The organism is Rhodopila sp., from assembly GCF_035548095.1.
Taxonomy (GTDB): domain Bacteria; phylum Pseudomonadota; class Alphaproteobacteria; order Acetobacterales; family Acetobacteraceae; genus Rhodopila.
The window spans coordinates 1-184734 of the sequence record NZ_DASZUV010000018.1; the positions used below are offsets into that span (position 1 = coordinate 1).

At 67.1% G+C, this 184734-nt stretch carries 176 protein-coding genes and 1 pseudogene; 77 read left to right on the plus strand and 100 right to left on the minus strand.

Annotated features, from left to right (window positions below; genetic code table 11):
- Both VHC04_RS13670 and rpoZ read right to left on the minus strand, forming a co-directional pair.
- Positions 1-1684 (minus strand): RelA/SpoT family protein (locus VHC04_RS13670; RefSeq protein WP_325682455.1); only part of this gene is annotated, 1684 nt, incomplete at its 3' end.
- 210 nt (positions 1685-1894) lie between these two features.
- A complete protein-coding gene (rpoZ, locus tag VHC04_RS13675) occupies positions 1895-2302 on the minus strand; it encodes a DNA-directed RNA polymerase subunit omega (RefSeq protein WP_325682115.1) in 408 nt (135 codons plus the stop codon).
- 135 nt (positions 2303-2437) lie between these two features.
- On the opposite strand from rpoZ, the gene VHC04_RS13680 reads away from it, so the two are divergent.
- From VHC04_RS13680 to VHC04_RS13690, 3 genes are all read left to right on the plus strand, one after another.
- Positions 2438-2884: a lytic transglycosylase domain-containing protein gene (locus VHC04_RS13680; protein ID WP_325682117.1), complete on the plus strand. Its 447-nt coding sequence runs from the start codon at positions 2438-2440 to the stop codon at positions 2882-2884.
- A 352-nt stretch (positions 2885-3236) separates the two neighbouring features.
- Complete coding sequence (locus VHC04_RS13685) at positions 3237-4202, plus strand: DUF2092 domain-containing protein (protein ID WP_325682119.1); 966 nt, start codon at positions 3237-3239, stop codon at positions 4200-4202.
- Positions 4199-4930 carry a hypothetical protein gene (locus VHC04_RS13690; protein ID WP_325682121.1) on the plus strand — a complete coding sequence of 244 codons (732 nt, stop codon included), beginning with the start codon at positions 4199-4201 and terminating at the stop codon, positions 4928-4930. Before VHC04_RS13685 ends, VHC04_RS13690 begins: the two co-directional genes overlap by 4 nt.
- 114 nt (positions 4931-5044) lie before the next feature.
- Here the strand turns inward: VHC04_RS13690 and VHC04_RS13695 are convergent, their stop codons facing one another.
- Entirely contained in the window at positions 5045-5836 is a 792-nt protein-coding gene (locus VHC04_RS13695; protein ID WP_325682123.1) for a class II aldolase/adducin family protein, read from the minus strand.
- A gap of 814 nt (positions 5837-6650) precedes the next feature.
- On the opposite strand from VHC04_RS13695, the gene VHC04_RS13700 reads away from it, so the two are divergent.
- Together VHC04_RS13700 and VHC04_RS13705 are read left to right on the plus strand one after the other, a co-directional pair.
- Complete coding sequence (locus tag VHC04_RS13700) at positions 6651-6998, plus strand: PRC-barrel domain-containing protein (protein WP_325682125.1); 348 nt, start codon at positions 6651-6653, stop codon at positions 6996-6998.
- Positions 6995-8239, plus strand: a complete 1245-nt coding sequence (locus VHC04_RS13705; RefSeq protein ID WP_325682127.1) for an MFS transporter — start codon at positions 6995-6997, stop codon at positions 8237-8239. Before VHC04_RS13700 ends, VHC04_RS13705 begins: the two co-directional genes overlap by 4 nt.
- A gap of 12 nt (positions 8240-8251) precedes the next feature.
- Here VHC04_RS13705 and VHC04_RS13710 read toward each other — a convergent pair whose 3' ends face one another.
- The 3 genes and pseudogenes from VHC04_RS13710 to VHC04_RS23070 form a co-directional block, all read right to left on the minus strand.
- The gene (locus VHC04_RS13710; protein WP_325682129.1) at positions 8252-10426 is read right to left on the minus strand and encodes a glycogen debranching N-terminal domain-containing protein; all 2175 of its coding nucleotides are present in this window, start codon (positions 10424-10426) and stop codon (positions 8252-8254) included.
- Between the two features lie 74 nt (positions 10427-10500).
- A complete protein-coding gene (locus VHC04_RS13715) occupies positions 10501-13770 on the minus strand; it encodes an ATP-binding protein (protein ID WP_325682131.1) in 3270 nt (1089 codons plus the stop codon).
- 42 nt (positions 13771-13812) lie between these two features.
- Positions 13813-13953 (minus strand): annotated as a pseudogene (locus tag VHC04_RS23070) (zinc-ribbon domain-containing protein); the annotation flags it as partial.
- A 398-nt stretch (positions 13954-14351) separates the two neighbouring features.
- Here VHC04_RS23070 and VHC04_RS13720 point away from each other — a divergent pair.
- The 3 genes from VHC04_RS13720 (at position 14352) to VHC04_RS13730 (ending at position 19840) form a co-directional block, all read left to right on the plus strand.
- The gene (locus VHC04_RS13720; RefSeq protein ID WP_325682133.1) at positions 14352-15569 is read left to right on the plus strand and encodes an efflux RND transporter periplasmic adaptor subunit; all 1218 of its coding nucleotides are present in this window, start codon (positions 14352-14354) and stop codon (positions 15567-15569) included.
- 3 nt (positions 15570-15572) lie between these two features.
- A complete protein-coding gene (locus VHC04_RS13725) occupies positions 15573-18806 on the plus strand; it encodes an efflux RND transporter permease subunit (protein WP_325682135.1) in 3234 nt (1077 codons plus the stop codon).
- Positions 18807-18919: 113 nt separating this feature from the next.
- Positions 18920-19840, plus strand: coding sequence for a hypothetical protein (locus tag VHC04_RS13730; RefSeq protein ID WP_325682137.1), 921 nt, complete (start codon positions 18920-18922; stop codon positions 19838-19840).
- 39 nt (positions 19841-19879) lie between these two features.
- Here the strand turns inward: VHC04_RS13730 and clcA are convergent, their stop codons facing one another.
- The gene (clcA, locus tag VHC04_RS13735; RefSeq protein WP_325682457.1) at positions 19880-21226 is read right to left on the minus strand and encodes a H(+)/Cl(-) exchange transporter ClcA; all 1347 of its coding nucleotides are present in this window, start codon (positions 21224-21226) and stop codon (positions 19880-19882) included.
- Between the two features lie 127 nt (positions 21227-21353).
- Here clcA and VHC04_RS13740 point away from each other — a divergent pair, with 127 nt between their 5' ends.
- On the plus strand, positions 21354-21656 hold the full coding sequence (locus tag VHC04_RS13740; protein ID WP_325682139.1) for a plasmid stabilization protein: 303 nt from the start codon (positions 21354-21356) through the stop codon (positions 21654-21656).
- Positions 21657-21737: 81 nt separating this feature from the next.
- Here VHC04_RS13740 and VHC04_RS13745 read toward each other — a convergent pair whose 3' ends face one another.
- The 3 genes from VHC04_RS13745 to VHC04_RS13755 form a co-directional block, all read right to left on the minus strand.
- Positions 21738-22049 carry a DUF3574 domain-containing protein gene (locus VHC04_RS13745; RefSeq protein WP_325682141.1) on the minus strand — a complete coding sequence of 104 codons (312 nt, stop codon included), beginning with the start codon at positions 22047-22049 and terminating at the stop codon, positions 21738-21740.
- Positions 22050-22454: 405 nt separating this feature from the next.
- Positions 22455-23726, minus strand: coding sequence for a dihydroorotase (locus tag VHC04_RS13750; RefSeq protein ID WP_325682143.1), 1272 nt, complete (start codon positions 23724-23726; stop codon positions 22455-22457).
- Between the two features lie 4 nt (positions 23727-23730).
- Complete coding sequence (locus VHC04_RS13755) at positions 23731-24684, minus strand: aspartate carbamoyltransferase catalytic subunit (protein ID WP_349255089.1); 954 nt, start codon at positions 24682-24684, stop codon at positions 23731-23733.
- Positions 24685-24765: 81 nt separating this feature from the next.
- Here VHC04_RS13755 and VHC04_RS13760 point away from each other — a divergent pair, with 81 nt between their 5' ends.
- Both VHC04_RS13760 and VHC04_RS13765 read left to right on the plus strand, forming a co-directional pair.
- On the plus strand, positions 24766-26016 hold the full coding sequence (locus tag VHC04_RS13760; RefSeq protein WP_325682147.1) for a methyltransferase: 1251 nt from the start codon (positions 24766-24768) through the stop codon (positions 26014-26016).
- Positions 26017-26336: 320 nt separating this feature from the next.
- Entirely contained in the window at positions 26337-27209 is an 873-nt protein-coding gene (locus VHC04_RS13765; protein WP_325682149.1) for a pirin family protein, read from the plus strand.
- Between the two features lie 63 nt (positions 27210-27272).
- Here the strand turns inward: VHC04_RS13765 and VHC04_RS13770 are convergent, their stop codons facing one another.
- The 3 genes from VHC04_RS13770 to VHC04_RS13780 are packed head-to-tail and all read right to left on the minus strand — an operon-like array spanning position 27273 to position 31250.
- Positions 27273-28883, minus strand: a complete 1611-nt coding sequence (locus VHC04_RS13770) for an ABC transporter substrate-binding protein (RefSeq protein ID WP_325682151.1) — start codon at positions 28881-28883, stop codon at positions 27273-27275.
- Between the two features lie 9 nt (positions 28884-28892).
- Positions 28893-30500, minus strand: coding sequence for an ABC transporter substrate-binding protein (locus VHC04_RS13775; RefSeq protein WP_325682153.1), 1608 nt, complete (start codon positions 30498-30500; stop codon positions 28893-28895).
- A gap of 45 nt (positions 30501-30545) precedes the next feature.
- Positions 30546-31250 (minus strand): isochorismatase family cysteine hydrolase, encoded by a 705-nt coding sequence (locus VHC04_RS13780; protein WP_325682155.1) that lies wholly within the window; start codon positions 31248-31250, stop codon positions 30546-30548.
- A 319-nt stretch (positions 31251-31569) separates the two neighbouring features.
- Here VHC04_RS13780 and VHC04_RS13785 point away from each other — a divergent pair, with 319 nt between their 5' ends.
- From VHC04_RS13785 to VHC04_RS13810, 6 genes are all read left to right on the plus strand, one after another.
- Positions 31570-32508 carry an ABC transporter permease gene (locus VHC04_RS13785; RefSeq protein ID WP_325682157.1) on the plus strand — a complete coding sequence of 313 codons (939 nt, stop codon included), beginning with the start codon at positions 31570-31572 and terminating at the stop codon, positions 32506-32508.
- Positions 32505-33455 (plus strand): ABC transporter permease, encoded by a 951-nt coding sequence (locus VHC04_RS13790; RefSeq protein WP_325682159.1) that lies wholly within the window; start codon positions 32505-32507, stop codon positions 33453-33455. The genes VHC04_RS13785 and VHC04_RS13790 overlap by 4 nt, the downstream gene beginning before the upstream one ends.
- Complete coding sequence (locus VHC04_RS13795) at positions 33452-34525, plus strand: ABC transporter ATP-binding protein (RefSeq protein WP_325682161.1); 1074 nt, start codon at positions 33452-33454, stop codon at positions 34523-34525. Before VHC04_RS13790 ends, VHC04_RS13795 begins: the two co-directional genes overlap by 4 nt.
- Positions 34518-35510, plus strand: a complete 993-nt coding sequence (locus VHC04_RS13800; protein ID WP_325682163.1) for an ABC transporter ATP-binding protein — start codon at positions 34518-34520, stop codon at positions 35508-35510. Before VHC04_RS13795 ends, VHC04_RS13800 begins: the two co-directional genes overlap by 8 nt.
- A gap of 179 nt (positions 35511-35689) precedes the next feature.
- The gene (locus VHC04_RS13805) at positions 35690-35866 is read left to right on the plus strand and encodes a hypothetical protein (protein ID WP_325682165.1); all 177 of its coding nucleotides are present in this window, start codon (positions 35690-35692) and stop codon (positions 35864-35866) included.
- A complete protein-coding gene (locus VHC04_RS13810; protein ID WP_325682167.1) occupies positions 35866-37257 on the plus strand; it encodes an amidase in 1392 nt (463 codons plus the stop codon). Before VHC04_RS13805 ends, VHC04_RS13810 begins: the two co-directional genes overlap by 1 nt.
- 173 nt (positions 37258-37430) lie before the next feature.
- Here VHC04_RS13810 and VHC04_RS13815 read toward each other — a convergent pair whose 3' ends face one another.
- From VHC04_RS13815 to VHC04_RS13835, 5 genes are all read right to left on the minus strand, one after another.
- The gene (locus VHC04_RS13815) at positions 37431-38732 is read right to left on the minus strand and encodes a (Fe-S)-binding protein (RefSeq protein ID WP_325682169.1); all 1302 of its coding nucleotides are present in this window, start codon (positions 38730-38732) and stop codon (positions 37431-37433) included.
- A gap of 128 nt (positions 38733-38860) precedes the next feature.
- Entirely contained in the window at positions 38861-39565 is a 705-nt protein-coding gene (locus tag VHC04_RS13820; RefSeq protein ID WP_325682171.1) for a TetR family transcriptional regulator, read from the minus strand.
- Positions 39566-39595: 30 nt separating this feature from the next.
- Entirely contained in the window at positions 39596-40423 is an 828-nt protein-coding gene (gene proC, locus VHC04_RS13825) for a pyrroline-5-carboxylate reductase (RefSeq protein ID WP_325682173.1), read from the minus strand.
- A 228-nt stretch (positions 40424-40651) separates the two neighbouring features.
- Complete coding sequence (locus VHC04_RS13830; protein ID WP_325682175.1) at positions 40652-41155, minus strand: YbjN domain-containing protein; 504 nt, start codon at positions 41153-41155, stop codon at positions 40652-40654.
- Between the two features lie 230 nt (positions 41156-41385).
- Positions 41386-41700, minus strand: coding sequence for an accessory factor UbiK family protein (locus VHC04_RS13835; RefSeq protein WP_325682177.1), 315 nt, complete (start codon positions 41698-41700; stop codon positions 41386-41388).
- Between the two features lie 87 nt (positions 41701-41787).
- Here VHC04_RS13835 and rfaD point away from each other — a divergent pair, with 87 nt between their 5' ends.
- From rfaD to VHC04_RS13860, 5 genes are all read left to right on the plus strand, one after another.
- Entirely contained in the window at positions 41788-42768 is a 981-nt protein-coding gene (gene rfaD / locus VHC04_RS13840; protein ID WP_325682179.1) for an ADP-glyceromanno-heptose 6-epimerase, read from the plus strand.
- Positions 42765-43580: a prolipoprotein diacylglyceryl transferase gene (gene lgt, locus VHC04_RS13845; protein ID WP_325682181.1), complete on the plus strand. Its 816-nt coding sequence runs from the start codon at positions 42765-42767 to the stop codon at positions 43578-43580. The genes rfaD and lgt overlap by 4 nt, the downstream gene beginning before the upstream one ends.
- Positions 43577-44596 (plus strand): class I SAM-dependent methyltransferase, encoded by a 1020-nt coding sequence (locus VHC04_RS13850; protein WP_325682183.1) that lies wholly within the window; start codon positions 43577-43579, stop codon positions 44594-44596. Before lgt ends, VHC04_RS13850 begins: the two co-directional genes overlap by 4 nt.
- Positions 44597-45105: 509 nt before the next feature.
- Complete coding sequence (locus VHC04_RS13855) at positions 45106-46005, plus strand: NAD(P)-dependent oxidoreductase (protein WP_325682185.1); 900 nt, start codon at positions 45106-45108, stop codon at positions 46003-46005.
- A 94-nt stretch (positions 46006-46099) separates the two neighbouring features.
- Positions 46100-46453, plus strand: a complete 354-nt coding sequence (locus VHC04_RS13860) for a response regulator (RefSeq protein WP_325682187.1) — start codon at positions 46100-46102, stop codon at positions 46451-46453.
- A 133-nt stretch (positions 46454-46586) separates the two neighbouring features.
- Here VHC04_RS13860 and VHC04_RS13865 read toward each other — a convergent pair whose 3' ends face one another.
- Both VHC04_RS13865 and pgeF read right to left on the minus strand, forming a co-directional pair.
- Positions 46587-47651, minus strand: a complete 1065-nt coding sequence (locus VHC04_RS13865; RefSeq protein WP_325682189.1) for a hypothetical protein — start codon at positions 47649-47651, stop codon at positions 46587-46589.
- A gap of 86 nt (positions 47652-47737) precedes the next feature.
- On the minus strand, positions 47738-48499 hold the full coding sequence (gene pgeF, locus VHC04_RS13870) for a peptidoglycan editing factor PgeF (protein WP_325682191.1): 762 nt from the start codon (positions 48497-48499) through the stop codon (positions 47738-47740).
- 157 nt (positions 48500-48656) lie between these two features.
- Between pgeF and VHC04_RS13875 the strand changes: the two genes are divergently transcribed.
- Both VHC04_RS13875 and VHC04_RS13880 read left to right on the plus strand, forming a co-directional pair.
- Complete coding sequence (locus VHC04_RS13875) at positions 48657-49541, plus strand: 2-dehydro-3-deoxygalactonokinase (protein ID WP_325682195.1); 885 nt, start codon at positions 48657-48659, stop codon at positions 49539-49541.
- A gap of 636 nt (positions 49542-50177) precedes the next feature.
- On the plus strand, positions 50178-51350 hold the full coding sequence (locus VHC04_RS13880) for a calcium-binding protein (RefSeq protein WP_325682198.1): 1173 nt from the start codon (positions 50178-50180) through the stop codon (positions 51348-51350).
- A 178-nt stretch (positions 51351-51528) separates the two neighbouring features.
- Here the strand turns inward: VHC04_RS13880 and VHC04_RS13885 are convergent, their stop codons facing one another.
- The 9 genes from VHC04_RS13885 to VHC04_RS13925 form a co-directional block, all read right to left on the minus strand.
- Positions 51529-52872 carry a class-II fumarase/aspartase family protein gene (locus VHC04_RS13885; protein ID WP_325682200.1) on the minus strand — a complete coding sequence of 448 codons (1344 nt, stop codon included), beginning with the start codon at positions 52870-52872 and terminating at the stop codon, positions 51529-51531.
- 262 nt (positions 52873-53134) lie between these two features.
- Positions 53135-55375, minus strand: coding sequence for a primosomal protein N' (locus VHC04_RS13890; protein WP_325682202.1), 2241 nt, complete (start codon positions 55373-55375; stop codon positions 53135-53137).
- A gap of 254 nt (positions 55376-55629) precedes the next feature.
- Positions 55630-57132 carry a hydrogenase expression protein HypE gene (locus tag VHC04_RS13895; RefSeq protein WP_325682206.1) on the minus strand — a complete coding sequence of 501 codons (1503 nt, stop codon included), beginning with the start codon at positions 57130-57132 and terminating at the stop codon, positions 55630-55632.
- Between the two features lie 5 nt (positions 57133-57137).
- Positions 57138-58592 carry a hydrogenase 4 subunit F gene (locus VHC04_RS13900; RefSeq protein ID WP_325682208.1) on the minus strand — a complete coding sequence of 485 codons (1455 nt, stop codon included), beginning with the start codon at positions 58590-58592 and terminating at the stop codon, positions 57138-57140.
- Complete coding sequence (locus tag VHC04_RS13905; protein WP_325682210.1) at positions 58589-59254, minus strand: hydrogenase-4 component E; 666 nt, start codon at positions 59252-59254, stop codon at positions 58589-58591. Before VHC04_RS13905 ends, VHC04_RS13900 begins: the two co-directional genes overlap by 4 nt.
- Before the next feature lie 5 nt (positions 59255-59259).
- Positions 59260-60231 carry a respiratory chain complex I subunit 1 family protein gene (locus tag VHC04_RS13910; RefSeq protein WP_413789116.1) on the minus strand — a complete coding sequence of 324 codons (972 nt, stop codon included), beginning with the start codon at positions 60229-60231 and terminating at the stop codon, positions 59260-59262.
- The gene (gene hyfB / locus VHC04_RS13915) at positions 60228-62234 is read right to left on the minus strand and encodes a hydrogenase 4 subunit B (protein ID WP_325682212.1); all 2007 of its coding nucleotides are present in this window, start codon (positions 62232-62234) and stop codon (positions 60228-60230) included. Before hyfB ends, VHC04_RS13910 begins: the two co-directional genes overlap by 4 nt.
- Positions 62231-62491: a helix-turn-helix domain-containing protein gene (locus tag VHC04_RS13920; RefSeq protein ID WP_325682214.1), complete on the minus strand. Its 261-nt coding sequence runs from the start codon at positions 62489-62491 to the stop codon at positions 62231-62233. The genes hyfB and VHC04_RS13920 overlap by 4 nt, the downstream gene beginning before the upstream one ends.
- A 148-nt stretch (positions 62492-62639) precedes the next feature.
- Positions 62640-63176 (minus strand): response regulator, encoded by a 537-nt coding sequence (locus VHC04_RS13925; RefSeq protein WP_325682216.1) that lies wholly within the window; start codon positions 63174-63176, stop codon positions 62640-62642.
- Between the two features lie 305 nt (positions 63177-63481).
- On the opposite strand from VHC04_RS13925, the gene VHC04_RS13930 reads away from it, so the two are divergent.
- From VHC04_RS13930 to VHC04_RS13940, 3 genes are all read left to right on the plus strand, one after another.
- A complete protein-coding gene (locus VHC04_RS13930; protein ID WP_325682218.1) occupies positions 63482-64657 on the plus strand; it encodes a mandelate racemase/muconate lactonizing enzyme family protein in 1176 nt (391 codons plus the stop codon).
- 29 nt (positions 64658-64686) lie between these two features.
- Complete coding sequence (locus VHC04_RS13935) at positions 64687-65736, plus strand: C-terminal binding protein (protein ID WP_325682220.1); 1050 nt, start codon at positions 64687-64689, stop codon at positions 65734-65736.
- 132 nt (positions 65737-65868) lie between these two features.
- On the plus strand, positions 65869-66780 hold the full coding sequence (locus tag VHC04_RS13940) for an alpha/beta hydrolase (RefSeq protein WP_325682222.1): 912 nt from the start codon (positions 65869-65871) through the stop codon (positions 66778-66780).
- 183 nt (positions 66781-66963) lie between these two features.
- On the opposite strand, the gene VHC04_RS13945 is transcribed toward VHC04_RS13940, so the two are convergent.
- From VHC04_RS13945 to VHC04_RS13975, 7 genes are all read right to left on the minus strand, one after another.
- Positions 66964-67791, minus strand: a complete 828-nt coding sequence (locus VHC04_RS13945) for a ferritin-like domain-containing protein (protein ID WP_325682224.1) — start codon at positions 67789-67791, stop codon at positions 66964-66966.
- Positions 67792-67941: 150 nt separating this feature from the next.
- Entirely contained in the window at positions 67942-69120 is a 1179-nt protein-coding gene (locus tag VHC04_RS13950; protein WP_325682226.1) for an MFS transporter, read from the minus strand.
- 383 nt (positions 69121-69503) lie between these two features.
- Positions 69504-69905: an ATP synthase F1 subunit epsilon gene (gene atpC / locus VHC04_RS13955; RefSeq protein ID WP_325682228.1), complete on the minus strand. Its 402-nt coding sequence runs from the start codon at positions 69903-69905 to the stop codon at positions 69504-69506.
- A 45-nt stretch (positions 69906-69950) separates the two neighbouring features.
- On the minus strand, positions 69951-71387 hold the full coding sequence (atpD, locus tag VHC04_RS13960; protein ID WP_325682230.1) for a F0F1 ATP synthase subunit beta: 1437 nt from the start codon (positions 71385-71387) through the stop codon (positions 69951-69953).
- Positions 71388-71419: 32 nt separating this feature from the next.
- Positions 71420-72301, minus strand: coding sequence for a F0F1 ATP synthase subunit gamma (locus tag VHC04_RS13965; protein ID WP_325682232.1), 882 nt, complete (start codon positions 72299-72301; stop codon positions 71420-71422).
- Positions 72302-72310: 9 nt separating this feature from the next.
- Entirely contained in the window at positions 72311-73843 is a 1533-nt protein-coding gene (gene atpA, locus VHC04_RS13970; RefSeq protein ID WP_325682234.1) for a F0F1 ATP synthase subunit alpha, read from the minus strand.
- A complete protein-coding gene (locus tag VHC04_RS13975; RefSeq protein WP_325682461.1) occupies positions 73844-74422 on the minus strand; it encodes a F0F1 ATP synthase subunit delta in 579 nt (192 codons plus the stop codon). It lies immediately after the preceding gene.
- A gap of 291 nt (positions 74423-74713) precedes the next feature.
- On the opposite strand from VHC04_RS13975, the gene VHC04_RS13980 reads away from it, so the two are divergent.
- The gene (locus VHC04_RS13980; protein ID WP_325682236.1) at positions 74714-75928 is read left to right on the plus strand and encodes an MFS transporter; all 1215 of its coding nucleotides are present in this window, start codon (positions 74714-74716) and stop codon (positions 75926-75928) included.
- Positions 75929-76012: 84 nt separating this feature from the next.
- On the opposite strand, the gene VHC04_RS13985 is transcribed toward VHC04_RS13980, so the two are convergent.
- The 9 genes from VHC04_RS13985 to VHC04_RS14025 form a co-directional block, all read right to left on the minus strand.
- Positions 76013-76801: an HpcH/HpaI aldolase family protein gene (locus VHC04_RS13985; RefSeq protein WP_325682238.1), complete on the minus strand. Its 789-nt coding sequence runs from the start codon at positions 76799-76801 to the stop codon at positions 76013-76015.
- 23 nt (positions 76802-76824) lie between these two features.
- Entirely contained in the window at positions 76825-78291 is a 1467-nt protein-coding gene (locus tag VHC04_RS13990) for a serine hydrolase domain-containing protein (protein WP_325682240.1), read from the minus strand.
- Positions 78288-79187 (minus strand): phytanoyl-CoA dioxygenase family protein, encoded by a 900-nt coding sequence (locus tag VHC04_RS13995; protein ID WP_325682242.1) that lies wholly within the window; start codon positions 79185-79187, stop codon positions 78288-78290. Before VHC04_RS13995 ends, VHC04_RS13990 begins: the two co-directional genes overlap by 4 nt.
- 89 nt (positions 79188-79276) lie before the next feature.
- Positions 79277-81343 (minus strand): catalase, encoded by a 2067-nt coding sequence (locus VHC04_RS14000; RefSeq protein ID WP_325682244.1) that lies wholly within the window; start codon positions 81341-81343, stop codon positions 79277-79279.
- Between the two features lie 205 nt (positions 81344-81548).
- Positions 81549-83408, minus strand: coding sequence for a phosphoenolpyruvate--protein phosphotransferase (gene ptsP, locus VHC04_RS14005; RefSeq protein ID WP_325682246.1), 1860 nt, complete (start codon positions 83406-83408; stop codon positions 81549-81551).
- The gene (locus VHC04_RS14010; RefSeq protein ID WP_325682463.1) at positions 83395-83667 is read right to left on the minus strand and encodes an HPr family phosphocarrier protein; all 273 of its coding nucleotides are present in this window, start codon (positions 83665-83667) and stop codon (positions 83395-83397) included. Before VHC04_RS14010 ends, ptsP begins: the two co-directional genes overlap by 14 nt.
- Before the next feature lie 59 nt (positions 83668-83726).
- Positions 83727-84158, minus strand: a complete 432-nt coding sequence (locus VHC04_RS14015; protein WP_325682248.1) for a PTS sugar transporter subunit IIA — start codon at positions 84156-84158, stop codon at positions 83727-83729.
- 75 nt (positions 84159-84233) lie between these two features.
- Complete coding sequence (gene rapZ, locus VHC04_RS14020) at positions 84234-85283, minus strand: RNase adapter RapZ (RefSeq protein WP_325682250.1); 1050 nt, start codon at positions 85281-85283, stop codon at positions 84234-84236.
- Between the two features lie 56 nt (positions 85284-85339).
- Complete coding sequence (locus VHC04_RS14025; RefSeq protein WP_325682252.1) at positions 85340-85780, minus strand: HPr kinase/phosphorylase; 441 nt, start codon at positions 85778-85780, stop codon at positions 85340-85342.
- 64 nt (positions 85781-85844) lie between these two features.
- Between VHC04_RS14025 and VHC04_RS14030 the strand changes: the two genes are divergently transcribed.
- Positions 85845-86783 carry a threonine/serine dehydratase gene (locus VHC04_RS14030; RefSeq protein ID WP_325682254.1) on the plus strand — a complete coding sequence of 313 codons (939 nt, stop codon included), beginning with the start codon at positions 85845-85847 and terminating at the stop codon, positions 86781-86783.
- 190 nt (positions 86784-86973) lie between these two features.
- The gene (locus VHC04_RS14035; RefSeq protein WP_325682256.1) at positions 86974-87780 is read left to right on the plus strand and encodes an enoyl-CoA hydratase-related protein; all 807 of its coding nucleotides are present in this window, start codon (positions 86974-86976) and stop codon (positions 87778-87780) included.
- 93 nt (positions 87781-87873) lie between these two features.
- On the opposite strand, the gene VHC04_RS14040 is transcribed toward VHC04_RS14035, so the two are convergent.
- The 3 genes from VHC04_RS14040 to VHC04_RS14050 all read right to left on the minus strand — a co-directional run bounded on the left by VHC04_RS14040 (position 87874) and on the right by VHC04_RS14050 (position 90879).
- Entirely contained in the window at positions 87874-88311 is a 438-nt protein-coding gene (locus tag VHC04_RS14040) for a DUF6197 family protein (protein WP_325682258.1), read from the minus strand.
- A 186-nt stretch (positions 88312-88497) separates the two neighbouring features.
- The gene (locus VHC04_RS14045) at positions 88498-90177 is read right to left on the minus strand and encodes a stimulus-sensing domain-containing protein (protein ID WP_408903815.1); all 1680 of its coding nucleotides are present in this window, start codon (positions 90175-90177) and stop codon (positions 88498-88500) included.
- Entirely contained in the window at positions 90178-90879 is a 702-nt protein-coding gene (locus tag VHC04_RS14050) for a response regulator transcription factor (protein WP_325682260.1), read from the minus strand. It lies immediately after the preceding gene.
- A gap of 93 nt (positions 90880-90972) precedes the next feature.
- Between VHC04_RS14050 and VHC04_RS14055 the strand changes: the two genes are divergently transcribed.
- The 6 genes from VHC04_RS14055 (at position 90973) to VHC04_RS14080 (ending at position 97512) form a co-directional block, all read left to right on the plus strand.
- On the plus strand, positions 90973-91689 hold the full coding sequence (locus tag VHC04_RS14055; RefSeq protein WP_325682262.1) for a HugZ family protein: 717 nt from the start codon (positions 90973-90975) through the stop codon (positions 91687-91689).
- 213 nt (positions 91690-91902) lie between these two features.
- On the plus strand, positions 91903-94593 hold the full coding sequence (locus VHC04_RS14060; RefSeq protein WP_325682263.1) for a chemotaxis protein CheW: 2691 nt from the start codon (positions 91903-91905) through the stop codon (positions 94591-94593).
- An 89-nt stretch (positions 94594-94682) separates the two neighbouring features.
- On the plus strand, positions 94683-95162 hold the full coding sequence (locus tag VHC04_RS14065) for a chemotaxis protein CheW (protein WP_325682265.1): 480 nt from the start codon (positions 94683-94685) through the stop codon (positions 95160-95162).
- A gap of 3 nt (positions 95163-95165) precedes the next feature.
- Positions 95166-95534, plus strand: coding sequence for a response regulator (locus tag VHC04_RS14070; RefSeq protein WP_325682267.1), 369 nt, complete (start codon positions 95166-95168; stop codon positions 95532-95534).
- Positions 95531-96655, plus strand: a complete 1125-nt coding sequence (locus VHC04_RS14075; protein ID WP_325682269.1) for a protein-glutamate methylesterase/protein-glutamine glutaminase — start codon at positions 95531-95533, stop codon at positions 96653-96655. The genes VHC04_RS14070 and VHC04_RS14075 overlap by 4 nt, the downstream gene beginning before the upstream one ends.
- A complete protein-coding gene (locus tag VHC04_RS14080) occupies positions 96652-97512 on the plus strand; it encodes a CheR family methyltransferase (protein ID WP_325682271.1) in 861 nt (286 codons plus the stop codon). Before VHC04_RS14075 ends, VHC04_RS14080 begins: the two co-directional genes overlap by 4 nt.
- A gap of 80 nt (positions 97513-97592) precedes the next feature.
- Here VHC04_RS14080 and VHC04_RS14085 read toward each other — a convergent pair whose 3' ends face one another.
- The 12 genes from VHC04_RS14085 to VHC04_RS14140 form a co-directional block, all read right to left on the minus strand.
- Positions 97593-98222 carry a CarD family transcriptional regulator gene (locus VHC04_RS14085; RefSeq protein WP_325682273.1) on the minus strand — a complete coding sequence of 210 codons (630 nt, stop codon included), beginning with the start codon at positions 98220-98222 and terminating at the stop codon, positions 97593-97595.
- Positions 98223-98439: 217 nt separating this feature from the next.
- A complete protein-coding gene (fdxA, locus tag VHC04_RS14090) occupies positions 98440-98772 on the minus strand; it encodes a ferredoxin FdxA (protein ID WP_325682275.1) in 333 nt (110 codons plus the stop codon).
- Positions 98773-98928: 156 nt separating this feature from the next.
- Complete coding sequence (locus VHC04_RS14095) at positions 98929-99258, minus strand: RNA-binding S4 domain-containing protein (RefSeq protein WP_325682277.1); 330 nt, start codon at positions 99256-99258, stop codon at positions 98929-98931.
- A 6-nt stretch (positions 99259-99264) separates the two neighbouring features.
- A complete protein-coding gene (locus VHC04_RS14100; protein WP_325682279.1) occupies positions 99265-101778 on the minus strand; it encodes a helicase-related protein in 2514 nt (837 codons plus the stop codon).
- Positions 101779-101856: 78 nt separating this feature from the next.
- Positions 101857-102915 carry an EscU/YscU/HrcU family type III secretion system export apparatus switch protein gene (locus VHC04_RS14105; RefSeq protein WP_325682281.1) on the minus strand — a complete coding sequence of 353 codons (1059 nt, stop codon included), beginning with the start codon at positions 102913-102915 and terminating at the stop codon, positions 101857-101859.
- A 3-nt stretch (positions 102916-102918) separates the two neighbouring features.
- Entirely contained in the window at positions 102919-103701 is a 783-nt protein-coding gene (locus VHC04_RS14110) for a flagellar biosynthetic protein FliR (RefSeq protein WP_325682283.1), read from the minus strand.
- The gene (locus VHC04_RS14115) at positions 103701-103973 is read right to left on the minus strand and encodes a flagellar biosynthetic protein FliQ (RefSeq protein ID WP_325682285.1); all 273 of its coding nucleotides are present in this window, start codon (positions 103971-103973) and stop codon (positions 103701-103703) included. Before VHC04_RS14115 ends, VHC04_RS14110 begins: the two co-directional genes overlap by 1 nt.
- Positions 103973-104302: a flagellar hook-basal body complex protein FliE gene (fliE, locus tag VHC04_RS14120; protein WP_325682287.1), complete on the minus strand. Its 330-nt coding sequence runs from the start codon at positions 104300-104302 to the stop codon at positions 103973-103975. The genes VHC04_RS14115 and fliE overlap by 1 nt, the downstream gene beginning before the upstream one ends.
- Positions 104299-104715, minus strand: coding sequence for a flagellar basal body rod protein FlgC (flgC, locus tag VHC04_RS14125; protein WP_325682290.1), 417 nt, complete (start codon positions 104713-104715; stop codon positions 104299-104301). The genes fliE and flgC overlap by 4 nt, the downstream gene beginning before the upstream one ends.
- Positions 104716-104717: 2 nt before the next feature.
- On the minus strand, positions 104718-105110 hold the full coding sequence (locus tag VHC04_RS14130) for a flagellar basal body rod protein FlgB (RefSeq protein ID WP_325682292.1): 393 nt from the start codon (positions 105108-105110) through the stop codon (positions 104718-104720).
- A gap of 251 nt (positions 105111-105361) precedes the next feature.
- Positions 105362-105502 (minus strand): hypothetical protein, encoded by a 141-nt coding sequence (locus VHC04_RS14135; protein ID WP_325682296.1) that lies wholly within the window; start codon positions 105500-105502, stop codon positions 105362-105364.
- Between the two features lie 171 nt (positions 105503-105673).
- Positions 105674-106057 (minus strand): alpha/beta fold hydrolase, encoded by a 384-nt coding sequence (locus tag VHC04_RS14140; RefSeq protein WP_325682298.1) that lies wholly within the window; start codon positions 106055-106057, stop codon positions 105674-105676.
- A gap of 221 nt (positions 106058-106278) precedes the next feature.
- On the opposite strand from VHC04_RS14140, the gene VHC04_RS14145 reads away from it, so the two are divergent.
- The 3 genes from VHC04_RS14145 (at position 106279) to mscL (ending at position 107857) form a co-directional block, all read left to right on the plus strand.
- The gene (locus VHC04_RS14145) at positions 106279-106542 is read left to right on the plus strand and encodes a hypothetical protein (protein ID WP_325682300.1); all 264 of its coding nucleotides are present in this window, start codon (positions 106279-106281) and stop codon (positions 106540-106542) included.
- Positions 106539-107309 carry a flagellar type III secretion system pore protein FliP gene (gene fliP, locus VHC04_RS14150; RefSeq protein ID WP_325682302.1) on the plus strand — a complete coding sequence of 257 codons (771 nt, stop codon included), beginning with the start codon at positions 106539-106541 and terminating at the stop codon, positions 107307-107309. The genes VHC04_RS14145 and fliP overlap by 4 nt, the downstream gene beginning before the upstream one ends.
- A 110-nt stretch (positions 107310-107419) precedes the next feature.
- Positions 107420-107857 (plus strand): large conductance mechanosensitive channel protein MscL, encoded by a 438-nt coding sequence (gene mscL, locus VHC04_RS14155; RefSeq protein WP_325682304.1) that lies wholly within the window; start codon positions 107420-107422, stop codon positions 107855-107857.
- Between the two features lie 100 nt (positions 107858-107957).
- Here mscL and VHC04_RS14160 read toward each other — a convergent pair whose 3' ends face one another.
- Both VHC04_RS14160 and VHC04_RS14165 read right to left on the minus strand, forming a co-directional pair.
- Entirely contained in the window at positions 107958-108224 is a 267-nt protein-coding gene (locus VHC04_RS14160; RefSeq protein ID WP_325682306.1) for a DUF1150 family protein, read from the minus strand.
- A 75-nt stretch (positions 108225-108299) separates the two neighbouring features.
- Complete coding sequence (locus VHC04_RS14165) at positions 108300-108770, minus strand: Hsp20 family protein (RefSeq protein ID WP_325682308.1); 471 nt, start codon at positions 108768-108770, stop codon at positions 108300-108302.
- 223 nt (positions 108771-108993) lie between these two features.
- Between VHC04_RS14165 and def the strand changes: the two genes are divergently transcribed.
- The 4 genes from def to VHC04_RS14185 all read left to right on the plus strand — a co-directional run bounded on the left by def (position 108994) and on the right by VHC04_RS14185 (position 111717).
- Positions 108994-109557: a peptide deformylase gene (gene def / locus VHC04_RS14170; protein WP_325682310.1), complete on the plus strand. Its 564-nt coding sequence runs from the start codon at positions 108994-108996 to the stop codon at positions 109555-109557.
- A 4-nt stretch (positions 109558-109561) separates the two neighbouring features.
- Positions 109562-110482: a methionyl-tRNA formyltransferase gene (gene fmt / locus VHC04_RS14175; RefSeq protein WP_325682312.1), complete on the plus strand. Its 921-nt coding sequence runs from the start codon at positions 109562-109564 to the stop codon at positions 110480-110482.
- Positions 110479-111237 (plus strand): tRNA pseudouridine(38-40) synthase TruA, encoded by a 759-nt coding sequence (gene truA / locus VHC04_RS14180; RefSeq protein ID WP_325682314.1) that lies wholly within the window; start codon positions 110479-110481, stop codon positions 111235-111237. The genes fmt and truA overlap by 4 nt, the downstream gene beginning before the upstream one ends.
- Before the next feature lie 114 nt (positions 111238-111351).
- Positions 111352-111717 (plus strand): DUF1622 domain-containing protein, encoded by a 366-nt coding sequence (locus VHC04_RS14185; protein WP_325682316.1) that lies wholly within the window; start codon positions 111352-111354, stop codon positions 111715-111717.
- 20 nt (positions 111718-111737) lie between these two features.
- On the opposite strand, the gene VHC04_RS14190 is transcribed toward VHC04_RS14185, so the two are convergent.
- The 4 genes from VHC04_RS14190 to dapD are packed head-to-tail and all read right to left on the minus strand — an operon-like array spanning position 111738 to position 114845.
- The gene (locus VHC04_RS14190) at positions 111738-112304 is read right to left on the minus strand and encodes a hypothetical protein (protein WP_325682318.1); all 567 of its coding nucleotides are present in this window, start codon (positions 112302-112304) and stop codon (positions 111738-111740) included.
- Positions 112301-112828: a hypothetical protein gene (locus VHC04_RS14195; protein WP_325682320.1), complete on the minus strand. Its 528-nt coding sequence runs from the start codon at positions 112826-112828 to the stop codon at positions 112301-112303. The genes VHC04_RS14190 and VHC04_RS14195 overlap by 4 nt, the downstream gene beginning before the upstream one ends.
- Positions 112829-112866: 38 nt before the next feature.
- Positions 112867-114009 (minus strand): succinyl-diaminopimelate desuccinylase, encoded by a 1143-nt coding sequence (gene dapE / locus VHC04_RS14200; protein ID WP_325682322.1) that lies wholly within the window; start codon positions 114007-114009, stop codon positions 112867-112869.
- Entirely contained in the window at positions 114006-114845 is an 840-nt protein-coding gene (dapD, locus tag VHC04_RS14205) for a 2,3,4,5-tetrahydropyridine-2,6-dicarboxylate N-succinyltransferase (protein WP_325682325.1), read from the minus strand. Before dapD ends, dapE begins: the two co-directional genes overlap by 4 nt.
- A 221-nt stretch (positions 114846-115066) precedes the next feature.
- Here dapD and VHC04_RS14210 point away from each other — a divergent pair, with 221 nt between their 5' ends.
- Positions 115067-115396, plus strand: a complete 330-nt coding sequence (locus VHC04_RS14210) for an FtsB family cell division protein (RefSeq protein ID WP_325682327.1) — start codon at positions 115067-115069, stop codon at positions 115394-115396.
- Positions 115397-115529: 133 nt separating this feature from the next.
- Positions 115530-116270, plus strand: a complete 741-nt coding sequence (locus VHC04_RS14215) for a Gfo/Idh/MocA family protein (RefSeq protein ID WP_325682329.1) — start codon at positions 115530-115532, stop codon at positions 116268-116270.
- On the opposite strand, the gene VHC04_RS14220 is transcribed toward VHC04_RS14215, so the two are convergent.
- Entirely contained in the window at positions 116260-116751 is a 492-nt protein-coding gene (locus tag VHC04_RS14220) for a L,D-transpeptidase family protein (protein WP_325682331.1), read from the minus strand. The two genes, VHC04_RS14215 and VHC04_RS14220, sit on opposite strands and share 11 nt — an antisense overlap.
- Before the next feature lie 71 nt (positions 116752-116822).
- Here VHC04_RS14220 and VHC04_RS14225 point away from each other — a divergent pair, with 71 nt between their 5' ends.
- The gene (locus VHC04_RS14225) at positions 116823-117377 is read left to right on the plus strand and encodes a carboxymuconolactone decarboxylase family protein (protein ID WP_325682333.1); all 555 of its coding nucleotides are present in this window, start codon (positions 116823-116825) and stop codon (positions 117375-117377) included.
- 279 nt (positions 117378-117656) lie between these two features.
- On the opposite strand, the gene VHC04_RS14230 is transcribed toward VHC04_RS14225, so the two are convergent.
- The 5 genes from VHC04_RS14230 to VHC04_RS14250 all read right to left on the minus strand — a co-directional run bounded on the left by VHC04_RS14230 (position 117657) and on the right by VHC04_RS14250 (position 124435).
- Positions 117657-118916, minus strand: a complete 1260-nt coding sequence (locus tag VHC04_RS14230) for a Zn-dependent hydrolase (RefSeq protein ID WP_325682335.1) — start codon at positions 118914-118916, stop codon at positions 117657-117659.
- A gap of 70 nt (positions 118917-118986) precedes the next feature.
- Positions 118987-120375, minus strand: a complete 1389-nt coding sequence (locus VHC04_RS14235; protein ID WP_325682337.1) for a malonyl-CoA decarboxylase — start codon at positions 120373-120375, stop codon at positions 118987-118989.
- Positions 120376-120403: 28 nt separating this feature from the next.
- The gene (locus VHC04_RS14240; RefSeq protein WP_325682339.1) at positions 120404-121891 is read right to left on the minus strand and encodes an NAD(P)H-hydrate dehydratase; all 1488 of its coding nucleotides are present in this window, start codon (positions 121889-121891) and stop codon (positions 120404-120406) included.
- A 145-nt stretch (positions 121892-122036) separates the two neighbouring features.
- Complete coding sequence (locus VHC04_RS14245) at positions 122037-122669, minus strand: 2OG-Fe(II) oxygenase (RefSeq protein WP_325682341.1); 633 nt, start codon at positions 122667-122669, stop codon at positions 122037-122039.
- A complete protein-coding gene (locus VHC04_RS14250) occupies positions 122669-124435 on the minus strand; it encodes an inositol monophosphatase family protein (RefSeq protein ID WP_325682343.1) in 1767 nt (588 codons plus the stop codon). The genes VHC04_RS14245 and VHC04_RS14250 overlap by 1 nt, the downstream gene beginning before the upstream one ends.
- A 54-nt stretch (positions 124436-124489) precedes the next feature.
- On the opposite strand from VHC04_RS14250, the gene zapE reads away from it, so the two are divergent.
- On the plus strand, positions 124490-125665 hold the full coding sequence (zapE, locus tag VHC04_RS14255; protein ID WP_325682345.1) for a cell division protein ZapE: 1176 nt from the start codon (positions 124490-124492) through the stop codon (positions 125663-125665).
- Positions 125666-125897: 232 nt separating this feature from the next.
- Here zapE and VHC04_RS14260 read toward each other — a convergent pair whose 3' ends face one another.
- Together VHC04_RS14260 and VHC04_RS14265 are read right to left on the minus strand one after the other, a co-directional pair.
- Positions 125898-126962, minus strand: a complete 1065-nt coding sequence (locus VHC04_RS14260; RefSeq protein WP_325682347.1) for a ketopantoate reductase family protein — start codon at positions 126960-126962, stop codon at positions 125898-125900.
- Positions 126963-127006: 44 nt separating this feature from the next.
- Positions 127007-127834, minus strand: a complete 828-nt coding sequence (locus tag VHC04_RS14265; protein WP_325682348.1) for a phytanoyl-CoA dioxygenase family protein — start codon at positions 127832-127834, stop codon at positions 127007-127009.
- A gap of 65 nt (positions 127835-127899) precedes the next feature.
- Here VHC04_RS14265 and VHC04_RS14270 point away from each other — a divergent pair, with 65 nt between their 5' ends.
- On the plus strand, positions 127900-128439 hold the full coding sequence (locus tag VHC04_RS14270) for a YdcF family protein (RefSeq protein WP_325682350.1): 540 nt from the start codon (positions 127900-127902) through the stop codon (positions 128437-128439).
- 156 nt (positions 128440-128595) lie between these two features.
- On the opposite strand, the gene VHC04_RS14275 is transcribed toward VHC04_RS14270, so the two are convergent.
- Positions 128596-128964 carry a TIGR02300 family protein gene (locus VHC04_RS14275; RefSeq protein ID WP_325682352.1) on the minus strand — a complete coding sequence of 123 codons (369 nt, stop codon included), beginning with the start codon at positions 128962-128964 and terminating at the stop codon, positions 128596-128598.
- A gap of 134 nt (positions 128965-129098) precedes the next feature.
- On the opposite strand from VHC04_RS14275, the gene aroA reads away from it, so the two are divergent.
- The 3 genes from aroA to VHC04_RS14290 all read left to right on the plus strand — a co-directional run bounded on the left by aroA (position 129099) and on the right by VHC04_RS14290 (position 133394).
- On the plus strand, positions 129099-130535 hold the full coding sequence (aroA, locus tag VHC04_RS14280; protein ID WP_325682354.1) for a 3-phosphoshikimate 1-carboxyvinyltransferase: 1437 nt from the start codon (positions 129099-129101) through the stop codon (positions 130533-130535).
- Positions 130532-131161, plus strand: a complete 630-nt coding sequence (gene cmk, locus VHC04_RS14285; RefSeq protein ID WP_325682357.1) for a (d)CMP kinase — start codon at positions 130532-130534, stop codon at positions 131159-131161. Before aroA ends, cmk begins: the two co-directional genes overlap by 4 nt.
- A 106-nt stretch (positions 131162-131267) precedes the next feature.
- Complete coding sequence (locus VHC04_RS14290; RefSeq protein ID WP_325682359.1) at positions 131268-133394, plus strand: BTAD domain-containing putative transcriptional regulator; 2127 nt, start codon at positions 131268-131270, stop codon at positions 133392-133394.
- A 24-nt stretch (positions 133395-133418) separates the two neighbouring features.
- Here VHC04_RS14290 and VHC04_RS14295 read toward each other — a convergent pair whose 3' ends face one another.
- The 6 genes from VHC04_RS14295 to VHC04_RS14320 form a co-directional block, all read right to left on the minus strand.
- Complete coding sequence (locus tag VHC04_RS14295) at positions 133419-134225, minus strand: DUF6065 family protein (protein WP_325682361.1); 807 nt, start codon at positions 134223-134225, stop codon at positions 133419-133421.
- 123 nt (positions 134226-134348) lie between these two features.
- Positions 134349-134777 carry a hypothetical protein gene (locus VHC04_RS14300; RefSeq protein WP_325682363.1) on the minus strand — a complete coding sequence of 143 codons (429 nt, stop codon included), beginning with the start codon at positions 134775-134777 and terminating at the stop codon, positions 134349-134351.
- Positions 134778-135139: 362 nt separating this feature from the next.
- Positions 135140-136579 (minus strand): metalloprotease TldD, encoded by a 1440-nt coding sequence (tldD, locus tag VHC04_RS14305; RefSeq protein ID WP_325682365.1) that lies wholly within the window; start codon positions 136577-136579, stop codon positions 135140-135142.
- A gap of 180 nt (positions 136580-136759) precedes the next feature.
- Positions 136760-138640 carry a PAS domain-containing sensor histidine kinase gene (locus VHC04_RS14310; protein ID WP_325682367.1) on the minus strand — a complete coding sequence of 627 codons (1881 nt, stop codon included), beginning with the start codon at positions 138638-138640 and terminating at the stop codon, positions 136760-136762.
- Positions 138637-139776, minus strand: coding sequence for a COX15/CtaA family protein (locus VHC04_RS14315; RefSeq protein ID WP_325682369.1), 1140 nt, complete (start codon positions 139774-139776; stop codon positions 138637-138639). The genes VHC04_RS14310 and VHC04_RS14315 overlap by 4 nt, the downstream gene beginning before the upstream one ends.
- Before the next feature lie 188 nt (positions 139777-139964).
- Positions 139965-140237, minus strand: a complete 273-nt coding sequence (locus VHC04_RS14320) for an usg protein (protein WP_413789117.1) — start codon at positions 140235-140237, stop codon at positions 139965-139967.
- A gap of 319 nt (positions 140238-140556) precedes the next feature.
- Between VHC04_RS14320 and groES the strand changes: the two genes are divergently transcribed.
- From groES to VHC04_RS14345, 5 genes are all read left to right on the plus strand, one after another.
- Positions 140557-140871: a co-chaperone GroES gene (groES, locus tag VHC04_RS14325; RefSeq protein WP_325682373.1), complete on the plus strand. Its 315-nt coding sequence runs from the start codon at positions 140557-140559 to the stop codon at positions 140869-140871.
- A 57-nt stretch (positions 140872-140928) separates the two neighbouring features.
- Positions 140929-142563 (plus strand): chaperonin GroEL, encoded by a 1635-nt coding sequence (groL, locus tag VHC04_RS14330; RefSeq protein WP_325682375.1) that lies wholly within the window; start codon positions 140929-140931, stop codon positions 142561-142563.
- Positions 142564-142664: 101 nt separating this feature from the next.
- Positions 142665-143477 (plus strand): ThuA domain-containing protein, encoded by an 813-nt coding sequence (locus tag VHC04_RS14335; protein ID WP_325682376.1) that lies wholly within the window; start codon positions 142665-142667, stop codon positions 143475-143477.
- Between the two features lie 350 nt (positions 143478-143827).
- Complete coding sequence (gene gltB / locus VHC04_RS14340) at positions 143828-148462, plus strand: glutamate synthase large subunit (RefSeq protein WP_325682378.1); 4635 nt, start codon at positions 143828-143830, stop codon at positions 148460-148462.
- Positions 148463-148628: 166 nt separating this feature from the next.
- Positions 148629-150128, plus strand: coding sequence for a glutamate synthase subunit beta (locus VHC04_RS14345; protein ID WP_325682380.1), 1500 nt, complete (start codon positions 148629-148631; stop codon positions 150126-150128).
- 140 nt (positions 150129-150268) lie between these two features.
- On the opposite strand, the gene VHC04_RS14350 is transcribed toward VHC04_RS14345, so the two are convergent.
- The 3 genes from VHC04_RS14350 to VHC04_RS14360 all read right to left on the minus strand — a co-directional run bounded on the left by VHC04_RS14350 (position 150269) and on the right by VHC04_RS14360 (position 152070).
- Positions 150269-150508: a hypothetical protein gene (locus VHC04_RS14350; RefSeq protein WP_325682382.1), complete on the minus strand. Its 240-nt coding sequence runs from the start codon at positions 150506-150508 to the stop codon at positions 150269-150271.
- An 85-nt stretch (positions 150509-150593) separates the two neighbouring features.
- A complete protein-coding gene (locus VHC04_RS14355; protein ID WP_325682384.1) occupies positions 150594-151517 on the minus strand; it encodes an enoyl-CoA hydratase in 924 nt (307 codons plus the stop codon).
- Position 151518: 1 nt separating this feature from the next.
- Complete coding sequence (locus VHC04_RS14360) at positions 151519-152070, minus strand: VOC family protein (protein WP_325682386.1); 552 nt, start codon at positions 152068-152070, stop codon at positions 151519-151521.
- Between the two features lie 366 nt (positions 152071-152436).
- Here VHC04_RS14360 and VHC04_RS14365 point away from each other — a divergent pair, with 366 nt between their 5' ends.
- Genes VHC04_RS14365 through glpK form a run of 3 tightly spaced genes read left to right on the plus strand, consistent with a single transcriptional unit; the run spans position 152437 to position 155595 of the window.
- On the plus strand, positions 152437-152571 hold the full coding sequence (locus VHC04_RS14365; protein ID WP_325682388.1) for a hypothetical protein: 135 nt from the start codon (positions 152437-152439) through the stop codon (positions 152569-152571).
- A complete protein-coding gene (glpD, locus tag VHC04_RS14370; protein WP_325682390.1) occupies positions 152559-154106 on the plus strand; it encodes a glycerol-3-phosphate dehydrogenase in 1548 nt (515 codons plus the stop codon). The genes VHC04_RS14365 and glpD overlap by 13 nt, the downstream gene beginning before the upstream one ends.
- On the plus strand, positions 154081-155595 hold the full coding sequence (glpK, locus tag VHC04_RS14375) for a glycerol kinase GlpK (protein WP_325682393.1): 1515 nt from the start codon (positions 154081-154083) through the stop codon (positions 155593-155595). The genes glpD and glpK overlap by 26 nt, the downstream gene beginning before the upstream one ends.
- A 44-nt stretch (positions 155596-155639) precedes the next feature.
- Here glpK and VHC04_RS14380 read toward each other — a convergent pair whose 3' ends face one another.
- Positions 155640-156440: an HpcH/HpaI aldolase family protein gene (locus VHC04_RS14380; RefSeq protein WP_325682395.1), complete on the minus strand. Its 801-nt coding sequence runs from the start codon at positions 156438-156440 to the stop codon at positions 155640-155642.
- A gap of 334 nt (positions 156441-156774) precedes the next feature.
- Between VHC04_RS14380 and rplM the strand changes: the two genes are divergently transcribed.
- Both rplM and rpsI read left to right on the plus strand, forming a co-directional pair.
- The gene (rplM, locus tag VHC04_RS14385; RefSeq protein WP_325682397.1) at positions 156775-157242 is read left to right on the plus strand and encodes a 50S ribosomal protein L13; all 468 of its coding nucleotides are present in this window, start codon (positions 156775-156777) and stop codon (positions 157240-157242) included.
- A gap of 4 nt (positions 157243-157246) precedes the next feature.
- Positions 157247-157783, plus strand: a complete 537-nt coding sequence (gene rpsI, locus VHC04_RS14390; protein ID WP_325682400.1) for a 30S ribosomal protein S9 — start codon at positions 157247-157249, stop codon at positions 157781-157783.
- Positions 157784-157867: 84 nt separating this feature from the next.
- On the opposite strand, the gene VHC04_RS14395 is transcribed toward rpsI, so the two are convergent.
- Positions 157868-159097 carry a CaiB/BaiF CoA transferase family protein gene (locus VHC04_RS14395; protein WP_325682402.1) on the minus strand — a complete coding sequence of 410 codons (1230 nt, stop codon included), beginning with the start codon at positions 159095-159097 and terminating at the stop codon, positions 157868-157870.
- A 74-nt stretch (positions 159098-159171) separates the two neighbouring features.
- On the opposite strand from VHC04_RS14395, the gene VHC04_RS14400 reads away from it, so the two are divergent.
- Complete coding sequence (locus VHC04_RS14400; protein ID WP_325682404.1) at positions 159172-159741, plus strand: DUF4337 family protein; 570 nt, start codon at positions 159172-159174, stop codon at positions 159739-159741.
- Positions 159742-159863: 122 nt separating this feature from the next.
- On the opposite strand, the gene aat is transcribed toward VHC04_RS14400, so the two are convergent.
- A complete protein-coding gene (aat, locus tag VHC04_RS14405; protein ID WP_325682467.1) occupies positions 159864-160535 on the minus strand; it encodes a leucyl/phenylalanyl-tRNA--protein transferase in 672 nt (223 codons plus the stop codon).
- Positions 160536-160599: 64 nt separating this feature from the next.
- Between aat and VHC04_RS14410 the strand changes: the two genes are divergently transcribed.
- Positions 160600-161016 carry a VOC family protein gene (locus VHC04_RS14410; RefSeq protein WP_325682406.1) on the plus strand — a complete coding sequence of 139 codons (417 nt, stop codon included), beginning with the start codon at positions 160600-160602 and terminating at the stop codon, positions 161014-161016.
- A gap of 7 nt (positions 161017-161023) precedes the next feature.
- On the opposite strand, the gene VHC04_RS14415 is transcribed toward VHC04_RS14410, so the two are convergent.
- Positions 161024-161332, minus strand: coding sequence for a tetratricopeptide repeat protein (locus VHC04_RS14415; protein ID WP_325682408.1), 309 nt, complete (start codon positions 161330-161332; stop codon positions 161024-161026).
- Here VHC04_RS14415 and VHC04_RS23075 point away from each other — a divergent pair.
- Positions 161331-161492 (plus strand): cytochrome P460 family protein, encoded by a 162-nt coding sequence (locus VHC04_RS23075; protein ID WP_408903816.1) that lies wholly within the window; start codon positions 161331-161333, stop codon positions 161490-161492. The two genes, VHC04_RS14415 and VHC04_RS23075, sit on opposite strands and share 2 nt — an antisense overlap.
- Before the next feature lie 21 nt (positions 161493-161513).
- On the opposite strand, the gene VHC04_RS14420 is transcribed toward VHC04_RS23075, so the two are convergent.
- Positions 161514-162473: a hypothetical protein gene (locus VHC04_RS14420; protein WP_325682410.1), complete on the minus strand. Its 960-nt coding sequence runs from the start codon at positions 162471-162473 to the stop codon at positions 161514-161516.
- A 165-nt stretch (positions 162474-162638) separates the two neighbouring features.
- Here VHC04_RS14420 and VHC04_RS14425 point away from each other — a divergent pair, with 165 nt between their 5' ends.
- Entirely contained in the window at positions 162639-164351 is a 1713-nt protein-coding gene (locus VHC04_RS14425) for a dihydroxy-acid dehydratase (RefSeq protein ID WP_325682412.1), read from the plus strand.
- Positions 164352-164466: 115 nt separating this feature from the next.
- Here the strand turns inward: VHC04_RS14425 and panB are convergent, their stop codons facing one another.
- Together panB and folK are read right to left on the minus strand one after the other, a co-directional pair.
- Positions 164467-165366 (minus strand): 3-methyl-2-oxobutanoate hydroxymethyltransferase, encoded by a 900-nt coding sequence (panB, locus tag VHC04_RS14430; protein WP_413789118.1) that lies wholly within the window; start codon positions 165364-165366, stop codon positions 164467-164469.
- Between the two features lie 156 nt (positions 165367-165522).
- Positions 165523-166026: a 2-amino-4-hydroxy-6-hydroxymethyldihydropteridine diphosphokinase gene (folK, locus tag VHC04_RS14435; RefSeq protein ID WP_325682413.1), complete on the minus strand. Its 504-nt coding sequence runs from the start codon at positions 166024-166026 to the stop codon at positions 165523-165525.
- Between the two features lie 150 nt (positions 166027-166176).
- On the opposite strand from folK, the gene VHC04_RS14440 reads away from it, so the two are divergent.
- Both VHC04_RS14440 and VHC04_RS14445 read left to right on the plus strand, forming a co-directional pair.
- The gene (locus VHC04_RS14440; protein WP_325682415.1) at positions 166177-166782 is read left to right on the plus strand and encodes an NYN domain-containing protein; all 606 of its coding nucleotides are present in this window, start codon (positions 166177-166179) and stop codon (positions 166780-166782) included.
- An 11-nt stretch (positions 166783-166793) separates the two neighbouring features.
- Complete coding sequence (locus VHC04_RS14445; RefSeq protein ID WP_325682417.1) at positions 166794-167438, plus strand: uracil-DNA glycosylase; 645 nt, start codon at positions 166794-166796, stop codon at positions 167436-167438.
- 28 nt (positions 167439-167466) lie between these two features.
- Here VHC04_RS14445 and VHC04_RS14450 read toward each other — a convergent pair whose 3' ends face one another.
- The 6 genes from VHC04_RS14450 to VHC04_RS14475 all read right to left on the minus strand — a co-directional run bounded on the left by VHC04_RS14450 (position 167467) and on the right by VHC04_RS14475 (position 172165).
- Complete coding sequence (locus VHC04_RS14450) at positions 167467-167862, minus strand: glutathione peroxidase (protein WP_325682419.1); 396 nt, start codon at positions 167860-167862, stop codon at positions 167467-167469.
- Positions 167863-168056: 194 nt separating this feature from the next.
- Entirely contained in the window at positions 168057-168740 is a 684-nt protein-coding gene (locus tag VHC04_RS14455) for a sulfite oxidase-like oxidoreductase (RefSeq protein WP_325682421.1), read from the minus strand.
- A gap of 67 nt (positions 168741-168807) precedes the next feature.
- Complete coding sequence (locus VHC04_RS14460) at positions 168808-169794, minus strand: radical SAM/SPASM domain-containing protein (protein WP_325682423.1); 987 nt, start codon at positions 169792-169794, stop codon at positions 168808-168810.
- Positions 169795-170074: 280 nt separating this feature from the next.
- Positions 170075-170596: a chromate transporter gene (locus VHC04_RS14465; RefSeq protein ID WP_325682424.1), complete on the minus strand. Its 522-nt coding sequence runs from the start codon at positions 170594-170596 to the stop codon at positions 170075-170077.
- Positions 170593-171183, minus strand: a complete 591-nt coding sequence (locus VHC04_RS14470; RefSeq protein WP_325682426.1) for a chromate transporter — start codon at positions 171181-171183, stop codon at positions 170593-170595. The genes VHC04_RS14465 and VHC04_RS14470 overlap by 4 nt, the downstream gene beginning before the upstream one ends.
- Positions 171176-172165, minus strand: coding sequence for a hypothetical protein (locus tag VHC04_RS14475; protein WP_325682428.1), 990 nt, complete (start codon positions 172163-172165; stop codon positions 171176-171178). Before VHC04_RS14475 ends, VHC04_RS14470 begins: the two co-directional genes overlap by 8 nt.
- Positions 172166-172434: 269 nt before the next feature.
- On the opposite strand from VHC04_RS14475, the gene VHC04_RS14480 reads away from it, so the two are divergent.
- The 5 genes from VHC04_RS14480 to VHC04_RS14500 all read left to right on the plus strand — a co-directional run bounded on the left by VHC04_RS14480 (position 172435) and on the right by VHC04_RS14500 (position 176169).
- Positions 172435-173046: an anthranilate synthase component II gene (locus VHC04_RS14480; protein WP_325682430.1), complete on the plus strand. Its 612-nt coding sequence runs from the start codon at positions 172435-172437 to the stop codon at positions 173044-173046.
- 4 nt (positions 173047-173050) lie between these two features.
- The gene (gene trpD, locus VHC04_RS14485; RefSeq protein WP_325682431.1) at positions 173051-174076 is read left to right on the plus strand and encodes an anthranilate phosphoribosyltransferase; all 1026 of its coding nucleotides are present in this window, start codon (positions 173051-173053) and stop codon (positions 174074-174076) included.
- Positions 174077-174092: 16 nt separating this feature from the next.
- Entirely contained in the window at positions 174093-174917 is an 825-nt protein-coding gene (gene trpC, locus VHC04_RS14490; protein WP_325682433.1) for an indole-3-glycerol phosphate synthase TrpC, read from the plus strand.
- Complete coding sequence (moaC, locus tag VHC04_RS14495) at positions 174914-175393, plus strand: cyclic pyranopterin monophosphate synthase MoaC (protein ID WP_325682435.1); 480 nt, start codon at positions 174914-174916, stop codon at positions 175391-175393. The genes trpC and moaC overlap by 4 nt, the downstream gene beginning before the upstream one ends.
- A 215-nt stretch (positions 175394-175608) precedes the next feature.
- Complete coding sequence (locus VHC04_RS14500) at positions 175609-176169, plus strand: hypothetical protein (protein ID WP_325682437.1); 561 nt, start codon at positions 175609-175611, stop codon at positions 176167-176169.
- A 55-nt stretch (positions 176170-176224) separates the two neighbouring features.
- Here VHC04_RS14500 and VHC04_RS14505 read toward each other — a convergent pair whose 3' ends face one another.
- The 3 genes from VHC04_RS14505 to VHC04_RS14515 all read right to left on the minus strand — a co-directional run bounded on the left by VHC04_RS14505 (position 176225) and on the right by VHC04_RS14515 (position 179065).
- Positions 176225-178000 carry an SLC13 family permease gene (locus VHC04_RS14505; RefSeq protein WP_325682439.1) on the minus strand — a complete coding sequence of 592 codons (1776 nt, stop codon included), beginning with the start codon at positions 177998-178000 and terminating at the stop codon, positions 176225-176227.
- Between the two features lie 167 nt (positions 178001-178167).
- Complete coding sequence (gene moaD / locus VHC04_RS14510; RefSeq protein ID WP_325682441.1) at positions 178168-178431, minus strand: molybdopterin converting factor subunit 1; 264 nt, start codon at positions 178429-178431, stop codon at positions 178168-178170.
- Between the two features lie 10 nt (positions 178432-178441).
- Positions 178442-179065 carry a hypothetical protein gene (locus VHC04_RS14515; RefSeq protein ID WP_325682443.1) on the minus strand — a complete coding sequence of 208 codons (624 nt, stop codon included), beginning with the start codon at positions 179063-179065 and terminating at the stop codon, positions 178442-178444.
- A 520-nt stretch (positions 179066-179585) separates the two neighbouring features.
- On the opposite strand from VHC04_RS14515, the gene gnd reads away from it, so the two are divergent.
- The 5 genes from gnd to VHC04_RS14540 all read left to right on the plus strand — a co-directional run.
- The gene (gene gnd, locus VHC04_RS14520) at positions 179586-180605 is read left to right on the plus strand and encodes a phosphogluconate dehydrogenase (NAD(+)-dependent, decarboxylating) (RefSeq protein ID WP_325682445.1); all 1020 of its coding nucleotides are present in this window, start codon (positions 179586-179588) and stop codon (positions 180603-180605) included.
- A 3-nt stretch (positions 180606-180608) separates the two neighbouring features.
- Entirely contained in the window at positions 180609-181985 is a 1377-nt protein-coding gene (gene zwf / locus VHC04_RS14525; RefSeq protein WP_325682447.1) for a glucose-6-phosphate dehydrogenase, read from the plus strand.
- A gap of 14 nt (positions 181986-181999) precedes the next feature.
- Positions 182000-182665, plus strand: coding sequence for an HAD family hydrolase (locus VHC04_RS14530; RefSeq protein ID WP_325682449.1), 666 nt, complete (start codon positions 182000-182002; stop codon positions 182663-182665).
- Positions 182666-182767: 102 nt separating this feature from the next.
- Positions 182768-184408 (plus strand): glucose-6-phosphate isomerase, encoded by a 1641-nt coding sequence (gene pgi, locus VHC04_RS14535; RefSeq protein ID WP_325682451.1) that lies wholly within the window; start codon positions 182768-182770, stop codon positions 184406-184408.
- Between the two features lie 86 nt (positions 184409-184494).
- Positions 184495-184734, plus strand: a 240-nt coding sequence (locus VHC04_RS14540; protein WP_325682453.1) for a hypothetical protein, incomplete at its 3' end; no start/stop codon positions are given.

Consider the following 184734-nt stretch of genomic DNA (forward strand, 5'->3'; position numbering starts at 1 on the left):
CCTGCCGAAGTTCCGGGTAGGCTGCGTGGACAACGTCTCGCGCAAACAGGTTGCCGTTGCCGATCGCGATATAGAGATCGTCGAGGGAGGCGACCTTCAACGCCTTCAGCGCAGGTTCAAGGGCTTTTTCCGACCCATCCACCCCCGCCTGGCGGAACGCCTTGGTCAACTCGGCGCGGCCAGCATCCCGGCTCTGCTGGCGCTGCTCCTGGTGGATGAAGCGGCGAATACGGGCGCGCGCCTTGCCGGTGACGACGAAGCGCTCCCATTGCGGTGACGGCGAGCCACCGCGCGCCGTCATGATCTCCACCTGGTCGCCGTTCTGCAGATGGTGGCGCAGCGGCATCAGCCGCCCGTTGATCTTGGCGCCGACGCAGGTATCGCCCACCTGGCTGTGCACCGCGTAGGCGAAATCCACCGGGGTCGCGCCGCGCGGCAACTGGATCAGCTGCCCTTTCGGCGTGAAGCAGAAGACCTGGTCCGGATACAGTTCCAGCTTGGTGTTGTCCAGGAACTCGTCCGGCGCGTCCGAATTGTCCAGGATCTCCAGCAGGTCCTGGACCCAGCGAAAGCGCTGCACCTCGCTGCCATCGACCTTCTTGTCCGGCCCCTTGTAGACCCAGTGCGCGGCGACGCCGTTCTCGGCCACGTTGTTCATGTCGAGCGTGCGGATCTGCACCTCGATCTTCTGGTTGCGCGGCTCGCGCAGCGTCACGCCGGTGTGCAACGACTGGTAGCCATTCGATTTCGGCGTCGAGATGTAGTCCTTGAACCGCCCGGCTATCACCGGATAGGCGGAATGGACCGCGCCAAGGGCGGCGTAGCAGTCGGCCTTGGTGTCCACGACGATGCGGAACGCCATGATGTCGGAGAGCTGCTCGAACGCCACGTTGCGGCGGTGCATCTTCTCCCAGATCGAGTAAGGCGACTTCTCCCGCCCCGTCACCTCCACCACATGGACATCGGCCTGCTTGCAGATGCGGGTCAGGTCGCGCCGTACCTCATCGATCACGTCGGCGCCCTGGCCGCGCAGGAAGTTCAGCCGCGCCTGGATGGTGGCGTAGGCTTCCGGTTCCAGCTGCTGGAAGGACAGCGTCTGCAATTCCGTCTTCAGCGCATCCATGCCGATGCGCTCGGCGAGCGGAGCGTAGATCTCCATCGTTTCCCGCGCGATGCGCTTGCGCCGTTCCGGCTCGCGCACGAAATGTAGGGTGCGCATGTTGTGCAGGCGGTCGGCCAGCTTCACCAGCAGGACGCGGATGTCCTTGCTCATGGCCAGCACCAGCTTGCGGAAATTCTCCGCCTGCTTGGTCCGGTCGGACTGCAGCTCCAGCCTTGTCAGCTTGGTGACGCCGTCCACCAGGCCGGCGATCTCCTTGCCGAATTTCGCCTCCAGCTCGCTCAGCCTGACCGAGGTATCCTCGATCACGTCGTGCAGCAGCGCGGTGACGATCGAGGCGACGTCCAGATGGTAGCCGGCCAGGATTCCGGCCACCGCGATCGGATGGGTGATGTAGGGATCGCCGTTGTCGCGACGCTGCAGGGCATGCGCTTGGGTCGCCATCGCCAGCGCGGCGTCGATCGGGCTGGTATCCGCCTTGGGATCATAGGCCCTGACCTGGCGGGCCAGCTGGCAGGCCGGGCCGGAAGCCTTGCCGCCTTCCGTCCTTTCGGCCACCACCATGTCGGCGCCGCCGACGGATGCGGGCGTGGGTGGCGTGTCGTCTCTTGGCGTGTCGTTCTTGCGCCGACCCGTCCTGGCCGGCACCGGCTCGGCAGCCATGTGTCCCGCCGCCTGCCCGATGGGCGCGTCGGAAAGATCCGCGCCGGACCGTGCGGGGGCCGGCGCGGATCGTGTCACATCGCCGCCGAACCCCGCCTGCTTCACTGGGGGCTACCGCGGCGACCGTCCGCCGAGTTCCGCGGCGATCGCGGCTTCCATATCCTCGGGCGACATGTCCTCGTTCTCCACCGGCAGGCCGGCGGCCTCTTCCTCGGCGCTGACATCCTGCAACCCGAAGATGTTCTGGTCGGTCGGGATCAGGTCCAGCACTTCCTCGTCCGCCGGTTCCGGCTCCGGCGCGCGAGACAGCGACTTGATCAGATCCTGCTCGATCCGCTGCAGCTCGATCGTCTCATCGGCAATCTCCCGCAACGCCACGACCGGGTTCTTGTCGTTGTCGCGATCCACCGTCAGTTCCTCACCGCGGCTGATATTGCGTGCGCGCTGTGCGGCGAGCAAAACGAGCTCGAACCGGTTGGGAACTTTCTGAACGCAGTCTTCGACGGTAACACGCGCCATACGCACAACTCCACGACGGGTGGGGAGCCGACCATGTAAGCGGCTCCCCAGGCCGATGCAAGGCATAACGTTGCAGGGCAGCAGCGCGACGGATAGGGTGCGCGGCATGGCGTCCCACGCAATAGTCGCGGTGGCATGAGCGCAGCGGTCATGGCGTGCATGCTCGCCGCCGCCGCCTTCCACCACCTGCCCCCGCGGGTCCTGCCGTCGATCCAGGCGGTCGAGGGCGGGAGGGTCGGCATGGTCAGCATGAACCGCAACACGACCGCCGACCTCGGCCTGATGCAGGTGAACACCATCTGGGTCTATCCGCTGGCGCGGGCCACCCGGTTGCCGACGTCCACCGTCTTCACCCGCCTGCGCGACGATGCCTGCTTCAACATCTATGCCGCCGCCGCGATCATGCGGGTCTATCTGCATGAGGCACGCGGCAACGTCATGACGGCGATCGGCTACTATCATTCCCATACGCCGACGCTCAGCGCCGATTATCAGCAGAAGGTCATCGATGCGGCGATGAACCTGTATGCGCACCCGTCACCGGTGACGAAGGCCTCGCCCGCGCCGCCCGCACCGCGCTGACCGCCGGCACCGGCCGTACCGGTCGAGGCCGGAACAACCGTGGAGCAGAGCGGCCCTGGGAGCGGGCAGCCACGGGACAGGGCCGCCACGGGACAGGGCCGCCACGGGACAGGGCGGCCACGGGACAGGGCGGCCACGGGACAGGGCGGCCAGACCCAAATGGCATGCCCAGACGGCATGCCCCAGACGGCATGCCCCAGATGGACGGCCACCGCCAAACCGGACGATTTTTTGGCCGTGTGGTTCATTGAAATTGCTATGAGACCACAAGAGAAAGTTGCATCATACCGGCCATCCACTACTGATCCGGTTGTGACGTACCATCCATGAGACCGGCTTCGAGGAAACAGACATGAGCAGCGTGCTACCGGCCGGGCATCGCCGTCCCTGGTCTCCTTGCCTCCTCACGCTCGTTGCCCTTGTCACACTCGGACCAGCCGCCGCGCTGGCACAGGGCGCGGCGGCGGCTCCCGCCGGCACGACCGCCAGCCCGGGAACGCCGCCCCAGATCGACATGGGGCTGCGCTTCGGCCTGGAACCCGGGGCGCTGGACATCCTGCGCGCGACCGGCGCCAGGCTGGCCGCCGCGAAGACCCTGAGCTTCTCCGCCCTCGCCACCTATGAAAGCACCGCGAGGACGGGCCAACCCCTTGCCTACACCACGTTGTACCAGGTGGTCCTGGCGCGGCCGAACAGGCTGCGGGTCATCAGCCCGGGCGATGGGCCGGCGTCGGAATTCTACTACGACGGCAAGACCATGATGGCGTTCGATCCGAAGGCCGATCTGGCCGCGGTCGCGGCGGCGCCGCCCACGATCGATGCCATGCTGAAGGCGGCGTTCGACACCGCCGACATCTACTTCCCGTTCACCGACCTGATCGTCGCCGACCCGTACAAGGGCATCACCGATGGGTTGAAGGTGGCCTTCGTGGTCGGCCGATCCGCGCTGGTCGGCGGGACGATCACCGATATCGTCGTGCTGGCGAATGACCGCGTGCAGATCCAGCTTTGGATCGGCGCCGAGGACAGGCTGCCGCGCATGGCCCGAGCCACCTTCTTCGATGAACCGGGTCACTATCGCCATCAGGTCGCGTTCTCCCGCTGGCGCATCAATCCGCCGGTGCCAGCCGGCACCTTCACCTCGGTGAAGGCCGCCGCGGCCCGGCGCATGGCATTCGCAGCCCCCTCGGCGACCACGCCCGCACCGGCCGCGACGCCCCCCGTGCCGGCGACGGCACCCATGCCAGCGACGGCACCCATGCCCGCGACGGCTCCGGCGACGGTCGCGTCTCCCGCCGCGGAAGGACACAAGCCATGATCGCGCCGAAGCACATCGGCCTGTCCGCCGCCGCGGCGGCGCTGCTGGTGGCCGTGATCCCGCCCGCCTGGGGATGGGTTCATGCCGGCGCCTGGGGCGGGCGCGCAGCGGGCAGTGGCGGCAACTGGCACTACCAGGGCTACCGCGGCGGCACCGCATCCGGCGGCAGCGGCTCCTGGAACGCCACCGGCTATCGCGGCGGCACCGCGTCCGGCGGCGACGGGTCATGGAATGCGACCGGCTACCGGGGCGGTACCGCGTCCGGCGGCGATGGGTCCTGGCACGCCAATGGCGCGTCCGGCGGCACGGCATCCGGCGGCGACGGGTCCTGGCACGCGACCGGCCCCGGCGGCACCACTGCCTATGGCGGCTATCAGGGCGGCAGCAGCTACTATTACGGTTACCATCCGCCCGCCGTGGTCAACAGCTACAGCACCAATTGCTACAATTGCGGCGGCTGGAATGCCGGGGCCGCCTGGGCGGCCGGCGTCACCGCCGCCGCCGCGGGAGCCGCCGTGGGCGCCGCGGCGGCCAGCGCCTCGGCGGCCAACGCCTACGCGGCCGGCGTCGCGGCCGGCTATCCGATCAACGACATCGTCATGGCCCTGCCCCCCGGCTGCGTCTACATGCCTGTTGGCGGCCTGGCCTATTACCGGTGCGGCGCAAGCTGGTTCGCCCCCGGCTACGGCGCCGGCGGCACGTATTACCGCGTGGTGCCGGCACCCTGACCACCCGCTGACGCGTGGGCGGGCGTCGGAAAAGCATCCGTTGAGGTCTGAACCCGCGGCCCAACGCCCCCCGTGCCCGTGCCGCCCGATGCGCCCCCGAGAGGAGGCAAGCGATCAGGTGCGGTAGCTGTCGTCGATCCGGTCCAGCTTCCGCATCAGCGCGGCGAATTCGATCTCGCCTTCCGCCTCCGGCTGCATCGCCTGGTAGCTGTCCAGGTCCTGAGCCGACTGCTCCGCGACCGGCTGCGACAGAACGTTCAGCGTCCCGGCCGCGGCGGCGTCCACCTGGACCTGGCACGCCCGTTCCAGCCGATACAGCCGCAGGAAGCAATCAGGCACCGACCGTCCCACCACCAGCAGGCCGTGGTTCCGCAGGATCATCGCCTTGTTCGCGCCGAGGGACTGAACGATCCGCTCCCGCTCATCCAGCCGCAGGGAGGCACCTTCGTAGTCATGGTAGGACAGGCGGTTATGGAAGGCGGACGCGAACATCGAGATCGGCAGCAGGCCATCCCGCAGCGCCGCGACCGCCATGCCGGCCCTCGTGTGGGTGTGCATCACCACAAGGTTCTCGGCGGAACGTGTCATGTGGATCGCTGAATGGATGACGAAGCCGGCGAAGTTCACCGGATGCACGCTATCGACCACATTGCCGTCGACATCGACCTTCACGAGGTTCGAGGCGGTGACCTCATCGTAGTTCAAACCCCAGGGATTGATCAGGAAATGGTCCTGTGGACCTGGAACACGCGCCGTCAGGTGACCGTAAATCTGCTCCGTCCAGCCGAAATGGTCCACCGCCCGATAGGCGGCCGCGAGCTGCACCCGCATGTCCCACTCCGCCAGGGACATGCCGTTGCGGCCGGCGATGGCCTCACGATCCGCCTCCAGCACCGTCATGGTCATGCGCATCCTCCCGCTCGGCGGCCTCGATCGGCGCCCGTGCCACGTCGGCGAAGACCATAGCCATGCGCCGCCAAAACGGCTACCCACCCGTCCCGCCGGCCACCCTGCGGACCGCGTATCGGCCGGCCGTCCCGGGGACCGGATCGCGGGACCGGATCGAGCGCCATTCGACCGCCCGCCAGAGGAGCCGACCAAGATGACGCTGTCTCCGTGTCGTGCCGTGATCGCCGCCGCGCTGCTGGCCGCGCTACCGGCCCAGGTTCGGGCGGACCCGCAGGCCCCCCGGCTCCCTCGGACATCCGCGTCCCGGGCATCCGCATCCCCGGCATCGGCGCCCCTGGCATCGGCGCCCCTGGCATCGGCGCCCTTGGCATCGGCGCCCTTGGCATCCGCGACCCCGCCGGCGGCGGAACCGGCGGCAGGAACCGCGGCGTCCGGATCCCCTGCATCGACAGCTCCCGCATCGACAGCCCCCGCGGCGGCTGTGCCGGCGGCGGCGATACCTCCCGCGGCGACCACGGCGGGGCGGATGCCGCCAGACGCAGGGGCTTCGGCGGCGCCGGCCCCGGCAGAACCAGTTCCGGCAGGGTCGGCTCCGCCGCCAGCGGGCTCCGGACCGGCGGGCTCCGGATCGGCGGGCTCTGGAACGGCGTCGGGACTGCCGGCGCCGGCCGCCCGGCAACCGCCCGCCACTGCCGACCTGACAGCACCATCGGCCCCAGCGACCGCCGGCGCGTCGGCCTCGTCCCCGCCGACACCCCCGCCCGCCGGCGGCACCGCTGCCGGTGCCCCGACCGGGTCCGGAACGCCGCCGGTGCCGCCCACCGCTGCCAAGCCGGCGCTGTCATCCGCGCCCGCCACCACCCTGACACCGGTTTTCGGCCGCTATGTGCGCGACCTGGAAGGCGACAAGGTTGGCCGGGTGTGGGACGTGCTGATCGACAGCAAGGGCGAGCCGCGTGCCGCCGTCATCGACTATGGCGGCGTGCTGGGTGTCGGCAAGCGGAAGGTGGCGGTCGACTGGTCGGCGTTGCGCTTCGGCATGGCCGATCCGAGCGACGATGTGACGGTGGCGCTGACCAGCCAGCAGATGGGCGAGATTCCCGAGTACAAATATGATGACGGCAAGGTCACGGTCGGCAAACCGGAACACGCCCCGTGAGATCGCCGGCAACCGTTCCGACCGCCGATCCAGGCAGCATGCGCGGGCTGGACGGCGTCAACTTCTTCACCGCATCGGTGCAGACCGGCTTCGGCGCCTTCGTCGCGGTGTACCTGACCGAGAACCGGTGGACGCCCGCCCAGATCGGCTTCGCCCTGACGATCTCGACCATCTGCGCCCTGGTCAGCCAGGTGCCGGCGGGCGCGCTGGTCGACAGGCTGCCCGACAAGCGGCGGGCCATCCTCGCCGGCATCATCGCGGTTGGCTTCGCCGCCCTTCTGCTGGCCGCGACGCCGACCGAACCCCTGGTCTATCTCGCGGAAGCGCTGCAGGGCCTGGGCAGTGCGCTGCTCACGCCGGGTATCGCCGCCACCAGCCTGATGGTGGCCGGCCAGAACGCGTTCGGCGAACGGGTCGGCCGCAACGCCCGCTATGCGTCGATCGGCAACGGCCTGACGGCTGGCATCATGGGGGCGGCGGGCTCCTATGTGGCGCCGGTCGCGGTGTTCTGGCTGACCGCGTTCCTGACCATCCCCGTCCTGCTCTCGCTTTTGCCGATCCGGCCCTCCCGCACCGGCGCCGTATCGGCGCGGGAGGAGCCGCCGGCGCCGACATGGGCCAGTTTGCGGGCCTTGCTGGTGGACCGCCGGCTGATCGTATTCTTCGCCTGCATCGTGCTGTTCTTCCTGTCGAGCGCGGCGATGCTGCCGATCGCCGCCACCGGCGTCACCCAGCGCCATCCCAGGCTCGCCGACGCGATCATCGCGGCCACGATCCTGCTGCCGCAGGCCGTCGTGGCGGTCATGTCGCCCTGGATCGGACGCACGTCGGAACGCGCCGGACGGCGCCCGATGCTGTTGCTGGGCTGGGGGCTGCTGCCGCTGCAGGGCATTCTGTACGCCACGCTGCCGGGACCGCTCGCGCTGACCCTCGGGCAGGCCATCGGCGGCGCCAGCGGCGCGGCCTTCGGCGTGATGATGACGCTGGTGGTGGCCGACATCACCCGCGGCACGAACCAGTTCAACCTGACGCTGGGTGCGATGGGCGTCGCGATCTCGGTCGGTGCGTCGCTCAGCACCAGCTTCGCCGGCCTGATCGCATCCCGTTTCGGCGATCAGGCGGCGTTCCTGGCGCTTGCCCTGGCCGGGCTGTGCGGCGTGCTGCTGCTGCTGGTCGGCATGCCGGAGACCCGATCGGCAAGCACAACGGTCCCGCTGCCGGTGCCGGTGTCCGCCGAGTAGGGCGCGGCCGGATCAGGCGCCGCCCAGATGCGCCTCGATGTCCAGGCCTTCGCCGATCGGCCGCAGCACGACGCATGCCGGATCACCCCGTGTCACCTGGAACCGGGTGTCGGCGCCATCGCGCCAGAACCGGATATCCAGCACCTTGCGGCCCAGCCGCAGATCGATCAGCGTGACGTCGGGCAGCCAGTCGGGCAGCGAGGGATCGACATACAGCTCACCCTTGGGCGCGTTCGGACGGATGCCCAGCATGGTCTGCAGCAGGATGAACGGCGTGCCGGCGGCCCAGGCCTGTGGCACGTTCGCGCCGACATATTGCACCGGGAAGTTGTCCTCCGTCCGTTGCAGCCCCGCATACAGCTCCGGCAGCTGGTTCGTCAGGAAATGGCTGGCGGCGTCGCTGATGGAGCGCGCCACCGCGGCCGCCTCGGCGGCGTAGCCGTAGCGCCGGAAGCCGGCGGCGATGATCGCGTTGTCATGCGGCCAGACGGCGCCCGTCTGATAGTTGTACGGGTTGAACGATTTATGCAGCGCCGACAGCGTGCGGATGCCCCAGCCCGACCACATGTCCGCCTGCATCAGCCGCGCCACGACACGACCCGCACGCTCCTTCGGTACGATGCCGGACCACAGCAGGTGGCCGATATTCGATGCCAGCGAGAACACCGGCTTCTTGTCGCCATCCAGCGTGTAGGCATAGATGCCCAGCGACTCGTTCCAGAACTCTTCGTTAAATTTTCGGAACAAGCTGGCAGCTCTGCCGCGCAGGTGCCGCGCCGCGTCATGACGGCCGATCTGGTCGTAGATTTCCGCCATGCGCAGCCAGGCATCGTAGACATAGCCTTGCAGTTCGCACAGCGCCTTCGGCCCCTTCACCACCGTGCCGTCCTCATACATGACGGAATCGCCGGAATCCTTCCACGCCATGTTCTCATAGCCGGCCGTGGAGCGGGTCTCGTACTCCTGGAACCCGTCGCCGTCGCGGTCGCCATACTTGTCGATCCAGCTCAGGCATCCCTCGGCGGTTCGCAGATGGCGTTCGATCAGGCTGGCATCCCCGGTCGCCCGCCAGGCGGCGTGCAGGGCGATCAGGTACAGCGGCGTCGCGTCGGCGGTGCCGTAATAGGGCGTGTGCGGAATCAGGCGGAAATGCGCCAGCTCGCCATAGCGCAGCTCATGCAGGATCTTGCCCGGCTCGGCGTCGCGGTAGTCATCCCGCTCCTGCGCCTGGTGCGCGCCCAGCACGTCCAGCGCGCCACGCGCGAATTCCGGGTAGACCAGCATCGTCTGCAACGAAACGATCAGGGTGTCGCGGCCGAACAGCGCCACGAACCAGGGCAGGCCGGCAGCCGGAATGAACGTCATATGGTCGGTGCCGACGATCGGCAGGCGCAGCGCCGCCATGTCGGCGACGCCCTGGGTGAAGCTGCGGTAGAATTCCTCGTTGCTGGTACGAATCTTCAGCACGGTGCGCCGCCAGGCTTCCAGCGAGTCCGACAGCTTCGTCTCCTTGCCGGATCCCAGGCATTCGTGCGGCGCCGGGTATTTCCTGTCGCCGTCGAACAGGTCGTACAGCAGGCAGGCATGCCAGGTCTCATCCGGGTTCAGCGATACCTCGAACGTCAGGCGGCCATTGGCATAGACGGTGCGCGCGCCGGTCGGCTTCGAAGTCACCACCACCTCGCGAGAGAAATCGCGATTGCGGTAGCTCAGCCGCCATTGCTGGCGCCCCTCGTTCCAGCTGCTGGCGATACGCCCGCGGCGGACGATGCGGTTGCTCTTGACCTCGAAGATATCGGCGAAATCGCCGCGCAGGGCGACCTCGAGGTTGAAGCGGACCGCCTTGCCGGAGTGGTTGGAGATGTCGATGTCCTCATGCACCCCGCCGTCGACGTGGCGGCTGAGCGTGAGCCCCAGGGTGCGCGCGGCGATCGGCCCCTCCTCGGTCAGAAAGGCCCGGTTGGTCTGAAAGATGCGGGCGCCGTAATAGCTGATCGCGCCGCCGTTCAGCAGGTCCCACGGCTCGCCGTTGGCATACAGGCTCCAACTGCTGATGATCCGCGTGTCGAGGAAGTACAGGCCTTTGTCGCTGGGCCAGTTGATCTGGCCATCCTGTTCCGTGATCAGCACGGTCTGGCCCTGATGGATCGAAATCTGCGGCGGACCGACCTGGACCTTGAACGCCATCGTATCTTCCCTGTCTCGTGGCTCCGCGCGTCAGCCGGCGCGCATAAGCGATGCTTGTGTCCGCCGCGGAAACCTCACGACACGTCGTCGTGGTCGGCCGGTCGCGTCCCGCCTTTTTCCAGGCGGGCGACATGGCCTGTCGCGCCGATCGCGCGGTACAGCGCCAGCGCGGCATCCTGGTATCGGACGGCCGCCTCGGCGTCGCCCAGCGCGGAGGCCAGCCGGCCGCGCAGCTCCAGCACCGTCGGCATCAACGACCGTCCCTGAATCGACGCCAGCAGCTCATCCGCTCGATCCAGGGCTGCCTCGATCTCGGCCTGCGGTGGCGGCCCGGCCCGGCTCAGCAACACCTGCACCAGGGAAATCTGGGACTGAGCCTCAAAATACGTGCAGCCGCCCGCCCGCCCGGCAGCGATCCCCTCCCGCGCCGCCGCTTCGGCCTCACCGCGCTCACCCAGCGCCAGATGCGCCTCGGCCAGCAGCGCGACGACCACCGGCAGCATCGCCGCGCCGGCGCCGCGGTCGCGGGCGATTTCGGCGCTGATCAGGAAGGCATCGCGGGCCGGCCGCGGCTCGTCTGCCGCTAGGTGGGAATTGCCGAGCGAGAAATGCGCCAGGCAGCGGGCCAGATCGGTCGACAGCTGTTCCGCCAGCGCCGCATACCGGCGGCTGAACGACAGCACCGGCTTGGTGCCGCCGCGCAGGTAGTTCAGCCAGGTGTAGACATGCAGGCTCCAGCCCAGGACCTCTTCGTCGCCCGGCGCCTCGGCGACGCGGATCGATTCCTTGCCCTGCGCCTCGGCCTCATCCAGGCGGCCGAGGAACATCAGGCCGAAGGTGCGCGCGGCCAGCGCCGCGGCGCGCGGGCTGTAGCCGGTGACCTCCTTGCCCAGCGCGCTGTCGGAGCCGGTGCGCGACAGCACGCGGTTGGACCATTCCAGCGCCTTCGCGCCGTCGCCCTGGAAGACGTAGCCAAAGGTCGGCCAGATATCGATGCCGGCCTGCAAGGTCGGGTTGCCGGTCGCGGCGGCGATATCGGCCGCCTCGACCGTGTAGCGGACATAGTCGTTGGCGGAGCCGGCGACCGACATCCGGACGACGCCATAGACACCCAGCAGAACGGCCAGGCGCACGCGGTCGCCGAGTTCCTCGGCCAATGCCCGTCCCTGCTCGAACACCTCCGACGCCTCGGTCTCTCCGAACCCGGCCCGCCAGCCCAGGGTGAGGATCTGCTGGCAGGCGGTCAGCAGCAGTTCCCGCCGCTCCGCCGCATCGGGGACCGCCGGGGCCAGCGCCCGCACCCGCCGCCAATGCCGCAACCCTTCGCCGGGATCCGTCTGTCCGGCCCATTGGGCGGCGCGCTTGTGCCACCGCGCGGCCTGGGCGCCGTCCCCGGCCTCGTCCCAATGCAGCGCGATTTCCGCCGCGCGCTCATCCAGGTTGGCGATGCTGGCCTCCAGCGCGCGCGCCACGGCGCCATGCACTTGCTGGCGGCGGGTGCGCAGCAGCGACTGCTGCGCCACCTCCTGCGTCAGGGGATGCTTGAACGCGTATTCCACGGTCGGCCAGACTGCCGTCTCGAACAGGAACTCCGCAGCCTCCAGCGCCGACAGCGATTCGTCCAGCGCGGCCACGCTCTGCAGCACATCCCGCTCCGGCCCCGCTCGGCCAGGCACGAGGTCCATCCGCTCCGACATATATTCGAGCACGCGGCGCAGCAGCATCTGGTCGAACTTGTTGCCGATCACCGCGGCGCGCTGCAGCACCTGCTTCTCCCGCTCCTGCAACCGGTCGATGCGGGAGGCGAGCACGGCATGCACGCTGGCGGGAACGTTCAACGAGGTCAGCGGCGTGTTCAGCTTATAGGCAGGCCGCTTGCCCTGCAGATGCCCACTCTCCACCAGCGATTGCAGCACCTCCTCGACGAAGAAGGGATTGCCCTTGGTGCGGTCCTGGATCAGTTCGGCCAGCCCCGCCACCGTCGGGTCCTCACCCAGATGATCCCGCAGCAAATCCTGCACCGCGCGCGGGCCTAGCGGCTGCAACGGCACGTGCTGGTAATACGACCGCCGCAGCCACCGCACCTGGTATTCCGGGCGGAAATTCACGATCAGCAGATCGTGCGTCGCCGGCATGGCGTCGACGATCGTGTCCAGGAACGCGTCGCTGGCGCCGTCGAACCAGTGCAGGTCCTCCAGCAGCACGATACGGCGCGACTCCGGACGGCTGAAGGACGGATCGTGCATCACCCGCTTGACGACCGCGTGAATCCGCTTCTGTCGTTGTTCCGGATCCAGCGGCGGCGACGGATTGTCCGGATCGGGCACGCCGAACAGGTCGAACAGGACCGGCAGATCGGCATAGTAGGTGTCGTCCATGGCCAGCAGCCGCCGCGTGATCTTCTCGCGCGCCGAGGCCGGTGCGTCGTCATCGGCGATGCCATAAAAGGCACGCCACAGCTCCAGCATCGGCAGCAGCGGGATCGCGCGGCCGTGCGGCACCCCGCGCGCCTCCAGCACCGAGTATCCCTCCGCCCTGCAATGCTCGATGAATTCGGCGCACAGACGCGACTTTCCGGCACCGGCCTCGGCCATGATGCCGACCACCTGGCCGCTGGTCCGCGCCCGCTCCAGCGCGCCTTCCAGGATCGCCGTCTCCGGCGCGCGGCCGACAAAGGCCGACAGCCCGCGGGCGCGGGACTGGTCCAGCCGGGTGCGGAACCGGCCCAGCCCTTCCAGGTCGAACAGGCGGATCGGCGCCGAGGCGCCCTTGACGCGGACCTCGCCCAGGTCCCGCAACTGGAAATAGCCGTCGACCAGCCGAGCCGTGTATTCCGAGAGGCAGATGTGACCGGGCTGGGCGAGGGATTCCATGCGTTGCGCCAGCCCGACATCATGGCCGAAGGGGGCGAAATCCAGGCTGAGATCGTCACCGATCTTGCCGATCACCACCTCCCCCGAATTCAGACCGATGCGCACGCCGAAATCCACCCCGTAGCGCGCCTTCACCTCGGCCGCGTAGTTGGCGACCGTGTCCCGGATCTGGATCGCCGCCAGGCAGGCGCGCTGGGCATGGTCTTCATGCGCGATCGGGGCGCCGAACAGGGCCAGCACACCGTCGCCGGTGAACTGGTTCATCGTGCCCTCGAACCGGTGCACGCCATCGGCGACGATCTGGATATAGTCCTCGATCAGGCTGTACCACTGCTCCTGGTCCAAGGCCTGGGCCATGTCCATCGAGCCCTTGATGTCGATGTGCAGGATGGTGATGTGCTTGCGCTCACCTTCCATCTCGGCGCGTACCTGCCGGACCCGGTCGGCCAGGTATTTCGGCGGCTTCGGCATGGGTGGCGGTTGCGGCGGGGCGGCTGTGCCCACCGCGAGCACCGTCCCGCACTCGCCGCAGAACCGGTCCCCCGGCTCATTCTCCGCGCCGCAGGCTGTGCAGCGGAGCGTAAGCCGGGCGCCGCAGGACGCGCAGAACTTCCGCCCCGGGCGATTTTCGTGCGCGCAGGCTGAACAGCGCATGCCGCTCCTTCGCCGCCATCACGCAGAACCACCCGCGACACGCGGGTGGCGCTTCGGCGAACCGTTTCAGAGATACTAGCTGACCGGTAGGATAGGCGTCATGCGTTTCGCCGTCTATCCGACGGTAACCGAAACCTGGCTCTCATGGCCGGAACCGGATCGAGGTATCGCGTCCGCAGGGGCGGTACCCCCGCAGGGCCGCGCCGTCGCGTCTCCTGTCGCATCCCCTGTTGCCCAACGACGGGAAGACACTACGTTGCCTGCGTTGCGCCGCAGCAGGCGCGCCAAAAAGGGTTGTCCATCTGATGCGTTCGCCTGCTCTGCCGCGTGCCTTCGTCCCGCGCGCCCTCGCTTCGCGCGCCTTTGGTTCAAGCGCGCCCGCTTCGCGCGCCCTGAGCATGGCGCTTGCCGTCCTGCTCGCGTCCTCAACCGTGTCCGCCTTTGCCCAGACGGGCGGCGGCCCGCCCTCGGTCGGCGTCGTGCGGGCGGAGCCGACAGCCATCACGGAAACCGCGGAGTTCGTGGGCCGCATCCAGTCGGTCGACCGTGTCGCGCTGACCGCTCGGGTGACCGCGTTCCTCGATGATCGGCTGTTCAATGAGGGCGCCGAGGTCAAGCAGGGCGACCTGCTGTACCGGCTGGAGCGCGCCCCGTTCGAAGCGGCGGTTCAGCAGCAGCAGGCGGCGGTGATGGATGCCGGCGCCAGGCTGGCGAATGCGAGCATCCAGCTGGCCCGCGCGCAGTCCCTGCTGAACACGCCGGCCGGCCAGCGCTCCAACTACGATGACGCCGTCGCCGCCCAGCGATCGGCCGCCGCGCAGGTCCAGTCGGCCGAGGCGCAGTTGAAGCAGGCCCAGATCAATCTGGCCTATACCGAGATCCGAGCGCCGGTCGGCGGCAAGATCACCCGCACCAACATCTCGGTCGGCAACGTCGTCTCCCCCAGTTCCGGGGCGCTGGCGACGATCTTCAGCCAGGATCCGATGTACGTGACCTTCCCGGTGGCCTCTCGCGTATTGGCCGATCTGCGGAAGCGCTATGCCGAAAAGGGCGGCATGAATGCCGTGGTGGTGAAGCTGCGCCTGCCCAACGGCACGGCGTACGGCCCCGAGGGCAAGATCGACTATGTCGAGCCGACCGTGTCGGCCACCACCGATACGGTGCTGATGCGCGCGAAAATCGCCAATCCCCCGACGCGCGAGCCGCAGCCGGGCCAGCCGGTCGAACGGCCGCTGATCGATGGCGACTTCGTGACCGTCACCGTCGCGGGAATCGAGCCGATTACCGTGCTGGGCGTCCCGCGCCGCGCGGTGCTGTCCGATCAGCAGGGCAACTACGTCTATGTCGTCGACAGCGATAAGAAGGTTCAGATCCGCCGCGTCCAGCTGGGCCAGTCTACACCGGCCACCGCCGTGATCGCCAATGGCCTCAAGGAAGGCGAGATGGTGATCGTCGACGGCATCCAGCGCGTCCGTCCGGGGATCGAGGTCAGCGCCGGCCCCGCCAGCCCGCCCCCGCAAGCGCCGAATGCGCCGGCGAATACATCACCCAGCGCGCCGGCCAATGCGCCACCGCCGGCCAATGCGCCATCCAAGACGCCCGCTACGAGCCACTGACGCATGATCTCCGGCGTTTTCATCGACCGGCCCCGGCTGTCGATCGTCATCGCGGTGCTGCTGACCCTTGCCGGCAGCCTGGCGCTGATGCGCATCCCGGTGTCGCAGTTCCCCGATATCGTGCCGCCGCAGGTGACGGTGTCCACCACCTTCACCGGCGCCTCGGCGGCGGTGGTGGAAGCCACAGTGGCCCAGCCGGTCGAAGCCGCCGTGGTCGGTGTCGACCGGATGATCTACATGAAGTCCAACAGCGCCAATGACGGCAGCTACTCGCTGACCGTCAGCTTCGAGCTGGGGACCGATCCCGACATCGACACCGTCAATGTGAACAACCGGGTCCAGCAGGCGCTCGCCCGCCTGCCGACCGAGGTGCAGCGCTACGGCGTCACGGTGCGCAAGCGCTCCTCGGCGATCCTGGAATTCCTGCAATTCTATTCCGAGGGCGGCAAGTTCGATCCGCTGTTCATCAGCAACTACGTCACCATCAACGTGCTGGACCGGCTGATGCGCACGCCCGGCGTCGGCGATGCGAGCCTGTTCGGGCGGCTGGACTATTCGATGCGCATCTGGTTCGACATGAACCGGCTGACCGCGCTGAACCTGACCCCGGCCGACGTCATCTCGGTGATCCAGTCGCAGAACGTCCAGGCCGCCGTCGGCCGCATCGGCGCCCGGCCGACATCGGATCAGACACAGTTCCAGCTCAGCGTGCAGACGCAGGGACGGCTGACCACGCCGGAGCAGTTCGGCGACATCGTCATCCGCGCCAATCCGGACGGGTCGGTATTGCGGATTCGTGACGTCGCGCGGACGGAGCTGGGCGCGGCCAACTCGGACACGTTGAGCAGGCTGAACGGCAACCCGGCGGTATCGATCGGCATCTACCTGGCACCCGGCGCCAACGCGGTGCAGACCTCGGCCCGCGTCCAGGCGGCGCTGGACGAGTTGTCGACGCGGTTTCCGGACAGCCTGAAGGCACGGGTGTTCTACGACAGCTCCACCTTCGTCTCGGCGACGATCGAGGAGGTGGTGAAGACGCTGCTGATCGCCTTCGTCCTGGTGGTGGCCGTCGTGTTCATCTTCCTGGGCAGCGTCAGGGCAACGATCATTCCCATGCTGGCCATCCCGGTCAGCCTGATCGGCACCTTCGCCGCGCTGCTGATGTTCGGAATCTCGGCCAACACGATCTCGCTGCTTGCCATGGTGCTGGGCATCGGCGTGGTGGTGGACGACGCGATCGTCGTGGTAGAGAACGTCGAGCGCGTGATGGAGGAGGATCACAGCCTGACGCCGGCCGAGGCGACCAAGCGGGCGATGAACCAGATCACCGGCCCGGTCATCGCGATATCTCTGGTGCTGCTGTCGGTGTTCGTCCCGGTGGCGTTCCTGCCTGGATTGACCGGCACGCTGTTCCGGCAGTTCGCCATCACCATCAGCGTGTCGATGGTGATCTCGGCGACCATCGCCCTGACCCTGTCGCCGGCGCTGTGCGCGCTGTTCCTGCGTCCGGCCGGCAAGCGGCACGGCCCGATCGGCTGGATGCTGACCGGCATCGACAAGGTGCGTGACGGCTACAGCGCCGTGGTCACCCGGCTGCTGCGCGTATCCATCCTGGCGCTGGTCGCCGTGGCCGGCTTTGGCATCGGCATCGCGCTGCTGGGCAAGATCACCCCCACCGGCTTCCTTCCCGAAGAGGACCAGGGCGCGGTGTTCACCGTGGTGCAGCTGCCGGACGGCGCCTCGGTCGCCCGCACGCGCGCGGTGGTGGAGCAGGTGGAGAACCTGATCAAGCCGATGCCGCAGGTGGAGGCGGTGCTATCGATCGTCGGCTTCTCCCTGCTGGACGGCGGCAATCAGCCGAACGCGGCGTTCATTGTCACCCGGCTGAAGCCGTTCGAGGATCGCGTCGGCGCCGCCAACGGCATCCAGGCGGTCCTTGGCCATATTTTCGGCGCGGTGCAGCAGATTCGTTCCGCCGTCGTCTTTCCCTTCAACCTGCCGCCGATCATCGGCCTGTCGACCAGCGGCGGCTTCGAATACCAGCTGGAGAACCTGGAAGGCCGTCCGCCCGAGGAAATGGCCAGCGTGATGCAGGGCCTGATCGCCGCGGCGAACCAGGACCCGCGGCTGCAGCGCGTATTCTCCACCTTCACCGCGTCGAACCCGTCGATCTGGCTGGCGATCGACCGCGAGAAGGCCCAGGCGCTTGGCCTGTCGATCTCCAACGTCTTCAACACGCTGCAGGCGACTCTGGGCGGCTTCTACGTCAACGACTTCAACCTGTTCGGCCGGACCTGGCAGGTGAACATCCAGGGCGAGGCGGCCGACCGCAGCGATGTCAGCGCGCTGAACCGGATTTATATCCGCAACCAGACGGGGGAGATGGTGCCGCTGCGCGCCATCGCCGATTTCGAGATCCAGCTGGGACCGCAGGTCATCAGCCGCTACAACAACTACCGGTCGGTGACGATCAACGGCAGCCCGCGGCCCGGCGTGTCCTCGGGCGAGGCCCTGATCGCGATGACCGAAATCTCCAAGCGCACCCTGCCGCCGGGCTATTCCTTCGAATGGACGGGCACGGCCTATCAGGAACGCGAGGCCACCGGCCAGACCGGTCCGGTGCTGGGACTGGCGGTGCTGTTTGCCTACCTGTTCCTGGTGGCCCTGTACGAAAGCTGGATGATCCCGATCCCGGTGCTGCTGTCGGTGACGATCGGCGTGCTGGGGGCGTTCTGCGGCCTGCTGCTGTTCGGCCTGCCGCTGAATCTGTACGCCCAGATCGGCATGGTGGTGCTGATCGCGCTGGCGGCGAAGAACGGCATCCTGATCGTGGAATTCGCCAAGGAGCAGCGCGAGGCCGGCCTGCCGATCCGCGAAGCCGCGGCCCTCGGCGCTCGGATGCGGATTCGGGCGGTGCTGATGACCTCGATCGCGTTCATCGCCGGCCTCATCCCGCTGGTCTGGGCCGAGGGCGCGGCGATGCTGAGCCGCCGCGCGGTCGGTACGGCCGTGTTCGCCGGCATGATCTTCGCCAGCTCGATCGGCGTGTTCCTGATCCCGATGCTGTACACCGATTTCCAGCACGTGCGGGAATGGACCAAGCGGAAATTCGCGCACAGGCGCCACCCGCCGACACAGCCCCCGACGGACACGCGACACACGGTTATTGACGGCCGAGACGGGGACGGCCGAGACGGGGACGACCGAGACCGGGACGACCGAGACCGGCACGACTGAGACCGGTCGGCCGCCGTTCGTCTTGGCTGTTCGTCTTGCCTGCCTGTCTTGTCTTGTCAGGGATATCAACTTGTAGTAGAAATGCATGGTCTTTATACATCCAATGGTCGCCGATGCCCGCGCCGAACGCCGTCCCGCCGAACGCCGTCCCTGAAACGATCCTCGCCATTGTCGTCAGCCTGCTGACGCCGCTGTTCCTCGGCGGCGCCACCGGCAACACGGACCCCGCCATTGCCCGGATCGCCGCGGTGCAGGCCTTGCAGGGTTTCCATCCGCGCTCCACCTGGGAAGCCTTCACCGCCCTGCGTATCCTCGGCTTCTCCATGGCCGCCGCCGCGTCCCTCAACCTGTCGATGGGCCCCGGCTTGTCGGACACCGCCGCCAGGCGGTGGCGTTCCAACGCCAACGCGCTGCAGCGCTCCGCCGATCGTGGCCAGGATCGGTTGGACAAGCACCGATCCCATCCCGAGGAGCATCCTCCCGAGGTGGATTCCGACGCCGAGGCCGCGGCCACGCACCTGGCAGCCGACATCAACGCTCGGATCGAAGCCGCGCTTGCACAACTGACAGTTGAGGTAGAGGGCACGCAGCCCGCCGCCGCGACGTCCGGTCCGGTCCAGGCCGCCACCGCCTGCGACGCCCAGCCGGTCTCCAGCACCGCGTCAGCGGCACCCGCCGGGTCCGGTAAATCGGGTGTTGCGCCAGTGGCGGCGGGTGCTGCGACAGTGGCGGCGGCGAGCGCGGCGACCCCAGCCATATCGGGGCCGCACGGCCGAGCAGCGGCGTCCCGCTCTGCTCCCACGGTGCTGGCGGATGGACGACAGCCGATCGACCCGATCACGCTGGGCGAAGGGATCGCCGCCGCCGCCACTGCCTTCACCGGAGAAATGCCCTATCTGCCGGTGTCGGAGCAGCGGAGGCACCAGATGCGGCTCAATGCGCTCACCAGCGTTTCGCTGCAGCAGGGTCCGCCGTTCGATCCGGCCGCCATGCCACGGTTCCGGCTGCCGGCCACGGCTGAAAAGCGGCCCTGAACACATCGGCTTAGCGAACACGTCGGCTCAGCCGGCGGCTTACTCCCGTCGCGCGTCCCGTTCCGCCTTGGCCGCGCGCTGGCGCAGCGCGTCGTAGATCGGGGCATTGCCCAGCAGGGTCGGCACCAGCATGGCGGTGAAACAGGCCCCGACCATCGGCAGCAGCAGGGTGACGCTGCCCGTCATCTCGGTGACCAGGATGAGGCCGGTGACAGGGGAGCGGACGATGCCGGTGAACAGCGCCGCCATGCCGACCAGGGCGAAACCGACCGGCTGGATGGTCTGGCCCGGCAGCAGCATCTGGCAGATCAGCCCGAACATCAGCCCAAGCTGGGCGCCCAGCGTCAGCAGCGGCGCGAACAGGCCGCCCGGGGTCAATGCCGCGTATGATGCCGCACTGAGGATGAACCGCGCGGCGAAGGCCGCCGCGACCGGCGTCAATGGTCCAGCCGTTCCGGACAGCACCGACTGGGTGATCGGGTCACCGCCGCCAACCAGCCACGGATAGAACCATGCCAGCACGCCGGCCCCGGCCCCGATCAGGCCGGCACGGACCTCCACCGGGACGCGGCGCAATGCCTCCCCGGCGGACAGCCCGCCGAGCAGCGTCGCGTTGTAGACCACCCCCGCCAGGCCGCAGACCAGCCCCAGGCCGAGATACAGCATCTGGGTCGCCAGCGCGGGATAATGCAGCGGCAGCACCGTGAAATCCGAGTGGTCCCCGAGGATCAGCCGCGCGACGGAGATGGCGGTGAACGAGGCAGCCAGCGCCGCGATGGTGATCCGCGGCTCATAGCGCTGGACCAGTTCCTCCAGCACGAAGATCGCCCCCGCCAGCGGCGCGTTGAACGCGGTTGCCAGGCCAGCCCCCGCCCCCGCCGCGATCAGCGCCCGGCTGTCGGGGAAGCCGCGGCGGAACACGCGGCCCATGAACGTCGCCACGCCGGCACCCATCTGCACGCTGGGCCCCTCGCGGCCAAGCGCCAGGCCGGCCCCGATGGCCATGACGCCGCCGATGAATTTCACCGGCACCAGCGCATACGGCGCCGGCGCGCTCTGCCGGTGCAGCACAGCCTCCACATGGGGAATGCCGCTGCCCGAGGCTTGCGGCGCGTATTGGCGCACCATCCAGGCTGCCCCGGCACAGCAGGCCGTGCAGCCCCCCACCACCGCGGCGAATCCCAGCAATGGCTGGCCCGCCGTCCACCGGCCATGCCCCCATTCGATCGCCAGTCCGCGCAGAACGTCCGCATGATTCAGCGCAAGGCGGAAACAGGCGGCGATCAGGCCGGTCGCGGCACCCACCAGCAGCGCGAGGAGTGTGAGCAGCGCCAGTTTTCCCTCGGCGTCGGTGACCTGCCTGGCCAGGGAGGATCGATCGGTCAGCGGCCCGGCCCCTCATGCGCGTGGGTGATGCCGTCCTTGTGTAGCAATCATGCCGGCAGAGCGCGAGCGTGGATGAAAACGTCTTCCCGCCCTCGGCGTTACTCCGCCGGCAACAGGGAGCAGAGCCATGCCACGTGGCGACAAATCGGCCTACACCGACAAGCAGAAGCGGCAGGCGGAGCATATCGAGGAGAGTTACGAAAGCCGGGGTGTCCCCGAGGGCGAGGCGGAGCGTCGGGCCTGGGCGACGGTGAACAAGGAAACCGGCGGCGGCAAGAAGTCTGGCAGCGGTCGCGGGAAGCCCATGAATACCGCCCCTTCCCGCAAGGGCGGCCGGGCCGGCGGCAAGGCATCCGCGGCGCGCCCGGCGGCGGAACGGTCGGCATCGGCAAAGAAGGCGGCGGCGACGCGTAAGCGCCGGGCGAGCTGAACCCGATCCGGCCCTGTTTGCCCAGATCGGTGTTTGCTCAGGTCGGTCGGGCCGCGGCGCGGTTGAGAGGCGGCAGGCCGGTCAGAACGCGCCGCAGACCGGCACGGATGCCATCCCGACCAGTTGCTGATGAAACCGCCGCTGATAGGCGGCGCGCACGCGGTTGACGGCGGCCAGGCTATCCGGCGTGTCGGGCAGCACGCCGAGAATGACAATGGAGGGCTCGCGCCCGGTCTGCCCGGTCATCGGATTCCTCCAGGCGCCAGTGCCGTCCAGCACGGTATAGCCTGCCGGCAGGTTGGGGGTGACCGTGTCGTCCAGGAACCGGTCCCAGTCGTCGGCGGACACCGTGCCGCCGCCGGGGATCGAGCGGCCAAAGAACAGGTCGAACATCCGCATGGGCGTCCCGAGACCGGGCGCGCAAGCCGTGGTGCCGGACGTCCGGGCGGCGCATCCGGCCAGAGATGCGACGAGCACCAGCAGGAGGCAAACGGCGCCGGTGCCGGGCATTTTCATCATGAAAACCCGCCGCGACACGGACTTCGTAGTGGTGGGCTTGCCATCATCTTGCCGCCTGGGGGATCTGGCCGCCTGGGATCTGGCATCCCCGGATGGCAGGCCGGCACACGGCCGGATGCCATGGCGCACGGGCGATCGCGGCGGCTGCTTCCGCGCGAGAGCATGGTGTGCCGGCGCCTTCTCCGAATGCCACGGTCCGCCACGACCACGATGAGAGGTCCTCCCGGCCGGAAAGGCCATCAGGGGCGGATGCCACGGCGTGCGCCACGCCACGAGGCGCTATCCGAATACCCTCCGGCCCCGCTTCCATGTCCCGACGACCACACCTTCCAGCGGCCGGCCGTCGAACGGCGTGTTCTGCGCCTTTCCGGGGAGCTGGCCGGCAGAGACCTTCCAGATCCGGTCCGGTGCGAACAGGCACAGATCGGCCACCGCCCCCTTGGCGATGCGACCGGCCTCGACACCCAGCAGCGCCGCGGGTTTCGAGGTCAGCAGCTCGATCGCGGCCGACAGGCCCAGACACCCGTTATGCACCTGGGCGAGGGTGACGCCGAGCAGCGTCGCCAGACCGCAGCCGCCAGGCGCGGCGAGGGCGAAAGGCAGGCGCTTGTCGTCCGCATCGCGCGGCTGGTGATCGGACGCAACGGCGTCGATCGTTCCATCCGCCAACCCGGCGACGATCGCCCTGCGGTCCTGCTCCTTGCGCAGCGGCGGCGACAATTTCGAAAAGGTCCGGTAATTGCCGATCGCCGTCTCATTCAGGTCGAAATAGGGTGGCGCCGTGTCGCAGGTTACCGCCAGGCCGCGATCCTTCGCCTGCCGGATCAATGCCAGCGCCTCGCCGGTGGAGACATGGGCGAAGTGCACCGCCCCGCCGGTGAGTTCCACCAGGCGGATATCGCGCGCCACCAGGATAGCCTCGGCGGCGGCGGGAATCCCGGGCAGGCCCAGCCGTGTGGCCTGCTCGCTTTCCGTGGCGCAGCCGCCGGCGGCCAGGGACGGGTCCTCGGGATGCTGCACGATGCGGGCGCCGAAGCCGCGGGCATAGGACAGCGCCAGCCGCATCAGCCGGGCGGAGCCGACCGCCTTGGTGCCGTCGGTGAAGGCGACGGCCCCGGCCTCCCGCAGCAGGCCGATTTCGGCCAGTTCCTCGCCGCGGCAGCCGCGGGTGACAGCGCCGTACGGCAGGATCGTCACGCTGCCCGTCTCCTCCCCGCGCGTGCGCAGCAGGTGCACCAGGGCCGGATCGTCGATCACCGGGCTGGTGTCGGGCAGTGACGCCAAGGTGGTGATGCCGCTGGACGCGGCGGCCAGGGCGGCGGACTCGATCGTTTCCCGATATTCGAAGCCGGGCTCGCCCAGCGCGGCCCGCATGTCGACCAGACCGGGACACAGCACGAGGTCGCGCCCATCGACCTCGGTGGCGCCGTCCGGCCGGCCGAGGGCTGCGCCGACATCGGCGATCCGGCCGTCCCGCGCCAGCAGATCACCGACCAGATCGACGCCATCGGCCAGGATACGGGCACCGCGGAACAGCGTGTCGGGGGTCATCCGGTCAGGACTCATTGCCGGGACCTCGCGACAGCGTATCCAGCACCGCCATGCGCACGGCGACGCCCATCTCCACCTGCTCCCGGATCAGGCTGCGCCGCGGATCGTCGGCGACGGCGCTGTCGATCTCCACGCCTCGGTTCATTGGGCCGGGGTGCATCACCAGCGCATCCGGCTTGGCCAGCGCGAGCTTTTGATGATCCAGCCCGTGGAAGCGGAAATACTCCCGCGCGCTGGGCACCAGGCCGCGCGCCATCCGCTCCCGCTGCAGGCGCAGCATCATGACGATGTCGGCCCCGGCGAGCCCCGCCGCCATGTCGTGAAAGACGGTCACCCCCATCTCGGCTACGTCGGCCGGGATCAGCGTGGGCGGACCGACCACGCGCACCGCGTTGCCCATGGTGGTCAGCAGATGGATGTTGGAGCGGGCGACGCGGGAATGCGTGATATCGCCGCAGATCGCCACCGTCAGTCCGCCGATCCGGCCCTTGTGCCGCTTGATGGTCAGCGCATCCAGCAGCGCCTGGGTGGGATGTTCATGCGTGCCGTCCCCGGCATTGATCACCGCCGCGTCGACGATCTTCGACAGCAGGTTCGGCGCCCCGGACTGGTCATGCCGCACCACCAGCAGGTCGCAATGCATGGCGTTCAGCGTCGTCGCCGTATCGATCAGCGTCTCGCCCTTGTTCACCGACGATGTGGACACCGACATGTTGATCACATCCGCGCCCAGCCGCTTGCCCGCCAGCTCGAAGCTGGTGCGGGTGCGGGTGCTGTCCTCGAAGAACAGGTTGATCAGGGTCCGCCCGCGCAACAGGTCACGCTGTGTCTTGCCGGACCGGTTCAACAGCACGTAGCTCTCGGCCAGGTCGAGCAAATGGGCGATCTCGGGCGGCTCCAGCCCTTCGATCGCGAGAAGATGTTTTTGGCGGTAGAACACGCGGCCTCGTTGCAGCATGCGCCGGCGGGCGTCAACCTGGGTGGAGCAAAGCTGGCATGACCGCTTCACCCACCGGGCGTGGCGGGGCATAGACCGGACATGACCGACACCACCGACCGCCAGCTCGCCGATCAATATGAGGCCTATCCCTACCCGCGCCGCGATCCGCGTGATGAGGCGCGGCGGCTGATCGTCGGCAGCCCGAGCCATCTGGTGGAAGTGGATCATTGGGTGTTCGGGGCGACGCGGCCGGCGACGGCGCCACTGCGGGCGCTGGTGGCCGGCGGTGGCACCGGCGACGCAACCGTCATGCTGGCGACGCAGATGGCACGCGCCGGGCGGCCGGGCGGCGTCACCTGGCTGGACCGCTCCGCCGCCGCCCTGCGCATCGCGCGGGAGCGCGCGGCGGCGCGCGGGCTGACCAATATCGTGTGGGAGCAGCGCTCGATCCTGGACCTGCCGGGATCGGGGCTGGGGCCGTTCGACTATATCGATTGCTGCGGCGTGCTGCACCATATGCCCGACCCGGCGGCGGGGTTGCGAGCGCTGCTGTCGGTGCTGGCGCCGGGCGGCGGGCTGGGGCTGATGGTCTACGCGCCGCACGGCCGCACCGGCGTCTACATGGTGCAGGACGCGCTGCGCATGCTGGCCCCCGCCGACCTGCCGCCCGCCCGCCGGCTGGACGTCGCGCGGCGGGTGATGCGCCACCTGCCGGACACGCAATGGCTGAGGCACAACCGCAATTTCGACGATCACATCAACGGCGGTGATGCCGGGCTGTACGACCTGCTGTTGAACCCGCGCGACCAGGCGTTCAGCGTGCCGGCGCTGGACGCCCTGCTGCGCGACGCGGGGCTGGAGGTCACTTGCTGGGTTGAGCCGCTGCGCTACGATCCGGTGCCGCTGCTGCCGGACCCGAAGCTGCGGGCGCTGTTGACCGGCATGACATCGACCCAACGCGCCGCGCTGGCCGAATCCCTCGCCGGCAACATGGCGGTCCACATCGTCTATTGCGTTCGCGCCGGCGAAGCGCCGCGCCGAGCGGATCCTTTCGCGCCGGATGCCGTGCCGATCACCCGGGAATGGACCAGCGATGATTTCGCCAAGGCAATCGGTCCGGACGGCGCGCTGATCATCAACCTGGACGGCCTGCGCATTCCGGTGGCCCTGCCGCCCCTGGCGCTGGCGATCCTGCGGCTGGTGGACGGCCAGCGGACGGTCGCCCAGATCGGCGCCGTACTGGCGGAGCGCGGCATCAAGCCGGACGCGTTCGACCGCGCGTGGCGCCAGACCTTCACCGCCTTGGAGCGCGTCAACCGGCTGCTGCTGGCCGCTCCCACCGCCGGGTAGGCACGGCGCTGGAGCGACCGGGCACCGCGACGCTGCCTTTCATGGTCTCTCCCGGCGTCGTCTCTCCCGGCGTCGGGCAATCCAAGGCCGCCGCTTGCAGCGGCCCGCTGCGCGGCAAGGGCCTTGAGTTGCCCACGCCGGGAGATTCCTGCTCGGCATGCGTTCGACGGTGGCGTGTGCGTCCGGCGGCCCGGACAAGGGAGCATCCTGTTGCCACGGCCCTTGTGCACGATCACGTTCCAGTCAGCATCGCCGGCGGGAATGCCCCGGACGGCGCGGCGGGCTAGGCTGCGCCCTGCTCAGCAGGGGAGGCTTCAGACATGATCGAACTCGTCATCGACCAGCGCCGCCGTGACCTCGGCGGTTTCGAAGTGGGCCGCGTCCTGCCTTATGCCAGGCGCCGCATGGTCGGACCGTTCGTATTCTTCGATCACATGGGCCCCGCCGCGTTCGCCGCCGGCCTGCCGCGCAGCGTCGATGTCCGGCCGCATCCGCATATCGGCCTGTCCACCATCACCTACCTGTTCGAGGGCGAGATCATGCACCGCGACAGCGTCGGCTCCGTCCAGCCGATCCGGGCGGGCGAGGTGAACTGGATGACCGCCGGCCGCGGCATCACGCATTCCGAACGGTTCGAGCGCGCTCGGCTGCAAGGCGACACCTTGCATGGCATCCAGTCCTGGGTGGCCCTGCCGGAGGCGGATGAGGAAGCGGAGCCGGCCTTCTCCCACTATGCGATGGAAGACCAGCCGGCGTTCCAGCAAGGCGGCGCGACCGCTCGTCTCGTGGCCGGAACGATCTTCGGTCGGACCGCGAAGGCCAAGACCCATTCGCCGATGTTCTACCTGCACTGGGCACTGCCAACCGGCTCGACCGCGGAACTGCCGGCGGACTACCCGGAGCGGGCGGTCTATGTCGCGGCCGGCGCGGTCGAGGCAGCAGGAGAGACCTACGGGGCCGGCAAGATGCTGATCTTCGCGCCGGGCGGCGCCGTCGGACTGCGCGCCGTGGCGCCGTCGATCGTGATGGCGCTGGGTGGCGAACCGCTGGGCGAGCGCTTCGTCGAATGGAACTTCGTGGCGTCGTCACGCGAGCGGATCGAGCAGGCCAAGGCCGACTGGCGGGCCGGCCGCATGAAGCTGCCGGACCACGACAATCAGGAGTTCATTCCGCTTCCGGCGGAAGCGGGCTGATCATGACCCAGGGAATCATGACTAGGGGGATGGGTCCAGGGCCGAAGCCCCTGGACCCATAGGCTATGCCACCGTGATCCGGGTGAAATCCACGAACCAGCTTTGCACCGGAACGAAGCCGCGCACCTGCTTGCTCATGGCACGTGGGTTCAGGTCGTGCACGATGAACAGCCAGGCCGCCTCATCGATCACCTTGCCATGCGCCTTGGCCAGCAGCCTTGTCTGCTCCGCCTCGTCGAACGTGGCCTGCGCCTGCTTCAGCAGATCGGTGATCTCCGCGTTATCGAAATGACCCCAGTTGTAGTTGGTGGGGGAGAAACTGTCCCGAGCGTAATAACGGAACATCGTCGAGGGATCGACGGAGCTGAGGCTGATATTGATCCCCTGCACCCCGTGCGATTGCGGCGCGCCGGGCAGGCTGCGGATCGCCACCAGCATGGTGCCCCATTCGACCACGTCGAAGTCGACCTGCATCCCGACCGCGGCGAAGTTCTGCTGCAGGAACTCGTTCATCGGGATCGGCAGCATCTGTCCCGATCCTGACGTGGAGATCATGATCTTCGCCTTGGCCGGCTTGTCCGGACCATAGCCAGCCTCGGCCAGCAGCGCCTTCGCCTTGGCCGGATCGTAGCCGTATTTCTGCACCGGATCGCCGAAGAACGCGTTGCCCGGTGGATACAGACCCACCGCCGGCTTGGCGATGCCGTTCAGCAGGTGGCACAGCCCCTCGCGATCGATCGCGTAGTTCACCGCCTGGCGGACGCGGACGTCCTTGAAGATCGAGCCTTCCTCGGTGTTCAGCACGTACGGCCAGGTATGCGGATAAGGCCAGGTGGTGACGGTGAAGCCCGCCTGCTTCAGCGACGGGATGGAGTCGGGTGCCGGCACCTCGATCCAGTCCACCTGGCCGGAACGCAGCGCGGCGATGCGCGTCGTCGCCTCCGCCATCGGCATCACCACCAGCTTGTCCAGCTTGGGGATGCGGTCCCTGTCCCAGTACTCCTCGTTGCGGACCATCTCGATATACTGGCCCGGCACGACGCGGGTGATCTTGAACGGTCCGGTGCCGGACGGCTTCTTGCCGAACTCCGCCCAGCTTTTGCCCACCGCCTGCCACTGCGTCGGGCTCACCATCAGCACGCGGGTCAGCAGCCAGGGCAGGAAGCTGAACGGATATTTCGTGGTGATGGCGATCGTCGTGTCGTCCACCTTCTCATACTTGTCGACCATCGACACCGCCGCGCGCACGATCGGCGCCGACGTGGCATCGTATTGCGGCGACTTGTCGTCGTAGATCCGCCCCAGATTGAAGATCACCGCGTCGGCGTTGAAATCGGAGCCGTCATGGAACTTCACCCCCTGCCGGACGGTGAAGATCCAGCGCAGCGGATGAGACGGATCCGGCTTCCATCCGGTGAACAGGCCCGGGGTGATGTTGGCCGGCTTGTCCGGATCGTGCAGCAGGTCCCAGTTCACCAGGGCGTCATAGGGAATGTATCCAAGGAAACGGTATCCTTCGAAACCGTTATTCGGGATGCCATGCGCGCTAGGCAGGTCGGCGGCGGTCATGGCGATGCGCAGGGTGCCGCCGCCGGCGGCGCCGGCGGATGCCACCGGCATGGCGGGCGCCGCGGCGGCGACTGCCGCCCCGGCCAAAAACTGACGTCGTTCCATATAGAATCCTCAGGCCATCGTGATCTGTGTGAAGTCCTGGTACCAGGACTGGGCGGGCTTGAACCCGGTTACCTTCTTGGACAGCCCCCGCGGGTTGAGGTCATGGACGATGAACAGCCATGCGGCCTCATCGACGATGATCTCATGTGCCTTGGCCAGCATCTTGCCTGATTCGGCGGGATCGAAGGTTTCCTGCGCCTTGCGCAGCAGCGCCGTCGCCTCCTTGTTGTCCCAGTGGCCCCAGTTGTAGTTGATGGGCGAGAAACTATCGGCCGAGTAGTAGCGGAACATCGACGACGGGTCGGTGAAGCTGAGGCTGATATTGATACCCTGCACGCCGTGCGAGGCCTGGGCCTTCGGGTCGCTGCGCACGGCGACCAGCATGGTGCCCCATTCGACGACGTCGAAATCGATGTCCATGCCGACCGCCTTGAAGTTCTGCTGCATGAACTCGTTCATCGGGATCGGCATCATCTGCCCCGACCCCGAGGTGGAGATCATGATCTTCGCCTTCATCGGCTTGTTCGGTCCATAGCCGGCCGCGGCCAGCAGCGCCTTGGCCTTTTCGGGATCGTATTTGTATTTCTGACTCGGGTTGCCGAACAGCGGATCGCCTGGCGGATACAGGCCGACCGCGGGCTTGGCGCTGCCGTTCAGCATCTGGCACAGGCCCTCGCGATCGATCGCGTAATTCAGCGCCTGGCGGACACGCACATCCTTGAACGGGGAATCATCCAGCGTGTTCAGCAGATAGGGATAGGTATGCGGATAGGGCCAGAGGCTGATTTGGAAACCGGCGGCCTTCAACGAGGGATGCGAGTCCGGTGGCGGCACCTCGATCCAGTCCACCTGGCCGGAGCGCAACGCGGCGACGCGGGTGGTCGATTCCGGCATCGGGTAGACGATCATCTTCTCCAGCTTGGGGATGCGCGTCTTGTCCCAGTACTCCTCATTGCGCGACATCTCGGCGTACTGGCCCGGCACCACCTTGGTGATCCTGAACGGGCCGGTGCCGGAGGGTTTCCTGGCGTATTCCGCCCAGCTCTTTCCCACGGCGGCCCATTGTGCCGGGCTGACGACCAGGATGCGGGTCAGCAGCCAGGGCAGGAAGCTGAACGGATATTTCGTCGTGATGACGATCGTCTTGTCGTCCAGCTTCTCATAGCTGTCGACCATCGACACCGTCGCCTTCACGATCGGCGCGGCGGTGGGATCATATTGCGGCGACTTGTCGTTATAGATCCGGTCGAACGTGAAGATCACCGCATCCGCATTGAAATCGGACCCGTCATGAAACCTTACGCCCTGGCGTACCTGGCAGATCCAGCGCAGCGGGTTCGCTCTGTCGGGTTCCCAGGCGGTGAACAGGCCGGGCGTAATCCCGGCCAGCTCATTCGGATGGGTGAAATCGAAGTTGATGACGGAATCATAGGCGGGGTAGCCCAGGAACCGGAAGCCCTCACCGCCATTGTTCGGGATGCCGTGCGTCGTCGGCAGGTCCGCCGCCGTCATGCCGATGCGCAGCACTTGCGGTGTCGCCGCCACGGCCGGCACGGTGGGCAGCGCGGCCGCAGCACCCGCGGCCGACGCCAGAAGTCCCCGCCTCGTCAGTTCCATGCAGCGCCTCGCCCGTTGTCGATACCCGGCGATGCGCTGCAAGGCCTATGCCACCAGCTTCGTCGCCGGTGCGGCCTCCAGCATGGCAACCATCGCGTCGGTGGCGATCACGTCGCAGAATGTGTGCGCCATCGCCGACAGGGTGGCGTTGTGTTCCTGGTCGTTGAACGTGGCGTTGCCATCCGCGACGAAGAACACCTTGTAGTTCAGCATCATCGCATCACGGGCGGTCGATTCGCAGCATACCTGCGTCGCGGTCCCTGTGATGATGAGCGTATCGACACCGCGCCCTGACAGAATAGCGTGCAGGTCGGATGATCCGGGCGCAAAGGCACCGAAGCGCGATTTGCGAACGATCAGGTCCTGCGGCAGCACCTCCAACGCGGGCCACAGCTTGTGCATGTCGGCGCCGGGTGTGAACGCCTCGATCATCGCGGCCCGCCGGGCGGGGGAGCAGAAATGATCGAGATAGGTGGTCCAGGTGCGGATGGCCTCGGCGTCCAGCGTGTTCTGAATGTAGGTCACAAGGCCGCCGGTGGCGCGCAGCGCGGCGCTGATCCGGTTGACGTTGGGCACGATCTCCCGCGCCGTGGCGATCTCGCAGATCGCGCCGGGCGCCATGAAGCCGTTCTGCAGGTCGACCACGACATGGGCTGTCCGGGTCGGGTCGATGGTGTCGAAGACGCGCAGGCCGCCGCGCCGTTCGGTCACGCGGGCGATCACGTGCGGATTGATAGAAGACAGATGCATCGAGGCACTCCCGTTGCCTTTAAAATGTTCAATACCAACAAGGCGACTGTACAATCAGGCGTATATTTACTCAATAGCTCATAAAAGTGCCATTTTTGAGGAACGCTGCCACCACATTGGCCGTTTCCCCAGGCCAGACGCAAACCCGCCGACGATGGAGGCAGAATACCGGCACGACGGCGTGCTGCGTCGACCCAGTGCGGTACGTCCGCTGGTTGGCCGGGGCGGTTGGCCGGGGCGGTTGGCCGCGATGTTGCATTGCAGCGCATGGGTGCCACGCACCCTTCCGGTCCCTCGGCATTCGGAGAATCCCGAACGCATGCTTCTGTTTGTCGTACGACGCCTGCTGCAGGCGATCCCCATCCTCCTTGGCGTGTCCCTCGTGGTGTTCGGCCTGGTTCACATCGTTCCCGGCGATCCGATCGACATGCTGATGCCGCCCGAGGCCTCGCCCGAGGTCATCGCGCAAATGAAAGCCGCGTTCGGCTTCGACAAGCCGCTCTATATGCAATACCTGCTGTGGCTGTCGCGCGCGCTGCGCGGTGATTTCGGCCTGTCCGTGTTCAACGCCACCCCGGTCTGGGGCCAGTTGATCACCGCGCTGGGCAACACCTTCATCCTGGCCATCCTGGCGGCGCTGCTTGGCTTCATCCTGGGCGTCGCATTCGGCCTGCTATCGGCGCTGAACCACGGACGGTGGCCGGACAAGCTGTTCTCGGCCATCGCGACCGTGGGCGTGTCGCTGCCGCACTACTGGTGCGCCATCGTCCTGGTGATGTTCTTCTCCGTGCTGCACGACTGGCTGCCGGCGCAGGGCATGGGCGACGACTCGGTGGCGATCTGGCACCGCCTGGACTACCTGGTCCTGCCGGTCGTCACCCTGTCGCTGATCCCGATGGGGGTCATCGGCCGCCTGGTCCGTGCCACCGTGCTGGATATCCTGGGTCAGGACTTCGTGGGCGCGCTATCGGCCAAGGGACTGACCCGCTGGCCGGTGATCCGCCACATCTGCAAGAACGCGGCCCCGCCGGTGCTGGCGCTGATGGGATTGCAGTTCGGCTATCTGCTCGGCGGATCGATCCTGGTCGAGACCGTGTTCAACTGGCCGGGCTCCGGCAACCTGCTGAACCTCGCGATCTTCCGGCGCGACATCCCGGTGCTGCAGGCGACCATCCTGGTCCTGGCCACCTTCTTCGTCATCCTGAACCTGCTGGTGGACATCGCCCAGGCCGCCATCGACCCGAGGATCCGCCGATGACCGCAATCGCTCAAGGCCTGCACGGGCAGGACGGGCACGCGCCGTCCCAGCTGGAGACCCAGATCACCGTCACGGTGCCGGAGATGCCGGCCGGCGGTGCCGCGCCCGGCTACTGGAAATCGGTCGGCCAGCGCCTGCTGCGCGACAAGGTGACCATCGTGGTGACCCTGATCATCCTGGGCATCCTGTTCATCACCCTGGGCGCGCCGCTGGTCACCGGCCATGATCCCTATGCCGGCAGCATCATGGCGCGGCTGAAGCCGATCGGCACGCCCGGCCACTGGCTGGGCACCGATGAAACCGGCCGCGATCTGTGGACCCGTCTGTGCTATGGCGGACGCATGTCGCTGCTGGCGGCGATCCTGCCGGTGACCATCTCGCTGGTGATCGGCGGCTTCCTCGGCATCCTGGCCGGCTATGCCGGCGGCTACCTGGGCACGCTGATCATGCGCACGATGGACGTGTTCTATGCCTTCCCCTCCATCCTGCTGGCGATCGCCATCTGCGGCCTGCTGGGCAACGGGCTGGTGAATTCCATCATCGCGCTGGCCGTGGTGTTCATCCCGCCGATGGTGCGCGTCGCCGAGACCGTGACCAGCCAGGCGCGCCACCTGGACTTCGTGGAGGCGGCCAGAGCCTCCGGCACCACCACATTGCAGATCATCCGCCACCACGTCCTGGCGAACGTGCTGGGGCCGATCCTGGTCTACGCCACCAGCCTGATCAGCGTGTCGATCATCCTGTCCGCCGGCCTGTCCTTCCTGGGCCTTGGCGTGACACCGCCGACGCCGGAATGGGGGCTGATGCTGAACTCATTGCGGCAGGCGATCTATGTGCAGCCCTACGTGGCCGCTCTGCCCGGCCTGATGATCTTCCTCACCTCGATGTCCTTCAACCTCATGAGCGACGGCTTCCGCAGCGCCATGGATGTAAGGCTGAACAAATGAATGCCGCATTGCAGACCGATCTCGATCCGCGCGACCGCGGCGGCCCGGCGCAGCCGCTGCTGCTGGTCGATTCCCTGCGGAAACATTTCCCCGTGCGCGGCGGCATCCTGAATCGCCAGGTGGCGACCGTGCAGGCCGTCGATGACGTATCGTTCTCGGTCCAGAAGGGCGAGACGCTGGGCATCGTCGGCGAATCCGGCTGCGGCAAGTCCACCACAGCACGGCTGCTGATGCGCCTGATGGAGCCGGATGCCGGCGAGGTGGTCTTCGACGGCGATCCGGTGGGCGCGCGCCGCGGCATCCCGGTCAGCGAGATGCGCCGGCAGATGCAGATGGTGTTCCAGGACAGCTATACGTCGCTGAACCCGCGCATGACGATGGTGGAGAGCATCGCCTACGCGCCGCGCATGCACGGCCTCGGCCGGCGGGAGGCATATGACCGGGCGGAGCGGCTGCTCGGCCGCGTCGGACTCAACCCGCGCCAGTTCGCCCGGCGATACCCGCACGAAATGTCGGGCGGGCAGCGTCAGCGCGTGAACATTGCCCGGGCATTGGCGCTGGAGCCCCGGCTGGTGATCCTGGATGAGGCGGTGGCCGCGCTGGACAAGTCGGTGGAAGCCCAGGTGCTGAACCTGCTGGAGGAGCTGAAGCAGAGCCTGAACCTCACCTACCTGTTCATCAGCCACGACCTGAACGTCGTCGAATACATGAGCGACCGTGTCATGGTGATGTATCTGGGCCGGGTGGTGGAATCCGGGCCGGTGGCGTCGATCTACCGCCATCCGCGACATCCCTATACACGCGCCCTGTTCGCCTCCAAGCCGACCTTGGATCCGGATCGCCGCACGACCGAGATGCCGCTGACCGGCGATCCGCCGAACCCGATCAATCCGCCCTCGGGATGCCGCTTCCGCACCCGCTGCGCCTTTGCCCAGCCGCGCTGCGCCGAACAGGTGCCGATGCTCGGCGCCCCGCTGGCCGGCGATGCACCGCCCAGCCATATCGTCGCCTGCCATATCCCCGAGGCGCAGGCGCCGATGCGTCACACGATCGAGGTGGGACATGCCTGACGGTACAATGATGGGGCCGGTCTTGCGGGTCGAGGACCTGACGGTCCGCTTCGTCCGCCGCGATACCGACGTGGCGGCGGTCAACGGCGTGAATTTCGCGCTGAATGCCGGCGAGACGCTGACCATCCTGGGCGAGTCGGGATCAGGCAAGAGCGTCAGCCTGAAAGCGATGATGGGCCTGCTGCCGGCATACGCGAAGCTCTCCGGCAAGATCTGGCTGAACGGGCAGGAGATGCTCAGCCGCAGTGAGGCCGAGCTGGCAAGGATGCGCGGCGGCGCGATCTCCATGATCTTCCAGGAACCGATGGCGGCGCTGGATCCGGTCTATACGATCGGCGAGCAGATCGCCGAAACCATCGTGCAGCATGAGGGCTGCAGCCGCGATGCCGCCTGGAAGCGGGCGCTGGACCGGCTGGAGCAGGTGAAGATCCCCTCCGCCGCCCGCCGGCTGAAGAATTTTCCCCATGAAATGTCCGGCGGCATGCGCCAGCGGGCGATGATCGCGCTGGCGCTGGCCTGCTCGCCCTCGGTGTTGCTGGCGGATGAGCCGACCACGGCGCTGGACGTGACGGTGCAGATCCAGATTCTGCTCTTGCTGCGGCAGTTGCAGCAGGAGCTGGGCATGGCGATCGTCTTCGTCACCCATGATGTCGGTGCCGCCGCGGAGATCTCGGACCGGGTCGCGGTGATGTATGCCGGCCGTTTGGTGGAAACCGGCACAACGCGGGAGGTGATGAAGCATCCGATGCACCCGTACACCAGGGGGCTGCTGGCCTCCACGGTGCATGGCGGGGTGCGCGGCCACCGGCTGGAGACGATCCCCGGCAGCCCCCCCAACCTGGCCTGCCTCCCGCCGGGCTGCGCCTTCGCGCCGCGCTGCCGCCATGCGGTCGAAGCCTGCCGCCGGGAGGAGATTCCGGCCGTCGCCACCGAAAGCGGCGCGATGGCACGGTGTCTGCGCGTGCAGGCGCTGGTGCCGGCGTGAGCGGCCGGGGGCTTGGCGCCCCCGCCCCGTTCAGTCGCGCCCTTGGCGCGCCCTTGGTCGGTCGCACCCTTGTTCGGTCGCACCCTTGTTCGGCCGCGCGCTTGTTCGACAAGCACCGCGGCTGGTGATTTGAGTGAAACGGCGCCGTCCCGGCGCCCGTGGGAAGGAGGTCGCCAATCATGACAAGACAAGAGTTCGACGCCCTGTTCGACAAGGCGGGCCTGCCGCTGAACGAGGCCCAGAAGGCGGAGCTGTTCTCCGTCTATCCGCTGCTGCAGGCGATGCTCGCCAAGACCCATCCCGCCATGCCGCGTGAGGCGGAAATGTCCGTGACGTTCAATTCCGAGGTGCAATGATGAGCGGATTCCCCACCATCGCCGAGGCGGCCGGACAGATCGCAGCCAGGAAGCTCTCGCCGGTCGAGCTGACCAAGGCCTGCCTGGACCGTATCGGCAGGCTGGACGGCACGCTGCACAGTTTCCTGCTGGTGACCGAGGAGCGCGCCATGGCCGACGCCAGGGCCGCCGAGGCGCGCATGATGTCCGGCAGCCTGAAGGGCAGGCTGGACGGCATCCCGATCGGCCACAAGGACATCTACAACACCGCCGGTATCCGCACGACGGCCCATTCCAGGCTGCTGGAGAACAATGTGCCCGCGGAGGATTCCGTCGTGGTGAGGAAATGGGCGGATGCCGGCACCGTCATGATGGGCAAGCTGGCGACGCATGAATTCGCCATTGGCGGCCCGTCCTTCGACCTGCCGTGGCCGCCTGCGCGCAACCCCTGGAACCCGGACCATTTCACCGCCGGTTCCTCCTCCGGCACCGGTGCCGCCGTCGCCGCCGGCCTGGTGCTGGGCGGCACCGGTTCCGACACCGGCGGCTCGATCCGCGGCCCGTCCGCCTTGTGCGGCCTGGCCGGCATCAAGCCCACCTATGGCCTGTGCAGCCGCCGCGGCGTGCTGCCGCTCTCCAACACGCTGGACCATACCGGTCCGATGACCTGGACGGTGGAGGACTGCGCGCTGCTGCTGCAGGCGATGGCCGGCCACGACCCGCTGGACCCCGCCAGCGCCAACCGCCCGGTCGCCGACTTCTCCGCCGGCATCGGCAAGGGCGTGAAGGGCCTGCGTATCGGCGTGATCCGGCACTTCCATGAAGAGGACAATCCCGCCAGCCCCGCCACGCTCAAGGGGATCGAAGGCGCGCTGGACTTCTTCCGCGCGTCCGGCGCCGAGGTTCGCGACGTGCAACTGTCCTCGATGATGGACTACAACGCCGCGGGCTGGGTGATCCTGACGGCCGAGGCGTATACGATCCACGAACCCTGGTTCAAGACGCGCTTCAACGACTATGGCGAATTGCTGCGTGACCGGCTGGCACTGGCGGCGACGCTGTCGGCCTCGGACTATGTCCAGGCAACACGGCGGCGGCGGGAATTGTGCCTGGAGATGAAGGCGGCGATGGCGGATCTGGACCTGCTGGTCACCGCGGCGGCGCCCGGTGAGGCGGCGAAGATCACCGAGGTGCCGAAATGGCTGATGCTGCAGAAGCCGAACTTCACCATGCCGTTCAACATCACCGGCCTGCCGGCGATGAGCGTGTGCAGTGGATATGGCGAGGGGGGGCTGCCGGTCAGCATCCAGATCATCGGCAAGCCGTTCCAGGAAGCCACCGTCTTCCAGGCCGGCCACGCCTATGAGACGGCGCATGACTGGCGGTCGAAGCGGCCGGCTCTCGCCGCCTGAGCCTTGCCCAAGCCTTGCCTGAGCCCGGGCGGCATCGCCTTCGTCGTCTGATGCCCAGGCGAGGGTGATGCCAACCGCCGCACTGTTACCCCCGTCATGGCGGGCGCAGGCCCGCCATCCCCGTCTTTGCCGACAAGGCGCAGACCAACGGGCGCAGACCAATGGGCGCAGACCTATGGCGGGGCGTCGCGGCCCAGCGGCAGCGGCTGCTCGCCCAGCAGATCGCGCAGGATCACATCCCGCGTTTCCTCCAGGTCCAGCGCGTTGCGTTCCAGCATCGGCGCGGCGTCCTGCAGGATCGTGTCGACGTCCTGCATGACCTTCATGCGCTTGAACAGATCAGGCCGATGCAGCCCCATGCTCTCCCCCACCAGCTCGAGGAAGTTCACCACGGCGAAGGGCCAGTCCCGCTCATGCGCACAGAGCTCCCGGTGACAGGCATGATAGATGCCGGCAAGCGTATCCACACCCGCCATGGCGGCATCTTCCAATTGCTGGCGGTGGACGTCCTGCTTGAAGGCGGGCAGCGGAGACAGCTTGTTGCACATATAACCAATCGGCGGCTGCCGAAGATCGACGAAATCCAGGCCCGGAATGGCCCGCAGGATGGCCTGTGCCGCTTCCGGCACGCCGGCGTTACCGGGATGCTCATGCAATCCCACCCGCTTTTCCACGCGGTGGCGCAGCAGCGGCCGCAGATCATCCAGACGCTCCGCCAGAAAGCGCACGAACGGCGTCATCGCCAGGTCCAGCCCGGCGGCGGGCGCCACGATCTCGGTCAACTGAATCTGGCAGGTCGGACACCAGGACAGCGCTCGGGGCGCCGCGCTGGCCAGGCGATCGATGGTCCGGCTCGCCACCCGACCGGAGGTGGAGACATCCCCTGCCCCGAATTGCAGCACGCCGCAGCAGGCCGAGGGGCCGCCGATCACGCGGTAGCCGACACCCATCGCTTCCAGGATGTCCAGCGCCAGCAACACGATATGCGGCGTCTTCATCACGTTGCAGCCGGTATAGAACACCACCTCGGGCGCCGTGGAATCCGGTTCCTCATCGTCCGGCCGGAACCGTGCCAGCGTCTCGGGGGGCAGTTGCAGGCGCGACAGCACCCGCACGCCCTTGGTCATGGCGCCGAACCGGTCGAACCCGGCCTTGCGCCGCGCGGAAGGGGTCAGACCGCCCTGCCGGGACAGCCGTGCCAGGGCCAGCATCAGCCGGGGATTCACGCCGTGGCGGCAGACGGGGATGCAGTGTCCGCTGCCGGAGCAGATACTCGCCCAGCGCGCGGCCGCCTCATCCATGCCGCCCCGCAGCAAGGTCAGCACACCCGCGGTCAGCGCAGCGGGCTCGACAGCGCCGATCCCGCCCGGCGCGGGCATCGGGCAGGCCTCGGCACAGGCGCCGCAGGCAACACACTGATTGAGAATATCCGCGGCTCTGCCCTGCAAGGCAGCTTCCAGGCTGACGGCATCCATGCGGCAGTCCTCCTGCGCGGAGTGTGCGCCCTGCACGCGGCAAAGGGAAGGGACGCGATGCTGCGGCGGTAAGACGCCGTACGGTCCAGTGCCCGGCGAAGCGGGCTCCGAGCCGGGATCAGGTCAGTCTATTCCGGGTCCGGTTCGTACGGCGCGTCGGACTCCTCGGCCGCGTCATCCGCGCCGTCGCCGTCAACGGCGTCGGGTTCCTCGCCCTCACCCGCGTCCTCCGCTTCCGACGCGGCCGTCTCCTCCGCTCCGGTGTCCCGGCCGCCGCCGGTCAGCAATCTCGCGAACCATTCCGCGCGGCCCAATGCCTGGTCCACGGCGGCCATCGTCTGGGTCAGGTCCTCGGTGTCATCCCGTTCCCAGGTCCGCAGACCCCATAGCCAGACGGCCACCAGCCCCTTGACCAACAGGTCGCCCCGCAAGCCGGCTGCCGGTACGCCCGCCGCCTGCAGCAGCCAGCGCATCGAGGTGCGGGTGGCGCAGTTCAGCAGCAGTGCGGTCGGCGGATCGAGCGGCAGGGCCCGCATCAGCGCCTTGATGCCGTCACGCTGCGCGTTCAGCGCATCGAAACGCCGCATCAGCAGGTCGAACAGCCGGTCTCGCACCGGGCCTTCGTCCGGCGCGTCGGTCAGCGCGAACTGATCCGCCATCTGCCCGAAGCGCACCAGGATATGGCCGCGGGTCGGAAACCGCGTGCGTGCCTCGGTCAGCGGCAAGCCCGCTTCCCGGCAGGCGGCAACCACCGATACGCGGGTCCAACCATCCCGTGCCGCCAGACGGAAGGCGGCGGCAATCAGGGCGGAATCGAAGTCGGCATCGCTCATGCCGGCAACATAGGCGCTCGGCGCGCCCGCTCAACCGGCAAGTTCGCGTGACCGCCGCGTTGCCGCGGCAATCGCCTCGGACACGGTGCGCGGCCAGGCCTCCGGCGCCATCATCACCGACAACGCCGCCGCGGTGGTGCCGCCGGGACTGGTGACGGCCACGCGCAAGGCCGACGCGTCCTCGGGGCTGGCGGCGAGCAGCGCACCGGATCCGGAGACGGTCCGCCGTGCCAGCAGCCGCGCCAGCTCGGCGGGGATGCCTTGTTCGATCGCGGCCTTCTCCATCAATTCGGCCAGCAGGAAGACATAGGCGGGACCGGAGCCGGATACGGCGGTCACCGGATCCAGCAACCCTTCCTGATCCACCCAGGCGACGGCACCGATCGCCTGCAGCAGGCGATCGCACAAGTCACGCTGCGGCCGGGTCACGGTTGCGCTGGGACAGGCCACGGTGACGCCCTGGCGCACCGCCGCCGGCGTGTTGGGCATCGCCCGCACGATGGGTGCGCGCGTTCCCAGCAGCGCGGCCATGCCGTCGATGGTGCGGCCGGCCATGATGGACAGGAATACGGACCCGACGGCGAAGCGCTGATAGGCGGGCAGGGTCGCGGCGGCGTTCTGCGGCTTCACCGCCAGCACGACCGCGGCGGGGGCAAAGCCGGCGGGCACCCGCGCCATGTCGGCCACCACCGTCATGTCCGGTCCGGCAAAGGACGCGGCGGCCGGCGAAGGGTCGACGGCATAGGACGGCGCCAATCCCTGCTCCCGCCAGCCGGACAGCATCGCGCCGCCCATCCGGCCGCAGCCGACCAGCAGGATGGGCGGAATGGCGCCCAGTGATGATGATGTGCCTGACATGCCGTTCCTCCCGTCTTTGGCCGGATGCTCGGACCATGCCGCGCGGGCCGCCGTCAAGCCATCGGCGCCGGCGCCCGGCGGGGAGACCGTCCGGCGGGGAGACCGTCCGGCGGGAAGAACGTCCGGCGGGAAGGCCGTGAAGCCAGGACCCGCCGGACAAAAAGAAGGGGCTTTCGCCCCCGCTTCCTGCCGAACCCGCTGTGCTCCTTCCGTTATGCTTCCCCCCGGTCATGCTTCCCCTTGGCAGTCCAGCATTGCCGCCGCCAGGGCCTGTTGCGGCGTCTTGCCGCCCCACAGGACGAACTGAAAGGCCGGGAAGAACCGCTCGCATTCGGTCAGGGCGATGTCGACCATGTCCTCCAGGCTCTCCGTGGAAGCACCCGGGGCGCCGCGCAGCAGCACCGCGTGGCGGTAGACCGGCATGCCGTCATCGGTTTCCAGGCCGAAATGGCCGAGCCACAGCTTCTCGTTGGCCAGGGCGAGCAGTTCATACAGCGCGGCCCGTTGCTTTTCCGGCACCTTCATGTCGAAGGCGCAGGTGAAGTGCATCACGCTGATCTCGTGGGACCAGTTGAAATACAAGCCGTAATCGCACCAGTTGCCCGGTGCCTCCGCCGCCATTTCGGATTCACTGCGGCGGTCGAACTCCCATTCGTTCGCGGCGATGATCTGCTCCATGATGTCCAAGGGATTGGCGGCTACGTCGTGGGACGTTGAAAGCGATGCCGACATGCGGGGTCTCCCGTCACAAGGAAGGCCGAGCGTGGCCGCCGGCCGTGGGTCGAGGTGACAGCGAAACGTCGATTCGCCCATGGCTGGCCACAAAAACGAGCCTATTCATGTGTCGGCATACCCTGCAAGGGGCAACTCCCGCGGGCTGTGCGTGACATTTTGCCTGTCCGGACCGTGATCGCGACAGGGACGCCGGCATCACGAGCCGGCGGCGGCGTACCGGATCCCCGTCAGTCCGCCTCGTCGGGCGCCGGTTCCTCGCGCGCGGCGGCTTCAAGGGCGGCGACGCGCGACTCGAGGGCGGCGAGACGGACGGTCAGGGCGGTCACCGCGGCCTCGGCCGTTTCCTGGCCGGCGCGGGCATTCGCCGCCAGGTCCTTGACCGCGTCCAGCTCCTCTCGTCGGACCAGGTCCAGGCGCAGGATCAGGTCGTCCAGCCGCGCCTTGGCCATCGCCTCGACTTCCTCGCGCATGCCGGCCAGCGCCGAGATCGCCCCGCCGGCCACGCCGGCGAAGTCGCTGAAAAACCGCGGACGGTCACTCATTGCTCACACACTCCTCCTGCCGGGCGGCGGCAGCTCGGGGCCGAACCGGCTTTCGCCCCCGGGTCCCGCCCCGTATATAGCGCGTCCATGATCCTGATAACTGGCGGAGCCGGCTTCATCGGCTCGATTCTGCAGGCCGGGCTGGCGAAGCGCGGGCTGGAGACCGTCGTGGCTGACCATCTGGGCAGCGAAGGCAAGTGGCGCAACCTGGCCAAGCACCCGCCTGTCCGAGTCGTCCCGCCAGCGGAACTGGACGCATTCCTGGAGTCCCATCCGCCGCTGGAGATGGTGTTTCACCTCGGCGCGGTCAGCGAGACCACCGCCGTGGACGGCGATCACACCTGGGCGACGAATGTGGAACTCAGCCGCCGCATCTGGGAATGGTGCGGCGCGCGGAAGGTGCGGATGGTCTATGCTTCCTCGGCCGCGACCTACGGCGACGGCACGCAGGGATTCGACGATGATCCCTCACCGGAAGCGCTGGAGCGGCTGCGGCCGCTGAACCTGTATGGCTGGACCAAGCATGCCTTCGACCTGCTGGTGACCAGGCGCCTGATCAGGCAGCGGGAGCAGCCGCCGCAATGGGCGGGATTGAAGTTCTTCAACGTCTACGGCCCGAACGAGTACCACAAGGGCCGGATGATCTCGGTCGTGAAGGTGAAATACGACGAGGTCGCGGGCGGGGGAGCGGCCAAGCTGTTCAAGTCCGACCAGCCGGGCCTGGCCGACGGGGCGCAGGCGCGCGACTTCATCTGGGTCGGCGACGTGGTCGACGTGATGCTGTGGCTGTTGGACACGCCCGCCGTCAGCGGCTTGTTCAACCTGGGCACCGGTCGGGCGCGCACCTATCTGGACCTGGCGCATGCCGTCTGCGACGCCGCCGGCAAGCCGCGCAATGTCGAGTTCATCGACATGCCGAAGTCCTTGCAGGGCCAGTACCAATCCTTCACCCAGGCTCCGATGGAGCGGCTGCGCGCCGCCGGCTATGCGGGGCAGTTCACGCCGTTGGAGGAAGGCATCCGCCGCTACGTACAGGACCATCTGGCCGCCGCCGACCACTTCCTATGATTCCAGTCCTGCTGTTTCCGCAGTTCGATCCTGTCGTTATCCAGGTCGGGCCGCTCGCCATCCGGTGGTATGCGCTCGCCTATATCGCCGGCCTGTTGATCGGCTGGCGGCTGCTGCGCCGGCTCGTGCAATGGAGACCGGCGGTCGCGACTCCCGAACAGGTTGACGATTTCCTGACCTGGGCGGTGCTGGGCGTCGTGCTGGGCGGGCGGTTCGGCTATGTGCTGTTCTACCAGCCGTCGGTCTATCTCGCGCATCCGCTGCAGATTTTTGCGGTCTGGGAAGGCGGCATGAGTTTCCATGGCGGCATGCTGGGCGTGGCCATCGCGACCGCCGTTTTCTGCTACCGCAACGCGATCTCCTTCCTGGGCTTCGCCGACCGGGTCGGCATCGTCGCGCCGATCGGGCTGGGGCTGGGGCGGATCGCCAATTTCATCAACGGCGAGCTATGGGGCAGGCCGGCACCGGACTGGCTGCCATGGGCGATGATCTTTCCTCGCGGCGGCATGGTCCCCCGCCACCCCAGCCAGATCTACCAGGCATTGCTGGAAGGCCTGCTGCTGCTCACGGTAATGGTGGTGTTCTCGCGCCGTGACGCGGTCCGGGCCCGGTTCGGCATGCTGACCGGCATATTCCTGTGCGGCTATGCCGTCGCCCGCATCACCGGGGAGATGTTCCGTGAACCGGATGCCTTCCTGGGTTTCCTGGCCTTCGGCACCACGATGGGCCAGCTGTTGTGCATCCCCATGCTGATCGCCGGCATCTGGCTGATCCTCCGCGCCAGGCCGGCGGCACCCCGGCCCAGCACATGATCGCCGAACGCCTGGACCAGTTCATGGCGCGGGCGAACGCCATCTACTATGCCAGCCACGATCCGTTCGCCGACTTCACCACCGCCCCCGAGGTCAGTCAGGTCTTCGGCGAATTGCTGGGCCTGTGGGCCGCGATCGCCTGGGACCGCGTCGGCCGTCCCGATCCGGTGCTGCTGGTCGAGGCCGGACCCGGGCGTGGCACGCTGATGGCGGATGCGCTGCGGGCGGTCGCGCGAGCGCAGCCCGATTTCGCCGCCGCGGCGCAGGTGCATCTGATCGAGACATCCCCGCGCCTGCGCGCGGCCCAGGCCGCGCGGCTGCAACAGGCCGCGCCGAAGCAAGTGACATGGCACCAGGCGCTGTCCGAGTTGCCGGACGGGCCGATGATCCTGCTGGCGAACGAGTTCCTGGACGCCCTGCCGATCCGCCAGTTCGTGCGCCGCGGGACCGGCTGGGCGGAACGCTATGTCGGCAACGGTGCATGGGTCGAGGAACCGGTCGTCCCGCCGGCCTTGCCGCCGCTGCGCTCTGTCGCCGAAGGCCGGATCGTCGAGATCAACGAACCCGCCAGGGCCTTCGCCGCCGTTGCCGCCGCCAGGCTGCGCACGTTCGGCGGCGTGGCGCTGTTCATCGACTATGGCGCGGATGCCGGGGCGCGGACAGAGGCGCCGGGGGACACGCTGCAGGCCATCGCGGACGGGCGGATGGTCAATCCGCTATCCGCCGCGGGCAGCGCGGACCTGACGGCGCATGTCGATTTCGCCGACCTGGCCCGAGCTGCGGCCGCTGCCGGAGCGGCGGTGCAAGGTCCGGTGACGCAGCGGCGTTTTCTGCTGCAACTCGGCGCGCGGGAACGCACCGAGCGGCTGGCGGCGAGCGCCCCGCCGCACCAGGCCGAGACCCTGCGCGGCGGCCTGGCACGGCTGATCGATGCCGCCCAGATGGGCACGCTGTTCAAGGTCATGGCCCTGACGGCACCGCACTGTCCGGCATTGCCCGGGCTGGCGGAGGACTGACCCGCCCCTGACGCCGTTTTTCGCCGCCCGCGGCCGGCCCTGCCGTCCGCGCTGGCTGCCGTGTCCGCCTGTGTGCAGGGCGGATCATGATCGGCCAACGGTACACCGTCCCCGCCCGGAATCCTCGCCCAGATCCCCGCCCGGTCCTCCGGCCCCGGCCCGGCGGTGCCGCGGCAATTCATCGCGGGCGCGTCGGCATGCGCACCCGGGCCGGCCCTCGATACGGCGGCCACCCGACCGACGACCACCTGTTGCCGACCGGCGTTGCCACGGGCGCCGGCGGCGCGGCTGCAGGCGTCGACCATGAACGTGACCCTGCGCGGGGAAGCCCACGCCTTCGCCTGATCGCTCCATCGCTCCCCTGCTCCATCGCTCCCCTTGCGCGGATGCCGGCTTGCGCCACACTGGCGGCAAGCCGGCCCATGCCGGCGAGACAACGGGGTCGCGCCGCGAGTCGCGCCGATGCCGGGCAATCCAGAAGCCCAGGGAAAGAGGTAGGGGAAACGGACATGAAGGTCGGATTTATCGGCGTCGGCAACATGGGCGGCCCGATGTGCCGGAACATCATCCGCAACACGAACCATGAGGTCGTGGTGTTCGATCTCAGCCCCGACGCGGTGAAGGCATGCACCGAGCTGGGGGCCAGCGCCGGCACCTCGGTCGCCGATGTGGCATCCCGCTGCGATGTCGTCATCACGTCGCTGCCGATCCCCAAGGTCGTCGAGGAGGTGACACTCGGCCCCAATGGCATCGCCGCCTCCGCCAAGCCCGGCACGACGTTCATCGATCTGTCGACGAATTCGCCCGCCACGGCGCGACGCGTGCACGAAGGCATGCAGGCGAAGGGGATTCAGATGCTGGAGGCACCTGTCTCCGGCGGTACCGTGCGCGCCGCCGACGGGACGATCGTCATCATGGTCGGCGGCGATGCCAAGGTGTTCGAGCAGCAATTGCCGCTGCTGAAATCCTTCAGCGGCGACGTGGTGCATGTGGGCGAGATCGGCATGGGCTCGACAGCCAAGCTGATCAACAACATGCTGGCCTTCTGCAACGCCGCCGCCGCGGCCGAGGCACTGATGATCGGCAAGCGCTCCGGCATCGACCTGAGGAAGCTGGACGCGGTGATCCGCAATGCCAGCGGCATGTCGGCCGGCTATGCCAACCTGGCGACGAAGGTGCTGGCGGGGAACTTTGCCCCGACTTTCGCGCTGGATCTGGCACACAAGGATATGCGACTGGCATTGGAGATGGCGGATGAGCTGGGCGTGCCCGGCCTGATCGCGCCCCAGGTCATGAGCCTGATGCGCATGGCCCGCGGCATGGGCCTGGGTGGCGATGACTCCGCGTCCGTCATGCGGGTGTATGAAGCAGCGTTGCAGGAGCAGGTTCGCGCCGAAGCCAAGGCCTGAGCCAGGACCGCGCGGGCGCCTGGTCCGCCAACGTCGCGAAAGGGACTTGTCACCACCCGTGGCGATCGGGCACGGAAGGTTCGGTAATACCCATATGCAAGACCAGCTTCATATCCTCGTGGTCGAGGACGACCCCCTGGTGTCCGAGGTCATCTCGGCCGCCTTGGAAGACCGGTTCGCCACCACCGTGGTGGTGACCGCGGCCGAGGCCATGCAGGTGCTGAAGGACCGCGCGACACGGCTTGTGCTGCTGGACTGCACCCTGCCCGGCGGGCTGGATCCGGCCTTGCTGCCCGCAGCGGATGAGCTGGGCATCCCGGTCGTGCTGATGTCCGGTGACCACCAGCGCATCGAGCAGGTGGGCGGCACGCCGCGTCCCTTCATGCTCAAGCCGTTCACACTCGACGGATTGCTGGAGATCGTCGAACAGGTGCTGGGCCTGCGGTAGCGCCACCGACGCGGCGTCCGCCTGTCGCCAGCCCGCCGCCATGACGGCGCGGGCCGCGAACACGGAAGACGTGGCATCGAGGCCGCTCGACCTCACGCTTGATGTCAGGCCGAGCGGCCGGAGCGGGCCGGCCTCAGCGCGCCTGCGGCTTCCCGGCGCTGGACACCGCCGCCGGGCCGGTTGCCGGTGCACCGGAAGCCGGCCCAGCGGTCACCGGTGCTGCTGCCGGTCCAACGGCGGCCGGTCCAACAGCAGCCGGTCCAACGGCGGCCGGCTTGTCAGCGGGTTTCGCGGCGCCGCCGTCCTCCTTGTTCGGATCGTGGCCCGACTGGCGGCGGATGACGTTGTAGACGCCGCCCGACGCCTCCGAGGCGACCACGCCCGCCACGTCACCCCAATAATGGTCGAGCGTCCCGGCCGGAATATTGTTCAACTGGACGACCTTGCCGCGCTCATCGCCGTCGGGGACCGTGACGCTCCAGATGATTTCCACCCGCTGCTGCCGGTTCGGGATCGGCACCACGTTGACGGTCCCCTGGACGATGAAATCCGCCCCGGTGGCCGTGTTGAGCACGACCGGTCCCAGCGCCGCCAGCCTGGTGCGCATCTGCCGGGTCAGCGACACGTTCCCGTCGCCCGGCGCGCCGGTCACATCCTTGATCAGCACCCGCGCCGGCCGGTTGTACAGGCTGTTCGGGTCCGCCATGTCATGCGTGATGCGGATGCTGGTCAGGACCGCCCCGATGCGCGGCGCCGCTTCGGCGGCAACGTTCCTGAACAGGGCCGCGTCCGGATGCGCCCATTGCGCCACCGGCACCGGCTCTCCGACCGCGCTCCCCTTCTCCTTGCCGTCGGCGTCCAGGATGGTGAACACGGGGAGGATCTGATTCCCCTTGTCCTGGGCGGAGATGATGACCCGCCAATCCCCCTTCTTCGGCTCGCGCACGATCGCCGGCACCTCCGACCCCTGCAGCGCCACGGCCACCTGCTGCGCCAGTTGCTGGCTGGCGGCGTCCGGCAGCAGGGTGTCGCTGCCCGGCGGCACGGCCAGGGTGGCGGTCGGCGGCTGTGCGAGGCGCCGCGCGGTGGCGCCTGGATTGCCGATGAACGGTTCCGGCAGATCGCCGCAGGCGGACAGGGCCAGGCACGCCGTCATCGCCAGACAGGCCGCGAACCGGAGTCGGATGCGAGTCGCCATCATCGTGCGCCTTCAAGCAGATAGAGCGGCGGATCGATAGAGGGGATCGGCCGGCCAGGCAGGACACGGCCGAAGCCAGCCTCGCCTCATGCCGTCCGGATCACCGAGATCTGGTGACCGATGGGCCCGGCCTTGGCCAGGGTACGGCGGCGGTGACTGAAGAACCGATCCTCCTGCGCCAGGGTGTCATGGCCGGTCACCGCGACGCGGCCGACGCCGGCGGCGCGCAGACGGGCGGCGCAATAGCCCGGCAGGTCGAACTGCCAGCGTTCCGGCCGCCGCCCCGGCGCGAAGAACACCGCATCCGCCGCCGAACGCGTCAGCACGGCATCCCGCAGATCGGCCGCGACCTCATAGGATGGCTGGGCGATGCACGGCCCGACCACCGCCGCGATCGCTCCGGTCCGCGCGCCCAGCGCGACCATGGCGGCGACGGTCGCCTCCAGCACGCCGCCGACGGCGCCGCGCCAGCCGGCATGCGCGGCGCCCACGATGTTGCTCTCGGCATCGGCAAACAGCACCGGCGCGCAGTCCGCGGTGATGATGCCCAAGGCGATCCCCGGCCGATCCGTCACCATCGCATCCGCTTTCGAGCCCGCGCCTTCCGGCCAGGGCTCCGACACGGTGACGACCGCCGTCCCGTGTACCTGCGTCAACCCGACCAGGCGGTTCGGCTCGACTCCCATGGCGCGCGCCACGAGCGCCCTGTTGCGCCGCACCGCGTCCGGATCGTCCGGGCTGGACAGGCTGCAGTTCAGGCTGGCGAAGGCCCCGGTGGACACGCCGCCACGGCGGGTGAAGAAGCCATGCGGCACGCCCAGCACATCATGGGTCACGGCATCGGTCATCGGCGAATCGGCTCCCTGGCGTGAGATGCTGATCTGTCCGGGTCATGCCCTCCCGGTCAATCGGACCACCGCCCGGCGATGCGATAAGGCCGATGCGATAAGTCTGCGGCGGTGCAGCGCGCCTGTGATAGAGTACCGGCAGAGGGGGACAACCCGCATGATCGGCGTCGAATGGGGCATAAGCAGCTTCCGAGCCTTCCGTATCATGAAGGATGGATCGGTCCGCGACCGGCGAAGCTCTCAGCGCGGCATCCTGAATGTGCCGGATGGCCGGTTCGGGGATACGTTGCGGGAGGAGATCGGACCCTGGCTGGCCGCCGGTGAATCGCAGGTCCTGCTGTGCGGCCCGGTCGGCGGGCGGCAAGGCTGGAAGCTCGCGCCCCACATTCCCTGCCCGGCCGGTCCGCGGGAGTTGGCGGCGGGCCTCGTGGATATCGGGTTCGACTGGGCGACCGTGAAGCTGGTGCCCGGTGTCGCGGGCAGCGACGTCTCCGGCGTCGCGGAGCTGATGCGCGGGGAGGAGACCCAGGTGCTGGGCATCCCGGCCCTGCTGCGCGACGGCGGCCTGGCCTGCCTGCCCGGCCCGCATGCGCGCTGGGTGCGGGTGCAGGGCGGCCGCATCGCCAGCTTCACCACGCACATGACCGGCGATGCCTACGCCGCGCTGCGCGGCTATACCGTCCTGGTACGCACCATGCGCGACGGTCCGCTGGACTCGCCGTCGTTCGACGCTGGCGTCGTCCGCTCCGGCCAGCCGGGGGGATTGCTGCATCACGTGTTCGGCGTGCGCGCCCAGAACCTGGCGGAGCGGCTGACCGAAGCCGAGGCGCCGGCCTATCTGTTCGGTATCCTGGTCGGGCACGAGGTGCGGGCGGCACTGGCCATGGAGCCGGAGACCGTCGTGCAAGTGATCGGCCCACCGGACCAGACGGCCATCTATGCGCGGGCGATCGCGGCGTGCGGCGGGTACGCGGAGCGACATGACGGTGAGGCGGTCATCCGCGGGCTGGCGCTGATCGGCGCGCACACCGCCTGGACCTGACAGCCTGGACCTGACAGCCTCCTGGCGGAGCCGGTTGCCGTTCCCGTGCCGACCCTTGTAGCCGTTTTCCCGCCCGAGGTTTCATCCCGCGCAGCGCGCATGGACGGTTTGCGCAGCGATGCGTATACGGCTTCGCCGCATGGCGGCCGGGTTGATACCCGGCCGTGGCGCTGGGCCGTTGCCTCCCGCCATGGCGGGCGCTGCGTCACCCATGGCGGGAAGGCGCGCGCGTTAGACGCGGCATCAGCGGGCACAGGGCCCGCGAGCGTGCGGAGAGGACATGAAAACTCGGGGCAGGAAGATTAAATATATGTAACGTTTCAGTAAGTCACAATATTTAAAGAACTGTAATATTTTGTCGGTTTTGCCTGCATGTCATTGTGCGGCGCGGCAAAAGACCTGGACTTTCATTCTGAGATAGCAATATGACACCGGTCCTTACGCGCGATACGTGCAATCGATTTTAGCTACATCGTCTCAATAACAGTCCCGAGCAACAAGCCGCATCAGTAATGACAAAGTGCGTCTTTTTTAGAGACGACCGTCGAAAACGTGCAATACTCCTGTCATTGCTCTTGAGGGCTCCGATGTGGATGATGGCTTTAGGCAATTCATCAGCCGCTCGGAGCATACGAAATGGTTTCGTCAGTTACCGTTCTCGGCAGCAATAACTCGAGCATCAGCCTCAGTTTCGACTCGGCATCGACATTCGCCTTGGCCCAGCAGATCGCGGCACGCATCAATGCCAGCGTCACCGGCGGCCAGAACTATGTGACATCATTCGACAACGTGGCGCCACCCGCGGTTCCGCCAGGCTTTGTGGGCGGGTATTACCAGACACAGACCAACTTCGTGGTGATGCCGGATCGCTACGTCGTCGATCTGGTCAAGACATCCGGTTCCGCGTTCGTTCTGGCTTCGAGCGAAAGCGACCAGATCATCATGTCGGACGCCAATACCAGTCTCTACTTCGTCGCGACCCAGGGGTCCGGCACCGTGGTGGGCGGCGGCGGCACGTCGCGGTTCGTCGTCAGCTCCGCCGGTGACTGGGACCTGGCAAGCGGCAACGGCAACGATGTCATTCAGGCCACCGGCGCCGGCAACGACACGATCAATGCCGGCGGCGGCTCCAACCTCATCGTGCTGGGCGGCGGCAACGACTTCATCACCTCGCTCGGTTCGGACACGATCTATGCCGGTGGCGGATCGGAGACCGTCAATGCGACGGGCGCCACCTCGGACGTCGTGATCGGCGGGTCCGGTAGCCTGCTGTTCGTCGGCGGCACCGGCGGTTCAACGATCTACGGGGGGTCCGGCAGCGACACCTATCTCGGCTCCGCCAGCGCCACCGGCGACCAGGTGGTCTATGGCGGGTCCGCCGGCAACAACATGCTGGTCGCGGGCGGCGGTCCGGCCACGCTGTTCGGCGGCGGCAACGGCGATCAGCTTTTCGCCTTCGGCTCCTCCAGCCAATGGCTGCAGGCGGCGGGTGGCTCGGAAACGCTGTCGGCCGCCGCCTCGTTCGGCAACGACACGCTGGTCGGCGGGTCGGGCCAAGCGACCATGCTGGCCAGCCTGGGCCAGACGACGTTCGAGTTCATCAACGGTTCGGCCGGCCAGGATCTCGTGCAAGGACTTACGCCAGCCAGTACCTTCTCCATCCACCTCAGCAACTTCGGTGCCGGCGAGGCAGCCAACGCGGTGAGCACCCAGGTCAATGCGGGAGGCAACACGACGATCAGCCTCTCGGACGGGACCAAGGTCACGTTCGAGAACGTCAACCACCTCGATATTTCCAAGTTCGTTTAGTTCCGGTCGCCGACCGGGTGTGAGGCACCCGGCCGGCTTCGTTATTTGAGGGCGAGGCCGCCCGGCAGCTCCAGGCCGCAAGGCCAAAGGTCCCTGCCGGTGGCCGCGCTGAAAGAATTTTCCAAGCGCGGGCCAGGCCTTGCGGCCTGTCGCCGATGGCGTCCGCGTGAAACCTGCCTTACCCAGCCATTCTTTTCACACGATCAATGAAGGCCCCGGCACTACCCAGGTAGTTGCCGGGGTCAATCATCCGGTCGATCGCATGGCGGTCGAGCTGCGACGCGACCGCCTTGTCCCGCATCAACGCCTCCGCCAGCGAAACCGTCTCGGCCAGCGCGACGTCGCATGCGTGCTTGACGACATGGTGTGCCTCGCCGCGCCCCAGGATCGGCGCCAGGCCCATCATCACCGCTTCAGAAACGACCAGTCCATGCGTGAGGTCCAGGTTGGCACGCATCCGGGCGGCGTCGACGACGAGGCCCTCGGCGATGGTGCAGGTGTGCAGCAGCGCGCCATGGGTCAGGACGAAGCTCTGCGGCACCACCAGCGCCTCGGCCTGCCAGGGCCCGGTGGCGCGTTCATGGTCCTGCGCCATGGCGCCCAGCATCACCGGCACCAGTCCCTGCACGGTGCGGCTGGCGGCCAGGATGTATTCCGAGGAGATCGGGTTGCGCTTCTGCGGCATGGTGGAGGACTGGCCGCGCCCGTGCACATAGGGTTCGGCGACCTCGGCGACTTCCGTCTGCGCCAGCAGGATGATGTCGGTGGCGATCTTCGCCAGGTTGCCGCAGACCAGACCCAGGAAGCTCACCGCCTCGGCCAGTCCGTCGCGGCAGACATGCCAGGGCGCGGCCGGCGCGTTCAGCCCCAGTTCGGCCGCCAGGTCCTCCATGACCCGGATGCCGTCATTGCCCAGCGAGGCCAGCGTACCGGCGGCGCCTGACAGTTCCACCACTTCCACCCGCGGCCGGAGCTGCCGCAGACGCTCCCGATGCGCGATGAACGGCATGGCCCAGATGGCGCATTTCAGGCCGAACGTGGTCGGCAGCGCCTGCTGCAGATGGGTGCGGCCGGCCATGACGGTATCGCGGTGGGTTTCCGCCTGCGCGGTCAGCGCGGTGATCAGGGCATTCAGCTCCGCCTCGATCAGGTCCAGCCCGGCACGCACCTGCAGCACCGTCGCGGTGTCCATGATGTCCTGGGTGGTGGCGCCCCAATGGGTCCAGCGCCCCGCCTCTCCCGCCACGCGCGACAGCTCCGCGACCAGCCCGACCACCGGGTAGCCGACATTGCGGGCGCTGGCCGCGAGCGCCTCGGGGCGCAGGTTTTCCATCCGCGCGGCCGCGGCGATCGTCTCGGCGGCGTCGCCGGGGATGATGCCCAACCGCGCCTGCACCCGCGCCAGCGCCGCCTCCACATCCAGCATGCGCTGGAAATAGGCGCTCTCATCGAACACCTCCCGCATCGCGTCGCTGCCGTACAGCGTGCCAAGGATCGGACCGTCAGCGGGATTCACGGGCATGGTGCGCTCTCCTGAAGGGCGGTTATCGGTTGCCGGTGCGCCGCCCCATCCCGTCATGGCGGGCGCGCGCCGCCATCCACGGCGTGCGGTCCCTCGCCCGGTTCGGGCCAGGTGCCTGGCGGGAAGGCGTGGATGGCGGGCCGGCACCCGCCATGACGGGAGATGGCGGCGGCCGGTCAACCTTGACGCCTGCTATTAGGCGCGTGACGGACCCGCCGCAACGGCCGCAAGCACCCCGACCTCCAGCCGCGCCGAGGCCCACCTACAGGAAGGAGATCGGATCGACGTCAACCTCTATCCTGCAGCCGCGCGGCACCGGCACGCTGGCCAGCCATTGCCGCAGGACCGGTTGCACCGCCACGTCTCGGCGGACCTTCAGCAGCAGCCGGCGGCGGTGGCGGCCGCGCAGCAGGGACATCGGCGCCGGCGCGGGACCCAGGGCAGTGATGCCGTCGCCATGCGGCGCCACGCGGCCCAGGTCGCGGGCCAGGGTATCCGCCTGGATCGCCGTGTCGGCACTCACGATCAGCGCCGCCAGCCGGCCATAGGGCGGCCATTCGCCGTCGCGCCGGCTGTCGGCCTCGCTGGCCATGAAGGCGTCGAGATCGCCCTGCAACAGCGCCTGCATCACCGGATGCTCCGGGATGAAGGTCTGCAGCATCACCAGCCCCGGCGCCTCCGCCCGCCCCGCTCGGCCGGCCACCTGGTGCAGCAGTTGCACCGTCCGTTCCGAGGCCCGCAGCTCTCCGCCGGCCAGGCCCAGGTCGGCATCGACCACGCCGACAAAGGTCAGATGCGGGAAATGCCAGCCCTTGGCGACAAGCTGGGTGCCGATGATCAGGTCGACATCGCGGTTCTCGATCGCATGCGCGGCGGCCGCGGCGGCGTGCGGCCCGGTGATCGTGTCGCTGGCCATGATCAGCCGCCGCGCCTCGGGAAACAGATCCGCCGCCTCCTCGGTGATGCGCTCGATCCCCGGCCCGATCGGCGTCAGGCTGTCGCGCACGTGGCAGGCCGGACATTCCGGCGGGATCGGGATGGTGTGGCCGCAATGATGACACAACAGCTGGTGGCGGATACGGTGTTCCACCAGCCACGCGGAGCAGTTCGGGCACTGCATCCGGTGCCCGCACGCACGGCACAGGGTCAGCGGCGCATAGCCGCGGCGGTTGAGGAACAGCATCGCCTGCTCTCCCCGGGCCAGCGTCTCCCGCACCGCGGCGATCAGCGGCGGCGCCAGGAATTTGCCGCGTTCCGGCGGGGTCTCCCGCAAGTCCACCAGCCGCACCGTCGGCATGGAGGCACCGCCATGCCGGCTGTCCAGCCGCAGATGCGCGTAGCGGCCGGCCTCGACATTCGCCACCGTCTCCAGGCTGGGCGTGGCGGAGACCAGGACCGCCGGGCACGGCGACAGCCGTGCGCGCACGATCGCCATGTCACGCGCATGGTAGATGACGCCGTCCTGCTGCTTGAAGGCGGCCTCATGCTCCTCGTCCACCACGATCAGGCCGAGATCGGGGAATGGCAGGAACAGGGCGGAGCGCGCGCCAACCACGACCGGCGCCGTGCCCTCGGCCACCGCCTTGCGGGTGATCCGGCGAACGCGAGAGCCGAGGTCGGAGTGCCAGACGGCCGGGGCGACGCCGAAACGGCGCTGGAACCGTTCGATCCACTGCGAGGACAGGGCGATCTCGGGCAGCATCACCAGCGCCTGGCGGCCGGTGTGCAGGCATTCGGCGACAGCTTCCAGGTAGACTTCGGTCTTGCCGGAGCCGGTGACGCCATCCAGGAGGGTGACGGAGAAATCCCGGCGGGCGACGGCCCCGCGCAGAATGGCGGCCGCCGCTTCCTGCTGACGGGACAGGGCAGGACCAGCGCGGTCCGGATCCGGGCAGGGAAACGGCGAGCCAGCGGCCGCGTGCTCCGCCACCAGCAGGCCGGCATCCGCCATGCCGCGCAGCACGCTGGTGCTGACGCCGGCCTTGGCCACCAGGTCCGGTGAAGCCAGGGGCTCGTGCCGATCCAGTACCTCCAGGACCCGGCGGCGCGGCGGCGTGAGGCGCGCGCCCTCAGGTGGCGGCTGCGTCCGCCGGTACGTGAGCACCTGGGTTTCCCGGGTAGACAGGACACGCAGGGCCATGGCCAGCACCTCGCCGGGGGGCGACAGGGTGTAGGCTGCCATCCAGTCGATGAAGCGGCGCAAGGAAGCCGTCATCGGCACGCTGTCGATGATGCCGACGATCGGCTTCAGCTTGTGGGCGGGGACGGCGTCATCGGGCGGCGCGTCCCAGACCACCCCGATCTCCTCCCGCCGGTTCAGCGGCACCAGGACGATGTCGCCCGGGCGGGGGTCGAGATGCGCCGGGACGGCGTAGTCGAACGGGCCAGGGAACGGGTACGGCAGCAACACCGGCACGCGGCGCCCGCCGGCGCACCGCGCGGGGAATGCATCCGGCAGCGGCAGGCTGGGCGTCTGGCGGGATGGGGGCAGATCGTGGTCCATCGGCACCGCAGATGTGGCGAATGTGGTGGCCGGCGCCAACACCGATTGTTGCTGGACGGCCCCTGCGGGGTAGCAGCATCGGATTAACGGACCATGAACCCAGGGATCGGCCGCCCCGGTGACGTCTCCCTTGGCGGCCCCCGCTGGCATCCCCGGCCGACGCCCCCGCCGGCGCCCCCCGCCGGCACCTCCATCGGTCGGGACCTCCATCGGCCCGCACCTCCATCGGCGCGATCTTGGGCAGAGCCGGCAGCCTACAGGTCGTGCCCCGAATACGAGCAGTTGAAGCTCTTGTTGCACAGCGGGAAGTCGGCGACGATGTTGCCCTCGATCGCCGCTTCCAGCAGCGGCCACTGGAACCAGGACGCGTCGCGCAGGTGGCAGCGCCGGACGAGCCCGTCCTCCAGCCGCAGCCAGGCCAGAACGTCGCCGCGGAACGCCTCGGCCAATGCCATGCCCTCACCCGAGGCCGCGGCCAGCGGCACCGACACCGGCCCGGCCGGCAGAGTGTCCAGCAGGGTCGCGATCAGGCGCAGACTCTGGTCGATTTCCTTCAGCCGGACCCAGACCCGCGCGTTGACGTCGCCCTCGGGCAGAACGGGAACCTCGAGCGCCAGGTCGGCATACGGTGCATAGGCCAGATCGCGACGGGCATCGAAATCGCGTCCCGACGCGCGCCCCACATAGCCCCCGGCCCCGAACCGCGCGGCCAGGTCCGGCCGCACATGGCCGGTGCCGACGGTCCGGTCCTGCAATGAGGTCGTCGTGTCGTAGAGCGTCACCAGGGGCGGCAGCGCCACCGCCACCTCGGCCAGAACATCGCGAACCGCGCCCAGGCCGGCGCCATCGGGGTCGGCCGCCACGCCGCCGGGCAGGATGCGGTCCATCATCAGCCGGTGGCCGAAGCAGGACGCGCTCGCGCGCAGCACCCTTTCGCGCAGCACGCCGCAATGGGCCAGCATCAGGCTGAAAGCGGCGTCGTTGCAGATGGCGCCGAAATCACCGATGTGGTTGGCGATCCGCTCCAGCTCCGCCATGACCGCGCGCAGGGCGATGGCGCGCGGCGGCGGTTCGGTGCCGGTCGCCGCCTCGACGGCCAGGGCGAAGGCCAAGGCATAGGCAACCGTGCTGTCCCCCGACACCCGCCCCGCCAGCGCCGCCGCTCGGTTCGGCGGCGCGTCCGTCATCAGCCGGTCGATGCCCTTATGGACATAGCCGAGACGTTGCTCCAGCCGCACCACCGTCTCACCGTCGCAGGTGAAGCGGAAATGGCCGGGCTCAATGATGCCGGCATGCACCGGCCCGACCGGGACCTGGTGCAGCGCGCCGCCGTTGACCGGCAGGAACGCATAGGCGGCAGCCGGCCGCGTCTCTTCGCCCCAGCGGCCGTGGTCCAGCCAGGGGCGGTTGTCGGTCAGCCCGACCGGCGCGATGCCGAACAGGTCGCGGATGGTCCGCTCCAGCCGGATCGCCGGAGGATGCAGCGCCCCCACGGAGGGAAAATGTCCGTCCGGGCAGTCCAGGCTCAGCACCGCGGCCGAGCGGGTCTTGGCGTCGAACAGCGCCATGTGGACCATGCCGGTCTCGGCCCATAGCGACAGCAGGGTCAATGCGCCCTGGGCGGCCTGCAAGGCAGCGGTCTGCCAGATGCCTGCATCGACCACGGCGCGCGGCCAGGGACGATGCGCGGGCACCGGTGCGCCCGCGCTCAGAAGGGTCGCCAAGGGGGTGGTCGGGGTGGTCGACGGGTCGGGCATGCCACTCATCCCAGCAGCGTCGCGACGTGCTGGAACCACGCGACCAGCGGTGGCGGCAGCCAGAAGCCGGCAACCAGCACCAGGCCCAGATGGGCGAAGATCGGCAGGTAGGATGCCCGCACCCGTCCGACCGGCCCACGCACCGGTCCGAAGGCCACGCCGGTCATGCGCAATACCAGCGCGCCGAAGCCGAGCAACAGGCCGAACACCAGGATCAACGCCAACCCGGGCGCCTGGCTGAAGCTGGAGGAGATCACCAGGAACTCGCTGGTAAAGACACCGAAGGGCGGCAGGCCGACGATGGCGGCCACGCCCGCCACCAGGGTCCAGCCCAGGATCGGATGGCTCTCGGTCAGGCCCCCGATATCGGCGATGCGCTGCGTGCCCTTCACCTGGGCGACATGGCCGACCGAGAAGAAGATTGCCGACTTGGTCAGGCTGTGCATCGTCATCTGCAGCAGCCCGGCGAAGTTGCCCAGCGGTCCGGCCATGCCGAAGGCGAAGACGATGATGCCCATGTGTTCGATCGAGGAGTAGGCGAACAGGCGTTTGATGTCGCGGCGGCGGTAGAGCATGAAGGCGGCGAAAACCAGCGACAGCAGGCCCATCGCGATCATCAGCGGGTTTGGTGCGATGGCGCCGGGATTGGCCGCCAGCAGCACCTTGAAGCGCAGCAGCGCATACAGCGCGACATTCAGCAGCAGCCCCGACAGCACCGCCGAGATTGGCGTCGGACCCTCGGCATGCGCATCCGGCAGCCAGGCATGCAGCGGCGCGAGTCCGACCTTGGTGCCGTAGCCCAGCAGCAGGAAGATGAAGGCGATGTTCAGCAGCGACGGGTCGAAGGCCGGCGCCAGGTGCAGCAGATGCGTCCAGACCATTGCCTCCATCCCCTCCCCCGCCACCGGACGCGCGGCGAGGTAGACCAGGATGGTGCCGAACAGGGCCAGGGCGATGCCGACGCTGCCCAGGATGAAGTATTTCCAGGCCGCCTCCAGCGCCTGGGCGGTGCGGTACAGGCCGACCATGAGCACCGTGGTCAAGGTCGCCAGCTCCACCGCCACCCACATCAGGCCGATATTGTTGGCCAGCAGCGCCAGGTTCATGCCGAACATCATGAGCTGGTACATGGCGTGGTAGAACCGCACCAGGCGCGGGGCCAGCTTCCCGCTGTCCAGCTCGTGCCCGATATAGGACGCGCTGAACACGCTGGTGGTGAAGCCGACGAGGCAGTTCAGCACCACGAAGACGATGCTCAGGTCATCGACCATCAGGTACAGCCCGACCGCCGGGCGATGCCACAGGAGAGAGACGGCAAAGCCCAGCGACACCGCGCTGGCCAGCACGTTCAGCGCCGCGCCGATACGGTAGCCGGGCAGCAGCGCCAGCAGCGCCGCCGCCGCCAGCGGGATCAGCAGGATGGCCTGGACAGGGTCCACCAGGGCGGGATCGATACTCATTCCTGGCCTCCCCGCGACCGGTCGAGTGCCTCGACATCGATGGTGTCGAACTGCTCGCGGATGCGGAACAGGAAGACGCCGACGACGATCAGGGCGATCAGGATGGAGAAGGCGACGCTGATCTCCACCACCAGCGGCATGCCGCGGGCGCCGGTGGCGGCCAGGATGATGCCGTTCTCCAGCGACATGAACCCGACCACCTGGCTCAACGCGTTGCGCCGGGTGACCATCATCAGCAGGCCGATCAGCACGACGGACAGCGCCAGCGCGACATCCTCCCGCGCCACCGGATCGGCCTCGGCGGTGACCGGCAGCATGACTTCCAGCGACAGCGCGACCAGCGCCATGCCGGCCAGCATGGTCAGACCGATGCCGCCGACCGTCTCGATCTCGCGATGGATACCCATCTGGAACATCATCCGGCGCAGCGCCCACGGGATCAGGATCGCCTTGAAGCCCAGCGCCATGGCGGCGGTGATGTACAGATGCGGCGCCTGCTGGATATGCGCCTGCCAGGCGACCGAGGCCGCCAGCACAACCGCATGCAGCGACAGCACGTGCAGCAGCGCCAGCATGCGGTCCTGGTACAGCATCAGGAAGCTGACCAGCACCAGGAAGCCGGCGAGCGTATGGGCGATGTCGAAGGACAGGCCGTGGCCCATGACGGTCACATCCCCTGCGACACGAACAGCAGCAGCACGCCCAGCAGACCCAGCATGAGGCCGGCGCCGAGGTAGTTGGGAACGCGGAAGACCCGCATCTTCGCGACGGCGGTCTCGGCCACACCCAGAGCCAGGCCCAGCACCGCCATCTTCACCAGCCAGGAGCCGATGCCGACCGCATTGCCCGCCGGGCTGTCGGTATCCCCGGCCAGTCCGACGGGCAGGAAGATGCAGGCGATCATCGAGACGTACAGCATCAGCTTCAGCGACGCCGCCCACTCGATCATCGCCAGATGGCGACCGGAATATTCCAGCACCATCGCCTCGTGCACCATGGTCAGTTCCAGATGGGTCGCCGGATTGTCGACCGGCACGCGGCCATTCTCGGCGATGGCGACCACCAGCAGCGCGACCAGCGCCAGCGCCAGGGAGACGCGGATGCCGGCGGCGCCGGTCAACATGAAGCCGGCGATGGTGGACAGCTGCGTCGAGCCGGCGATCAGCGCGACCGAGAAGACGATCATCAGCATCGCCGGTTCGGCCAGCGAGGCGATCATCACCTCGCGCGACGCACCGATGCCGCCGAACGCCGTGCCGATATCCATCCCCGCCAGCGCCAGGGCAAAGCGGGCGCTGCCCAGCAGCGCGGTGATGGCGATCAAGTCGCCGGACCAGGAGAACATCAGGTTGGCGGCAAAGGTCGGTATCAGCGCCGCGGCGACCCAGGTGGCCGCGAAGATGAAATACGGCGCGACCCGGAACAGCCAGGAGGCGTTCTCGGCGATCACCGCTTCCTTTGCGGCCAGCCGGCGCAGGTCGCGATAGGGCTGGATCAGGCTGGGACCACGCCGGCGCTGCAGCCGCGCCTTCACCTTGCGGACGAAACCGGTGAGCAGCGGCGCCAGCAGCAGGATCAGGGTCATCTGCACGCCCTGCGCGAACAGGGCGTGCAGGGTGCCAAGCAGCGATCCCGTCACGGCCAGATCGCCAAAGTCAGCAGCAGCACGACCAGGGCAGCGAAAACGAAACCCAGATAACTGCGGATGGTGAGGAACTGCAGCACGTTCAGACGATCGGCGGTCCAGCCCACAAGGCCGGCGATCGGGGCATAGACCGGGTCCCAGACCGGGTCGCGCCGACGCTGGACGATCGTGGCCGGTCGCATGTCCCCGGGGTCCGGCATGTCCACCGTGTCCCGCACGGCGAAGATCACGCCGAAGACGCGGCGGATCGGCTGTTGGAAGCTGGTCGCCGAATATTGCGTGTCCGGCGCGGCTTGCGGGAAGCCGCAATCCCAGGCCGGGCCGCGGCGCACGCCGCGCGACAGGCGGTGAACGACGCCGATCGTCACCAGCATCGACAGGGTGATGAAGCCGAAGACCAGCATGCCGTTATAGGAACTGCGGCTGGCGGCGATCGGCGCGATGGTCAGCCAGGGATCGGCCAGCTGCACCGGCATGCGGGCGCCGACGAGAGCTTGCACCACCGGCGCCAGGCCATCGATCACCGCCCCCGGCACGATGCCGGCCAGCAGGCACAGCGCGGCGAACCCGCCCATCGCCGCCACCGACCATACGTCCACCTCCTTCGCCTGCGCCGCCGCGGCGCTGCGCGGGCGGCCCAGGAAGCCGGTGCCGAAGGCGCGCACGAAGCAGGCCGCGGCCAGCGCGGCGGCCAGCGCCAACAGCGCGCCATCCACCGGGAACATCAGCTTGACGCCCCATTGCGGCAGTTGCGGCCGCAGCAGGATCGCCTGGAAAGTCAGCCATTCCGACGCGAAGCCGTTCAGCGGCGGCAAGGCGGACACCGCCATGCAGGCGGCCAGGAAAAAGAAGGCGGTCAGCGGCATGCGGTGAATCAGCCCACCCATCGTCTCCAGGTCCCGCTCGCCGGTGGCGTTCAGCACCGACCCGGCGCCGAAGAACAGCAGGCTCTTGAACAGGGTGTGATTCAGCGCGTGGAACAGCGCGGCGGTCATCGCCAGCGCCGCCCCGGCGGGAAAGTGATTCAGGCGGAACGCCAGCGCCATGCCCAGGCCGACGAAGATGATGCCGATATTCTCGACCGTGGAATAGGCCAGCAGACGCTTCAGATCACGCTCCAGCACCGCCTGCAGCACGCCCAGCACGGCGGTGATGCCGCCGACGGCCAGCACCAGCGTCGCGGTCCACCAATCCTGCGGCCCCAGCAGGTCGAAGACGATGCGGATGAAGCCGTAGATCGCGACCTTGGTCATCACCCCGCTCATCAGCGCGGAGACATGGCTGGGCGCTGCCGGATGGGCCAGCGGCAGCCAGACATGCAGCGGCACCAGGCCGGCCTTGGAGCCGGCGCCGATGAGCGCCAGCAGGAAGGCGCCGGCGGCGATGCCGGGTCCCGCGCCGTGCAGGCGCATGGCGTCGAACGACAGGCCGCCATCGGCGCCGGCCAGCAGGCCGAAGGCCAGCAGCAAGGTCAGGCCGCTGAACGTCGCCATCAGCAGATAGACGTAACCTGGCTGTGGCCCCGCGGGGTCGGGGTCGTGGTCCTGGTGCGCCATCACCAGCGCCCAGGAGGACAGCGACATCAGTTCCCACCCGAACAGGAACAGGAACGCGTCATCGGCCAGCACGACAAGGACCATGCCGGCGAGGAAAACCGGAAAGAACGGCAGGACCCGGCCGGGATGCTGCTCCGTCCGGCCATAGCCCAGGGCAAACAGGCTGGCGCCGCCGCCACCCAGACCGATCAGGCCCAGGAAGAACCCGGAGAGCGCATCCAGCCGCAGATGGCCGCCGACCCAGGGGATGCCGACCGGCAGGATCAGCCGCTCGATCCCGCCGCCGCCCAGCGCGGCAATGCCGCCGCTGACCAGCATCGCGCACAGCACGAGGCAGCCGCCATAGACCAGGATGCGCCCCACCGCGAGGCGCGCGGCCAGGATCCCGATGATCCCGAGGGCGATGAAGCCGACCACGACGGCGGCAAGCTGACCGATCATGGATCGGCCTTCGGCGGGACCAGCCGAACGCCGCGGCCGCCCATCGCGCTGGCCGCACCCTCGCCGATCAATTCGATGCCCGCGGCCTGCAAGGCGCCGACCAGCTTCATCAGGGAATCGACATTGCCGCGCACCACGCCATCGCTGGCCTCCATGCGCTGGATCGTCGGCAGGGACAGACCCGCCAGCTCCGCCAAGGCGCGCTGGTCAAGGCCGAGGAGCGCCCTGGCGGCGCGCATCTGACCGGCCGTGATCATGCGACAGGCGCGCTTGGGCGGAGGCCGGCTGTTGGTTGTCGCGCGTTGAGCATCATATGTTGGTTATGATGTTTTTTGCATCAGTTATACAATATGAAATGGAATAACTGACACATGCCACGGCCATGTCAAGGCCGGCGCCCGGCTGCTACCGCGCGGTCGGCCCGCGCATCACCGGCAACACCCGCGCGTTCTGCGACAAGCCGGATTCAGGGCCGCATTTCCAGGTCAGCGGCGGGAGCTTGCCCCAGACCACGCCGGACGCATCCGCCATGCCGGGCCTTGGGGCGCGCATGGCCAGCAGCGCGTGGTCACGCGGCAGACGCGCTTCCAGCGACCGCATCAGATCGCCGAACGCATAGGGCTTGCCCAGGATCACCGTCGCACCGGCGATGGCGGCGCAGCGGTCCTGTCTGGGGCCCAGAACCCGCGTGGTCAGCACGATGGGGGTGGTCCGGTATCGCGGATGGCGGCGCAGCCGCGCGCAGGCATCGAAGCTGCCGGTACCCTGCGGCGCGGTATCCAGGATCACCAGGTCCGCGTCCACCTGACCCGCGTATATCTCGGCCTCCAGGGCGCTGCTGGCCATCAGGACGGTGAAGCCGGCCTGCGAGAACTCGACTCGCAGCATGCCGCCGAAGATCGCATCGGGTTCCGAAATGATGATGACGGGCGGGGTGGACATGCCTTGGCATGGTGACGTCGAATGGTTGACGGATTCTTAATCAATCGGTGCCAGATTCCACCGCTGCCGGTTGTGGATTGGCCGAGGGACGCGGGCGGCTGCGACACCGCGGCGCTGCGCTTGATGGCGGCGCGCGCGGACGCGGCGGAGCAGCGGTTGCCGGGGCCTTGCCGCGATCTTGCCACGCCGCACCACCCTCCCCGGCTTGCCCATCCGCGTGCGGCGTGCTTGGAATCGCTGTCATTTGGTAGCGCGAACATCAACGGCGCACCGCCAAGGGCACGCAGACTGACGGGAGGGACGCGATGAAGATCGCCGCGATCGAGACGCTGCAGGCCGATGCCGGCTGGCGGATGTTCTCGTTCCTGAAGGTGACCACCGATGACGGGGTCGTCGGCTGGTCCGAATTCAACGAAAGTTTCGGCAGCGCCGGCCTGTCCGACGTGATCCGGGCCCTGACCCCGGTGCTGATCGGGCGCGACCCGCGCCGGTTCGAGCAGATCACCCAGCATCTGCACGTGCTGACGCGGCAGTCGCGCGGCGGGCTGAACCAGCAGGCGATCGCGGCGATCGAGAACGCGTTGCTGGACGTCGCCGGCAAGGCCTATGGCGTGCCGGTCTGCGCGCTGTTCGGCGGGCCGATCCGCGAGCGCATCCCGGTCTACTGGTCGCATTTCGGTACCTATCGCGTGCGCAGCGCCGCGTTGATGGGCGTGCCGCCGTTGCGGAACCATGACGACCTGGCCCGGCACGCGCGGGAGGTGCGGGACCGCGGCTTCCGAGCGCTGAAGACCAATATCCTGCCGCTGGCGGAAGGGACCTTGTCGTCCTATGTGCCCGGTTTCGGCCGCACGGCAGGCTGGCCGGAGCTGAACTGGGACAACCGCCTGGTCCAGTCGGTGAAGACGCAGCTCGCCGCCATCCGTGGGGCGGTCGGCGGTGAGATGGGGATTCATCTCGACATCAACTTCAACTTCAAGACGGAGGGGTTCAAGCGCATCGCCGATGCCGTTGCCGATGCGAACCTGACCTGGCTGGAGATCGACACCCATGACGCGCCCGCGCTGGCCGAGATCAAGCGCGGCGCCCCCTGCCCCATCGCCTCCTGCGAGACATTGCATGGGCGGCGCGAGTTCAAGCCGTTCCTGGACCTGTATGCCACCGATGTCGCCATCATCGATGTGATCTGGAACGGGCTGGTGGAATCGGCAAAGATCGCCGCCATGGCCGACGTGCATGAGATCAACGTGGCGCCGCATAACTTCTACGGCCATCTGTGCAGCGCGATCAGCGCGCATTTCAGCGCCATCGTGCCGAACTTCCGGGTGATGGAGCTGGACCTGGACAGCGCGCCGTGGCGCGATGAGTTCTATACCTCGGTGCCGGTGATCGAGAACGGCGACTTCATCCTGCCCACCGGGCCCGGCTGGGGCATCGACGTGAATGAGAAGGCGGTGCGCGCACGTCCGCCGAAATCGTAACAACAGTTGGACCGTTGAGGAGAGAGACGTTGGCCAAGTTCAAGATTGCCACCCCGGCCGGGGCCAGTTTTACCGTCGCCGGCGGCGGCTATGACGATGAGATGCGGGAACTGGACGGGATCGACTGCGAGATCGTCGAGGGCCCGACGGATGAGGACGGCTTCGCCAGGTTCGCGCAGGACGCGGATGTGATCTACGCCAAGGGGATGCGCTTTTCCAAGAAGCTGATCGACGCGCTGCCGGATCGCGTGCGGGCGATCGTGCTGGGCAGCGTCGGCGTCGACAGCGTGGACGTGAAGGCGGCAACCGCGCGCGGCATTCCGGTGACGAACTGTCCGGATACGTTCATCGAGGAAGTCGCCGACCACGCGATGATGCTGCTGCTGTCGACGTTCCGCCGCACCATCGAACAGGACAGGATGGTGCGCGAGAACCGCTGGCGCGAAGGCCGCCCGGCCCTGCTGCAAATCCCCCGGCTGATGGGACAGACGCTGGGCCTGATCTCCTTCGGTCATGTCGCGCGCGCGGTAGCGAAACGGGCGAAACCGTTTGGACTGCGTATCATGGCCTACGACCCGTTCATCGAAGAACTGGTGATGGTGGAGCACGGCGTGCTGCCCGCAACGCTGGAAGACGTCCTCTCCCAGTCCGACTTCGTCTCCATGCACGCTCCCGCCCGGCCGGAGGTCGAAGGCATGCTCGGGGAAAAGCATTTCAAAATGATGAAGAAGACGGCGATCTTCATCAACACTGGCCGCGGTCCGACGGTGCAGGAAGCCGCGCTGATCAAGGCGCTGGAGGAGAAGTGGATCGCCTATGCCGGGCTGGACGTGCTGGAGATCGAACCACCCGGCGACAACAACCCGCTGCTGAAGATGAACAATGTGATCCTGTCGGCCCACACGGCCTCGGCCTCGGCACGCTTCGACCCGGCGCGCAAGGCGCATGTCGGACGCGAACTGCGGCTGGTGCTGGAAGGCCGCTGGCCGATGAGCTGCGTCAATCCGGCGGCCCTGCAGAATGCGACGAAGCTGCAGCGGTGGCAGCCGATTTCGATGGAGCGCGGACCGAACAGCTGACGGATATCGTTTCGGTTACCGCATGGCGGCCGGAGCGGACTCCGGCCGCCGCCACCGCCGCTTCCGCGCCACTTGTCGTGCCGCGGTCACCGCCGCCAGAATGCCGGCCGCCCCAGGAAGGACGACGGCCCCATGATCGACCTTTCCCCGCTGGTGGCCCAGCCCGGGCCGGCATCCTTGGCTTATGTCGATCCTGCCTTCCCGGACCGCCGCCTGGTACTGCACGCCGCGCGGCCGACAGCCTGGGCTCCGGACGTCCCCGTCGTGCTGGTCCATCACGGCGTCGCTCGCAACGGCCGGGACTACCGCGACTACTGGCTGCCGCATGTCGAGTCCGGGGGCTTTCTCGCCATTGCGCTGGAGTTCCCCGAGGACGGTTTTCCGGAATATCTCTGGTATAATTTCGGCAACCTGCACGCCAAGGACGGCACCCCCAACCCGCGCGAGCAGTGGACATTCGGCATCGGACCGCGCCTTTACGCGGCGCTGCGGGCGCAGGGCATCACCACCGCGCCGCGATACGGCCTGTTCGGCCACTCGGCTGGCGGCCAGTACGTCCATCGCATGTTGTCCTTCGGCTATCGGCAGCATGTCGGGATCGCGGTCAGTGCCAATGCCGGCACCTACGCCATGCCGGACCTCGCGATCGATTGGCCGTGGGGGCTGGGTGCCGTCGGCCTGACCGAGGCCGATCTGCCCGCCCTGCTCGACGTGCCGCTGACGATCATGGCCGGCACCGAGGACACCAGGACCACCGGGCGGTTCTTCCCGAAGGGCCCGCGCTCGATGCGGCAAGGCCCGCACCGCCACGGCAGAGCCCATGCCTACCACCGGACCGCCCAGGACCTTGCCGCTCGCCTCGGCGTGCCTTGCCGGTGGCGGCTGCTGGATGTGCCGGGCGTCGGACATGACGGACGGCGCATGTCCGCCGCCGCCGCGCCGGTGATCGCCGCGGCGCTTTGCGGCAGCACCGCCCAGGCTGAATTACCGCCCCAGGCCGAATTCAGGCGCCGTGAGGCCATGGCGGCGTCCAGCAGGCGGTAGCTGCGCCACGCCCTTCCCATGGAGGCGGGCGTGGCTTGCCGGCAGGGCGGGTGATCCGTCGCCATGCGGGCTTTCATCGCCCCTTGCGCCTTTGCGGATATCCGGCAGAACGGCCAGAGCATCCCCGCCCGGCGATCGAAGCCGATGGCGACCCGTCCGATGGCGGCTGCAGGCAGGCGCGCCCTACGCCGCCTGTTTCATCGCTGCCGCGAACCGACCCTTCCGCCAGTTCAGATATTGCCAGGCCGCATTCGCGCTGATCTGCGACAGCGTGCCGCGCGGCGTCAGGCCGCAGGTTTTCAGCACCATCCCGATGCCGCGCTGAACGTGGTGGAACCGGTAGAACCCCATCGCCCTGGCCATGTAGGCGGCGATGCAGCGCTTGTGCTCATACGGCACCGAATCCGGCTCATTGCCGCAGTAATAGGCGTAGGCGAGCTCGTCATCCTCGGATTCGGTGATGCGGCCCAGCGCGATCCGCAGCCGCGTCAGTTTCGAAAGCTGCTCGCGCTGCAGGTAGCGGTGCATATGATCGTAGAACAGCTTGAAGTGGCGATATTCGTCGGCCGCGATCAGCTTGCAGATCTGCTTCAGCACCGGCTCCCGTGTCGCCTCGCCCAGCGCGCTGTAATAGCTGGAGGTGCCGGTTTCCACCATGCAGCGCGCGATCAGCTCACCGGTGCGCGATCCGCGGATCGAGGCGTCGGCGTCGACCTGAATCTTGTAGCCGGCCTTGTAGCGGGCGAAGGCGGCACGATAATCCCAGCCCGGGTCGGCCATCATCGCCCATTTGCCCAAAGCCTCTCCGTGCTGGACCTCCTCTTCGGCCCAATAATCGGCGGCGCCGCGAAAATCCGGGTCATCGCTGAACACGCCATTCAAATACCGCGCGTAGTCACTGCCGTTGCGTTCGACCATCGCCGCGGCCTTGACGATGGCAATCAGGTCCGGATCGACCGCGCCGGGATCGAACTGCTCCCAGGCAACGTCCTCCAGGCGCCAGTGCTTCATGATGCGGTGCACTCTTATCGGGTGAATGTCAAAAAAGACGATCGCAATGACTCAGCGCCTATATATGCGGCCGGCCCGGCCGATAAAGCAGCGCCTGGACCTGCCAGGGCCGCCCCGGCGCGTGGTCGCGGGCGCTGTGTGGCGTCCGGGTCACACCCCGGTGTGTGGGCGGCGCACCACCAGCAGCGCCGCGACCAGTTGGAGTCCGATGCACAGGGCGAGGACCGGGACATAGCTCCCCGCCGAATCATGGATGAGACCCAGCAGCGCCGGCGACACGGCAAAGGTGAACTGGCCGCAGGCGGCGCTCAATCCGATGATCCTGCTGAACGCCGCGATGGGGAATTCCCGCTGGATGATCAGGGCTGGGAAGGTGATCACATTGCCGACCGACAGGCCGAACAGCACGCAGCCAGCATACAGAAGCACCGGCTGATCGAGGAACACCAGGACCAGGGCCAGCCCCGCCGCCTGGGAGATGACGCTGACCGCGGCGGCCGGACGTTGCGGCAGACGGTCGATCACACCGGCCAGCACCAGCCGGCCGGTCATCGCCGCTACCGATGTCAGCGCCAGGGCGAAGGCGCCGCCGCCGGGTCCCAGGGCCGGCAGCAGCATCGACACCAGGTGCACGATGGTACCGACCTGTGCCGCCAGGGCCAGCGCGAACGGCAAGGCAATCGACCAGAACCGCCAGGAGCGCAGCAACGCACCGGTCGCGACGGCACCGTCGGCCTCGCCCGGCGCGGCAGCCGTCGCCACAAGCCGGGTCCGAGCGGGAAAGGCCGTGCCGATCAGCGGCAGAACGATCGCCAGCGCCATCGCGGCGGCGAGCGGCACCGCCGTCCGCAGTCCCACTTCCAGGCTCAATGCGGCGAGCGCGGGCGCGACGGTGAACCCGGCCACGCTGGCGCCGTTCAGCGCCAGGGTGATGGCGAGGCCGCGCTGCTGCTGGAAATACAGTGCCAGGCTGGTGGCAATGGCGGTGGAGGTGCAGCACGCCCAGCCGGCCGCCATGACCAGGGCGGCCGCAAACATCTCCCATGGTGCCAGGCCGCGGCCGAACCAGGAGGCACCGCCGCCCAGCAGGATGACCCCGCCGGCCAGCATCCGGCTTGGACCGGTCCGCCGGATGACGGCATGGACCTGGGTGAGGCAGACCGCACCCGCGAGGTAGTACAGGGTGATCGCCGCCGAGATCAGGGAGGTCGGCCAGCCATGCAGGCTGTGCAGATTGGCCAGATAGACCGACAGGCCGGTAAAGCCGAAGCCCCAGCCGAACACCGCCGTCATGAAGCAGGCCAGGACGGACGGCCATGCGCCTGCCATTTCCGACCGCTGGGAGGGCGGTTGGGTGATCCGGATGGCCATGGGATGATGGGATTGAGTCACGTCGGGGACCGTATCAGCATCCCCGGCCGGCGTGTTTCGGTCTCGGCCGAACTGACGAGCTCGTTTTGTTTCAGATTTTACCAAGACAACGGGTTGCGGCGCCGATGCCAGACCGGATTGCGGCTGATCCGCGCATGGCGGGGCTGGACACGCTGGCCGCATCCCCGGCAATCATGTCCGGCCGTCGAAAGCACGGCCGCCGCTGTGTGCCTTTTCGGCAATGACGGTGGACCTGCAACCGTCGTGGCGGGGCCTTACCATGACCGCCCCGTCAACCGGCTCAGGCCGCTACCGGCCGGATCAGCGTCGCGCCGACCCGATCAGCCGACGGCCTCGACCCGAGCGCGCGCGGCCTGCACGAGGTCGAGTACTTCGTCCTCGACAGCGGTGTCGCGCTTGTCGGCGGCTTCATAGGCGGCCTCGGCCTCGGCGAGCTGCCGGTCCGCCTCGGCCTTGTTCAGCTCCGCCACCGGCACGGCCTCGTTGGCCAGCACGGTGCAACGCTCCGGCGTGATCTCGGCGAAGCCGCCATTGACGAACAGTTTTTCGGCAACACGATCGCCCTCATAGAGGTCGATCGTGCCGCCACGCAGCATGACGATCATCGGGGAGTGCCCTTCCAGCACACCCAGATCGCCTTCAGAGCCCGGTATCACCACCATGTCCACCAGACGGGACTGCAGCAGCTTCTCGGGGCTCACGATCTCCAGGGAAATGGGCATTCGCTCCGCTCCGTATCCGTTCCCGTATCCGTTTCCCTGAAGGACCTAGGCGGTCTGCTTCAGGCTTTCGGCCTTGGCAACCGCTTCCTCGATCGTGCCCACCATATAGAAGGCGGCCTCCGGCAGGTGGTCGTATTCACCGGCGCAGATCGCCTTGAAGCTGCGCACCGTGTCGGCCACCGGCACGAACTTGCCGGGGAAGCCGGTGAACACCTCGGCCACGTGGAAGGGCTGCGACAGGAAGCGCTGGATCTTGCGGGCGCGCGCCACGACCAGCTTGTCCTCTTCCGACAGCTCATCCATGCCCAGAATGGCGATGATGTCCTGCAGCGACTTGTAGGTCTGCAGGATGCGCTGCGTCTCACGCGCCACCTGGTAGTGTTCCTCACCCACGATCCGTGGGTCCAGCGAGCGGCTGGTGGAGTCGAGCGGGTCCACCGCCGGGTAGATGCCCAGCTCCGCGATCTGGCGGCTCAGCACGGTGGTCGCATCCAGGTGGGCGAAGGAGGTGGCCGGCGCCGGGTCAGTCAGATCGTCCGCCGGCACGTAGATCGCCTGCACCGAGGTGATCGACCCCTTGGTGGTGGAGGTGATCCGCTCCTGCAGTGCGCCCATGTCGGTCGCCAGGGTCGGCTGATAGCCCACCGCCGAGGGGATGCGGCCCAGCAGCGCCGACACTTCCGCGCCCGCCTGGGTGAAGCGGAAGATGTTGTCGACGAAGAACAGCACGTCCTGGCCTTCCTCATCGCGGAAGTATTCCGCCATGGTCAGGCCGGACAGGCCGACGCGCGCGCGGGCGCCCGGCGGCTCGTTCATCTGGCCGTACATCAGCGCCACCTTGGAGCCTTCTTCCAGCTTGCCGTCCTCGGACATCTTGATGACGCCGGCGTCGATCATTTCATGATACAGGTCGTTGCCTTCGCGGGTGCGCTCACCGACACCGGCGAACACCGACACGCCACCGTGCGCCTTCGCGATGTTGTTGATCAGCTCCTGGATCAGCACCGTCTTGCCCACGCCAGCGCCGCCGAACAGGCCGATCTTGCCACCCTTCAGGTATGGCGCCAGCAGGTCCACGACCTTGATGCCGGTGACCAGGATTTCCGCCGCCGTCGCCTGCTCCTCGAACGAGGGGGCGTCGCGGTGGATCGGATAGCGCTTCGTGGCGTTGACCGGGCCCTTCTCGTCGATCGGCTCGCCGACGACGTTCAGGATGCGGCCCAGCGTCTCCGGCCCGACCGGCACGGTGATCGGCGCGCCGGTATCGACCACTTCCTGGCCGCGCACCATGCCGTCGGTGCTGTCCATCGCGATGCAGCGGACGGTACGCTCACCCAGTTCCTGCGCCACCTCCAGCACCAGGGTGTGGCCGCTCAGCTGGGTGTGCAGGGCGTTCTGGATGAACGGCAGGTCGCCATCGAATTGCACGTCCACCACGGCCCCGAGGACCTGGGTCACGCGTCCGACAATATTGCTGGCCATGATGCGTCTTCCTTCGCGTATCGAATGAGAGATCAGACGGCTTCAGCGCCGGAGATGATCTCGATCAGTTCCTTGGTGATGTTCGCCTGGCGGGCCCGGTTGTAGTTCAGGCTGAGCCGCTTGATCATGTCGCCGGCGTTGCGCGTGGCGTTGTCCATCGCGGTCATGCGCGCACCATGCTCGCCGGCGGCGCTTTCCAGCAGTGCCCGGTAGACCTGGATCGCCAGGGCCTGCGGCAGCAGCCTGGCCAGGATGGTTTCCTCGTCCGGCTCGAATTCATAGATCGCGCCGCCGGTATCCACCGCCTCCTCCTCGGGCGGCGGCGGCGCGGGCACCACCTGCTGTTCGGTCACCACCTGGGCGATCACCGACTGGAACCGGTTGTAGATGACGGTCGCGACGTCGATCTCTCCGGCGTTCAGCATGGTGGTCACCCGGCCGGCGATATCCTGCGCGTCGGTGAACTCGATCCGCCGGCGGCCGACGTAGTTGATATCGCCGATGATCCGCGATGCCAGTTCACGCCGCAGATAATCGCGTCCCTTGCGGCCGACGGCGAGGATCTTCACCGTCTTCCCCTCCGTCTCCAGCTTCCGCGCCAGGTTGCGCGTCGCTCGGCCGATATTGGAGTTGAACGCGCCGGCCAGGCCGCGATCGGCGGTGACCGGGATCAGCAGATGCACCTTGTCCGCGCCGGTGCCGACCAGCAATGGCGGCGCCGTGGGCGAGCCGGCGACCGAGGCCGCCAGCGCCCGCAGCATGCGGTCCATCCGCTCCGCGTACGGGCGCGCCGCCTCGGCCTGCGCCTGGGCGCGGCGGAGCTTCGACGCCGCCACCATCTTCATGGCGGACGTGATCTTCTGCGTGGACTTGACGCTGTTGATGCGCGTCCGAAGCGCCTTCAGGCTGGGCATGGGGCGACCTCAGACGAAGGACTTCGCGAAGTTGTCCAGGAACGCGGTCAACTTCTTCTCGGTATCAGCCTTGATCTCCAGGTCCGTCCGGATCGATTCAAGGATCGACGGCTCACGCGCCTTCAGCTCCGAGATGAATTGCGCCTCGAACGCGCCGACGCGGCCGACATCGATCCGGTCCAGATAGCCACGGACGCCGGCGAAGATCGCCACCACCTGCTCCTCGACCGGCAGCGGCTTGTACTGCGGCTGCTTCAGCAATTCCGTCAGCCGCGAGCCGCGGGCGAGGAGCTGCTGGGTGGAGGCGTCGAGATCGGAGGCGAACTGCGCGAAGGCCGCCATTTCGCGGTACTGCGCGAGTTCCAGCTTGATGCGGCCGGCGACCTGCTTCATCGCCTTGACCTGCGCCGCGGACCCCACGCGTGACACCGACAGGCCGACATTCACCGCCGGGCGGATGCCGCGGAAGAACAGCTCGGTCTCCAGGAAGATCTGGCCATCCGTGATCGAAATCACGTTCGTCGGGATGTACGCCGACACGTCACCGGCCTGCGTCTCGATGACCGGCAGGGCGGTCAGCGAACCGGCACCCAACTCATCGTTCATCTTCGCCGCCCGCTCCAGCAGGCGGGAGTGCAGGTAGAACACGTCGCCAGGATACGCCTCGCGTCCCGGCGGGCGGCGCAGCAGCAGCGACATCTGGCGATAGGCGACGGCCTGCTTGGACAGGTCGTCATAGAAAATGACCGCGTGCTGGCCGTTGTCACGGAAGTATTCGCCCATGGCACAGCCCGAATACGGCGCCAGGAACTGCATCGGCGCCGGATCGGACGCCGTGGCGGCGACGACGATCGAGTACTGCATCGCGCCCTGCTCTTCCAGCGTGCGGACGAGCTGCGCGACGGTCGAGCGCTTCTGGCCGACCGCGACATAGATGCACATCAGCGCCTTCTTCGGGTCGCCGGCGGCATTGATGCCCTTCTGGTTGATGATCGTATCGATGATCACCGCGGTCTTGCCGGTCTGGCGGTCGCCGATGATCAGCTCCCGCTGGCCGCGGCCGATCGGAATCAGCGCGTCGATCGCCTTCAGGCCGGTCTGCATCGGCTCATGCACCGACTTGCGCGGGATGATGCCCGGCGCCTTCACCTCGACGCGGCGGCGCTCGGCGAACTGGATCGGGCCCTTGCCATCGATCGGATTGCCCAGGCCGTCCACAACGCGGCCCAGCAAGCCCGGGCCGACCGGCACTTCCACGATCGTGCCGGTGCGCGCGACGGTGTCGCCTTCACGAATCTGCCGGTCGTCGCCGAAGATCACGATGCCGACATTGTCGGTTTCCAGGTTCAGCGCCATGCCCTGCAGGCCGGCGGCCGGGAAGGACACCATCTCACCAGCCATGACGTTCTGCAGGCCGAACACGCGGGCGATGCCGTCACCGACGGACAGCACCTGGCCGGTCTCGGCGACATTGGCTTCGGTGTCGAACGCGGCGATCTGCTTTTTCAGAATCTCCGAGATCTCGGCGGGGCGGATCTCCATTTATGCGGCTCCCTTCATGGCGTACTGCAGGCGTTGCAGCCGGGATTTCAAACTGGTGTCGTACAAGCGGGCGCCGATCCGGACGACCAGGCCGCCGAGCAGGTCGGATTCGACCTTCTCATGGATGTTGACGTTGCCGTAGCCGGCCTCGATCAGGCGGGCGCGAAGCTGCTGGCGCTGCACGTCGTTCAGGGGATGGGCGGAAACCACATGCGCGGTGACGATGCCGCGGCGATCCGCCACCAGGGCGGCGAAGGCGGCCACGATCTCGCGCAGGGAGCGGAGGCGGCGGTTCACCGACACCATGCCGACGAAGTCGCGCACCGGCTTGCCGAAGCCTTCCTGCTGCAGCACCGCCTGGGCGGCGGCGGTCGCGGTCTTCACGTCGATCAGCGGCGAATCCAGCAACCGGCGGAAATCGGCGCTGCCGTCGATCAGGCGACCGAGATTCTCCATTTCGGTAACGACGGCGTCGAGGACGTGGTTCTCGTCGGCATAGGCATAGAGCGCGGCAGCGTAACGGTCCGCAAGACCGCCGCCGCCTGATGCAATGGTCGAAGCCTCAGACGCCACGAGCATATCCATTTGTTGGGCCCGAACCCCCAAGGCGCGGGCGTGAACTGGGGTTGGCCGGCCGAACCGGCGCCGCGGCGTCTAGCATGGGGTATGGGGGCACGCAACACGCCGCGGGCGGGGATTGTGACGTTTTATGGGGTTGGCACGCGATGCGCGGCGGTTTCCGCCGCCGTTGCGCGGCCGGACCGGCCCGGACTTTGCGGCAGGGCAAAACCGCGCCGCGCGGCCCGGTTTCTTGACGCCTCCTTCGATCTGCCGCCAAGATTACCAAAAGTCCATTGAAAGCATCTGCGCATGGCGGTCAGCCGGACGACCCGAGTCAACATCCTGATCGGCAACGGGCACTTTCTGTCGCATTTCTACGTGCTGTGCCTGCCGCCGATGTTCCTGGCCTGGCAGCAGGCGTTCGAGGTCAGCTTCGCGCAGCTGGGGATGACCATCATGCTGATGTCGGGCACCACGGCGCTGCTGCAGACGCCGGTCGGCTTCCTGGTGGACCGCCATGGCGCGCGCCGGTTCCTGATAGGCGGCACGCTGCTGATGTGCCTGTCGGTCGCCGCCATGGGACTGGCCACCGCATTCTGGCAGGTGCTGGTGCTGGCGACGCTGTCGGGCGTCGGCAACTCGGTGATCCATCCCGCCGATTACGCGATCCTGTCGGGGTCGGTGGACAAGGAGCGGATGGGACGCTCCTTCGCGCTGCACACGTTCAGCGGCAACCTGGGCTTTTCCGCCGGGCCACCGGTGATCGCCTTCCTGATGGCGCTGATCGGCTGGCGCGGCGCGCTGCTTTCGGTCGGGCTGGTCGGGCTGCCGGTGGTGATGGCGATCCTGCTGCAAAGCCGCATCCTGGTCGACCAGGCGAAGACCGAATCGGCCAGGACCGGCATGTCCCTGTCCGGCCGGGCGCTGCTGACCAGCCGGACGATGATCCTGTTCTTCCTGTTCTTCGCGCTGGGTGCCATGGCGGGCGGCGGCGTGCAGTCCTGGCTGGTCACCGTCCTGCATACGGTGAAGGGCGTGGACGTCGCGGTCGCGGCGACCGCGCTGACCGCCTATATGCTGGGCTCCACCGCCGGCACGCTGCTCGGCGGCTGGTTCGCCGATACGTTCAAGGCCCATATCCTGCCCTTCGTCACCGGCCTGACCATCCTCTCGGCCCTGCTGATCCTGGGGGTGAACTGGCTGCCGGTGCCGATGATCGCGATCATCGGGCTGACCTTCGTGTCCGGCCTGGCGCTGGGCGCGAGCCGCACGCCGCGCGACATGATGGTAAAGGACGCGGCCCCGCCGGGGCAGATCGGCAAGGTGTTCGGCTTCGTCAGCGCCGGCCTGCCGCTGGGCAGCGCGCTGACGCCGGTGCCGTTCGGCATGCTGATCGACCGCGGCCACCCGGAGCTGGTGCTCGTCCTGGTCGCGGTGATCCTGCTGCTGAGCCTGTTCTGCGCCGGCACCGCCCGCGCGTCCGGGCCGATGGAGGAAGAAGCGGCGATCGTGCCGGCGGAGTAGGACGGCGGTCCCAGCCGCGTCTCGGCGCCCCCGGGGACACGATACCGGGACACGATACCGGCCGCCGGCAAGACCGTTGTGGTCCTATGCCCCCAGCGTCTTCCGCAGGAATCCGGTGCGCGACTGGGCGCCAGCCATCATGAAGGCGGCATCCTGGCCGGACAGGATGAAGCGCGCGCCCATCTGGATGTAGCGGGGCATGATCGCCTCATTATAGATTCCTGCCATGCCAGGGAATTTCCTGTGCTTCTCGCAGGCGGCGATCATCTTCGCATAACACTCCGCCAGCCTGTCGCTGCCGAAGTCGCCCGGGATCCCCATCTCGGCGCACAGATCGTTGGAGCCGATCAGCAGCACATCCACCCCCGGCACGGCGGCGATCTCCTCCGCGTTGGCGATCGCGGTCGGGGTCTCCAGCATCACCACGGTCAGGTTCGCCGCATTCAGCGTCTTCACGGCATCGCCGGTCGACAGCTTCTGCAATTGATAATGCGGGCCCCAGCCGCCGACGGAGCGATGGCCGATCGGCGGATATTTCAGCTTCTCAACGCATTCCCGAGCCTCGGCGGCGGTATCGACATGGGGAACGACGATGCCCAGCGCGCCATTGTCGAGCGCGCGCGTTGCGATCGAATACTGACCGTTCGGCACCCGCGCGATCGGCGCGATGCCGGCATCCAGCGCGGCGGTCGCGATCTGCGCGGAGGCTTCCAGCGACATCACGCCGTGCTCCATGTCCAGGAACAGCCAGTCGAAGCCGGCGGTGGCCATCATCTTGGCGACCTCGACACTGCGCGTGGTACGGATGCCGACGCCCAGGGACAGGTGCCCCTGCTCCAGCTTCTCCCGCGCGACGTTGCGGACTGTGGTCATGGTCGTTCCTCTGGCGGATTGTTTCAAGCGTAAGAAGCGATCGCCGCCGCCACCAGCCGGTTCAGCGCGGGCGGGGAGATCGGATGGTCCGTCTCATTCGCCACCGCGACGGTCAGGCGGGCACGGCGCAGTATGAAGATGCGCTGATCGGAGGCGCCGGACGCCCAAGCCGCGTCGGGGGGCAGATCGGGGAACGCGCGGTCCGCGTTGGTGCGGAAGCAGGCGGCGTAGCTGGTGCCCGCGTGCGTCGCGGTCAGCGCGTAATCGGCCCAGCCCGGCGGCAGCAACTGCTCGCCGTTCCACACGCCGTCATTCAGATACAGCACGCCCAGCCTGGCGTAGTCACGCAGCGTGGCGTAGCCCGCGCCCGACGCGATCAGGTTGCCGGCGATGTCCGCCGAATGCTGGTAGCGACGCATGCCCAGCCGATCCACCAGCAGCCCATAGGCGGTCGGGTAATACGGCAACCCGCGCCGCTCGATCCGGTCACGGATGATCGAGCCCAGTACGTTCAGGCCGCTGTTCACGTACCGGTACACGCTGCCCGGCACTGTCGTGACGATCGAGCGTTGTGCGATCTCATAGGCGTTGCCGGCATCCTGGTAGACGCCGCTGTTCTCGTAGCCGGCATAGGTGCTGCCGTCCTCATGCCGCACCGGCATGCCCAGGCCGGACCGCATCCGCACCAGATGATCCAGCGTGATCAGCCGGTGGATCGCGCGCGGGTCGGACCACAACGGCGCGGGGGCCGGATCGTGCACCGCGTTCAGCCAGCCTTCCTGGATCAGCCGCCCGATCACCGTGCAGGTGATCGCCTTGGTCATCGACCAGCTCGGCGTGGCGCGGTCGGGCGCGCCGAAAGCGCTGTAACGCTCGAACAGCACCCGGTCGGGCCGAGCGATCAGGACGCCGTAGGTACCGGGGGATTCGGCGAAGTAGGTGTCGGCGGCAGCGGCGACCGCCCGCGGCGGAGCCGGCGGCGTGTCGACCGCGTCCCCCAGCGGCCAGGGCCGCCCGGCAGCATGGGGAAACTCGCGCGCGATCGGCGCCGGGTCGAAGCCGGGTTCGGCATGCGGCCCCAGCAGGATGCTGCCATAGCCCGGCCGGGTCAGCGCCTGGCCAATGACCGGTGCGGCAAAGGCGGGATCGTCCCACCGTACCGTGGCGCGCCGGTCCGCCGCGTCGATCGTGACCGTCAGGCGGCCGCCGGCGAAGGCCGCCTGCGCCTCGGGCTGCAGGTCCGGACTGTCCGGCTGCCCGTCCAGTCCGCTCGGCACCGTCGCGACGCGCAGGCGGAAATGCCGGTCGGCGGTGGCGCGGTCCAGGCCGGTGACAAACATCATGTCGGCGTAGCGCTTGGCGGCGAAGTTCACCGTCCGCTGCCGTCGCGCCGCCAGCGAACCGTCATACACCAGCGGGTCGACAGGTCCGTTGCCGAATGGACGCGGCGAGGCATCGAAGATGCCATCGACCCAGGGCTTCTGCCTCATTGGGCCGCCACCGCCTCCGCCGCGGCGCTTTGCGCCGGCTGGCCGAAGAAGCGGTTCTTCATGCCTTTCTGGTTCTCGTACAGCGACCCCTGCCTGTGTGCCGGCGGCAGCGGCAAGCGGACCGGCACGTCGGCCAACCGCGGCTCGCGCGGCTGGCCGGCAACGATCAGCTTGTCGAACGCCTCGATACCAGCGGGGAAGCCCAGCAGCGGCCAGGCATCGGCGGCGCGGAACTGGAACAGCAGCAGGCGGCGGTCGCGGTCGGACAGGTTCGGGGCAGAGCCGTGCACCGCGCGAACATGGTGCACCGTGATGGAGCCGGCCTTGCCGAGCAGCGGCACCGCCTTGCGATAATCCACATCATGGTTCGCCGGATCCATGGCGCCGCAGAACACGCCGCCGGCATGGTGGTCGTAGACCGGACCGCGGTGGCTGCCAGGGATGACCATCAGCGGACCGTTCTCCATCGCCATGTCGTCGAACATGACGCCGACGGCGGCGAGGTCGTCGTTGGTGTGGGGATAGAAGGCCCAGTCCTGGTGCCATTCCACCGGTGCGCCGAAGCCGGCGCATTTCAGGTTCAGCTTGGCGGTGTCGAAGCGGATATCCGGCCCCCACAGCGCCTGCAGCACGGCGATGATCTTCGGATGACGGGTCAGCGCCGCATAGGCCGGATCGTGCAGATGCGCCGCCTTGATGCGGCGGACACGCGGCGCGTCGGGAGTATGGCTGTCTTCCAGGTCGTAGATGTCCGTGTGCCCGGTGAGGCCGCGCGCCCGCTCGACAAATCCGTCGGTGACGTCGCGCAGATGCTGCACTTCCGCCGGGGACAGGATGTCAGGCACAACAAGGGCACCGACCTCGTTATATCGGTCGATCTGGGCCTGGGTGAGCATCGCGTCCTCCCGCTGTTTCCGCGGAGGCTACACCCGGGCCGGCAGACCGGCCAGAGGGGGCCGGGCTGCCACCCGTCCGGCCACGCTTATCAAGCCAGATCGCGCACCTTCGGCTCCCGCGCCCAATACCGGTACATCGCCGCTTTCGGCAGGCCAGCCAGGTCGGTCACCCCTTCATCCGGCTCGACACCCGCCCGGTCCAGCAACACCTGGGCACCCGGCGTGTGACCGATGGCCTTGAGATGTCCGAACGCGTCCAGCACGAAGCCTACCGCGGCGCCATCGCGCGTGAGTTTCTTCGCCGCCGGCTCTGTCAGCACCAGGGCGACCGCGTCGAACAGCACCGACGGCGAGCCGGCAAGCTGGCCATCCGCTTTCATCTCGCCGCCCTTGAGCTTGATGCCGCCCACCTTGGGCGCGACCGTGAACGGCGTACCACCCGCCGCTTTCACGGCCTGCATCAATCCCTCCAACTCGGCCTTGTCGGAGCCTTCGGCGAACAGAATTCCCACCTTCCGGCCTCGCAGCGTCGCTTTCCATTTCTTCTGGATCGATAGCGCATCGGACGGATCGAGGTCGATCGGCGCCTTGAACGGCTTCTCCGCCTTGGGCAGATCGATCGCCAGGCCCGCGGCGACGCGCTTCGCCAGGTCCTCGTCCACATTCCGCAAATGGGAGACGACACGGCTGCGCACGTGTTCCAGGCTCACCTTGGACAGTTCGAAAACGAGCGCCGACGCCATGTGGGCCTGTTCGTTCCGGGTTTGCGAACGGAAGAACAGGCGAGCCTGGCTGTAGTGGTCGCCGAATGTCTCGGAGCGAATCCGCAATTTCAAGCCATCGACGGGCTGCCGCACCGATACGAACCCGGTCGGTGCGGCACGCGGGCCGGGATCCTCCCCGGCTTCCGCAAGGCTGTTTGGCTCATAGTTCGCACGCCCCTTCGGGACATGGGTCTGCATCATCCCGTCACGCTGCAGATTGGCGAACGGGCAGCGTGGGGCATTGATCGGGATCTGATGAAAATTCGTCGTTCCCAGCCGGGATTTCTGCGTATCGAGATAGGAGAACAAGCGTCCTTGCAACAGCGGATCGTCGGTGAAATCGATCCCCGGCACCACGTTGGAAGGCAGGAAGGCGGCCTGCTCATTCTCGGCGAAATGATTGTCGACGTTCCGGTCGAGCACCATTCTGCCGATCACGCGCAGTGGCACGACTTCCTCGGGGATCAGCTTCGTCGCGTCCAGCACATCGTAGGGCAGGCTGTCCGCCAGCCTGGCGTCGAAGGCCTGAATGGCGAAATCCCATTCGGGATACTCGCCCGCGGCGATCGCCTCCCACACATCGCGGCGGTGAAAATCATTGTCGGCGCCTTGCAGCTTGGCACTTTCATCCCACACCAGAGATTGCATTCCCAGGCGCGGGCGCCAGTGGAACTTCACGAATGTCTCGTTGCCGTCGGCGCTCACCAGCTTGAATGTATGAACGCCGAACCCTTCCATCATCCGCGGGCTCCGAGGGATCGCACGGTCCGACATCGCCCACATGATCATGTGCAGCGATTCCGGCATCATCGAAACGAAATCCCAGAACGTGTCATGCGCCGTCGCCGCCTGCGGAAAGCCGCGATCGGCTTCCATCTTCACGGCGTGGACCAGGTCGGGGAACTTGATCGCGTCCTGGATGAAGAAGACCGGGATGTTGTTGCCCACCAGGTCCCAGTTGCCTTCATCGGTGTAGAATTTCACCGCGAAACCCCGCACGTCGCGTGGCGTGTCGACTGAACCGGCCCCTCCGGCCACCGTGGAGAACCGGGCGAACACCGGCGTGCGCTTGCCCTTGCTGGCAAACAGGCTTGCGCGACTCAGGTCCGGGATCGGATCGGTACATTCGAAATAGCCATGCGCCGCCACGCCGCGCGCATGCACGATCCGTTCCGGAATACGTTCGTGATCGAAATGGAATATCTTCTCGCGCAATACGAAGTCTTCCAGCAAGGTCGGCCCCCGCGCGCCGACCCGCAGGCTGTTTTCGTTGTCCGAGATCGGCACCCCGAAATTGGTGGTCAGCACAGGGCCGCCGCCGGCGACCTGCTGCATCTCCCCGCCATGCCCGGTCGTCGGCCGGACCGTCCTGTTGGCTGTCTTGTCGGCCATCCCTGCCCCGCCTTCCTGCTGCGGAATGGACGCGACGCGCCACCCCGTCATTGATGACGAGGCAACGCAGGACACGGTCCGGGGTTCCCCCCGCGGTGCGCGGTCGTCCGCTCAAAGGGCCGGCCGCGAGTCACGTTTCGGGGATCGGCCGCGGCGGGACGAGACTCACGCCACGATATCCATGATGCGGTCTGCGGTCCGCAGTTCACTCCGCCGGGCGGCCAAACCCCTCCAGCAGCATCTTGATCACCTCGGGGTCACCCTGCTCCATCACGCGGCGGGCGAGGCGTGCGCAGTCATCGATCTCCACGGACCGGACCACCTGCTTCACGCGCGGCACCGCCGAGGCATTCATGCTGAAGCTGCGCACCCCCAGCCCGAGCAGCAGCGGTGTGATCCTGGGATCCGCTCCCAGTTCGCCGCACACCGACACCGGCATACGCAAGCGCAGCGCCGCCTCGGTGGCGAACTGCACCAGGCGCAGCACGGCCGGATGCATCGGATCGTATAGCGCGGCGACATCCGCCTCGCCGCGATCCACCGCCAGCGTGTACGCCGTCAGATCATTGGTGCCGATGGCGAAGAAATCCGCCTCCAGCGCCAGCGCATCCGCCGATAGGGCGGCCCCTGGCGTCTCTATCATGATCCCCAGCGGCGGCAGCTTCTCCGGCAGCCGTTCCCCACGGCGGCGCAGGCGCCGGGCAACACGGTCATATACCTCGCGCGCGGCTCGCACCTCCTGCACGGTGGTGACCATCGGCAGCAGCACACGCACCGGTCCCAGGACGGAGGCACGCAGGATGGCCGTGAGCTGGATCTCGAACAACTCCGGCTGGCGCAGCAGCAGGCGGATGCCGCGCAGGCCCAGGGCCGGATTGGCGTCGGCCACCTCGGGGACGATTCCGGCGGTCGACAGCGCTTCGATCTCCTTCTCACCGCCCCAATCCAGCACCCGGATGGTGACCGGATCGCCGTGCATCGCATCGATGATGGTGCGGTAGGTCTCCTCCTGCGTGTCCTCGTCCGGCACCGCTTCGCGGTTCATGAAAAGGAACTCGGTGCGCAGCAGGCCAATTCCCACGGCGCCCGACTGGACGATCAGCGGCAATTCGATGGGCAGTTCCAGATTGGCTTGCAGTTCCACCGTCTCACCATCGCGCGTCTCGGCCGGCAGGCGGCGCAGCCGCGCGTAGCGCTGGCGTTCCCGGGCGAAGGCGGTGACGCCGCGCTTGGCGGCAGCCGTGGTCGCGGGTGCGGGATTGAGCGTGACCACACCCGAGATCCCGTCGACAACGGCGACGTCGCCTGGCTTCATCGCATGCGCGAGGCCGATGGCTCCCAGCACGGCGGGTACGCCCAGCGCCCGCAGCATCACGGCGGTATGCCCGTCGGCGCCGCCCTCCTCGGTCGCGACACCGGCCAGGCGGGACGGGTCCAGCAACGCGGCATCGGCCGGCCGCAGCGACTCGCTCACCAGGATGGCGCCGGGCGGCAGGCCGGCAAAGCTGCGGAACGGCGACCGCGTCAGGTTCCGCACCAGGCGCCGCTCGATCTCCTTGATCTCGTCCGCCCGGCGCTGCAGCGCGGCGCGATCGTCGGCGGTTCCCGCCGGATCGATGCGCGCCAGGATGGTCGCGACCAGCGCCTCCGACTCGGCGACGACGGCGGTCTCGGCCGAAACCAGCGCCTCCTCGATCCGCTGCCGCACCGCGCGCAGCAGGCGCGACGGCCCCAGCATGTGCAGATAGGCATCCAGCAGCGGGGCAAGTTCTTCCTGGCTTTCCTCCGGCAGGATGGCCAGCTTGGCGCGCAGCTTCGCCAATTGCTTGCGGGACTGGGCGACAGCGGCATCCAGCCGCGCACCCTCGGCGGCGATGTCGCTGGCGGCGATCTTGTGCGGCGTGATCACCGCGTCGGGTTCCGAGACGCCGAAGACCGGCCCGATGGCGATTCCCGCGGACACGGGAATGCCGGTGAATTGACGCTCCGCTGGCTGCTCCGTGCCAGGAGTGGCGGGCCGAGCCAGACGCCGGTGCTGGGGGGGCGGCGGGCTAGTCCTGTTCATGGAAGCCGGCCTCGACCAGCTCTGCCAACGCGTCCAGCGCCTCCTTGGCGTCCCACCCCTCGGCCCGCAGCTCGATATCCGATCCACGACCGGCGCCCAGCATCATCAGCCCCATGATGGAGCGGGCCGAGACGACCTGCCCGTCCCGCACCACGTCGACCGAGGCACCGAAGCGCTCTGCCATCGTGACGAAGCGGGCGGCTGCCCGCGCGTGCAGACCGCGCTTGTTGCAGATGGTCACCGTGCGGGACAGCACCATCGCTCCAGAGGGCTCGGTTCCGGCGGCCTCGGGCTCAGGCTCGGCCGGCGCCCGATCACTCATTTGCAGGCCCCGCCGGACCCATTCATCTTGCAGCCGTGCAGGACATGGGACGCGGCTGCGATGTATTTCCGCCCGGCCTCCTCGGCGAAGTTCACCGCTTCGGCCAGCGGCTGGCTGGAGCGGATCTTTGCCAGCTTCACCAGCATCGGCAGGTTCACGCCGGCGATCACTTCGACACCTTTGCGTTCCATCATGGAGATCGCGAGGTTGCAGGGTGTGCCGCCGAACATATCTGTCAGCAGGACGACCCCGTCACCGGTGTCGCACCGCTGGATGGAATTCTCGATATCGCCGCGGCGATTCTCGATGTCGTCCTCGGGGCCGATGCAGATGGTTTCGACATTCCGCTGCGCGCCGACGACGTGTTCCATGGCGGACCGTAACTCCTCGGCGAGCCGACCATGGGTAACCAGGACCATGCCGATCATGAGCGACCCGAGTATTCCCGGAACGCAGACAGACCGCCAGGTCCACGACCTTTCGGTATCACCATCGTATTGCCTTCAGGCCTCCTGCGGGTGAACCGTCGAGGTTCCCGCAACATTGTCTAAATCCGAATCCATGTCGGACGCAATCGGCCGTTCCGTCTGGAACCCGGCCGCGATTCCCTCGCGCGCCAATTCCCGATGCGTAACGTGTACGCGCCAGGCCGGTCCACTCCCCGGGGCCCCTGGTCCCACCGCCCCCGCGGTGGCTGGCCCTACGGTAGCCCCCTTCGGGGTGACCGTCCTTGGGATGACCGTCCTATTGGTCAGGTGTGCCGCCAGTTTCTCGATCAGATGCACGGACCGGTGACGGCCACCCGTACAGCCGATCGTGATCGTCGCGTATTTTTTGCCTTCCCGCACAAATCGCGGCAGGACCAGCTCGACGATCCCGGTCAGCTTGTCGAAGAAGGCCGCGAAATCCGGATCTTCCTCGATATAGGCGGCGACGCCGGGATCGAGACCGGTTCGTGGTCGTAAAATAGGATCGTAGTGCGGATTTCGCAAAAAGCGTGCATCGAATACCAGATCTGCTTCCGGCGGCAGGCCGCGCGAATACGCAAACGACACCAGCGACACGACCATCCGTGCCTGTTCCAGGCCGAGGTCGCCGCCGAAATGCTGCTCGATCAGCCGCCGCAGGCCAGCCACCGGCAGCTCGGATGTGTCGATCACGAGGTCCGCCTGCTCCCGCAGCGGGGCGGTCAGCACCTGCTCCGCCCCGATGCCGTCCAGCACGCGACCTTGCGGAGCCAAGGGGTGGCGGCGGCGGGTTTCGGTATAGCGGCGCAGCAGCGCGGGCTCATTGGCCCAGGCATACACGAGGTCAACCCGTAGCCGCGGCCGCGTTCGCAGCCGGCGGATCATCGCCAGCACCGCGTCGGCGTCGAAGCCGCGGGTGCGGGCATCGATTCCCACCGCCAGGCGGCCGCTGCCTTGCCCGACCATATCCTCCAGCATCTCCAGCGGCGGGTTGTCCACCGCCTCGTAGCCGATATCCTCCAGCGTCCGAAGCACCGACGCCTTCCCGCCGCCCGACAAGCCGGATACGACGACGACCGAGGACATGGACGCCGGGCCGGTCCGGGATGCAGAGCCGGATGCCGAGAGAGGCGTCTGCGCAGTCATGCGGTGCAGAATCCGGCCACCTGACCCACCTTCCCCAGCACACAATCCAGCGCCAGGGCCACGCGGTCCGCCGCGGAGGCACACGCGGCGTCAATCCGCACCACTGGCACGCCCAGCTCGGCATGCCACGCAGGTTCCGGCAGCCGGTCCGCCGGCGGCCCAAGCTCCGCCACCAGCGCTACCCGAGCGGGCGCCGCCTGCGGCAGACGGACAATCCCGATGCCACGCACCTCCAGCAGGCCGGCTAGTGGCACCGGACAGGACGCGACCCCGTCTTCGACATCCACCTGATCGTCGGCAACAAGCATGAAGCCCCGCCCCAGCAGTCGCAGGGCGAGGTCGGATTTGCCGGCGCCGGACGGGCCGATCAGAAGCACGCCGGCCCCTTCCTTGGATACGCAGCTCCCGTGCATGCGCCTTTGGCTCATTGCCATCATCCCGCATTGCGGAAAAGCCAACTTAACTTGTCGAAACCTTTCGGAGCGTGCAAGCGTCCCCATTATGGTTGACAGAGCTTCGATCGCCCGCGCTGCCGCGCGCACCTCTTTGTATGTCCGACACACGCCGGTCCTGCGCGCCACGGGCCGGGATCTCGGGTTGGCCGATCACCCGGAGCTTCCGGTATCGCTGAAACTGGAGCTGCTGCAGCACGCCGGCAGCTTCAAGCCGCGCGGCGCCTTCAACCGCATGCTGAGCGAGACCGCGCCCGCGGCGGGCGTGATTGCGGCCTCCGGCGGCAACCATGGCGCGGCCGTCGCCTATGCCGCACACCAGCTTGGCATCTCCGCGGAGATTTTCGTGCCCGCCGCCACGCCGGCCGCCAAGGTGTCGCGCATCGCCAGCTATGGCGCGCGGGTGATCGAGGTCGGCGAAACCTATGCCGAGGCGTTGGCCGCCTGCCAGGAACGCCAGCGCGAGACGGGGGCGCTGGACGTGCATGCCTACGACCATCCGGATGTGCTGGCCGGCCAGGGCACGGTGGCGCGGGAGTTCGAGCAGGACGCGCCGGATCTGACCCATATTCTCGTCGCCACCGGCGGTGGCGGGCTGATCGGCGGCATGGCGGCCTGGTACGCGGGCAGCGCCACGGTCGTGAGCGTCGAACCTGAAGCCTGCCCGACGCTGCATGACGCGTTGCGCGCCGGACGCCCCGTCCCCGCGTCGGTGGGTGGCCTCGCCGCCGACAGCCTGGGCGCCAGACAGGTGGGCGGGGTGATGTTTCCGATCGCCCAGCGCTTCGTCGGCGCCGCGGTTCTGGTATCGGACGCGGCGATTCGCGACGCGCGGCGGTTGTTGTGGGAACGGTTCCGGCTCGTTACGGAACCGGGCGGCGCGACCGCCGCCGCCGCCCTGTTGTCCGGCCGCTTCCAGCCACCCCCCGGCGCTCGACTGGGAGTCCTGATCTGCGGCGGAAACACCGACCCCGGCTCCGTGGCCTGATCAACGCGCCCCTGATCGGCGGGTCCCTGACCTGCTCCCCTGCCCGGTGCTCCCCTGCCCGGTGCTCCCTCGATCAACGTTCCACGGATCGCCGGTTCCGCCCTTTGCCGGGTACGGCGCGCGGCATGTTGCATCGGGCGGTCTGGCTGCTCACTCTGCGCACCCGAATCGGACTCAGACAGGAAGCGCCATGCCAGACCCGTCCTCCCCACCGCCCGTGCTGCTCTCCATCGATGCCCGCGGCGTCGCCACCGCCACGCTGAACCGACCGGAGGTCGGCAACGCCTATGATGCCGCCCTGCTGGATGCCCTGATCGACGCCTTGCCCAAGCTGGCCGCCGACCCGGCCGTGCGCTGCCTGGTCATTCGCGGAGCGGGCAAGCATTTCCAGGCCGGCGCGGACATCCGCTGGCTGAATGAGGTCGCGGCCTACGCTCCGGCCGAGAATTACGCCGCCTCGGTTGCCACGACTCGCGCCATGCAGTTGCTGAACGAGTTTCCCAAACCCACTATCGCGCTGATCCATGGTGCCTGTTTTGGCGGCGGCGTCGGCATCGCCTGCTGTACGGACGTGGTGTTCGCCACGCCCGATGCACAGTTCGGCATCACAGAGATCCGTGTCGGCGTCTCGCCCACCCCGATTTCCACGCATATGGTGAATGCGATCGGCCTGCGTCACACCCGGCGCTACGCCCTGACCGGTGAGCGCTTCGACGCAAGGGAAGCCGAGCGGATCGGCCTGGTGCATGAGGTCGTGCCGGCCGACCAGATGGAAGCGAAGCTGGCATCCGTGCTGGACGCGATCTTCCTGGGCGGGCCGACGGCGATCGAGACGACCAAGCGCAGCTTCCTGGGTGCCAACGGCTTCCTGCTGGACGACCGCCAGGTTTCGATGCTGGCGCATGAGGGGTGGACGCAGCGCTATTCGCCCGAGGGGCGCGAAGGCACCAGTGCCTTCAAGGATAAGCGGAAGCCCATCTGGTACAAGCCTGCCTGAGCCACGGTCCAGCCACCGTACGCGCATGGACAGGGTGCGGAAGCCGCGCCCTGTCACCCATCCGGGCTACCCTGCCCCGCCCGCTGGACTGTATCAGCGGCTGGCCCGGGCGATCGCCTCGTCGAATGCCGACAGAACCTGCCGGTGCGTCGAATTGTCGTTCATGCTTTCGATATCGCAATAGCCACGCGCCGTGGCGACGGACAGCAGGAAAGCACTGGCGCCTGATTCGGTGGGCCGGATCGACAGCATCCGGGAGGCCGCGCGCAGCGCGCCAACCGCGCAGCGGCGGCCATCGCGTGTTTCATAACGCCGCTGCACCCAGTCCTTGCGGTCCTCGATCAGTGACCGTCCGATCGTCAGGATCTGCAACGACAGCGCGTCCGGGTCGGCTGCCGGCGTTGGCAGCAGCAGATAGGCGGGCACCGCGCGATGACCTGGCGCTCGGCCGGTCACGAAGTGGGACAGACGCGTCCACATCGACGGCTTGGGGTTGGTCAGGGAAAGTCCGGCAACTCCATCAAATGGCATGGGAGCCTCCCATGGTTGGCGAAGACCAGAGAGTTAAGCATGGAAGCAACCGGGATGACCCGTCCACACGAAAATGTGCCCGACGAAGACGTATCCGTGTCAAAATGTAACCGTCGAACGCGTGACCGGATGGCGGCCTGGAATGCGCCGCGGGCGTCCCGAGCCAGCCTTCCATCGGGCCTTCCGTCATTCGGCCATCGGCAACCGCACGATGAACCGGGCGCCGAGGACCTTGCCGCTGCCGTCGCGCCGGTTCTCGGCGGAAATCTGGCCGTGCAGCGCCTCGACGATCTGTCGGCTGATCGACAGCCCAAGGCCGGAATGGTGACCGAACGATTCCCCGCTCGGTCGTTCGGAATAGAAACGATCGAAGACGTGTTCCAGGTTGGCGTCGGGGATGCCAGGGCCTTCATCCTCGACGGACAATTCCGCCATCCCGTTCGCCTCCCGGACCCGAACGGTGATGCGGCCGCCGGGTGGGCTGAAGGACTGGGCATTGCCGATCAGGTTGCGCAGCACCTGCACCAGCCGGTCCTCCACTGCCCAGACCATCAGGCCGGCCGGCGGCGACACCACCTCCAGCCGCGGCGCCCTGTCGTCCTGGCGCGTCGCCTCGTCCAGCTCCTGCAAGGCGCGCAGGATCGGCACCACGTCGAATGCCTGGGAGGACACGCGTGACAGCTCCGCGTCCAGCCGCGATGCGTCGCTGACATCGGTGATCAGCCGATCGAGCCGGACCACGTCGTCGCCGATGATGCCCAGCAACTGCCGCTGCCGCGACGGATCCTCGATCCGCCGCAGCGTCTCGATCGCGCTGCGGATCGACGACAGCGGGTTCTTGATCTCATGCGCGACGTCGGCGGCGAAACGTTCGATCGCGTCCATCCGCTCCCACAACGCCGCGGCGGAATCCGACAGCGCGGAGGCCAGCGCCCCGATCTCGTCCCGCCGCGCCAGGATCGACGACGGCACGCTGCCGGAGCGGCCCTTGCCCTCGCGCATATCCGCCGCGGCCACGGTCAGCCGCAGGATCGGCCGCGCGATGGTGAGCGACAGATACCAGGACAGCAGCACGGTCACGGCCAGCGCCATGCCGAACAGCGCCAGAATCGACATGCGGATGGTGAACAGGCTCTCATCCACCTCCCGCGCCTCGCGGGTCAGCGAGATGATGCCGACCGTGTGCTTGTCGCGCTCGACCGGCACGGCGACGGTGACCAACAAGTGGTTGTCCCGCGTGCGGCGGATATAGGGCGGTGTCTGGTGGCTGTCGCCGGCGCTGTTCAGCCGCAACTCCTCCTTGACATCGGGCTGCCAGTCGGCACCGCCGGCGGTGGGGGTCAGATCGATCGGCGGGGCCGGCCCGCTATGCGGCAGCAGTGACAGCAGCCAGTCGTAGATGGCGCCCACGGTGGCCAGGAAGCGCCCATGGTCCACCGCGGGCGGCAGCGGCTCCCGCGTCATCTGGCCGTTGGGTCCGGGCCGCAGCCGGGAATCGGCCAGGATCGTTCCGTCCGGCGCGTACAGCTTGGCGTCGGCATCCGGCGTCGGCTCCGTCAGGCGGCGCAGCAGCGACGCGGCGATGACCTTGACCAGCTTCGGATTTTCCGGGTCGGCGGTGGAGACGGCGCTTTCGCCCAGCGCGCCGGCAAATACCCGAGCCTGCTCGCGCAGCGCGGAGACCTGCGCCTCAAGCAGGCCGTTCTGATATTGGTCCAGATACAGCAGCGCGACCACCAGCAGCGCCAGCGGCAGGGCATTGACCAGCAGGATGCGCCGCAGCAGCGGCGAAACCCAGCGCGGCTTGAACCGCTGCGGACCGGGCGGCGCGTGCAGCCGGCCGAGAGGGCGGGAGCCGTCTGGCAATCACTGCTCCTTGTAGCGATAGCCGATTCCGTACAGCGTTTCGATCTGGTTGAATTCCTCGTTCCCGACACGGAACTTCTTGCGGATGCGCTTGATGTGGCTGTCGATCGTGCGGTCATCGACGTAGATGTTCTCGCCATAGGCGGCGTCGATCAGCTGATCGCGGCTTTTGACCATGCCGGGCCGCGCGGCGAGCGCCTTCACCAGCAGGAACTCCGTGACCGTCAACTGGATGTCGTGGCCGCGCCAGGTGCATTGGTGCTTGGTCTCATCCAGCACCAGGTCACCGCGCACCATCACCCCGCCGGGCGCCGCCCCCGATCCTTCCGCCTTGCTGGTCTCATTCCGCCGCAGCAGCGCCCTGATGCGCTCGATCAGCAGGCGCTGGCTGAACGGCTTGGTGATGTAGTCGTCCGCGCCCATGCGCAGGCCCATCAGCTCATCCACCTCCTCATCCTTCGAGGTCAGGAAGATCACCGGCATCGTGGTGCGCTGGCGCAGCCGCTGCAGCAGTTCCATGCCGTCCATGCGCGGCATCTTGATGTCCAGCACCGCCAGATCCACCGGCTTGGCGGTCAGGCCCTGCAGCGCGCTTTCCCCATCGGTGTAGGTGCGGACGGTGAAGCCCTCCTGCTCCAGCGTCATGGACACGCTGGTCAGGATGTTGCGGTCGTCATCCACCAGGGCAATGGTCTGCTTCATCGCGCGCTCCTTGCGGCTTACCCGGAATCGCCTTTAGCACGGAACGCGAAAGCCACACGATTGTGGCAATTTCGGTGAAGGAGTCGGCCGATTGTGACGGAAGACAGTTTCGACCCCGCGCTGGCGGCGCGCCGTCTGCTGCGCGCCGCGCGGGCCGCCACCCTGGCGACCAGCGTGAAGGGCCAGCCCTTCGCCTCCCTGGTGACGCCCGCCTGCCTGCCGGACCTCTCGATCGTGTTGCTCCTGTCCAACCTGTCGGAGCATACGCGCCACCTGGTGGCCGATCCCCGCTGCTCCCTGCTAGTGTGTGGGCCGGCGGCGGACGCGAACCCGCAGACCGCGCCGCGCCTGACCGTGACCGGCATCGCGGAACGGATTCAGGACCCGGCCGCCAAGGCGCGGTTCCTGGTGATCCATCCCTACGCCGCCCTCTATGCCGATTTCGCCGATTTCGGGCTGTGGCGGATCGCGCCCGCCGCCGGCCTGTATGTCGGTGGCTTCGCGAGGGCGCACCGGCTGGGGCGGGACGCCCTGTCACCGGACCCGGCGGCTGTCGCCGCGCTGGCAGCCGCCGAGATCGGCATCGTCTCCCACTGCAACGAGGACCACGCCGATGCCATGGCGCTGGTCGCCGAGGCCGCCGGCGAAAAGCCGGGGGCATGGCGGCTCGTCACATCGGATGTCGATGGCTGCGACCTGGCTCTGGACGACCGCGTCATCCGGGTGCCCTGGTCGGCGCCGGCCAGGGACGCCGGCGATGTGCGGCGAGAACTGGTGCGCATGACGCATGCGGCGCGCGGTTCGGCATAGCGACCTCCCCGTCGCACCCTGCGCGATCAAGGCGAGCCGATCGAGAAAATACCACCGCGGGCGCAAAACTCGCCCGCCATTTACCTTTCGTTTGCAAACTGCTGCCAAGTATCGGCCGGCCGGCAAAGGTCGGGCCCGATCACGGCCCCGACATTCTCGAGCGCCGGCGGGCATGGGCACCGCTGGCGGGCCCGGGACCGAAGGGACGTTGCTGTGGACGAGCTGCTCGCCGACTTTCTGACCGAAACGAATGAAAGTCTCGCCGAACTCGACTCGGCGCTGGTGAAATTGGAACAGGCGCCGGACGACGCGCAGACATTGGGGCTGATCTTCCGGCTGGTGCACACGATCAAGGGGACCTGCGGCTTCCTGGGCCTGCCCAGGCTGGAAAAAGTCGCCCATGCCGGGGAGAACGTGCTGGGCAGGCTGCGTGATCGCACCCTGGCGGTGACGCCGGACATCGTCACCCAGGTGCTGGCGGCGATCGATCGGATCAAGGTGATCGTCATCCAGCTGGGCGAGACCGGCACGGAACCGGTGGGCGATGACGCCTCCCTGATCGCCGCGCTGGATGCGGTGGCGGCTGGCGACGGGCCCGTCCCGGCCGCCGCGATCGAGACCACCCCGATCGAGATCACCCCGACCGAGACCATTTCGGCCGAGACCGCCCCGGTCGAGACTGCCCCGACTGACGCCGCTCCGGTTGACACCGCGCCGACCGGGAATGGCCTGCCGGACGCCCCGCGCGGGTCGTTCGCGGATGAGCCCCCTGCACCGCAGGCTCCGGTTGCATCCGCGATGCCGGCGGAGGCGCCGAATGCCGCGGGCGGACAACAGCCGGTGGCGGCGCAGACCATTCGCGTCACCGTCGATGTGCTGGAAGACCTGATGACCCTGGTGGGGGAGCTGGTGCTGACCCGCAACCAGTTGCTGCAGCTTGCCCGCACGCAGGAGAACAGCGCCTTCACCGCGCCGCTGCAGCGGCTGTCCCACATCACGTCCGACCTGCAGGAGGGGGTGATGAAGACCCGTATGCAGCCGATCGGCAACGCCTGGAACAAGCTGCCCCGCCTGGTGCGCGATCTCAGCCACGACATGGGCAAGCGGATCGAACTGACCATGCTGGGCGCCGATACGGATCTGGACCGGCAGATCCTGGAGCTGATCCGTGACCCGTTGACCCACATGATCCGCAACAGCGCGGATCACGGGCTGGAAACGCCGGCCGAGCGCAAGGCGGCGGGCAAGCCCGAAGCCGGCCGCATCGTGCTGAACGCGTTTCATGAAGGCGGTCACATCGTCCTGGAGATGTCCGATGACGGCCGCGGGCTGAACGTCGACCGGATCAGGGCGAAGGCGCTGGCGAGCAGCCTGGCCAGCGAAGCGGAACTTGCTGGCATGAGCGACGAGCAGATTCACCGCTTCATCTTCAAGCCGGGCTTTTCCACCGCGGCGACGGTCTCCGCCGTCTCGGGCCGCGGCGTCGGCATGGATGTGGTGAAGACCAACATCGAGAAAATCGGCGGCACCGTCGACGTCGAGAGCACGCCCGGCAAAGGCACCAAGTTCACTGTCAAGATCCCGCTGACATTGGCGATCGTGTCGGCACTGATCGTGGAGGCGCGCGGAGAGCGCTTCGCCATCCCGCAGATCTCGGTTGTGGAGCTGGTACGCGCGCGGCTGAACGCGGATGACGCGAACGCCAACCCCGGGGAGCCGCTGATCGAGCGGATCAACGACACGCCGGTGCTGCGCCTGCGCAGCCAGTTGCTGCCGCTGGTCAGCCTGGCCGACCTGCTGGAACTGGGAACCAACGCCCCGGCGGACGGCGTGGCGGATGTCATCGTCGCCCAGGTCGGCACCCAGATGATGGGCGTGATCGTCGACCGCGTCTTCGACACCGAGGAAATCGTGGTGAAGCCGGTGGCGCCCATCCTCCGCCACATCACCATGTTCAGCGGCAATACGATCCTGGGCGACGGCTCCGTCATCATGATCCTGGACCCCAACGGCATCGCCCGCCGCATCGGCGTGGGATCGGCCGGCGGCGGAGAGAGCCGGCTGGGACATCCGCAGCGGGTCGACGCCCGTTCCTCGGCCGAAAAGACGACGATGCTGCTGTTCCATGCCGATGGCGGCCAGCGCATGGCGGTTCCCCTCGGCCTGGTCGCGCGGCTGGAGGACATCCCCAGGGAACGCATCGAATGGTCCTGTGGCGCCCCGGTCACCCAGTATCGCGGGCGCCTGATGCCGCTGGTCGCCCTCGGCCAGGCGCCCGATGCCGGCCGCCCCACCCAGCCGCTTCTGGTCTTTGCCGACGGCGACCGCTCCATGGGCCTGATGGTGGAGGAGATCACGGACGTCGTGGAAGAGCGGCTGGATATCGAATTGTCCCACCCGCGGCCCGGTACGATGGGGACCGCCGTCATTGCCGGGAAGGCCACCGATATCCTGGATACCAACTATTGGCTGGCGCAGGCCGGCCAGGACTGGACGCGCGACACCCGCCCGCCGGCGGCCCGGCGGCACGTGCTGATGGTCGACGACAGCGATTTCTTTCGCCATCTGATGGCGCCGAGGCTGAACGCCGCCGGCATCGACGTGACCTCGGTCGGCAGTGCCGCCGAGGCGCTGCGGCTGCGTGATGGCGGCATGCGGTTCGACGCCATTGTCTCCGACCTGGAGATGCCCGGGATCGACGGCCTGCAATTCGCGCGGACCCTGCGCGCCGGCGGGGCGTGGGCGGACCGGCCGCTGATCGCGCTGACCGCCCTGGATGGCCCGCAGCACCGGGCCGCGGTGCGGGAGGCCGGCTTCACCGGCCACGTGGCGAAAAACGACCAGGACGGCCTGATTGCCAGCCTGCGTGCCTGCCTGAACGAGCCGGCGGCCACGCCGGGCTGAGGAACCGCCGGGCCGAACGGCGCCGCACGGCAAGACGCTGGGGCTGGAAGACGCTGGGGCTGGAAGACGCTGGGCTGCAAGGAGCGACCATGACGACCGATGTTCTCGTATCCGATCGTGCCGAAGCCGTGTCCGACGACCGGCAGGTCCTCGTCACGCTGACCATCGCCGGCCAGCTATGCGGGGTGCCGGCGATGGCGATCCGCGACATCCTCAGTGATCAGCCTATCACCCGCATCCCGCTGGCACCGCCCGAAATCGCCGGCAGCCTGAACCTGCGCGGTCGCATCGTCACGGCGATCGACCTGCGGCGCCGGCTGGGCCTGCCATCGGCCCCGTCCGACGCCAGACGCATGTCGGTGGTGGCAGAGCAGGGTGGCGAGCTGTACGCGCTGCTGGTCGACCAGGTGTCGGAGGTCATGAGCCTGGCCAGCGCCGCCTTCGAACCCAACCCGCCGACTCTGGAACGGCACTGGGCCGCCTTCAGCAACGGTATCTATCCGCTGGAGGGCAGCCTGCTGGTGGTGCTGGACATCCCCACGCTGCTCGCTGTGTCGGGGAGGGATTGACCGGTGTCGCGCACCTGCCTCGTCGTGGACGACAGCCGCGTAATCCGCAAGGTCGCCCGCCGCATCCTGGAAGCAAATGGCTTTACCGTGACAGAAGCCGCGGACGGGCAGGAAGCGCTCGCGACCTGCCGCGAGGCCCTGCCGGATTGCGTGCTGCTGGACTGGAACATGCCGGTGCTGGACGGCATCGGCTTCCTGCGAAGCCTGCGGCGGGAGTTCGGACCCGATAATCCGCCGGTCGTTTTCTGTACCACCGAAAACGACCTGAGCCATATCGAGCAAGCCATGACCGCCGGCGCCCAGGAATACATCATGAAGCCGTTCGATGAGGATATCCTGATCGGCAAGCTGTCTCAGGCAGGCTTGGCGTGACCGCGCTCGCCGTCCCTGCCCCGCCACGCAGCCCGACCCGCCGAACACCGGTTGATCCGCCCGCCCGGGTGATGATCTGCGACGATTCGCTCACGATCCGCGGCGCGATCGCCCGAATCCTGGAAGCGGATCCGGCGATCCACGTGGTCGCCAAGGTCGGCAACGGCAGGGCGGCCGTGGAGATGCTGGGGCGAATCCAGGCCGATGTCGTGGTGCTGGATATCGAAATGCCGATCATGGATGGCATGACGGCCCTGCCCCTGCTGCTGAACGTCGACCCCAAGGTGCGGATCATCATGGCGTCCACCCTGACGACACGCGGGGCCGACATCGCCTTGCGCGCGCTGCGCCTGGGTGCCGCGGACTACGTGCCGAAGCCCACCTCCATCGACGCGACCGCCAGCGGGGAATTCGCGCGCGAGCTGATCGCCAAGGTCAAGGGCCTGGCTCGGCTGCGGCCTGGCCGGGCTCCCACACCAGCTGATGAGGCGTCTTCGCTCAGGACACCGACCCTGCCCTTGCGGCCGGCGCCGACACTGGCGCCGCGCCTGCTGGCGATCGGCAGCTCGACCGGCGGCCCGCAAGCGCTGTTCACCCTGTTCCAAGGCCTGCGACGCGATGTCCGGCTGCCCGTGGTCGTGACCCAGCATATGCCGCCGGCCTTCACGCCGCTGCTGGCCGACCATATCACCCGTCTGGGCCACATCCCCTGCACCGAGGCGAAGGACGGGGAGCCGCTATTGCCCGGGCATGCCTATCTCGCACCCGGCGACCGGCACTTGCTGGTACAGCAGGCGCGGACCGGCCTGCAATGCCGGCTGACCGCCGACCCGCCGGAAAATTTCTGCAGACCAGCCGTCGATCCGATGCTCCGCAGCGCCGCTGCTGCATGCGATGGGCGCGTGCTGGTCGCGATGCTGACCGGGATGGGCCATGACGGGCTGGAAGGAACCAGGGCGGTGGTCGAGGCCGGCGGCTGCGCCATCAGCCAGGACGAGGCAACCAGCGTCGTCTGGGGCATGCCCGGCGCCATCGCGCAGGCCGGGCTGTGCCACGCTGTGCTGCCGCTGCCGGCGATCGCACCAAAGCTGCTGGCCCTTCTGAAAGGCGGACGGCGGTGACCAGCGCGCTCACGCCCGGCGCGTTCGGCATCATCGCCAGTATGCTGAAGGCCCGCTCCGGCCTGTCGATCGGGCCGGACAAGCTGTATCTGCTGGAAACGCGTCTGGCCGGCATTCTGAAGCAGGAAGGACTGCGCGACCTGAACAGGCTGGCGGACCGGCTGAGCCAGCCGGGTGCCGACGCGATCGCGGCGGCGGTGGTCGAGGCGATGACCACCAACGAAAGCTTCTTTTTCCGCGACGGCCGCCCATTCGAGCATATGCGCCAGCACGCCTTGCCGCAGCTTGTGGCCCGGCGTCCGCCCGGCGCCACTATCCGCATCTGGTCCGCGGCGTCATCCTCGGGCCAGGAAGCCTACTCGCTGGCGATGATCCTGGCGGACTGCAGACCGCTGCTGGGCGACCGGAAAGTCGACATCCTGGGCACCGATATCTCCGGCGAGCAGATCGCCCGGGCACGCGCCGGTCTGTACACGCAGTTCGAGGTCCAGCGCGGCCTGCCGGTTCAAATGCTGATGCGATATTTCCGGAAGGAGGAGGCCGGCTGGCGTATCGCGCAGAGCCTGCGCGACATGGTTCAATTCCGCGAATTCAACCTGCTGAACGACCCGCGCCCGCTTGGCCGGTTCGACATCGTGTTCTGCCGGAATGTGCTGATCTATTTCGACCAGCCGACCAAGGCACGCGTGCTGGAGGCGATTGCCTCCCAGATGCCCGCCGATGGCGTGCTGTACCTGGGAGGAGCCGAAACGGTCGTCGGCATCACCCAGCGCTTTGCTCCGCTGCCGCAGGAGCGCGGCGCATACCGCCTGGCGCCGGCGACCGCGCCAGCCAGCCGAATGGCGGTATCCGCGTAGATCAATGCCGCATGCCTTTGATCGCGCTTTTGACAGGCAGGATCAGCAGGCAGGATCAGCCGGCCTGCCCGTCACACGGATCAGACCGTCTTCAGAAAATCCGTCAGCTTGACGATCGCGGTCGGCTTGTCGGTCTGGTCCAGCGCGGCCAGTTCCGCGGCCAGGCGGTCCATCGCCGCTTCATAGATCTGCCGCTCGGAAAAGCTCTGATCCGGCTGGCCGGCATTGCGATGCAGGTCGCGCACCACCTCGGCGATCGCCATCGGATCGCCAGAGTTGATTTTCGCCTCATATTCCTGCGCACGACGCGACCACATGGTGCGCTTGATGCGCGCCTTGCCCTTCAGCACCGCCAGCGCCTCGTCGAACTGCTTGCGGGTCGACAGCTTGCGCAGCCCGGCGGTGCGTGCCTTCGCGACCGGAACGCGCAGGGTCATGCGGTTTTCCTCGAAGGTGATGTGGATCAGCTCCAAGCGGTGCCCGGCGATTTCCTCGGTCGCGATCCGCTCGACCTTGCCGACGCCATGGGTCGGGTAGACGACATGGTCGCCTTCCACGAAGATCTCGGCCTTGGCAATGGCGCGCGGCGTCAGCTGCGGCCCGTTATGCGGGGGCCGGCGCTCGGCCGGGGCCGGCGCGCGTTCCTGAGCCGGCGTGGAGGCCGGCGCCGCTGCTACCTGTTCTGCAACCTCATTCGAAACGTCCGACACGTTCTGCTGCTCACCCTCTGTACGTCTGTTATGTCTGTTCGATCCGTTCATCGGGCCGCGGACAGCCTCGCCGCCGCCTTGGCCATCATCCCGTCCGCACGCATCCGGTGTCACCGGATCGACGGTCCCCGAACCCGTCAGCAAATGGGTTTCCATCCGCCGGAAACCAGCACTTTAACATAAAAAATGCGAAATGTCAGGTGCTTGGCACCCGGTGCTAGGGCGTTCCCGGCTCCGCTGAGAACATGTCCGCCTTACCCGCCTTATCCTTCCATTCGTCCGCGTCAGCCGGCGGTGTGCCCTTGCGCGTGATATTCGGCCACATGGCCGCGTAGGTACGGTTATGCTCCATCCAGTCGGATGCCTTGTCGTCGCTGTCCGGCACGATCGCTTCGGCGGGGCATTCCGGTTCACACACGCCGCAATCGATGCACTCGTCCGGATGGATCACCAGCATGTTGGCGCCGACATAGAAACAGTCGACCGGGCACACCTCGACGCAGTCCATGTATTTGCATTTGATGCAGTTTTCGGTGACCACATAGGTCATGAAGGCAAACCCCTGCCGCTACGGATCAGGCCCTGCGCCGAGCCCTGGTTTCGTCCGCCCTTGTTTCGTCACGGGACCGGCATCCGGCGCGCATCCGGAGCGTCCCGATTTGCCGCGAAGGCTCCGCCGGCTGTTGCCGGACCAGGCCGTTTCACATCAGGCGGGGGGATATGCCGAGGATTCCGGAGCCGCGCAACCCGTTGATGGCGCGTCCGAGACCTCCGCGTAGAGCAGGGCTGCCTCCGATGCCGGACCTCGCCGGACGGCCAGCGCCTCGATGCGGATGACGCGGACATCGCCGCGCACAGGGATGGTCAGCACATCGCCGACCCGCAGCTTCGCGTGCGCCTTCGCCGTCGGCTGGCGGTTGATGCGAATCGAGCCCTGTGTCACCAGCGCCGCGCAGTCCGAACGCTGGCGCATGAAGCGGGCGCACCACAGCCACTTGTCCAACCGCTGCCAGTCCCGATCCTCGATGTCCGCCATCCTGTGCTACCGCCGCAATACGGCCAGCGCCGCGAACGGCCCGCTGGGGCGGATCATGGGTATGGATGCCTCATGCTGCGGCTTACGCCGACGCAGCGGCAGGATCATCGCCGGCGCCGGCGGCCCCTGCTCCCTCGGCGCCAGTACCGGCGCAGGCAGCACACGGAAACCCAGCCGGCGCAGCACCGCCGGCAGCAGATCGGCCTTGATGGCGAAGCGTGAAGCCAGGCCGGCCGGAATCGCCGCCGGCCCGCGCCGCGCTCGGTAACCCAGCTCGCCGGCCACTTTCTCGGCGACGTCCAGCCGCAGCAGGATCGGCCCGGCCTCGATCCAGCCGGCGACCGCCGCGAATCCCGGCGGCCAGCCATGCGGTGCCGCGGCAAGCGACACCAGGCCGGCCGGCGGCAAGGCTGGCGCGGGCACACCGTTAAACAGCGCCCATAGCCGCGCGCGCATCTGCGCGGAGCGTGGCTTCAACAAGGCGGGGATGAACAGCGCGAAGCGGCCGGATCGCACGCCGAACGCCCGCAGCGCGGAACGGATATCGGGCGCCAAGGTCTCCTCATCCACGCCGGGGATGACGCCAAGGGATTCCATCAGGCGATGCAGCGGCCCGCGCAGTGTCGGCCTGTCCCGCGCGGCCGCTTCCGCAGCAAATAGCGGCGCCAGGTCCTGGCGGATCTGCTGATCCGTCCAGGCTTGCAGGCGGCGGCGTATCCGCTCGCGCTCCGCGCCATCCAGAAACGCGCTATCCAGCACCTGGACACGCGGACGCAACGGGGTTTCTCCCCGCTGCAGCCGGGCGACGGGAGCATCGTTCCATGCGAGGATGTGGTCGTCGGTCACGGCGAACGCGGTATCCGGCGCGTTTTCCAGCATCGTCACCCGGCGCGGCATCTCGGCGCGCAAGGATCGACGGGCGGCGCGCAGCACCAGCTTCTTCTCTTCGCCGGCCGCCTCGGGGTCGGGGGCGAAGTCGAAACCCTCGACATGACCGACCAGGTGACCCTCCACCACCACTTCGCCGCGCATGGTGACCGCGGACAGCAGCTCCTCCCCTTCCCCCGCTTCCAGCCGGCGCATCAGATGGGCGGAGCGGCGGTCGACGAAGCGGCTCAGCAGCCGTTCGTGCAGCGCGTCGGACAGCTTGTCCTCGACCTCCCGCGCCTTGGCCTGCCAATGCTGTGTATCCTTCACCCAGTCGGCCCGCGCGGCGATATAGGACCAGACGCGGATGCCGGAGAGGCGCTGCATCAGCGTGTCGATGTCACCCTCCGACCGGTCCAGCGAGGCGATCTGGTTGGCGAGCCAGTCGGTCGGCAATGCCTTTTCCTGCGCCACCTGGGTAAAGACGCGTGCACATAGCCGGGCGTGCGTCTCGTCGGTCAGCTTGCGGAAGTCAGGGATCTGGCAGGCATCCCACAGCAGGCGCAGCCGTGTGCGGCCAACGGCCAGCTTGCGGATATCGCCATCCCGCGACAGAGCCAGCAACGTCTCCAGATCCGAGGCATCGTTGCCGCGCACCAGCCCCGGCCGAGGCGGCGGCGTGGTCAGACTGTCCAGCAGCGCATCGACGCCGGCGAAATCCAGGTCGCTGTTGCGCCAGCACAGCATGTCCAGCGGCTCAAAATGATGCGATTCGACGGCGGCGACGACGTCATCGGACAGCGGTGGGCACTGGGTGGTGGTGCCGAACGTGCCGTCCTTCATGCCCCGCCCTGCCCGGCCGGCAATCTGGCCGATCTCGGCGGCGGTCAGCTTGCGTGGACGATGGCCGTCGAACTTGCCCAGGCCGGCAAAGGCGACATGGTCGACATTCATGTTCAGGCCCATGCCGATCGCGTCGGTAGCGACCAGAAAATCGACCTCCCGGTCCTGGTACAGCGCCACCTGGGCGTTGCGGGTCCGTGGCGACAGCCTGCCCATGACCACGGCGCACCCGCCCTTGCGGCGGCGGATCAGCTCCGCGATCGCGTACACCTCGGCGGCGCTGAAGGCGACCACGGCGGTGCGCGGCGGCAAGCGAACCATCTTCGACGGGCCCGCATAGGTCAGGTGCGACAGGCGCGGCCGGGTCTCCACCTGCGCCTGCGGCACCAGGCGCTGCAGCAGCGGACGGATGGTCTCGCTGCCCAGGAACATGGTTTCGACCATCCCGCGCGCATGCAGCAGCCGGTCGGTGAACACATGGCCGCGATCGGGATCGGCGCAGAGCTGGATCTCATCCACAGCGACGAATTCGGCGGCCCGGTCGAGCGGCATCGCCTCGACCGTGCAGGAGAACCACCGCGCCTCCGGCGGTACGATCTTCTCCTCCCCCGTGATCAGGGCGACGTGCTTCGCGCCCTTGCGTTCGACCATACGGTCGTAATTCTCACGGGCGAGGAGACGCAGCGGAAAACCGATGATTCCGGAAGAGTGCGCCAGCATCCGCTCGATCGCGAGATGTGTCTTGCCGGTGTTGGTCGGGCCGAGGACAGCCTTGACGCGAGCGGCGAAACCGGAGTCGGAGCCGAACATGGCAAGATGTTTGGATGTGGGCAGCCGGAATGCAAGCGATGAAATGATGTTGCGCGGGTTCGGCCGCCGCGCGCCGCATCATCGCACCTGCTGACGCAGGCGCCAGACATAGGCGACGATCTCCGCCACCGCCTTGTAATGCTCCGCCGGGATATCGCTATCCAGCGCGACCAGCCACAAGGCGCGCGCCAGCGGCGGGTTGGACACGACGGGCACGCGGTTGGCCATCGCCACCTCCCGGATTTTCAGGGCCAGCGAGTCGACGCCCTTGGCCACCACCCTGGGCGCGGCGTTGCGGCCTCGCTCATACAGCAGGGCCACGGCGTAGTGGGTGGGGTTCGTCACCACCACCGTGGCCTTCGGCACCGCCTGCATCATCCGCCGCCGCGCGCGCAGCATGCGGATGCGGCGGATGCGAGCCTTGACCTGTGGATTGCCTTCGGTCTCCCGGGCCTCATCCTTGATCTCCTGCCGGCTCATGCGCATCTGGCGCGCGTGGCGGAAGCGCACCCAGGCCAAATCGGCGGCGGCGACCAGCCCTTGCACGCCCAGGCCGGCGAGCAGGATTCCGGCGACGCTACGGCCGATCTCCGCCGGCAGGCGGTGCGGATCCTGGTCCGTCTGCGCCAGCATCCGCCCGACATCGTGGCGCAGCGCGACCCACAGGGCGGCCGACAGCAGCGCCAGTTTCAGCAGGGATTTCACCAGTTCGGTGGCGCCTTCCGGCCCGAACACCCGTTTCAGCCCGGCGGCCGGATTCACGCGTCCGACCTTCGGCGCCAACGCACCGAGGTGCAGCAGGAAGTTGGTCTGCAACAGCACCGCGGCGGCCCCTGCCGCCAGCGTGGCCGCGAGCACCGGCCCGGCGACACGGAACCAGTCCAGCGCCGCCAGGCGCAGGCCCAGCGGCCCGGCCAGCGCCGGCTCCGCATCGCGGGCAAGGAACCGGGCCGTGGCGCGGCCCAGGACGGTCAGCGCGGCCGGCGCGGTCCAGTACAGCACGCCCACCGCGGCGGCGAAGGCGGCGAAGGCGGTCATCTCCCGCGACAGCGGAACATTGCCGGAGGTCCGCGCCTGGTCGAGGTGCCGGGGTGTGGCGGCCTCGGTCCGGTCCTCGGCCGACTGGCTGTCCGACATCCGTCAGCCGCTGCCGGGCAAGGCACCCAGCCATGTCCCGGCCTGGCGTTGCCAGACGGCGATCATGATCCCGGCGGCGACGCTTAGCAGAACCAGCCCGCCCAGGATCTGGCCCGGCATCATCACGAAAAAAATCTGCACCCGGCTCATGACGCGGGTGATCTGTCCCATCGCGACATACCACGCGATGGCGGCCACGACGAAGGGCGAGGCCAGTTGCAGCGCCAGGGCGAAGGTGCTGCCGACCACCTGCAGCGCGGCCTGGGCGCCATCCCCGGCCGGCAGCATGTGTCCCGGCGGGATCAGCGCGAACAGCCCGACCAGGGCGCGCAGCACCAGCGTGTAGAGGCCCGACGCCAGCACGATCACCGGCACCGCGAGCTCGAACAGCCGCGCGAGTGCGGTGGACTGGGCGCCGAGGTCCGCGTCGGGCTGCAGGACGCTGGAGAGACCGAGCAGATAGGCGACGAACTGGGCGGCGATCGGCAGCGCCAGGGTGATCATGCGGGCAAGCCAGCCGAACCACAGGCCGGTGACGACCTCCCCCGCGACGACCAGGGCCATGTTCAGCCCGATCTCCGGCACCGGCGGCAGTGTCGCGGACAGGACCGGCACCAGAAGCACGGACAGGCACAGCGCCAGGCCGATACGGACGATAGCGGGGGACGTGGATTCACCCAGGCCCGGCATCAGCGCCATGACGGCACCGACGCGGGCCAGCACGATCACGAAGGCCGGTGCCCAGGCCAGCAGCTGGCCGATCGTCGGCGAGGCGTCGGCCGCCATCACAGGCCGCCAGCGGCGACCAGGCGGTCCATGACGTGATGCGTGAAGGTCACCAGCGTGGCGGCCATGAACGGCCCCAGCATCAGCATGGCGATGCCGATGGCGACGATCTTCGGCAGGAAGGCCAGCGATGCCTCATTGATCTGGGTGATCGCCTGGATGAAGGAGATCACCAGCCCCACCAGCAGGCCGACGACCAAGGGCGGACCGCCCAGCTTGACGATCACGATCATGCACTCGCGGATCAGCCCCGCGACGTCGAGCCCGGTCATCAGATCGGCATCTTCATGATGTCCTGATAAGCCTGCACCACGCGGTCGCGGATCGCCGTCGCGGTCTGCAAGGTCATCGAGGCATGCGACAGCGCCAGCACCACGTCGGTCAGGTTGCCGCCGCCTTTCAGTGCCTGCGTGGTCTTGTCCTCGGCGTCGTGGCCGGTATCCACGGCCTGCTGCAGGGCCTGCTGCACCGTATTGCCGAAGCTGCCGGCCTGCTGCGTCCCCTGGGTCGCGGTGGCCGCCGGCGCCGTCTCCCGCGCCGTCCGCGCATATGCTGCTGCCGCGTCCGAAGGCCGGATCGTGACGGTGGGAATCGTGCTCATTTCAGCAGGTCGATCGTGCGGTTGAGCATGGTCCGCGAAGCCTGCATCACGGCGACGTCGGCGCTGTAGGACCGCTCCGCCTCCCGCATGTCCATCAGCTCGATGAAGCTGTTGACGTTCGGCAGCTTCACATAGCCCTGCGGGTCGGCGGCCGGATTGGCGGGATCGTATTTCTTCGGAAACTCGCTCTGATCCCGGTTGATCGATTTCACCTGGACCGTATCCACACCGAGGGCGCCGTCGAGTTTCGCCTGAAACGTGATGGTGCGGCGCTGGTATGGATCGGCGCCGGGCGTGCCGCCGGTGGTGTCTGCATTGGCGATATTCTGGGCGATGACGCGCAGCCGCGCCGTTTGCGCCGCCATGCCGTCGGCGGAGACTGCCAGGGATGTGTTCAGGTCGTTGCCGGACATGGTCAGGCCGACTTGCCGAGGGCGGTGGTGAACATGCCCATGTAGGTCTTCCAGATTGTCGTCACGAGGCTCTGGGTCGTTTCCGTGTCGGCGACCTTAGTGAGCTGTTCGTCCAGCGGCACGCCGTTGCCATCCAGCGCCTTGATGGCGGGTGGATTCTTCTTCACCGAGGCAACGCCGCCAGGCCGCGTGCCGGCCATATGGCCGGGCTGGGTCTGCGCCGGAGCCAGATCGCCGGCGCCGGCGAGGAGCTGGTCGAAGGACTGGATATCCTGGCCCTGATAGCCCGGCGTGTTGATGTTGGCGATGTTTGCCGCCAGCACGGTCTGCCGCTGGGCAGCCCAGTCCAGCCGCTTTTCGGCCAGGTCGAAGAGGGCGATGCGCGTCGGGTCCATGGCGGCAGGCTGCCACGAAAGTCTGAACGGATGGTTAATGGGCGCCTTCGCTTCGCCGGGGCGTCCCTGCTGCTCCCGCATGCCAGTTCAAGGCGATTCGCTGTCACGCCAGTCGAGATATTCGCCGCGTATCGAATAAAGAATATGGATGACGGCCACGCCGACAGCAGCTTGTCGAAACTGGTAGCGGCGCTGAGCCAAGATCGGAACTGGGGTTTTTCAGCAGCCTGCTAGACCGTGATATGCGCAAATTAAAATTTTCCAGCGTAGAACGTCAGCCGAATCAGATCGGCGCGACCATCATTCAACGAGGATGAATTCCCGAATTGTCCTAAAAACACGGTCAGGATTATCGACAACGAGATTGTTGCCGCAGTCTGCCAGGCGCTCATGCGATGTCTCATGACGGCGATTATAGAAGGGCATGCATTTCGCAATGTAGTCAGCTGCCCCCTCGGCGGTTGGGCTGGTCCAATAACTTTCCGCCAGGTTGCCGATCTCAGAGCCTCCAAGCCGTCTGAACATCTCAAAGACGGTCGGAAAATCGATCTTCGCAACTGTACTCAATAGGATAAGCTTGCCGGGATGATCGGGATATCGCGTTGCATAGGCCTGAGCACAAACCCGCCGAATGACAGACCGCAGACGATGGGTTTAACGATGCCGAGCGCATCGCAAAGGCCTTTTACGTCATCGCCCCATTGCGCGAGGTTCCAGCTGGCTGGATCAGCTCCAGCGCTGCGGCCGTTACCTCGGTGGTCATAGTAGACAATTTGCGCGACATCGCTGAGGGCGGAAAATGCTGGTTTGAAGCCAGAGTGGTCGAACCCGGGACCTCCATGCAACAAGAGGAGGGCTGGCTTTTCACGCATTCGATCTCCGTCAGGGATCAGACCGGGGTTCTCCACATCGACATAGTGCTTGGCACCGTTCACGTCGACAAACATGGACAGGGCACCTCGATGGTTGTGGGAACCGATTTGGCCTGACGGACCAGACATTCAAGCAACCGGGCGTTTGTGCCGCCGCTGTGCCTTTCCTCCTTTCCTGGGTCATCGGTGATTCGAGCGTCCGATTAACCATTCCTTCACATTTTCCAGCCCACACTGTCGCCGTTCCGACCCGTCCAAAATGGACACACCATCGTGACACCACCCAGAAGCCGCGCATGAGCGGGGAACTCCTCTCCCTGCTTACCGCCGCCGGCGCCCTGCTCGCCGTCCTCCTCCTGATCGCCGCCGGCGCTCGGCTGGCACAATCGCCTGTGCTGCGGGGCACGGCCAACGCCGGCAAAACCCTGGCGCTGCGGGAATCGATCGCACTGGACCCGAAGCGGCGCCTCCACCTGGTGCAGTGCGGCCCCCGGCAGGTGATCGTGCTCACCGGCGGCGCCCGGGACCTCGTGGTCGGCTGGATCGAGCCATCGGCGTGACACGCCTGTCCGTCCTGTCCGTGCTTGTCCTGCTGGCGCTGCCGCCGCTGGCCGCCCACGCCCAGTCGGTCAGCATCGACCTCGGTGCTGCCGGCCAGCCCGGCGCCACTGCGCGGATCGTCCAGCTGACGGCGCTGATCACCGTGCTGTCGCTCGCCCCCAGCCTGATCATGATGATGACGGCGTTCACCCGTATCGTCATCGTGCTGTCGCTGCTGCGCAACGCCCTCAGCACCCAGGGCACGCCGCCCAACATCGTGCTGATCGGCCTGGCGCTGTTCCTGTCCTTCTTCGTCATGCAGCCGACCCTGGAGCAGGCCTGGACCGACGGCATCCAGCCGATGACCGAGGGACGGCTGACCGAGATGGAGGGCATCCGGCGCGCCACCGAACCGTTTCGCGACTTCATGGTGCGGAATACGCGCGACGGCGACGTGGCCTTCTTCGAGGACCTGGCTCGCCGGAACCCGAAAGATCACCCGCCACCGGCCAACGCGCCAGGGCCCGAGGGTCAGGCGGTTCCCTGGCGCATCCTGGTGCCGGCCTTCCTGGTCGGTGAATTGCGCCGTGCGTTCGAGATGGGGTTTCTGCTGTTCCTGCCCTTCCTGGTCATCGACATGGTGGTCGCCAGCCTGCTGATGAGCCTGGGCATGATGATGCTGCCGCCCAGCGCCGTGTCGCTACCGTTCAAGCTGATCTTCTTCGTGCTGGTGGACGGCTGGCGGCTGGTGGCGGGCAGCCTGGTGCAAAGTTTCGCGGGCGGATGAGCCCGCCGCGCTTGAACCGGCGCTTTCCGGTCTGCCAAGGTGTTGGCGTCAAGGCACGATTCCGCCGCGGCCCATCGCCGGTGACCGTGCCCCATGGGGGAGAATTCTACATGCTTGTTCCGAAGACGCCGGGCTGGATCCAGGAGTTCCGCGCTTTCATCATGCGCGGCAACGTGGTTGACCTGGCCGTCGGCATCATCATCGGCGCGGCCTTCACCGCGATCGTCAACAGCCTGGTCAGGGATATCTTCAATCCATTTTTAGGCTTGCTGACCGGCGGCCTGGATTTCTCCAACCTTTTCGTTCCGTTGAACGGACAGCATTACCCCAGCCTGGCCGCCGCGCAGCAGGCCGGCGCCGCGACCGTGAACATCGGCCTGTTCCTCAACGCCATCATCCAGTTCGTCATCGTCAGCTTCGCGATCTTCTGGGTGGTGAAGGCATTGTCGCGCCTGCAGCGCAAGGCCGAGGCCGAACCGGCGCCGCCGCCCAAGAGCGAAGTCTTGCTGACGGAAATCCGCGACCTGCTGAAGGCCCGCACACCGTAGGCTGACGCCGCACCCTTCGGCGCTCCCGGCTGATCCGACATTCCCAAGCCAGCCCGTCACCGATGCGGGCTGGCTTTGGCATCGCCGTCACGTGCCAGCGTCAATGCACCGAAAGCGGTTGCATTTCATGCTGAAGGATCGCGGCAACGGCCACGTTCCGATCCCCGGCGACCGCCATTGGCGTGCCGTCAGCCGCATGAATGGCAAAACCCGCCTGTCCGTTGACAATGATCGGCTTGACATAGGCGATCTGTGAGACGCCCAGTGCCGCCAACTGCGCTTCCGACAAATGGCGAATGTCGAAAGTCCCGATTTCCGTGGCCGGAGCCATGTCCATCTCCGACCGGTCACCCGATCCTGCGTTCATGTATCTGCACTCCTTTCCAGCGGCCTTCCAAGAAGCACCGCCCTGACACTCAGTCCTTGATCCACCGCAGCCTGCTCATACCTTCTCCGGCTTGCTCTCCACGACGGGCCCAAGCTCGGTCCCGTTCGCAGTGGCCGTCTGGCGGGTGATCGGGATATTGCGAACCCGAACCTCCGGTTGCGGCTTGGCCAGATCGATATGCAGCAGCCCGTTGTCCAACCACGCGCCCCGTACCTCGATCCCCTCGGCCAGCACGAAGGAGCGCTGGAATTGCCGAGCGGCGATCCCGCGGTGGAGGAAGATACGGCCCTGGGAATCGTCGGCCTGGCGGCCTCGGATCACCAGCTGGTTGTCCTCCTGCGTGATCTGCAGATCATCCATCGTGAAGCCGGCAACGGCGAGCGTGATGCGCAGCCCGGTCTGGCTGATCTGTTCGATGTTGTAGGGCGGATACCCGTCGGACGAGGACTTCGAAGCCCGCTCGAGCATCTGCTCGAGATGATCGAAACCCAGGAACAACGGCGATGTAAACATCCGTGTGGTCAACGGCCCCCTCCTGCGAGCGAAGCAAGCACCACGACCCGACATGGCATCGCGGCACGAGAACATCTTGGCACCACTGATCACTGTTGCAAGAGGGGGCGTTACGACATTCGCTGTAAGATTCGTGGCAGCAATCGGTATGCCCGCGGTTGATCGGCGGTGGGGGCGCCGCTACATCGCGGTGAGAAAACACATTGGGATGTGAATCCACACATAATCATGTGCCATGAATGACCTCCTGACCCCGCCAGCGGCGGACGGCTCCGTCGACCTGCTGCGGATCGTGATCGCCCCCAGCGCCATCCTGAAGACGAAGTGCCGGGCCGTGGGCGCTGGTGATGACGACGCGGTGCGCGCGCTGATCCCGCGCATGTTCGCCACCATGTACAAGGCGCCCGGCATCGGGCTGGCAGCGCCGCAGGTGGGGGAGAATCTGCGTCTGATCGTGGTCGATGTGGGCCCCGAGGATAAGCGGCAGCCCTACGCGCTGATCAACCCCGAGGTCGTCGCGGCCAGCGACGAAACCTCGACGCGGGAGGAAGGATGCCTGTCGCTGCCGAACCAGTTCGCCGACATCACAAGGCCGTCCGTGGTCAAGGTCCGCTACGTCGATCAAGCCGGCGCTCGGCGGGAGGTCGACGCGGACGGATTGCTGGCGACCTGCCTGCAGCACGAGATCGACCATCTGAACGGCATCCTGTTCGTCGATCACCTGTCCATGCTGAAGCGCAACATGATCATGCGCCGGCTGGTCAAGGAACAGCGCGAGAAGCGCGACGGCGGACGCTGATCCCATGCGGCTGGCCTTCATGGGCAGCCCGGATTTCGCGGTCCCGGCGCTGCGGGCCCTGCATACCGCCGGCCACATCATCGCCGCCGTCTACTGCCAGCCGGCCCGACCGGCAGGGCGCGGGCAGGCGGTCCGGCGCTGCGCGGTGCATGTGGCGGCCGAAAGGCTCGGCCTCCCGGTCCGGACGCCGGAGCGGCTGCGCGGCAACGCCACCGCACTGGCGGAGTTCGCGGCGCTCGACCTGGATGTGGCGGTGGTCGCCGCCTATGGACAGATCCTGCCGCAGGCGATGCTGGACGCGCCGCGCCGGGGCTGCCTGAACATCCATGCCAGCCTGCTGCCCCGCTGGCGCGGTGCGGCGCCGATCCACGCCGCGATCCGTGGTGGTGACACCGAAACCGGGATCACCATCATGCAGATGGACGCCGGCCTGGACACCGGCGCGATGCGGCTGAAGCGGGCGGTGCCGATCACACCGACCACGACAACCGCCACACTGCACGATGAACTGGCACGACTTGGCGCCACCATGATCGTGGAGGTGCTGGCTACCTGGCCCGACGCCGTGCCGCAGCCCGATACCGGCGTCACCTACGCCGCCAAGCTCGGCCGGGAAGACGGCAGGATCGACTGGAGTCAGCCGGCGGATGCGGTCGACCGGCAGGTACGCGCCTTCGATCCCTGGCCTGGTACCTTCACGACACTTCGTGGCGATCCGCTCAAGGTGCTGGCGGTGGCAAAGACAACAGGGCACGGAGAGCCGGGCACCACCTTGGACGACCGGTTGACTGTCGCATGCGGCAACGGCGCGCTGCGGCTGCTGCGCGTGCAGGCTCCCGGACGCAGCGCCATGGACGCCGACGCCTTCCTGCGCGGCCACGCGGTGCCGGCGGGGACCCGCCTGGGCACCCGCCTGGGCGGATGACCCGCTGGGCGCTCAAGCTGGAATATGACGGCACCGGCTTTGTCGGATGGCAACGCCAGGCAACCGGCGTTTCCATCCAGGAGATCCTGGAACAGGCGGCCGCGAAGCTCAACCGGGGCGAGCCAGTGGCGAGCATCGTCGCCGGCCGCACCGATGCCGGTGTGCACGCCGAAGGCCAGGTCGCTCATCTGGACCTGCCCGAGGGCTACCGCGCCGACAAGGTCCGCGATGCGCTGAACTTTCACATGAAGCCGCACGCTGTCGTGGTGGTGCGCGCGGCCGCGGTGGCTGACGGCTTCAGTGCACGTTTCGACGCCATCCGCCGCGCCTATCGCTATCATATCCTGAACCGCCGCAGTCGCCCTGCCCTGTTGCTGCATCGCGCCTGGCATGTTGCCGCGCCGCTGGATGCCGACGCCATGCACCGGGCGGCCCGATCGCTGCTGGGGCGGCACGATTTCACGTCGTTCCGCGCGGCGTCATGCCAGGCGAAATCACCCCTGCGCACGTTGGACCGTCTGGATGTGGCGCGCGACGGCGATGTGGTCACGGTGATCGCCGAGGCTCGCAGCTTTCTGCATCACCAGGTGCGGAACATGGTCGGCACGCTGCGGATGGTCGGCGACGGCACCTGGCCTGAGGAGAGGATTGCCGCGGCCCTCGCCAGCCGCAGCCGAGCGGCGGCGGGACCGACAGCGCCGGCCGAGGGTCTGGCGCTGACCGCGGTCAGCTATCCGGTCGATCCGTTCGCCTGATGCTCGCGGCCTCGATTTCCGTGACCTGGTTCCGTTCCCGCACTGGCTCCGCCCCCTGGAACCCGGCATCATCGTGATAGAATCGTTGCGATGGAAGTCCAGGTAGCCTGACCGATGATACTGTCACCGGCCGAGATCGGGGCCGAGGAAACGATCGCCAGCCTGGTTTTGTGGCTCAAGCTCTGCGTTGAGGCGATCGGCGCGCTGGTCATCGGGCTTGGCAGCGTACTGGCCACCATGCGGTTCGCCCGCGGTTCCTTCCCGCCCACGGCCCGCGACTTCACCGAGGCTCGGCTGACCCTAGCACGATTCCTGTCGATCGCGCTGGAATTCCAGGTGGGCGCGGACATCCTGTCCACCGCGGTGGCCCCAAGCTGGGACGCGGTCGGCAAGCTGGCGGCGATCGCGGTGATCCGGACCGCGCTGAACTACTTCCTCAGCCGCGAAATGCGGGAGGAACTGGCTCATCTGGAGCCCTGAGCCGTTGTTCGACGAAGCCGTCACCCGGTCAGCGAAATCGCGACCATCGCCAGCAGAATGCCGATCAACTGATCGATCACCACGAAGCCGATCGCCATTGCGGTACTGACGTTCAGCGTCAGCCGCGTCGCATACCACTCCAGCCACAACGCCCAGCCGATGGTGATGACCTCCGCTGCCTCGACCAGCATGGGCGGCGCGCCCGCCAGTGCCGGAAGGCCGCCGGCGACCACCAGGACACCCTCGATGACATTGCACCAGTTCCATAACGCGACGAAGCGGAGCCACGCATGCTGCCGCCCGATCGCGGAGGCGATGGCATGCGAGGCTTCAACGAACAGCAGCCAGCCGACCACGAACAGGATCAGTTCGCGCGCCATGTGCTCGCCGGGCTGTGTGGGCATGCCATCCGCGGCCCAGCTCATCAGCAGGCGGCAGACCACGGACGGCATGGCGATGGGGATCGCCAGAAAACTGTGGATCGCGGTCTGGCGGCCGCCCCGCACGAGGCTCACGCCGTCGGGACGCCCGACCGCCAGCCGTGCCGCGCCTGACAGCCCGGCTGCCAGGGATATCAGCGCGCTCATCCGCGATCCGGTGCCAGCAATCCGGGAATCAGCACCGCCGCCGCGGTGCCGGCATTGACCAGCAGCACCAGCAGCACAGCCCTCAGGCCCGACAGCGATAACGCGTTCCGCGCCAGAAACCAGTGCAGCCATAGCGCATAGAAGCCCAGGAACAGGACAAAGCCGGCCGCCACGATGCCCTGGCTGGCGCCGGCGCCGACCGCGATGCTCATGGGCAGCATGGCGAACACCGCGAGGACCGGTAGGATCCATTCGCACCAGTTGAAGGCGGTTGCATAGCGCAGCCATGCCTCCCTCCGGTTCCATCGCCGGGCAATCTCGAACGACAGCACCGCGGGTGTCAGGACCGCGCACAGCGTCATCGCCAGGTCGGTCAAGGCACGCCGTGGCCCCTCGGTGAACAGGCCGAAGCCGGCCCCCACCAGCGGGAACGCGATCAGCGGCGCCAGGCTGGCCAGGAATGCCTGGACCGTACCGCCGAAGCAGGCAATGCCCTCCGCGCGACCGATTGCAATCCGGAACATTCCAGTCAACACGCCGTGGGAGGAAGGCCGCGTCCCGCTCATGTCAGGAAGGCCGAAACCACACCTTGGTAAATCCGCGCGAGGTCGCGCAGCTCAGAGACAGGAACACATTCGTCGACCTGATGCATTGACGCGCCGACCAGACCAAACTCCGCCACCGGACAATAGTTCGCTATGAAACGGGCATCCGACGTGCCACCGCCGGTATCCAGCTTCGGTTCGATCCCGGTTGCCCCGGTGATGGCATTGCGCAGGATGTCCACCAGCGGCCCCGGTTTCGTCACGAACGATTCACCGCTGATCGATGCCTCCAGTTCAAACCGGTCGGCATAACGGGACAGGGTGGCGCGCACCCATTCGATCAGCGATTTGCCGGTATGCTTGTCATTGAAGCGGATGTTCAGCATCGCGCGTGCCGAAGCCGGAATGACGTTGGTTGCGGCGTTGCCGACATCGATGCTGGTGACCTGCAGCGTCGATGGTTCGAACCAGTCGGTGCCGGCGTCCACCGGAGCCGCGGTCAATGCCACCAGCGCCGACAGCAGGCGATGGACCGGATTGTCGGCGCGGTGCGGGTAGGCGACGTGGCCCTGCCGGCCGAGGACCTCGATCCTCATGTTGACGCTGCCGCGGCGGCCGATCTTGACCATGTCGCCCAGCCGGACCGGACAGGTGGGTTCGCCAACCAGGCAGAAATCGGGGATCTCGCCGCGCACCCGCATCCATTCCAGCACCCTGACGGTGCCGTCGACCGCCGGTCCCTCCTCATCGCCGGTGATCAGGAAGCTGATCGAGCCAGCCTGGGATGCGGCGGCGTCGGCTGTCGCCGCCAGATACCGCGCCACGCCGGCGGTGAAGGCGGCGATGGCGCCCTTCATGTCGCAGGCGCCGCGGCCGTACAGCACGCCGTCGCGGACCTCACCGCCGAACGGGTCGCTGCGCCAGTTGGCCGCGCCCACGGGCACCACGTCGGTATGGCCGGCGAAGCAGATATGCGGCCCCTGCGTGCCGCGGCGAGCGTACAGATTCTCGATCTCGCCGAAGCGCAGGCGGTGGACGGTGAAGCCCAGCCGTTCCAGCGCCGCCGCCAGTACGTCCTGGGCGCCGCCGTCGGCGGGCGTGACCGAATGGCATCGGATCAGCGCCTGCGCCAATGGCAGCGGGTCGTGAAGGTCGGTCAATCGCGCAGCAATTCGTTGATGGAGGTCTTGGCGCGCGTCTGCGCGTCCACCGTCTTGACGATGACGGCGCAGTACAACGACGGGCCGGATGAGCCGTCCGGCAACGGCTTGCCAGGCAGCGAGCCGGGCACCACCACCGAATAGGCCGGCACGCGGCCGACATGGATCTGGCCGGTCGCCCGATCGATCACCTTGGTGGACGCCCCGATGAAGACGCCCATCGACAGCACGGCGCCCTGCTCGACGATCACGCCCTCCGCGACCTCGGACCGAGCGCCGATGAAGCAGTCATCCTCGATGATCACCGGGTTGGCCTGCAACGGCTCCAGCACGCCGCCGATACCGACGCCGCCGGACAGATGGCAGTTGGCGCCGATCTGCGCGCAGCTTCCCACCGTAGCCCAGGTATCCACCATGGTGTTGCGGCCGACATAGGCGCCGACATTGACGAAGCTTGGCATCAGCACCGCGCCCGGCGCCACGAAGGCGGATTTGCGCACGACGGCGCCGGGTACCGCGCGGAATCCGGCCTCCTTGAACCGGTTCTCCCCCCAGCCGGCGAACTTCATCGGCACCTTGTCCCAGACCGGCGCGCCGCCAGGTCCTTCCATCGGCCCCGAGTCCGTCAGGCGGAAGGACATCAGCACCGCCTTCTTCAGCCATTGATTGACCCGCCAGTCGGCACCGGTCTTCTCGGCGACGCGGACCTCGCCATTGTCCAGCGCCTCCAAGGCCGCCTCGACCGCGTCGCGGGCGGTTCCCTTGGTGGCGGAAGACAGCGTGTCCCGCTTCTCCCAAAGCTCCTCGATCGGTTGCTGAAGGCTATGCTGCGACATGCGTGACCGTTTCCCGTTTCAAAGCGGCGCGGACGATGCGCAGGGCGCCTTGTCCTGTCAACGGCGGCGACCGCGGCGCGGCAGGTGTGTCCTCACGGCCACGCCGGGCGGCCCGCGAACAGCCTGATGAAAGCCGTTGGCACTTTTCCGGTTCGTCCTCTGGCTGATTACGATTATGTTAGGGAAATCAACGCGGAGCGAAGCGATGTTGGAGTCACGCGATGTCCCTGGCGCGTGAGATCAAGCGCAGGGTGCGGATCGCGCTGCCGCCGGTGATCTTCCTGGCCATCACCGCATATTTCGGCTGGAACGCCACGCAGGGCGACCGCGGACTGGTCGCATACGCGCACCGCAAGGAGCTGCAGGCGCAGGTATTGGCCGACAAGGCTGGCGCACAGGCCGAACGAGATGCGTGGGAGACGCGGGTGAAAGGCCTGCGGCCCCAGCACCTGAATCCGGACACGCTGGATGAGCGGGCGCGGGCGATGCTGAACCTGGCGCTGCCGGATGAGGTCATCGTGAAACTGTCGCCGCAGGATAAGCTGTTCTGACCATCCCCTCCGCATCCGTGATGCGGTGCAGGAGGACATCTCGTGGCGCGCTTCGCGGCGATCGGCCTGGATCATCGGCATATCTACGACCTGACCGCCGGCCTGCTGGCCGCCGGCGCCGTCTGCGCGGGTCATGACCCGGTCACCACCGACGCACGCAGGCATCACCACGCCCGCGCAGCTGGATGCCGTCGAGGCTGTGGCTCGGGACACCGGCCGCATCTGGTCGGTTGCGCTGGGCACGCTGCTGTCCCCCGCCGTGCAGGCGGCGCTGCGCGTGGCCCGCTCCGGCGAGCTCGGCCGCCTGGTGTCGCTGACCGCACTGGCGCCACACCGGCTGAACCGTGCCCTGCGCCCGGCCTGGTTCTTCGAACGCGATGCCTATGGCGGGATCATCAACGATATCGGCGTTCATTCCATCGATACATTCCTGGCCTTCGCGGACACCACGGAGGCGACGGTCGCCATGGCCACGGTCGGCTGCTTCGGCACGCCGCCCCCCGGCTTCGAGGATTTCGCCGAGGTTAGCCTGCGCGGCGGCGGCATGACCGGTACGATGCGGGTGGACTGGTTCACGCCGGACGGGCTCCCTGACTGGGGGGACGGCCGGCTGTTCCTGGTCGGCACCGACGGCACGCTGGAGCTGCGGAAGAACCTGGATATCGAGGGACGGGCCGGCGGCGATCATATGTTCGTCGTCAACCGGGAGCGGACACGCTATGTGGATTGCGGCGGCCTGCCGGTCGCCTATTACCGTGATTTCCTCGCCGATATCCGTGATCGTGCCGGCCGAGTGGCGCAGGACGGCCGCATCGCCGCGGCCTGCCGGCTGGCGTTGCGTTGCCAGGCCGAGGCGGACCGGTTCACGCCCTGACGGCGATTTCAGTCAGGCCCATCGCCAGGACGCGGCGCAGATCGGCCGGCGCAAGTGCCACGCATCCCTCGGTCGGCGTATAGTCCGGACGGGCGATGTGCAGGAAGATGGCGGAGCCCCGGCCGGGCACGACGGGCGACAGGTTCCAGTCCAGCACGCCGATGATGTCATAGAGACCGTCCTCGCGCCACAAGGCCTCCGCGCTGCCAGCGATGGGCAATGTCACGCGCTGGTTGTAAACCGGCAGAGCCGGATCGTCGCACCAGCCATCCATCGGGGTCAGCGCCACCACCGGCACCGCCGTCTCCGGCTTTGCTTCCCGGTCCGGCCGATACAGCACGCGCACCAGCCGCATGGTGGCCAGGGGCGTCGCTCCGTCCCCTTCCCGCTTGTCCGCGCGAACGCCGCCCTTTCCGATCGCGGAACGGAAGACGTCCGATCCGAAAATGAACAGACCATCGGCGGTGACAATCGCTTGCATGGCAGAGGCTCGTTCGGTTTGGCGGCGGTGGGATCCGGTTCTATCGTGCCGGCATTCCAAGGAGGAAACTTATGGCCCGCGTACCCTATCTGGAAGTCTCCGACCTGTCGGCCGAGGACCAGGACCTGCTGAAGCGCCCGATCTGGCTGTTCAAGGCACTGGTGAATTCTCCCAAGGCGGCACGCGCGTTCTCGGGGCTGGGCGGTTATATCCGGTATGGCAGCAAGCTCGATTCTCGCCTGCGCGAACTGGCCATTCTCCAGGTCGGCTGGCTTGCCCGGTCGCCGTACGAGTGGTCCCATCATGTGAAGCTGGGCTACGATTTCGGCGTCACGGATGCGGATATCCGGGCCTTGATCGATGATACGGCCGGCAAGCCGACGAGTCTGGCGCCATTGGACCGGACCGTGCTAAAGGCGGCGCGGGAGATGACCAACGGCGGCGCGATGGCGGAAGCGACGTTCAACGCGCTGCAGAAGGAACTGGGCAACGAACTGGTGGTGGACCTGACATTGACGATCGGGTTCTACAATGCCGTGGTACGGGTCCTGGGCACGCTGCAGATCGATGTGGAACCGGAATATATGCCGTATCTGCAGAAATATCCGTTTCCGGCTGCCTCGTAAGCGATCTTGCACCGAAGCCGTCGACCATCTGTCTTGACTGCCGATCGCAGACGGCGAGGCCTCTGACCGTTCCACGCCTCCCCGTCATGGCGGGCAAAGACCCGCTGCCCGCAATCTTGCGGAAAAGGCATAGGCGTGGATTGGGAGTTTTCGAGTAAGGCGTACGTGCCGAGCCTGCGCCCGGCACGGCGGCCGGCCACGTCGGTTCGCCGACGTCAATGCCGCCTGATATCAGCCAAGCTGGTGCTTGACGGCATCGGACGGCGCCGATAGCGACCGCTAGAGACTCCGGTTCGCTCGGGCAACCACTGCCTCGAACAGCACCTGGCAGCCTGCCTCGGCTTCCTCCGGCTTGATGCTCTCCGCCTCGTTGTGCGACAGGCCGTCCTTGCACGGAGTGAAGATCATCGCCGTCGGCACGTGCCGCGCGACATACACCGCATCATGCCCCGCGCCGGACACGATCTCCCGCGTCGCGTAGCCCAGCTTCTGCGCACCCTGCCGCACAAGGTCGACACAGGACGGATCGAAAGGCTGCGCCGGAATGCGGAACAGCACCGACAGGCCCAGTTGCACGCCGCACGCCTCGGCGAGCCGCCGCGCCTCCGGTTGGAACGCCTCATCCATCCGGGTCACCTCGTCCGCCGACGGATGACGGAATTCCGCCGAGAACCGGACCTCGCCGGGCACCACATTCCGGCTGTTCGGAAAAACCTGCAACTGCCCGACCGTCCCGCGTCCGTCTTCGCCGCGCGCGCGCATGATCCGGTCCACCAGATCGATGATTCGAGCCGCGCAGACCAGGGCGTCCTTGCGGGTCGAGGGCGGCGTGGTGCCGGCGTGGCTGTCCTGGCCAGTGACAACCAGATCGTACCACACCTGCGCCTGCGCGCCGGTGACGATACCGATCTGCTTATCCTCCCGCTCCAGGAATGGTCCCTGCTCGATGTGCAGCTCAAAATAGGCATCGGCGGCGAAGGGGGTGGCGCGTTCCGAACCGCGGTACCCGATCTCATCCAACGCGGTGGCGACCGTCGTGCCTTCCAGATCGGTCAGGCCGTAGACCTTGTCCAGCGCATAGACACCTGTCCATACGCCGGAGCCCATCAGCGAATGGCCGAAGCGGCTGCCTTCCTCATCCGTCCAGTTGATCAGTTCCAACGGCGCTTCGGTGGTGATGCCAAGGTCGTTCAGCGACCGCATCACTTCCAGCCCGGCGAGCACACCCAGCGCGCCGTCGAACTTTCCGCCGGAAGGTTGGCTATCCAGGTGGCTGCCGAACAGCACCGGCGCCCGGTTCGGGTCGCGTCCCGGCCGGCGGGCGAACATGTTGCCGATCTCATCGACCCGGACGGTCAGGCCCAAAGCCTCACATTCCGCCTTGAACCTGTCCCGTCCGCGCTTGTCGACATCGGTCAGGGTCAGTCGCCGCACGCCACCCTTTGGCGTGGCACCGATTTCGGCAAAGCTCATCAGGCTGTCCCAAAGGCGCTTGCCGTCAATGCGTTGATTGGTCTGCGAAGGAGCGGTCTGTGGCATGGCCCCGACTCTTGCCTCGCCAACCGCGCCGCGCAAGCCGGAATTTCGACAGTGGAATATCAGCGTCCCGCTATCGCCAGCCGCGGGCCAGCTTGCGCACGGCGGTGGAGGCGTTGCGCTTCCCCTCGCCGGCGTAGTCCTCGTGATACTCTTCGATGCGCGCCGGATCGTAGAGATAGTTGACCATCATCGTCGCGCTTTCCCGCCCGCCCTTGTCGGACGTGTCAGCGGCGACATTCAGCCGCTCCACCCGCGCGCCGTTGGACAGGTGGAAATGCGCCACCGGATCCCTGGCCCGTTTCCCGTTGGCTTCCACCAGCAGGTAGCGCGCGCACAACCGGGTCAGCACCGGTTCGGCGGCCGCCCTCAACGCCGGATCGCGCCACCAGTGCCGCTTCGCCAGGATGTGCGCCAAGGCGGTGGGACCATCGATCGCCGGCAGCACGTCCGTCAGTCCCTTGGTCTCGTCGTCACTCAGCAGATCGGGCTCCGGTGCCGCCAGCAGCGGATCGAGCCAACGGCGGAAGCCGGGAATCGGTGACAGGGTGGCAAAGGTCTTCAGATTGCGGAACTCGGTGGACAGCTCTTCCACCACCCGCTTGATCAGGAAGTTGCCGAAGCTGATTCCGGCCAGTCCGGCCTGGCAGTTGCTGATCGAATAGAAGATGGCGGTGTCCGCCTCCCGCGGGTCCAGCACCGGCGCCTTCTCATCCAGCAGGTTCTGCACGCTGCCGGACAGCCCCCGGACCAGCGCGACTTCGACGAAGATCAATGGTTCGCCTGGCATGCGGGGGTGGAAGAAGGCGTAGCAGCGGCGATCGGAGTCCAACCGGTTTTTCAGATCGCGCCAGGAGCGGATGGCGTGCACCGCCTCATAATCCACCAGCTTTTCCAGCAGCGCGGCGGGGCTGTGCCAATCGATCCGCCGCATTTCCAGGAAGCTGATATCGAACCACGCGCCCAGCAGGCTGCGCAGATCCGATTCAAGCGCGGCCAGCAGCTTGTCCTTGCCGCGCACCTTCAGCAGGAAGCCGCGCAAGTCGACCAGGAACTTCTGGCCGTCCGGAATAGCCGTGAACTGCGTCAACAGGCGCAGACGCGGCGGTTCCAGCGCCTTGCGCAAGGCCGCCTTGGCGATCGCCCGCTCCTCGGCATCCTCGGCCGCCTGCACCTTCGTATAGGCATCCGCCACGGTCGCCGGATCGGAATCGAAGCTCGCCAGGGTGCGCAGGAAGGTCTTCCGGCCCTCCTCATCTCTGGTGAGATAGGTCTGTGCCAGCTTGGCGGCCCGATTGCGCGCGCTGACCTCGCCGCCGCGGCCAGCGAGGCAGGCCTGCATCTGCGTCTCCAGCGTCTCGTCGGCTTCTCCGCCGACGCTGGAGGCCATGTCACGCCATACAGTGGTAATGCGACGGAACGCCCGGTCCAACAGGCCGCTGGAAATTAAAGCGTCGCTCATAGCGCGTGCCTCGTAGCTGAGGCTCTGACTATAGCCGAAATGCCGGCGAATTCTGTGTTTTTAATGCGTCAGCGCAAACGCGCGGAAGCGTCGGCAACAGGTCCTCGACCACCAGGCCGGGACCGGCGGCGTGAGCCGCCATCCCGTGCAGATAGGCGCCCGCGGCGGCAGCGTCCCAGGCGGGCAGGCCCTGGCCGAGCAGACCGCCGATCAGGCCGGAGAGGACATCGCCGGCCCCGGCAGTGGCAAGCCAGGGCGGTGCCGAGGCGTTGATCGCCGCCCGTCCGTCCGGGGCGGCGATCACGGTATCGGCGCCCTTCAGCAGTACAACGGCGCCAGTCCGGACGGCGGCCTCCCGCGCGGCGGCCAGCCGGTCCGAGGCGGGCGCACCGAAGATGCGGGCGAACTCTCCGGCATGCGGGGTGAGGACGGCGGCGCCGCGCAGGGCGTCCGGGTCTCCGGCGAAGGCGGAAAAGACATCGGCATCGCCGACCACGGCACGGCCGGCGGCGATCAGGGCGGGAAACGCCGCCTTCGCATCCGCCACCCCCAGTCCAGGCCCGCAGATCCACACTTTGCGCCGCCGGTCTTCCAGCAACTCGGATAGCGGGGCCCCGGTGACCAGCAGGCCGGGTTCGCCGCTGCGATACACATCGCCGGCGCCACGCGCGGCGATGCTGACCATCCCCGCACCCACGCGACGAGCGGCCGCGGCGGCGAGCCGCGCGGCGCCGGTCATCACCGCTCCGCCCAAAACGGTGACATGGCCCCGGGTGTATTTGTTGGCATCCGCGCCCGGTTCCGGCAGGTGCCACAGCCCCGGCAGGTTGGTGACGGTATGCGGCGCGATCGGCCCCAGCACTGCGGGCGGGATGCCGATATCGGCCAGCACAACACGCCCGCACAAGTCGCGGCCCGGCAGCATCAGGTGGCCCGGCTTCAGCCGGAAGAAGGTCACCGTCATGTCAGCAGCCGGCGCATAGCCGCCGACCAGTCCGGTCGCACCGTCCATGCCGGATGGCACGTCTACCGCCACGACCCGCCGCGCGGCCGCCAGCGTCTCCGCGACGAGACCCGTGACCGGCCGGGTCAGACCCGCACCGAACACCGCATCGATCACCAGATCGGCGCGCGCTGCCTCGGCGGGCGTGAACGGCGCCATCGGCCCGTCCCACAGCCGAGCGGCACCCGCGGCGTCGGATTCCTCGCGCGGCGGGCCGAGCGCGGCCAGCCGGACAGGCCAACCCTGCTGTCGGAGGATCCGGCCCGCGACATAGCCGTCGCCGCCATTGTTGCCAGGCCCGGCGAGCACCAGCACGCGGCCACGCTGGCAAAGCCGCATGATCGCGCGGGCCACGGCGCGGCCGGCTGCCTCCATCAACGCGGGACCGGGCCAGCCATACGATGCCGCCGCCTTGTCCGCCTGGCTCATCTGGTCGGGGGTCAGGAGGGCGGCGCGACCTGCGAGCCCACGCAACAGGGACAGGCTCGGATCAATGGGTTCGGAAAGCATCATGGGGAGAGAGGATACATGAGCCCCTCCCCTATCTCACAACGGTGATGTGGGGTGGATGATATCGGCTGTCGGTGGGAGCGGCCGACGCTTGCCGCGAACGTGACGGCGATTGCCGCAGGCGGGCGCCATCAGGCGCCTCCGGGCCTCATGCCGCCCTGGTCAGCCGCTTCATGAACGCCGACAAGCGGTGGCGGCGCAGTTCACTGCGGGCTTTTTCGTCCGTGGTCATGTAATTCAACTGCACGCTGTAGCGCTGACCGGTGAAGCGGCGATGGCCATGCCACGTGGTCGGCCCGTTCGGAAAGACCAGCAGCGTGCCATTCACCGGCGGAACCTCGACGGCGAAATCCTCCAGGTCGTTCGGCCCGCGCAGCAAGCGCAGGCAGCCTTCCTGGCGATCCCAGGCATCGCCCTGCTTGTTCAGATACAGCAGCACCGTCACCCGCTTGGCGGTCGAGTCACAATGGATGTTGCCATCGCGCTCCGTCGTCCAGCCACGCAAGGTCACCATGGTCGGCGCATCGGCGAGGTCGAGGCCGAACTTCGTCGCGATGGCCTCGCGCAGACGCGGACCTTCCATTGCCTGCATCAACGCGGCGGCGTTGGGTCCCAGCTTGATCGCGTCGATCGGGAAGGAGCCGCGCTTGCCCAGCGGCGGCAAATCCGCGAGCACCGCGTCCAGCGACGCGGGCGGGACGAAATCCGCCACCACGAGATGGGGGAACGGGTCATTCGCGACCGGCGTCGCATCCAGCCTGGCGTAATCGATGTCGATCATCAGGCCGCGGGCTTTACCAGCAAAGCCTCGGTCAGGTCGAGCAGATCATCTGGCCAGTAAAGCGCGGGTCTGGACCGAGGCGCGTGCAAGCCTGCGTCCGGCCGGCAGGTCAGGACCGGCATCACCCAGGCAACGGGCAGCGCGGCACGGCCATCCGCGGCGCCCAGCACGGCACCGGTCATGGCGGCGTCGGCGGCGCCGTGCGCGGTCGCTTCAGCCAGGGCCTGCTCGGCCGTAAGCCCCTCCGCCAGGCGGCGAAAGGCGTTTGCAAGCGCGACCAGGGCGCCGCCGCGTTGGATGTCCTCCGGTGCATGCAATGCCTTGATCACCAAGGGCTCATCGGCCGCAGACCGCACCGCGGCCTCCCGCATCGCGGCGCGGTCGGCGCCCTGCACGGCAGCGGCAATGGCAGCGGCCAGCGCGGCGCAGGCCGTTTGGCACAACGGATGAGGATGGGTCAGCGAGGCATCCGCGATTGCCGCCGCGGCCGCGGCCTCGGGCGAGGTGGCCCAGACACCGATCGGGGCGATTCGCGCCAGCGCCGTGCAGTCCCGCGCGGCCGGGTCGGCGGCGCACCGTGCCGCATGGGCCCGGTCGGCCGTGGCGGCGGATGCCGCCTTGAGCGAAGGCGCCAGCGTATCTTCACCGTCGACCGGACCGCTCTCATACCAACGCGCATAGGCATCGATCGCCGCCTCCGCGTCGTAGCTGTCACGCCCCGCCAAGGTGCGGGCGAGCGTGATGGCCAGTTCTCCTGCTGCGCCGGGCTGACCGGCGATCGTGCCGCGACCGGGATCGTCCCGCATTCGCGGCACCGTCGGGTGGGCTGTCTGACCGCCCAGTGCATCCCCGATGACCAGTCCGAGCAGGCACCCGATCGCCCGATCCAATCGCGTCCCTTCCGCCGCACGCGGAAAGGACAAGGTCACCCGAGCTGGCTGCAATGGATCGGGGCTGCGCCGCCACGATCGCGTCAGCAAGGTCGCAACCGCCGCCGGTGCCCCACCGAAGCAGGCGCCCGGACGGTTATCACCAGCCTCGTCATAGGTGACCGGCGTCCCGTCCTCCTTCAGCAGCACGCCGCCCGCGGCGGCCAGCAGCGCGTGCCCGGCGGCGATGTCATGCGCCGCCACCGGCCGCAGGGTCACGGTCGCGATCCCGTCGCCCGCGGCGACCCGCGCGAGACGATAGGCGATCGAGGGCAGCGGCATGAACCGCGCGGGCGCGCAGGCAGACCCGTTCCATACCGGCCGCTGCCAGGACCCGTGATTGAGGAACACGACATCCGATGGGGATAGTTCCCGCGCCCGCAGATCGATCGCGATCGGGGCGCCGTTGCGCAGGATCGGCCCGCCTTCGGCCCAGGCGATCAGGTCCGGCCCGCGATCCGGCGATAGTGGCGCATAGACGACGCCAAGCACCGGCCTTCCCGATCGCAGCAACGCCACCGAGACGGCGCTGCCGCGGCGCCCCTCCAGGAACGCCCTGGTCCCGTCATGCGGATCGACCACCCAGCAATAGCCGTTGGCCACATTGGCCTGGACGCCCGACTCCTCGCCCACGAAACGTGCCGGCAGCAGCCTGGTCAGGCCTGCGCGCAGGAACAGCTCGACTTCCTCATCCACCGGCGCGCTGTCCGCGTTGGCGGAGCGCGGGCCATCAGGCCGGCAGAACTCGTCCGCCACCATGCGTCCCGCCTGGCGAACCAGGGCAATGACGTCAGGCAGAACCGGGGACAAAGCGGTTGGCAGGGTTGCGGACACCATGGCACGACGAGTCTAGGCTTTCGGCGCCCGACGCGCTATCTGGCGACAGCCCCGATGGATCATCTGCTGCCCCAATCCGCGCGCCCCGCAACGGGGGGCCATGCCGGCCCGCTGCCGGCGTACCGTGCGTTGGTCGCCAGCGGCGGGCTGCAGGCTGACGCGGCGCAGGAGCGGGCGGCCATCAAGCTGCAGGATCTGTGGGAGCGGCTGCGCGGCTATGATCCGCGTCCCGCCCAGGAACCGCCAGCGAGCGGGTTTTTCGGCCGCCTGCTGAAACGGCGCCACACCGAGGAATACATGCCGCTGGGCCTCTACCTCGTAGGTGAGGTCGGGCGTGGCAAGTCCATGCTGATGGACCTGTTCTTCGATGTCGCGGACGTGCCCCGCAAGCAGCGCATCCACTTCCACAAATTCATGCAGACGGCGCACGCGCGTATTCACGCCTGGAAGAAGGCGAACCCCGGTACCGCCGACCCGATTCCACCGCTGGCGGATTCCATCGCAGCCGAGTCGGCCCTGCTGTGCTTCGATGAATTCCAGGTCAATGACATCGCCGACGCCATGATCCTGGGTCGCCTGTTCCAGGCGCTGTTCGATCGTGGCGTGGTGGTGGTCGCCACCTCCAACACCGAACCGGACAACCTGTTCAAGGGCCAGCCGGGGCGCGATGCCTTCCTGCCGTTCATCGCGCTGCTGAAGCAGCGGCTGGAGGTGCTGGTGATGGATAGTGCCCGCGATTATCGACGGGAGCGGATGCGCGGCCTGCGTACCTGGCATGTGCCGGCGGATGACTTCTCACGCCGCGCCCTGGACAAGGCGTTCGAGACCCTGACCGGCGGCGCGCCGATCCAGCCGGTCACCCTGACCGTCATGGGCCGGGATCTGGTGGTGGAGCGGGCGGCCGACGGCGTCGCCCGCTTCGATTTCGATTTCCTCTGCAACACCGCCCTGGGCGCCGGTGATTATCTGGCGATCGCATCCGCGTTCCATACCGTGGTGCTGGACGGCATTCCTCGCCTGTCCCCCGACAATTTCGACCAGGCTCGGCGGTTCATCACCCTGGTCGATGCGCTATACGACCAGCACATCAGGCTGATCGCGTCGGCTGACGCGACGCCGGACCAGCTTTACCAGCGTGGCGAAAACGCCAGGATGTTTGAGCGGACGGCATCGCGCCTGGATGAAATGCAGAGCCTCGACTGGCTGGGCATACATCAGGACGACGCGTAGCACGACCGAGCGGGATGCCAAGCGGCCCACGCTTCGCGGCGGACATGATGCCAATCCGGATGCCACCCCTTTGACGGCGCTTTTGCAGGCCGGCAGGTTGTGGGTCCGCCGGACTGTCTGACCCCGGCCCTGGGGTATGACTGGGTCGGATTGACCCTGTCATACCCCATCAACCTCTTGATCCGAGACCGCGATTCACGCCTTCTCACCGCCGGCTTCAGGCGACCGCGCTCTAACTGTTGATCAGCACATTCTCTGGCCGCTGTGGGATTTCCCCGCGCTCGACGCGCAGCACCTGCCGGGTCAGCATCTCATGCGTCGGGGCGGCGACACCGGCACGCGCTCCTTCGCTGGCGATGAAGCCATTCATGAACTCGATCTCGGTGCGGCGTCCCTTCTCCATGTCTTGCGCCATGGACGGCCGCTGATAGTCGCTGCGTTCCGCTTGTCCGGCCCCGCCTTCGGTCATCAGCCGTTCGATGTCCCGATAGGCGGCGGCATCGCCCTCCATCGCCCTGGCCAGCGTCTCGGGCGGCAGGGCGCCGACCTTGCCCAGCTTGTAGCCCAGCTTCTGGCCGACGCGGACCGCCTCGCCCCCCAGCTGGATGCAGATGCGGCGCACGGCAGGGTGATGGTCGCGTTCGTTACCGCCCATGCCGGTCGCCGCCGACACGCCATTGCGCATGCCGTTGACGCACAGCTTCGTCCAGCGTTCGCCCCACAGATTGTCGGTGGCCTTGGCGGCGTCGACGCTCGCCATGATCTCGGCGATCTCCTCGGCGCGGCGGGTTATCTTGCCGCTGGGTTCGCCAATGTAGAAAGACGTGATGTCGGGCCGCTTGGCATAGCCGCGGCGAATATGGCCGGGCTCATACAGATCCACGCCGACGCCGCCGGTGACGATGCATCCTAGGGTGCGGCCCCAGCCGACCACGCCGGCCACCCGCTCCTCATTGATGCAATTCTGCATCGACACCACCACGCCGGACGCCGACAGGTATTGCCGGATCATCTGCGTGGCCCAGACGGTATCGTACGACTTCACCGCCACGAAGGCGATGTCGATCGGCTTCTGCTTGGCGAGGTTCTGGACTTCGGTGAGGTGCATGGCCTTGACCTTCACGCTCAGCCGCTCCTGCGGCGTCATGCCGAAGATCTCCATGCCGTGTGCCTTCATGGAGTCGACATGTTCCGGCCACGGGTCGATCAGCGTCACGTCATGCCCGGCCGCCGTCATGTGGGCCCCCGCATAGCCGCCGACCGCGCCGGCGCCGACCACAGCGATTCGCTTTGCCATCTATCTCGTTTCCCTCGTAACTCTCTGACTCGTTAGCGGGGCCATCAGGCCCGCATGGCCTTGCCGGTATCGCGCATCAGGATCGCCGCATGCTGGCCGGTTACCGCGGCATGGTGCGCCATCGCGCGCGGCGACAGATCCGCATCCGGCCGTTCCTCGAGATCGAAATGGCCATGCTCGTCCACCCCGCGCACCAGCGTCGCGCTGTCATGCGCGCCGGCGACCTGCCGCACCGTGGTCGGGATGTAGCGGATGGCAAAGCCGATCCGCCGCTGGTCCGACGGGTTCGGGTCCGATCCGTGGATCAGGCGGACATGGTGCAGCGACATCTCGCCGGCCCGCAGCTCCAGCATCGCCGCCTGTCGCTCGTCGACATCCACCGCAACCTCCTGCCCGCGGCTCAGCAGGTTCTCGGCCCTGAACGTATCGCGATGCGGCACTTGGTCCATCGTGTGCGTGCCCGGAATGACGCGCATGGCCCCGTTCGCGGCGGTGCTGTCCGAGAAGGCGATCCAGGCGGTGATCACATCGGCCGGATCCAGTCCCCAATAGGTGGAATCCTGATGCCAGGAGACAAAGCCCGGGTTGCGTGGCTCCTTGATGAAGAACGACGAACCCCAGCACAGGATGTTCGGGCCGATCACATCCTCGACCGCGTCCAGAATCCGAGGATGCCGCACCAGGTCGGCCAGCCAGGTGAACAGCAGGTGTGATTTATGCCGTAGCGGACCGGCCAGAATACCCGCCTCGGCTTCATGGCCCTCCAACGCGCGGCGCAACGCACCCGCCTCGGCGGCGGACAGCACCGGCACCGGCGCGTAGAACCCCTGCTCGCGATACTGGCGAACCGCTGCCTCGCTCAGCAGTTTCATGGTCGTCCTCCGGTCACGGCGTCGTTGCTCTTGGGTGTGGTGGCGCAGCATGGGAAACCGTCGGGATGAGTGTCAATCCGCCCGCCCCGGACGCAGCCATGCCGGACGCGGTGATCCTGATCTTCGGTGCCGCCGTGCGTCCGGACGGTGCGCCCAGCGCGACCTTGCGTCACAGGGTGGACGCGGCGGCGCGGTTCGGCCGGCGTTTCGCACGGCCGCTGTTCATTCCCACCGGCGGCAAGGGCCGCTACGGCGATGCCGAGGCCGTGGTCATGGCCCGCCTGCTGCACGAGGCCGGTTATCCGACCGAGACGATCTGCATGGAACCGACAGGCACGGATACCCTGTCATCCATGCGGGCGGTGCTGCGGTTGCTACCGGCCTGGCCGGGTGCACCGGTCTACGCCGCGACCAGCGCCTACCACCTGCCGCGCTGCCTGGCCATGTTGCGGCTGGCCGGTATTCGCGCGCGGACCTGCCCGCCGCCGCTGCTCCCAGCCTCGACCACACCGTGGAAGCGGTGGTACTGGCGCCTGCGTGAGGTGCCGGCCCTGCCCTATGACGCGGTCCTGGTGGTCTGGCTGCGGCTGACCGGACGGCTTTGACTGGCTGGGGGTCCGCAACCGGCCATGCAGGCCGAGCGGCGAGCCGCCTTTGGGGGGCATGGCAGGATCAGGATGATCTGGTCATGCCGTCATAACCCTTTGATTGAAGGGCAGGACTGACGCCTTCCGACCGGCGGGGCCCAGGCGATCGTGCGCCTAGCGTTCGTTGTCGTCGTTATCGGTCTCGACCTCGATGTCACCGCTGATCGCGTCGGCGTCATCCTCCAGGTCATCGGTCTCCGCCAGCACGTCCTCATCGCCTTCGACGTCGTCGCCGACATCCACCTCGACGTCCACATCCGTATCGTCACCCGCTGGGGCAGGCTTCTTGATGCGCTTGTCCTCTACCACGTTTCCGCCGGCGCGGCGGGGACGCGGCTGGTCGATCGGCTGTTCGGTGCCGCATTTGGGGCAGATGGCGGGGGATTTCTGCAAGTCGTAAAAGCGCGTGTTGCAGGCAACGCAAACGCGCTTCATGCCGAGTTCAGGCTTGGCCATAGGCAAAACGCCCTTCGTGACATCCATCGGGGAAATCGAGCGCGGGGCCATGCCACCCTGGCGCCGTGCTGTCAATTTGCTTGTTGGCCAAGCGACGATTTGGCTGTAGGCGCGGACGGACCGACATAGTCGGTCCTCCGATCATTGTCCGGACCCTGCCGATGAGCCATGCCTCCATCTCCCCACGTCCCCTGGCCTCGGCCCGCGCCCCGGCGCCGCTGCAGGGCACCATCACGGTACCCGGCGACAAGTCGATCAGTCATCGCGCGCTGATGTTCGGCGCCCTTGCGGTCGGCGAGACGCGGATCACCGGACTGCTGACCGGGGAGGACGTGTTGCGCACCGCGGCGGCGATGCGCGCGCTGGGTGCCGAGGTCGTCCAGGAGCCGGACGGCACCTGGCGGGTCGCCGGCCGCGGCATCGGCGGCCTGATCGAGCCCGAGGACGTGCTGGACATGGGCAATTCCGGTACCGCCGCTCGGCTGCTGTGCGGCATCCTGGCGAGCCACCCACTGTTTGCCGTGATGACCGGAGACGCCAGCCTGCGGCGGCGGCCGATGAGGCGGGTGACCGATCCGCTGAGTGCCACCGGTGCCCGCTTCGCCGCGCGGGAGGGCGGCCGGCTGCCGCTGGCGATCGAGGGTGCGCGCGAAGCGCTGCCGCTGGCGTATCGCGTGCCGGTGCCGTCGGCCCAGGTGAAATCGGCGATCCTGCTTGCCGGGCTCAACGCCCCCGGCATCACACGCGTCGAGGAACCCGAAGCCACGCGCGACCATAGTGAGAACATGCTGCGCCATTTCGGTGCCAGCGTCCGCGTCGACATGGCCGGCGCCGGCCGGGTGATCGAACTGCGGGGCCAGCCGGAGCTGCGCGCCGCCAATGTGGCCGTGCCGGGCGACCCCTCCTCGGCCGCGTTTCCGCTGGTCGCGGCGCTGTTGGTCCCAGGCAGCCAGGTCACGATCCCGAATGTCGGATTGAACCCGCTGCGCGCCGGGCTGTTCACGACGCTGCGAGATATGGGAGCCCGGCTGGACGTGCGAAACGAGCGGACCGAGGGTGGAGAGCCTGTGGGCGACCTGCTGGTGACCGGCGGTGCGCTGCGGGGGGTCGATGTGCCGGGTGAGCGGGCGCCCAGCATGATCGACGAATATCCCGTCCTGGCCGTCGCAGCCGCCTGCGCCACCGGCACGACGCGGCTGTTCGGGTTGAAGGAACTGCGCGTGAAGGAAAGCGACCGGCTGAGCGCAACCGCCGCGCTGCTGGTGGCGAATGGCGCCAAGGTCGAGGTCATGGGCGACGATATGATCGTGCACGGCACCGGCGGACCACCCGCCGGCGGCGGATGGGTGGAGACGCATATGGATCACCGTATCGCGATGTCGGCCCTCGTCCTCGGCATGGTGTCCCGCGACCCGATCCGGATCGACGATGGCGCCTTCATCGACACCAGTTTCCCCGGCTTCGTTGCGAAGATGAATGCTGCTGGAGCGCGTATGACGGATGCCGCTACGGCGGATGCACGGGCGGCGGATGTACGGGCGGCCGATGCCGCGGTGGCCGGTGCCGCGGTGCCAAATCTGCTGGCGGATGGCGCATGAATCGGCACCCGGTAATCGCGATCGACGGACCCGCGGCGGCCGGCAAGGGCACGCTTGCCCGCCGGCTGGCGGAGGCGCTGGGGCTGCCTTATCTCGATACCGGACTGTTATACCGTGCGGTCGGACGGCGGGTTCTGGACGAGGGGGGCGACCCCTCCGATCCAGGTTCGGCGGAGCGCGCCGCGCTGGGGCTGCATCCGGATGATTTGCAACGCAACGATCTGCGCGGGCCGGAAGCGGACGCGGCGGCATCCGCTGTCGCCGCCATTCCCGGCGTGCGCGCCGCGCTGCTTGATTTCCAACGAAATTTTGCTGCCCTTCGCGGCGCGGTCCTGGACGGGCGAGACATCGGAACGGTGATCTTTCCGAACGCCTCGGTCAAATTGTTCGTCACCGCGACGGAGCAGGAGCGTGCCCGCCGCCGCTGGCTGGAAATGCGGGCGAAAGGCCACGAGGTCGCGCTGTCGGCTGTCGAGCAGGAATTGCATGCGCGCGACGTCAGGGATGCGGGGCGAGACGCGGCGCCGTTATGCGCCGCACCGGACGCTTTCGTGCTGGACACGACACATATAGATGCAGACGCGGCGTTTTCCGTTGCGTTGGCGGAAGTCAAGGCCCGATTGTAACATTTCCCGGGAGCATTCCGACCCGTTTACGTTACCCGAGGTTGCAAGACCCTTTTGCTTTGCGGGCCCAGCGCCTAACATTATGCTAAGGGGATTAGGGACACCCATGGCCGAACCTAGCAACCGGCACACCGGCCTCAGTCAGCCGCCTGCAGCGATCGAAGGCGTGGTGGTCCGGCTGCGGCTGATCGGGCAGATGGAAGCCTGGACGGTCCGCAGTGAGAATGTGCTGCCATCCGGGCGCAAAACGCGGGCCTTGCTGGCGTCGATCGCCATGGCGGCGCCGCGGCCGGTGCTGCGCGGCCGGCTGGCGGAACAGCTTTGGAGCCGCCGCCCCGAAGAGCAGGCGCGTGCCTCACTGCGCCAGGAGATCCATCGGCTGCTGGAGGCGCTGGCACCGGCCGAGACCGATATTCTGACGATCACCCGCGACCACCTCACCCTGCGTCCCGGCGCGGTATGGATCGATGTCGAGGAAGTGATGCGCGCGACAGTCGCGCATCCCGCCTCGCTGTCGCTGCTGGATGGTGACCTGCTTGAGGATCTGGACGGCGTCGACCCCAATTTCGATGCCTGGCTGAATACAGAGCGGGAACGCCTGCGCGACCGGGCGCGTGCGATCGCCGAGGCGATCCTGAAGAACGATCTGGAGCCAGAGGCCGCGATCGCCGCGGCACAGCGTCTGCTATCGATCGACCGCACCCATGAAGGCGGCTGGCGGGCGCTCATGCGTGCCCACGCCGCGCGGGGGGAGCGTGGACTGGCGGTGCAGGCTTATGACCGCTGCCGCGCCACGCTGGCCGACATGTTGGACGCAGCCCCGTCCGCCGAGACGCAAAAGCTGCTGAACGAGATTCGTGGCCCGTCCGGCAGTCGCCTGCCACTGCGCCCGCCGGCCCCTCCACCGCCGCCCGAGGCGCATCTGGAGGTTCCCGCGCCGGCGCCGGCGGCGCCACGGCGTACCACGAGCTCCGCGCTGCGTGGCGGGGCCCATGTCGGCGTGGCTCCCCTGCGCCTTGTCGGCATGCCCGAGGAAGACAGCCATCTGGCACTCGGCCTCGCGGACGAGCTCACCACCGCCCTGTCGCGGTTCCGCTGGATGTTCGTCGTCTCCTCCAACTCGGTGGCACGATTTGCCGAGGAGCAGCGGGATGAGGCCGCGATGCGGCGGGAACTGGGGCTGGATTTCCTGCTGGACGGCACGATCCAGCGCGCCGGCATGAAGATCCGGGTCTCCCTTCGGTTACTGGATCTGCGGTCGGCGAACCAGGTGGTGTGGACCAACCGGTTCGATCGCGAATCCGATGACCTGCTGTCCCTGCAGGACGAAATCGCCGCGGAGGTCGTGGCCCAGATCGATCCGGAGATCCTGTTCATCGAAGCCAAGCGCAGCATAACGCGCCCTCCGGTCGATGCGACGGCCTATGACCTGATGCTCCGAGCGCTGCCGCTGATGGGGCGGATGGAGCATGAGCCGTTCATGCAGGCCGGACATTATCTCGCCGAAGCCATCAAGCTGGAGCCGGACTACGCCGCGGCCCATGCCTGGTACGCCTATTGGCACGTGTTCCTGGTCGGTCAGGACTGGGCCGACCACCCCAGCGCGATGATGGAGCGCGCCGGCGAGCTGGCGGAGCGGGCCATCGTGCTCGACCCGTTTGACGCACGCGCGCTGACCATCAGCGGCCACGTCCGGGCTTTCCTGCACCGGCGCCTGCGGGAGGCGATGGCACTGCACGAACGCGCGCTGGCACTGAACCCGAACCTGGCGATGGCCTGGGCGCTGTCGGCGATGACCCACGCCTATGTCGGTGACCCCGAGGAGGCGGAGCGACGGCTGCGGCGGTACAAGAAGCTGTCGCCGCTGGATCCGCACGCGTTCATTTTCGACGGTTTTTTCGGCGTGATCCACCTGATGCGCCGGGACTACGAGAGCGCGGTGGAAGTCGGCCGCGATGTCAGCTTGCTGAACCCCTCATTTTCCGCGACCTACCGACCCTATCTCGCCGCGCTGGGCCACCTACGGCGAGAGCAGGAAGCGGCCATCGTGCGGCGTCGCTTTCTGGCGCTGGAACCGGATTTCACCATCGAGCGATTCATGCGCAACACGCCGATGGAACGGGAAAGCGACCGCCTGCATTATGCCGAAGGGCTCCGTCTGGCGGGCTTACGTGAACGCGACCCGCCTGTCGCCAACGCGCCGATCATGTTGCGGCCGAGCCGGGGCTCGTAAGGTCCGCTCGGCACCGGAAACGGTTCAGGAACCGCCGCCGCCTGCTTCCTCGGCGGCCCGGCGTTTCCGCGCAGCGGCGGCATATTGGCCGCGCGGGCGCACGACCTGAACATTCGGGCGGACGACGGTGTCGTAGTAGTCGTCCCAATCCTCGGGCGTGAACTGGGCCAGATCCGGCACCAGCTCATAATTGTTGAGGGTGGCATCCTCATAGACGGTGCGAGGCAGGGGCTGCACCTGCAGAAGCGGGTAGTCCGGCTTGAAGTGGATGGGTGAGTCCGTCTTGGTCAACCGCAGATTGGTGATCAGCGGCCCGAACCAGCGGTCGGTCTCGATGATCCCTTCAAAATGCTCATAGCCGCCGGCACGCGGCAGGTTGGCGGGGGCTCTGACCAGCAGGCTCCAGCCAGGGGCCGTGCGGGCGACAATGCCGGTCCAGAGCTGGATCAGCCCAGGCTCCTGCAAGGCACCGATGAACGGGGGGGAGAAGTCCTTGATCTCCTCCGGCGCGATGCCGGCGAAATAGTCGCGGAACCCGGGGAACTGGGCTGATGTCAATGGCAGCCATTCGCCGGCGCCTTCGAACGTCCACATCATGTCGTGGCCGTCCCATTGGATGGAGAAGCCGATAGGGGGAAAGATGTAGTAGCCGAATCCGGCGGCACTGGTGGCCGCCTCACAGTAGCGGAAAGCCCGCGTGGGGAGGGACCCGGCCGCGGAGCGGTCCGCTCGCTGCGGCAAGCGGGCATTCGGCACCAGTCGGTGGAAGGTCACCAGCTTGGGCTTGGCGGCGGCGGTGTCAGCCGGCTTCGCTGCTGTCTGGGTTGTCACGGGGCATATCCTTGCAGCTCTGAACGACGTTCGGACCGATGCGCGGGGCAACCGGTCCAACGACGTCGGGATGTAGGAAGACAGGGGGGGAAGGTGCTGTCTCCGGACAGATTACGCCTCGCCTCAGGCGGCCTGGCGGACCTTGCCGGCATCGGCGGTCGCCAGCGTCGGAGCGTAGCCACCCAGGCGAACCTTGCCGGCATCGGCGGTCGCCAGCGTCGGAGCATAGCCACCCAGGCGGACCTTGCCGGCATCGGCAGTGTTCAGCGTCGGGGCATAGCCACCCAGGCGGACCTTGCCGGCATCGGCAGTCGCCAGCGTCGGAGCGTAGCCACCCAGGCGAACCTTACCGGCATCGGCGGTCGCCAGCGTCGGAGCGTAGCCACCCAGGCGAACCTTGCCAGCGTCGGCGGTCGCCAGCGTCGGGGCGTAGCCACCCAGGCGGACCTTGCCAGCATCGGCGGTGCTCAGCGTCGGGGCATAACCACCCAGGCGGACCTTGCCAGCATCGGCGACATGAACGGAAACGGAAGCCTTCTCGAAAACGGTCATGGGAGCACCTTTCTGTAAACTCTTCGCTACTTCTGGGCGGTCCGTTCGGCTTGCCGCTCGGCCCGTCGTTGAAGCGGATATTCACAGATGGCACGGCATTTATCGTTTTATTGACGTGACCATGACGTCAAATCGTGTCGGATTCACGAATACAACCGACGAATATAATGTCGGCGTACAATAACCCTTACGCGCGATATATATGCGCCATACATCCATCAAAAGCTTTGCGATTTTGTAACGCCAATCGCAGAATTCATGATCAATAAGTATTTTTCAGAATCGTTCCAAAAAAGAAGGCGGACCGGCAGGATCGGACTTCATAATCAGATTCCTGCGCAAATCCACCGAATCAGACGGCGTTAATTTGCGGTACCGCCCACCGTCAGGCCAGCCATCTTCAATGTCGGCTGACCGACGCCGACAGGGACGCCCTGGCCGCTCTTGCCACAGGTGCCGATCCCCGGATCCAGCGCCATGTCGTTGCCGATCATCGCCACCTTGGTCAGCGAATCAGGCCCGTTACCGATCAGCGTCGCCCCCTTCACGGGCGCGGTGACCTTGCCATCCTCAATCAGGTATGCCTCGCTAGCCGAGAAGACGAACTTTCCCGATGTGATGTCGACCTGGCCGCCGCCGAAATTCACGGCATACAGGCCGCGCTTGACCGACGCGATCATCTCCTCCGGGCTATGCGCGCCGCCCAGCATCACAGTATTCGTCATGCGAGGCATGGGCGCGTGGGCATAAGACTGGCGCCGGCCGTTACCGGTCGCGCGCATGCCCATCAGGCGTGCATTCAGACGGTCCTGCAGATAGCCGACCAGGATCCCGTCCTCAATCAGCACGGTCCGGCTGCTGGGTGTGCCTTCATCGTCCACCGTGATGCTGCCACGCCGGTCCGGCAACGTGCCGTCATCGACCACAGTCACGCCAGGAGAGGCGACTTGTTTGCCCATCAGACCCGCGAAGGCCGAGGTCTTCTTGCGATTGAAGTCGCCTTCCAATCCGTGGCCGATCGCTTCGTGCAACAGAATCCCGGGCCAGCCGGACCCCAGCACGACCTCCATCTCCCCCGCCGGCGCCGGCTGGCTGTCAAGGTTCACCAGCGCCTGCCGCAGTGCTTCATCCACCGCTCCCCGCCAGGTCGCCGCCTGGGTGACGATGTCGTAGGCAAAGCGCCCGCCGGTCCCGTAGGAACCGGTTTCACGCCGCCCCCCCTGCTCCACCACGACAGACACGTTCAGTCGCACCAGCGGCCGCAGGTCAGCAACGCGTGTGCCATCCGGACGCATGATCTGCACCGCCTGCCACTCACCGGCGATCGAGGCCATGACCTGGATCACGCGCGAATCCTTGCCGCGTGCATAGGCATCGATCTCACCCAGAAGCGCGGTGCGAGCTGAGAAGTCCATCAGACGAAGCGGGTTCGCATCGGAATACAGCCGGGCATTGGTCGGGCGCGGCGGCTCCGCCGCTACGCCGCTGTGCCCGGCCTTGATGGCGGCCACGCTGTCGGCCGCGCGGCGCAAGGCCGGCTCCGAGATTTCCCCCGCATGCGCAAAGCCGGTGGCCTCTCCGGCCACGGCCCGCAAGCCGAAGCCCAGCGACGTGTCGAAGCCGGCGCTGCGAATCCGCCCATCATCCAGGCTGATCTGCTCGCTCTCCCGGTACTCCAGAAACAGCTCCCCGTCGTCACTGCCCCGCAAGGCCTCATCGACAATCCGCGTGGCGGCCTCCTGGCTCAGAGCCGCATCGGCGCGTTCAAAGAACAGCTGGTTGGTGGCGGCGACCGCGGACATGGCACAATTCCCTGATGACGTCTGGTTGACAGATAGGGATGAACACTGGCGAGAAAAACGTGCCGGACCAAGAGTTGGGACCGGGCAGAGCGTTGGACCGGGCAGAGCGTTGAGCGAGGCCGGGCCTCGCCTCGGGGCGGATCATATTCTGTAGCCGGATGCTTCCCGCGAGACGCCGTTTTACGACTCGACGACGCAGCTGTGCGGCATGACGATCTCGGCCACCGTGCCGACCCCCAGCTGGCTGGACAGCCGGACCTCGCCACCCTGCGCGGTCACGATCGCCCGTACTATATAGAGTCCGAGACCGCTGCCCCCATAACGGCGGGACAGGCTGTCATCGAGCTGGATAAACGGCTCGAACACGCGTTCCAGGTCTTCGCCGGCCATGCCGATCCCGGTATCCACCACGCGCAGGTGCAGGCTTCCCTCCGTGTCCAGGCCGGCACTGATTGCGACCGTCCCCCCGGCGGGGGTGAATTTCACGGCGTTCGACAGAAGCTGCGACACGGCCTGAACCATGCGGCGTTCGTCGGCCCGCAGCTTCGGCAGATGGTCTACCGGCTCCAGCGTCACGGAGATTTCGGCCGCGAGGGCCGCGCTGCGAGTCTGGCGCATCGCCGCAAGAAGGATCTGCTCGACATCGGCACGCTCATCGCCGGGCGCAAATCGTCCGGTCTCGATCCGCGCGACATCCAGGATCGTGTTGATCAAGGCCAGCAGATGCCGACCGGCTTCATTGATCTGAGCACCATATTCGGCGATTTGTGCCGGTGAATGGGGCGTTCCCTCGCGCATCAGCGTGTCGGAAAACCCGATGATCGCGTTCAACGGCGTCCGCAACTCGTGGCTCATGGTAGCCAGGAAACGGGATTTGGCCTTGTTCGCGGATTCGGCCAGATCCCGCGCATGCCGAGCCGCCGCCTCGGCCTGGAAGAGCGCCGAGATATCGGTGACCACGCTGATATGGCCGCCATCGGGTAGCGGTGCGGTCCGGACATCGATGGCCGTGCCGTTGGGCCGCACCCGCCGCCGGCTCTGCGGCTGGCTGATATCGAAGCTGATCTGGTGGTCGTAGACCTCGTCCGGCGCACCGGACCCGTATTCCCTGGCCTCCGCACGGCGGCGGATAATGTCTTCCAGATGATCGCCGACTTGCAGCGGGGCGCCCTGCATCACGTCCAGGTAGGTCTGGTTGAACATCGCGACGCGGCGATCCGGACCGTAAACGCAGATACCGTGCGGCACGGCGCTCAGCACCGAGTCGAGCAGGTCGGCCCGCCGGGTCGCTTCGTTCTGCGCCCGTGCCAGAGGCGTGATGTCGTTGACGGTAATGGCCCACCCGCCCGCCGGCAGCGGGTCCAGCATGATGTCGATCAGCTGGCCGTTATCCCGCGACCGTCGCATCGACCAGCGCGCGGCCGGGGCAACGGCGCGCAGAGAGGTGATGAACGCCGCCCCATCATGACCGCGATACTCGTCCCGCGTATCCATCAGGTCGAGCATGGCGGCAAAGGCGAGACCGGCCCGCAGCCAGTCCGCCGGCAGGCCCATCAGCTCCGCGAAGCGGGGGTTCGCCAGCAACAACTTGCCGGTGGGATCGAAAACCGCCAGACCAATGCGCAATGTCGCCAAAGCGGTCGTCGTCTGTGCCAGCGCGCCCTCGGCGTCGGCCCTGGCCATCAGAATCTCGGTTACATCGATCAGGCTGATGATGAAGCCACCGCCCGGACGCGGCGTATTATGGATATCGTATGTGCGGCCGTTGAAGGAGCGCCGGCGCAGCTTGCCGTCCTTGGTGCGGTCGGTACTCAGCACGGCCTGGACCTGCGCCTCACGGTCGCCTGGTCCGAACGCTCCACGTAGCGCCAAGGCCATCGCGAGGTCGCGAACCGGCGTCCCTGGGGGGAAATTCAAGGCCTGCAAGCCGGTGATCGTCCGGTAGGCGGACGTCATCAACTGAAGCCGGTGGTCGGCGTCGAATACGGCTAGACCGACCGGAAGCGCTTCGATGATGGCGGCCAGGTCGGGATCGGTCAGAACAGCGATCGTGTCGTTCACCGGAGGGTCGGACCTTGGCTCACCGCGGTGTCGGCTGGCTGCCTGGACACAGGGGTCGTTGCGCCGATACGCCGCCCCGTCAGATGGTGGACCGCCACCAGCACCACGGTCAGGACCAGGACCGCCCCGGCCTGATGCGCCGTGGCCAGCGGGACCGGCACCACCAGGAGCAGGGTCGCCACCCCCAGGGCATACTGCCCACACACGGCAGCCGCCAGAGCCAGGGCAAGAGGCTTGGGGAACGCCCTGCGCAGACCGGTTATGGCCAGGATTGTGACGGCCAGCAGGGTCAAGGTCGCCAGCAGCCGATGGTCGAACTGCACGGCGGCGACATTTTCCGTCAGATTCCGCAGCAGCGGCCGCAGATCCGCATATGAAACCGGTACCAGGTGACCGTCCATCAGCGGGAAGCTGTTGTAAATCAGGCCCGCATGCGTCCCGGCAACGAAACCGCCCGCGATGATCGTCAGCGCTGTCAGGCATAGACAGGCGACCGCCAGCAGCCGAACCGGCAAACCAGCCCGCGCGCCGAGGCGAACCGGACGCAACAGCGACAGGCCGGTCCATATGATGGCGCCGTACAGGATCAGCGCCAGGACCAGATGGACCACCAGCCGATACGGGGACACCGCCGTGGAATCAGGAAAGAAGCCGGACGCCACCATGAACCAGCCGACCGCACCCTGCAGGCCGCCCAGGAAGAACAGCAGCAGCAGCCGCGGCACCAGGCTACGTTCGATCCGCGCAGTGGCCCAGAACCAGATCAGGGGCGCGATGAAGGCCAGGCCGATCAGCCGACCCCACAGACGATGCGTCCATTCCAGCCAGAAGATCTGTTTGAATCCCGCCAGGCCGAACCCTTCGTTGACCAGCGAATATTGCGGAATATTCTGGTACAGGGCGAACAGCCGGTGCCATTCGGCGTCCGACATCGGCGGCAGCGCGCCCATCAGCGGCGCCCATTCCATGATCGACAGACCGGAACCGGTCAGGCGGGTGGCGCCGCCCAGCACGATCATCACCATGATCATCGCGGCGACGCAAAACAGCCAGACCGCCACCGCCCGGCGGCTGCGCCGGGTCGCGGCGCGGTCCAGGCGCGACGCTTCTGGAAAATCATGGACGTCGAAAGGCATTGCCTCTTTATAAAGAGAACCCCATCCGAAAAGAAGCGCGATTGGCGTCCGTCATACGGCTGCCCGCTTCCGCCCCCGATCGGTCCCGGCGCGGGCTTCCGCTTCCCGGCGATCGGCGGCCGGGGCATGACAGGGTCGGTTCGACCCTGTCATCGGTTCACGCCTCCCGGCCGCCGGCCTCAGGTGCCTCAGTGGATATTCAGGAGCGCCCCGGCATGACGAACGCCGCGGCGTTCGGCAACCGCACAGGAAGCGACGCGCACTGAATGCAATTGCCCATCCAATTCTCGATGCCAAAAGTCCAAGAATTTCCGCAGCACCGGATATTGTGGCGCGAGATCGAGATCCTGCCAGATATAGGTTTGCAACACCGCTGGATGGTCGGGGAGGCGATAGAGGATCTCCGCGGTGGTCAACCGGTAATCATGTATCTGCCGCTTCAGGGTCATCGATGATCGCATCCTTTTCTCGATTGGCTCTTCACCACTCCACTTGCACCGGCTTCCGCCGTCCGGCATGCCCTGACGGGCCGGATGACAAGATGATGTCGGAGCGCGTCTGCAATGCGCAATGAAAAAATATCGTGATTTCAGAGTGTTAGCACTCACTGCGCGAGAGTGCTGCCAGACCCTTGACTCTCGCACGTCAGGCGCCTAGATCGCTGGCACTCCCTGAGGGGGAGTGCTAACAGTCCGGATCGGGTGCTTCCTGCAAGGCCCGCCACGCCGGCATTGGCAGCGTAATCATGTTTGACTGAGATCGAACTCAGGAGCGAAGAGAATGAGCTTCCGTCCCCTGCACGACCGCGTCGTCGTCCGCCGTATCACGGCTGAAGAGAAGACCGCGGGCGGCATCATCATCCCGGATACCGCGAAGGAAAAGCCGATGGAAGGCGAAGTCATCGCCGTCGGCCCCGGCGCGCGCAATGAACAGGGCCAGCTGGTCGCGCTGGATGTCAAGGCGGGCGACCGCATCCTGTTCGGCAAGTGGTCCGGCACCGAGGTGAAGCTGGATGGTGAAGAACTCCTGATCATGAAGGAGTCCGACATCATGGGCATCATCGACACGTCGGCGGCGAAGAAGAAGGCCGCCTGAGCGGGGCTTTCGGACGCGTTTCGCACGATCTGAACACAGACCAAGAGGAAAGAGACAATGGCAGCTAAAGACGTCCGCTTTGCCGGCGACGCCCGTGCCCGCATGCTGCGCGGTGTGGACATCCTGGCCGACGCCGTGAAGGTGACGCTGGGTCCGAAGGGCCGCAATGTTGTGCTGGACAAGAGCTTCGGCGCGCCGCGGATCACCAAGGACGGGGTGACCGTCGCCAAGGAGATCGAGCTGGCCGACAAGTTCGAGAACATGGGCGCGCAGATGGTGCGCGAAGTCGCCAGCAAGACCAATGACGTCGCCGGTGACGGCACGACGACCGCGACCGTGCTGGCGCAGGCGATCGTGCGTGAGGGCGCGAAGGCCGTGGCCGCGGGCATGAACCCGATGGACCTGAAGCGCGGCATCGACAAGGCGGTTGGCGCCGTCGTCGAGGAGCTGAAGAAGCGCACCAAGAAGATCACCACCCCCGCCGAGACGGCGCAGGTTGGCACGATCTCCGCCAATGGCGAGGCCGAGATCGGCAAGATGATCTCCGAGGCCATGCAGAAGGTCGGCAATGAGGGCGTGATCACGGTCGAGGAAGCCAAGGGCATCCAGACCGAGCTGGACGTCGTCGAGGGCATGCAGTTCGACCGCGGCTATGTCTCCCCGTACTTCATCACGAATGCGGAGAAGATGATCGCCGAGATGGATCAGCCCTACATCCTGATCCACGAGAAGAAGCTGTCCGGCCTGCAGCCGATGCTGCCGCTGCTGGAAAGCATCGTGCAGTCCGGCCGGCCGCTGGTGATCATCGCCGAGGATGTCGAGGGCGAGGCCCTGGCCACCCTGGTGGTGAACAAGCTGCGTGGCGGCCTGAAGGTCGCTGCCGTGAAGGCGCCTGGCTTCGGTGACCGCCGCAAGGCGATGCTGGAAGACATCGCGATCCTGACCGGCGGCACGGTGATCAGCGAAGACCTCGGCATCAAGCTCGAGAACGTCAAGCTGAACGACCTCGGCAAGGCCAAGAAGATCCTGATCGAGAAGGAAAACACCACGATCGTCGAGGGCGCGGGCAAGAAGGCCGACATCCAGGGCCGTTGCGCGCAGATCCGGGCGCAGATCGAGGAGACCACCTCGGACTACGACCGTGAGAAGCTGCAGGAGCGTCTGGCGAAACTGGCTGGTGGCGTCGCGGTGATCCGCGTCGGTGGCAGCACCGAGGTCGAGGTGAAGGAGCGCAAGGACCGCGTCGACGACGCGCTGCATGCGACCCGCGCCGCGGTCGAGGAAGGCATCGTTCCAGGCGGCGGCGTTGCCCTGGCCCGTGCCAGCCTGATCCTGTCCAAGCTGAAGGCCGAAAATGACGACCAGCGCTTCGGCGTCGAGATCGTCCGCAAGGCGATCCAGACTCCGCTGCGCCAGATCTCCGAGAACGCCGGTGAGGACGGTGCGGTGATCGCCGGCAAGACGCTGGAGAAGGAAGAGTACAACTGGGGCTTTGACGCGCAGAGTGGCGAGTTCAAGGACCTGGTGAAGTCCGGCATCATCGACCCGACCAAGGTCGTGCGCACCGCGCTGCAGGATGCCGCGTCGGTGTCCGGCCTGCTGATCACCACCGAGGCGATGGTGGCCGAGAAGCCGGAGAAGAAGGCGCCGCCGATGCCGCCGGGCGGTGGCATGGACGGGATGGACTTCTAAGCCGAGGTCTCTTTCAACGCGTTCAAGGGGGCGGATCGCAAGGTCCGCCCCTTTTCCTTGGCCACCAGACGGACTTACGCTGCTCTCGGGAGGCCGTTCCAATGGCAGACAAGACACCGCCGCGCCGCGCACACCTGATCACCGGCGGATTCCCGCCTGGTTCCCCGGCCGGCCATGACCATGACTACGCCCGTCTTCGCCTGCTTGGCATTCTGGCGGAGCGGGATGTTCCCGCTTCGGCCGGCAACGATTTCGCGGACCTGTCCAGATGGCTGCCGCTCAGCCGCCTGCTTGTCACCTATGTCGCCGGACCGTTCCCCGACCCGGCGCAGTGCGGGGAATTACGGGCCTGGCTGGACGCGGGCGGCCATTGGCTGGCGCTGCACGGCACCAGCGGCGGCAAGGCCGAGCGGGTGGAGGGTCTGCGGCAGCGGCGGACCGTGCGCATGCCGCATCACGCGCTGTTGGGCAGCCTGTTCCTGACGCATCCGCCTCTCTGCCGCTTTCAGGTCGATGTGGCCGATGGCGGTCATCCGGTCACGCAAGGGCTGTCCGCCAGCTTTGTGGTCGAGGACGAGCCCTATTTCATCGCCCTGCAAGACCCTGCATCGGTGCATCTTCTTCTGACCGCCACCTACACGGACGCGGCCGCGACATCCCCGGCGGTGGGACCACTCTACGGCGGCGACACGTCGCTGCTGACGGACGGCCGAACAAGGGCGATCGCCTATGTCCGGCCCGTCGGCCGGGGCGCCGTCATCTACTGCGCGCTCGGGCATTGTCACAGCCCCGCCGCCCGACCCGGTCCGCGCGATCCGACCGACACGATGCCGGCGACGGTGCTGGGTGCCTGGCAGAGCGACGCCTTTGCCACGCTGCTGGACAATGCCGTGACCTGGGCGCTGCGGGCCTGACCGGACCGGCGCCTTGTGCGAGTACACGTTGTGCGATTGACACGCGCCATTCCTCCGTCCCCGCCAGGAGCGGACGCGGTCGGCGAACCCGGTTGCCAAGGAATGGCGGCGCACCAGCGTCCCCGGCGTGCCGGAGCACTGCCGCGCGCTCTGCCCAGACCGGCGCGGAGCGTGAACAAAACCGGCAGATAGCGCCTTGCCGGCCACACCAAACTTATCGTACGTTGCAATGCGGCAGGATTGTTGCCTTTCTCCGGGCGCCGTAGGCACAAGGATTGCTTACGCGGATATCAAAGGGCGACCGCCGCGGCACCGTATCGTCTTCGAAAGTAGAACGAATGTATGAGGTAATGAGACAAGGCCTGTACGACCCGATTAATGAGCACGACTCCTGTGGCGTCGGCTTCGTCGTCAACATCAAGGGCCGAAAATCTCATGACATCATCACCCAGGGTCTGAAGATCCTGGAGAATCTCGACCACCGCGGCGCGGTCGGGGCTGATCCGCTGGTGGGCGACGGCGCGGGCATCCTGATCCAGATGCCGGACGCCCTGCTGAACGACTGGGCTCGGGCGAGCGGCAAGTCGCTGCCGGCGGCCGGCCGCTATGCCGTGGCCATGTGCTTCCTGCCGCGCGATCCCAAGGCACGCGCGATCGCCGAACAGCATTTCGAGGAGACGGTCGCCAAGGAAGGCCAGTCCATGGTCGGCTGGCGTGACGTGCCGACCGAGCTGACCGGCCTGGGCAAGACAGTGATCGAAACCATGCCGGTGATCCGGCAGGCTGTCGTCGCCTCCAACATGTCGATCCGCGACCAGGATGGGTTCGAGCGGAAGATTTTGGCGATCCGCAAACAAATCCTGAACAATCTGCGGGCAACCGAGGAGAGGAAAGGCATCGCCGGCCTGACGGAACTCTATATGCCGTCATTCTCTACCCGGACCATTGTCTACAAGGGTCTGCTGCTCGCCAACCAGGTCGGCAGCTTCTACCACGATTTGCGCAACCCGCTGACGATCTCGGCGCTGGCGCTGGTGCATCAGCGGTTCTCCACCAACACCTTCCCGTCCTGGAAACTGGCCCACCCCTACCGGTTCCTGGCCCATAACGGCGAGATCAACACCGTCCGCGGCAACGTGAACTGGATGTATGCGCGCCGCCGGTCGATGGAATCCGACCTGATCGGGCCGGACCTGAATAAGATGTGGCCGATCATCCCGCACGGTCAGTCGGACACTGCCTGCATCGACAACGCGCTGGAGATCCTGGTTGCCGGCGGCTACTCGCTGGCCCACGCGATGATGATGCTGATCCCGGAGGCCTGGGCGCAGGATCCGCTGATGGATCCGGAGCGGCGGGCTTTCTATGAGTACTATGCTGCGCTGATGGAGCCGTGGGACGGGCCGGCCGCCATCGCCTTCACCGATGGCCGCCAGATCGGCGCCACGCTGGACCGCAACGGGCTCCGCCCGGCGCGCTACGTCGTCACCGACGATGACTATGTCATCCTCGCCTCGGAATCCGGCGTGCTGCCGGTGCCGGAGGAGAAGATCGTCAAGAAGTGGCGCCTGCAGCCCGGTAAGATGCTGCTGATCGACCTGGAGGAAGGCCGCATCATCGATGACGCGGAGATCAAGCAGAAGCTCGCGCGGGAGCATCCCTACTCCGACTGGCTGAAGCAGACCCAGTTCAAGCTGGCGGAACTGCCGCAATCCGAGGAGCGGCGTGCCCTGCCCCGGCCGAACGACACGAACGCGCTGCTGAAGGTGCAGCAGGCCTTCGGCTACACGCAGGAGGACATCCAGTTCTTCCTGGAGCCGATGGCCCGCAATGGCGACGACCCGGTCGGCTCGATGGGCACCGACACGCCGCTGGCGGTGCTGTCGGACAAGCCGAAGCTGCTGTTCAACTACTTCAAGCAGAACTTCGCCCAGGTCACCAACCCGCCGATCGACCCGATCCGCGAGGAACTGGTGATGTCGCTGGTGTCCTTCATCGGCCCCCGGCCCAACCTGCTGGGCCATCACGCCGGCAACTTCCTGCGCCTGGAGGTGTCGCAGCCGATCCTGACCAACACCGATCTGGAGAAGATCCGCGATATCGACAACCTGGCCGGTGGCGCCTTCCGCACCCAGACCATCGACATCACCTGGCCCGCCGACGAAGGGGCGGCCGGCATGGAGAAGGCGATCACGCGTATCTGCTTCGAAGCGACCGAGGCGGTGCTGGCGGATTATTCCATCCTGATCCTGTCAGACCGGGAAGTCGGCCCCAACCGCATCGCCGTCCCGTCCTTGCTGGCAACGTCGGCCGTGCACAAGCATCTGGTCCGCCAGGGCCTGCGCATGAGCACGGGTATCGTCGTGGAAACCGGCGAGGCACGCGAGGTGCACCATTTCTGCGTGCTGGCCGGCTATGGCGCCGAGGCGGTGAACCCCTATCTGGCGTTCGAGACGCTGGAACAGATCCGCCTGGATGCCAACCTGAGCAAGACCGCCCATGAGGTGCAGAAGAACTATCTGAAGGCGATCGGCAAGGGGATCATGAAGGTGATGTCCAAGATGGGCATCTCCACCTACCAATCCTATTGCGGCGCGCAGATCTTCGATGCGGTCGGCCTGTCCTCGGCCTTCGTCGAGAAATGCTTCACCGGCACCGCGACCTCGATCGAGGGCGTGGGCTTTCTGGAGATCGCCGAGGAAGCGGTGACCCGCCATCGCGCCGCCTATGGCGACAATCCGATCTACCAGCAGATGCTGGATGTCGGCGGCGACTATGCGTTCCGCCTGCGCGGCGAAACGCATGCCTGGACACCAGACTCGATCTCCAGGCTGCAGCACGCCGTCCGCGGCAACCTGCCGTCGGAATACGCGGCGTTCGCCAAGACCATCAACGACCAGAGCGAGCGGTTGCTGACCATCCGCGGGCTGATGGAATTCAAGTTCGCTCCGACACCTGTGCCGCTGGAGGAGGTCGAGCCGGCCAGCGAGATCGTCAAGCGCTTCGCCACCGGCGCGATGAGCTTCGGCTCCATCTCGCGGGAGGCGCACACCACCTTGGCGATCGCCATGAACCGGATCGGCGGCAAGTCGAACACCGGCGAGGGCGGCGAAGAGGCCGACCGGTTCACACCGCTGCCGAATGGCGACTCCATGCGATCGGCGATCAAGCAGGTGGCATCGGGCCGGTTCGGCGTGACGACCGAGTACCTGGTCAACGCCGACGACATCCAGATCAAGATGGCCCAGGGCGCGAAGCCGGGCGAAGGCGGACAGCTTCCCGGCGACAAGGTGGACAAGAACATCGCCCGGGTGCGGCATTCGACGCCCGGGGTCGGCCTGATCTCGCCGCCGCCACACCACGATATCTACTCGATCGAGGACCTGGCGCAGCTCATCCATGACCTGAAGAACGCCAACCCGGCGGCGCGCATCTCGGTCAAGCTGGTCTCCGAGGTCGGGGTCGGCACCGTAGCGGCCGGCGTGTCCAAGGCGCGCGCCGACCATGTGACGATCGCCGGCTTCGAGGGTGGCACCGGCGCCAGCCCGCTGACCTCGTTGACGCATGCTGGCTCGCCGTGGGAGATCGGCCTGGCCGAGACCCAGCAGACGCTGGTGCTGAACGGCCTGCGCTCACGTATCGTCGTGCAGGTGGATGGTGGCCTGCGGACCGGCCGCGACGTGGTGATCGGCGCGCTGCTGGGTGCCGACGAGTTCGGCTTCGCCACCGCGCCGCTGATCGCCGCCGGCTGCATCATGATGCGGAAGTGCCATCTGAACACCTGCCCGGTCGGGGTGGCGACGCAGGACCCGGTGCTGCGCAAGCGCTTCACCGGCACGCCGGAGCACGTCATCAACTTCTTCTTCTTCGTCGCCGAGGAAGTGCGGGAGCTGATGGCGAAGCTGGGCTTCCGCAGCTTCAATGAGATGGTCGGCCAGGTGGGCAAGCTGGATACCCGCAAGGTGATCGCGCACTGGAAGGCCCATGGCGTCGACCTGACGAAGATCCTGTACCAGCCGGCGCTGAAGCCGGGCATCGGCATCTACCATACCGAAAACCAGGACCATCACCTGGACAAGGCGCTGGACCAGGTGCTGATCCGCGAGTCCAAGGCGGCGCTGGAGAACCAGACGCCGGTGCGGCTGGAACACCCGATCCGCAACATCAACCGCACGGTCGGGGCCATGCTGTCGGGTGAGGTGGCTCGTCGTTATGGCCATGCCGGCCTGCCCGAGGATACGATCGCCATCAGTCTGCGCGGCAATGCCGGCCAGAGCTTTGGTGCGTTCCTGGCCCGCGGTGTGACGCTGAACCTGGAAGGCGACGCCAACGACTATGTCGGCAAGGGGCTGTCCGGCGGCCGCGTGGTCGTGAAGCAGCCACCCATGGTGAAGCGCAATCCGACCGAGAACATTATCGTCGGTAACACCGTGCTGTATGGCGCCATCGCTGGTGAGGCCTATTTCCACGGCGTCGCCGGGGAACGTTTCGCGGTACGCAACTCGGGCGCGGTGGCGGTGGTCGAGGGCGTGGGAGACCATGGCTGCGAATACATGACCGGTGGCGTGGTGGTGGTGCTGGGTAGCACCGGACGCAACTTCGCGGCCGGCATGTCGGGCGGCATCGCCTATGTCCATGATGAAACCGGCCGCTTCCCGAAGCTGTGCAACCTGTCTGGCGTCGACCTGGAACCGGTCGGCACGGCGGAGCTGGGTCTGGCCGATGTCGCCGGTCGGCCGCGTCAGCGTGCGTCCAGCGTGGACGATTCCGGCATGGGCGATCCGCTGCGCTTCGACGCGGAGCGTCTGCGCATCCTGGTCGAGCGGCATCTGCTGTTCACCGGCAGCGCCAAGGCGAGGGCGCTTCTGGATGACTGGGACAATGCGCTGACGACGTTCGTCAAGGTGATGCCGAAGGAGTATCGGCGCGCCCTGTTGGACATGCGCGCGCAGGAACAGGCCTCGAAGATCGTGGCGGCGGAATAGTCGGATACCCGCTACCCGTCATGGCGGACGAAAGTCCGCCATCCACGCCTGATCGGTGCCAGGGGCAAACACGGGCGTGGATGGTCGGCCCGCGCCGACCATGACGGCACAGCGAAGCCCCGCCGCCATGACGACGCGGCGCGACCAGCGATGACGCCGCAATGGCATGAATGACCACAAAGACCGGCCGAACCGCCGGTCCACGGAGACGACGATGGGGAAGATCACCGGCTTTCTGGAAATCGAGCGGCACGACCGCACCTACGAGAAGCCCGAGGCCCGGCTCAAGCATTTCAACGAATTCATTAAGCCGCTTTCGGCCGAGGAACTGAACGGCCAGGCGGCGCGCTGCATGGATTGCGGCATTCCGTTCTGTCACAACGGCTGTCCGGTCAACAACCAGATCCCGGACTGGAACAATCTGGTCTATCGGGAACACTGGCAGCAGGCGCTGATCAACCTGCAATCCACCAACAACTTCCCCGAATTCACCGGCCGCATCTGTCCCGCCCCGTGCGAGGCGGCCTGCACGCTGAACATCGACGACAACCCGGTGACCATCAAAACGATCGAGTGTGCCATCGTTGATCGCGGCTGGCAGGAAGGCTGGATCAGGCCGCAGCTTCCGCCGCGCAAGACCGGCCGGACGGTCGCCGTCGTCGGTTCCGGCCCGGCGGGACTCGCCTGTGCCCAGCAGCTCGCGCGGGCCGGACATGACGTGACGTTGATCGAGAAGCAGGACCGCGTCGGCGGGCTGCTGCGCTATGGCATCCCCGACTTCAAGATGGAAAAGCACCTGATCGATCGCCGCATCGACCAGATGGCGGCCGAGGGCGTGACGTTCAAAACCGGCGTCGAGGTCGGCAAGGACGTCACCGTGGATGCGCTGCTTGGCCAGTACGATGCCGTCGTGCTGACGGGTGGTGCCGAATGGCCCCGCAACCTCGACGTCAACGGGCGCGAGCTGGCGGGCATCCATTACGCGATGGACTTTCTGACCCAGCAGAACAAGCGCGATGCCGGCGACCAAGAAAGCAAGGCGGCACCCACCGGGACGATCAGCGCCAAGGGCAAGCACGTCGTGGTCATCGGCGGTGGCGATACCGGATCGGACTGTATCGGCACCTCGGCCCGCCAGGGCGCGGCTTCCATCGTTCAGATCGAAATCATGCCGAAGCCCCCGGTGAAGGAAAACAAGGCAATGGTCTGGCCGGACTGGCCGACCAAGCTGCGTTCGTCCCACGCGCATGATGAAGGCGTGGAACGTGACTGGGCCGTGCTGACCAAACAGGCGGTCGGCAAGGATGGCAAGGTCGAGGCTCTGGACTGCGTGCGTGTCGAATGGGATCGCACACCGGATGGCCGCATGGTGATGCAGGAGATCGCCGGCAGTGCGTTTCGGTTGAAGGCGGATCTGGTGCTGCTGGCGATGGGCTTCCTGGGCCCGCGCCGCGGCCCGCTGCTGGATCAGGCCAAGGTGGAGCTGGATCCGCGCGGCAACGTGCTGGCCAATACCGTCGACTACAAGACCTCGCGCGATAAGCTGTTCGCGGCGGGCGATATGCGCCGCGGCCAGTCGCTGGTGGTCTGGGCGATCCGCGAGGGGCGGCAATGCGCCAGAGCGGTGGACATGTTCCTGATGGGCAGCAGCACGTTGCCGCGCTGATCGGTTGCAGCCTGACTTGAAAAGCCCCGGCGGTCGTTTCGCCGGGGCTTTTTGCCTGGGGCCATGTTTGCCGCTGCGTCCCCCTTCCGTCCCAATCTCTGCCGGACTGAGCCGGCTCACAATCGTTCATCGGTCCGGATTTATCGTGCCGAGGTAACTCCGTCTCTCGAGGGGGAGCGAATGAAGGCACGCGTGACCTGTCGGAAATCCTCCCAACGCCGCATCAACGTGCAAAGCCAGGAGTATTCCAATTGCTTCATTCGCCAGATCGCGGTGATCAGGTCTGCCCGGCCCGGAAAGACGGCATCGATGGCGGTGCCGACCGACGCGACGTCATACAGCGTTCCATGGGCGTCGAAGACGATGGCTTTGATGGGCATCCGATCCTCCCGAGGGCGGTCACCGCGATCGCGCGTCGCCATCCGGACTCGCCGCGATCGTTACCCCTCCCGCCAGGTGGGGTGGTCAGCCGCCTGCCTTGCCGGCAGCGTCGGCCCGCGCCTTCTCGCGCGCGGCCTTGGCCGCGGCGGCGCGGGCGAAGACCTTGTCCCGCACCGTATCCGGCAAGCCGTTCGGGTCCATCGGCAGCCCGTAGACCAATTCGTTATGCGCATGCAGCAAATGATGCAGGCTGAACGCGTGCATCTGCGCGTTCCGCCGCCCCTGCACGTCCTGCACATGGTTCAGCGCCTGCTTCGTCGCCTTCAGCGCGAAGGCCGGCTTCGCGGCGATCCGTTCCGCCAGGGCCAGCGTCGTCGCCTCCAATTCGGCGCGCGGCACCACGCGGTTGACCATGCCGTGCGCCGCCGCTTCCTGAGCCGTGATCTCCTCCGCCGTGAACAGGAACTCCTTCGCCTTGCGAATGCCCAGCTCCCACGGATGATTGAAGAACTCCACACCGCAGATGCCGAAATCGATCACCGGGTCCTTAAACGTGGCGTCATCGCTGGCGATGATCAGGTCGCAGACCCAGGCCAGCATCAGTCCACCGGCGATGCACTTGCCCTGCACCTGCGCGATGGTCGGCTTGGACAGGTTGCGCCAGCGCTCACACATCTCAAGGTAGATTTCCATTTCCCGCCCATACCGCGCCTCGGCGCCGTCGGCCTCGAAGCCGGCCCAGGTGCCGACGGTGGGGAAATCGCGCAGAGTCTTGCCGGCATCGCCAGACAGGTCGTGGCCGGCGGAGAAATTCCTGCCGTCCGCCGCCAGAATGATCACCTTCACGCTCTCATCCAGCGCCGCTCGGCTGAACGCGTCGTTCAGCTCGTAGGTCATCTGCAAGCCCTGGGCGTTGTGCGCTTGTGGCCGCGCCATGACGATCCGGGCGATGTGCGACGCCGGCGTCTCGTAGCGGATCTGCGGGGTGGCGGCGGTGGTGGCGTCCATCTCAGTTGGCTCCCGCCGCCGACAACCGGTCGGCCATCTGGCGCTGGTAATCGGCGATCATCATGAAGCCCGGATCGGCGCGGCAGACCGCTTCCGTCTCCCGCATGATCTCCTCATCGGATTTTGACAGGTCCAGCGGATCGCCATGCGGCTGCGGCACGTGGAACGGCGTGTCCAGATAGGCCTCCACGACATTGCCTTCCGGGTCCTTGAAGTAGCAGGACCAGGCGTTGCCATGGCTGATCACGCGCATGTCGGTCGCGCCACGATCCAGCGCGCGGCGATGCACCTCCCGCAATTCCGCCAGGGAATCGACCATGAAGGAGATCTGGTTGATCGGATTGAATCCGGTGGTGTCCGGCCGCCCGGAAACGAGCACGAACTGGTGGTGATTGGTCGGGCTGGCGCTCATGAAGGTGAGGTCCATGCCGCTGCGGGCGGTGCCGCTATCGGTCACCATCAGCCCCAGCACATGGGTGTAGAAATCGACCAGCCTCGGCTTATCGTGCGCATAGACGCCGACATGCGACAGGCGCGCCCGGATCGTCCCCATCTTCGTTCCCTCCGTCCCCTGCTCTTATTGGGCTATTGAAGGCCCGGGACCATTGCCTGGCAAGCGGCCCATCCGGCAAGCGACCTATTGGGGAATCACACCATTGGGGGGACCACAGGAGAAACAGACCGCGTGCTGGCTGTCCTGCCGGTGGCGGTGCCGGGTATCCCTGTTGATCCTGATCGGCGGCATCACCGGACGCCAAGGTTTTCTGGGGCGCGACGCCACGGCCGCGCTGAACCGCTTCGCAGCCCACCGCCATCTGGTTCATCGCCTTCCGACTGGCGAACCTGCCACCCGCCTGGGCCGGGACAGCCGTGCTGATGAGCGCCTGGCCCACCGGAGCGCCTTGCCCACCGGAGCGCCTTGCCCACCGGGGCCGGCGCCTTCATCCTGGCCCAGCTTTACGGGCGGGAGGCCGGATCGACCTCCGGCGCCGTGCTGGTTTCCACCTTCGGTTCCTTCTTCATCTTGCCCTTACTGCTGGCATGGCTGAGCTAGATCATTTTGATATCGCCATCATTGGCGGTGGCATCAATGGCTGCGGCATCGCCCGCGACGCGGCCGGGCGCGGCCATCGCGTGTTCCTGTGCGACAAAGGCGATCTGGCCTCCGGGACCTCCAGCGCCTCCACCAAGCTGATCCATGGCGGACTGCGCTATCTGGAACATTACGAATTCCGCCTGGTGCGGGAGGCGCTGATGGAGCGGGAGGTGCTGTGGGGGATCGCGCCGCATATCATCCGTCCGCTGCGCTTCATCCTGCCGCACCATCATGGCTTGCGCCCGGCGTGGATGCTGCGATTGGGACTGTTTCTGTACGACCATCTGGGCGGGCGCAGACGCCTGCCGCCGACCCGGACGCTGCGGCTGCGGGATGGTCCGTCCGGCAGGCTGCTGAAGCCGGAGTTCACCCGCGGCTTCGAATACTCCGATTGCCGGGTCGATGACGCTCGGCTGGTGGTGCTGAACGCGCGCGATGCGGCCGACAGGGGCGCCGAGATCGCGCCGCGGACCAGATGCCTGTCCGCGGAACGCAAGGCCGGTACATGGCACCTGATGGTTCGCCATGAAATCACCGGCCGGACACGCCTGGTCACCGCCACCGCACTGGTGAATGCGACCGGGCCGTGGGTGGCGCAGGTGGCAGCCGCGGTGATCCGGGCGAACGTGACGGCGAAGGTCCGCCTGGTCCAGGGCAGCCACATCGTGGTGCCCAGGCTCTACGACCATAGTTCCTGCTACATCTTCCAGAATGCCGACGGACGCATCTTGTTCGTCATTCCCTATGAGCAGGACTTCACGCTGATCGGCACCACCGACCAGGATTTTGACGGCGACCCCGACCAGGTGCACGCCAGCGCGGAGGAGATCGCGTATCTTTGCCGCTCCGCCAGCACGTACCTGCGCAAGCCCGTCACGCCGGAGATGGCGGTGTGGTCCTACTCCGGTATCCGGCCGTTGTTCGATGACGGGTCTGGCGATCCGTCGGCGGCGACACGGGACTACGTGCTGCGGCTGGACGCACCGGAAGGCGCACCGGCCCTGCTATCGGTATTTGGCGGCAAGATCACCACCTATCGGCGCCTGGCGGAACACGCTCTGGGCGATCTGGCAACCCATCTGCCCGCGGCAACCGGGGAACAGGCCGGTTGGACCGGCCGCACCGCCCTGCCGGGCGGCGATTTTGCGACGGATGGGTTCGACGCCCTGGTGTCACGCATGTCGGCACGCTTCCCGCTGCTGCCCGCCACCACGCTCCACCGGCTGTGCCATGCCTACGGCACGCATGTGCCGACGGTACTGGCCAGCGGCGACGTGAACACGGATCTCGGCGCGGGCCTGACCGACGCGGAACTTCGCTATCTGATGTCACATGAATGGGCGATGACCGTCGGCGACGTGGCATGGCGCCGCAGCAAGCTGGGCCTGAGGCTTTCCGCGGCCGAGATGGACGGCATCGGCAGCGTCATGCGCGACATCGCAGGAACGAGAACCAAGGAAACCGCCCATGGCGCACCACATCCTGGTCATTGACCAGGGCACGACCTCGACCCGCGGCGTCGTCTTCGACGGCGACGTTCATCCCCGGGCCGCCAGCCAACAGGAGTTTCCCCAGATCTACCCGCGGCCCGGCTGGGTGGAGCATGACCCGGAGGCGATCTGGTCCACGACCGTTGCGACCTGCCGGCGAGCCCTTGCCGAAGCCAAGCGGAGCGGGCGCGATATCGCTGCCCTGGGTATCACCAACCAGCGGGAAACCACGCTGATCTGGGACAGACGGACGGGCAAGCCGATTCACAACGCGATCGTCTGGCAGGACCGGCGCACAACCGCGCTGTGCGAACGGATGCAGCGCGACGGCAGCGGCCCGTTGATCGGCGAACGCACGGGTTTGCTGCTGGATCCGTATTTCTCCGCCACCAAGGTCGCCTGGCTGCTGGACAACGTTCCCGGAGCGCGTGAGGCGGCCGAGGCTGGACAACTGGCTTTCGGGACGGTCGATACGTTCCTGTTATGGCGGCTGACCGGCGGCACAGTGCACGCGACGGACGCCACCAACGCGGCACGCACATTGTTGTTCGACATCCATCGCGGCAGCTGGGATTCCGACCTGCTGTCGCTGTTCGGCATTCCAGCTGCCCTGCTGCCCGAGGTGCGGGACTGCGCCACCGATTTCGGCACCACCGATCCGTCGCTGTTCGGCGCGGCGATTCCAATCCGCGGCATCGCCGGCGATCAGCAGGCCGCATTGATCGGGCAGGCCTGTTTCCAGCCCGGCATGGCGAAATCGACCTACGGCACCGGCTGCTTCGCGCTGCTGAACACCGGCACAACCGCCATTGCCAGTCGCCACCGGCTGGTGACGACGATCGCCTATCAGATCGATGGCGTCCGCACCTATGCGTTGGAGGGCTCGATCTTCGTTGCCGGGGCGGCGGTGCAATGGCTGCGCGACGGTCTGGGGCTGATCGCCGCCGCCGACGAGAGCGGGACGCTGGCGGCGGCGGCCGACCCCGCCCAGGCTGTCTATCTGGTACCGGCCTTCGTCGGCCTGGGTGCGCCCCACTGGGATCCCGAGGCGCGCGCGCTGCTGACCGGGATGACGCGTGGCACGACCCGCAAGGAGATCGTGCGCGCCGCGCTGGAAGCCGTCGCCTACCAGACCCGCGACCTGCTGGACGCGATGCGCGCCGATTGGGGAAATACCGCGGGCGGGTCGGTCATTCGTGTCGATGGAGGCATGAGCGCGAGCGACTGGACCATGCAGTTCCTGGCCGACATCCTGGCGGCCCCGGTGGATCGGCCGGCCTGTCTGGAGACGACATCGACCGGCGCCGCCTATCTGGCGGGGATGGCGATCGGGCTGTATCCCGACCCTGACGCATTCGCGGCGCAGTGGCGGGCGGAGCGCAGGTTCATCCCGGCAATGTCCGCGGCGGAACGATCGGCGAAATATCGCGGATGGCGTGACGCGATCGCCCGTGCGCTGCTGCGCCCGGAAGTCGGCTCCCAAGGGTATTGACCCGCGGCATCGATGCCCGAAGCGACGCTGTCGCCGCGCGGCCGCTATAGGGGTTTTTGCGCTGCCGCCATTCCCCGCAGACGTTCCGCCGCGACGACGGATCCGGAAACCAGGAAACTATGGTCGTTGCCGCTGGTCATGAAGCGGGAACCCAAGCCCATATAGAAGGCGCAGTCGTCATCGCTGCTGATGCCGCCGACACCCAGCGCTTTCCCGGCCTTGCGGCACGCATCGGCGACGGCGCGGATCGCCGCCTCGGTCCGCGCGTGGCGGAACTGGCCGGCGATGCCCAGGTCGGCGGTCAGGTCGAAGCTGCCCACCAGCAGCACGTCGATGCCGTCCACCGCGGCAATGGCATCGACGTTGCGCACGCCTTCCTCGCTTTCGATCATCGCGCAGATCAGCACCTCGGCATTGATCGCGGCCTGAGCCTGGGCGACATCCGGCGGCAGGTAACCATAGACCGCCGGTGGCCCGCCCCAGCTTCGTGTGCCGATCGGCGGATAACGAAAGGCGCCGGCGATCCGCCGTGCCTGCGCTTCCGTATCGACATGCGGAACGACGATTCCCAGCGCACCGTTGTCCAACAGCCGCGTGGCCTCATCCAACGCACCGGCGCAGACCCGTACGATCGGCGCGATGCCATGCGGCAGGCAGGCGATACAGAGCTGGGTCGCTTCCTGCATCGTGAAGGCACCATGTTCCATATCGATGAAGACGTGATCATGGCCGCCCGCCGCGGCCAGCATCGGCACGGCGTTGCTGCGCAGATGATGCACACCGAATCCCAGCGACAACCCGCCGCCGGCCAGCGCCCGCTTGGCCGCGTTGTGATACAGCGCCATGGTCCGTTCTCCCCTGCCCTGACGCGCGTGGCGGCGCGTTCTGGTGAGACTGTATGTCCACAAGCAGTGCCTGTCACCGCCGCGGCCGCCTCCCATCCCGCGCGCTGTCCGGCCGTGGCGCAGCCCGCCTTCCCGGCCGGCCCTCGCTTCGCGCTACCGGTCAATCACATCCGGTTGAAACAGCCCTTCTGCCGATATAGCGGGGATCGGCACGGTCCAGGTCAGCGGGATTGGCCCCGCTGTCGCTGTGGTATTATGATACCACAGCAAAAATCGCTTGACCGCCCGTGCCTGCACCGCGATAAGGCGCGCCTTCCCATTCAACGGAGCGCTCATGCTCAAGAGTACGCCCTCCATCAAGCCGGCGGAGGTGAAAAAGGACTGGGTGCTGATCGACGCCGAAGGGGTGGTCCTGGGCCGCCTGGCCGTCGTCATCGCCAACCGTCTGCGCGGCAAGCACAAGCCCCAGTTCACGCCGCATGTGGATTGCGGGGACAATGTCGTGGTGATCAACGCCGAGAAGGTGCGCGTCACTGGCAACAAGCTGGACCAGTCGGTATTTTATTACCACACCGGCTATCCGGGCGGCATCAAGGGCCGGTCGATCCGCCAGCGCCTGGAATCCCGCCATCCGGAACGGGTTCTGGAAAAGGCGGTGGAGCGCATGATCACGCGCGGCCCGCTGCAGCGCCGGCAGATGAAGCACCTGCACATCTATGGCGGCGCCACACATCCGCATGAAGGCCAGCAGCCGAAGGCGCTGGACGTCGCCGCCCTCAACCCGAAGAACAAGAGAGGCTGACCGCATGTCGGGAAATCAGACCGGCACCCTGGCCGATCTCAAGGACGCCCTCGCCGCGCGCCAGGCCGCCGCGGCCGCGGAAGCCGTCGCCTCTGGCCAGCCGCTGCCGGCCGCGCCGTCCGATGCGCCGAAGCGGGAGCCGAAGCGCGATGCGTTCGGCCGCTCCTACGCCACCGGCCGCCGCAAGGAGTCCGTGGCCCGCGTCTGGATCAAGCCCGGCAAGGGCGAGATCATCGTGAACGACAAGAAGGTGGTGGAGTATTTCGCGCGGCCGGTGCTGCGCATGCTGATCACCCAGCCGTTTTTGGTGTCGGACCGCTACAACCAGTTCGACGTGTTCTGCACCGTCACCGGTGGCGGCCTGTCCGGCCAGGCGGGCGCGGTCCGGCACGGCATCAGCCGCGCGCTGACCCATTACGAGCCGGACCTGCGCGGCATTCTGAAGGTCGCCGGCTTCCTCACCCGTGATTCCCGCGCGGTGGAACGCAAGAAATACGGCAAGGCCAAGGCCCGGCGCAGCTTCCAGTTCAGCAAGCGCTGAACAGGCCGGCAGGGGTGGCCGCAGTCACCCCTGCGGCTGCCTTCCCTGCATTTTCGCACCGTCGCGGGCTGGCCAAATGTTTTGCTATGCGCCGAACGCGCCGGCCGATCGCAATGCCGCGATCCCTGTATCGTCCATCCCCAGCCAGGTACGCATCAGGACGTCGGTATCGGCACCCAGCGTGGGCGCGGCCGTCGTCGCGGTGCCGCCGCCATCCGCCAGCTTGAACGGCGTGCCCAGCACGTCGCTCGCCTGGCCGGCCGTGTCCTTGACCTGAATCCGCATCGCGTTCGCCAGCACCTGCGGATGGGTCATCACCTGGTCCAGCGTGTGGATCGGGGCGCAGGCGACATTCCGGGATTCGAGCCGTTCCAGCCAATAGGCCATCGGCTTGGCGGCAAAGCGCGGTGCCAGCAGCGGGATCAGCGTATCCAGCCGCTCGACACGCGCCATATTGCCCTGAAAGCGCGGATCCTTGGCCAATTCCGGGCATTCCAGCGCGTCGCAGAACCGCGCCCAGGCACCGTCGTTCGGCGCACCGGCCAGTATCATGCCGTCCTGGCACTTGAATGCCTGATACGGCGCGATGACGGAGCTGCCCGATCCCTGCGGCTGCGGCAGCACGCCCGCCTGCATCCAGCCAACCGCGAAATGGCCCATCAGTGACACCGCGGTCTCCAGCAGCGAACCGTGCACCCAGGTCCCCTCGCCCGTTTCCACCCGCTGCAGCAGCGCGGTGACGATGCCGCCATACAGGGAGATTCCGGTCGCCATGTCCACGATCGACGCGCCGCAGCGGATCGGCGGGCCGCCCGGCTGCCCGGTCACCGACATCATGCCGGCGAAAGCCTGTGCCATCATGTCGTAGCCGCGCCGCTCCGCCAGCTCTCCATGGGCGCCGAAGCCCGAGATGGTGGCAACGACCAGCCGCTTGTTGGCGGCCCGCAGCGCGTCATTGCTGATCCCCAGCCGGGCAGCGGTGTCCGGCAGGAAACTGTGCAACAGCACATCGGATTGGCGGACGAGTTGTTGCAGCACCTCGCGCGCCGCCGGCGTCTTCAGGTCCAGCACCAGGCTGCGCTTGCCGCGGTTGACCGAATTGAAATTCGCCGACGTCTGCGAAGGCATCCCGGACCGCGTCACCGATGGCACGATCGGCGGCCATACCCGGTTCTCATCCCCGCCGGGGGCCTCCACCTTGATGACATCAGCCCCGAAATCGGCCAGCAACTGCCCGCAATACGGGCCCGCGAGCACGCGGCTGAGATCGACCACACGGATATCGTGCAGGGCTTTTTGATTTATGCCTGTCATGGAATCGGTTCCTCCATATAACAGCACTCTGCCCCACGCGCCGGGGCACGAAAAGCGCCGCCAGGGAGCAGCACGTGTCGGATCCGCTCGAGCGCAGCATCGAGGACGTGAAGGAGGAAGCGGAACGCGGTGGTGACTGGGCACGCGGCGTCGCCGTGCTGGTGGCGCTGATGGCCGCCGCCCTCGCGCTGACCGGGATCGGCGAGAAATCCACGCAGAACGACTATCTGTCGGCGCATATCGCATCCTCGGACGACTGGTCGTTCTACCAGGCGAAGAACCAGCGGGCGGCGATGCGCGGCGTCGAGATTTCGATCCTGGAATCACTGCCGAACGCCGACACGCCGGAGGTCCAGGCGCGGATCAAGGCGGCCAGGGAATACATCAAGCACGCCGAGAACGATCCGCAGGCCGGCGACGGCATGAAGCAGCTCGCCGACAAGGCGACGGAGCGGGAGCATGAACGCGAGCACGTGCTGCACCGCTACCACGGCTACGAGATGGCCGCCGGTGCGCTGGAATTGGCGATCGTACTGGCATCCGTTTCGGTGGTGATCCGCAGTCGGCCGCTGACCATCGGGGCGGCCGTACTTGGCGTTATCGGCGCAGTGGCATCGCTGGCGGTGCGGTTGAGCCTGTTCTGACCACGGTCTTCTGACCCGGTGTTCCGGCCATGGCGTCCTGGCGGCCCATGGCGTTCCGGCAGCGACGTTTCGGCCGCGATGGCTTGACCGCGATGGCTTGACCACGATCCGGCGCCTCGGCGCTACTGTGCGGAGCGGCTGGCAGCCAGGTGGCGGAACTCGGCCTCCAGCACCTCGGGTTCCGGTTCCGGCAACCAGATCGCATGGGCATCCACCGACGCGGCCAACTGCGATTTGTAGCTATCCCGGGGGATTTCCTCGGCGCCGAACTGCGCCAGGTGATCGGTGACGAACTGCGTGTCCAGCAGCCGGAACCCGCCCAGCCGCAGCCGCGCGACCAGGTGCACCAGCGCGACCTTGGAGGCGTCACGGGCAAAGCTGAACATGCTTTCACCGAAGAAGGCGCCGCCCATCGCGACGCCATAGAGACCGCCGACCAGGATGCCGTCGCGCCAGGTCTCCACCGAATGTGCGTATCCCATCCGGAACAACTCGGTGAACAGCCGCTCGATCTGCGGGTTGATCCAGGTGTCCATCCGGTCCGGCAGCGGCGTCGCACAGCCGGCGATCGTGCCGGCGAAGTTGCGGTCGGCGGTCACCTGGTACTGGTTCGACAGCACGGTGCGCAGCAGCCGGCGTGACAGGTGGAACCGATGCAGCGGCAGCACGCCGCGCTTGACCGGATCCAGCCAGAACAGCTTGCCCCCGCTCCGCCCCTCCGCCATCGGAAACAGGCCGTGGCGATAGGCGCGCAACACGAGGTCCGCCGTGACTTCCATCGACCGCCGCGACATGATGTCATGATGCGGCGCGCCGCAGACGATGAAAAGGGGGCGCGGCGGGAACAGAAGGCATACCATGCTGCGCATCACCCAACTCGATCACATCGTGCTGCGGGTCGCCGACCTGGCGGCGATGAAGCGCTTCTATTGCGATGTCCTCGGCTGCACGATGGAACGGGAGCGGGATGATCTGGGTCTCTACCAGCTCCGTGCCGGGGCAGCGATGATCGATCTCGTGCCCGTCGACGGTCCGCTCGGCCGCAAAGGCGGCACCGCCCCCGGCAGCGAAGGCCGCAATCTGGATCATTTCTGCCTGCAGGTGGAACCGTGGGACGCCGAGGCGATCACCGCCCATCTGCGCTCGCACGGCGCCGATCCGGCCCCTGTCGCGTCACGCTATGGCGCCAACGGTCAAGGGCCGTCGATCTACGTTCCGGACCCGGAGGGCAATGTCGTCGAACTGAAGGGACCGCCCGACCTGGTACAGTCATAGAGCAGGCTCACGCCGGCAGCCCGGCGGCCTGCAGCGCATCCGCGTACATCTCGGCCATGCGTTCGACGGGCACCGGAATGCGCGCAAAGAACCCCGAGACGGTCAATCCGGGCTCGATGTCCAGCAAATCCCTCACCATCTGCCTGGCGCGATCCATTTGCCCCAGCCTGACCTGGGCCACCGCGGCCGCCCGCAGCGCCACCGCGAAGCGCCGGTTCAGGGCCAGCGCCTGCTCCGCCCAGCGCAATGCCCCGGCATAGTCCGCGGAATACGCGCCAGCCTTCGTTCCGGGCGCGGCCACGACGGTACAGGTCATGGTGAAGGACTCGTCCAGATACGCAGCGAGCGGCGGCTGGGGTTTCGGCCGTTTCATCGATGGCAAGGCGGCCGACAAGGCGCAGCATGAAACATGCCCCGCCTGCCACAGCGCCGTTGTCCGCAACCATGACCTCGTGTTCACCCGGTGGGCGCCATAGGCCGACCGCGGCGCAAGGCGGTCAGCTGCCCGGCTTCGTCTCCACCGGGATGGCGGGCGTCAGCACCACTGGCTCATTCGCCGTCGCGCCGGACGGCTGGCTCTGCAGGGACTTGACGACCGTATCCACGCTCGACGGCAACGGGGCGGCGACCGAGGCGGCAGCGGCATCCGCGGCGGCCTTCGTGGCGGCCGAGGCGTCACCCTGCGCGGCCAGGGCCGCGCCGGCCGCTGCCGTGGCGGCCGCTGCCGCCGTGGAGGATACGCTCTTGTCCTCGCTCGTCTTGATCGGGTCGGTACTGCCGGAGGTGGCGCCTGAAGTGCCGCTTGAGGTGCCGCTTGAGGTGCCGCCGGGCGCGGATGCCTTGACCGCGTCGCCGAGCGTGCTGTCGGTGGCGGCGGGCTTGGCTCCATCGGGCTTCGACGTGGCTGGCTTGGCTTCGTCCGGCTTGCCGGCGTCAGGCTTGCCGGCGTCAGGCTTTGCTCCGTCCGCCTTCGGAGCGTCGTGCTTCGGCGCGGGGTCGGCAGCCAGCGTATAATCCGGCACGATGCGCGCCTGATTCCCGGCGATCACCAGTACGTGCAGACCCACCGCCAGCGGCGTCTTGTCCTTTTGCGTGACACTGACCAGCTCGCCGCTCTTCTTTTGCACGACATACTCATAGGCAGTCGTATCAACGGTCGCGTGCTCCACCGCTGATCCGGCGATGCCACCTACCAAGGACCCGCCCAGCGCCGACAGGGCAGCCACCGGGCCGCTGCCCACCTGCGCGCCGGCAATCCCGCCCGCGGCAGCGCCGGTGACGGTGCCGGTGGCGCCGGTGGCGCTGATATCCACCTGCCGAACCCCGACGATCACGCCTTGATCTACCTTGTTGGCCTGTTGCACGGCATTCGTCGAATAGGTATCCGGCGAATATTTCGGGCCGCAGGCGCTCAGCCCGGCCAGCAGGAGCATGGAGATCGGAAAACGCAGGATCAAGGCAGGCCTCACTTCGTGATGGCGGGTCGTGGTAGCCGACGCCGGCAGTGCTTGTCACGGCAACCCTGCCATCGTCGTGGCGCCACATGTGCTGGCATGACAAGACGGCAATGAGCACCGGTTTCCGCCATCGACGGACCCGGTCACCGGGTCTAGCATCGGGCCATGACCCAGCCCTCCTCCCCAACAGCCCCAAAGCGCGGCCTTGCGCGCAATACCGCGAATTATGGCGACCGGGACTTCGCGCTGTATCTGCGGCGATCCTTCGCCAAGTCAATGGGCTACTCCCAGGCGATGCTGGATCGCCCGGTGGTGGGCATCGTCGATACCGGATCGGCCTACAACAACTGCCACCGCACGGTGCCGGAGCTGATCGAGGCGGTGAAGCGCGGCGTGCTGGGCGCCGGCGGCCTGCCCCTGCCCTTCCCCACGGTCTCGCTGTGCGAGCCATCGCTGTTTCCCACTTCCATGCACTATCGGAACCTGGCGGCGCTGGACACGGAAGCGATGCTGACCGCGCAGCCGATGGACGCGGCAGTGCTGATCGGCGGGTGCGACAAGACGGTGCCGGCACAGCTGATGGGCGCCGCCTCGGCCGACGTGCCGGCCGTGCAGCTCGTCACCGGCCCGATGCTGGCCACGCCGTTCCAGGGCGAACGCCTGTCCGCCTGCACCGATTGCCGCCGCTACTGGGCCGCCTATCGCGCCGGCACCGTCAGCGAGGAGCGGATCGGCCAGATCGAGGGCCGTCTGGCGACCACCGCGGGTACCTGCGGCGTGATGGGCACCGCCTCCACCATGGCGTGCTTGGCCGAGACCCTCGGCATGGTGCCACTGGGCCATGGCTCGATCCCCGCCGTGCATGCCGACCGGCTGCGCGCGGCCGAGGAAGCAGGTGCGCTGGCGGTCAGACTGATCGAGAATCCGATCCGCCCCTCGCAGATCATCACCGAAAAATCGGTGGAGAACGCGCTGCGCGTGCTGCTGGCCCTGGGCGGATCCACCAACGCGCTGCTTCACCTGACGGCGATCGCCGGGCGGCGCGGCGTGAAAATCGACCTGCATCGGCTGAATGAGTTGTCGGATACGACACCCGTGCTGGTGGACCTGAAGCCGACAGGCGAGGGTTATATGGAGGATTTCCATGCCGCCGGCGGCATGCCGGCGCTGCTATGGGAATTGCGGGAGCTGCTGCACCTGGAGCCGGTCGACGTGACCGGCGTGCCACTGGGTGAGCGGCTGGCGGAGCCGCCATTCGTCGATCGCCGCTATATCAGGCCGCGCGCCGATCCGGTCTCGCCGGTGGGCGGCATCGTCGCCCTGTTCGGCTCCCTGGCACCGCGAGGCGCCATCCTGAAACGCAGCGCCGCCACGCCGTCCCTGTTCGAGAAGGAAGCGCGGGTGATCGTGTTCGACGGGCTGGAGGACCTGGCGAAGCGCATCGATGATCCGGCGCTGGATGTTACCGCCGAGGATATCCTGGTGCTGAAGAACGCCGGGTCCCTGACCTCGGCGGGGATGCCAGAAGCCGGTTACCTGCCGATCCCGTCGAAGCTGGCACGCGCGGGCGTGAAGGACATGGTGCGCATGAGCGACTGCCGCATGTCCGGCACCGCCTTCGGCACGATCGTGCTGCACATCACCCCGGAAGCCGCCGCGGGCGGACCGCTGGGATTGATCGAAACCGGTGATCGGGTGCGACTGTCGGTGAAGAGCCGGTCGCTGGATCTGCTGGTGTCGGACGCGGTTCTGGCACGCCGCCGGGCCGCCTGGACGCCACCGCCGAAGCCGGTACGAGGATGGGACCGGATCATCCATGAACAGGTGTTGCAGGCGGATGAAGGCTGTGACCTGGCGGTGCTACGCGCCGAGGGGTGACACCCTCCACGGGTCATGCCGCATCCTGATCCGTCCACCAGGATCCGTCCACGAGGGTCCGTCCATGGGCGCGCTGGGACCACGCCTCGCTGAGCGGCGGTGCCTGGAACGCCGTTCAGCCTGATCGCGGTTTTGTCCCGAAGACATGCTCCGGCCCCGGGAAAGCGCGCGACCGGACCTCCGTCGCATAGGCGGCTGCCGCCGCGTCGATTGCCTCGCCCAGTTCCGCATAGCGCTTGACAAAACGTGGCGTGAACGCACCGAACAGGCCCAGCAGGTCGTCCGTCACCAGGATCTGGCCGTCGCAGGCGGGGGAGCCGCCAATACCGATCACCGGCACCGGCAGGTCGGCTGTCAGCTCGCGGGCCAATGGCTCACGCACCGCCTCTACCACCACCGAGAATGCGCCGGCATCGACGATTGCCCGAGCGTCCATGCTGATCTTGACACTCTCGGCGTCGTCCTTGCCGCGGGCCCGATAGCCACCCAGCGCGTTCACCGCCTGCGGGGTCAGGCCGACATGACCCATCACCGGGATGCCGCGCTGGACCAGATAGGCGACGGTATCCGCCATCTCCACCCCGCCCTCCAGCTTGACCGCGGTGCAGCCTGTCCTGGACATGACCGCGGCGGCCGCCTCGAACGCCGCCGGTGGAGACGCCTGATAGCTGCCAAACGGCAGGTCCACCACGATCAGCGCCTTCTTCGTGTGACGGACGACGGCATCGCCATGGGCGATCATCTGCGCCAGCGTCACCGGCAGGGTGCTGTCATAGCCATAGACGACCATGCCCAGACTGTCACCGACCAGCAGCATATCCACGTGCGGATCCAGCAGGCGGGCAACCGGGGCTGTATAGGCGGTCAGACAGACCAGCGGTACGCCGCCCTTGCGCGCCATGAACTGCGGCACCGACACACGTCTGACATCCCCGGATACACTCAAGGCACGCTCCTCGCCGACCACTCCTGCCGCGACCATGCCATCGGACGTCTCGATCGCCAAACCGGCCATGACCAGCCAGCGTGTGCCACCGCAGGGTCGCCGCGCATTTTACTTCTATTCAGTAACGTCCCTGATTTATGAACGATCGGGAAGCGGACCGGCACCGCCATCCCCGTGCTACTCCATCCCCGTGCTACTCCATCCCCGTGCTACTCCGTTCCCATGCTACGACATCACAGACACCCCGTCAGGCGGCAGACGCGCAAGCAATGCTGTAGCCGTTTCTCCCAGAATGGGGTGCACCCAATCGGGTGCCACGTCCACCAGAGGTGCCATGACAAACCGGCGCAGATGCGCGCGCGGATGCGGCAGGATCGGGTCGGGCGCGGCACGGATCAACGAGCCGATGGCGATGATGTCCAGGTCCAGCGTGCGGGCGGCATTGACCTCTCCGCGCTGGCGCCCGCACTCGGCCTCTATCGTCATCAAGGAAGCCAGGAGCGCAGCCGGGTCGACGGTTACGCCGGGATCTGCGACCAGTGCCGCCACGGCGTTGACATAATCGGGCTGATCGGAGGCGGGGACCGGTGTTGTCCGATACCACCGCGACAGCCGGTGTACATGCAGGGCTGGCAACGCAGCCAGACGGCGCACCGCGTGTTCCAGCGTTGCACGCGGCTGGCGTCCGTCCCAGCCAGGGAGATTTGCGCCCAAGGCAACGAAGATCATCGCTTTTTGTGACATTCCGTGGACCGTTTCGTCTTTCGCAATTCTGTCACCTCGGTATAGTAGCGTTCGCCGGATTCGCGACGATTAGCCGAACTGTCGGCGAACACGTATGAAAGCAATGCCAAAGGCGATTTTAACAAGGTACCTCCGATGTCCTTTCTCCCGAACGAACGGGTCGCGCTCTTCATAGACGGGGCAAATCTGTATTCCGCCTCTCGAAACCTTGGGTTCGACGTCGATTATCGCAACCTACTGGAGTATTTTCGCAAGCGAGCTCACGTTATCCGGGCGTATTACTATTCCGCCGTGCTGGAGACCGAGGAATACTCGCCATTGAAGCCATTGACCGATTGGCTTGCCTATAACGGTTACGCCCTGGTGACCAAACCGGCCAAGGAATTCACCGACGCAACCGGCCGCCGCCGCGTCAAAGGCAATATGGACATCGAAGTCGCGGTGGACATGCTGGAGCTGGCCGACAAGCTCGACCATGTGGTCTTGTTCAGCGGAGATTCAGATTTTCGCCGCCTGGTCGAAGCAGTGCAACGCAAAGGTGTGCGAGTATCGGTGGTTTCATCCGTGCGCACCAGTCCACCAATGGTAGCAGACGATCTGCGTCGACAGGCAGACAATTTTCTCGAGCTGGCCGATATCGCGTCGGAGTTTACCCGCCGCCAGACGGAACCGCGCAGCCGCGGCATACCAATGCGCAGCACGCCCGCCGAACCATTCGCCGATCCGCACGACGCCGCTTGACTGCCGCTTCCTTGCCAATCTCCCCGGGGCTGCCCGCGCCGGACTGTCCGCTGTGCCCGCGCCTGGTGGCGTATCGCATTGCGAACAGGACAGCCAACCCGGCATGGTTCAACGGTGCGGTCCCCAGCTTTGGCGATATCGATGCCCGGCTGCTTGTTGTCGGCCTAGCACCCGGCGTACGCGGCGCCAACCGGACCGGGCGGCCATTCACAGGCGATTTTGCCGGCGTTCTGCTCTACCATACCTTGCTGAAATTCGGGCTGGCACATGGCCGTTACGGTGCCGATCCCATGGATGGCATGACGCTGAGGCACACACGTGTCACGAACGCGGTGCGATGCGTGCCGCCTGCGAATCTTCCCACCCCGGCCGAGATCACGTCGTGCAATCCGTTCCTGACAGCCGAACTAGCGGCCATGCCGCAGTTGCGCGCCGTCCTCGCGCTGGGCGGCGTGGCCCACAAAGCGGTACTGCGCGCGCGCGGCCTGCGGGCGAGCCACGTACCGTTCAAGCATGGCGTCCTGCACGAGCTGCCGGGCGGCCTGTTACTGGCTGACAGCTATCATGTGTCCCGCCTCAACACGAATACCGGGCGGCTGACGACAGAGATGTTCGAGGCTGTCGTCGGCGCCATCGTTGCGCACATCGGCCCATGAGATCAGGCGGGGAGATCAGGCGGGGAGATCAGGCGGACGCGGCCAGGGCCGCGTCGATAGCGTTGGTCAGGGCCGAACCGCCAGGCTCGTCTGAAGCGGCGAATGTCGCGATGACCTGGCCGTCACGTCCGATCAGGACCTTGTTGAAATTCCACGCCGGCTGCCAGCGATGGTCCGCGGCGAGCCACGCATAGAACGGCGCCGCCTGCGCGCCGCGCACATGCGCCAGCGCGGTCATCGGAAAGTCGATGCCGAACCGCGTGTCACAGAAATCCTTCACCGTGGCGTTGTCGGCAGATTCCTGGTTGAAGTCCTGGCTCGGCACGCCAATGACAACGAGGCCGGCCGCCTGCTTCGCCCTGTACAGCTTTTCCAGCGCCTCGTATTGATAGGTATAACCACAGAAGCTGGCCGTGTTGGTCACCAGGAGCACGCGCCCCTTGGGAGCACGCGCCCCTTGGGAGCACGCGCCCCTTGAAAGAGGCGAAATCCAGTGTACCGCCCTCGATCGCTGGAAAACGGAAATCCCAGGCGCGCCTGCTCGCTTCCCCGGCCATGGCACTCTTACCTCCCGTGAACCCGACAGCCGACGCAGCCAGAACCGCGCGGCGGGACAGCTCAACCATATCGCTCCTCCTGCCAAGGATCACCGTTATTGTGATAGCCGCGAACCTCCCAGAAGCCCGGATGGTCGCTGATGGTGAAATGTATCCTTCGCAACCATTTCGCCGATTTCCACAAATAGAGCCGCGGCACCAGCATCCGCACTGGTCCGCCATGCTCGCGGGAGATGGATTTGCCTTCCCATTGATGAACCAGAAACACATCCGGCTGGTCGAACTGATCCAGCCGGATGTTCGTCGTATAACCGTCATAGCTGGTGAAGATGACATGCCTCACCTCCGGACGAGGCTGCACGATGTCCAGCAGGTCCCGCGCCGCCACGCCCCGCCAGTGATTGTCGTAGCGGGACCACTGCGTGACGCAATGCATGTCGGACACGCTGTCGGTCTGGGGCAGCGCCAGAAACTCCGCCCAGTTGAGGCTGAGGCGGTCTTCCACTGCGCCATCCACATCCAGCCTGAATGTCTGCTCCGTCACCTGTGGCTGGGCGCCAAGATCCAGGACAGGCCAGTCCCGGACCAGGCGCTGGCCTGGCGGCAGACGCTCCCGCGCCGGGCCCGCCATGGTATCGGTCAACAGCCGGCCTTGCCGCGCCCAGTCCTGCTTACGCGCGATCAGCTTGTCCCGGATCGCGCCGGACACGGGCACATCGCCGTCGGAACCAGACTCGTTCGCCATGTCGCCTCTCGGGATGGTGCCATCCTGCTAAGACTGGCGGCTCCGGCGGACGTTGCAAGGCCCCAGCCTACAGGGACAGGACGCGACCCAGCAGACGGCGACGTCTCGGGGTCGCTTCGGCCGCCAGGGCCGGAGGAGAGGTGGCGACCACGGGCGGCGTCCACATCGTGGTCCCGCACAACTGCCAATGGGTCCCCTCCGGCTGACACACCGCGACAGCATTGTGACAGGCCCGACACAGAAGATCGCCACCGGAAGGGGTCATGGCTTGCACCCGGATGGCACCCATCGCCGCGCCGGCATGGATGGCCTCATAACTTTGACGGAACAGGTTTCCGATGACGTGGCGGCGGCCATAATCCATGCAACATAGCAGTACATCGCCATTGGGCAGCATGACGTTATGATCAAAGAATGGCGTCGATGCGCACAGCAAGGCCTGCTCCCTCCGGACGGCGTCCACCAACAGGCCGGGGCGGAAGCCGTCACGACGCAGGTTCTCGGCCCGCGAGATGCCCAGGAATGGTGACAGCCGGTCCGGCACGAGGTCGCGCAAAGGCTGGGCGACACTGCCATCCGCGCTCATGGTCATGAACGACAGGCCCGGGCGTGGATGGGTGCGGTGGAATCCCAGAAAGCACCTCAATGTCTCCCGATAGGTGGCTGACGGCTTCCAGCCCGTCATGTGGCCATCGCCGTCGGGCAGATGGATCACCCAGGGCGCATCAGGCGCGATCCGGTCTCCGAACCGTCCGATCAGCAATGTCGCATCGTCGGGCTGCATGCCCTGCAGCGTGGTATACAAGGCGACGTTCCGCCCCTGGTCGAATGCCATTACCGCCATGGCCGTGGCGTCTGGGTTCAACCAGGGCTCCGCCATGCCGGAGAAATCGATGCGCACATGGCGCGGAACCGCGTCCAGCACCATCCGGAACGCATCCAGCGTCAGGCGGCGGGGCGCATCCCTGGGAAAGGATTTCACCAGCCGGTCTTGCGGGCAGAACCGGCAGGCCAGGGCACAGCCAAGATGGGTGGTTATCTCTAGCGTCGGCATGCCCCCGATATGCCGAGCCTATATTTAAGGATTCGTTAAAGACCGGCAGCCGCTTCGTGCGAGCCGGGCCGAGCCCGCCGCCCGTGGCAGGGTCGCCCGGGGGCGGCAGATTCGAGCTGCTAAGATGATAGGGTCGGGTTGACCCTGTCATGCTTCATCAGCTCTTTGATTCAAGAGCGCGATTCACGCCTTCCAACCGCCGGCTTCAGGCGATCGCGCTCTATCGCCATTCAAGAGCGCGATTCACGCCTTCCAACCGCCGGCTTCAGGCGATCGCGCTCTATCGGAAGGAAATGAACCCGACCACCGCGCTGGCCGCTACGAGCAGCGCCGGATTGATCTTGTAGTGCAGCAGGATCAGCAGCACCGCGGCCGCTATCGCCGCGGTTTCGGTGCCGAAAATCGCACCCTTTGCGATGGTATAGCAGCCGGCCAGCAACAGCCCGATGGATACCGGGGCCAGTCCGCGCTGGATCGAGTCCCGCCATGGCCAGGCTTCCAGCCGCTTCCAGCCGCGCCCGGCGCCATAGGCCAGCAGCGCGGTCGGCAGAAAGAACGCGACCAGAACCGCCAGCGCCCCCACCACACCACCCGCCCAGTCGCCGACCGCGACGATCATCATCATGTTCGGGCCGGGCGACATCTGGCCAATCGAATACAGATGGATCAGCTGCTCCTTGGTCAGCCATTGATGCACCGTGACGCTGAGATATTCCATCTCGGGGAACGCCGCCATGCCGCCACCGACCGTCAGCAGCGACAGATAGGCGAAAACCCGGATCAGGGCGGGAAGCTGGCTCATGCGCGCTTCGCCTTCCGCAGACGCCGGGGATGGTGCCAGAGAATGGAGATCAACCCCACGCCCAGCAGCACCCACAGTACGGAAACATGATAATAGTCCACCCCAACGACCGTCAGCGCCATGAAGATCAGGTCGACCCGGGTATCGAGTGAGCGCCGGCCCAGCTGGATCGCGGTATACAGCACCAGTCCCACCGCCGCCGCCGCGACACCTTTCAGGACTGCGCTGGATGCCGCTCGGTCGCCGTGCTCCCAATAGAGAATCCCGGCGATATACATGATCACCGCGCCGGGCAGGCACATCCCCAGGATTGCCGCCGCCGCGCCCGGCGCGCCACGCAGCTTCTGGCCGACCAGGACTGCGAGATTGGTCGCGTTCAGCCCCGGCAGCGACTGGCTGATCGACAGCATCTCGACGAACTCCTTGTCGTCGATCCAGCCCTCCGCCTCCACCAGCCGGCCGCGCAGATAGGGCACGGCACCGCCGAAGCTGATCGCGCCGATGATCAGGAATTCCCGAAAAATGCGCGCGACCGACACATCCCGCCGCGCCGCCGTTGCCGTTGCCTGTTCGATCGTCTCACTCATGGCTTTGCGGCTCGTTGCCTTTAAGACGATAGACCATGGCCGTCTTGGTGACGCCCAGGGCCAGCCAGTCTTCCACCTGGTTTTGCAGGGACATATAGAAGACGCCCGCCATGCGCTTGGGCTTCTCGGCCACTTTCTCCCGCCGGTCGAACTTGACCTGGAAAGCGAACTCCCCAACCAGTGACTTGTGCTCACCGCGCGTGCGCCACAGCGATACGTCGCATTTGGCCAGCACGCCCTTGCCGAAATCCAGCGTGCCCAGCGGCAACAGGACTTCCTCCACAATCCCCTCGTTCACCACCAGGATGCGCTCATTGTCGGTGATGTTCAGCCGGCGCAGCGCCGGGAAGATTCCTGCCAGCGCCCCGATGTCCAGGCCCTGCCCCTTGCTGACCTGACTCAGGCCGAACTGGCAGTTGTGCGAATACAGGATGCGGTAACCGCCGGACCGATCCTTCAACGGCAATGCCTCGGCCTTGAACTTGATCTCGCATTTGCCGTCGATCCTGGGGCGGACATCCATTTCCGTGGCGGCCCGCTCATCGGGATGGCGGTATTTCAGTACGATCTCGGGTTCACCGACCGGAAACCCGTCCAGATAGCGGACGCGGCGACGCAGGATGAAGGCATTGTTGTAAAGCCGGAAATCCGGCGTATCGCCGAACACGATCTCCCGAATCTGCGGCCGCATGGTCAGTTCCGGATGCTCGACGAAGCCGACACCCTCATTTTCGGCGGTGCGCTTGACGATCGCCCCGAAGTCCCGGAATGCCTGCACCGAGGTGAAGCGATCCGGCTTCAGGATCAGCTTCGCTTCCAGATACTGCACTTCGTCAAAAGGTGCTCCGTCCTCATATGTACCGACCGTCGAGGGCGGAAGCAGGGTGACCTGGGCCGCTGGAGCGGAATCACCCTTGTGCTTTGTCTTTTTCTTTTTCGTTTTCTCATTTGTCTCAGATGTGGTCTTCTTCTTCTTGGCCACGGAAGTCTCCTCGAAAAGACTCGCTGATAATGCGCAGGGTCCGGCCGATATAGACGGTTTGTTCTAGGGACGATACGGCAATCTTTCCTCTCCGGGGCCGACAATAAGGACATGCGGCGCCTCCCTTCCGCGATGTCCCGCGCATGGCCGCACCGCATCGGGCGCCCGTCCCTTCCGGAAAGGATGGCGGTGGCCATGCCGGTCCGTCTGCCCAGCCGCCTTCGTTCCGTGATTGACCCGCGCGGGCACCGGGACCAAAACTACGGCGCATGATCCTGCTTATCGACAACTACGACAGTTTCACGTTCAACCTCTACCATGTCCTGGGCGAGGCCGCTCTGCGCACCGGCCCCTATGACTGCCAGGTCTGGCGAAACGACAAGTTGACCGTCACACAGGCGCTGGCGCTGAAGCCGGAGGCGATCATTCTTTCCCCCGGCCCCTGCACGCCGAATGAAGCCGGGATCTGCCTGGACCTGATCCAGGCCGCCGCCGGCAAGGTGCCGATGCTGGGCGTCTGCCTGGGGCATCAGGCCATCGGTCAGGCCTTCGGCGGTGACGTGGTGCGCGCCCCGGAACCCAAGCACGGCAAGGTGTCGGCGATCAGCCATACCGGCACCGACATTCTCGCTACCCTCCCGTCCCCTTTCACCGCCACGCGCTACCATAGCCTGATCGTCGACCGCGCGACCCTGCCTGGCGTCCTGGTGCCAACCGCGTGGACGGATGACGGGCTGATCATGGGGATGAAGCACCGCGCGATGCCGATCTGGGGCGTGCAATTCCACCCCGAAAGCATCGCCAGCGAGCATGGCCACACCATCCTGGCCAATTTCCTGGCATTGGCCCGCGGCACCAACACGCCCGCTAAAGCCGCCTGAGCACATGTCGAACAATCTGAAACCGGTTCTCGCCCGCCTCGCCGCCGGCGAGACCCTCTCGGATGAGCAGGCCGAAGCGGCGTTCGATGTCATCATGTCGGGAGAGGCGACCCCGGCGCAGATCGGCGCGCTACTCATGGCCATGCGCCTGCGCGGCGAGACAGTGGCGGAGATCACCGGCGCGGTGCGGGCCATGCGCAGCCGCATGACGGCGATCGAGGCACCGGAGGGGGCGATGGATGTCTGCGGCACCGGCGGCGACGGCGCCGGGACGTTGAACGTCTCCACCGCCGTTACCTTCGTGGTCGCCGCCTGCGGCGTGAAGGTGGCCAAGCACGGCAACCGGGCGCTGTCATCGCGTACGGGCGGGGCGGATGTGCTGGCGGAACTGGGCATCAACCTGGATGTCCCGCTCGAACGGCTGTCGGCAACCCTGAATGAGGCCGGATGCGTCTTCCTGTTCGCCCCCCGGCACCATCCGTCGATGCGCCACGCCGCCGGCCCGCGCGTCGAGCTGGGCACCCGCACCATCTTCAACCTGCTGGGCCCGCTGGCCAACCCGGCGCGTGTCCGCCGCCAGCTGACCGGCGTTTTCTCCCCCGACTGGACCCTGCCGATGACGGAGACGCTCGCGGCGCTCGGCCACCATTCCGCCTGGCTGGTGCATGGTCAGGGGCTGGACGAATTGACGCTCGCCGGGCCCAATCACGTGACGGCACTGCGTGACGGCAGGATCAGCAGCTTCACCGTGGATGCCGCCGATGCCGGCCTCGCCCAGGCACCTGTCGCCGCGATCAAGGGCGGTGAAGCGCCGCGGAACGCCGCCGCCTTGCGTGCATTGCTGGAAAACCGGGACGACGGCACCGGCCGCGCCTATCGCGACACGGTTCTGCTGAACGCCGCCGCGGCACTGATCGTCGCCGACCGCGCGGCGGATTTGCGGGAAGGTGTCGCCTTGGCCGATAAGGCGCTGGCATCCGGCGCGGCACTCGCCGCGTTGGAGACGTTGCGGCGCGTCTGTGCCGCCTGAGACCCGGGGAGAGACCATGCCGGACACGTTACCCACGATGCCGGATGTGCTTGCCGGCATTTGCGCCGACAAGCGCGCCGAAGTCGCCGCCGCCAAGGCCACGATCAGCATCGACGCTTTGAAGGTTGCCATCTCGCCGCGAGAGAATGCGCCGCGCGGCTTCGGCTTCGCCCTGAAAGAGGCCGCCGCCGCCGGCCACTATGCGCTGATCGCGGAAATCAAGAAGGCATCGCCCTCGGCGGGGCTGATCCGGCCGGATTTCGACCCGGCGGGCATCGCCGCCGCCTATCAGGAGGCCGGTGCCACCTGCCTGTCGGTGCTGACGGAGCGGACGCATTTTCAGGGTGACCCGGCCCATTTGAAGACCGTGCGCGACGCCGTGCCGCTGCCTGTCCTGCGCAAGGACTTCATCCTTGACCCCTGGCAGGTCTATGAAAGCCGCGTGATGGGCGCGGACTGCATCCTGCTGATCATGGCCGCGTTATCCGACAATCAGGCACGGGAGCTGGAGCAGCTCGCACGCAGCCTGGATCTGGATGTACTGGTGGAAGTGCATGACCGGGAGGAGCTGGAGCGGGCCTTGCTGCTGGAAACATCGTTGATCGGCATCAACAACCGCAACCTGAAAACGCTGATCACCGACCTGAAGACGACCGAGGAACTGTCACCGATGGTCCCGCCGGACCGGTTCTTGATTGCCGAAAGCGGCATCCGGGACAATGCCGACCTGAAGCGCCTGTCCGCCAACGGACCGCAAAGTTTCCTGGTCGGGGAAAGCCTGATGCGCCAGCCCGACATCTATGCCGCGACCCGCGCCCTGTTGGGCGACCGCGCGCCTTGAGCGGCCGATTGACCCATTTCGACCATGCCGGCAACGCCGCGATGGTCGACGTATCCGACAAGCCGGTCACCGATCGTACCGCCACGGCGCGCGCGACTGTCGTGATGGCCGCCGCCACGCTGGAGATGATCCGGCAAGGCTCCGCGAAAAAGGGCGATGTCCTGGGCGTGGCACGGCTGGCCGGCATCATGGCGGCAAAACGCACGGCAGAGCTGATCCCGTTGTGCCACCCGCTGCCGATCACTTCCGTGAGGATCGACCTGACACCCGACCCGGCGGCCAGCACGGTGGAAATCTCCGCCACGGTCCGCACCGCCGGCCAGACGGGCGTCGAGATGGAAGCGCTGACCGCGGCGAGCGTCGCGGCATTGACGGTCTATGACATGTGCAAGGCGGTCGATCGCGGGATGCGCATCGACGGGCTGAGGGTCACCCACAAGGCCGGCGGAAAGTCGGGCGAGTTCTCGCAGAAATAGAGGCCCGCAGACAATCGACGCGGACAACCGACACGGACAACCGACGCTGGCAAGCCCGCGGCCAGCGTGATCATCGGGCGGCGGAGGAGGCCGGCATCCGGCGCCGTGATCGGGCGGCGGTGGCATTGACCTCGTCAGCCGAAACCAGCACCACGTTCCGGCGCGCCTGTGCCGCGAGACGTTCAAGAGAAGGATTCGAAGCTATGACGAAATTGTTGACGGCCGCGGTGGTGGCCGCGGGACTGGTTCTCGCCACCGCTGCCCCGTCCGTCGCGCGGGAAAAGCAGGCCGCCGTCGGCACCGAGCTGCTAGGCAAGGCCACCATCGAGTCGGTGGATATGCAGACCCGACACGTGCTGCTGCGCGGTGATGATGGCACGCTGCAGACGGTCACCGTCGGACCTCAGGTTCAGAACCTTGGACAGGTCAAGCCGGGCGACAGGGTCTCGGTGCGGGTACGCCTGGGTGTGCTGGCACAGATGGCGGCGCCGAACGACGCGGCCCCGCCCGTGGGACAGGCGGACATCGTCGGGCGAGCGGCCCCGGGCGCGCGGCCAGCAGGACTGGTCGGCGAGGCTTTTCGGGTTCGCGTGACCTTCAACAGCTATGACCCGAAGACCAGGATCGCGCACATCACCCTGCCGGATGGCAACCAGGCCAGTGGCGTGCTGCACACGAAGACGATGCAGGACTTCGCGGCCGGCCTGAAGGCCGGCGACAAGGTCGACGTGACGTTTATCCGATCTGTGGCGATCGCGGTCACACCCGGGGCGTGAAGAACACCGCCGTCCGATCCGTCATCCGCTCCCCGGCCGGCTTTGCCGCCGGGGACTACAGCGGCCAGACCCGGACGATCAACACACTTCCCAAGGCCACGACCAGCAGCGTCAGCGGCAGTCCCAGTCGCCAATAGTCGCTGAACCGATAGCCGCCGGGTCCCATCACCAGCAGATTGTTCTGGTGCCCGACCGGTGTCAGGAAATCGCAGGACGCCCCCAGCGCGACGGCCATCAGGAAGGCATCCACCCCCAGTCCAAGCTGCGAGGCGACCTGCGCCGCCACCGGCCCCATCACCAGTACGGCGGCCGCATGGTGCAGGAACGGGGTCACCAGCATCGACACCAGCAGGATGAAGCCCACTGCCATGACGCCGGGCAGGTGCCCGGCCACCACCGCCAGCGCATCCGCGATCAGCTTCGCCGCGCCTGTCTCGTTCAATGCCTCCCCCACGGGGATCAGGCAGCCCAGCATCACGATGATCGGCCAGTCGATCGCGTCATATGCCTGGCGAGGCGTCAATGAACCACACACAACCACAAGCACCGCCGCGGCGAAGAAGGCCAGTTCACTGGGCACCAGGTGGAAGCCGATCACACCCACCACCGCCGCCAGGATCGCCAAAGGCAGCAGGCGAGACCGATCCTGGCCCAAGGTGAGATTGCGCTCCGCCAGCGGCAGACAGCCCAGCTGGGACAGAACGTCCGGCAGCACGGATTCGGGACCTTGCACGAGGATCGTATCGCCCGGCTGAATCCGGGTCTGATGCAGCCGGTCGCTGATCGTCTCCCGCTGTCGGCCCAGCGCAAGCACGTTAATGCCGAAGCGCTGCCGCAGGGACAGCCCGGCCAGGGTGTGGCCGATCAGCAAGGAGCGTTCAGTGACCACCGCTTCGGCCGATTCAATCGTCTCGTCCTTCCCGCCGCCATGCGGCAGCTTTTCCGCCGCCGCCAGTTCAAGGCCGGCCTGATCCAGCAACGGTTTCAGCGCCACGGGGTCGCCCTGCAGGATCAGCAGGTCGCCGGCATACAGCCGCCAGTGGCGCGCCGGCGTATACCGGTGGTTGCCCTCGCGAATGATCGCCGATACCGCCACCGCGCCGTCGGCTAATGCCTCGAGGTCGCCGACGGTCTTGTCGACCAGCGGGGAACGCTCCGTCAGCCGTGCCTCACTGACATATTTGTCGATTTCGAACAGCCGCTCCGCCGCAGGCTGGCCGCGGCGTCCCTTCGGGATCAGCCGCCACGCCACCGCCAGGAACAGCACTGCCACCACAGACAGCGGCAGACCGACAGGCATGAAGTCGAACATGGCGAACGGCTTGCCCTCGGTCTGCTGCCGCACCGCGGAGATCAGCAGGTTCGGCGAGGTGCCCACCAAGGTCATGGTGCCCCCGACCAGCGAGCCGAACGCCAGCGGCATCAGGTACAGCGACGGCGACCGCTCCGACCGCTCGGCCGTCTGGACGGCAACCGGCAGAAAAATGCCCAGCGTCCCGACATTCTTCATGAAGGCGGACAGGAATGTGACGCAGGCCGTCAGGACGGCCACCTGCATGGACGTGCCCGGCAAGGTGCGCAACAGGCGGCGCATTCCGGCCTCGATCACGCCCGAGACGGCCACCGCCCTGCCCAGCACCAGGACCGATGCGATGATGATGATGACCGGGTTGGCAAAACCCTGGAACATCTTGCCGGACGGCACGACACCGGTCAGCGCCGCCGCGGTCAGGGCCAGCGCGGCAACGATGTCGTATCGGATACGGTCCGACATGAACAACGCCAGCATCGCGGCGATGATGGCGAAGGCTTCAATCTGGTGGAGGGTCAAGCACGCCTCATGTCACGAACCGCCTCTCCCTCTCCGCTCAGGCCGCCAACATGAAGGTCACGGCGGAAAGAGCACGACACCGACGTGTATCTGCCTCGGCCATGCGTCGGCGTCATCGACCCGACACGGAAAAGTGACGGCGGCCGGCGTCGTGACGGCGATGTCCGTCAGCCGCCGGTGACGGGCGGGAAGAAACCGACCTCGTCGCCCGGACGAACCGCGGAGGCGGGGTCCGCGAACTCCTGGTTTACCGCGCACCGGATCGATGCGCGGTTCGCAAAGGCCGCCGCATAGCCACCGCCGCGCGCCGCCAGATGGGCAACCAGATCCGCGACCGAGGCCACGCCGTCCGGCAACGCCAAGCGCTCGCTGTCGGTGCCGATCCGTTCCCGCAACCAGGCGAAGTACAGGACGGTGACGGAGTCCGTCATGCGCACGCCCCTATTGAGATTTCGGCGTCGGGATCGTCTCGATGCGCCCATCCGGATGGATCACCGTGCTGGTCCCGTTGCCGTTCGGCACAACGATCGACTGCGTGCCGCCGGGCCCGACAGTCGTCTGGTAGCCGGGTCCGCCGCCGGTTATCACGCTCGGACCGCCTTGCGTCGGCAGCACGGTCCCGGCGGGACCGGTCGATGGCAGCGGCGCCGATGGCGCCGCATGGCTGGTCAAGGGCGGCGGCGTGGCGGGCATCGGTCGCGATGGCGCGGTCGAGCCTGGCGGCGATGAGCTGCCGGGCACCGGATTAGGCATCTGCAGGTTCGGCACGCTGCCGCGGCTGAGCGGAGAGCCCGGCACCGGCATCTCCGGTCCGCCTTCCGTGCGGCCCGTCTGCTCCAGCTCCTGCATCGTCGGCGCGTTGGTGATCTGGCCGGGCCAGATATCGCCAGGCTCCGACGTAATCGGTTTGACGTCGGCGTATTTGCCCAGCACACGCTCCATGTTCGGGCTGTCCGATACGGGCAGGTTGGGGTTCCGGCCGGCGGTGAACGGCGGGTTCCACCACGTCTGGAAGCCGCACCCGCCAAGGGCCAGCACGAGCCCGAGTGAAAGGATCCGCCGCATCAAGAAGGGCTCCGCGTCATCGTGTCGATTTCTCTAAGCAGACATTCATGGCGATGGCCACGAATGTTTGCTTCGGAGTCGTTGGAATCGCATCAGTTTGCCGTCTCCGCATTTCCGGCGCTCCGCCGAATGATGCTTAGCAGGCGATGGCCCTCGTTGCCACATGCCGCAGCGCACCAGCGTATCGCGATGAGGGCGCCGTGTCCGCCATGCAACCCCTTGCGTCCGGCGGACGAGCCGGAGGGTTGGCCGCAGTCCCTTGGTGAACATCGTGCGAGTGACCTCCGCCGGCCCACCTTGGTTGTTGTTTCGCCTCTTGGTTGCTGGCTATCGTGGCGGCGATGACCCACCACTCCGCCGGGGCAAGCGCCTGGAACGGCGCATTGCCGGACGCCTGTCCGAAGCCCATGCGATACGCCGTTCCATGCGGAGTGCCGGGGTATCCGGCACACGGCGCATCCGGCCCGCGAGGTGCGTAGGCCAAGGTCCGGCCGCACATCAGTCGACAAGGGAGCTATCGATGGAACTTGGAATGATCGGCCTGGGACGCATGGGCGCCAACATGGTCGAGCGGCTGATGAAGGCTGGGCACCAGTGCGTCGTCTATGACACCCATGATGACCCGGTGCAGGCCCTGGTCGGCAAAGGGGCGAAGGGCACCACCGATCTGAAGGCTTTCATCGGCATGCTGTCCAAGCCCCGCGCGGTATGGCTCATGCTGCCGGCGGCGGCGGTCGATCCGGTGCTGGAAACCCTGGTCCCGCTGCTGGACAAGGATGACATCGTCATCGAGGGCGGCAATTCCTACTACCATGACGATATCCGCCGGGCGAAGGCGCTGAGGGCGAAGGGACTGCATTATGTCGATGTCGGCGTGTCCGGCGGGGTCTGGGGGCGGGAGCGCGGCTATTGCCACATGATCGGCGGAGAGGACGCGGTGGTAAAGCATCTCGATCCGATTTTCCGTTCCCTCGCCCCCGGTGTCGACGCCGCGCCGCGGACGCCCGGCGCGTCTGGCGAACCCGAGCAGGCCGAATACGGCTATCTGCATTGCGGTCCGAACGGCGCTGGGCACTTTGTAAAGATGGTGCACAACGGCATCGAGTACGGCCTGATGGCAGCCTATGCCGAGGGCTTCAACATCATCCGCCATGCCAATGAGGGCCTGGCAAAGCAGGTAGTGGACGCCGAAACAACCCCGCTGCGCCATCCCGAGTTATATCAGTATGAGATCGATGTGGCGAAGGTCGCCGAGGTCTGGCGGCGCGGCAGCGTTGTCGGTTCCTGGTTGCTCGACCTGACCGCCAGTGCCCTGCGCAAGAGTCCCGATCTTTCCAACTTCCATGGCCGTGTGTCGGACTCCGGCGAAGGCCGGTGGACCGTGCTGGCCGCGGTCGATGAAGGCGTGCCGGCACCGGTGATCAGCGCGGCCCTGTACTCCCGCTTCTCCTCCCGCGGCAATGCCGAGTTCGCCGACAAGCTGCTGTCGGCCTTGCGGTTCGAATTCGGCGGCCATGTCGAAAAGACCGCGGAGTCCTGACCGATGGACGATCCCCGTTCCGATGCCGTCGTCTTTTTCGGGGCGACCGGCGATCTGGCCTACAAACAGATCTTCCCTGCCCTGCTGGGCCTCGTGCGCGATGAGGGGTTGAGCGTCCCCATCATCGGGGTCGCCAAGGCCGGCTGGGGACTGGACCAGTTGAAGGAGCAGGCGGCCGACAGCCTGAAGCATCACGGCGTGACCGATGATGGCACGATCAGGAAGCTGACCGACCTGCTGCGCTATGTCGATGGCGACTACAACGATGACGCCACGTTCAACGCCCTGCGCAAGCAGCTGGGGGATGCCAAACACCCGCTGCATTATCTGGCCGTGCCGCCAAGCCTGTTCGGTACCGTCGCCGAGGGGCTGGCGAAGTCCGGATCGGCCGAGGACGGGCGGCTGGTGATCGAGAAACCGTTCGGCCACAACCGCGAGTCCTCCCGTGAGCTGAGCCGGCTGCTGGCGAAGTTCTTCCCCGAGGATGCGATCTTCCGCATCGACCATTACCTGGGCAAGGAGCCTGTCCAGAATATCGTCTATACGCGGTTCGCCAACTCGTTCCTGGAGCCGGTCTGGAACCGTGAGCATGTCGAATCCATCCAGATCACCATGGCCGAGGATTTCGGCGTCCAGGACCGTGGGCATTTCTATGATGAGACCGGGGCGATCCGCGATGTGGTGCAGAATCACCTGCTGCAGGTGCTGGCGCAGCTGACGATGGACCCACCCACCGGCGAGGAACATGAGGCGATGCGCGACCAGAAGGCCGCGCTGCTGAAGGCGGTGCGGCCGCTGGACCCGATGAGCGTGGTGCGCGGCCAATATGACGGCTACCAGTCCGTCGACGGTGTCCGCCCGGGATCAACCGTCGAGACGTTCGTCGCGGTGCGGCTGCTCATTGAAAGCTGGCGCTGGGCGGGAGTGCCGATCTTTATCCGCGCCGGCAAGAGGCTGCCGGTCACGGCGACGGAGGTCACGGTCCGTTTCAAGCGGCCGCCGCGCGAGACCTTCAACGAGGTGGTGCCCAACAAGGCCGGCCATATGCGCTTCCGCATCAGCCCCGATGTCAGCATCGGCATGGGTGTGCGGGTGAAGCAGCCCGGCGAACGGATGGTCGGTCAGGACGTGGAGATGATCCTGACGGAGCAGCGGCCCAGCTTCATGCCGCCGTATCAGCGGCTGCTGGGCGACGCCATCCGCGGCCTGGGGGAATTGTTCGGGCGCGAGGACATTATCGACGCGCAATGGCGAGTCGTGAACGACGTGCTCGACAACGTCACGCCGGTGTACCGTTACAAGCCAGGCTCCTGGGGCCCGGATGAGGCCGATGCATTATTGGACGGGCACGGCCATTGGCATAATCCCAGCACCTCCTGAAGGATAGCGAGGCGATGCACGAGGTCTTCTTTCTGTTCGACGTCGACAACACGCTGCTGGACAACGACCGGGTGCAGGCCGACCTGGATGCCTATATCAGCTATGAGCACGGTGTCCGCGCGCGCGACCGGTACCGGGAGATTTTTGAGCAGCTGCGCGGGGAACTGGGCTACGCCGACTACCTGGGTGCGCTGGAACGCTACCGGGTCGAGGAATTACACGATCCTCGTATCCTGCGCATGTCCAACTGGCTGGTGGATTACCCGTTCGCGGAGCGGCTGTATCCTGGTGCGCTGGAGGCGGTGAAGAAGGTCCGAAGCTGGGCGCCGTCGGCGATCCTGTCCGATGGCGACGCGGTATTCCAGCCCCGCAAGGTGCAGCGCTCCGGCCTGTGGCAGGCCTTCGACGGGCATGTGCTGATCTATATCCATAAAGAGGAAGAGCTGGAGGATGTCGAGCGCTTCTATCCGGCGAAGCGCTACGTCATGATCGACGACAAGCTGCGCATCCTGACGAAGATGAAGCAGGTCTGGGGGGATCGCGTCACCACCGTGTTTCCGCGGCAGGGCCATTACGCGATGGACCCCAGGATCCTGGCGGAATATCCGCATGGCGACATCCAGATCGACCATATCGGCGACCTGGCACGCTTCGAGTTGGCGGATTTCCTTCATCCATAGCCGGAAACCCCGGAAGCGGCAGACACCACGCCTCCCACCTGGCCGCCTTCCCATCGGATATATCGCGTCCCATCGGGGCGCCGCATCGGAAAGGACGACACCATGGCGGCAACCGACAGCCTGACCCAGACCCCGGCCTGGAAGGCGCTGCAGTCCCATTACGAGCAGATCAAGGACGTCCATCTGCGCAAGCTGTTCGCCGACGATCCCGGCCGGGGCGAGCGCATGGTTGCCGAGGGCGCCGGCCTGTTCCTGGATTATTCGAAGAACCGGGTCACCGATGAAACCATGCGGCTGCTGCTGCGGCTGGCCGCCGAGCGGGATGTCCTGGCACGGCGGGATGCGATGTTTCGCGGCGAGAAGATCAATGTCACGGAACGCCGCGCCGTGCTGCACACCGCGCTGCGGGCGCCGCGGGACGCCGAGGTGGTCGTCGACGGGGAGAACGTGATTCCCGGCGTCCACGCCGTCCTGGATGCAATGGCCGCGTTCTGCGACAAGGTCCGGGTCGGCGCCTGGACGGGCTATACCGGCAAACCGATCCGCCATGTCATCAATATCGGCATCGGCGGCTCCTATCTCGGGCCCGAGATGGCCTATCGGGCGCTACGGACCTACAGTGACCGCGCTATCTCCTTCCATTTCGTCGCCAATGTCGACGGCGCCGAGTTTGCCGAGGTGACGCGGGCGCTGGATCCGGCCGAGACCCTGTTCATCATCTCCTCCAAGACTTTCACCACGCTGGAGACGATGACCAACGCGGCGACCGCCCGCGCCTGGGTGCTGGACGCGCTGAAGGATGACGCCGCGATCGCCCGCCACTTCGTTGCGGTATCGACGAACAAGGCGGGGGTCGAGACGTTCGGGATCGACACCGCCAACATGTTCGGCTTCTGGGATTGGGTCGGCGGCCGCTATTCGATGGACAGCGCCATCGGCCTGTCCACCATGCTGGCGATCGGCACCGACAATTTCCGCCAGCTGCTGGCCGGCTTCCACGATATGGACGAGCACTTCCGCACCGCGCCGCCGGACAGGAACCTGCCGCTGCTGATGGGGTTGCTGACCGTCTGGTACAACAATTTCTTTGGCGCGCAGACGATCGGCGTGATGCCGTATGCCGGGCCCCTGAGCCGCTTCCCCGCCTATCTGCAGCAGTTGCAGATGGAGAGCAACGGCAAGCATGTCGACATGCAGGGCCGCCATGTCGACTATCAGACCGGCCCGGTCATCTGGGGCGAACCCGGTACCGATGGTCAGCACTCATTCTATCAGCTGATCCATCAGGGCACGAAGCTGATCCCTTGCGATATGCTGGGCTTCTGCCAGCCCTTAAGCCGGTACACGCACCAGCACGACCTGCTGATGGCCAACTTGTTCGCCCAGGCCGAGGCGCTCGCCTTCGGCAAGACGGCTGAGGAATTGAAGACCGAAGGCTCGCCCGACTTCCAGACCCCCTTCCGTGTCGCCGAAGGCAATCGCCCGACCAACATGATCCTGGCCGACAGGCTGACCCCCCGGGCGCTCGGCGCGCTGGTCGCGCTATACGAGCACAACGTGTTCACCCAGGGCGCGATCTGGGACATCGATTCCTTCGACCAGTGGGGCGTCGAGCTGGGCAAGGTGCTGGCGGTGCGGATCATCCCCGAACTGACGGCGGAGGGTGCCCCGGCGCTGCACCATGACGGTTCCACCAATGCGCTGATCCGCCGCTACCGCGCCGCGCTGCGCCGACCCGTCTGATCCGCGCCCGTCCGGAGGAGCCGCCTTTGGCCGGACGGCTCCGGCAGCGTCTCCTAAAAGCATGACAGGGTCTGGTTGGCCCCGTCATGCTCTATCAATTCTTTGATTCAAGAGCGCGATTCACGCCCTCCAACCGCCGGCTTCAGGCGATCGCGCTCTTTGATTCAAGAGCGCGATTCACGCCTTCCAACCGCCGGCTTCAGGCGATCGCGCTCTATCGCCATTCAAGAGCGCGATTCACGCCTTCCAACCGCCGGCTTCAGGCGATCGCGCTCTATCGCCATTCAAGAGCGCGATTCACGCCTTCCAACCGCCGGCTTCAGGCG

What these genes read in the sequence shown, in the direction of transcription:
- rpoZ (WP_325682115.1), bottom strand. Translation starts at nt 2,302, where the DNA reads ATGGCGCGTGTTACCGTCGAAGACTGCGTTCAGAAAGTTCCCAACCGG.
- VHC04_RS13680 (WP_325682117.1), top strand. Translation starts at nt 2,438, where the DNA reads ATGAGCGCAGCGGTCATGGCGTGCATGCTCGCCGCCGCCGCCTTCCAC.
- VHC04_RS13685 (WP_325682119.1), top strand. Translation starts at nt 3,237, where the DNA reads ATGAGCAGCGTGCTACCGGCCGGGCATCGCCGTCCCTGGTCTCCTTGC.
- VHC04_RS13690 (WP_325682121.1), top strand. Translation starts at nt 4,199, where the DNA reads ATGATCGCGCCGAAGCACATCGGCCTGTCCGCCGCCGCGGCGGCGCTG.
- VHC04_RS13695 (WP_325682123.1), bottom strand. Translation starts at nt 5,836, where the DNA reads ATGACCATGACGGTGCTGGAGGCGGATCGTGAGGCCATCGCCGGCCGC.
- VHC04_RS13710 (WP_325682129.1), bottom strand. Translation starts at nt 10,426, where the DNA reads ATGGCGTTCAAGGTCCAGGTCGGTCCGCCGCAGATTTCGATCCATCAG.
- VHC04_RS13715 (WP_325682131.1), bottom strand. Translation starts at nt 13,770, where the DNA reads ATGCCGAAGCCGCCGAAATACCTGGCCGACCGGGTCCGGCAGGTACGC.
- VHC04_RS13720 (WP_325682133.1), top strand. Translation starts at nt 14,352, where the DNA reads ATGGCGCTTGCCGTCCTGCTCGCGTCCTCAACCGTGTCCGCCTTTGCC.
- VHC04_RS13725 (WP_325682135.1), top strand. Translation starts at nt 15,573, where the DNA reads ATGATCTCCGGCGTTTTCATCGACCGGCCCCGGCTGTCGATCGTCATC.
- VHC04_RS13730 (WP_325682137.1), top strand. Translation starts at nt 18,920, where the DNA reads ATGCCCGCGCCGAACGCCGTCCCGCCGAACGCCGTCCCTGAAACGATC.
- VHC04_RS13740 (WP_325682139.1), top strand. Translation starts at nt 21,354, where the DNA reads ATGCCACGTGGCGACAAATCGGCCTACACCGACAAGCAGAAGCGGCAG.
- VHC04_RS13745 (WP_325682141.1), bottom strand. Translation starts at nt 22,049, where the DNA reads ATGTTCGACCTGTTCTTTGGCCGCTCGATCCCCGGCGGCGGCACGGTG.
- VHC04_RS13750 (WP_325682143.1), bottom strand. Translation starts at nt 23,726, where the DNA reads ATGACCCCCGACACGCTGTTCCGCGGTGCCCGTATCCTGGCCGATGGC.
- VHC04_RS13755 (WP_349255089.1), bottom strand. Translation starts at nt 24,684, where the DNA reads ATGCTGCAACGAGGCCGCGTGTTCTACCGCCAAAAACATCTTCTCGCG.
- VHC04_RS13760 (WP_325682147.1), top strand. Translation starts at nt 24,766, where the DNA reads ATGACCGACACCACCGACCGCCAGCTCGCCGATCAATATGAGGCCTAT.
- VHC04_RS13765 (WP_325682149.1), top strand. Translation starts at nt 26,337, where the DNA reads ATGATCGAACTCGTCATCGACCAGCGCCGCCGTGACCTCGGCGGTTTC.
- VHC04_RS13770 (WP_325682151.1), bottom strand. Translation starts at nt 28,883, where the DNA reads ATGGAACGACGTCAGTTTTTGGCCGGGGCGGCAGTCGCCGCCGCGGCG.
- VHC04_RS13775 (WP_325682153.1), bottom strand. Translation starts at nt 30,500, where the DNA reads ATGGAACTGACGAGGCGGGGACTTCTGGCGTCGGCCGCGGGTGCTGCG.
- VHC04_RS13780 (WP_325682155.1), bottom strand. Translation starts at nt 31,250, where the DNA reads ATGCATCTGTCTTCTATCAATCCGCACGTGATCGCCCGCGTGACCGAA.
- VHC04_RS13785 (WP_325682157.1), top strand. Translation starts at nt 31,570, where the DNA reads ATGCTTCTGTTTGTCGTACGACGCCTGCTGCAGGCGATCCCCATCCTC.
- VHC04_RS13790 (WP_325682159.1), top strand. Translation starts at nt 32,505, where the DNA reads ATGACCGCAATCGCTCAAGGCCTGCACGGGCAGGACGGGCACGCGCCG.
- VHC04_RS13795 (WP_325682161.1), top strand. Translation starts at nt 33,452, where the DNA reads ATGAATGCCGCATTGCAGACCGATCTCGATCCGCGCGACCGCGGCGGC.
- VHC04_RS13800 (WP_325682163.1), top strand. Translation starts at nt 34,518, where the DNA reads ATGCCTGACGGTACAATGATGGGGCCGGTCTTGCGGGTCGAGGACCTG.
- VHC04_RS13805 (WP_325682165.1), top strand. Translation starts at nt 35,690, where the DNA reads ATGACAAGACAAGAGTTCGACGCCCTGTTCGACAAGGCGGGCCTGCCG.
- VHC04_RS13810 (WP_325682167.1), top strand. Translation starts at nt 35,866, where the DNA reads ATGAGCGGATTCCCCACCATCGCCGAGGCGGCCGGACAGATCGCAGCC.
- VHC04_RS13815 (WP_325682169.1), bottom strand. Translation starts at nt 38,732, where the DNA reads ATGGATGCCGTCAGCCTGGAAGCTGCCTTGCAGGGCAGAGCCGCGGAT.
- VHC04_RS13820 (WP_325682171.1), bottom strand. Translation starts at nt 39,565, where the DNA reads ATGAGCGATGCCGACTTCGATTCCGCCCTGATTGCCGCCGCCTTCCGT.
- proC (WP_325682173.1), bottom strand. Translation starts at nt 40,423, where the DNA reads ATGTCAGGCACATCATCATCACTGGGCGCCATTCCGCCCATCCTGCTG.
- VHC04_RS13830 (WP_325682175.1), bottom strand. Translation starts at nt 41,155, where the DNA reads ATGTCGGCATCGCTTTCAACGTCCCACGACGTAGCCGCCAATCCCTTG.
- VHC04_RS13835 (WP_325682177.1), bottom strand. Translation starts at nt 41,700, where the DNA reads ATGAGTGACCGTCCGCGGTTTTTCAGCGACTTCGCCGGCGTGGCCGGC.
- rfaD (WP_325682179.1), top strand. Translation starts at nt 41,788, where the DNA reads ATGATCCTGATAACTGGCGGAGCCGGCTTCATCGGCTCGATTCTGCAG.
- lgt (WP_325682181.1), top strand. Translation starts at nt 42,765, where the DNA reads ATGATTCCAGTCCTGCTGTTTCCGCAGTTCGATCCTGTCGTTATCCAG.
- VHC04_RS13850 (WP_325682183.1), top strand. Translation starts at nt 43,577, where the DNA reads ATGATCGCCGAACGCCTGGACCAGTTCATGGCGCGGGCGAACGCCATC.
- VHC04_RS13855 (WP_325682185.1), top strand. Translation starts at nt 45,106, where the DNA reads ATGAAGGTCGGATTTATCGGCGTCGGCAACATGGGCGGCCCGATGTGC.
- VHC04_RS13860 (WP_325682187.1), top strand. Translation starts at nt 46,100, where the DNA reads ATGCAAGACCAGCTTCATATCCTCGTGGTCGAGGACGACCCCCTGGTG.
- VHC04_RS13865 (WP_325682189.1), bottom strand. Translation starts at nt 47,651, where the DNA reads ATGGCGACTCGCATCCGACTCCGGTTCGCGGCCTGTCTGGCGATGACG.
- pgeF (WP_325682191.1), bottom strand. Translation starts at nt 48,499, where the DNA reads ATGACCGATGCCGTGACCCATGATGTGCTGGGCGTGCCGCATGGCTTC.
- VHC04_RS13875 (WP_325682195.1), top strand. Translation starts at nt 48,657, where the DNA reads ATGATCGGCGTCGAATGGGGCATAAGCAGCTTCCGAGCCTTCCGTATC.
- VHC04_RS13880 (WP_325682198.1), top strand. Translation starts at nt 50,178, where the DNA reads ATGGTTTCGTCAGTTACCGTTCTCGGCAGCAATAACTCGAGCATCAGC.
- VHC04_RS13885 (WP_325682200.1), bottom strand. Translation starts at nt 52,872, where the DNA reads ATGCCCGTGAATCCCGCTGACGGTCCGATCCTTGGCACGCTGTACGGC.
- VHC04_RS13890 (WP_325682202.1), bottom strand. Translation starts at nt 55,375, where the DNA reads ATGGACCACGATCTGCCCCCATCCCGCCAGACGCCCAGCCTGCCGCTG.
- VHC04_RS13895 (WP_325682206.1), bottom strand. Translation starts at nt 57,132, where the DNA reads ATGCCCGACCCGTCGACCACCCCGACCACCCCCTTGGCGACCCTTCTG.
- VHC04_RS13900 (WP_325682208.1), bottom strand. Translation starts at nt 58,592, where the DNA reads ATGAGTATCGATCCCGCCCTGGTGGACCCTGTCCAGGCCATCCTGCTG.
- VHC04_RS13905 (WP_325682210.1), bottom strand. Translation starts at nt 59,254, where the DNA reads ATGGGCCACGGCCTGTCCTTCGACATCGCCCATACGCTCGCCGGCTTC.
- hyfB (WP_325682212.1), bottom strand. Translation starts at nt 62,234, where the DNA reads ATGATCGGTCAGCTTGCCGCCGTCGTGGTCGGCTTCATCGCCCTCGGG.
- VHC04_RS13920 (WP_325682214.1), bottom strand. Translation starts at nt 62,491, where the DNA reads ATGATCACGGCCGGTCAGATGCGCGCCGCCAGGGCGCTCCTCGGCCTT.
- VHC04_RS13925 (WP_325682216.1), bottom strand. Translation starts at nt 63,176, where the DNA reads ATGTCCACCCCGCCCGTCATCATCATTTCGGAACCCGATGCGATCTTC.
- VHC04_RS13930 (WP_325682218.1), top strand. Translation starts at nt 63,482, where the DNA reads ATGAAGATCGCCGCGATCGAGACGCTGCAGGCCGATGCCGGCTGGCGG.
- VHC04_RS13940 (WP_325682222.1), top strand. Translation starts at nt 65,869, where the DNA reads ATGATCGACCTTTCCCCGCTGGTGGCCCAGCCCGGGCCGGCATCCTTG.
- VHC04_RS13945 (WP_325682224.1), bottom strand. Translation starts at nt 67,791, where the DNA reads ATGAAGCACTGGCGCCTGGAGGACGTTGCCTGGGAGCAGTTCGATCCC.
- VHC04_RS13950 (WP_325682226.1), bottom strand. Translation starts at nt 69,120, where the DNA reads ATGGCAGGCGCATGGCCGTCCGTCCTGGCCTGCTTCATGACGGCGGTG.
- atpC (WP_325682228.1), bottom strand. Translation starts at nt 69,905, where the DNA reads ATGCCCATTTCCCTGGAGATCGTGAGCCCCGAGAAGCTGCTGCAGTCC.
- atpD (WP_325682230.1), bottom strand. Translation starts at nt 71,387, where the DNA reads ATGGCCAGCAATATTGTCGGACGCGTGACCCAGGTCCTCGGGGCCGTG.
- VHC04_RS13965 (WP_325682232.1), bottom strand. Translation starts at nt 72,301, where the DNA reads ATGCCCAGCCTGAAGGCGCTTCGGACGCGCATCAACAGCGTCAAGTCC.
- atpA (WP_325682234.1), bottom strand. Translation starts at nt 73,843, where the DNA reads ATGGAGATCCGCCCCGCCGAGATCTCGGAGATTCTGAAAAAGCAGATC.
- VHC04_RS13975 (WP_325682461.1), bottom strand. Translation starts at nt 74,422, where the DNA reads ATGCTCGTGGCGTCTGAGGCTTCGACCATTGCATCAGGCGGCGGCGGT.
- VHC04_RS13980 (WP_325682236.1), top strand. Translation starts at nt 74,714, where the DNA reads ATGGCGGTCAGCCGGACGACCCGAGTCAACATCCTGATCGGCAACGGG.
- VHC04_RS13985 (WP_325682238.1), bottom strand. Translation starts at nt 76,801, where the DNA reads ATGACCACAGTCCGCAACGTCGCGCGGGAGAAGCTGGAGCAGGGGCAC.
- VHC04_RS13990 (WP_325682240.1), bottom strand. Translation starts at nt 78,291, where the DNA reads ATGAGGCAGAAGCCCTGGGTCGATGGCATCTTCGATGCCTCGCCGCGT.
- VHC04_RS13995 (WP_325682242.1), bottom strand. Translation starts at nt 79,187, where the DNA reads ATGCTCACCCAGGCCCAGATCGACCGATATAACGAGGTCGGTGCCCTT.
- VHC04_RS14000 (WP_325682244.1), bottom strand. Translation starts at nt 81,343, where the DNA reads ATGGCCGACAAGACAGCCAACAGGACGGTCCGGCCGACGACCGGGCAT.
- ptsP (WP_325682246.1), bottom strand. Translation starts at nt 83,408, where the DNA reads ATGAACAGGACTAGCCCGCCGCCCCCCCAGCACCGGCGTCTGGCTCGG.
- VHC04_RS14010 (WP_325682463.1), bottom strand. Translation starts at nt 83,667, where the DNA reads ATGGTGCTGTCCCGCACGGTGACCATCTGCAACAAGCGCGGTCTGCAC.
- VHC04_RS14015 (WP_325682248.1), bottom strand. Translation starts at nt 84,158, where the DNA reads ATGATCGGCATGGTCCTGGTTACCCATGGTCGGCTCGCCGAGGAGTTA.
- rapZ (WP_325682250.1), bottom strand. Translation starts at nt 85,283, where the DNA reads ATGTCCTCGGTCGTCGTCGTATCCGGCTTGTCGGGCGGCGGGAAGGCG.
- VHC04_RS14025 (WP_325682252.1), bottom strand. Translation starts at nt 85,780, where the DNA reads ATGATGGCAATGAGCCAAAGGCGCATGCACGGGAGCTGCGTATCCAAG.
- VHC04_RS14030 (WP_325682254.1), top strand. Translation starts at nt 85,845, where the DNA reads ATGGTTGACAGAGCTTCGATCGCCCGCGCTGCCGCGCGCACCTCTTTG.
- VHC04_RS14035 (WP_325682256.1), top strand. Translation starts at nt 86,974, where the DNA reads ATGCCAGACCCGTCCTCCCCACCGCCCGTGCTGCTCTCCATCGATGCC.
- VHC04_RS14040 (WP_325682258.1), bottom strand. Translation starts at nt 88,311, where the DNA reads ATGCCATTTGATGGAGTTGCCGGACTTTCCCTGACCAACCCCAAGCCG.
- VHC04_RS14050 (WP_325682260.1), bottom strand. Translation starts at nt 90,879, where the DNA reads ATGAAGCAGACCATTGCCCTGGTGGATGACGACCGCAACATCCTGACC.
- VHC04_RS14065 (WP_325682265.1), top strand. Translation starts at nt 94,683, where the DNA reads ATGACGACCGATGTTCTCGTATCCGATCGTGCCGAAGCCGTGTCCGAC.
- fdxA (WP_325682275.1), bottom strand. Translation starts at nt 98,772, where the DNA reads ATGACCTATGTGGTCACCGAAAACTGCATCAAATGCAAATACATGGAC.
- VHC04_RS14095 (WP_325682277.1), bottom strand. Translation starts at nt 99,258, where the DNA reads ATGGCGGACATCGAGGATCGGGACTGGCAGCGGTTGGACAAGTGGCTG.
- VHC04_RS14100 (WP_325682279.1), bottom strand. Translation starts at nt 101,778, where the DNA reads ATGTTCGGCTCCGACTCCGGTTTCGCCGCTCGCGTCAAGGCTGTCCTC.
- VHC04_RS14105 (WP_325682281.1), bottom strand. Translation starts at nt 102,915, where the DNA reads ATGTCGGACAGCCAGTCGGCCGAGGACCGGACCGAGGCCGCCACACCC.
- VHC04_RS14110 (WP_325682283.1), bottom strand. Translation starts at nt 103,701, where the DNA reads ATGGCGGCCGACGCCTCGCCGACGATCGGCCAGCTGCTGGCCTGGGCA.
- VHC04_RS14115 (WP_325682285.1), bottom strand. Translation starts at nt 103,973, where the DNA reads ATGACCGGGCTCGACGTCGCGGGGCTGATCCGCGAGTGCATGATCGTG.
- fliE (WP_325682287.1), bottom strand. Translation starts at nt 104,302, where the DNA reads ATGAGCACGATTCCCACCGTCACGATCCGGCCTTCGGACGCGGCAGCA.
- flgC (WP_325682290.1), bottom strand. Translation starts at nt 104,715, where the DNA reads ATGTCCGGCAACGACCTGAACACATCCCTGGCAGTCTCCGCCGACGGC.
- VHC04_RS14130 (WP_325682292.1), bottom strand. Translation starts at nt 105,110, where the DNA reads ATGGACCCGACGCGCATCGCCCTCTTCGACCTGGCCGAAAAGCGGCTG.
- VHC04_RS14135 (WP_325682296.1), bottom strand. Translation starts at nt 105,502, where the DNA reads ATGAGCGCCTGGCAGACTGCGGCAACAATCTCGTTGTCGATAATCCTG.
- VHC04_RS14140 (WP_325682298.1), bottom strand. Translation starts at nt 106,057, where the DNA reads ATGTTTGTCGACGTGAACGGTGCCAAGCACTATGTCGATGTGGAGAAC.
- VHC04_RS14145 (WP_325682300.1), top strand. Translation starts at nt 106,279, where the DNA reads ATGAGCGGGGAACTCCTCTCCCTGCTTACCGCCGCCGGCGCCCTGCTC.
- mscL (WP_325682304.1), top strand. Translation starts at nt 107,420, where the DNA reads ATGCTTGTTCCGAAGACGCCGGGCTGGATCCAGGAGTTCCGCGCTTTC.
- VHC04_RS14160 (WP_325682306.1), bottom strand. Translation starts at nt 108,224, where the DNA reads ATGAACGCAGGATCGGGTGACCGGTCGGAGATGGACATGGCTCCGGCC.
- def (WP_325682310.1), top strand. Translation starts at nt 108,994, where the DNA reads ATGAATGACCTCCTGACCCCGCCAGCGGCGGACGGCTCCGTCGACCTG.
- fmt (WP_325682312.1), top strand. Translation starts at nt 109,562, where the DNA reads ATGCGGCTGGCCTTCATGGGCAGCCCGGATTTCGCGGTCCCGGCGCTG.
- truA (WP_325682314.1), top strand. Translation starts at nt 110,479, where the DNA reads ATGACCCGCTGGGCGCTCAAGCTGGAATATGACGGCACCGGCTTTGTC.
- VHC04_RS14185 (WP_325682316.1), top strand. Translation starts at nt 111,352, where the DNA reads ATGATACTGTCACCGGCCGAGATCGGGGCCGAGGAAACGATCGCCAGC.
- VHC04_RS14190 (WP_325682318.1), bottom strand. Translation starts at nt 112,304, where the DNA reads ATGAGCGCGCTGATATCCCTGGCAGCCGGGCTGTCAGGCGCGGCACGG.
- VHC04_RS14195 (WP_325682320.1), bottom strand. Translation starts at nt 112,828, where the DNA reads ATGTTCCGGATTGCAATCGGTCGCGCGGAGGGCATTGCCTGCTTCGGC.
- dapD (WP_325682325.1), bottom strand. Translation starts at nt 114,845, where the DNA reads ATGTCGCAGCATAGCCTTCAGCAACCGATCGAGGAGCTTTGGGAGAAG.
- VHC04_RS14210 (WP_325682327.1), top strand. Translation starts at nt 115,067, where the DNA reads ATGTCCCTGGCGCGTGAGATCAAGCGCAGGGTGCGGATCGCGCTGCCG.
- VHC04_RS14215 (WP_325682329.1), top strand. Translation starts at nt 115,530, where the DNA reads ATGACCCGGTCACCACCGACGCACGCAGGCATCACCACGCCCGCGCAG.
- VHC04_RS14220 (WP_325682331.1), bottom strand. Translation starts at nt 116,751, where the DNA reads ATGCAAGCGATTGTCACCGCCGATGGTCTGTTCATTTTCGGATCGGAC.
- VHC04_RS14225 (WP_325682333.1), top strand. Translation starts at nt 116,823, where the DNA reads ATGGCCCGCGTACCCTATCTGGAAGTCTCCGACCTGTCGGCCGAGGAC.
- VHC04_RS14230 (WP_325682335.1), bottom strand. Translation starts at nt 118,916, where the DNA reads ATGCCACAGACCGCTCCTTCGCAGACCAATCAACGCATTGACGGCAAG.
- VHC04_RS14235 (WP_325682337.1), bottom strand. Translation starts at nt 120,375, where the DNA reads ATGAGCGACGCTTTAATTTCCAGCGGCCTGTTGGACCGGGCGTTCCGT.
- VHC04_RS14240 (WP_325682339.1), bottom strand. Translation starts at nt 121,891, where the DNA reads ATGATGCTTTCCGAACCCATTGATCCGAGCCTGTCCCTGTTGCGTGGG.
- VHC04_RS14245 (WP_325682341.1), bottom strand. Translation starts at nt 122,669, where the DNA reads ATGATCGACATCGATTACGCCAGGCTGGATGCGACGCCGGTCGCGAAT.
- VHC04_RS14250 (WP_325682343.1), bottom strand. Translation starts at nt 124,435, where the DNA reads ATGGTGTCCGCAACCCTGCCAACCGCTTTGTCCCCGGTTCTGCCTGAC.
- zapE (WP_325682345.1), top strand. Translation starts at nt 124,490, where the DNA reads ATGGATCATCTGCTGCCCCAATCCGCGCGCCCCGCAACGGGGGGCCAT.
- VHC04_RS14260 (WP_325682347.1), bottom strand. Translation starts at nt 126,962, where the DNA reads ATGGCAAAGCGAATCGCTGTGGTCGGCGCCGGCGCGGTCGGCGGCTAT.
- VHC04_RS14265 (WP_325682348.1), bottom strand. Translation starts at nt 127,834, where the DNA reads ATGAAACTGCTGAGCGAGGCAGCGGTTCGCCAGTATCGCGAGCAGGGG.
- VHC04_RS14270 (WP_325682350.1), top strand. Translation starts at nt 127,900, where the DNA reads ATGAGTGTCAATCCGCCCGCCCCGGACGCAGCCATGCCGGACGCGGTG.
- VHC04_RS14275 (WP_325682352.1), bottom strand. Translation starts at nt 128,964, where the DNA reads ATGGATGTCACGAAGGGCGTTTTGCCTATGGCCAAGCCTGAACTCGGC.
- aroA (WP_325682354.1), top strand. Translation starts at nt 129,099, where the DNA reads ATGAGCCATGCCTCCATCTCCCCACGTCCCCTGGCCTCGGCCCGCGCC.
- cmk (WP_325682357.1), top strand. Translation starts at nt 130,532, where the DNA reads ATGAATCGGCACCCGGTAATCGCGATCGACGGACCCGCGGCGGCCGGC.
- VHC04_RS14290 (WP_325682359.1), top strand. Translation starts at nt 131,268, where the DNA reads ATGGCCGAACCTAGCAACCGGCACACCGGCCTCAGTCAGCCGCCTGCA.
- VHC04_RS14300 (WP_325682363.1), bottom strand. Translation starts at nt 134,777, where the DNA reads ATGACCGTTTTCGAGAAGGCTTCCGTTTCCGTTCATGTCGCCGATGCT.
- tldD (WP_325682365.1), bottom strand. Translation starts at nt 136,579, where the DNA reads ATGTCCGCGGTCGCCGCCACCAACCAGCTGTTCTTTGAACGCGCCGAT.
- VHC04_RS14315 (WP_325682369.1), bottom strand. Translation starts at nt 139,776, where the DNA reads ATGCCTTTCGACGTCCATGATTTTCCAGAAGCGTCGCGCCTGGACCGC.
- VHC04_RS14320 (WP_413789117.1), bottom strand. Translation starts at nt 140,237, where the DNA reads ATGCGATCATCGATGACCCTGAAGCGGCAGATACATGATTACCGGTTG.
- groES (WP_325682373.1), top strand. Translation starts at nt 140,557, where the DNA reads ATGAGCTTCCGTCCCCTGCACGACCGCGTCGTCGTCCGCCGTATCACG.
- groL (WP_325682375.1), top strand. Translation starts at nt 140,929, where the DNA reads ATGGCAGCTAAAGACGTCCGCTTTGCCGGCGACGCCCGTGCCCGCATG.
- VHC04_RS14335 (WP_325682376.1), top strand. Translation starts at nt 142,665, where the DNA reads ATGGCAGACAAGACACCGCCGCGCCGCGCACACCTGATCACCGGCGGA.
- gltB (WP_325682378.1), top strand. Translation starts at nt 143,828, where the DNA reads ATGAGACAAGGCCTGTACGACCCGATTAATGAGCACGACTCCTGTGGC.
- VHC04_RS14345 (WP_325682380.1), top strand. Translation starts at nt 148,629, where the DNA reads ATGAATGACCACAAAGACCGGCCGAACCGCCGGTCCACGGAGACGACG.
- VHC04_RS14350 (WP_325682382.1), bottom strand. Translation starts at nt 150,508, where the DNA reads ATGCCCATCAAAGCCATCGTCTTCGACGCCCATGGAACGCTGTATGAC.
- VHC04_RS14355 (WP_325682384.1), bottom strand. Translation starts at nt 151,517, where the DNA reads ATGGACGCCACCACCGCCGCCACCCCGCAGATCCGCTACGAGACGCCG.
- VHC04_RS14360 (WP_325682386.1), bottom strand. Translation starts at nt 152,070, where the DNA reads ATGGGGACGATCCGGGCGCGCCTGTCGCATGTCGGCGTCTATGCGCAC.
- glpD (WP_325682390.1), top strand. Translation starts at nt 152,559, where the DNA reads ATGGCTGAGCTAGATCATTTTGATATCGCCATCATTGGCGGTGGCATC.
- glpK (WP_325682393.1), top strand. Translation starts at nt 154,081, where the DNA reads ATGGCGCACCACATCCTGGTCATTGACCAGGGCACGACCTCGACCCGC.
- VHC04_RS14380 (WP_325682395.1), bottom strand. Translation starts at nt 156,440, where the DNA reads ATGGCGCTGTATCACAACGCGGCCAAGCGGGCGCTGGCCGGCGGCGGG.
- rplM (WP_325682397.1), top strand. Translation starts at nt 156,775, where the DNA reads ATGCTCAAGAGTACGCCCTCCATCAAGCCGGCGGAGGTGAAAAAGGAC.
- rpsI (WP_325682400.1), top strand. Translation starts at nt 157,247, where the DNA reads ATGTCGGGAAATCAGACCGGCACCCTGGCCGATCTCAAGGACGCCCTC.
- VHC04_RS14395 (WP_325682402.1), bottom strand. Translation starts at nt 159,097, where the DNA reads ATGACAGGCATAAATCAAAAAGCCCTGCACGATATCCGTGTGGTCGAT.
- aat (WP_325682467.1), bottom strand. Translation starts at nt 160,535, where the DNA reads ATGTCGCGGCGGTCGATGGAAGTCACGGCGGACCTCGTGTTGCGCGCC.
- VHC04_RS14410 (WP_325682406.1), top strand. Translation starts at nt 160,600, where the DNA reads ATGCTGCGCATCACCCAACTCGATCACATCGTGCTGCGGGTCGCCGAC.
- VHC04_RS23075 (WP_408903816.1), top strand. Translation starts at nt 161,331, where the DNA reads ATGGTGAAGGACTCGTCCAGATACGCAGCGAGCGGCGGCTGGGGTTTC.
- VHC04_RS14415 (WP_325682408.1), bottom strand. Translation starts at nt 161,332, where the DNA reads ATGACCTGTACCGTCGTGGCCGCGCCCGGAACGAAGGCTGGCGCGTAT.
- VHC04_RS14425 (WP_325682412.1), top strand. Translation starts at nt 162,639, where the DNA reads ATGACCCAGCCCTCCTCCCCAACAGCCCCAAAGCGCGGCCTTGCGCGC.
- panB (WP_413789118.1), bottom strand. Translation starts at nt 165,366, where the DNA reads ATGGCCGGTTTGGCGATCGAGACGTCCGATGGCATGGTCGCGGCAGGA.
- folK (WP_325682413.1), bottom strand. Translation starts at nt 166,026, where the DNA reads ATGATCTTCGTTGCCTTGGGCGCAAATCTCCCTGGCTGGGACGGACGC.
- VHC04_RS14440 (WP_325682415.1), top strand. Translation starts at nt 166,177, where the DNA reads ATGTCCTTTCTCCCGAACGAACGGGTCGCGCTCTTCATAGACGGGGCA.
- VHC04_RS14455 (WP_325682421.1), bottom strand. Translation starts at nt 168,740, where the DNA reads ATGGCGAACGAGTCTGGTTCCGACGGCGATGTGCCCGTGTCCGGCGCG.
- VHC04_RS14460 (WP_325682423.1), bottom strand. Translation starts at nt 169,794, where the DNA reads ATGCCGACGCTAGAGATAACCACCCATCTTGGCTGTGCCCTGGCCTGC.
- VHC04_RS14465 (WP_325682424.1), bottom strand. Translation starts at nt 170,596, where the DNA reads ATGAGCCAGCTTCCCGCCCTGATCCGGGTTTTCGCCTATCTGTCGCTG.
- VHC04_RS14470 (WP_325682426.1), bottom strand. Translation starts at nt 171,183, where the DNA reads ATGAGTGAGACGATCGAACAGGCAACGGCAACGGCGGCGCGGCGGGAT.
- VHC04_RS14480 (WP_325682430.1), top strand. Translation starts at nt 172,435, where the DNA reads ATGATCCTGCTTATCGACAACTACGACAGTTTCACGTTCAACCTCTAC.
- trpD (WP_325682431.1), top strand. Translation starts at nt 173,051, where the DNA reads ATGTCGAACAATCTGAAACCGGTTCTCGCCCGCCTCGCCGCCGGCGAG.
- trpC (WP_325682433.1), top strand. Translation starts at nt 174,093, where the DNA reads ATGCCGGACACGTTACCCACGATGCCGGATGTGCTTGCCGGCATTTGC.
- moaD (WP_325682441.1), bottom strand. Translation starts at nt 178,431, where the DNA reads ATGACGGACTCCGTCACCGTCCTGTACTTCGCCTGGTTGCGGGAACGG.
- VHC04_RS14515 (WP_325682443.1), bottom strand. Translation starts at nt 179,065, where the DNA reads ATGCGGCGGATCCTTTCACTCGGGCTCGTGCTGGCCCTTGGCGGGTGC.
- gnd (WP_325682445.1), top strand. Translation starts at nt 179,586, where the DNA reads ATGGAACTTGGAATGATCGGCCTGGGACGCATGGGCGCCAACATGGTC.
- zwf (WP_325682447.1), top strand. Translation starts at nt 180,609, where the DNA reads ATGGACGATCCCCGTTCCGATGCCGTCGTCTTTTTCGGGGCGACCGGC.
- VHC04_RS14530 (WP_325682449.1), top strand. Translation starts at nt 182,000, where the DNA reads ATGCACGAGGTCTTCTTTCTGTTCGACGTCGACAACACGCTGCTGGAC.
- pgi (WP_325682451.1), top strand. Translation starts at nt 182,768, where the DNA reads ATGGCGGCAACCGACAGCCTGACCCAGACCCCGGCCTGGAAGGCGCTG.